This window comes from Saprospiraceae bacterium (assembly GCA_016716185.1).
Taxonomy (GTDB): Bacteria; Bacteroidota; Bacteroidia; order Chitinophagales; family Saprospiraceae; genus Vicinibacter.
On record JADJWV010000002.1, the window covers coordinates 1,683,603 to 1,914,288 of the forward strand.

Consider the following 230,686-nt stretch of genomic DNA (forward strand, 5'->3'; position numbering starts at 1 on the left):
AATAATTGCAGGATTATCAAAGGGTACGGTGTCTGAACCGTTGATGCAATCTCTCCGAACGACGAGTTTGATTTCATATCGGTTATTGCCCAGATAGCGATATGTCAGTTCGCCACCGACAATGTGTGATGCAAACAAGGACTGGAAATCAGACCCCAAAATAAAAAGTACAGCAGTCAGCAGCAGCTTTCCTGCGTATATATTTCTGAATATTTTCTGTACAGTTTTTTTCATGACGTTCTGTGTTATTCCTTGATTTCGATAATTTCTACACGTCTTTCCCTGGACGCTTCAACCGTATAAACTGAACGCAAGTCTTTCTTCTGATCGCTGATGCCTTTTGGTGCCTGACTTTCTCCGAAAGGTTTCTCACTTAATTTTAACTGTCCGTTTTTAATGTATTTTTTAAAGATGCCTTTTTTATAATTCCATATATCGTTATACACACTGTGTATTCTTCGGTGAGAAAGTTTTAAATTATAATCTGACTTAGCCAATGGAGATGCGTAGCCTTTCAAAAAGATCTCGTAAGTTTTGCCTTTCTTTAAATCGGACTCTAAAACAATTAAGAAGGTATCGAGGATTTTTTTGCCTTTTACAACTTCATTCGCAAAGAAATCATTCATCAGAGAATTGGCCTGACCGCCATCAAATACCTGAAGTTCATTGGATACCTTAATAAATTTGGGTTTTCGAGCTAAATAATTTCGGTAGGTGTGTGCGTAACCGGTATGGCATGTTGTGTCGTAAGAACCTGGTCCCGGACGATCATTGTCAAAATACAAACTCACAGGCAACAAGTTAAAAATGATGCTTGGGAGGTATAATTTTTTCTGAACAATGCCGCTGCTTCCACAATCGATTAGAAACATCGTGTCGACGCTAGCGAAATCCGGTTTGCTGGCGATGATGCGGTAGCGATGGCATGGCAATGCAGGAATGACAAACAAGTTATTCTGTACATTGAATAAAGTGGTGTCCAAATTTCCATCGAGGTCTTTAATTGACACACGCACACCATCCAAAGGTTGTTTGTTGTTTTTATTGAAAGTGAGTACTTCTAAAGTAACTTTATTTGGTTTAAGGAAAAGTTTTTTAGTGAGTGATTTAAATTCTCCAATCCTTCCTGAATAAAAAACCAGGGAGTCGGAAGTGAATCCATCTTTATGCGCCGTGAGCTTGTAATTTCTTTCGCAAAGGATATCGTAATTAAAATCATTGCCATTGAGATTTTGGATCACCACAGGTTGTTGATTCTTGTCTTCTATATCTGTTAATTCTACAGTGGCACCGTGGATTTCTTCCTGAGTATAATAATTATACACCAGGGCAAGCAAGTCTATATTGCAGGATTGGATGGATAATTTAAAAAGATCAAGGCAGCAGGCTTCATTGGCGTCGTCGAGAAATAAAGTACCCGTTCTGTTTGAAGCCATATAAGCCACAGTATCCTGATCTGTAACATAATAATACAAATCATCAAAACTGCTGTTTTGTGGGAAACCAATATTTACTGGAGCAGAAAATCCTTTGTCGGTTTGCTTTGCAGAATATATATCTAATCCACCGAAACCCAAATGCCCTTTGGATGAAAAATACAAAGTTCGGGAACGCTCATAATAAAACGGCGAATACTCGTCTTCCGCAGTATTGACACTTTCACAGTTTATGGGTTCCGAAAAATTGCCATCTGCATCCATAAAGCTGTACCAAATATCGAATCCACCCTTACTGGCGTTCGGTCGGTTGGATGAAAAATACAAAACTGCGCCATTTCCATTTTCGAGACTTGACAAACATGGCTGTGTCGAACTGTATCCTGATATGTTTAGCGGTTCCGGAAGTTTTTCGGGGGGAAGCCAGGTACCGGTAGCGTCAACTTTACTTTTATAAAGATCGCAGCGCTTATCGTAATCGTTGAGATCTTCACAAATAGTGTAAATAACGATCGATTTATCTTGGGCATAAGAGCTGTGAGCAATGGATTTATCAAGTCCGGGGAAACTGTCGCTCAGGATCCTTTCAGCAGCATTGTCCTTGACGGATCGCAATACAGATGCATTGTGCCTTTTTGGAATATCGGTATTGGCTAAATTTGTAAATCTCAAAGATGAGTACGTGAGCGTGTCGCCATTTACATTTGGAGCGAAATCAGAAAAGATAGAATTGATATGATTTTCCAGTCTGTTTATGTAAACTCCTTTGTTTGGATTTTTAATTTGTTGTAAGGCCCACTCACATGCTTTGATTTGCCTTTCGGTATATGCAAAATAGGGGCTCGTATCGCTTGAAAATTCTGTTTTGTAAATTTTATAAGCCCATATGGCTTTTTCGTAATCGCCCTGAATGTGCCTCATTTGTCCAAGTTTTAGAGAGGCTTCGGGAAACCGGTTTTTCTCTTCGCTTGCAGAAACCAACTCAAAAAATTCTGCGGCTTGTTTGTAGGATCCCAGTTGCATTCCAGCCATTGCTGCTTTGTATCTAAAATCATTGTTATCGGGTTGGAATTCCAATGCTTCTTTGTACTTTAAAAATGCATCGTAGAAGTTTTTACTATGCATGGATTGTTCGGCAACTGAGAGCACCGATGAAAGGGATTGAGCATCGAGTTGTGCGATGCGGAAAAAGATAATGCCAATTAAAATCAGTTTTTTATACATGGCCTTTGGATTAAAAAATAGGACATGATTTTAACTGAGCAAAGGGCCTGGCTTTTGTGAATATATAAACAAAACTAAACTCTGGCCCGCCTTTCTCTCTGACCGCTGATTCAAATCCTGAATTTGTGATGTCGTAACTGAGTCCACCATAGTAATTCTTATATTGCACGGCAATTTTAGGTATAAGTGCATCTTCCAATCTGGTCGCAATACCTAATAATAATTGGAGCTCCTGTCCTCTTCTCTGACTTAGATATAATTTTGCATAGCCTCCAAGCAAGGTTTCTTCATAGGCTTGCTGCTTTTGATATAATCCATGTAACATAAGATCTAGGTTTTCGGTTAGCTGAAAACTTGGAATCAACTGAAAACTCCATCTTATGGGCAGTTTGATGCTGAGCGATTGTTCAAAAAATTTCTGATCGGGTTGGGTCAGATGAAAAGCGGATATGCCAAAATCAATTCGCGTTCTTTTTGATTTTTGCCAGCGATAATTTAAACCTGCATGGGCATCAAAGAAATTGGTTGATGTTTTCCCAAAATTTTCACCCGAAGGCAGGGTTGGATCGAAGATATCTCCATTCCATTGAGAATCCCAGGTCAACTCATCCGGATTAAATCTTCGATGCGCAAAAGAAATACCTCCTCCTGCTGAAAGAATATGGTTTATACTTATGGGATAACTGTAAGCCACTGAGCCGCCCAAATAAGCCAGGCCAAGCTTCGAATCTCCAGCCTGATCGTAGTTAAACTGGATACCAACATTCCAGATACCCTTGGTTTTCCAGGATTTCGGGTAAATTTTAAAATCAAATGAACCACTAAGGGTCATGTACCGGACAATATCATCCACAAACCATTGCCTCCTGTAATTTAAAGCCAGTCTTTGGTCGCCTGCAAACAACCCGGTTGCTGCGGCATTATAATTTAAATGAGTCGTATAATATTGTGAATGGTGGATATCCTGTGCATGCAAGCTGTTCAAATAGAGAATGAACACTCCTAAACAACGCAGTATTCCGGTTGGTTTGTGCATAATGCCGTGCTATCGCCTTTATAAACTATAAAATGTGGATTACCAAAAGATTATAGTTTAAGTAAACTTAAAATATGTTCCTGTAAAGTCCGGGTGTAAGGCCTGAACTCTACACAAATATAAACAAATTATTAAGAATGCTTAGAGGATCAACGCAATAGAGTCACATTCCCTTTTTTAGCATAGGTCTGTCCATCAACACACGTGGCAATGAAGTAATAACCATAAACATCAGGAGGAAGCTTGACGCCTTTATACGTGCCATCCCACCAATGATTGATGTCCTTAGTTTCAAAGACTTTTTCTCCCCATCTGTTGTAAACATAAAGTTCGACTGATTCGAGAAAATTGCTTCTTATTCGAAGGATATCGTTTTCCATATCGTCGTTCGGACTAAAAACATTTGGGAAAAATACATCTTCTTCATTGCATTTAGGCCGCTTTACAAATACGCTTACTTCGGCAATACCTTCACAGCCGTCCTCATTTCTTGCTTTGACCGTGTACAGTGTTGAACTTTCCGGACTGGCTTCTGGATCCGGACATTTAATACATGTAAGGTTATACGGGATGATCCATTCGTAATCCATATACCCGGGTGTTGTTGATAATTGGGTTGATTGTCCAAGGAATATGGTGTCGGGATCCGCAAATGCGAGTAATGGTGGATCGAATCTGCTGATGTTTACTTTAAAACTATCCTGATATGCACAACCGTATTCATTGATAAAGGTTAGGTAAAAAACGGTGGTGTCTGAAGGTTTAACCAAAATCCTGGCCTGATCCCTGTTTGTAATAATAAATCTTTCCGGCGTCCAGTCAAATTTGTACTTGTGTCCATCGAGATTAATAAATTCAATGGGCCCATCCTTACCCGGACATAATTTATCTTTTCCGATAATGTCATAACTCGTATCAATGGGAACTATTCTGAAAGAGTCCACATCGCCACAACCGTATGCATCAGTTGCATAAGCAAATACGTACATGGAATCTTTGAACAATTTCTCCAGACTGTAGCCGGTACCAAGTAAAATACCAATTTCGTCGGTCCACTCAATGCTTGGAACTATGGCTCCGGAATCTGTAGTTGCATGTAAAATGATTGGGCTTTGATAACATAAAACGGTATCATTGTTAACTTTCAGATTTATCGGAGGGGGTACAAAAACGGTGATTTCCCTATCGATAAAACAATCCGGAATATTCGGATCACTCACGCGGACTTTGTATGTTTTTGTTCCGCTCACATGCGCTGTTGGATTTGGACTTGTAGGATCATCCAGGCCTTCAGCGGGTGTCCAGAAATAACGATAACTGGTATCCGGATTTTCGTTGAGCTTCACTGGTTTCCCCATACAACTTACAACGCGTTCTTTAAGACTGACCATAATCAATCCGACATCGACGATTTTAGTGATTTCGTTTTTACATTCAGCAGCCACTTTTAAGGTAACCGTATACCTGCCTGCTTTTTGATAAAAATGAACAGGGCTGTTTTCATTAGATGTTTCCTGATCTCCAAAGTCCCAGAAATAGTTGCCGGGAGAACTCAGGTTGCTGAAACTAACAAGTGTATTGTCGCAATTTTTTTCTGTTTTAAAATCAGCTTCGGGTTTGCAAACGATATATGCATTCACCGAGTCGGATGTGTTGCAATCGTATTGATTGGTAGCAAGTACTTTAAATTGGTAATGCCCACATTGAGGAATGCGCACAGTAACCAGATCCGTTCCTTTTCCCGACAAAATGTTTGTATCGGGTTGCCAGGTATACGAAAGCTGGTGATTGGGATTGCCATTTTGGATTTTTAACTGAAATGTATCGCCTTCACAAACTCTGACAGAATCCAGACTGATGGAACTGTTTACTTCTTCGTTTCTTACAGTGATACTATCGAGACCCGGACAATTAAAAGCACTTTTTGCTCTGACATAAAAAGTCTTTTTTCCATCAACTTGCGTTTTTAGTGTATAGGATCCATTAGAGAGAATGTTTGAAAAATCTGAAAGATCAGACCATTCTACCGTGCTCTCTACTCCCCCATTGGCAATCAGTTCGAGATCTTTACCACAGATCACAGAATCTCCTTTAATGTCGATGTTCAAAAGATCGCTCACTGTAACCAAAACAGAATCTTCCTCTGTGCAATTTCCGTCTGTAATGACGAGTTTATAGACAATGTCTGACGTAGGCGTTGCAACCGGGTCCGGACAAAAAGCGCAACTTAAACCCGTTGAAGGAGTCCAGGTATATTTAAATCTGGGGTCAGGGTTTTTCAACAGTTTTGTCGATTCACCAATGCATATGGGAATTTTATCTCCTACAAATTGTGGATCCAGAAAATTCAACTGAAATTCTTTTTCAATCGTATCAGTGCAACCACCTTCTGAAGTAATGGTTAATTGGATTACCGCTTTACCCGTATCCTGGAATACAAAACGCGGATTTTGATTCAATGAAGTAAAGATTCTGCTGTTTAGTTTCGCATTCCATTGCCACCTATTTATGTTTAACAGGGAATCAAACGATTGATCTGTGACAACCAATTCAATGCTATCCTTACAACTTTCATATTGAACATTGAAATCACTTCTTAAAAACCCATCGCCATAAAGATAAACATCCAGATAATTGGTGTCGATACAATCTTTTGCTCTGTTGGCTACTAATGCCACCCGGTATTTTCCCGGGCCAGGAAATTTAAATTCCGGGTTGGTATCCTTGGAAATCAGGTTAGTTCTTGGATAATCAAATAACCAGGTAAAGTCTCTTGCATTAACGCTGTTGTTTGTAAATTTTATAGTGCTGTCGCCAACACACAATACGGTATCGCTTGCAGAAAATCTTGCAACCGGGTTTGTTGTACAGAACCGGACATTGTATTGAAAATCTCTTCTGACCCTCGATAATAGTTTTCCGTTCCGGTATTCATCAACACAAATTCCTACCAGATATTGACCAATGGCATTGGGCTGTCCTGTCAATAAACCTGTGTTCTGATCAATTCTCAGTGCAGGATTTCCACCCAACAGATCCGCTAAGCTAAAAGGCGGTTTATATGTAACTTGAGGAAAAGGTGGTCTGCTTGGTCTGGTGGGTTTGGAGTTGGCGGTGTCAGCTCCTGCATAGGGTACACAAAGGCTATATACCAAAGAATCGCCTTCCTGGTCAAATGCATGGTGATCAAAATTAATGAACCTATCTCCACAAACATAAATTGGGGGAAAAGCACCAAACTTAGGAGAGTTGTTGCAGTACATCAGGGCATCTTCTGAAATCACAATATTATAAGTAGCGCCTATAAGTTCGGGGTCAATGATGTTTGTAATGGTTTTATTCCTACAGCAACGCTGATAGCCTAATACATATCCTCCCTTGAGAAACGGTAATTCAATTTTGCCGCGATACGTAGTCGTATGCACACATACATCACCTCCGACGACTTCACATTCCGTCCTTAAAATTTCATTTAGGGTATCGTCATTTCTGAAGTCGAGCAACAACAAGCCAAACTGACCTCTGCTTCGTACGATTGCACCTTCGCTATCAAAAATTCCAATATGTGCCGGATCATCAAATTCAGCTTCAGGACTTCCGTTGAAACAGTCTCTCCTCAAAGTCAAAGTGATTTCATAAACCTGACCGCCGAGACATTTGTATGACATTTCTCCTCCAACAATATGGCTGGATCTGAGCTCTGTTGATGTCAACAGGATCCACGCAAATCCCAAGACCAGCAGTTTTAAATATTTATATGAATTGTTTGCCATAAGTTCCATTGAGTTATTGATTAACATTTTCATCCACACCTTTTAATATTTCCAAAATTTCAACTCGCCTCTCATAGGCCGCCTTCAAATTATATATGGAATTTCTCGTATCCAGCAAATCGTCACTCACATCCGAAGAGGATTTAGATTCACCAAATGGAAGTTCCTTGATTTGATAAAATCCATTGACTATATAGTCGTGAAACACTCCATTGTCATAGCGGTCGAATTCATTCCGAACACTATATACTCTGCGAGAAGAAAGTAATTGATTGTAATCTGATTTGGCCCGAGGGGAGGCATAGCCTTTCAAAAATATATCAATTTCATGGCCTTCCTGGAGAATTATGATCAGTTTTTCCATGAACAATTTTAATTTTTCGGCATTAGCCTTTACGTTTTTGTTAAAAAATGTATCAATTTCGAGTATGGCCTTTTCTCTGTTTGCCGTTTTCATACCCCGGGTAAATTCATTAATGTAGGTCAGTTTCTTACCGTAGTAATCGCTGTAAATATCTAAAAAGCCTACACTGGTACTGTCGGATTCTGATCTGGGATCCGGCATGTCATTCTCAAAGAACAATCGAATCGGCAATAATTTTCGCAAATCGGCTATGGCAGTCAATTCTAAAAACAGTTTTCTGTTCAACACAGGTTCCAGTGCTGTTTCCAGTGGTGTAATCAGGATCTCTGTACTTTCGTATTTGGGTTTAAACGCTTTAAGTTTGTAATTTTTTCCTTTAAGTATTTTAAAATCGAAAAAATTACTGTCCGGATTCGTCGTCGATTTTAATAAAATATTCTGATCGAGATCCCACAATTCAACCGTTGCTCCTTTGAGATTTACATTGGTGGTTCTTTCAAAGGTATATGCATTGAGCATTTTGGTCTGGGTGAGATACAAATTTTTCGTAATGGCAGATAAGTCTTCCAGATCAATGGTATTGCAATATACCGTATCTGAAATCCAACCATCCTTGCTTCCTGTGATCCGGTATTTTCTGTCTTCTGTGATCTTCAGCGGATAAATAGATTTATCGGATAGTTGGTTGGCATAATGCAAACTATCTTTTTCTGTAAAGTCCGCGATCTCAACCCGGACGCCGTGCAATCCACTGGAATCGTATTTGTCCAGGGTATTCACAATGAGATCGAGCGTAGCAGGCACGTATTTTATTTTATAAATATCGTAGCAGCATGCCTGGATTACCTCATCCATAAATTTTGATTGAGGTTTGTTGGAAACTATGTATGCTTTGCGCTGAATATCGTCTTCGCTATAGTATAAGTCATCGTAACTGCTGTTGACAGAAGGACCTAAATTGATAATTTTTGCGGAATCTTTACCTTTCAGCGCATAACTGTACACATCGAGTCCGCCAAATCCTGTATGTCCTTCGCTGCTAAAATATAAAGTCGACGTTTTCGGGTTGAAATACGGACTTACTTCGTGTTCGCTGGTATTCAGTGTTTCGATATTTTCAGCCTGTGATGGAAATTCATTTTCACTGATGAGCACCGAATACAAATCAAAACCTCCTTTGCCCCCAGGCCTTTCACTTACAAAATACAATTTATCCAAACCTGTTTCAGGATCTTTGGTGATGTGCGGTTGTGTTGAAGTATAACCAGGCATATTTACAGGTTCCGGCAATTTAAATTTAGGTCCCCACTTCAATCCTGTTTTGTATTTTACGTAGATATTGCATTGAATCCGGTCAACATCTTTCATATATGTACAGAGCGTAAAATAAACTTTACTGCTGTCTCGGCTGAAACTTGGCTGGACCATGTGAGCATCTGCTTCAGCGAAACCGGAATCGAGCGGCATAGGCTGTAAATTGTTTTCGTTGAAGCGCAAAATACTTCCGCGATTTTCAGGTGACTTATCGTCTTTTCTGTTTTCGTCTAAAACCCGGTCAAATGAAACGTACAATGAATTATTGGAAAATACCGGACTGAATTCGCTGTTTTGCGTGTTGATTTTATCATCCAGCTTTTTTTGTTGAATCAACGGATCTTTTTTGCGAATTTGTTCTTTAGCCCATGCAATTGAAGTAATTCTTTTTTGAGTTCTGTTTTGCAATTCGGCATCTTCATGACCACTCGCCTGATAAGATTTAAAATAAACCAGTGCTTCGCTATAAAAACCCTGACGAAGCAGAGATTCACCGAGATAAAATTCTATTTCTGGATGTCGTTGCAAAATATCTTTGGTAATAGTTGCTCTGTAATGTTTTGCGGCGGTAGAAAATCCATTGAGTTTAAAAGCGGCATGCCCTGCAAGCATTTGGAAAGAATCTACTTCCTGCTTGTAGTCCAATGCCAATAAAATGTCGTGGTAAGCTGCATAGTAATCTTCCCTTTGCAGATATTTGTTGATGGTTTCCTTGTACTTACTCAGCGACTGGCTCTTTCCAATTGAAATTCCAAGAAGACTAACGATTAAAATATAAATAACTCTCATAGACTGTTTAAATTAATAAAGCGGACATTTTTTGTACAAGCCCACAGGTTCGACATCTTTAAATTGATACTGAACGCTGATCTCGAGGCCACCTCTATTGTTTGTTGCAGTCTTAAAATCCGATGTATTCACATCATAACTGGCTAAAGCTGTCCAGTTCTTGTACTGAAATCCAGCCATGGGATAAAATGCATCGTCCAGGCGGATCCCGGCTCCCAGTAATAAATTCAGACGGATGCCTGGATTTTTGTCGATATAAAATCTTAAAAGTCCGCTGGCCGTTGTTTCCTCATAAACATCCTGCTCCTGGTATTGTCCGAAAGCAAGTAAATCTGCAAAAGATACCAGTCCGATACTCAGATTGGCATGATAAACAAAGCGCATGGGCAGCCCAACTTTATTCTGTTGTTGGGTATAAAAAGTTTGTTCAGGCTCCAAAAGATGATTCGCTGAACCTCCAATGGCGAGATAGGTCCTTTTGCTTTTTGACAATTGATAACTAAAACCTGCCCCGAGATCGAAGAAAAATGCCCCGGAGTTTTCAAAACTTTCTTTTGGGCTGAGGGCTTGATTGTACTTTTCGCCATCCCATTGGTTGTCCCATTTTAATAGTTCTTCCGACAGCCTTCTTTGACCTACACTCGGGCTGATTCCGATTCTAAACTGATGGTGCTTATTCAAATTATAACCGTAGCTGAAAGAAGCATTCAAAGCAGTCAAACTCAGTTTAGAGTCTCCGGCTTTATCGTAATCCAGTCCGATTCCAACGCCAATAAAATCTTGTTTTGACCTGATCTTAAATTTACTGTCGTAAAACAGGCTCATGGTCAGGTAAGGCACAGGTACAGTTTGCCATTGGCTTCTGTAATTTGCCGTAAGCCTGTGCTCACCATGGTAAGCGCCTGTATTCGCAGGACTTTGTCCAGGCAAATGCATAAAAAACTGCGAGTAATGGATGTCCTGAGTATTTCCTTTGTAAAAGCTTATCGCCCAGGAAATTGCGATTAAAAATAAGGTATGCCGTTTAAGCATAGTGAAACCGGTTAAAAGTTACTAAATGAAATGTGGATTTGAATAAAGAAAACTCGGAGATGAATGGGAATTCTCAAATACTCAGCAATTTTATGAGATTTCGCGCAAATATTCAAACAATATTGAAATTATTTTACAAATATATTAAAAAAATATCTAATATTATTGACTTTTGATATGAATTAATTCCTGTTAATTATGATGTTCGGTACATATTTTGCGTTTCAAAATTGTAATGCTACCGGTTTACAAATCAGCGACCATTAAGCAATGGGATGTATATACTATTGAAAATGAGCCTATTAGTTCAGTTGAACTCATGGATAGGGCTGCCTCAGTCTGTGTGGAATGGCTTAGAAGTCAGTATCCCCCATCTACCCCGGTTCTGATATTTTGTGGAAATGGAAACAACGGTGGCGATGGCTTAAGTATAGGCATGCAGTTGCAAAACCTGGCCTACCGGGTAAGTGTTTGTCTGGTTCCCGTTTCAGCGGAAAACAGCCGGGATTATGAAATTCAATTGGCCGGTGTGCTCAATAATAGGCACATTTCCATTTTACAAATTGATGATGCGAAAAGTCTTTTAAAGAAGAATTACAATACACTGGTCATTGATGCCATTTTAGGCTCAGGAACCAACCGAAGTCCTTCTCCGGAACTGGAAAATATCTTTGAATTTCTACAGCCTTATGATCAACGCATTGTATCTATCGACTTGCCATCCGGAATGTATCCCGATCAACCTCCGGGGCATCTTTGTGTACATGCATCCGCTACTTTAAGCCTTCAAACCCCAAAACTGACTTCACTACTTCCTCAAACCGGAAAACATTATGGCTTACTTAAAATATTGGACATTGGATTGATGCCTGATTTTGTGGATTCCCATCCACCGGACAAATGGTTCATCCGGCAGGAAGATGTTGTTAGATTTCTTAAAAGGAGGAAACCCTTTGATTATAAAAATAATTTCGGCCATGTTTGTATGGTAGGTTCTTGCCTGGGAATGGCTGGTGCGTTGGTGTTGTCGGCAAAAGCAGCGTTAAAGTCCGGCTGTGGGCTATGTACACTTTCTTCAGTTTCAGAAAACAGGATCATTTTACAAACATCAGTTCCAGAAGCCATGTTTTGCTCCCCGGATCAAATACTCCCTGAAAAATTTAAGGTTTTAGCAATTGGGCCGGGAATGGGAAAAAGTGAGTCGATGAAAGATCTGCTTTATGTGCTGAAAGACAGATATGCAGGAATTTGGGTAATCGATGCCGATGCACTCAACCTGATCAGCGAAGAAAATGTCCTGGATGAATTTAAAGGGGATGTCGTAATAACACCTCATGTGGGTGAGTTTGACAGACTGTTTGGTCCGAGTGAAAACGATTTCCAGAGATTGGAAAAAGCTATTGATCAGGCCGTGCAATTAAAAATAACCATTGTTCTTAAAGGTCATCACACGGCTACTGTAACACCAGACGGAAAAGTTTATTTTAACAGCAGCGGAAATCCCGGATTGGCTAAAGGAGGGAGCGGCGATGTACTTACCGGAATGATCGCTGCCTTTCTTGCGCAAGGATATTCAACTCGGGAAGCTTGTATTATTGCCGTTTACCTTCATGGATTTGCGGCCGATTTGTTGGCAGAGAAAATTGCCATAGAATCCATGATGGCTACCGACCTTTTAGAAGTGCTACCTTTGGCTATGAAAAACCTTTTCCAACATGAAAAATCTCGTAGTCCTTTCGGGAGCAGGAATTAGTGCGGAAAGCGGATTAAAAACATTCAGAGATGCCGATGGATTGTGGGAAGGACATCGGGTAACCGATGTGGCTACCCCGGAGGGATTTCAAAGAGATCCGGAACTTGTTCTTGAGTTTTATAATGAACGCCGCAGACAGCTGCTATCCGCTAAGCCCAATTTAGCCCATACTCTTTGTGCCGGACTGCAACCCTATTTTCACGTTGAAATCATAACACAAAACGTCGATGATTTGCACGAAAGAGCAGGCAGTAAACATGTATTGCATTTGCACGGCGAATTGCTCAAAGTCAGAAGTACATACAGACGGGATCTTGTTTATCCCTGGAACGAGGATTTAAAAATTGGCAATCTGTGCGAGTTTGGTAGTCAGTTGCGACCTCACATCGTTTGGTTTGGTGAAGATGTTCCTATGATTTACGATGCATCCATAAAGGTTCAGGCCGCAGATATCATTCTTGTAATTGGAACTTCACTGCAGGTATATCCCGCAGCTGGTTTGCTGACGTATGCTCAAAAAAATGTTGACCTTTTTTATATCGATCCGAAACCGCAACTTCAACACGAAATAAACCGGTTTCAGAGTTTGAATATTATAGCTGATAAAGCAACAACGGGTTTGCAATCCGTATATAATGAATTGATGAAGCTGGCGGATTAAAATCTTCGACCATCAGGTGGTCCTCTGAAATGATCCTTGGGCATATCTCCATCAGAGGATTTGCGACCCGTGTTGAAATTTCTCAGATTGTACGTAAATGACAGCATAAGAAAACGCTGGAGGTTATTGCTGTAACTGTCTTCGTAATAGGTATCCAAAATGTTGCGTTGAATGTTTTGATTTTGGTCCAACAGATCATTGACACCAACAGCCAACTCTCCCCTTTCATTTTTAAATAGTTTGACTCCAAAAGCCAGATTCAGGAGGAAAATATTTTGATTGAATCCTTCCTGGAGACTTTCATTAATCCTGTAATTCGCATCGGCTTTAATGACCATTCTTTTATAAAACTGCCAGCTGATGCGCAGTTTATTATCGTAGAGAAAATAGTTGTCTGTCACGTTCTGATTTGAAAACGAATTATACGAGGGTCTGAATTGGATGCTGAAATCAATTTTTTCATTGATGTTGCTATTGAGGGAAAAGCCCCAGCCAAGGTAGTGAGAGCTTGAATTGATTTGATCACCATCAATGAGCCCCGGTGTTTCTATATAATTGTGTGAAAGGTCTGTAGAAAATAAACATTTAATAGCAGTTAAAGGATACGTATAACTCAGGTACGATCTTAACTGATAATTGCTTCCAGCATTTTGAGGAATGCTCAACTGGACGCCTAAGGGAATATTAAAGGCACTAAAGACAGGATGATTTCGGTTTCTGACAAAATTGTGATTAGTAATATAATCCTGTGTGACATTGAATCTTATTGAAGCATACAACATGGTTGAATTTGGTAATGTCACATTATACCGGATGCTCGAGTAATGCTGTACAGATTGTTTCAAATTAGGATTTCCGATCGAAAGCTGGGTTGGGTTTGAATTATTTAATACGTTTTGGAGCTGATCAATAGATGGAAGTTGTGTCGATGTACGGTAATGCAGCATGAGACTTTTTGTTCTGCTGAAGGAATATCTCATGAATAGCGATGGCACAAGATTATTAAAAGATTTACTATTCTGGTGTGCCTGAGGTAAAAATTGGTCGTTGAACAGGCTCGCATTTTGCCAGTTCATTCTGACTGATAAATTTAGTTTCTGATCGATGTTCCACTGGTAGCCAACCCCGATCTGATGGGATTTATTCTGAGATACAAAAAAATTACTCAAGTTTGGCAAAAACAGGGTATCACCGCTTGAGTAAAGTGGCAAACTGAATGTCGAATAATCGGTATCATCTTCTCCTTGTCGATACCGGTAATTCAATAACAGGGAATGCCCTTTGGCAATGGGTTCCGTGTATTCCATATTAGCAGACCAGCTGATTTTGGAATATTCGCTGGTTTCAAGTTGATTAATTGTATCCAGGTTTTCACCGGTGGGTGTGTTGAAGCTTAAATATGAAAGTTGATAACCTTCATCAGATTTAGGAGCAGTATTCATGTTCCAGTCAACCGAAAATGTTCGTTGTGGTTTACTGAACTTATACCTGTAAAGTATGCTGTTTGAAAAATTCCAACCGGAAGCATCGGAAGTTGCCAGATTCTTGGACTCGTTACGGGGTATGCCATTAAATGAACTGACAGAATTATTGTCGAAGGAATTGCTGTTGTCCTGATATGAGAGCCGGGGACGAATTTGGATGGAATTCATACTATCAAGTGTTAGTTCCAGCCTGCCCTGAAGGCGATGATTTTGATTATGTGGTTTACTGAAGGTTTGTTCCAGGTAGGATTGGTCCACATTTTCATTTGTAAAATAGACCCTGTTGATTTCAGAAATAATATCATTTCTGGAATCGTTGAAGAAATAAGAAAGGTTCATTTCCAGCGTCTTGCCAAATTTATCGGTGTAATTGAGTCCAAAAGCATGCGTTTTTGCGATCCCTCCACTTTGAGGAATCAGAAAATCGCCAGACCCCGAGCCGCCAGGTCGGAAGTCTCTTCTGCCGGAACTTTGAGATCCCCCTCTGTTGCGGTTGCCTGAACTACCCAATACACCCAGAATATCGTCATTTGAAAAATTCTGAATATTGATATTGTTCGACATAGCTATCAGGCTGATCCTGCGATCACCATCAAAATAATTTATATTTCCACCCGTCTGATATTTTCCCTGAAAATTGGTACCTGCATAGACTTTGCCAAACTGGCCGCTATTCAACCCGCTTTTGGTAACGATGTTGATCGTTTTGACCGTATTGCCGTCGTTGACACCGGTAAACTGGCTTTGTTCGCTCTGCTGGTCAAATATTTGAATTTTGTCGATGATCTCGGCAGGTAAGTTTTTTAAGGACAAACTGGGGTCGTTGCCAAAAAAAGGTTTACCATCGACCAGTACTTGTTTGACATCTTCATTCTGTGCTTTCACAGTCCCGTTTTCATTAGTGACGGTAGGCATTTTAGTGATGAGGTCTTCTGCACTTGCATCTTTAGCAACTTTATAACTGGATGCATCAAATTGTACGGTGTCATTGAGAACTTTGCCGGGATATTTTTTATCGGCTATGGTAATTTCTTTTAATAGCTTCCTGCTTATTTCCAGCCGGATATTCTCAAAGTCCTGATCTTCTCCCGTGTACACAAATTCTGTAAAGTGGGTTTCAAATCCCAGCAAACTTATTTCCAATTTGTATCCACCGCTTTTTAACTGATCGGTTTTAAAAATCCCTTGTTGATCCGTGGTTAACCCCATGGCAAGTTTACCCCATGGATGTTTGATCAAAACTGGGACTTCGGGGAGTGGAAGTCCCTTGTCGTCGAGGACTTTCCCGCGAACCCAGCCATTTTGCGCTGAAGCACCGACAGAAATGAGCAATAAGAGAAATAATCCTATAAGTATTTTGTGCATGTTCCCGGGGTTTATTGCCGAAATCGTTCACGGCGTTTTAATCTTTGTTCTTCTGCATATTCCAGATAGGAAGTAAACTGTTTTTCCGTCAGTATGTTTTTGATTTCAGCGTTTTTTGCAAGTTCGAGCGTTTGAAAGGCCGCACGAATGGAATCGCGTGGCTGGTCCTTGAACTGGCTCCGTTTTTCTTGTATGATTTTGCCATGGTTGAGTAAAATGTCCTGAAGCAACTGTGCCTGCTCTTCCGACAAATAGAGCCTTTCGGTTAATTCCAGAACCTGCTTCTTGGTGCGTTCTTCAAAGTTTTCTGTCGAAGGATAGACCTGCGAACTTAGGGGGTGCAACGCCACGATAAACAGCATCGGCAGTAGATATAAAAAATATAATTTCATAAATTTTTAAAAGGTAGAGACAAATAATACAAATTTGGATTATTAATAAAATGTCCGGATAGATGCAAATATTGTATGTATTTTGCCAGGATTTCGTACTTGGATTTTAATTGTTGAATATTTAACATTTGGATTTCAATTCTCAAATCAGCAATATCTTCCGCATCCAGTACCTGTGCTTCCAAAAGCCCTTTGAGCGCATACTTATGGTTGAGACTTTGTAATTTGTTTTCGAAATTTAAATAGTGTTTGCAGCTGTTGAGGAGTTCCGATTTCAGGATACTCAGTTCTCGCAGCCATTCTTGTCTTTTTTGTTCGGTCTCCCACCTGATTCTTTGAGTTTTAAATCTATAGTCTTCACTTAAGTGTTGATTTCGGATCACGTAAGGAATTTTTAAGCCCAGCCCAACAGAAGCTTTTTCCTTGATGGGATCTTCAGGGTCATCTGCAAACCTGGTTTGAATAAAATCTAATAGTTGATTACTTGCAGATTTTTTTTGTTTGAACTTCAATTGCTCAACTTGTTGCTGAAGATCTGCAATGCCCGCCTCTTTAAAAATTAAGGTATGATCCGATTCGAGGAAATGGGTCAATTCTGCAATTTGGATTTCAGGCTTTGATTCTTCGGGAGTTGCATCGGGAGAAATATCCCTTGCCATATTTTGCAATTCCATTTCAAGTTTAGAGGATTCAAGTTGGTATACTGTTATCTTCAGTTCAATTTTAGCCAGTGTTTTGATATAATCTGTTTTTTCATGGAGCCGCATTGCATAGGTGTTGTAAAACGATTCGTATTGAGCTAATGAAGTTTTATAATAGTTGAGAAATTCCATGGTTTTATAAAATTCAACTATCCGATCGTATTTTTCTGCAAGCATTTTTGATTTACAGTGGACATATTCTTGTTCATATAATTGGAGCTCGGTTGCATAGATTTTTCCGGAATACGCATTATCCTTTAAATTCTGGAAACTCAATCGAAATATATATTCCTGCCGGTCGATTCTGAATTCATTTGTTTCCGTTCTGAATTCAAGTTGCCTGAACAGCGGTTTGCGAAAATCCATACGTTCCATGTCATGGATAAAGTTGCTGTATATACTATCGGTTGAACTGAAGTGTTGCGATTTCAGGTACTTCGAGAATGCTTCCTGAGACTGACTTTTACCGGGTACCAGCATGAAGAATGTCAGGACCTGAATAAGTAAGTTATCTTTTGATATGAACCATTTCAATTGCATGCGAGGAACAAAACTTAAAAATAAACTTTAACTTTTTCTCCCTGAAGAAAACGATTACTCGAAGGAATTTTTACCTGCACTTCCCTACCCCAGGCACGTAATTCCGGAATTTTTTTAAGCCTTTCCGGAAGACTTGTAATCCGGTTCCCCATAGCACTTATTACTCCTTTAAATTTAACATCCGGAAGATTGATCGACTCCACCCAAACGCTGTCTCCTTCGTTCAATAAGGTGAGTTGCTGGTCGCCAATATAAAAAATGACGATACCGGGGTGCTGATCGTAGAATTTTGCCAGAGGCGTGAATTCAGGAATTCGATCTCCTTCACCATAATCCAATTGACCAACCATGCCTGGCCCGGTACTAACGATTGTTAGTTCCCCCTCAGAATTTTTTAATTGCTCGAGTTCTTTAAGGACTTTGGCCATTTTTATCCGATGTGATTCAATGGAAGCCGATTTGTCTTTGTTTTTTTGACGGATTTTCAAATTGAGATCTGAAAGTTCTTGTTTGTATTTGGTTTCCAGTTGTTGCAATTCCGTCAGAATTTCAGGAGAAGAAGGCAGAAGCGTATCAGATTTTAATAAATATTTTTGCCCGGCTTTGAATTTAGTTTGCTTTTGTTTCAGTATTTCGGTTTTGTACCGGTATTCAGCCTCAAGCTGATTTTTTTGATTTTCGAGGATCGCAATTTCATGCGATGATCCTTCGTTTGCGGCGCGTAGCCGGGTGTCATTATCTGCAAGGTCGAAGTGAAGGCTGGTTTCTTTGGTTCGAAGATCCAGTCTTCGCAAGGTCATGACCGTATCTCCGTATTGCAGACTTTCACCTTGTTTTTTATAGAGCCGGACAATCTCCACCGGGTAGTCAAAATTAACAGATTTTACCGGATTTTCGGCGATGCCATAAAATTCAACGGAGTTGCTAAGATTTTCCTTTAACCTGGGCAACATTAAAAATCCTGCAAGTCCTGCAAGAAGATATATGATATTGATTTTTTTCAAATGTGCTTTAATGCTGGATAATGAGTTTATGGATTTCATTCAGAACACTGATCAGATAAAACCCCGAAGGTAGCTGGCTGACGTCCAGGGCCTCTCCTGAATGCAATTCACGACTTAGTATTTCATGTCCTGAAATATCTGAAATCTTCAATTTAAAATTCTGCGGTGAATCCATCTCAAAATGCAGATTTTCAGATGCCGGATTCGGATAAATTCGCAGTGATTTGTTGGAGAGATCATTGCTTACCAGAACCAAATCGTTATTGCCATTAAACGTATGTGTTTGTATGACAAAGGGGCCTGTGCCATTGGGTCTCCGGGCATAAGCCAAATCTTCATTTTGAGCTCCAAACACAACAGAATCAACAAGCAAGCCCGTAGAATCCAGCAATAAAATTTCCTCACCAGAAGCAGACAATTTGAAATTTGCATGGAAACCGTTTTGTTTTCCATCCTCATCAGCCCATATGATCAAGTAACCATTCCCGGGAATCTCCGTATTTTCCGGAAATCGGTATTTATCCAGGTTCGCAGGATTGTCAGTAAGAATCCAATTGCTTATGTCTATTGCACTTGCAGAATTGTTGTACAATTCGATCCAGTCATCGTATTCGCCATCCTGGTCGCGAACAGATTTTGTATTGGAAGACATAAACTCATTGATGACGATATCGCCTTGTGAGGATTCATTGACTTTTACCTGATAAATATACACATCGTGTTCTGCTCCTTCCGGCATGTAACTAATCGTACCTGCTGTGTTATTTGCGATGGATTCTATATAGTATCTCACAAAGCTGCCTGCCGGATGAGGTGGAATTTGAGCTGTAAAAATTCCATCACCCGCATTGCCATCATTGTGATTGCCATCGTCAAACATAATGGTCTTTTTAAAGTATCCGTCAAAACCCGGTGAATAGTATAAATAAGCTGTTTTCACACCCGGACCTCCACTGATTTTTGCCTGCACGGTCAGCGACTCATGGTCAAAAGGTCTTCTTTCAAGTTCTCCTTCTACAGAATAAATGACCTCTTCAATGGTGTTACCGGTTTGTTTAAATTCAGTGTTATTCAATACAAACGCACGGCGGTTTCGCATCCAGGTGATTAACACGTTTTTTTCGGTCTGGAAAGCGCTGTAGGTCATTAGTTTCTTTGGATCCGCCTGCACCAGCGTATCGATCAGGCTATATAGGTAATTCAATGTTGAAACGTAATGGGCGCTGTCTAAAGCCTGATTGAACATAGTTCTGACATGGGCAAGATATCGCTGTCTCAAAGCTGGAACTTTAAACAATCTGTTTGCGAGTGGAAATTTTGTATCGTTTTCTTTTAGAAACAGCGACCAGGTACTGGTTTGTGCTTTCATTACAGAATTGGCATCGTATTCAAGTGGAATCAGTCTTTCTACATCTTTTTGATAAATGGCATAATAATCCATTCCACCTTTATTGATGTAACTGTCATCATCGCCGAACATAATTTCCTTAGCAAGAAACCACAACGCCCTGTCGATGTCCATGACTTTGTTTAAAGTATCTTCAAGCTGGTCGAGCGGCACCGTATTGAGTACTTTCGTGACCCGGACCAGATCACTCCAGGGATTGTTTAAAGTCGTTTTCTTTAAGGTGTAATTCGGTTTATAGAGCGTCGTATCATCTCCAAGATAATTTAAAGTCGAAGTGCCTGCACCGAAACCCCCACCGGGTTGGCCGGGTCCGCCACCACTGGATCTTTCACAACGCCAGCGGGTACCCTCATTGCTGAGAAACCACTCCTGAACATAATCTCCATCTAATGCCTGTACATTGGGGTAAAGTCCCCAATCCTGACCGTTGATGTACAAATGAGAATAATTCGCTTTGAGTGAAGGACAAAATGGACGCGTGATGTATTCATAGAGGACCTCCCGCACATAGCTGTTGTCTTCGTAGGAATTATTCAAATTAAGCGTTTCATATCCTTTCAGATCCTGGGTTTCATCGGCAAAATCCAAAGTAATGTTGAATGATTTTTTCTGAGAAGTTACGCGTTGATAAGAGGTTTGTCCTTTGAAACGAACGCCGACATTGGGATACACATCTCCATTGTATGTAAGTGTAGCTGGCAAGTCAGTTTTCGTTGCGTAATTGGCCGTGAGTTTGGTCCAATAATCCGGTTGGTCAAACTGCAGTTCAATGACCCTGATTTTATTAAGTTGATAAAATCCGTCTGTTTGACTGGCTCCTGAGATCAATCGTTTTCCGTCGTCTGAAAAACGCATTTCCAGTGGAAGATTTTGAGCAATTGCGTTCATCGCCATAGCGAGAATTGCAATGAGGTAAAGAGCTGATTTCATTTCAATTTATTAGAATTATATGATTTGTTCTTCGATTCGCATGATGAACCTTAAGGAGTTCATTCTGAATTTTTTGTTTAGCGTTTGTAAAAGAGTTTTGCCATCGGAATCCGATAAATTTTCTATATCCCAATTGTATTCGATCTCGTGTTGTTCGTTGTTGATCCGATTTTCAATCCGGCTTAATTGTCCATTTATTTTAAGAGATCTGAAAATATATTCAACCTGCGATTCAAATTGGTCGATGTCTTCACTTAACTGAATGCGCAAGCTTTGATTTTTCTTTGGAAAATGCTCAAAGTTTGTCAGGATGAGTAAAAAAGCAACTATGCAAAAAAAGGCGGTTCCATAGATGGCTATATTGAATGCAAAGACCCCACAGGCAATACCGATTCCCAGTGCTGAAAACATAAAGATCATGTTTCTGGCTTGTGTGATGTTGGTGCGAAACCGGATAATGGCCATAATTCCCAACATTCCCAGACCCCGACCAATATTGTCTCCGATGGCTATGGTCACAATGGTTGCGATGATTGAACCCAGGATCATGGATTGAATAAAATGACCTGGTGCCTGAATATGCCTGCTGGTTTTTTGGAAAGTAAAAGAGATCAGGCATGCTAATATAAAACTGGCAGTGAGCGCATATATTACGGACAAAGGGGAAGGATTATCCGTGTTGAGGGAGTTCAGCGAAAAATCAAGCATAATTGTCGAGCTGGGGCCACTTTTTGAGGATGACCCAAATGTTTCTTAGTTAGACCTTAAAGTTAAGGAATTGTTTAATTAAAATTAAGGGTATATCCAAAAACTTTTCGACTTCCCGATAAAACTGTACGTGACTGTCTCCCTTGTGAAGATCATTTCAATTTTATCGGGACGACTTTTCGACTTTTAGGCTTTTAGGCTTTTAGGCTTTTAGGCTTTTAGGCTTTTAGGCTTTTAGGCTTTTAGGAAAAGCAGGTGCTAAAACTAAAAGTTCCTATAAATTAAACTTTTTTTGAAATTTCAGCTGAACTCACTTTCAACTTTGAGCTTTAAGCTTCATACTCTATCCTCTATCCTCTATCCTCTATCCTCTATCCTCTTTGATCCATTTCCTCATCCCTGGCACGAAATACAGCCTTCTTCCATGGTACAGACTTGTCCTTCCACGATTTGTTCTTCGGCAACGACTGCTGAAGCCATCATTTCTTCCAAATTGTGTTTGAGTTCAGTACTGGATTTGACTTGCTGGATCATTTCTACCGATTCTTCTGCGGCTGGTTTTTTATCGACAAATTTCTGTTGGTGTTTATCGCCTAGTGTAAACTTGATGGGATCAACGGCTGATTTTGTCCTGAGGTAGTAAATCCCCGTTTTTAATCCTTTTTTCCAACCATAGAAATGCATGGAGCTCAGTTTGTTGACGCTTGCATTCTCGAGAAAGAGGTTCAGCGACTGGCTTTGGCAGATGAACGCTCCGCGATCGGCTGCCATGTCGATAATGCATTTCTGACTCAGTTCCCAAACGGTTTTGTAAATGTCTTTAAGGTCTTGTGGGATGGCCTCTATATTCTGAATAGAACCGTTGTTGAACATGAGCGTTTCTTTCATTTCCTGATTCCAGAGATTTCTCTTGACCAGGTCGGCAAGCAGATGTTTGTTGACGACAATAAACTCACCGGATAAAGTTCTCCGGGTATATAAATTGGAAGTGTATGGTTCAAAACATTCGTTGTTGCCCAAAACCTGAGAGGTGCTGGCTGTAGGCATGGGAGCAAGCAATAGGCTGTTTCGCAGTCCGGTTTTCTTTACTTGTTCTTTCAGGGCATCCCAATCCCATAAGCCTGATTCGGGTTTTACATTCCACATATCGAATTGGAATATTCCCTGACTCATGGGCGAATTGGCGAAAGTTTCGTAACTGCCATATCTGGCGGCCTGGTTGCAGCTTTCGCTGACGGCTGCATAGTAAATGGTTTCGAAAATGTCCTGATTTAATTTTTTGGCTTCTTCGCTATCAAAAGGCATGCGCATCAGAATGAAAGCATCTGCCAGGCCCTGGACTCCAATGCCGATTGGCCTGTGCCGCATGTTGGATCTGCGAGCTTCTTCAATCGGGTAATAATTGATGTCGATAATCCTGTTGAGATTTCTGGTCACGACGCGCGTGACATCAGCGAGCTTTTGAAAATCAAATGTCTGATCTGTGACAAACTTTGGCAAGGAAATCGAAGCGAGATTGCATACTGCAACTTCATCAGGAGAAGTGTACTCCACAATTTCAGTGCAAAGATTGGAGGACCGGATGGTACCCAGGTTTTTCTGATTGGATTTTTGATTACAAGCGTCTTTATACAAGATGTAAGGAGTGCCGGTTTCTATCTGACTTTGGCAAATTTGAAACCAGAGTTCCTGTGCTCTTACTGATTTACGGGCGCGTCCTTCCGATTCATATTTTTGATAGAGTGCATTGAACTCTGCTCCGTAAACATCGCAAAGTCCGGGAGCCTCATTCGGACAGAACAAAGACCAGCTTCCATCTTCCAGTACGCGTTCCATGAAGAGATCAGGCACCCATACCGCAAAGAACAGATCGCGTGCACGCATTTCTTCTTTACCATGGTTTTTCTTGAGTTCCAGGAAGTCTTCGATGTCGGCATGCCAGGGTTCGAGATAAATGGCAAATGCGCCTTTGCGTTTTCCACCGCCCTGATCTACATAACGGGCAGTGTCGTTGAATACACGCAACATGGGAATGATCCCGTTGGACGTTCCTCCGGTTCCCTTAATGTAACTTCCTTTGGCCCGGACATTGTGCACACTAAGTCCGATACCGCCTGCAGATTGCGAAATTTTTGCACAACGGCTGAGCGTGTCGAAAATTCCGGGAATGCTGTCGTCGACCATACTCAACAAAAAGCAGGAAGACAACTGTGGTTTGGGTGTACCTGCATTGAATAATGTCGGAGTGGCGTGGATAAACCATTTTTCTGACATCAGGTGATAGGTCTCAATGGCGGCATCGAGATCATTCGAGTGAATACCCACTGCTGTTCGCATCAGCAGATGCTGAGGACGTTCTACGACTTTTTGTTCAGCTTTCAGCAGATAGGATCGCTCCAGGGTTTTAAAACCGAAATAATCAAAATCGTAATCGCGGTCGTAAATAATGGCTGAGTCTAACCGATCGGAATTTTGACGGATGACCTCTATGATTTCATCGCTGATCAGACCAGCCTTCTTTTGGGTAACGGGATCGATGTAATTGTAGAGCAATTCCATCGTTTCCGAAAATGATTTCTTTGTGTTTTTATGAAGATTCGAAACAGCAATACGAGCCGCCAGAATGGCGTAATCCGGATGAATTGTTGCCAAGGTTGCAGCAGTTTCCGCAGCCAGATTATCCAGATCAGAAGTACTGACCCCATTAAATAAACCGAGTATCACTTTTCTGGATATCTCAATCGGATCGACAAATTGTGGATCGAGTCCGTAACATAATTTTTTTACTCTTGCCGTGATTTTGTCGAAACTGACATCCTCACGCTTGCCATTGCGCTTAATAACTTGCATAGAACGGGTTGGGTTAAAATATGAACTAAAAAGGGTTTACGACTTTACTTTAAAAGCCAACTAAAAGTCTTCGTCGATCGAGAAAACCTTAGGTGCAAGCGGTTCGTTTACACCTGATTTTTTGTAATCAGATACCCTCTTTTCAAAGAAATTGGTTTTGCCTTGGATAGAAATCATATCCATAAAATCAAATGGATTGTTTGCATTGTAAATTTTTGGATTTCCCAATGCAATCAGGAGCCGGTCGGCTACGAATTCAATGTATTCGCACATTAAATCCGCATTCATACCTATCAATGCGACCGGGATGGCTTCGGTGATAAAATATTTTTCGATTGTAACTGCTTCTCTGATGATGTTTTCAATTGTTTCTTTCGGGAGTTTATGGACGATATGCTGATTGTACAACAAACAGGCAAAATCGCAATGCATGCCCTCGTCTCTGGAAATGAGTTCATTGCTGAATGAAAGACCAGGCATCAGTCCTCGCTTTTTAAGCCAGAATATAGAACAGAAAGAACCGCTGAAGAAAATACCTTCCACGACAGCAAAGGCTATGAGCTGCTCGCAAAATGTTCCGTTTTTAATCCATTTCAACGCCCATTCTGCTTTTCGCTTGACACAATCCAGATTCTCCATGGCGTGAAACAGAAAGTCTTTTTCTTTCGGGTCTTTGATATAGGTGTCAATCAATAAGGAATAGGTTTCTGAGTGGATATTTTCCATCATGATCTGGAAGCCGTAAAAAAACTTCGCTTCCGGGTATTGGACCATTCTGACCATATTTTCAGCCAGATTTTCGTTGACGATCCCATCGCTGGCTGCGAAAAAAGCAAGCACATGTTTGATGAAATGTTGTTCATCGGAACTCAGTTTTTTATTCCAGTCATCAAGGTCCTGAGCAAGATCTATCTCCTCTGCTGTCCAGAAACACGCCTCTGAATTTTTGTAAAATTTCCAGATATCGTCGTGTTGAATGGGAAAAATTACAAAGCGGTTCGGATTTTCGATGAGAATAGGTTCCTGCTGATGAGTCATGGTATATTTTGTTTGAATTATTATTAAATCGAGGAGAAACGGGTACAAATGTATTGAAGGATCGGATATTATATAAGGAAAATTTAGATATATTTTTATATATAATATCTATAATTTTGATTTTCAGTTCAAAGTCTTAAATAAAAATCAAAATTGCTCCTAAAACACATATTAGTTAATATTTAAATATCTGCTTCAAAAGTAAGGTAAAAGTCAAGGTTTTTTTCGGCTATTTATTAACATATTGTTGAAAACTTTAATAAGTTTGTGAAATCCTATGATTTACGAAAAGTTAATTCACAGATCCATTGTTGAAAACATGTAATAATTTGTTGAAAAGTATTTGTTTTTCATAGTCAAGCTGTAACACATTAATCTTAAACCTAATCTATAAATTTCGTTTTAAGTTTCATGAGAAAGCGTTATTCCGGCCCAAAAAGAGAACTGGTTTATTACCTGTTTTTCAAGCCGGCTCAGGTCGTTTGCAGGTTTACCCCGGAAATACCAGGGCAGAAATGCCTTCGTGACTTTCTTCCTGTCGAAAACGACGTCTATCCGGTGGGCAGGTTAGATATGGATTCAGAAGGTTTGCTCATTCTCACCAATGATCCGGCCGTCAACCAAATGATCCTTAGCCCCGAAAAATCAGTCGTTAAAACCTATACCTGTCTAGTCGAAGGAGATTTTACCGATGCTGCATTCGACAAGATGCAGTGTGGTGTCGAGGTCAGAATTCAAAAGCAGCATTATTTCATGAAACCCGAAGCGCTGAACATTCTACATGCGCCACCGGATTTTCCTCCCCGCTTCCCGCCCATCCGGGAACGAAAAACCATTCCTGTAAGCTGGGTTGAGATCGGCATCACAGAAGGAAAAAATCACCAGGTCAGGAAAATGTTTGCGAGTATAGGATTTCCGGTTTTGAGGCTGATCAGAACCGGCATAGGAAAATTGAATTTAATCGGACTGGATATTGGAACCTGTAAACGAATCAGTATGGCAGAGCTTTTGAAGGGCATCCAAAAATAATAACGGGAATTGCAGAAAATAAAATTTCCTGAAAAATCCTGAATGCATGATCTGCGTATCCTCTTGTTTCAACGCTTTATATACATCACTTCTTTGACGGCTTTAACTACTTTATGCGGATTGGGTAAATAGGCCTGAACAAAGGCTGCAGCGTAAGGCAATGAAGTGTCGGCAGCATTCACGCGGGTAACCGGAGCATCGAGGTAATCGAAAGCATGTTTTTGAATGACGTAAGCAATTTCAGAAGAAACTCCTGCAAAGGGCCAACTCTCGTCGACCACCACCAGGCGATTGGTTTTTTTAACTGATTGGATCAGGGTTTCGTAATCCAGTGGTCTGATGGTGCGTAAATCGATGACTTCGGCATCAATTCCTTCTTTAGCCAATTCGATAGCGGCAGGTTTTACCACCTCCATCATTTTATTATAAGAAACCAGAGTGACGTCCTTCCCTTCCCTTTTGACAGCCGCCTTGCCGATCTCAACCAGGTATTCTTCTTCCGGAACTTCCCCCTGGAGTCCGTACATAATTTCAGATTCCATAAAACAAACCGGATCGTTGTCCCTGATCGCTGATTTCAACAAGCCTTTGGAATCATAAGGATCTACACAGGATATCACTTTAAGCCCCGGGCAATTCGCAAGCCAGCTTTCAAAAGTTTGACTGTGTTGCTGGGCCAGCTGTCCGGCAGAACCTCCTGGTCCCCTGAAAACAATGGGACAGGCAAATTGTCCGGCAGATTGCGATAGGGTTTTGGCCGCATTGTTGACTATCTGATCAAAAGCAAGAACTGCAAAATTCCAGGTCATGAATTCCACGATGGGCCGCAAACCGTTCATGGCTGCACCGACGCCAATCCCAGCAAATCCCAATTCTGCAATTGGAGTGTCAATGACTCTTTTCGGACCGAATTCATCCAGCATGCCCTTGCTCACTTTATAAGCCCCATTGTATTGGGCTACTTCCTCCCCCATCAGGAATACATGAGGATCCCGCCTCATCTCCTCAGACATGGCTTCGCGCAGTGCGTCTCTTAAAGTGATTGTTCTGTTCATTTTATAATTAAAAGTGCGAAATTAAGGAATTCAAACCCAACCTTAACCAGACTCAGCTTCTTTGATAATAATTGCTGAGATCCAGGTTTCCAAAATGCCCCGATCCCGCAAATACAAGTATGTCAAAATCGGACATTTCGGCTTGCAAAGAATGCTCCAATTCAATTGAATTTCCTTTAAAATTCATATCACGATGGCCGAAAGCAGATTCAATGGAAAGCGGGGATAAAGCGGGCATTCCCTTGATTTCCATGGCTCGCTGATCGACATAGATGATCAATTTATCTGCAGCATCCGCAGCTCCAAAATAATGCGGCAAGAATTCCGGATTCAGGCTGCTGTACGTGTGAAGTTCTACTACCGCCAGGATTTTTAAAGGATCGTGTTTTTCCTTCAACGCCGAAAGGCTTGCTTTCAATTTCGAAGGAGCGTGTGCAAAGTCCCGGTAAACATGTCGGTTTCCGTCCCTGTAAATACATTCCAGTCTTTTCGCTGCCCCTTTGAAACTGGTCAATGATTGGAGTGCCCGTATAGGGTCTAATCCAGCCATCGAAGCAGCTAGCAAAGCAGCCTGCATATTTTCCAGGTTGTGGTTCCCAAATACCTGCAGTGGAAACTCTTTATCCTCATGCAATAAATAAGTAACTGAATCTTTGTTAACATGGGGAGCTGCCCGATAAGGCAACAATTGTTTTCCAGCCGGTAATGTTTGCAGGAGTGATTTTAACTCCGGATCGCCCTCGCAATAGATGATCCGGGTCTCCTGATCACAAGCAAGCAGTCGTTGCCTGAATGCATCCAGATAAGATTCGTAACTGGGGAATACATTGAAATGGTCCCATGCCACACCGGTAACAATCAGGATCTGAGGTGTGTAATGCATAAATTTTGGTCTGGGATCGAGACATGAACTTAAATACTCATCGCCCTCAATCACCGCCATTGGCGCATCGGAAATGCGAACCATGAGTTCGAAACCATCGAGCTGCGATCCTACCAGATAATCGAATTCCAGACCATTTTCCCTGAACATGTGCATGATCATTGAAGTCGTTGTGGTTTTGCCATGGCTCCCTGTCACTACAATTTGCATTTTATCGCGATAAGAGTGTTGAACAAATTCAGGAAAAGAATACACCGGAATTTTTAATGCCAGGGCTGCTGCCAATTCCGGATTATCGCGTTTGGCATGCATTCCTAAAATGATGAGATCCAGCTGACTCGTAATTTTTTCGGGAAACCAGCCTTCCTGCGCGGGTAGCAGATTCCGGGCAGCCAGTTTTGTCCGGGCCGGATCGAAGATCTGGTCGTCGCTGCCACTTACATCATGGCCATTCCTGGCAAGCTCCAGGGCCAGATTATGCATTACGCTGCCACCAATGGCGATAAGGTGTATTCGGGACATGGGTATGGAATTATATTCGCGGGTAAACTTAGTTAGATTTTACTGATAATATTTTATATTTGCGGGTCGTTATAGCCATATTGGTTCATTATTAAATTGCATAACATGAAAGTATTCAAAAATCAAAAATCGCTGGCAATTTTAGGTTTGCTTGCATTGTGCGGCCTGACATCCTGCAGCAGGGGTTATGGTTGTCCTTACGATTTTTCGGTGGCAGAAAATTTGAATCAGTGTAGCCACTGGATTGCGCAAATTTTGAGTTTCATTTATTAATTTCCCTATACCCTTAAAAGAAAAACCAGTTTCGCCTTGAAGCTGGTTTTTTTTTGACTTATGGTAAGCCTGATCACAACTGCAGATGGATCCCATAGCCTATACAGTGAATCTGCAAAGAACTACTACCACTCCATCCACGGGGCTCTATCGGAGAGTAAACATGTTTTTATAGACCACGGACTCAAACCAATCGCAGCTGGCCGGGAGCACATCAGCATCTTTGAAATGGGATTCGGAACGGGTCTCAACGCCTTTCTTAGTTATGCATTTGCGGACAACCACAGCCCTCTTTCTTTAAAGTATTCGGCTATTGACAACAAGCCCTTGCCAGAGTCTGTATATAAAACGCTCAATTACCCGGAATTTCTGGAAATTGCTTCAGGTGCATCCGTTTTATTGAGTTTGCATACATGCCCGTGGGATCTTGAGGTTCAAGTATCTGAGTTTTTCAGCCTAAAAAAAATTCTATCCGATTTTAATACCTGGGAGCCGGACGCTCATTTTGACCTCATCTATATGGATGCATTTTCGCCTAATGACCAACCCGAACTCTGGGAATCAAAGTCTCTTGAGAAATTTTTTCACATGCTTGAACCCGGAGGACTGTTGTGCACCTATTGTGCAAAAGGGATATTTAAAAGGCGTTTGCGCGAGATTGGTTTTAAAGTTGTTTGTTATCCGGGGCCTTTTCGAAAAAGAGAGATGACCTGTGCATATAAATAAGATGCTCGTGTTTTTAAAATATCTTTGCTGGTAAAATCTAAATTATGGCTTTTGAAAATTTATTGGGAGTTGGTTCGAGAGTGAAGCATCCTGCTTTTGGAGATGGCGTAGTAATCCACATCGATGTTGCTGCCTATAAAGTTTGTTTTATGCAATTTGGTATCAAGCTGGTTGGAAAAGATTATCAGCAGTTGGAAATTGTCGAGAGGATTGAACCCGAAGAAGCGGTGACATTTAACGAAGCCGAAAAATCACTGGCTAAAATTTTGAGGGCCTGGTCTGATATCACAGAGGTGGTTCCTCTGGGGGATAAGTGGAAAAATGGGACGATGATTCTCAAGCCCGGCGAATCAGGTTTGAAAGATAAAGAAATTCCCATCGAACAATTTTTTCATAAAATCATCATGGTGCGCGACCGCTTACGTGTTATGGAACAGCGCATCAACAGCAGTAAGCTCGACGACGAAGACAAGGTAAATTTACAACAATACATTACGCGTATTTATGGTAGCCTGACTACTTTCAATGTGCTCTTCAGAAATAAGGAGCAATATTTTGTTGGAGAAAAATCAGATGCTTAATTCCATTTACTTTTTGCGAAAAGCACATATGAAAATGATGAATTTTCAAAATGGATTTCGGTTCATTATTTTATATTTCTGTTGCATGACCTTATGGGGATGTGTCAATATTCCTAACCGATATGAAGAGATTGCTCCCGGCCCCTGGAGGGGTTTGTTGTTCATCAATCAACACAAAGAACTCATCGTTACCGAAGGTCGGAAAAAAGATGTGAAACGCGACGTCGATTATGAATCCAAATCAAATTTTGTGGCTTTCAATTTTGAAATTTCCAGTCGCGCAGATGGCAAGCAAATTTTCACGGTCATCAACGGAGAGGAGCGAATGGAGTTTGACGAAATCTATTTTGGAAGGGATATTCGAACCGGTGACGACACATTTTACATCAAATTAAGCCCATACGATGCTTGTTTAAAAGGCATTGTGGAAGGCGATAAAATGAAGGGTTACTGGATGGTCCTGGACAAACCCAATTATTCCATGGAATTTGAAGCCCGGTACGGTTATACACATCGATTTAAAAAAAGCAGACCCGATTCCAATAGTATAAAAGTCCAGGGACAATATCAGGCACAATTTGGATTGGACACGGATAATCCATATCCCGCAGTTGGAGAATTCAAACAATCCGGTGACCGGGTGACCGGTACATTCAGAACGGAATCGGGAGATTTCAGATACCTCGACGGACAAGTAATTTCCGAAGAGTTGTGGTTGTCGACTTTTGATGGCGCGCATGCATTTCTTTTCCGGGCGCAAATTGAGGGAGATTCATTACATGGTATGTTTTACTCAGGAATCCATCATAAAACTCAGTGGTCTGCCCGAAGAGTCGAACAGGGGATTTTAATGCATGCCGATTCGATCAGCAAAGCCGTATCATCTGCACCCTTTTATTTTGGATTTGAAACTCCTGATGGTAAATTGCTTGATTTTCGGAACAAAGAATTTGAGAACAAGATCAAACTGGTGCAGGTCATGGGTTCCTGGTGTCCGAATTGTTTGGACGAAGCGGTTTTTTTCAAAGAATATTTTAGGGAGCATCCAAACGAACAAGTAGTCGTTGTGGGCTTGTCTTTTGAGCGCCATCAGGAAAGGGAAAAAGCCATGAAGCGGATTTCTGATTTTAAATCAAAACTTCAACTCCCTTATGATATTGCCCTTGGTGGCAGAGCCAACAGGGATTCAGCTGCAGCAGCTATTCCACAGATTTCCGGAGTGATGGCATTTCCAACCATGATCGTAGTCGACAAGGACAACCGAATCGTTAAAGTACATACGGGTTTCGACGGACCCGCGACATCGAAGTTCAGGGATTTTATTTTAGAGTTCGAAGCCATGTTATCCAAATACACAAGGAATGAATAAAACCGTATTGATCACTGGTGCCACTTCGGGTATTGGCAAAGCCACTGCTAAAGTTTTTGCTGAAAACGGCGCCGGACATCTCATTCTTTGCGGACGAAGGATGGAGCGACTCGAAGCACTGGAAGCTGAACTTTCAGATTATAAGCAGCTCAGAATTACCAGATCAAGTTTTGACATCCGGAATTACGCTGAGGTTGAAAAAAACTTACAATCGTTAGGTAACGAATTAGAATCAATTGATATCCTGATTAACAATGCCGGTTTGGCCAAAGGATTGGATCTCATCCATCAGGGCCAACTCAAGCACTGGGAGGAGATGATCGACACAAATCTAAAAGGTTTGTTGTACGTTACGCGTTTGGTTTCCCCGTTTATGGTTGCCAGAAATTCTGGCCACATCATCAATATCTGTTCGACTGCCGGGAAAGATGTTTATCCGAAGGGAAATGTGTACAGCGCCACAAAATTTGCGGTGGATGCTTTGACCAAAGCCATGCGGCAAGATCTCTACGGATACAACATCCGCGTAAGTCAGGTTGCTCCAGGCCATGTAGAGCAAACGGAATTTGCATTGACCCGTTTTGATGGGGATGCCGAGCGGTCAAAAATTTACGAAGATTTCAAGCCGCTCAACGCACGCGATGTTGCCGAGATCATTTATTTTATTTGCTCGCGACCTTCACATGTCAACATACAGGATGTATTAGTCATGTGCGCTCAGCAGGCTTCGGCGAGTCTGATTCATCGTTCAGGGAGAAGCTAAATATTTGAATAGGGTAATCAAAGAAAATGGATTTGTACTTCAATCATTGATGGTTACTACTAATTTTGAATTATACAATTCCTCCGCCAATCTGATTCATCGAGGGAGTTTTACTGGATTAGAGTGCCGATATAGATCCGAATTGCCTTCTGGATTATATTTTATACGTTATCAAAATAATGATGGGAATTATTCCTATCTTAAGTCCCGATCTATGTTTCCAAACCCAGTCCAGTGCGAAACCGGCTTATGCATCCATGTTGAATATTTCGCGTTCTGTATAAGCCGGACAAGTCATTATACAACTATGAACTCTGATCAAAAAAACAATTTTAAAAAAGAAATATTGTTCGTCCGGGAAGAATACAATTCAAGGCTGGAGAAATGGAATGATGTCAGTATTTTCTGTTTTTTATTTCGTCGATTTCTGCGGATTGATTCAGAAGTTCAATAATGATTCTTTCGTTAATATCAGCTTCAGTTAAAATGTTTTTGATATGTACTTCTTTGCGGTTTCCTTTTTGTAAATAAGAATTAGGAGGTAACAGGTAGCCGAGTGGGAATCCCAAATCAACTCCGGATTTTACTGTTTTGCCCCAGGGCACTGCTCCCGGCCAGATAAATGCGATCCTGCTGTTCAGAAAATAAAAAGGAACGTTGTAGGAGAGTTTTTCTTTGACATGTGGCAGCGTTTCAAAAATGATCTCGCGAAGTCTTTCAGTTAAAATTCGCTGGTCTTCAGTCAGAAAATTCAATAAATCATCCAAGGATTTAAATTGAAGATTCTGATATTTCACAAACTTTATAGTTTTACAAAGCTCAATGCATCCACAACTCCGTGAATCTTCAAAAAATACACCCCGGTAGTTAGCTGACTGATGTCTATCCGGGCGTTGCGGATATCGGAGAACTTACCATCCCTTATATTTAAGCCAATGCTGTTTACGATCGCGTAATTTACGGGAAATGGGTAATTGACAACAGATTTCAGCTCGAGGTAATCTGTCGCGGGGTTAGGACTTAGCATAAAAAAATCAGACGCTGTGAAATGCTTCGTTGATACCACGGGTTTCAAAATCGAAGCCAGCGGAAAACTCATGATTGATTTTCCATAAGTACCGGCGATTAAGGTCTGCTGATGGTCATTGATTTCTAAATCATACACTTCTATGAATGGCAAATTATCCCCAACCCGTTTCCATTCTTTACCGCCATCCAGGGTGGCATAAACTCCCAAATGATTTCCAATAAACAATACCGAATCTCCCCTTCCCGGATATACCAAAATATCGTAAACAGGCATATCGGGCAAGTTTCCCTGAATGCTGGTCCAGCTTTGTCCGTCGTCTGTTGATTTATAAACGTAGGTTTTAAAATCATCTCCGCGGTGCCCACTTAGTGTTGCAAAAAAATGGGTTTTATTGGTGTATGCGCATTTGACAGAAGAAATGTATGCCAGAGGAAGATTTGAAGAAATATTTTGCCAATTGCTGTTAAAATTATTGGTGCGCCATACATTTCCATTGATGGTACCTGCAATAATCACTTTGGGATCTATTGGTGATTCGTCAAGGCTGGTAATACTGGGAGTTGATCTTGCCGGATACCTTCCATTTGCAACCAGATTCGGACTGATCGCATACCAGTTTGCAGCCGTATCGCTTTCATTGGCATACACTGCGGTTGAACCGGCCAGTAACTTGTCGTGGTTGTGTTTGGAGATCGCATATGGAAAATCCCAATTCCTGGTTCCGGAAATTCCTCTTGTGAATGATCTCCAGTTGCCGTTGTAATATTGCCAAATGTTGCCATTTTGGTATTCTGCATAATAGATATCGGGGTTTCCGGGTTTAAATGCCATTTGGAATCCATCACCACCAAAGATGCGTTCCCAATCGTCTATATTGAATTGGTTGCCACCTGTAGATCCATTATCCTGCAACCCTCCATAATACAATTCAGGTTGGTTTGGATTATAAGCAACTCTATATATCTGATTGGTCGGAATATTTTCAATGTCTTCCCAGGAGTCATCTGCAGCTATATATTTGTATAGACCCCCGTCGGTTCCCAAAAGCATATTTCCATTGGACAAAAAAACCAGATCGTGTTTGTCGGCATGAACTTCATATCCAGACCACTCGGGTGCTGCTGGAAACCAGTTTTTTCCCCCATCCAGAGAGCGGAAGATATCGACTCCCATGACCAGCAAATCGTCAGGATCCTGAGGGTTTACAGCGATGTTTCGGAAATACCATCCGAAGCCTCCAAGTACGCCACATTCAAGACCTGATGTATCTGAAACCGCTTGTAAGTCGAACCAGGATTCACCTCCATCTTCCGATTTGTAAATGGCATACAGATGATTGGAGTTTGAACGGTTGCAGGAGTAGGTGCGCACATATCTCGCATACAGGATGTCGGGATTGCTCTCAGCTATAGCTATGGCAATTCTTCCGTTGATGCTGTCGCTGGGTAAACCTTTGCTTAGTTTTTTCCAATTCAAACCACCGTCGGTTGTTTTAAAAATTTGCCCGTCGGGCCCGGTTGTAAAAGACCGGTTGTGCATTCCTAATTTATTCCAGCTGACTGCAAAAAGCACATCGGGTTGTCGGGGATCCATGGCAATATCTGTAATGCCACATGAATCATTCAGATATAGAATTTTATTCCATGTTTTTCCACCATCTACAGACTTGTATAATCCTCTGTGTTCGTTTTTACCATAACTGTAACCCAGAGATGCGGCATAGATGATTTGCGAGTTGAGTGGATGGATTGCCATTTCTGAGATCACGCGAGTTTCTCTTAATCCACTGTAAGTCCAGTTCAACCCAAGATCAGTGCTCTTATAAATTCCGGCGCCTTGTCCGCAGTAAAATCCACCGCTATGATCCCCGGTGGCAATGTAAACAGTGTTTGGATTCGTCGGATCGAAAATAATATCGCTTATGTACAAACTGGATTGTTCGTCAAATACAGGAATCCAGCGGTCTCCTCCGTCTAAGGTCCGGTACGCACCACCGTGAGAGAACCCAATAAAAATTATTTGTTCATTCGAAGGATGCACGGCGATCGTATTTACGCGCCCTCCCAAATTGCCCGGACCCTGCGTTGTCCAGTTACCGGGAAAACTGACATTTGGATTTCTGTAAATATATTTTTGACGGCGAAATTCCTGGATTTCATTTTCCCGTTTTTGTAAAAAAGCTTCATCCGGAATACCAGATTTATCAATCAAATGCAAATCATCAGGAGGCACATTGATGAAATTGTTTTCTGAAATGTCTAAAGTAGGATTCAGGATCAACGCGCCTGCTGCTATCAAGGTCACTGCACTGGCAAATAGAATAGCTTTCATATAAGGATTGCGGGTTAGGTATTTAAAAAATCTTTTGATTGAGTGGCTTCGGAAGGCTTCATTCTACCGCTGTGTACCAGTCTCATTTCTCGGCGTACCACAGCTTCGTCGTAAAGTTTTTTCTCGGATTCTGTTTCAGGGAGCACATGAGGAATGTTTTTTGGACGCTTCGTGCGCTCGTCCAGTGCGACAAAGGTAAAAAAGGCCTGATTCGATTTTCTGGTTTGACTTTGAAGCACACCTCTGGTAAATACCTCGATGTAGACTTCGACAGAAGTATGAAATGCCCGGGTGACATAAGCTTTGATATTGACGACATCTCCCAGGTGAATGGGTTCGTGAAAGGTCAAATGATCGACCGAAACCGTCACTACGTGAGAATCACAATGTTTGGCGGCACAAATGCCTGAGGCAATATCCATCCACCGCATGAGATTCCCGCCCATGAGATTTCCAAGAATGTTGGTGTCATTCGGCATGACCAATTCGTTCATTTCAATAAAAGATTCCGAAACTTTTTTGCTGATTTCTGACATGATCAAATATGGAGTTCAAATGTATTTAAAAAATGATGAATAAATTTTGATTTAACTTCTTCCAAAGAGACTTCATACCCGAGTTCCCGATGGAGTGAAGTAACGGGTTTTTCTACCGGGTTGATTCCGCAAGGGACGATATACTTAAAATAATCGAGATTGGTATTGATGTTAAAAGCCAGTCCGTGAAGACTCACCCACCTGCTTAAATGAACACCAATTGCGCAAATCTTTCTGGGCTTTGATGTATTCCTGTCGAGCCAAACACCGGTAAGGCCATCTATTCTCTCCGCTTCAATTTTGTAGTCGGCTAAAACCTTGATTACGACCGCCTCCAGCGAACGAACATATTTATGGACATCTGTAAATAGTTTTTCGAGGTCCAAAATAGGATAGGCTACGAGTTGTCCGGGTCCGTGGTAGGTAATATCCCCTCCCCTGTTGATCTGGTGAAATTCGGCCTGAATTTCATCCATTTTATCGAGTGGTTGAAGCAAATGCTCGGCTTGACCTGATTTTCCAAGCGTGAAGACATGAGGATGTTCACAGAGGATCAATGTATGCGAAGAAAAAGCAATGCCTGACCGTTTTTCTTCTATGAGTTGTTGGTGGATCTCCGTTTGGAGCTTCCAGGCTTCCGGATAGGCTTGAAGACCCAGATCCAGAATTCTAATTTTTTTTGTTAAATTCCTTTGATTATCAACCAAATGACTATAAATTTGATTTAAAATTTGAGAATGCGCACAAAAATAACACTCCTGAGTTTGATGACAGTATTCTGTATATCAAACCTGGCTTCCCAGCTGGCACCTGATTTTACGGTCACCGATTTCAACCAAAAAACCCACAAGCTGTATGCAGATTACCTCGATAAAGACAAAGTTGTCGTCATAAAGTTTTTCTTTGTCGGATGTCCGCCTTGTGCCAGTGTAGCTCCTTACGTTCAAAGCGCCTATACGCGGGCCGGATCGGGTTCTGGCAACGTCGAATTTTTTCAGATCACGACCTTGAGCTCAGATAAAAATGCAACGGTTAAATCCTACCACCAGTCGAAGGGACTTACTTTTCCCGGAATTGGTTCGGATGGAAATTCAGCACAGGCTCTGGCTCCCTATAAAAGCGGAACTTTTGGAACCTGGTATGGGACTCCTACTTTTGTAGTGATCGCCCCAAATGGAGAAGTGGATTACAATGTGAACATGAGTGCCGGCAATCCTTACGGTTTGGATACTGCCATTGCCAGGGCGTTCAGAAAAGTGAATAATGGCGGCGGCGGTGGCGGCGGCATGGAATGCGAAGACAGCTTCACGGTGAAAACGATAACACAGCTCCAGCCCGACGGCTATTATATAGTCGATTATCAAGGTGGAAATCCCACACAAACACTGGATTCAGGTTTGTATTATTGCCAGTTTCCGTTGCCGCAAAATTTGGACGAAGTTTTTGTGTTGCCCTATATCAATAAAAAAGATAGTTCACTCAATGGGATCACAACGGGTGATATCGTAAGAATTCAAAGACACATTCTTGGCCTGGAAGCTTTGAACAATTTGCAACTACGCTGTGCGGATGTCAACAATTCCGGTTCTGTTACTGCAGCCGATGTTTCCGAGATCCGGAAATTAGTTTTAGGAGTGACAAGCAAGTTTAGCAGGCTGACAGAATCATTTGCTATTGCCCATAATCCAAAATCCAAAAATTATTGGGATTATGATAACAAAGTGTTGGTGCGTGATCTGATCAACAAAACAAAAACCAATGAATTTGGTGTATGCAAATTTGGAGATGTATCAGGTGCATTGCTCTTGAAAGAAGATATTTTTGAAAACAGAGCACAACGGATTCAGTCGGCCACGGTTTCCGAAGAAATGATTAGTCCTTTGCTTTGGTCCTACACCATAGCGCTAAGAGATTTTAATCAACTGGAAGCATTTCAGTTTGGTTTGAAATTTCCTGTGGATGAGCTCGTTCAGCTGGAATTGTGCGATGCTTTATCCAACTGGTCTTATGATTATGCGATAGATCGTCGCAACTCCTATTTTAAAGTATCAGCGATTTCAGATTTGAAAGAAAACAGCAATCCTGCCACCTATGTTCTCAAATTAAAAACCCGCTCTAAGGTGAATTTGAAGGAACTTGAAGCGCAGGAATTTTTACCGGAATTCATTTACAAATCCGGAGCCACAGCAAATGATTTCAAGTTGCAGTATGAAGACAGTCCATCAAGACTAGTATTGGTTTATCAACAATATTCGACAAACAGTCTGATTATAGAAAGTACCGGATCTTTATCCAGATTGGAATTATTCGATCTCAATGGCAGGGTTCTGTATTCTGCAGCTTTGGATTCACTTACCCGTGTACATGTTGTCAGTGAAATTGATCAAATCATGCCAAAGGGTCCTGGATTCATAAGAATCTACGATGAAACGGGTAAAATGGAATGCAAAAGTTTTGTCAGAATCTAACACCCGTTAGTGATTGTAAAAAGTGCTCTACTTTTCAGTATTATTTAATTTTAACAGATTAAGAGGATTGGTTGTTAATTGCCGAATCTCATTTTGAGCAAACCAGGCCGTTTGATCGTAAAATAAAGGGATGACAGGGGCCTCATCAATCAGAATATTGTCGAGTTGCTGATACAACGCTCTCCTTTTCAGTGGATCCATTTGCAATATCGCTTTTTCGTATAAAGCATTGAATTCCGGATTATCGAATCGGGTATAATTAGGAGGTGCTGAATTCTTTCCATAAAACACTGTAAGAAATGATTCCTCATCCGGGTAATCTGCAATCCACGAAGCTCTGAATAAAGACACCTCCCCTGCTCTCATTTGTTCGCGGAGGCTGGCGGTTTCGACCAGATCAATCTGTACCCGAAGTCCGATTTCTTCCCATTGTTTTGCAATGAAAGTCATCAGATCGACATAATCTTTATTTGTACTGATTACCAAAACAGGCAGTTTTTGGGTGTCGTCATATCCGCAAGCACTCAGCAACTTTCTGGCTTTCTCCGGATCGTAATGATACCCCCTGTTTATTGTGGGGTCAAAAGACGGCAAGCCTTTTGGAATGAATCCGGCTTCCGCAGGAGTGCCCATTCCATATCTGAAATTAGCGACCAGTTTTTTCCGGTCGATCGCATAATTTAAAGCCTGTCTGAACATTTTTTGCTTCAAAGGATGAGCGGCATCCAGCCGGCTTGTGTGAATGCCAATGTATTCTGTATTGAGGTAATCTCCTTTGAGCAATTGAAATTTTTCCAACTGGTCCGGTCTCAACTCACCTGATTTTTGCAGCAACTGATGTGCAAAACCACTATGAATACCAGAAAAAAAATCGATTTGCTTTTTCAGAAATTCAAGGTAGGCTGTATTCCGGTCCTCTATAAAGGAAATTCGGATCCCATCGAGCTTGGCAGCAGGTCCAAAGTAATCCTCATTTCTTTCGAGAAACAGGCCTTTTCGCCCCATCCATTTTCGCAGCTTAAAAGCTTGTGTCCCTACCGGATTTTTTGAAAACTGTGCATTGTAATAGGCTACGGCTTCGGGTGGATATACGCTGCAATACGCGGAAGTAAGCAACTGCAGCATTGGAGAAAAGGGTCTCAACAAACGAATTTCAAATATGCTGTCATTAGGTGCAGTGAAAGCAGTCGAATCTGCAACTTTGTCTTTAAATATCCAGGAACCGGGAGCGCTGAGTTGTGGATCCAGCAGTCTTTTGAAACTAAATGCCACATCCGATGCTTTTACAGGTCGAGTTTGTTCAGGTCCAAAACATGAATCCTTATGGTAAGTTACATGTGGTCGCAAGACAAAGCGGTACAAATTGCCGTTTTCTAAGATCTGCCAGGATGTAGCCAGCTCCGGAATGATATTCATGGAATCATCCAGATCAACCAGCTGGTTATACAGGTGTTCAATGGCCCAAATATTGTTTTGTGATTTGGCAAAAGCGGGATCCAATGAATTGATGAGATTGGGCTGGTTGTAATGAAACACCCTGGGTTTATTCTGACCTGAGCTGTTATTTTTTTTACATGCAGTAATAATGAAAGCCGAACACATCAGAAACCAAATCAAACGCCACCCGGATGTTGCGGATAAAAATTTAAACAGAGATGTTTTGAAAAAACTCATTTTCACTACTGGCGGCTAAAATAAGGGGCAAGAGCTGAATGAATCGCACCTTTTCTTCAAATCATTCGTGGCTTAAGCTTTTGTTCAATATTCCTCATGAGAATTGCCGTAGGTTTGCAGTAAATTTTTTAGATGAGATTGCATTATTACGGACACTCTTGTTTCTCTGTTGAACTGAAAGGTAAAAAGCTGCTTTTCGATCCGTTTATTTCAGGCAATCCGCTGACTCAACAGGTCCAACTTGAATCGATAAAAGCAGATTACATCTTGATTTCACATGGGCATGGAGACCACATGGCCGATGCTGAAGTTATTGCAAAAAATAATAATGCGTTGATTATCAGTACTTTTGAAATAGTAAGCTGGTTTGAAAGCAGAGGAATTAAGGGAATCCCCATGAATACAGGAGGACAGACCAGGCTTGATTTTGGCAATGTAAAATTGGTCAATGCAATTCATTCCAGTCTTTTGCCCGATGGCTCTTATGGGGCCAACCCGGTTGGATTTTGCATCCATAATGAAGAAACCAGTTTTTATTTTGCAGGGGATACGGCTTTGACGATGGATATGCAACTCATACCCATGACTTGTCCACCTTTAAAATTTGCAATTTTACCAATAGGCGATCATTTTACCATGGGTTATAAAGATGCTTTGATTGCCAGCGATTTCATTCAATGTGATCAAATCGTAGGCTGTCATTTCAATACCTTCCCACCAATCCAGATCGATGCTGCTCAGGTAAGAGCCGCTTTTCATGAGAAAGGGAAAACAATCACATTGCCTGAAATAAACCAAGCCGTCAATTTACATGGGTAAAATTGTTGCCATAGCAAATCAAAAAGGAGGAGTAGGAAAAACTACGACAGCCATCAACCTGGCATCCTGCATCGCTATTTTAGAACACAAAGTTTTATTAGTAGATGCGGATCCGCAATCAAACAGTACTTCGGGTACGGGTTTGGTGGTCGAATCCGGCCAGTACAGCCTCTACGATTGCATGATCAATGAGGTCCCTGCTGAAGAAGCCATCGTGGAAAGCGATACGCCCAACCTCTATATACTTCCGTCCACGATAGATCTGGTAGGAGCGGATATCGAATTGGTAAATATGCCAAATCGCGAAAAAGTACTCAAGAAAGTTCTCGATCCGATAAAACAGGATTACGATTTTATTTTTATCGATTGTCTGCCGTCCCTTGGTCTGATTACCATCAACGCTCTTGCGGCTGCAGATTCTGTCATTGTGCCTGTGCAATGTGAGTTGTTTGCTCTGGAAGGATTATCGAAAATAAAAAATACAATTGATCTCGTGAAAAGCGTTCTCAATCCAAAGCTCGAAATCGAAGGAGTGCTTCTGAGTATGTACGACAAACGTTTGAGACTGTCTACCATGGTCATAGAAGATATCAGATCAAATATACACTTGCCTGTTTTCGAAACCATCATTCACAGGAATTCAAAAATATCTGAAGCACCCTTAGCCAAAAAACCGGTCGTCTTGTACGATGCGGCAAGCAAGGGCAGCCATAACTTTCTGAACCTTGCCGATGAATTTATGAGAAAAAACACAACCGTCAACCATGAAACAAAAAAATGAGCTGGGAAAAGGATTGAGGGCCTTGTTGTCGACAATCAATTCGGATGCTACGGTCCCTGTAGATATTACTGAAAATACCAAAGTAAATAAAGTAAGTCTGATTTCAGTCGATAAAATTTATGCCAACAAGCAACAACCCAGACATGTCTTTGACGAAGAGTTGATTCAGGAACTTGCAGAATCCATTAAGACCTATGGGATTATTCAACCATTGACGGTCAGGCAAACCGGAGACGATCGTTTCCAGATCATCAGCGGGGAGCGGAGATTTAAAGCTTCACAATTGGCAGGCCTTCGCGAAGTGCCCGTGTATATCAGGCATGCGAACGACAACGAGATGCTCGAAATGGCACTTGTAGAAAATATTCAAAGGGAGGATCTCAATCCTGTCGAAATCGCAATTTCCTACCAGCGCCTTTCCGATGAATGTGGATACACACAGGAACAATTGGCTGAACGCGTCGGAAAGAAAAGAAGTACCATCAGTAATTACGTACGGCTTTTGAAATTGCCTGTAGAAGTTCAAACGGCCCTGAAAGCAAAGACGATAACGATGGGACATGCGCGAGTCATTGCAGGGGTAGATGACCTCCTTATGCAGATGCAGCTGTTTAAAGATATCCAAAAAAGCGAAATGTCTGTGCGCGATGCCGAAAAGACATTGCAAAACTATCAGCGGTCTAAAGCTCGCAAACCGGTAAAACCTTCTGCGCGAAGCATTGATCAAACGATTGAAGTGTTGGAGAAAAAAATGAGCATGTTTTTTGGATACAAAGTTCAAATTCAACGAAAAGAAAGCGGAGAAGGCCAGATTGTAATTAAGTTCAAGAATGATCATCAGCTGAATGAAATACTGGATCGCATTGATGAGTAAAAATTATCTGATCAGGTTTTACTGTATCCTTTTGAGCTCTATTGGGCTGGCTCCACTCGCCATAAGTCAGGAAAAGAAAGATAGTGTTGAAGCTCCGAAGCAATCTTCAGGGAGTGTTTTTTCTGTAATGTTTAAAGGCAAACCTGGAAAAGCGCTTACTTATTCGCTGCTTTTACCGGGAGCCGGCCAGGTATACAACAAAAAATATTGGAAGCTACCCATTGTCTATGCAGGTCTCGGAAGTATGATTTACTTCATACAATTCAATAGCAAAGAATTCAACCGATACGACAAGGCTTTAAGGGAGCGAGTGGATCATCCTATGGATCCTCAGGATGAATTTGTTGGAGTTCTTTCTGTTTCCGGTATAGACAGTTATCGGAAATTTTACGACCGCAACCTGCAGTTGAGTTATATCGGCCTGGGGATTGTTTATTTACTTACGGGAATTGATGCGTACGTCGATGCACATCTCAGTGAGTTTGATGTATCAGAAGATTTAAGCATTCAGTTGAATCCAGAATTTTCGGGGTCTGGTGGGCAAATTGTTTTGCAATTGCGATTCTGATTACAAGCTACATCCAGCCCAGCAATTTTGCAAATTTCAACATTTCTGTCTGGTTATTGATTTTCATTTTTCCTGTAAGTATGGCCATCATCGGATTGAGTTCTCCTTTGAAAACTTTTTTCAGATCACCGGCATCCGCCTTAATCGTGCATTTCGATTCTCCCTGAAGTCCTTCGCTGCAAGTCATCGTTCCATTTGCAACAGCTACAGTTACCACACCTCCGCCTTCGCCCGAAAGATCGAAATGAAAGCAAGTTGACATGCCGTCCAGCGCTTTGGTGTTTATTTTTTCAGGGAGGTTAAGAAGGAATTCTTTTGTTGTCATGTAAGCAAATTATTTATTCAGAACGCGACTGATAACAATTATTGTTTGGATCCACATCGGCCATCTTGCTGTCTGCATTGATGCAAAGCTTATGGATATCTTCGAGGTTCAGTTTGAGTTCAAACTCATAGTAAGGTTGAACCCAGGACCAAGCCGGTAATTTCTGTACAGATTTGGTGCCAAAATCCTTACAAGACCGCATCAAATTCAAAGGGATGTAAAATTGCTCAAAATCTCCGTTCGCCTTATTCAGTCGAATTTCTACAGGCATAGGGAATTCCCCCAATCTTACCAGCCGGCAAATCACTTTGTTGTCTTTCTGATAAACGGAATCCACGCCGTAATCCATCTGTTTCGTGGTCTCTACAAAATATTTCTGGAACCAATCCAGTTGAATTCCACTTGCCTTTTCCATGACTCTGAAAAAATCAGCAGGTTCAGGATGTTTAAATTTCCAATCCCGATAATAATTTAACATGCCTTGATCGAAAGCAGCATCGCCAACGATATAATTCAGCTGGTCGAGGCATAAGGCTCCTTTGCTGTAAGCGCCCATTCCATAAGCTCTGTTGGTCCTGAAATGATCCGAGTGTGTGGTGAGCGATTCTTCAATACCGGTTTGCGAAAAAGCAGCAAAATTTTTTCTGTTGTCCAGATGTGGATCAAGACTTGGATCTCCGGGAATCAGCTTTAATGATTTCAGGTGGTTCATGGTCTCTTCTTCAGCATATGAAGTAAACCCTTCATCCATCCAGGCATACAAACTTTCGTTGGTAGCGAGTACTCCCTGAAACCAGCTATGCATGAGTTCGTGAATGGTGACACCTACCAAACTGATTAAAGGTCTTTTGCCTGTTATTAATGTAGCCATGGGGTATTCCATGCCGCCATCTCCCCCCTGCACAACGGCATATTTGGGGTAAGTATAGCGTCCGTATTTACTTTCAATAAACTCCATAGCCTTATCTATGATGGGGGCAAGTTGTGACCACGACTCAGGATTTGATTTTTCCTTTACATAAAATAGTTCCAGTTGCATACCATTGGAACAGGTATGCGATTGATAGGTATAATCCGGATCGGCAGCCCAAACAAAATCGTGAACATTTTTCGCATGAATGATCCAGTTCACTTTGGATTCATTCGATTTTTGCCCGGGTTTCTGGCATTCGCCTTTTCCGGGATTTTGTAATACACCCGTAAATGCCAGGCAATATTTTTCATCTATCCGTATTTGAACTTTATAATCGGCGAATATTCCATAAAATTCTCTTGCGATGTAAGGATCAGTATGCCAGCCATGTTTGTCGTATTGACATAATTTAGGATACCATTGTGCCATGGAGTAGTCTATTCCTTCTTTGTTATTTCTTCCGCTTCTCCTGATTTGAACAGGTACTTGTGCAAGGTAGTTTAGATCGAGGACCAGACTATCTCCAGGGGGGCAAGAGCGATGCAATTTGGCCATTAACAAGGTACCGTCTACGATAAATTTTATATCGTTTCCTTTTTGTTTGATAGAATTGATTTTTATAAATCCGCTTTCTTCCTGAGTTAATTTCGAAATGCGGTGGCCAATTCTGGGGTCCGGATCAGGCAGTGTTCTGGAACGAATGTCCATATCGCTTCCCGGTTGAAATGCATTAAAATATAAATGAAAGAAAATTTCACCGAGTGTATCCGGACTGTTATTGTATAAAACAGTTTTTTGCCGCGCTTCATAGGTATGATTCTCTGAATTCATATTCAGGTCGATCTCATATGCGGCTTTCATTTGCCAATAAGAATTTTGAGCCTGCAAAGAATGGCAGGTAAAAAAAGAGACAATCGCCAGGATGAAAAATATCATTATTTGAAATTATTTATAAGCAACTTAAAACTTTGTAACTGTTTAAAAACAAAAAGTACGAAGCCTAAAACAAACGAACAGACTGCAAGTTGAAAAAATTCCGATGGAAATTCCAAATCTGCTGTTACAGGGAAGCCCAAGAAAGAAACGGGTGTAACTTGACTCAAAAGGATGGTAAAATTATGGCTTAAATGCATTCCTATGGGAATTTCAATTCCGTTGCCTAGAGCTGTGAACAAGCAGAGCAGAACAGATACCATAACGAAGTAAAAGTATTCGCTTATGCTGAATTCATGGCCAAAACTATGGACCACTGCAAATAAGCAACTGACTCCTAAAGTACTGATATAAATATTCCTGAAAATGGCCTGAAACTGTTGTAAGAGGTAGGCTCTGAAAAATAATTCCTCAAAAATCACCAGACTGCCCATAGATAAAAATGTTAACCCGAGCGAAAGGCCGTCAGGACTGATTGATTTATCTCCAGAAAAAGTCTTACAGAGCAGATAGTTGACCAATACAAGGCAGATTCCGTAGGTGATAAAACTTATTAAAAAGGAGTTAAAGCTAAATCGTTTTTCAGACAAGGTCCATTGACTGAATGTTAATTTGTTAACTTTTCTTACGAGCCATACCAGCCATACCGTGCAAATTGTGTAAAAGACAAATTGCTTAATTTCAGGAGATATAATTAGATGATTTCTTAAAAAAAGAAATTTTGAGATTTCGTAAATACAAATTTTTATAAAGAGGATTAATGGAATGAAAAGTACCAGGAGCAGGACCACTGGCACAGGTCCGGTAATACCGCTAACTGCCTGATTGATAAAGTGCCTGGAGGATGCCGGATTCACCGGGCAAAAGTATGAATTCCAGCAGTTTGAAGATCAGGCAAAAATGATGTAATTTTGTTTGTCGACAAATCTTTATATGAAGCATTCGTTATTATTGGCACTAGGTTTAGGTATAATACTGATTATCAGTAGGATAGTTCCCCATCCGCCAAATTTCACAGCGGGTTTGGCCAGTATTATTTTTGCTGCCCTGGTCTTGAGAAAATACCTGTATTGGGTTGTTCTCATTCTTGCGTTTTGGGTTTCCGATCTTGCAATCAATAATTTGATCTATCCAAAAACTGAATTTGTCTGGATTACTTCCGGCTTTATGTATCTGGTCTTAATTTACGGATTGATCTTTATTGTTTTGAAACAATTATCAAGCCGGATTCAAGAACCTTTAGCAATTCTCTTTGCTGCAATGGGTTCTTCTCTGATTTTCTTTTTTATGAGCAACCTTGCCGTTTGGCTGAGTACCAGCACGTATATGAAAGATTGGTCTGGATTTGTTTATTGTTACATTGCTGCGATTCCATTTTTTGGCAATGAAATCGCAGGAACCATCTTTTACAGTTCAGTATTTTTTACAGCGTATTGGCTGTTTGAAAAAAATACAAAAGTTTCTAAAATCGAAGCTTGATCGTATAAATTTAGCATTACAGACTAATGATGGAAGAGTCGGACTTTTACGAGGAAGACGGAAAAATTGTTTTTACAGAAGCATATCACCTCAAAAGAGGATATTGTTGCAATTCGGGTTGCAGGCATTGCCCGTTTAAACAACAAGAAGTTAAAAACCAGGGCGAATCGAATGAACCAAATTAGCTCGTTAAGCAATGATTTGGCTCAAGTATAGCAGCTTTTAGTTTTAGTAAGGTGTGATACAGTAAATTGTTATTTTAGGACTGCCAATATTCCTCACTCGAATGGTCAATTTTGGAAAGGTATCTTGAAAAAACAAAAAAGAAATCAGAAAGTCTGTTTAAATAAACAATGATCAAGGGATCTGCTTCATTTGAATGTGACAAACTCACTACCCTGCGTTCGGCCCTTCTGCATACTGTTCTGCAAATATGTGCCTGAGCTGATCGTAAACCTCCACCAGGTAAGACAAAATTTTGAAGCGGTTGGAGTTGGTTCTCCATCTCATCAATATAGCGTTCTAATTTTTTTTCATTATCGCCAAGGAGTTGCGGCAATTTAGTTTTTAATTCTTTGTCTGATGTCGCCAGATGAGATCCGATTACAAATAAATACGATTGGATATCTTTAAGCCTTTGTAACCACACAGCTTCTGTAATTTGTACAGTCAAAAGTCCCAAATGGGCATTGAGTTCGTCAACGGAACCATAAGCTTCTATCTGGATATCATCTTTAGAGATCCGAGTTCCACCAAATAAAGATGTAGAACCTGAGTCGCCTGTTTTTGTATATATTTTCATCAGTTTGTCATTTGATCAGATTCGACCATTCCATCCTTTAATCGAACAATCCGGTGGGCATGGTTTGCAATATCGTTTTCATGTGTGACCAAGATGATGGTATTTCCCATGGAATGAATGCGTTCCAGGATAGTCATGATTTCTTCACTGGTTTTTGAATCCAGGTTTCCGGTAGGTTCATCTGCAAGAATGATGGATGGATTGTTGACCAGCGCTCTTGCGATTGCTACTCTCTGTCGTTGACCGCCACTCAGTTCGTTTGGTTTATGCGACATCCTGTCGGCTAAACTCACAGCTTCGAGTTTTTCTTTGGCAATGAGCTCCCTGTCGTGTTTGGAATATCCCGCATAGACAAGGGGCATAGCCACGTTTTCCAATGCGGTCATTCTGGGCAGCAAATTAAAAGTCTGGAATACAAAGCCAATTTCTTTATTCCGGATTTCGGCCAGTTCATTATCATTCATGATCCCAACCGACTTTTGGTTGAGAATGTAAGTTCCAGATGTTGGACTGTCGAGGCATCCAATGATATTCATCAGAGTGGATTTTCCGCTTCCCGAGGGGCCCATCAGTGCTATAAACTCGTTTCTTTTGAACACAAGATCGATGTCTTTCAGTGCCTCAATGACCTCATCTCCCATCTTATAAATCTTGCAAATGTTCTCGAGTACGATCAGATTGCTCTCCATGTTCTTGCTTTCAGCGTAAAATTAAGGAATTCCAACAGGAACATCAGTCTTATTAGCCTATCTGTGGAGCCCGGCAGACAAGTGGCTCGTAATTTTCGATGAATCCCGTAAGTTTTTATATTTTGCATACTGATTCACACCGCCTTAGAATTATGAAGCATGTTGCAGTTGCAGGAAATATAGGTTGCGGAAAGACCAGTCTGTGCAAAGTGCTCGGGAAGCACTATCAGTGGGATATTCTCTATGAGGACACGACAACAAATCCTTATCTGAGTGATTTTTATTACGATATGACCCGTTGGTCCTTTAACCTTCAGGTTTATTTTCTCAATTCGAGATTCAGACAAATAGTAGATATTCAAAAAGGAGAAGGTACCGTAATTCAGGACCGTACAATTTATGAAGACGCCCATATTTTTGCGCCGAATCTTCACGAAATGGGCCTGATGTCAAAACGCGATTTTGACAATTATTTTTCACTTTTTGAGATCATGATGAGTACCATCAGGCCTCCCGACCTGATCATTTATTTAAAAGCCTCCATCCCTACCCTGGTCAATCATATTCAGATGCGTGGACGAACTTACGAAGGGAATATGAGCCTCGATTACTTGAAAAAACTAAACCAAAGGTATGATGACTGGATCGAAAGTTATGATCACAGTCCGAAGGTCATCATTCATACGGATCAATTGGATTTTATCAACAATACCGAACATCTCGGACAGGTCATTGAATCAGTCAATGCACATATTAACGGTCTTTTCTAAGTTCAGGGGCTGAAAAGAATAGAACGTATCTTTTTACGGATTAATGAAAAAACTTTCGCTCTTTAAAAATCCAGGCAATGACCAGACTTAAAAAAATGGATGTAAACATAACCAGATAAAAGGAAGCTCCGGAGTTACCAAATGAAAAAGGCATCGGCACATTCATCCCGAAGAAACTGGAAATCAAAGTTGGAACCATTAAAATAACGGTGATCACCGTAAGCCTGTTTACAAATTTGTTAAGATTATTGGATATGATAGAAGCATAGGCTTCCATGGTCCCGTTGAGAATGTTTGTATACAATTGTGCTACTTCCCTTGCCTGATTGTTATCGACAATAATGTCTTCAAATAACTCAGCATGATCTTCGTTATTTTTAATATTTAAAAAATCAGTGCGCTTCATTTTTAGTTTGAGAAGTTCATTGGCACTCAGTGAATTTACAAAGTAAACCAACGATTTTTCGATGCGTAGCAAACTTCTTAATTCTTCGGAACGGCTTGAATGATAGAGTTCCTGTTCGATCAGATTTCTGCGGAGATTTAATTTGCGAAGATCTTCCAAAAATAGACGAACGGTCTGTTCGAAAATCTGAAGAATAAATGAAGTTTCATTGCGGATCATAAAGCCTTTTACTTTATGGTCGAGAAATTTTTCGATAACCGGGCTTTCAACACTGCAGATGGTAATGAGTTTTCCCTGGCACAAAATGATACCAAGAGGAACGGTTATAAAAATCGGATCGTTTTCTTTTTCGGTATCGTTGAGCACAGGGGTGTTGATAATGATACTTCGGGCTTCGTCATATCTCTCGTAACGAGCTCTTTCTTCGATATCCAGGGGGTCAGTTAAAAAGTCAGATTCTATTCCTAAAGTTGCGGCAAACTCATCCAGCTCGCCGGGCATGAATGGTGGCGAAAGATTAATCCAGTAGGCCTTTTCTAAAGAATCGGTCTCCTGAAATGTTTGATCTCCGGAAGTATAAAAACGAATCATCCGATACTTTATCCTCTTGAACTGATTTCATGATGGTGGAAAACATATAACGCACAAAGGTAGCAAAAAGCAGACCAAAAGAAACTATTGACGTCTGCAAAGTTTTTTTAAATTAATGAAGGGATGACATTGGAGATTAATAAATTCGCAAACATGAATTTATACATCTTAATTTATAAATATGATAAATTTATCGAAATTTTAAAGTCTGCACGGGTCGAATAAAAGAGACCAGCCAGCTGGGAATAAGTAAACTTAGCAGGATCACTGCAAAGAAAATGAGATTAAGTAAAAGCACCGGCCAAATACTCAGATCTACAGGAGCATACGAAAGATAATAATCTGCTTCGCTCAACTTGATCAATTGATATTTTTTTTGAAATGCGATCAAACCAAAGCCAAAGAGATTGCCCAGAATTAAACTGCTTCCTATGATCTGGGCGGCATACCGAAGAAAAATTTTACGTTGATCCCAAAATGACATTCCAAGTACAGTAAGTATACCTATCATATGTGTTCGTTCCAGAATGAGGATCAATAATGTGGTACACATATTGATGATGCAAACACTGAGGATTAGAAACAGAATAAAAGCTTTGGTAATATCCTGCAGCGACAACCATTCGAATATTTGCGGAAATTTAAATCTGATGGTCTCAGAATACCAGGTATCTGGCAAGACCTCCTTGAATAATTTTCTGTTTACGGTTTCAGCTTCAAGTACATTGTTGCAAATGACTTCCAGCCCGCTGACATCTTCTGCTTGCAGTCCTAAAAGAGATTGCAACAGTTGGATATCTGCAAATGCAAATTTTTTATCGTATTCCCCAAGTCCGGTATTGTAGATCCCGGCGATTCTGACTTTTCTCTTGAGAACCTGGTCGTTCAGATAAAAGTGCAGGATCATACTTTGGCCTGTTTTAGCCTGTAAACGTTTGGCTGTTTCTTCAGAGAGTAATAAATCTCTGGATGGGGTTCCTGGTGTGATCTGAATGATGGAGCCGTCCACAAGAAATCGCTCAAAGAAATCCCATTGAAAATCGGTACCTACTCCTTTTACAAACAAACCTTCGGTGAATTCCTCGCGACTCAGGATCGTGGGATACAGGACAAATGATTGTACATGCTTGATCATGGGCGTCCCCGCGTCATCTAAGCAGGATGCTTTTATAGCATTTCTTATCGAGTCATTGACCTGGATCATAAAGGGATCCTGACTTTGACTGGATTGGATATCACTAATGTGGATGTGTCCCCAGAATCCGAAAACTTTGCTGGCTATTTCTTTTTGGAAACCGTTAAAGATACTCTGGGCAATGATCATGACGGCCAGGCTTAAAGTGGTTGCTATGACAGAAAGTCGAATGATAATGCGTGTAAAGGACTTTTTAAAACTACTGAAGGACCTCTTTGCAATAAAATTATAAACTTTCATAATGAGCAGTCAAACACAGCAGACTTGAATATCGCTTATTGGATTAATTTTGCAAACTTACAGAACTTCAGGTGTATGCAAGAGAAAGACTTTATTTCGGAATTGAGATGGCGCAATATGCTGCAGGATTATACGCCTGGATTGGAGGCCTATTTATCGGGTGGTATCAGAAGGGCTTACATCGGTTTTGATCCTACGGCCAGGTCTTTGGGAATTGGCAATTACGTACAGATCATGCTGCTGACACAGTTCCAGCGATGTGGGCACCAACCTGTTGTCGTTATGGGTGGGGCTACGGGACGTATTGGCGATCCATCGGGCAAAGACAAGGAGCGGGAATTAAAAAGTATGGAGGAGCTGGATGCGAATATAAAAGCACAGGAATCTCAATTGAGGCGTTTATTGAATTTTGAAGAGGGAAATAATAAAGCCCTGTGGGTTAATAATTATGACTTTTACAAAGACATGAATGTGTTGTCATTTTTACGGGATGTAGGTAAAAATATGACCATCAATTATATGATGTCGAAAGAATCTGTAAAAAAACGCCTGGAAACTGGAATTTCATTTACAGAATTTTCATACCAGTTGCTACAGGCTTATGATTTTTTATGCCTTTATCAACAACTGGATTGCAGATTGCAAATGGGAGGATCTGATCAATGGGGAAATATTACATCCGGTACCGAAATGATTGGAAAATGCGTGACTGATGCCAAAGCGTTTGCTCTAACCACTCCATTACTTACTAAAAGTGATGGGAAAAAATTTGGCAAAACGGAAGAAGGCAATGTGTTTCTGGACAAAGAATACACCAGCCCATATAAATTTTACCAGTTTTGGTTAAATTGCGATGATGCAGATTTAGCAAAGCTCTTTCGTTATTTCAGTTTAAAGTCTGAAGAAGAAATTCTTTCCAATGAAGAAAAATTCACTGACGATCCTAAAGCTTTAAAAGCGCTCTTAGCTGAAGAAATTACAGAGCGTATTCACGGTCAGGATGCACTTACCAGTGTACAGCAGGTCTCGGAGTTGTTGTTCAACAAGAATTGCTCTCATGAATTTATTAAAGGCTTATCGGAAGAATCTTTTAAACAATTGAAATCAGAGATCCCCTACTACCCTATGCCAAAGGAAATGAAATCATCTCAAGTTTCTGTTGTAAATTTAATGACTGAAAATACTGGAAGCCTTCCATCTAAATCAGAAGCAAGAAGAGCCATTCAGGCAAATGCGGTTTCTATAAATAAAATAAAAGTTAACAATCCTGATGATCTGGTGACAGACGAATCCTGGATCCTGGGTAAATACCTTCTTCTTGAAAATGGAAAGAAAAACAAGTTCATTGTTGAACTTATAGGATAATTCTATGCAGTTTGAGACAGGTACCGGTCGCCAAAAACAGATTTACCTGAATTCGCTATATGGAAGAAAAAATCTGTTGCCCCTGAATTTTTTTGATTTAGAAGACCTTTGCAGAAAATCGCTTCCCAAAAAATATTTTAACTACATCTACACAGGGGCGGGCAATAACCAGGGTGTAAAAAATAATACCGATGCGTTTCAGAATTACGAAATAATTCCCCGCTGGTGTAAAGGAGTCAAGGACGTTGATCTTTCCGTAAAATTAGGCAAGCAGACTTTTCCTTTTCCTGTAATGTTCGCTCCTGTTGGTGTTCTTGAACTTGCTCATAAAAATGCCGATGCAGAACTTGCAAAAGCTTCTTTAGCCAGTCATATTCCCATGATCGTGTCAAGTCAGTCATCCATTCCCATGGAAACCTGCTCGAAAATTTTGGACAATCAAGCCTGGTGGTTTCAATTATATTTTAGTCAATCCAGGGAACTTACGGAGAGTTTTGTCAAAAGGGCCGAAAACAATGGTGCTTCAGCCATCGTTTTGACATTGGATACGGTCATGTTGGGTTGGAGGAATCTGGATCTCGAATCGTGTTATCTTCCTTTTCTGGAAGGGAAAGGCATTGCTCAATATACAAGCGATCCCTGCTTTCAGAAGATGTTGGCTCCATTTGAATTAGAGATTCCTTCATCGGGAAAACCATCATGGGGTCATTTATACAAGTTGTTGCGGACGTATCCCGGGAATTTTTTTGAAAATATCCGAACCAGGAATCCTATGAAAGCCGTACAACTGTTTGTAAAAATATTTTCCAGGCCTGAATTGAATTGGGCGGACGTGAGATGGCTGCGCGAACGAACAAAAATACCGCTTTACCTTAAAGGAATCCTTCGCGAAGAAGATGCCAAACAAGCGTTGGCCTGTGGGTGCGACGGCATTATTGTATCCAACCATGGAGGCCGGCAGATCAACCACAACCGGGCAAGTTTACATTGTCTTTCAGGTATCAGGCGAATTGTTCCGGAAAACTTTCCGGTGTTATTCGACAGTGGAATACGATCCGGTACAGATATCTTTATTGCATTAGCATTGGGAGCATCTGCCGTGCTGATCGGAAGACCATATGTTTATGCACTCCATCTGAAAGGGATGGCAGGAGTCTGTGAATTGGCTGCAAATTATATTTCTGAGTTGAAAATTACCATGGGTCTGACAGGATGTGCTGCCATTGATCAAATTGCAGCTGCAAGCCTGGTTTCGGAGAAATACCGCTGAATATTATTCTTTTACTTGAGCATTTTTCACAAAGTGAAGAGAAACAGAATTCATACAATAACGCAAACCTGTTGGTAAAGGACCATCGTCAAATACATGGCCAAGATGTCCTTCGCAACGGGCACAAAGGATCTCTACCCTTTTCATTCCATAACTGTCGTCCGATTTTTCCAACACTACTTTTTTCTGAAGAGGTTTGGTAAAACTTGGCCAGCCGGTACCTGAATCAAATTTATCATCGGCATTAAACAAGGGTAAGCCACAGGCTTTGCAACAATATATGCCCGGATCATGAAGATCCCAATAAGATCCAGTAAAAGCACGTTCTGTGCCATGTTCGCGAAGAACATAATAGGCTTCCTTGCTTAATTCAGATTTCCAGATTTCACTGGATTTTACAATTTTTTCAATGGAAGCCGGAATTTGCAGTGTTGAAACCGTTGAATTTTCTGAACTTATATTTTCCCGGGAAGATTTCGTTTTTTGTTGACACGAAACCTGATTGATGAGCATTGCAAATAACAGAATAAGGTAGTTGAACTTCATAGTTTATTACTTTGTGTTTTAGAATTATTTATGTGCGAGATCGACAATTTTGCGAATCATGGCGATGATGGCCATAAATACAATAAATACGATACTTAAAACATAAATGATCCAGGAATGGCTGGCGGCTTCGGAAATTCCAATGCCGGTGATCAGACTGCTGAATCCACAAATGGCCGCTGCGAGCATGACATAAATGAGGATGGCATTGCGATAATAAATTAAGCGGTTTGATGCATTAAAGCAAAATATGCTGCTCAGAATGATGTAAAACAAGATCAAAGAACTGGCAAACCACCAGATATTAAGTGGATTTGAATTGATGATGCCGGTTTTTTCCAGCAATAACTCAACACCTGCAAAACAGATAAAGATGCCCATCGTTGCAAGTCCCAGAGTTTGTGGAGTTAAATAATATTTTTCAAGTTTTTTCATTGCGATTTGGTGTTTACCGGCACACCAAAGAGATCATATGAATCTGCTTTGGTGATTTCAATTTGTGCAAAATCCCCGACACGCAAGTAATTCCGGTTACTGGCTTCAATGTGTACTTCATTGTCTACTTCCGGACTGTCGAATTCGGTACGACCAATGTAGTGATTTTTTTCCTTTCGGTCTATGATTGTTTTGAATATTTTTCCGACTTTCTTTGTATTCAAGTCCAGGCTGATATGTTCCTGAATCTGCATTAGTGTTTGGGCACGCTCCTCTTTGAGTTCCTGGCTGTGCTTATCAACAAGGTCTCCGGCTTTGGTCTGATCTTCGTGTGAATAGGTAAATACACCGAATCGTTCAAACTTAAATTGCTCTACAAATTCGCACAATTCCCGAAAATCTTCTTCCGTTTCATCGGGATATCCAACGAGAAAAGTTGTACGAAGGTGAATGCCGGGATTGATTTTGCGAATGGAATTGATGAGTTCTATTGTTTCCGATTTGCTGATTTGTCTGCGCATACTCTTTAAAACATGGGTGGATATATGCTGTAAAGGCATGTCGAGATAATTACAGATCTTTTTTTCATCCTTCATGAGCTCGATGACCTCCAATGGAAAATGAGACGGGTAAGCGTAATGTAGCCGAATCCATTCGATACCTTCAACTTTGCATAGCTCCTTTAATAAATCTGGAAGTCTTCGTTTTTTATATAAATCCAATCCATAGTAACTCAATTCCTGTGCAATGAGAATCAGCTCCTTTACTCCTTTTGACGCGAGATTACCCGCCTGGCTGACTAATTTTTCTATCGGTACTGAAATGTGCGGCCCTCTCATCAACGGTATGGCACAAAAACTGCAGGTTCTGTTGCACCCTTCCGAAATTTTCAGATAAGCATAGTGTGAAGGAGTAGATAACAGGCGTTCGCCAATGAGTTCTTCTTTGAAATCAACTTGAAGTCTGTTTAGTAATGCGGGCATTTCAAGCGTACCAAAATATGCATCCACTTCCGGGATCTCTTCTTCCAGATTTTCTTTATAGCGTTGAGAAAGGCATCCCGTAACGTATAAGCTTTCTATTTTACCTTCGGTTTTTAGTTTTGCAAATTCCAATATGGTTTGAATAGATTCTTCTTTGGCACGTTCAATGAATCCACAGGTATTGATAATGACCGTCTGGGGGCCATAATGATCGCCATTATGTTGGACATCGTAGTCGTTATGCACGAGTTGGGTAATGATATTCTCAGAATCTACCCAATTTTTAGAACAACCCAAGGTTACCAGCTGGACTTTTTTCGGGGTATGTGATTTTGTTCGCAAAATATGTTTTGGCAAAGATAACAAAGCGGCAAAAAATATGTTTTATTGTCATGATTCCATGGAAAGACTTATTGAGTATTTGCCTGAGCATTATTGCTATACCGGTGTATTCGCAGATCGGTCTGCAGGTATTTGGATCGAATCATCTCTTTAATCCGGAAACAGGAACAAGGGCATTGCAGACGGAAGCACTCAAAGACGTTAATTTCGGATTGTCTTATGCTATTCAATTTAAAAAAGTTAGAATAGAACTGCATCCTGGTTTAAGTGTGGGTTATGGAGGAGGAGAATTTCTCAACTCTGATTTAAATTTTAATCAATTTACGGCCAAAGTCCTGTTGCCAATGACCATTTACCCTTTCGACTTATCGAGTGATTGCAATTGTCCTACATTTAATAAACAAGGTGAGGTTTTTGAAAAAGGCCTGCATTTCATTGTGCAGCCGGGAATTGGCCATGCCTGGAGAACAGTGGATGAATTAGACAAACCGGAAAATTCTAAAACGTCTGAGGCGGAAATTGGCCTGGGAATTGGATTTGATTTTGGATTGAACCGGCATTCAACCTTGAATTTTTATGCCTTGTTGGCACAACATTTAAATGGTAAATATTCCATTTCTGAGGATCAGAAAAGCTGGATTAAATCATCTTCACATTTGAGTTTTCAACTCGGATTGCGTTACCTGTGGTATTCAAAACGCAGGCGGTAAATCACAGAAGTCGTTCGCAAAATTGCCAGCAAACTATGCCGGCTGCTACACTTACATTCAAACTGTGTTTGACTCCAAATTGCGGTATTTCAATAAAATCATCTAAAATGTCGAGCACTTCCTGTTGAATGCCATGGACTTCATGGCCGAGAACGATGACGTATTTCTGGGTTTTTTCGATTTTGTATTGATGTAGGAATTCCGAATGCAGTGTTTGTTCTATTCCAACCAAACGATACCCCTTTTGTTTGAGGGACCCCAAGGCTTCATTCAGATCGGAAACCGATTCCCAGGCGACGTGATTTTGAGCTCCCAAAGCTGTTTTTAAAATTTCCTGATGAGGAGGTACTACACAATGTGGACCTAATATTATCGATTCGAGGCAGAAGGCATCCGCAATTCTGAACAGCGAACCGATGTTATGGCCGGATCTGATGTTGTCTGCACAAAGGATAACCGGAAGTTTCTTGCTTTGAATAAATTCCTCACTTGTGAGCCTGTTCAATTCTGACAGCTCTTTTTTTCTTGCCAATTCAGTTATTTTTTAACTTTTTTCTGAATACAAGCTTTAATAAAGCCAATAAATAGTGGGTGTGGAGACTCAACCGTGCTCTTCAGCTCCGGATGAAACTGAACTCCCAAAAACCAGGGGTGATCTTTTAATTCGACAATTTCAACAAGTCCCTGTTCAGGGTTGATTCCGGTAGGGATCAATCCGCTGTTTTGCGCTAGCTCCAGATACTGGTTGTTGAATTCATATCGATGCCTGTGTCTTTCGGAGATCAGCTCGGTTTTGTAACATTTCTTAGCCAGGGATTTGTCTGCAATCTTGCATGCATAGGCCCCAAGCCGCATAGTACCGCCTTTGTTTCTGACTTTTTTCTGTGTTTCCATCATGTCAATTACGGGATTGGCGGAGGTTGGCCTGACTTCAGTTGAAGCTGCATCCGCGAGTCCAACAACATTTCGGAAGAATTCGACCACAGCGCATTGCATTCCCAGGCAGATACCAAAAAATGGTATTTGATTGGTGCGCGCATATTGAATGGCTCTGATCTTTCCTTCGATTCCTCTTTCTCCAAAACCCGGTGCGACTAAAATCCCATCCAGATCGCGAAGCATTTGATGGACATCCTCATCGGTATGCAAGTCTTCTGAATGAATGGGTACGACCTTGACCTTGCATTCGTTATGCGCTCCGGCATGTACAAACGCCTCGTGAATGGATTTGTAGGCATCAGGCAACTCATTGTATTTCCCGATCAATCCTATGGTTACCGATTCGCTGGGGTTTTTCAAATGACCTAAAAACTTTTTCCAGTTTTTGAGATCGGGTTCCGCTTTTATTGGAAGGTTAAGTTTTTCAAGGACCCGAATATCCAGTTTTTCCTTCAACATGAGCAATGGAACATCGTAGATGGTGTCTGCATCCATCGCTTCAATCACGTTCTCCCGCCTTAGATTGCAGAATAGTGCAAGCTTAGCCCTGATGTCATCGGTAATGGGCCTTTCTGTGCGACATACCAGAATATCGGGTTGAATCCCTGCTTCCAGCAATTCTTTCACAGAATGCTGACTTGGCTTTGTTTTTAATTCTTTTGCGGCAGCCAGATAAGGGATCAGCGTAAGGTGGATGGTAACCACATTTTGTGCTCCTACATCCATCCGGAATTGCCTTAGGGCTTCGAGATAAGGCAGCGATTCGATATCTCCTACGGTACCGCCCAATTCAGTAATAACCAGTTGGTATCCCGAATCCCCTAAAAGAGCTATACGACGTTTGATCTCGTCTGTTATATGGGGAATGACCTGGACTGTTTTTCCAAGATAATCCCCTTTTCGTTCTTTATCGATAACTGTTTGATAAATTCTTCCTGTGGTGATGTTGTTTGAACGGGAAGTTGGTTTATTTAAAAACCTTTCGTAATGACCAAGATCCAGGTCTGTTTCTGCTCCATCATCCGTTACATAGCATTCTCCATGTTCATACGGGTTCAGTGTGCCCGGGTCAATATTAATGTATGGATCAAATTTTTGAATGGTTACATTGTAACCTCTGGCCTGGAGTAATTTAGCCAGTGAAGCCGAAATAATGCCTTTGCCAAGAGAGGATGTGACCCCGCCCGTAACAAAAATGTATTTTGCCGCCATTGTGAAATTCCTTTAATTTGTTACGGGATATAAAGGTACGCCTAAATTTTAATATATGGTATCACAAGCCTTTCATACCAAGCAGATTTACATTTATCCGATTAAATCCGGCCCTCCTGTTCGAAAATCCAAATTTGAATGGGATGATGGTTGTCTGAAATACGATCGCCACTGGATGTTATCCAAATTAAGTGGCCAGATGATCTCACAAAGAGAATATCCTCAATTGAACACGCTTAAAATGGAGGAAAAAGGCGACACTTTTATCTTAGCCAGCTCTGATGGACAGTTTCCTTCCATTGAATTTTCAAAAGAAAATGAAATCGGCAATAAAATTCAGGTAGAAGTTTGGGGGCAAACATTTGAGTCATTTGTAACCCAAAAAGAATTATCGGTCTGGTTTTCAGATTATCTCAGTGAACAGGTGTTCGTCGTGTCAAATCCCGATCGAATAAAAGTTTATTCAAAAGAAGGTCAGGAGAACTCCATGAAACTTAAATTTCATGATGGTTATCCCGTTCACATTGCAAATATTAAATCCATAAACTGGCTTAAAGAGGTTTGTAAGAAACAATTGCATCCCTTGCAATTCAGGGCAAACGCTTATCTCGACATGGATAAAGCATTTGATGAAGATCATTTATCGGAGTTTTCAATAAACAACACTCCGTTTCGAAAAATTAAAGATTGCAGCCGGTGCATCATGGTAAATCTTCATCCGGGCTCTGAAGTATTTTACAAGGAGCCATTGGCATCTCTCAGCACCTGGAGAAGAAAAGGCAATCATGTATATTTTGGAATTTATGCAAAACCAATAAATGAATAAGCCGGAATTTTCTTCCGGCTTATTCATTAACAATAGATTTTAATTGTATTATACCAATTTTATTGCTTCACAAATTTATAATTTGAAGTAGCCCCGTTGGTCAATAGCAGTTCAAAGAAGTATGCTCCGGGCATCAATTCTGAAACATTTAATTCCGTCTGGTCATCATTTAAAATTCCCTTTTGATACAATTTTCCCATCGCATCTCTAATTTGGTACTCCTTGATTTCGCGATGATCCCGTTTTAAGCTAATATTAAGCTTATGCTGGACCGGATTCGGGCGTAATATCAATTCCTGACCGGTAAGAGGATCTTCATTTTTAACAACTTCACCAAATATTTTCAAATTGTCCAGCATTATGAAATCTTTTGATTGATCTACGAAGCCTAAAGAATCCAAGGCTCCTTCCAAAACCAGATTGCCAATTTCAATGGTAACCGGACCCCCGGTCAGCGGGATTTCCTGTTCAAAGTATCTTAATTCAGGCGTGCGACTTGCATTTTGTAAATAAACCGGATTCATGATGGATTGGCCATCCTGATTCCTGAATATGACTCTTGTTACTGCGGCTCTGGTAATGTCTGTTAATAAAGAATCATAGAGAGGATTGCCTGTTTTTTGTATGTAATCAAAGGATAAATAAGCCTTTTGAAGATTGTCGGTTTGGATACAGGCATATAAGGTTGTCGTAAATTTTGTATTACTGGAAAACATATTTCCTATCGTTCCGGTTACGATCGGCACCAATCGGTTTTGTGCATTGAATATAACTCCGCCGCTGATCAACAATGCTTCTGAACTATTAAGATTCGAATTAATTTCCAGCAATTGGAAGGAATCCGGTCTGACTACCAATAATGTGGAATCGAATTTCTGGTCTGTAAATGGCTCCAGATAACCAATGTTTGTGTTGTTGACAAACACAGCATTAAATATTGCAGTGTTGTTTGCAGTCAAGGTATCGTTTGAATACGTTAATCGGGCCAATACTTTGCGGTGGCCTATAAAATCGCGGTCGATTGAAAACTGTGGAGTTCTGTAATTTGCATTGGGGTAGATTGTACGATCTACCAGAAATTCGCGCTCGATCATTTTACCATCATACTCCAGTTGAACTTTTATCGATGTTCCCACTGCTACTGGGTGGCAACCCAAATACGTAGAAACCAGCTGTGCATTGACAATTCTGCCTTCGCACAAGGATCCTGAGGTATTTATACTGGTTACCCGAAAATCGTGTTCTCCGTTGTTGTTTTTTGAAATCAGGAGAGGCAGTCTGTTGTTTACTGTGTCGGCATCCCCTAAAAATTCAGCTTCGATCTGAATCGTAATATTTGTTCTTTCAATAAATGGCAATTTGGTAAATTTATAAATCAGGGATTGACCGGGATTCAAATCTTCACTCAGGGTCAGAAGCTCAGTTATTTTATTTCTTCGTGGCACTGATATGTGCATATTAATTTCCGTTCCTGCAGGAATTACTGCACTGCAACTGATATTGAGCAATCTGACCTCCACCGGAAAATATCCTTCCTTACAAGAAACCTGAGGAATTTTTTCATTCACAATCATGATATCATTGTCGGAATTTCTGGCACCCATACCCACAGCTACCCAGGCTTCAATGATATTTTTATATTCCTCTGAGCATTTGCCATACCTGTTCTCAGCAATGGCCAAGGTCGCCTGGCGCATATCGTAATATTTTGAAGTTTTGCCCATGTAAAGTGTCATGGCTTCATAAACGATAGATATGGCTTGGCGGATTCCAATTTTTTTAACATCGAAGTCAACGTTCTTTTCAGTCTTTCCGGCCCCCCCTTCAGATAGCAGATAAAACCAATAATTTAAGACGCCGCTGTTGGAATGCACTCCCCCATTGTCTCCTGAATTGGTCACCCAGCGACTTCCTTTGTAATTTTTAGGATTTCCAAATCTGGTTGGTTCCGACATACTTCTGAAAGCAGTGTCAGGTTTATTAAAGAATCTGGATCCCAACAACCAATTGAAATTCGCTGAATCGTATTCGAATTCAACTGCTTTTCCTACAATATCGCTGTAACTTTCATTTAAGGCACCGGATTCATATAAATATTCAAGACCAGAAGTATGCTGCGTGAGTCCATGTGTAATTTCATGGGAAACAACGTCGAGAGATGTCAACGGGTTGGTAATCACGGAGTCTCCGATTCCAAAATTGGTACCTGCGCCATCCCAAAATGCATTGACATAAAAAGATGTATCGATTACTTTGTTCAACAGTTTGGAATCCTTGTCGTCAAAGCCTTTTCTATTGAAATAATTTTTGTAATAATCGTATGTGACCTGAGCACCAAAATGCACATCCAGTGCACCTTTTTTCTGTGCAAAACTTCCTGCTTCCCAGGTATTGTCGTCATCTGTATATTTTCTGCCTGTGGCACTCACTGTTTCAATTCCTGCTCCCCTTGTAAGATCTAGAAGTTCGAATTGTCCATTTGTGAATTCAGTCTCTATTTTTCTTTGTCCATGATAAAGTGTATGGGCATCGCCAGTTCCACCACTGAAACAGCTTGTCAATATTTCGTGCTCCAGCAAAACACTTCCGTTCTCTGCGTCGATATAAATGCGTTTTTTAGTCAGGGGTACATAACTGTAAATATCTATTTTATACGCCAAACGGAAATTGCCTGAATATTCCGGATAGGCTATATCCATCCACACCAGGACGGGGTCAGGTGTTTGGAAAGCATCTTGTTCCCAGGCATATTTCTGGGATGGAACCCTTGCTAACGCATATTGGATGGCTTGATTTTTTGTGATCTGTTCGGGTACTGCTAGGTCGAAATTCGAATTCACATTTCCATTTACCGACAACACTCGGTCGTTTTCACTGTGAATAAACATTTCACCACCTAAAACTTCAATGCCATGAAAATAGTGTTGAATTTTCCTGTGCCTGATTTTTTGTTGATCGGTAATATCAGATATTAAATGCAAACTGTTTAGATCGGGATGAAGAAAATCCTGATTCACTTTTTTTAAATAGTCGGCTGTTTTTACAGGGGCTTTTTCGTCAGGTGTATACCACGTATGGTTTACATTTTTATGCAAATATTCAGGCCGGTTCATCTCCTTATTTTGTGCAAAGCCCAAAGAGATCATCGAAAAAAATAAAAGCCAGGTAGAAATTAATTTCATTAAAGTAATGATTTGTGTGTTAAAAAAATTGATGATTGTTATCAGTTGTTAAATTTTGACAAAACGAAACAAGTCATTTGCTGTTTTGTGTGAAATTTTTAAATAATATATTCCTGAAGGTAAATGTTCGATGTTGATCTGGTATCGAATTCTGCCCTGATTCAAATGCTTCAGTTGTTCCATATGGTAATTTTTACCAGAGGAACTGATAAGTTGCAGTTCAGGGTTCTCATTTAACTCTACCGGACTATCGAGATAAATGAATTTATCACTTGGATTCGGATAAAGTGTAAATCTGTCCAAAGAATTCCCGGCATTTGTATTTACCGGCAGACAATCAATGATACCTGTTGATGTTAAACCACAACCAAAGGAATCTATCAATTGCACTGAATAAAAATCGGTGTGGTTCAAAGTATCGCCAGGATGATTTCCAATATATTGAAGACCGCCGGCATGACTGAATCCCGAAACCAATAGTATGGCTTTTCCCGTACGGTCTCCGTTTGGATGGGTCAAACAGTCGTAAGTAACATTCAATTCAGGTCTGGCATAGGCGCATGAATCGAAGTTGCATTTAATTTCTCCTTCCAGTTCAAATTGACATCCTGCCCCATCGATAACGCTGGTTTTAAATTTTTGTCCTTGTTCGAGTAACTCCCCATTTTGATTTCCGGATAATGTGAATCCTCCAAGATCACCACTCACTTGTATTTGCAATTGCGCTTTCAGTAAGGTATCGATACAGAGATAATCTGCCTGTATTTTTAAAGCGGATTGGTTGCAGTCAAACGGAGGGCAATTGATCTTTCCTTCTTCGATGACATAACACGAGTCTGAATCGATGAGGATCAGCGTATAAATATCGCCGTGTTTTAGAGTGCTGCCATTTGGAGTTCCATAATAATAATACACACCGCTTCCTCCCATTCCGTTAAAATTCAAAATAACTTCCCCGGTTTGTCTGCCGATGGAATCTTTCAAACAGGTGGATTGAACTTCTATATCCAAATTTGAATTTTTGCATCGCTGTGGTGGTTCACAACCAATAGTCAAATTGACAAAGTCACGACATCCGGAGGCATCTTGAATGAATGCAGAAATGTTTGTACCCGGCAAAAAATATTCATCTGTTGCGGGACCAGAATAATCATAGGGAGGTGTACCTCCTTTTACATCATAAGAAATCCTTCCCAAAACACCGTGCAGACAGTCAGAACTTAAATTTAATTCGAGAGCCTGAAATGCATTCGTCTGACTCAAGGCATCAATTTTAACACAAATGTTTGCTTCGCTTAATTTCAATGGATGGACAACGGCCGTTACTTGTAAATAATACGTTTTACCAGCGGTTAGTCCTCTCAAGCTAATGAATCCATTGCAGGGATCGGGTGTTTTTCCGCAATGAATTTCTGTCAGTTTATTACATGGCCCTTCATACACTACGTAATTGTACATAAATCCGGCCTGAATGTGTAATGCTATTTCTTTTTCTGCAGGTGCTATGAAACTGTACCAAATATCAGGTGCATCGTATACCTGACAGCTGCCTTTTATTCCACTGGGTGAGCTGTTTGTGTTTTGTGAAGAAATGCAACTTGCTCCCAGGACGATAGGAGTTGAACTGACACAATCATCGTTGGCTGGTTTTTGGGTGGTCCTTTCTTTGATTTCAATGCAGAGATCTCCTTCAATAGTAGAAAAGTAACCAGATACCTGCAGCCAATATTTCGTGTTGGCTACGGGCTTATTAAAAATTAATTTTCCTCCTAAATCTTCGCACTGGATTTCGCTTAAGTTGTCGCAATTTCCTTTGTACAAGCTAAGTACATCTGCAAAATTGGCGTGAGAAATAATTTCGATTGGCGTACTTGAAGTTGGAGTAAAATGATACCAGACATCTGCTCTGGATTTCGTGTTGAGACTGGGTTCGGGTGCATCAAATTTTGCTTTGCGGTTGTTTTCTGATAAACACGCGGAATTAATATGAATCAGCTTGCTGGACAGGCAGGCTTCAGGATCCGGATAAACTGGAATTTCCCTGATAATTGAAACACATAAATCTGCCAGATCTTCCCGGCCATAATACCCTATTTGTTTAGCTACGCGGAAGTAATAGGTTTTTCCCGCTTCAATTTGAAAATAGTTTTTTTCACCTCCAAATCCGAATTCATCTGTATTGTGACATTGCAGATCCGTGAGACTTGCACAACTTCCTTCGTAAACACTTACGGCGTCATTGAACGCCGAGCCTGTGATCAAACGCACATAGCCCGTATAATTACTAAGGAGTTTATACCACAAAGCCTGACTGTAATTGCCCTCGCAAATAATTTTCGGGCCTGTCATCAGTGCCCCGGTATTGTTTCCACTTAAACAGGGATCATCGAGAATCAGATCGACAGCTCTGGAACAATCATCGTTATCCGGCCCAGTTAAACTTAAATTGTCGATGAGCACAACAGTGTTGGCATCGTTTCCGCTTGCTTCATATTCAAAACTAAATTGAATTGAACGATCTCCTGCAGCGGGCTGTATATTAATGTTTTGAACAACCAGGGATAAACCATTCTGAAAAACATCTGATGTATAGCTTTGTAATAATTTTTTTGAACCATCAAACTGACTATACAGATTTAGTTGCCTGGCTGTGCCTGCTTTTTGGAATCGCAAACCGAAAGAAAGCATGTAATTATTATACCGGAATAATGTATACGGTTTACTCTCAATGCTGAATTTTCTTGCGTTATTGTTATTCTTGTCTGTTTGCTGGTAAACAATAGTGCAAGTAGCATCGCTTTGAGGCATTAAACTGCTTTTTACAACAGCAAAGGAAAACGGCCCGGTTTCGCTATGAAGTTTCCACTGTTCGGGCAATGTACAGGCTGTAAATTGCTCAGAAAATATTAAGTTCTGCGCCTGAATTGAACTTAAAGTGAATACCAATAATATGCAGATATTTTTCATTGCAATCAGATTTAGAAAATATTAAAACGTCTCATAAATGTTTTACCGGCGCTGTCTAACTGGTAGATGTATTCTCCGGGATGAAGTTTCCACTTCTGAGGATCCAATGCTACGGTATGAGATCCTTTTATCGTATAATCATCGTGTAAAACTGCCAATGTTTTTCCGTCGGCAGATTTAACAGCCAGTTTAACCTGATTGGAAGTCAACTGACTGAATTTGATGTCTATAGTTTTATTATTTGATGGATTTGGATTGTGGCCCAGTAAAATTGTGTGGTAGTTGGAACCGGAAGATGAACCATCACATGGGACATCAAATAAATTCAACCGAGGATAAGCTTGTCCGAGACTAAAATTGACCAGATCTTTATCCAGACATAACCATTGTTCCATGACGCTGGCATACATACTGCGAAAGTCAATAGAACTTTGTTTTTCAAAATAGACTCTGGTGTCACCTGCTTTTAAGCCGGCATCGTTTAAGTTGATCGGACTGCCATAAAATCCACCCTTCACCTGAGGCCCAAACATCATCATGGGCGACATATTCCCGTGATCTGTTCCTGCTGAACCATTTTCCCGGATGGTTCGCCCAAATTCAGAGAATGTCATTAAGGAAACATCGGAGTCAAATCCATCCAATTTTAGATCGTTGAAAAAAGCAGATACGGACTCTGAAATATTTTGCATCAAACGATAGTGTGGATCTCTTTGATTGGCGTGTGTATCAAATCCGTCGATATAAACCATGTAGATCCTGGTTCCAAGTTTTCCTTTAATAAGCCTGGCTACAATTTTTAATTGTTCCGCCAAACGGGAAACTGTATTCAGCGGATAACTGACTTTATTAAGTGTTTTATTGTAAGCCTGAGTAACCGAGTCGCTGTAACGAAGACTATTGTTGGTCAATTGTCTGAGAAATTCAACTTCCTGTCCGCTGGGGCAATCGCTTAATCCATCTGTTGGGTAAAGTTTACCATATTGTGCAAGCCTGTAAAATTCATTTGGATCATTGAATACCAATTCAAATTGTTGGTTGGCTTCTGAGCGAAAAACCAGATCGGCATTGTAACCAATTCTCAATGCCGGCGGAACAGTCGGTGGAGTTTCTGTAAACACCGGAAATTCCTGTTCGAGGTATCTTCCCATATAACCCGACTTGTAGCGCGGGTCGTAGAGGTCATCGGCTGCAGATGACCAATTGTCGATACTGCTGAAATGCGAGTAATCCTGATTTGGGTAACCCACGTTATGTAAGATAGCCATATTTCCTTCATTCCATAAAGGCATCAGGGAAGTCATGGACGAAGGCAATGCATAATCATCGGGTCCAAAACCGGAGAGCACGGTATTGCTGTTGTAATCAGCTCCGAATTTATGACTGAGACCCGGACGGTAACTTATGTATTCCGCTTTACCTGCATGATCGCTATGAGGAAAAACCATATTCAATCCATCGTTTCCTCCAAACATTTTCAGCAATACAATAATGCGATCTCCTCCCCCCAATGCAGGACCTAACAACTGTTCGGAAAACAACGGACTCACAGGTAATCCACTTAACAACATACTGCCCAATCCTGTCAATCCTCCTGTCAACAGGAATTGTCTTCTGTTCCACATTAAATGATCCTCGGTATGTTGGTCTCCAAGATCTTCGCGGAAGAAGTTGTGATTTTTATTTTCTTTACACATGATGTTTGGAATAGTTGTTTATAAGAGTTGAAATTCAGGCAGTGTTACCAGATAATTCATCAAGTTGATAAACTGATTAGGAACACTTACATAATTAAGGGTCCAGGTACCATCGTTGTAGTAGTTGGCAGGAACCAAAGATTTAAATACCCCAATGGAAGCTTGTATCAATTCTTCGTCCAGGTTGTTTGTGAAAAAGTAGCTGATTACATTTCTGACAATGTAGTCAGGGTCGCTGCTGTCATTGGTCAGTGTTTTTAAAAAGCTTCGGTATTTTTCCTTGGTTCTGTCGTATTGCAAATAATAACCAAACTGATCCCGGTTGTATCTCCATCTGTTGACCAGCGTAAATTCATTCAACCAGGCCCGGTATCCAGGCCATCCTGCAACATTTACAGGATTGAATAAGCGTTGACCGAGATTGGTATTTGAATTGTAAATATGGCTGAGTGTGTCGCGATTGAGCGTATTTGGGAAATTGGCCGGATCCGGAACTTCCGCCTGAAAACTGTTATTGATCCATTTGTATTTGAAGTAATCCTTACCGGGTTCAAAATCCAGGCTTCTGAAATAATGGATCTGGTTTTCAATATGACTTTTTATACTCAGTCCCATGGCTTCTTCTTCATAGAAATGTTCGCTTTTGAATAAGGTCTTCAAAACGGTTGCAATGTTAAAATTGCTGGAAATGAAAACCTGTGCCAGACCATCGACTATTTCCTGCGGAGGATCATTGTACACATAATATTTGTAAAGTTTTTTACAGATAAATTTGGCGACCTCATTTTTTTTAATCTTGAATATGAGTTCGTCGTGAAGCAGGTCGTATTCCTGTCTGGCCTTCTGCATGGCTTCGGCATCTGTAGGAGGTATAACCCCAAAATTGTTTCCAATGCTCTGACCAAAAATAAATTTTCCTTTCCAGTCGTGGTTATTCCTGTAAAAAACAAATTCATCTGTTTTTGTTGGCCCGATGTAATAGTTTCCACTACCAACAGGTGATTCGTAGTAGCGAATGTTCCATCCTGTTAACAGACGTGCGCATTCTGCAACATCTCTTTGGCTATAATTACCCACACCCATGGTGAATAACTCGAGAAGTTCGCGTGCATAATTTTCATTCGGAGAATACCTGGTGTTATATCGGCCATCCAGGTATATCAGCATGGAAGGGGTTAATCCAATCGCTTTCACAAAATCCTTGAAATTGCCAAGAGCATATTTGTGCAGTAAATAATAATACTGGAAAACCCATGTAGGCCGGTTTCCGGCATCGTCGGCAGTCGTAACAAAATGGTTGGACCAGAATAATACCAGTTTATGGCGGATGCCTTCCGTGATCATCCCATTGAACCACATGTGGACGAGTTCCAAATATTTGTAATAGGCATTGGGATCCTCAGCAATGTTTTGTTCCGACCAATTATAAGTATAGTCTATGGTTTTAAGCCCTGCTCTTCGTTCGCCGGGCAAAGGATGAGTTACAGCGGTGTTGATGAGATAATCAACAAGAACCGATGGAGTATTGGCTTTGGCCAGATTGATCAGGTTCAAAGAGGCTCCATTGCTGAGTTTGTTATAAAGATGGTGGATGCGTTTTTCATTCCACGGCTTAGATGGACTGGGAATATATTCCTGTAATCCGCCAGTCAGGCAGTTCGTATTTGGCATAAGACCTGTGTTTTACCTCTGTAAAATTACAGTTTTCACAGGGAAATCCAAATAAAACATAAAGGGTTTGTACGGATGCCATACAAACCCTTTATAATGAGGTACTTTAATACTGATTAATTCTTGTTGACTTCTTCAAACTCGACGTCCGTGACTTTTTCATCTCCACTGCCGGAGCCATTGGAGTTGTTATCCTGGGTTGCAGATTGCTGATCTTGCTGGGCCTTATACAAATCCTGACTGGCTGCCTGCCAGGCATTATTCAAAGCTTCCATTGATCTGTCGATTTCGTCGAGATTTTGAGCCTTATGTGCTGCTTTTAAAGTCTCCAGTGAAGTCTGAATATTCTCCTTTTTATCGGCGGGTATTTTATCGCCAAATTCCTGTAATTGCTTTTCAGTCTGGAAAATTATCGAATCCGCCTGGTTAATTTTATCAGTCGTTTCCCTGATTTTCTTGTCAGCTTCAGCATTCATGGCGGCTTCTGTTTTCATGCGTTCAATTTCGTCTTTTGACAAGCCGGTGGATGCTTCAATTCGGATATTTTGCTTTTTACCGGTTCCTTTGTCCAGTGCACTTACATTGAGAATTCCATTAGCATCGATGTCGAAACTGACCTCAACTTGTGGCATTCCTCTTGGAGCGGGTGGAATTCCGTCTAATATAAACCTACCTACAGATCTGTTGTCTTTTGCCATGGGTCGCTCACCTTGCAAGATATGGATTTCGACCGATGGCTGATTGTCTGCTGCGGTTGAATACACCTTTGATTTTTTGGTTGGGATGGTTGAGTTTGATTCAATGACCACATCGTAAACGCCACCCAGTGTTTCGATACCCAGCGATAAAGGGGTCACATCCAATAAGAGCACATCTTTGACCTCGCCGGTCAGAACACCACCCTGTATGGATGCGCCGACAGCGACCACTTCATCAGGGTTGACACCTTTATTGGGCTTTTTACCAAAAAATTCTTCTACAACTTGTTGTATTCTTGGGATTCTTGTAGATCCTCCAACCAGAATAACTTCGTCTATATCGTTTTTGCTCATCCCGGCATCTCGCAAAGCATCTTCACAGGGTTTTAATGTCCTTCTGACCAGATCATCTGCAAGTTGCTCGAATTTTGCACGGCTAACTTTTAAGACCAGGTGTTTTGGTACTCCGTCAACTGCTGTGATATAAGGCAAATTGATTTCGGTTTCAGTAGAACTCGATAATTCAATTTTAGCTTTTTCAGCGGCTTCCTTAAGTCTTTGCAAGGCCATGGGATCTTTGCGAAGGTCGATGTTCTCCTGAGCTTTAAAGTGGTCTGCCAGATAATCGATAAGCACCTGATCAAAGTCATCTCCTCCCAAATGGGTATCTCCATTGGTCGATTTTACCTCAAAAACTCCATCTCCCAATTCGAGAATGGAGATATCGAATGTTCCACCTCCAAGATCGTAAACGGCAATGGTCATATCCTTGGTCTTCTTATCCATTCCATAAGCCAGTGCAGCTGCAGTAGGTTCGTTGATGATTCGTTTCACCACCAATCCTGCGATTTCACCAGCTTCTTTCGTGGCCTGTCTTTGAGAATCGTTGAAGTAAGCAGGAACCGTAATGACCGCCTCTGTCACCTCATGTCCTAAAAAGTCTTCAGCGGTTTTCTTCATTTTTTGAAGCACCATGGCACTGATTTCCTGCGGGGTGTATTGCCTGCCATCGATGTTTACGCGAATGGTATTGTTATCTCCTTTTTCAACTTGATAGGCTGTCCTGCTGATCTCTTTGGAAGATTCATCAAACCGGCCACCCATAAATCTTTTAATAGACGCAACAGTCCTTTTTGGATTCGTAATAGCCTGGCGTTTGGCCGGGTCTCCAACTTTTCTTTCTCCATTGTCTAGAAAAGCAACGATCGATGGAGTGGTTCTTCTTCCTTCGTCATTTGCAATAACCACAGGCTCATTACCCTCCATTACTGCAACACATGAATTTGTCGTACCTAAATCTATTCCTATTATTTTTCCCATTTTCTGAATTTATGCTTCTTAAGTCAATACTCATGCCATTCGGGAAAATGGTCAATAATGGCAGAAATCAAAAGATTCTGATTACTTTTTGACTTATTAAGAATAATTTAATATGTCAAAAAGTCAGGTAAGCTGGAATTTGTCAGAATTACTTAAAATTCAAATCTCTAGTAAGCGGATGCGCTTGCAGCGAATCCAGAGTTGGACTTTGTGGTGTTACAGTCCTGACAATAGAGTGTGTGGAACTGAATATCCCAAACCCATGCGATAGATTGGTATACCGGGGAATTTCCTGTGAAGCGGTAATTCCGGTATTGGCATTTAAAATTTCAAAATAGTCCTTAATCTCCGGACCACCGCCAACCAGGTGGAAGTCCAGCTTGAGCAAATACCTTTCTACACCTGTTTCGGGGGTGAGTTTATCGTGCAGAAAATTGTACAAACTCGAACTAAAGAATTTAATACTTGTAAAAATATCTCCATTCCCTTCCCTGCCCGGCAGGTTATCTGTAATGGGGAGTTCGATTATTTTGATCTCGGAAGTTCCTGATTGGATGTTCACTTCTTCAACATAAACCAAAGCTTTTAATTTGAAGAGTCTTGCATTGCTCCTGTGTTTCCACTGTAAATCGTAATTATTGACAGAGAAGAATTTTAGTTGTTTGGTGTTATCATCCGGAAAAGTAAATTTCATATCGCTCACAGATGCAATTCTTGCAGTAACCGGATCTGCCAGCTCCCCTGTGCTCACTTTAATTTGCATGCTGTCTCCCCCATTCCATTGCATGGCGTTGGTTTTAATTTTGTAAAGAATGTTTGGAGACGTTGCAAAGGGACCCGAATTTCTGACAAAACCTTCAAGATTTCCATCGACTTTGGTCAGGGTGTACTCCGCTGATTGAGTCAGGTTAATTATTTTCACTTCGGGATTTGCAAAATATAAGGAATCAGGATTTTGCGCAATGGTTGAAGCTGCAATATCTTCATTGACGAAAGCCTTTTCGACCCGAATGTATTGAGCCGTATCGGTACGGTCCAGAAACCCGTAAACCACCGGTATGGATTTAAAAGGTTCGGTCAATTGAAAATCCTCGTCGCAGGCCGTCAAAAAAAGACCCAGCAACAAAATTGAAACTAATCTGCTTAAATTCATGCTACAAAGATAGATGTGTACCGACAGGAATTTAAAAATTTAACGAAAATCGGGCCTTTTGATTGCAGAAATTCAAATTTAGGTTCAATGGGATTCAAATATTAATTTCAACTACCTTTGACGTATGGCTTTGGATAAAAATTTAAAGAGAGTTACAACCCATACCCTGCAGGAGATGAAAGCCGGTGGGATGAAGATTTCTATGCTGACCGCATATGACTTCTCAATGGCGAAACTCCTGGACCGAGCCGGCATCGATGTACTTCTTGTGGGAGATTCGGCTTCCAATGTCATGGCAGGTCATGAAACTACGCTCCCGATTACGCTGGACCAAATGATCTACCATGCCCAATCTGTCGTTCGGGCTGTTCAGCGGGCTTTGGTTGTAGTAGATATGCCTTTTGGTTCTTACCAGGGGAACAGCCGACTTGCCTTGGAGTCTGCCATAAGGATTATGAAGGAAAGTGGTGCCCATGCGGTCAAACTGGAAGGTGGTGAAGAAGTTGTAGAGTCCGTAAAAAGAATACTGACAGCAGGTATTCCGGTAATGGGTCATTTGGGCTTGACCCCGCAATCCATTTATAAATTCGGGACTTATGTAGTTCGTGCCAAAGAGGATGCAGAAGCAGAGAAACTAAAACACGATGCAATTTTACTTCAGGAATCCGGATGTTTTGCCCTGGTTCTGGAAAAAATCCCGGCAAAACTGGCAGTTGATGTAAGCAGTAAACTGGAAATTCCAACAATCGGTATTGGCGCTGGTGCCGGTTCAGACGGACAGGTACTGGTCAGCCACGATATGCTGGGTATCAATCACGAATTTAATCCCAGATTTTTGCGACGTTATGCCTCACTTCACGAAGTAATTGAACAGGCAGTCAGGCAATACATCTCTGATGTTCAAAGTGGAGATTTCCCAAATTCAAACGAGCAGTATTAATGCTACTTAAAAAAGCGATTTATTCCCTGCTTGGAGTAGCAGTGTTTGCAGGTATGTCAATGGCCTATTTGGCTTATTATGCTGCTTTTAAATCCAATGTCAAAGAAAGACCTCAGGGATTTACGCTTTACGTATATCCCGATGACAGCAGGGACATGGTTTTTCATAAATTAGATACGATTCTCGAAGATCCCTGTTCGTTCATTCGGTTATCCAAAGTTTTGAGGATTGAAAAATGGAAGACCGGGAAATATATTTTAAAGTTTGGCCAGGATAATCTCACCATACTAAAAAAACTTAGAAATGGAATTCAGGATCCTGTCCATTTGACTTTTAACAATGTAAAAGATCTCTATGAATTATCGGCAGTGCTTGGACAACAACTAATGCTGGATTCGGCTGATTTTGTTAAGGCCTGGTCCGATAGTATTTACCTCGCGGGTCTCAATCTTCAATATGAAAAATTACTTTGTCGCTTTGTCCCCAATACTTATCAGGTGTATTGGAATTGGAGTCCCGATAAAATATTAACGCGCATTATCGAAGAGCACAATAGTTTTTGGGAAAAAAAGGACAGAATTCAAAAGGCGAAAATTAAAGGCTTGAGTCCGGATGAAATCTACATATTAGCATCTATCGTTGAAAAAGAAACCAACGTCGAAGATGAAAAGGGATTGATCGCTTCGGTTTATCTCAACCGCCTGAAACAGGGGATGAAATTACAGGCCGACCCGACAGTTGTGTATGCCCTTGGGAGAGAAGATATTTATAGAGTTTTACTGGAGCATCTTAAGGTGGAATCCCCCTATAATACTTATCTTAACGAAGGATTACCACCCGGCCCCATCTTCATGCCATCCATTTCAACGATAGACTCCGTATTGGATAGCCCACCAAACGATTATTTATTTTTTTGTGCGAAACCGGGTTATGAAGGACGGCATGCTTTTGCCGAAACGCTTCGAGGACATAGTCAAAATGCAGTTGCTTATCGAAGGTGGCTGGACAAGCAAAAAATACGTTAGCATTTATTTCTTCTGTGCACGCAATGCCTGCCTGGGGGTAAGATTTTTTTTAAATAAGTTTGGGTTGAGAAAGGGTGCATTAGGCGACTTCTCTCATTCAGCAGACAAAGCGGAATGTCCAGATTGGGGAGTTTCACTGGATATTTCCTTTTAAGGGCACTTCTAAAAATCCCTGATGCTTCGTTGTGCCCTTAATTATGATTTGGAATAAAATACCCTTCTGAAAACCTATTCTTTCTTTTCAGGCAAACCATCCGATTTTCTAAGTTTGATTTGCCAGGGGTTGTTGCCATATTTGGAGGTTCCAACAAGCAATAAATGTATGGCATCCATTTTAACTTTCCATTCAGATGCAGCTTTATCGGAGCGCAGTTCGAGCAAATCGTCCTGCTCTGTATCGGTGAATAGGAAATAACCGCTATCGGTGGTATCCTGGTACATTCCTTGTTTGAACGTTCCATCCTTTAACAAGTAAATCCATTGCCCTTCAAATACGTTATCTTTTGGGGTCGGGTCCTTTATCGAAAGTCCAAACACATAGTGCCAGATGCTTCCGGTAATTTGATCGTTGATCTTCTGCGTTTTTGAAGCATTTATAAATTTCTCATCGGGTTTATTCATAGCCGCAGGTGGTAATTTAACTTCTTCAACTGCAGATTCGGTGTTTTCTACGGAAGCTTCGTTGCCTGGCGTCTTGCTATCTTTACAACTCAAAATGCTGGTACAAACGAACAGATACAATAAATTCTTTAAATTCATGTGATGATTTTGCAGGATGAATAATATTCGCAAATTTATTGAAAATTCCAAATTATTTTCACGTACTTCCAGATTATTGGTGGCAGTTAGTGGAGGTGTAGACTCCATGGTACTTGTGCATGCGCTCCATTCTTCGGGTTATCAGATAGGATTGGTTCATGTAAACTATAAATTGAGAAAAGGGGATTCAGATCTGGATGAAAAGCTGATCAGGGATTATGCCGCAAAACATGCTCTGGACCTGCATGTTCACACCAACCCCGGATTTCTGTCTAAAACTAATTTGCAGGAACAAGCCAGATCGATGAGGTATTCATTCTTTGAGCAGGTCAGAATTGAACATAAATACGACTTCGTGCTCACTGCGCATCATGCAGACGATGTAATAGAAAGTTTTATATACAACCTTTCGCGCGGTGCCGGGATCAACGGATTAAAATCCATCCCGGAGGTGAATGGATCCATCATCCGTCCATTGCTGAATTTTAATAAAGCTGAAATTCAGGAATACGCAAAACAATACGATGTGCCCCATCGTATCGATCTAAGCAATCTGGAAGAGAAATACGACCGAAATTTCATAAGGAACAAAATTCTTCCGGAAATCGAACAGCGGTTTCCTTCTTTCCGGACCATGGTAATGCGAAGCATCGGCCACTTAAAAATGCTTCATCGGTATTACGATAAAGCATTGACCGATTGGAAAAAAATGAAGATGGCAGAGAAATTGGATCAACTCATTATCTCCAACGATGGTTATGATGATCATGTGTTCGTTTCACAGATATTGGCAGATCTGGGATTCCACCCGGAAACTATCCAAAAGATTTTATCTGGGGAACATCAGCCTGGTAAAATATTTCATAACGATACCGGCGGACAGCTGATCACAGACCGTGCTCAATTCATATTCTGCAATGCACAACCCAACTCTGTCCCTGCGATCCACATGAACAGATCAGAAAAACAAGTCCATTGCATTTTTGGAAATTTTGCAATAAGCGAAAGCACAATGACAAAAGAGTTGAACTTATCGGATCACCATGATCATTGTGATGAAGTATTTGATCTTGATAATCTTTCATTCCCTTTAGTTATTAGAAACTGGCAGGCAGGAGATCGCATCAGACCTTTTGGATTGCAAGGAAAGCATAAAAAGGTTCAGGACGTATTTACAGATCACAAACTAAATATTGTTGAAAAATCGAAAACACCAGTTGTTTGTGCAGGCAATGAAATCATTTGGATTCCCGGGCTGATGCGGTCTGATTTGTTCAGGGTGAGCGATCAAACGGAACAAGTATTGAACATAAAGTGGTCAGGAAAAGACAATGGTTTTGATTGCAATGGAGTCGAATAATTTTACATGCCATTGCCATGATATTCCGTCTGAATCGACAGCCCAAAAGCTATAATTACTGAAAATAACCAATAATATTCATATCAAGTTTTTTAGAAATAGAAATGTATGTGTGCTGCAAAGAATGAACTTCCCGGTTCACTGCTTTGATTTCTTCCTTCCGAGTATATCCCTTGATTTACTTTCCTTATCAAAAACCGGTTTCTCGATTGGAGCGGAATCCATGGTCTCTGTTTTTAAATAAGGTTTGTGAATCCATAGATTTCCCTGCCAGTGAAATGCTTCAAAGCTTCCGTCCGGTACAAGCAATGTTTCACCTGACTTCGGGTCTGTGTAACTTGCTATATGATCAAAAGTGAGTTGTTTAAGATCGCGTTCATATTTTATAAATATTTGAGCGCTGGGTGAATAATGGAGTACTATTCTATGAAAAAATTCATCTTGTTCTTTTTCGTCCTTTCTCACGAAAAAGCGTTCTCCAAATTTCAGTGATGTTCCCTGTATAGAAAACGCTTCGATGATTCTGTGTTTGGTTCCGTCGGGAGAACTGGCAAACCCCAGGAGGATATAATTGTTTGCAAAAGTATCTTCGAGTATATGGTAATACAAAGCGCCGTACCAATTTTGCTGATCAAAAGATTCGAAGTTGATCCTTTTGTAATTTCTTTCATGACTTGTGAGAAGAACGGGTTTCTGCTTATCGAAAAATATAAACATGAAATACTTCATTTGTTTTTGATCGACCTCGGAGGCCCAGCTGTAGATCCTGAGCTTTCCGTCTCCGGAAGACGATTTTACTATAGAAGGATGAAAGTCAAGCAGGTTGCTGTCTGAAGCATGACCAATCAAGGCCGGAGCAAGCTCTTGAAATTTGTTTCTTGCAGATTCTCTGAATTCAGCTGTTCGCATGCTGATCATGGCATCGCCCCAGAACTTAAGACTGTCGGATGCGGCACTTAATTGCGCCTTTACCTGTGCAAGTTGGAAGAGCGTTAAGAGTAAAAGAATTGCATATTTCATGAAGTGAAAACGAAAGCCATACTAGGGCTTAGTATGTGCTGACTGGCAATTGACCATTTTAAGGTAATCGGGCTTATCAGAAGGAAACTTGTGTCTGAATTCAGACAGGATCTTCCCTTTTGAGATGAGAAATACGCCCGGCATTTGGAAACCATCGCCAAGTTGCATTCCAAAACCGTAGCCTTTGATAAGTCCGGCTTCGATTCCTCTAAACCAGGACCTGAATCCAAAAAGTTGATTGAAAGTGCCCTTGATGAGTCCAAATTCTTTATAGAATTTACATTCAGGATCACCTACCCTTTGGATTTCGAGTAATCCATATTTTTGGAAATATTTAAATGCCAATTCTTCAGTGGACATATGCACCATCACGAGTTGAACTTTGCTCTCTGATATTTCTTTTTTGATCATCGATAGTTCTTCCAAGGCTTCTCTGCAAAATGTACATCCAAAGTGTCGGAGGAAAACCAGTAATATTTCATTTTTGTTTGAAAGTTCCAATACAGATTCACCCGTCTGGGTGATCATTTGGTCCATGGTATCCCGCAAATTGAGCATAGACCACAAACAAGACAGCGGAATGAAGGTTCAAAGATCAGGGATGTAAATTATCGTAAACCTCCATCATCGATCTGACTTCAGCAGCCGATTTGTTGAGCATTTCCAATTCAGCCGGACTTAACTTTAGTTCGAGGACAGATTCAACACCTTGTTTGCCTAGTTTGACCGGAACTCCAACAAACACATTTTGAAGATTATATTGCCCGGACAAGCGCACGCAACAGGGAAAAATCCGCTTTTCGTCTTTCAAAATCGCTTCAACCATCTGTGCTGCAGCTGCTCCCGGAGCATACCAGGCTGAGGTGCCCATGAGTTTCACCAATTCCCCACCTCCAAATTTTGTTCGCTCCACAATGGCGTTAAGTTGTTCTTCTCCAATAAGATCGGTGACAGGAATACCGCAAACCGTCGTAAATCTCGGGAGCGGAACCATGGAATCTCCATGGCCACCCATGAGAAGGGCCTGGATATCTTTTGGAGAAACATCCAGGGCTTCTGCCAGAAAAGCCCGGTAGCGCGCTGTATCCAGTATACCGGCCATGCCGATTACTTTTTTATCGGAAAGGCCCGATACCTTATATGCGGCATAGGTCATTACATCGAGTGGATTGGAAACCACAATAATGATGGGGTCGCTTGAATATTGAAGGATGTTTTTAGTCACAGAATTGACAATCTCGGCATTGGTACTGATCAGATCATCCCTCGACATACCTGGTTTCCGGGGAAGACCTGCAGTGATCACGACGATGTCTGAGTTTGCCGTTAGTGCGTAATCACCGGTGCCCACTAACCGGGTAGAATAATAATCGATTGGCGCCTGTTGAAAGCTATCGAGCGCTTTCCCGACAGCCATTTCGGCTTTGATGTCGATAAGTGCGATTTCTTTTACAAAGTCTTTGTGAGCAAGTACATTGGCGACGGTTGCACCCACATTTCCTGCCCCTACTACGGTAACTTTTGCCATTTTTTAAACGTTATATAGTTAAAGTTGCAAAACTATGACACGATGTCTTAATTTTGTAGGCTATTTGGAACATATTTAATAAATTTTATATGAATAAATTTTTAATGCTAATGGGCTTGTGCCTCATGATTCCTTTTATGAGTATGGCTCAACAACTTCGGGGTACCTGCGGAACGGGACTTGAAGATAACCTGCTCATCAAGGAAAGGATGCTTGAAAACCGGGAGCAGTGGAAAGATAAGATCAGGCCCAGATCAGGAGCTATTAATTACATCCCCATCAATTTTTGGTTGATGGCAAAGGACGATGGATCCGGAAGGCTGGCTCCTTCAAAAGTTACTGAATTCATGTGCTGCTTGAATAAAACAGTTTATAAAGACATGGAATTCCAGTTTTATATCAATAAAATCGTTTTTGAAAACAGGACTGCCGTATTTGATGATCCAAGCAGTACCCTGGGTGAAGCCTACATTCGCTCCTATATGCTCTCGAATAAGAATGCCATCAATATTTTCGCTGCAAACACGGCCAGAGCATCAGAACCCGGAGTTTTGGCATTTTATAACCGAAATGGGGATTACATCGTAACCAATAAAGCCTATTTGAATAGCGATTGTTCTACCTTGGCACATGAAATTGGACACTATTTTTCGTTGCCGCATACATTTTTGGGTTGGGAGGATACGGATTACTATGTATTGACAAGTACGTGTACCAAACCAACTCCAAAAACACTGCCCAATGGGGCTTTGGTTGAATATGTTGACCGCAATAAAGCAGGAACCTCCGGAAAGAAAAATTGCGAACAGGCTGCCGATGGTTTTTGTGACACTCCTGCCGATTACAATTTGGGATTTGGGTATAATGGACGTGGCTGCAATTACGATAGCTGTGCAGTCGATCCGGATGGAGTTAAGCTCGATCCGATGGAATCGAACTATATGAGTTATTTCCTGGATTGTATTGAAACTTTCACAACACAACAACAAGATGCTATCCATATCGATTATTTAACTGCGGCAAGAAATTATTTGCGAAGGACACCGGCGTATTCGCCAAAACCTGAAATTACAGAAAAGGTAAATTACATCAAACCAACCAACGGTAATCCTCCATTGGGTTATGACGAAGTTGTTTTCGATTGGGATGATGTACCCGAAGCAACGCACTATATTTTTGAACTTGCAGAAAATACAGGGTTTACACTGAATCCAAGATTCTTCTTATTGACGAAGTCTGATACTGTTTTGAAAAATCTTGTAAAAAATAAGACCTATATCTGGCGTGTAACTCCATACAACGGTAATAGTTTTTGTATCGTTTCCAATCTTGCGACTTTTAAAAATCCTAACTGGACTGTGGCATCTGAAGATATCCAAGATCAACAGACCCAAAATTATGTGGTGCAAAATGCAACACGTGCTGCTAAATGGATGGTCTCGAACCGCAATAACGGAGAGTATTCATATCAGTTGATGGATTCGAGGGGAGCTTCTGTTGCCAGGGGATCTTTTGTTATGCAAAATGGACAGACCGCCATTGAATTGAATTCATTAGCACCTGGTATGTATTTTTATCAGATAACCAATTCCAGCCAACAGACAAATACCGGAAAATTTTTCATTTATTAAATAACGCTTTTATGAAGCTGATCTTTAGCGCGCTAGCCTTTATGGCTGCAAATTCATTATTTGCCCAGGCTGAATTTTGTGGAACCCGGGTCGAAGACCAACAACAGGCTTTAAATTCTATAGAAGGGGTTGAACATTTCTTTAGGCAAGACCAGACCATTACCTACATTCCCATCATGGTTCATAATGTAACTAACGACAATTCGTCCAGTTTTTTTGCCGCATGGCCTTTGTTCGAAACGATGTGTACGCTGAACTCCGATTTTCTTCCTACAGGTTTCCAGTTTTACCTCGAAAAAGATTTTAATTACATAAGAAACAGCGAGTGGAACAATCACGAAGAATTTAACAAAGGCGAGGAAATGATGATTGAAAGCAATGAACCGGCTATGGTTAATTGCTATCTTGTATCTGATCCTGCTGGTAATTGCGGTTATTTCACTTACAGAGGTGATGGCGTAGCATTAAATAAAACCTGTCTGGGTAAATTCAGCCATACCTGGGCACACGAACTCGGGCATTTCTTTTCTCTTCCTCATACTTTTTATGGTTGGGAAGGCATTCGGTATACCAACAGTAAAAAGACATCCGACTATCAGTCGGATGTCTTCCGTCAAATCGAAAATGTCGTACGTGCCCAATGCAAACGACAGGCAGATTATTTCTGCGACACTTATCCCGATTATATTTCCTACAGATGGAATTGTAACCAAAACGGCGAGAGTAACCTGATCATGAGGGATGTCAATGATTCTACTTTCAGAGCAGACGGAACCTTGTTTATGTCTTATTCAGATGATCAGTGTATGAACAGATTCAGTACAGAGCAAATGGACGCCATGTACAAAAGTTACAACGGTCCCCGTGAAGAATTAAAACGCTCGGATGTAGTTCCCGTTTTCTTCAACCAGTCGAGTTTAAGTTTGGAATTCCCTGTAGACAGTATCGTTGTTCCATCCAGAAATCTCGAAGTAAGTTGGGAAGCAGTTCCAAATGCAAGCTATTATGTACTTCAGATCAGCAGGACTCAAAATTTCAGCGTTATCATTAAAAATCTTTTACTGACTACTAATAAAATCAATATCGATTCTCTTACGCAAGGCAAAAATTATTGGTGGCGGGTAAGAGCTTATACTAATTTTGAGTTTTGCGGAATTGAATCTGCAACCGGTTACTTCAGAACAGAATCGGAAATCGTTGGTACGGAAGAGTTTTCCAATGAAGGAATACAGGTCTATCCGAATCCGGTAAAATCAACAGCTAAATTGCATATCGACTTAAAAGATCCTGTAAAAGTAATACGCCAGCTGAAGCTCACTTCCATTAACGGCGGACTTGCCGTTCATCCGGGTTTTCAAAATACCGAAAATGGTATTCTGGTAAATTTGGAAGCAGTACCAGCGGGTTTATATTTTTTAACTTTGAACACCGATTCAGGAAATTACTTTTCTAAAATTTCCATTCAAAACGAATTATGAATTTACACGAATATCAAGGCAAACAACTACTGGAACAACATGGTGTGAGGGTACAAAGAGGAGTTCTGGTGGAAAATTCTTCAGAATTTGAATCCGCTTTCCAAAAACTGATCGATCATACCCAAACCGGATTTGTGGTCGTAAAGGCGCAAATTCACGCCGGCGGTCGCGGTAAAGGCGGCGGAGTTAAACTAGCCAAAAATAAAAATGAAGTACTTGAGTTTGCAAACCAAATTCTTGGCATGCAGCTTAAAACTCCACAGACCCCTGGTGGCTTGGATGGACCCGGAAAGAAAGTAAACAAAGTATTTTTAGCAGAAGATTCTTATGCACCTGATTTTTCCAAATGCAAAGAATTTTATTTTTCGATATTGACCGACCGATCCACTCAAAAAAATGTGATCATCTACTCCACTCAGGGTGGTATGGACATTGAGAAAGTGGCTGAAGAAACTCCTGATCTAGTTTTTAAGGAATTTGTCGATCCTGCGATTGGTTTTCAGGATTTTCAGGCCAGGAAAATTGCTTTTCAGCTTGGTTTAAGCGGAAAAGTATTTAAAGAAATGTCGCTATTTGTTAAATCCCTTTATCAGACCTTTGTAGATAAAGATCTCACCTTAATAGAAATCAACCCCACGCTGATCGATTGTCACGAACAAGTAGTTGCAGTCGACTGTAAAATAAGTATCGACGATAATGCACTTTACAGGCATCCGGAGCTCGAAGCGATGAGAGACGAAACAGAAGAAGATCCGACAGAAGTTGAAGCAAAGAATTATCACCTCAATTATGTAAAACTCGACGGCAACGTAGGATGCATGGTCAACGGTGCCGGATTGGCAATGGCTACTATGGATATTATTAAACTGTCGGGAGGAAATCCCGCTAATTTTCTCGATGTTGGGGGCACGGCAGATGCACAACGTGTCGAACAGGCGTTCCGCATCATTCTCAAAGATCCCGAAGTAAAAGCCATATTGGTTAATATATTTGGTGGCATTGTGCGCTGCGACCGCGTAGCCCAGGGCATCGTGGATGCATACAAAAACATGGGAAATATCCAGGTTCCCATTATTATAAGGTTGCAGGGAACCAATGCCGAAATTGCGAAAGAAATGATCGATGCTTCCGGTTTAAAAGTGCATAGCGCCATTGAACTGCAGGATGCTGCTAATATCGTTAAAAACGTATTGTCGAATTGATTGGATTGTTTTTCACTTAGCAGGCTTCACACTTATATCCGCAGGGTTATAAGCCTCAATTTTCCCGAGCCGGTTTGGGTACGGGCTGAAATACTTAATGTCGTTTCAAAATCGGGCCACTACTACCTGGAACTTGCAGAGAAATCACCAAGCGATGAAATTCTTGCTCAAAGTTCTGCGGTCTTGTGGAAAAATCAGGCTGCTGATGTTTCAAAAAATCTTGGAACGACTGTGTCAGGAATCTTGAAAACAGGAAACGAGATCATGTTTAAAGCCCAAGTGGATTTTCATGTTCGTTACGGTTTAAAATTACAGCTGCTTGAACTCAACAAAGAGTTTACCCTGGGCCTGATGGCTATCAATAAGCAAAAAGTCATACAACGATTGCAGCAGGAAGGTCTATGGCAAAAAAACAAAACTTGTGAGCTGCCATTGCATTTGAAAAATATTGCCATCATAGCCAGTAAAAGTTCTGCTGCTTTTGCTGATTTTACACATCAATTGAATAACAATGTTTATGGTTACAAGTACGGAATCAAATGTTTTGATGTAGCAGTGCAAGGACAATTTGCAGTATCGAGTATTTGCGAAGCTTTTCATAAACTGCAGTCCGGCAAAAAGTTTTACGACCTGATTGTATTAATCCGCGGAGGTGGTTCAAGACATGATTTGTCTGATTTTGATCAATTTGAAATATCAAAAGCAGTATCGCAGTGTCAGATCCCTGTGCTCACCGGTATTGGTCACCAAACGGATGAATCGGTAACTGATCTTTCGGCATTTAAATCTTTAAAAACTCCTACGGCTGTTGCAGAATTTATTGTTCATCATACCTTGAATTTGGAAGAACAAACAGAACTAATCGCTCAGTTCATTTTCCAAAATTCATTTGAACGATTGCAGAGGCTGAGAACCAATTTGCAATATTTCCAATCGGATTTACAGTATTCCGCGAAACAGCATGTTTCAGCCGAATTGTTAAATGCTATGCGCTTCGAACATAAACTGCGGGAGATCACAAAAGATCTATATGTAAAAACAAAAGAAAAACACGCAGCACTGCTCGCTTTTTTAGTAGCCAACGATCCGGTTGAAATTCTCAATAAAGGCTATAGTATTTCGACGATACAAGGCAAATCATTGCATCATTTATCTAAAATTGAATCGGGCCAGGAGTTGACTACCAGGTACAATTCAGGAATTCTCAAAAGTAAAATAACAGATGTATGGCGAAAAGAAAATTAACCTACGCCGAGGCGATGTCTGCTCTGGAAAAGATCGCAGATAAAATCAAACGCGAACAGATCCCTATCGAAGAATTGCCTGATGAAATTAAAAAGGCCAGGGAACTTCTTGAATATTGCAACAGTCTTCTTCGGAATATTGAAAGCGAGTTGGAATTTGTTCAGGGTTCATCTGAAGAAGAATGAGTGCCCTGAGAGTTTTGGTTTTGATTCGTCATACTACCCCGTTTCTGTTTTAATTCACAACATCATATTTTTACTTTACACGAAAATGCAAGACCTATTTTGTAAAAAGTTTTCTATTTTTGAATGGAGGATCGGTGATTCAAGAGATCAGTTGATGATTTAAATTTTTATAGAATGCAGAACCAATTACAAAGGAAGCTATGGATGGTTGCCACGATATTGGCACCGGTATTATTAGCGATTAGCCAGTTTTATTGGGTAAATGGAGTGCTGACCTCTACCGCCGGAGCGCTTCAGGTTTTATCCTTTCTCTTCTGGATTTTTGCATTCCAGGGTATGTTTCATCAAATTCAGGATGATTACCCCAGGTATGCCGTTTGGGGATTTTTTTTAGCGGTCTATGGCTGCCTGGCTGGAAATAATTTTGGAGTGGATGGCATTTTTATTGATGCATTTAAGGAGCTTTTCCCCGATGCAACGGAAAAATTTAATGGAAAAACCGGTACCGGTGCGCTCATTGCATTTTTCTTACCGGGGGCACTTGCGCCTCTTAGTTGGACGGTATTAGGAGGTTTGTTTTTTATCAAGAAAAAAATTCCAAAGTGGAATGCTTTGGCTCTCATCATAGCCGGTATTGGATTCCCATTGTCCAGGATTCCTAGAATTGACTGGCTAGCCCACATGGACAACGCCTTATTGCTTATAAGTATGATAGGAATTGTAATTAGTTTTTACAAGAACAAAGAATAAAATATTCGTAAAAACTGGTTTTAAACAATTTTAATGCAGATTGATTTTAAATCGTTGGTATTAACTGTTGCATTGTATTTCATCTCAATTCATGCAACAGAAGCCAGTTTCTTAGCTTAAAGCAATAAGAAATAAGCTTTGTTTAGGGTTTTTGTAAATAACCTTTCTATTGCAATATATTGGAAATTATATATTGAAAATCAAAAATATATAATATATTTTCAATTCTAATTCAGAGATTGGGTTCATCACTATTTTCAAACAATTCTCTATAAAAATTTAAAGCGAGGATCTCAATTTAAGCAGCATCGTGCTTATGCTTTTCTACTTTCTCCAGAATTTTTGAAATAGTAGCTTAAGGTCCTGCAGCACATTCCTGTCGCGCATTGCCGTCCAGGTGAGCAATATACTGGGTAGTCCAAGAATAAAAATAGGTAACCATGCACCTGAAAAAGTATCGATGCGTAGTCCTTCTGTAAGTCTCTTGCAAAAAGTATTCATTAATAAATAGGCTACAAAAACCAGAATGCAAAGAATCAATGGATAACCATAACCTCCTTTCCTGACGATGGCTCCCAAAGGAGCACCTATAAAGATGAACATGAAGCAAACAAAAGCCATAGCCTGTTTCAGAAGCAGTTCATATTCGATTCTTGCTTTTTGTTTGAGGTAGTGTTTTTTTTCCGTTTTTGCAGAATTCAACCTGTTTTGTTCAATTTCAATGGTCTGTAGGACGGAAGATTTTAATCGGATGTAAAATGAATCATTGCGATTCAACCAAGCGCAATATAAACTGTCCAGTTCCTCCTGTTTTTTCTGAAAATAGAGATCATCCCTGTTTCCCTGATGTCGTTCTGCTTTAGCTGTTTTATTCTCAGTAGGCTTCATGTGCGACAAGATATATCCTTCGCTATCGCCTTTGACCAGTTTCGAGAAACTGTCGATTTCCGTTCGCAATTGTTTGCTGTTTTTCATTTTACGGTCGCTCTTAAACAGTTCCTCGTTGGTTCTGTCGAGCTCAAATTCACCCAGATCAAAAACTTTGGTCAATTTGTCAAAAGCGATTACTACAAACGGTTTAAAGGCATCCCTGCCCGAGGCATTTTCCGGATTTTGATAGACGTAGCCTTCTTCCAGCTCCATGACCATGTATCGCTGCTCCGGAGTCACATACATCCTCCCCTGAGATGCAGATATGATGGATACTTCACGTGATGCATCAGACTTGCTGTGGTCATAGATCAGAATGTCTTTAATGTCTTTGCCGTTGTCTTCTTTTTGTCCAATTCGGATCGAATATCCATAAAAGTCATTGTTAAAAATCGATTCGTCCAAGCCCAAAGTAGGCTTTTGCCTTTTTAAATCGTGCAACCGGCTGATGTATTTGAGGTTGGATTTGGGAATGATGTACTCCGAACATACATAGGAGAACATAGCCACACCCATTGCAAACAAGGTCAAGGGCAACATGATCCGAAACAAAGATATCCCTGCAGATTTCATGCTGGCCAATTCATAACGTTCGCCCAGGTTTCCGAATAGGAATACTCCAGCCAACAAAACTCCGATCGGGAGTGCAAGTGGTACCAGCGAAAAACACAAATAAAAAAGAAATTCGAGAATCACGATCATTCCGGCTCCTTTTCCAAGGATGTCATCCACATACAACCAAAATACCTGCATGACCAAAACGAATAAGGCCATGAAGAACGAAACGATGAAGGGCGGAATAAAGCCCTTGATCAGCATCGCATCCAGACGTTTAATCCTCAACATTGGTCAGCTTTATTCAGAATTGCAGGCTATTAATGAACAAGTTCTTTGATAAAACATTCATATTTTCCTGAAATTAGTTTGTCGCGTAGTTGTTGCGCTTTCAATTCTTCCTTGAAACTATCAACAACAACAGAATAGTATTCAGATTCCGGGAAAATTTTAATGGAAGTGCTTGAATATCCTTTATTAACAAGTTGTTTCGATCTCCGGACCGCATTTTGTTGGACAATAAAACTTCCGGAAACCACATAGTACGTTTTGTTGCCGGGTTGAAACGCATTGTCAGAAACATCTTGAAATAAATGCGCCCAATTAAATTGAAATTCTCTGTGATCATCTACATTTGAACCGGTAAACGACCCCACTGGATTCATTAAATAAAAAGGAAGTAATAAAAATTGGATGATGTTGAAATTGACCATTTTAGTTGTATTAAACCGGTGTTATTTAGTGACTTAGTGTGCAAAATTAAACCTTATTTAGCTTAATTTATTCAAATATCATGAAGGTCATATTTATGGGATCCCCAGACTTTGCGATTCCCTCACTCGAAGTAATTTTTCAAAAACATCAGTTGCTGGCTGTCGTCACTGCTCCAGATAAACCTGCAGGGCGAGGCCACCAGTTGCATGCGACGGAGGTAAAAACCTGGGCTGTACATCGCGGAATTAAACTCCTTCAACCTCCTAATCTCAGGGCAAAATCTTTTCTTCATGAAATTGCTGCTTTGCAGGCCGATATCCTTGTTGTTGTAGCCTTTCGGATGATCCCGGTCATATTAATGGAGCAAACGAAACACGGAGCCATCAACCTGCATGGGAGTTTGCTACCTAAATACCGGGGTGCAGCACCGATTCAACGCGCAATTATGGCGGGTGAAACGAAAACAGGACTCACCGTATTTCAACTTAGTAAGGAGATTGACACCGGAAAAATCATCAGGCAAATCGAGATTCCATTAGAACCTCATGTGACTGGCGGAGAAGTTTACAATCAAATGAAAATTTTGGGTGCCGGCCTTTTAATTGATGCTCTTGAAAGCATTGAAAAAGGAACAGTTGTTTACACAAACCAAACTGACTCGGACGCAACTCATGCCCCAAAGATTTTCCGGGAAGATTGCAAACTCGATCTGACCCACAGCTGCACGATCAATTACAATAAGATCAGAGCTTTAATACCCTACCCTTTAGCCTGGTTTGAGTGGAATGGCTTAGCCATTAAAATCGTAGAAGCAAACTACAATTTTGGCTCATTAAATTCATCTGGTGAAGTGCTTTTTTTAGATCAAAAAAAATTATGGCTTGCCTGTAGTGATGGGTGTATAGAACTTTTAAAATTAAAACCGGAAGGCAAAAAAGAAATGACGGCCCTGGAATTTATCAATGGCTCCGGACTCCATCGCTGAATTCGCGGGGAGTAGCCTGAATCAGACTTTTTGTATATGGATGTTTTGGATTTTCAATGAGTTCGCTGCTTGGACCTTCTTCGACAATTTTACCATTTTCCAAAACTATGATGCGGTCTGCTAAAAAATGCACAACAGCAAGATCGTGGCTTATGAACAAATAACTCAAGCCAAAATTTTCCTGCAACTCTTTAAACAGGTTTAGTATTTGAGCCTGAACAGAAACGTCCAAAGCCGAAACCGGTTCATCGCATACAAGAAGCTTTGGCTCGACACCAAGTGCACGGGCTATGCATATCCTTTGTCTTTGTCCGCCAGAAAATTGATGTGGGTATCTGTGGTAATGCTCTTCAGACAAACCAACTGTTTGAAGTAACTCGAGGACTCTGTTTTTTCGCTGCTGCGCACTGTTATATAGGCCATGGATTTCCAAAGGTTCCAAAATGGCGTCGCCAATTTTTTGTCTGGGATTTAATGCAGAATATGGATCCTGAAAAATCATTTGAATGTCCTTTCTCAATGCATGTAGACGCTTACCTTCGAGTTTTAAAAGATCAGTGGAGTTATAGAGGATTTCTCCAGATTCAGGATGGAGTAATCTGACGATTGAACGTCCAATGGAAGTTTTACCACTACCGGATTCTCCCACAAGTCCCAGACTTTCGCCTTGTTTGATTTGAAAACTTACATCGTTGACTGCCCGGTGGCCTTGTTTTTTTCTAAAAAAGAAACCCGTATCCGAATGGTAGTAAATCGATAAATTTTGAATAGCCAACAAATTGGGTGTTGATGCTAAACTTTGGGCTTTTTCCTCTATTTCCAACGGAGAATATTGGCTGCTTTGGTCATGGCTTTCGTCAGCATTTTCTTCAAAATCAAATAAAGTATTTAACTTTTTTAATTTTTTATATAAAGGGGGTCTGCAATGGATGAGTCCCTTGGTATAAGGATGATTCGCATGAGCAAACAGAGTCTCTGTGTCGCCTGATTCCACAATTTCACCATTTCTCATAACGTAAATGTGCTGACACAATTCCCTAACGAGACCAAGATCGTGGCTGATAAAAAGAATTGAACTGCCCAATTCCGAGTGAATACTTTTGAACAACTCCAAAACTTTCTTTTGCATGTTCACATCAAGCGCCGTAGTGGGTTCATCGGCAATGATCAATCTGGGTTTGTTGATCATGGCTAAAGCAATTAAAACGCGCTGTATTTGTCCGCCGGACAGCTCAAACGGATATGAATTATATACCCGTGCAGGATCTGTTAATCCAACTTTTTCAAAACCGTCGTAAATACGGTCCTTTATTTCCGACTTGCTAAGATTATTGTGATGAGCTTTGATGACTTCAGTTACCTGAAACCCACATTTGAGAACAGGATTCATGGCGGCCATAGCTTCCTGAAATACCATTGATATTTTGTTCCCGCGAATTTGTCTTAGGGGTTCATTCTCCAGTTTCAAAAGATCGACCTCTGTATTTTCTTCCCGATACACGATAGATCCTGATTTGATTCGTGCATGCGCGTCGAGCAACCTGAGAATGCTATAAGCCGTTATTGTCTTTCCGGAACCACTTTCACCTACCAGTCCGCAAATTTTTGCATTGGGGATCTTTAAATCAATGCCTTTGAGTACGTCCTGGTCGCCGGATTCTGTAAAACCTATGCGCAATCCGGTAATTTCCAAGAGGTTCATGCCGCAAAGTAATTAAAAGTTAAGCTTTAAATATGAAAAACTTAATGTTGGCTACTTTTGTTGACAATTGATCACATGTAAGACTTATGAGAAAATTCTTTAAAATCGCTGCCATTGCTCTTGTCTTTATTTTTATTCTTTTATGGAGCCTACCCTACCTCTTTAAAGGCCGTTTGAATGACTTGTTAAGAAAGGAAATCAGTGCTTCCATTACCGGTAAATTTGATTTTAAGGACCTGAATGTTTCCTTGATCAGAGACTTTCCTCATGTCTCTCTGGCTATGACTGAGCCTGTTTGCACCTCATTTGTAGCGCAGGACACCAGCGAACTTTTTAAAGCAAAGGAAATTTCACTGAGTGTTGGACTTTTCGAAATATTAACCGGGAAACAACCATTAAGTATTAAAAAATTTGGCATTGATGGGGCCACGATGCTTCTCATCCAATATGATTCTGTATTAGCCAATTATCAACTGACACCTCTTGATACGACAGATAAAAGTCAATCATCTGCTATTCAGTTTAAAATTGAAGACTACAGCATTGAAAACAGCGATATCCGAATAATTGATCATCTTAAAGGACAGGATCTGTTGATCTCAGGATTGAATCATAGTGGCTCATTTGAGCAACTGGAAGACAGACAGAAATTAAATAATACAACCGATATACAAAGTTTGAGTATCCTGAATAAAAATATACCTGTGCTCAAAGAATTGAAAATTCATGCGGAAAATGATTTAGAAATCAGCGAGAACGGCAACAGTTACAGGATGGGTGTTTCGCAACTGCGTCTAAACGATTTATTACTGGAGTATAGCGGAGCTATCCATTTTAGCAACGATTTAATTGAATTTGAGAATTTTGAAGTTCATTCTCCTTCCACGGCCTTTAAAGAAATTTTTAGCATCCTTCCGAATGCATATACCAGCGATTTCAACAAGGTGGTTTCATCGGGCAATTTTAGTCTAAATGGGAAACTGAATGGGAGCTATTCAGATTCGAGTCGGGTGTATCCCAACTGGAATGTTGAACTGATAGTTTCGGACGGATTAATTCAATATCCTGGTAAAAATGTATCACTCAATGAATTTAATCTTAAAGTCAGGTCTGAGAATCAATCCGCTGACATGGTCAATAGTTTTTTTGAAATTTCAAAATTTGGATTCAGTATAGGCAATGAACCTTTTGAAGGCAAGATACGTATTCAGGACCTGAGTAATGCTTTTCAAACAGAAGGCAGCATAAAAGCTAAGCTTTCTTTAAGCAAATTGAGGGAGTTTTTTCCATTGGATGGGGGTAATCAATTAAATGGAAATTTATCATTGAACTCAGACTTTAAGTTTGATCGCAATGCTATTGAACAACAACAATTTGATAAGATTGATTTTAACGGTGCATGTGAGCTTCGGGATTTTATTTATAAGGCCGATGGAATGGAGGATGTTAGCATTCCACTTGCACAATTGAACTTTTCTCCAAAATTATGGAATCTGGAAAATGCCCAGCTTGTTTATGGCAAAAGCGATTTTAATTTTCAGGGAGAAATTCATCACCCGCTTGCAATGTTTGCACCAGGTGCTGATGCCGAAATCAAACTAAGGCATCATTCAGCTCTGATAGATATAGATGAATTGATGAAATCCAATCAGCAACAGTCCGAAGCACAAACTCATAAAACAAAAATTTCTTTTGATGAGCTTCAACTATCCTTTCAATCGTCTATCGAAAGGCTTCAGTACGATGTTTACAAAATTACAGGAGCCCAGGCAGAAGGACAATTACAAGGTAATAAGTTGAGTTTGTCTAAAGCAGAAGTGGATGTGAATGGAAGTCAAATTAAAGGAAAAGCTGCATTTGAAAATATCATTGATTTTGTTTTCAATGAGCAAGTCCTTCAAGGCAATCTTGATTTGTATTCCGAGTATTTAGACCTCGACAAATTAATGGCTGTGCCGGAAAATGCGGTAGCCCAAAAACAAACACCGGAGGTTTATTTTAGTTTGCCGGAGGATATGGATATCGACATACAATTTGCGGCAACTCAATTGAAATTTGACCCCTTAAAGTTGAATAAGTTGAGTGGAAAATTGCATTTAATTGATCAAAGTTTAGAAATTCACGAAGCCACTGCTGATGCTGCAGGTGGCAAAATGGCTTTGACCGGTGTATTGGAAGCGAAATCGGATAAACAACCCATTTTCGATTTCAAATACGAACTGAAAAGACTTGAATTTAAAAACGCATTTACTTCTTTTCATACCATTTCAAAACTTGCACCGATTTTTAATTTCATAGAAGGATTCTTCAACAGTACTTTTATTTTTCAAGGGGCGCTCACGAAAGACAACTACCCCGATTTAAAAACGGTGAACATCAATGGCATTATCGAAACATTAGAAGGAGCGATAAAAGGTTTTAAACCGCTCCAGGAGCTGGCTTCAAGAGTGCAGATCAAAGAATTCAGCAGCTTGAATCTGAAAAATACAAAGAATTGGATTAGTGTGGAAAATGGGGTGGTAAACGTTTCTGATTTTACAAAAAATATTGGTGATGTTAAATTTACTGCCGGTGGAAATCACCCTTTGGAAGGAGATATGGCATACCGTATTTTAATTGATATCCCTTCAAATAAAACACAATCTATTTTAAAAACCATCAAAGTGGATGATGGAATAAAATATTATAATGAACTGATGGGTAAAATCGGCTTGAATCAAAAGTTGAGTACCGATATGCTCATTGATGTTCAACTGGGTGGGAGATTTACAAAACCGACCTTGAAACTTGGATTGAAACCTAAAGATGGTAGTGGCTCAGCCGATGGCGGATTAAAAGGTGGCATTGAACAACTGAAAGATACGGTAAGCGGAAAAGCTGCGGAGCTAACCGAGAACCTGAAGACCAAAGCACAGGAAGAAATTAATAAAGCAACCGATTCACTGACCAAACAAGCGGAAGCGCAAATCGATAAGCTTAAAGATGCAGCACAAAAGGAAGTGTTGCAGAAAGTGGATTCTGCGCTTGCAGGAAAAGCAGGAGACCTCCTGAAAGGATCATTGGATTCAATAAGCGGCAAGATCATCCCCGGGTCTGGTCAGCATGTTGACAGCCTTAAAAATAAATTAAAAGAATGGAATCCGTTTAAGAAGCAAAAAAAATAGCCCTTAAGCAAGTCATGAATTTGTAAATCAACTGACTTTAAGCAGCATTAATATTTAGTATTATTATTGAAACCTCCGGACCGATTAGATAAAGTAGTTTAAAGGACTGTACGTTAAGAAAGTCACCTGATATAAGAATCCTGTTGTTGAATTTGCCATTCCATAATTACATGTGTCTTTAAGTATCTCCTTCCTGGACTGTAAACAATTATTTCCCCCTGTGTTTCAAAAGTGTTGTAATCGAGCCACAGATGATCAATATTCATCGATAACAATGGTATGTCATCACTTGAATGCACTTTCAGCAAGGTCAATGCCTTGCAACCTAATTCCTTTGCAATAATTTTTGAATGTCTCTTGGCATTTTTGGTAGCCAGCAAAACTAGCTTTTCTTTTACTTTCTTATCAAGTTTTTCTGACAGCTGGAAAGAAAATGAGAAACTAAGATCCATTCCCAGTGTTCGTATTTTTCTGATTAAATTATCAATGTTCCTTTTATTATTAACCATTTTAACATCCAATTGCTTTTGGCCAAAGTATACGGTATCCGAAATTCTTTCCGTGTGGTAAAGATCAAAATACAATTCCTCTTCCAACAATAACTTGGTTTCCAGAGGTTGGAAATTTAAGTCCCGCAAGAATGTTGTTAATAATGCCATATTTTGTTCCAATAGGTTGTTTAAAACTTGATAGTTTTCATTCTTATGTTTTAGTCTGATTTGCATGATTGCAATGTCAGGATCAATGCGTAAGGAGCTTTCCGAAATTACTCTGAGGATGGATAAATCTGAATTATATTGACAATACCCAATTAGTGGAATTAAAATTAGTAATTTGAGCGAATAAATCGTTTTCATAATCCAATTTTATTTTTTTCATATTAAAACCGCTATGAAAGAATCCTATATGCCAACCAAGTCATAAATCAATTCAACTTTTTTAGTTAGGACTATTTCAGAAGGAACAAATCCATTTTGTAGTAAATGACTATCATTCCAAACTTGCATGCCGCAAACAGAACTGAATCCATAAGAATAAAGTGAATAAACTTCTGAGTAATGAATACTTCGAACTCTTGATATCTTATTTTGTGTTGCGATAGCTGTTAATCCAGCTTTCTTGTGTGAATCTGCGATGGCCATCCCAATTAAGCGGTCGTTGACTAGCTCTGATAAGGAATCTGATAGATAGTAATTTAATGAAAAATTGTACGCATTCTCTATATCCTTAAACATATTAATCAATTTCTCTACTGTTGATGAATTATATTTAAAATGCACTTGAATTCCATGAGATGCTTTATAATCTGTATTTTCTTTTCTTTCTTTTCGGATCACATTTTCAGAAAGTACTTTATACTCAGTGGATTTTATTTGGTTTTTTTTAAAGCCTATCTGAATGAGACTGCTGATAATTTCCTTTGAGGCTTTATCAAGTTCGATTACGGCCCTATTGAATTCAGAATTAAATTTCTCTATCTGAATCGATAGCATACAAACATCTGGAACCACCCTTTCTTGTCCAACTCCTTCCATGCGCAAGGTAGTTGAGTTTGTAAAAGTTTGGCCGATTGCTGTAATTTTGAAGAGAGTAAAAATGATTAGGAATAAATACTTTTTCATCTTGTATAATTTTAGAATTAAACATTCCTTAAATATCTACTTAATGATTAGAAAGATATAGTCGAAAACGGCAGAATGATGCAAAAAAAATCTACTGTATTGCAGGAAAATTTATTATTTAAATTCTCTAGCTCCTATTCAATTATACAACTTGGTTCTTAGTTACAAATTAACAGCTCTATTATATAAACGAATTTTCAATTGAAATGTGCCGCGAAACTTGTGAAAATTAAAGGAGATTAATTCCAGAAATAAAAAAAAATAGCCCTTCTTAGAAGGGCTATTAAGGGACATATGAGGTTTTTATTTTTAGTTCAGTTTAAGCTTCATAACTTTTTCAGCGAGTGCATTCCCTGCATCCAATCCGGTAGTGATGCTTGAGCGATATTGGGAGGCACTGTAGAGATCTGAAAAAGCAGCTTCTTTGGCCATTTGCTCGAAAGATTCAAAAAACTTTCTGTTTTCTCTGAGATCCTGCCTCATGCTTTGCGTATAATCCATGAATGGAGTTCTGTAACCAAAGGTTTCGCTGAAGATTCTTGCACATGCACTGTAAATCATGGCTTTATCGGCAACAAATTCAGGACTCGCCGGGCTTGAATATTCCGGAATGTAGTATCGGTCGATTTGCTGTTTAATATAGGTTGAAGGCCTCAATAAATTTGTTTCGTACTTCACTTTCCAGGAAACGATATATGCATCGTATTGTGCAATGGCAAGACGAAGAAAGAGTTTCATAGCTGATTCGAGGTTCATCTCTTTTTCCTCAATCAATTGCATCATCAAAAGATAATTATGCAACAAAGGCGATGCATGAAAATCCATTTTGGTATTCCAGAACTCGAGATAATCCCTTTGATGTGTATCCAGATTATTCGATAAATTATAAACTTCATAAGCCTCTGCATAAATTATTGACTGGGCGCTGGTGGAATAGTTTAAAACTTTGGTTTTAAGTTCCGAAGCAATTTGAAGATTGTCCGCCAGACAAAGTTGAGCACTTCCCCAATCCGGTAAAATGGGCTTTGAAAAGTAATCTGGGGGCGTTGGCCTCCACGCGGCCGGATCTGCAGAAATGCTAAAATCCGGGTATACGACAAGATAAGCATCTGCTTTTCCATCAATTTCAGAAAAAGCAATGAGTTTCCATCCAATTTCATTTCCAAGGTCGGTCGATCTTTTGATGATATCCGGATCGAGTTCAATAGATTCCGAATTCAGGTACTGATCTCTTAAAGCGGTAATTTTCTGCAAATTATCACTACCCGATGCTTTAAACAGTTCACGGGTCATCCGGTATAAAGCTTGATTTGCTGTAATCAGGAAATTGTATTTCTGGCCTGGATCCGGTTGTGGCAAGGTAGTCTGAAAGTTAGCAAGTTTAAGCTGAAGGGTTCCATAACCCTTGAGGCCAGGTTGCAAACTCTCGTACATGCTGAGAGCAGTATATAACAATGCCCTGCTTGTAATGGGTTCGGAATAACCATTGCACTGGTTGCTCAATTCAAGAGACAGGCTGACCCAATCGGTGAGAAAGCCGGCATCTTTTTCATTGAGGTAGGACGAGGATTCGGGAATAAAAACATCTGTTTTTGAGCAACTTAGAAAGGTCAAAAACACAGAAAGCAGAGCTATAGCCCCACGGGTGGTTCTAGAATAGGTCATAAGCGGTGGTTTAAAAGTTACAAAACTGGCAGTTGACTGCCAACAGCAAATATATTATAACTTTTTATAATATGTACTTAAAAATCTAAATTTTCCCCTTGTAACTTTTTAAATCCAGATTTTTCTATGTATTTCTACTTGAACGATAACAACTTATCCATAATTTCGTTCAATTGCTCTGCCGCTATTTTTTTTGTTAATATTTTCTTTGAAGCATCTAAGATATAAATTTGTGGTGTAGTTTTCAAGTCGTAGATCAATTTAAATTTTGAAACATGCATAGGATCGTATGCGTTTATGTACGATTCCATATGGTGTTCCTTCACCGCATCAAAACAAGCCTTTTTGGCTTCTGTGCCGATCTGCGTGCAAACTGCAACAACTTCTACCCCTTTATCTTTGAATTTTTGGTAAAATTGGCTGATGTGCGGCAATGACTTTTTGCAATGGCCGCAATCAGGAGCCCAGAATATCAGTACGGTATATGGACTTTTAATGTCGTGCAACCTGAATGGAGTGGAGTCTTCCCTGAATAACAGAATATCCGGTGCGATTTTGTCAATCAACAGTGGTTTAAGTGCCTTTGCATCCTTGCTCATCTTGGCAAGATTTTCGGCATCGATCCAGGGTGCTTTTCCTTTTGCATAATAATTTTCAACAAGATGCACATAAACACCATCCATTCCCACATATTTGGAATTCGCGTAAGTATTCAAAAAGTGACTGAGCAGGAATTTGTGATTATCGGTATTCGGTCTGACTTTAGAAAGAATGTAATCCAGCGCAACATTGATGGAATCGGGATGCTGCGTGGTAAGCCTGTCGAGGTATCGCTCTATTTTTTGAAAGAATAAAGGAAGTCGCACATTCCTTTCATCTAAAAAATCCGCATAATCAAAATAATGGGATTTGTAATATTGAAAAGCATACAGATCCCGTTCTTCCGGATTTATATGGCTAAAATCAGGTACCTGAACATCGAGACTCCAGCGCAATACGAGGCTCAACAAAGACTTTGGCTGATCGCGAAGAATTTCATCTTGCTTAGCCTTAACTGCCTTATCGACTTCATCGAGTTTTACTCTAAACAAGTTCTGTTGTGCCGAATCTTTAGTATTTTTAAGTTGTGTCGAAATTGAATCGGCCAACATTCTTTTGGTTGAGAGAAAATCGATGTATGCATTAAAATCAGCATTGAGTTTTGAACCATGAAATTTTAATCTTTCGTTTAATTGTTCTGCATCGGACTCGATTGAAAACTTTTGTTTCTCATCACCAATCAAGAGCTGAATGTAATTATGGTTTGGTTTCGTGACTACGAGATACATTCCCGACTCTAACAAGGTGTCTCCTTCAAAAGTAAACAAACCTTCTTTCGATTTAAAAGCAGTGTCTTTAATGTATTGCTTATCTCCGAAATAATAACCTAACAAGAGGGTATCGTTTTCGTAATTTTTAAAATGGACTTTGATTTTATATCCTTGTCCAAAATTCGAAGTACTATAAGCAATCAAGAGACTAAAGACCAGAAAATAATTTATGTATTTCATTTTTATTTAGGTAACAAAAATCAAAATTATCAGCCGTATTATATTATATAAAAGTTCAACACGCTCAATAACAATTATTTAACCAAATGTCGATAAAGCCGGTTGTAAATTGAATTCAGTTTTTCTCCAACGCTTTGTTCGCTAAATAATTGCATAGCTTCGCTGGAGATTTGAGCCCGGTTAAAATTGCATGATCCGGTGGCAAGCTTTAGCATTGCCGCGGTCAGGGCTGGTATATCGCCTTTTTCAACAAGACATCCATTGGACCGGCTGATTATTTCAGAAATGCCTCCTACCCTGCTTGCTATTACCGGTGTTCCGCAACATAAACTTTCAGCCAGGACACACGGCATATTTTCCTTATTACTGAAAAGTACAAAAGCATCGGCCTGTTGAAAAACTCCGGCAAGTTCACGAGTCTCCAGTTTTCCAAGATACCGGACGTTTTGAGTAAGACCCAATTCATTTATCTTTCCTAGAATAAGTTCCTGGTCTTTGCCATAACCAACCAGATGCAATTGCAATTCCGGTCTGGTATTTACAGCCATAGCCATGGCCTCCAGAATTCCTGTGATGTTTTTATGGTCATTGTTAAATTCAGAAACATGCAGGAAAACAAAATCGGCATGATCCTTTTGGGAAGCCGGATTAAAAATTTTGGTATTCACTGAGTTGTACACTTGTATAGAATCAGCATTGCCTATGCCCAATTTTTTCATGGCAGCTAACAATTGTTTGGAAACTCCAATCAGGACATCAGCCTTTTGAACGACAATGGAGCGAATCCGGTTTTTGAGTTTTTCCAATGCTGAAAATTCAGATTGCAAGTAAAAAGTACTGTGTTCAATGACGATATATGGAATTTTGTGGAATAATTTAAGGAAGTAAGCTACAATTGCATGACGGAGTAAAACATGCACTACAATCAAATCCGGTTTGCCATATTTTTTAAAAATGTGATTGAGGCATACCCGCGTAAGATAAAAAAATAATAAGAATTTATAAACCTTATCCATCCATCCGATTGATGAACATCGCTTTCGATAATATACACGTAAAATTTCCAAACCATCCTCTACCGTCCACTCCGTTTCATGCCATTGATTTGACTGCCGCAATTCGGTGGATTTTAAATAAAGGACCAGGTTTTTTTGATAATTTTGAGTACAGCGAATATGTCTTTCGGTAAAAATTCCTTCGAGATTATCCGTTTTGTTGGGAAACCATTTAGGTAAATGCAGGATGTAGTTTGCTCCCATCAGGCATCGCTCTTGTTTTTTGAATTTGCTAGCAAATACAATACTGCCATTCTCACGGCTACGCCATTTTCAACCTGATCCAGGATTATGGAATATTTGGAATCAGCAGCATCAGAATTTAACTCCACTCCCCTGTTAATAGGACCCGGATGCATAATGATAAGATTACGTCCATTGCGATCCAGTTTATCTTTATTGATTCCAAAAAATTGAGAATATTCTCTCACACTCGGGAAGTATTGCAGCTCCATGCGCTCGGTTTGAATTCGCAGTACATTTATAACATCGGCCCATTTTAAAATATTTTCTAAGGTGTATTCGACTTCGACGCCCAGGCTGGATATATATTTGGGTATGATCGTAGGTGGTCCGCATACTTTGATATGTGCACCCATTTTTTTCAGGCATAAGATATTGCTTAAAGCAACTCTGCTGTGCAGAATGTCGCCAACCAACGCCACTTTAACTCCTTTGATGCGACCCATGGTTTCTTCTATTGAAAAAGCGTCGAGTAAGGCTTGGGTTGGATGTTCGTGAGTTCCATCCCCGGCATTAATTACCGTCGCACCAACTCTTTCCGACAAAAACCTGGCCGCCCCAACTTTGGGATGCCGCACTACGACCATATCCACTTTCATGGCAAGTATGTTCTGAACCGTATCCAATAAGGTTTCACCTTTTGAGACGGAAGAACCACTGGCAGAAAAATTGATTACATCTGCAGACAATCGTTTTTCGGCCAACTCAAAGGACATGCGGGTCCTTGTTGAATTTTCGAAAAAAAGATTGGCAATGGTAATATCCCTTAAAGAAGGAACTTTTTTAATGGGCCTTTGCAAAACTTCCTTAAATTGTTTGGCTACATCCAGTATGATGCGTAGATCTTCAGTGCGCAATTCTTTAATCCCGACCAGATGTTGTACACTTAGTTTAGGCTCTGACATTGGGCTCTTTAGTTTTAGCTACATCAAAAAATAATACCTGATCGTCACCCCCTTCCTCTTTAAGATCCACTTTTACATAGGATTGATTAACTGCATCAATTCGCGAACCGTAATAATCGGCCTGTATGGGCAATTGCCTGTTAAATCTCCGATCTATGAGCACAAGCAATTCAACTTTTTCCGGTCTCCCGTAATTTTGCAATTCCATTAAGGCAGCTTGAATGGTTCTTCCTGTGTACAAAACATCATCGACCAGAATGACTTTTTTATTTTCGATTAAAAAATTGATTTGAGTCGGATGCGCTGAGGGTAATTTTTTGGAAGTTTTAAAATCATCGCGGGAAAACGTAATATCCATTTTTCCTAAGGGCAGTTTGTATTCAGCCTGGAGTTGTTCCAGTTTGCTGCAAATTCGCTCGGCAAGAAGGGCCCCTTTATGTTGAATTCCAATAATACAGCAATTTTCAAATGGGGCATGGTGTTCAATCAATTGATGACATAATCGTTCGATGACCAAATTCAGCTGAAGTTCAGACAATAATATTTTATATTTTGAAGGCATAGCTGTATGCTTATTTGTCTTTAATTTTAGCCCAGGAGTCTTTTAACCCAACGCTTCTGTTGAATACCAAATGTTCCAAAGAACTCTCCTTATCCAATACAAAATAACCAACTCTGACAAACTGATAGTGAGCTTGCGGGCTGGCATGGATCAAAGCTGCTTCAAGCTTACACTGCTGCATGATGGTTAATGAATCCTTATTGAGTACCTGTGTAAAATCCTCAGCTTCATTGGGATCTTCCAGCGTAAATAGTTTGTCGTAAAATCGAAGTTCGGCATCAACAGCCGTTTGTGCTTCTACCCAATGTATAGTGGATTTTACTTTTAAGCCAGATTGGTCATTTCCACTCTTGCTTTCAGGAATATAACTACAATTTAAAGATATGATTTCTTCCGAAGAATTTTTAACGACTTCGTCACAACGAATGATGTATGCACCTTTTAATCGAACCAATCCACCCCGAGTCAATCTAAAATAATTGGAGGGTGCATTTTCCATAAAATCATCCTGCTCTATGTAAAGTTTTTTGCCAAAAACTACCTTCCTTTTACCAGTTTCAGGCATTTCCGGGTTGTTTTCAATATCCAATTCTTCGTTTTGATCCGGATAATTGGTCAAATTGATGAGTAATGGGCGTGTGATGGCCATAACCCGGGTTGCTTTTTTGTTGAGGTCTTCTCTCAGAGCAAACTCAAGCAAAGAAAGATCAATGATATTATCGCGTTTTGCGACGCCTACCATCGTTGCAAATTTTCGCAAGGATTCAGGAGTATAGCCTTTTCGTCTGAAGCCACTTATGGTAGGCATTCTCGGATCATCCCAACCACTCACAAAGCCTTCATTAACCAGGCGCAGCAATTTTCTTTTAGACATTACTGTGAAACTCAGGTTTAATCTTGCAAATTCGTACTGCTGCGAAGGAAATATTCCCAATTCTTTTATAAACCAGTTGTAAAGAGGTTTGTGATTTTCGAATTCTAGTGTACAGATCGAGTGCGTAATACCTTCTATTGAATCAGATTGTCCATGCGCAAAATCGTACATCGGATAGATACACCAGCTGTTTCCAGTGCGGTGATGGGCTTTATAAAGTATTCTGTAAAGTATGGGATCCCTTAAATGCATGTTAGGAGAGGCCATATCGATTTTAGCACGCAGCACTTTGCTCCCTTCCGCAAACTCCCCTGCTTTCATTCTCGAAAATAAATCAAGATTTTCGGAGATGCTTCTTTCCCTGTATGGACTGGCAATTCCGGCTTCAGTTGGCGATTTCTTCATTCCAGCGATTTCATCTGAGCTGCTATCATCCACGTAAGCCAATCCTTTTTCGATAAGGACCACAGCAAATTGAAAGAGTTGGTCAAAATAATCGGAAGCATAATATTCGCGATCTTCCCAATCAAATCCCAGCCAGCGGATATCGTTCTTTATGGACTCCACGTATTCTGTTTCTTCAGTTACAGGATTGGTATCGTCAAAACGAAGATTGGTTTTTCCTTTGTATTTCAATGCCAGACCAAAATTCAGACAAATCGCTTTTGCGTGTCCAATGTGTAAATAGCCATTGGGCTCGGGCGGAAACCGGGTGTGCACTCTGCCACCATGTTTTCCATTGCGAATGTCTTCTTCAATGATCTCTTCAATAAAATTCAAAGCCTTTTTACTTTCTTCCATTGATTTTATTTTACATTCTGTCTGGCATTTCAATTCCAAGACAGTCCATACCCTGTTTTAAGATTTCCGAAACATGTTTACTCAAAAACATTCTGAAGAATTTTAGATCCTCCGTATCGGCATTGAGAATACTATAATCGTGGTAATACCTGTGAAATTCTTTTGCAAGTTGATAAAGATAGTTTGCCAGATGTGAAGGATCCAGATCTTTTGCGGATGTCCGCATCACATTTCCGTATTCAGCCACCATCCGAATGAGTGTTCTTTCATTTCTATTTAACTCAATTGCATTTTCCTCAAATGATTTCAATTCCGTTTGCTTTCTGAGAATTGACTGAATTCTGACGTATGCATTGACTATGTAAGGGCCTGTATGTCCCTGCATGTCGACGGCCTCCTTTGGATCAAATAACATTCTTTTCCTGGGGTGTACCTTCAATATGAAATATTTCAAGGCAGCCAAACCAATCTTGTTAAAAATTGATTCTTGTTCTGTTGCAGACAACACGGCAATTTCACCTCTTTCTTCGGCACCGGAGCGCGCTTCTTCAATAACTTTTTCGATCAGATCGTCAGCATCCACTACATTTCCTTCTCTTGATTTCATTTTGCCTTCAGGAAGATCGACCATGCCGTAGGACAAATGATACAAATGCTCTGCAAAATCCAAACCCAGTAACCTGAGGGTTTCAAACAGTACTTTGAAATGGTAATCCTGTTCGTCGCCTACCACATAGATATACTTGTTGGCCTGATGTCTTTCATGTCGTTGGGAGGCAGTGCCCAGATCCTGAGTAATGTAAACACTGGTACCATCCATGCGCATCAGGATCTTTTTATCCAACCCGCGAGACTCCAGATCAACCCAGGTTGATCCATCTGACTCCTTATAAAATGTTCCTTTTTCCAGACCATGCTGAATGATGTCTTTTCCCAGAATATATGTTTGCGATTCGTAGTAGGTATAATCAAACGAAACTTGCAATCGTTTATATGTATGATCAAATCCCGTATAAACCCATTGATTCATTTGTTTCCAGAGGGAAAGAGTTTCGGGATCGTTGGACTCCCAGGCCAGCAGCATTTTACGTATCTCTTCGCCAAGGGGACTGATGGTGTTAAAATATTCGTTTTTAAATTTGGATTTAAATTCTTTTGCGTCTGTACCCGGAAATTTTATCTCGTAAATGTCATGGGCTGACTGCGACTGAAGCCAGTTGTTGTATTCTTCCTGAAATTTAGTTTCAAACAGGACATAATACCTTCCAACAAAGTGATCCGACTTTATTCCACTGGATTCTGGGGTCTCACCACCACTCCATAGTTTCCAGGCAAGCATACTCTTACAAATGGCTACCCCTCTGTCGTTGATAACTTGAGTAGTCTCCACCTCATTTCCTATGGCTTTAAGGATTTTATTGACCGACCAACCCAGCAGGATATTCCGGATATGACCAAGATGCAGTGGTTTGTTAGTATTCGGACTGCAGTATTCTATAAGAATTTTCTCCTTCTTCGATGGGTGTTCCGGATCTTCTGGTAAATGACCTTGCGCTCCGGCTGTACTTTTTAAAAGATTAAACCAATAATCATTGGGTACGTCAAAATTGAAGAATGCTTTGACCAATTGATATCCTGAAATACTGTTCTGAGCAAGTAATTTAGCACCCAGTAAACTGGCAATTTCTTCGGGTGTTTTATTGAGTTTTTTAACCCAGGGAAATAAAATCAGTGTGTAATCTTTGTCATGTTCAGAGCTGCACGCCTGAATGTGCAGTTCACTTGCATCAACTGTAATATCAAATAATTCCTGAAAGGCTTGTTGAAAAGAATATGTGAGTGGATTCATTCAAGCTGCAAAAATACAAAACTATCCCTTAAAAAAACTGAAAAAGGTTTGACCATAATTTTTTGATTTCCAATACATTGAGTGCGCCTCAAAACAATGGTCGGGATTGTGCTCCAAAACCAGTATGCCATTTGGATTCAATAAATTTTTACTAAAAATATGATCAGGGATCTCTGGAATGGCTTTTAAGGGATATGGAGGACCTGCAAAAATATAATCAAAATGGTCCTTTGTTTGATTGATAAAATCAAGATAATCCATTACAAACAGTCTTACATACTCTTGCGACTGGAAGCTCAAGAGCATTTTTCGGGTGAATACATGACATGGCTTAAAATGATCGACATAGACAACATCGGTACAACCCCTGGAAAGCAGTTCATAGGTATGAGCTCCGCTCCCACCAAATAAATCCAAGGCTTTGATTTCTTCAAAGTCCAATACATTGGCTAAAATATTAAATAAGGCTTCCCTTGCTATGTCTGTTGTGGGCCGGGTTGGCCATTTTGAAGCAGGCGGTGAAAAAACCCTTCCTTTAAATAAGCCACCTGTAATTCTCATCTTACAAATCGGAAAGAGATATTGGACAGCATTTAATCTGCGAAAAGTACCGGCATAGATGCAGATAGACGGCTGAATCCGAGGTGATTTCTCCGGTGAGCATCAATTGCACCAGGTTTTTATCCTGCTCTGCATGTTTAAGCGCAGAAAGTGCATGGTACAGGATATCATCGGTGGTTTCAAAACTATGCAAACGAACCCACTGCAACTCATTGAATCGGGTCAGATAGACCATGAGCTTGTTGGATAAAACAAAAAGGCACAACTGCGGAGCAACTGTATCTGGAAGACGCTCTATAATTTCCGGAAGGTATTCTGCAAGGTGTTTGATTTGAGATTCCTGAAATCCGTCTGAAAGGTCCTGGGGTCGCAAAATAAAAACCAGCTGATAGGGAATTTTTTGCAGGGTCCTAACTACAGCAATTCCATTTGCACCAGTATTTAAAATCTTCTCCTGATTAGAGGTATCGCCATTCAACCGGAAATAAAAATCAGAATTGATGACAATCTTATTCCCCTGTTTATCGCGAAGATTTGCCCACTCTGTAATTCCTGCCATTCTAGTCATCCGCCGTAAAATTAGTAATTTTGCGGCAATAGCACATGAATGAACGCTGTATCCAAAATCACGATTCTTGGGATTGAAACTTCCTGCGACGACACTTCGGTTGCCATAGTTCAGGATGGCAGCGTGCTCGTGAATTTAATTTCAAGCCAATGGATCCATCAGAAATACGGCGGTGTGGTACCCGAGTATGCATCGCGATTTCACCTGGAATCCATTGTTGATCTCTATGAAATGGCCCTCGAAAAAGCCGGGATAGAACCCGGTGAGCTCAGTGCCGTTGCAGTGACCAGAGGACCCGGCTTACTCGGCTCCTTGATGGTGGGTTTAACCTTCGCGAAATCAATTTGTTTGAGTTTAGACATCCCGCTTATTGAAGTGAACCACCTTCAGGCTCATGCCTATTCTTTATTTATTGAGCAGCAGCCGGTATTCCCTTTATTATGCCTGACTGTTAGTGGAGGGCATACGCAATTGCTGCACATCAGCGAGGATCATGAAATCAGACTTATCGGACAAACGGTTGATGATGCTGCAGGAGAAGCCTTTGATAAAACTGGAAAGCTCCTGGGACTCCCCTATCCTGCTGGCCCTGAAATGGACAAACTTGCAAAAAAGGGTCAAGCTGTTTTTTCATTTCCCCCGGCTCAAATGCCGGACTACCAATATAGTTTTAGTGGATTAAAGACTGCCGTTTTGTATTTTTTGCAAAACCAATTGAAACAGGATCCGGAATTTATCAATTCCAATTTAGAAGACTTATGTGCTTCTGTCCAGAAGGTCATTATAGGGATGCTTCTGAATAAACTAAAGAAAGCTGCAATTGATTTAAAGGTAAAAAGTATAGGAATCGCTGGAGGAGTAAGTGCCAATTCCGGACTTCGGTCTGAATTGCAAGACTTATGCACGAAACATGAATGGAAATTATACCTTCCTTCAATAGCTTATTGCACAGACAATGCCGGAATGATTGCACATTTGGGCTATTCGAAATATAAACGAGGAGCCTTCTCTGATCTGGGCATAAATGCTCTGGCACGCTATCCTATTGTGTAAATTCTATGATCGTTACACCGAGCCCTCCATCCTGTTCTTCGGGATGGCGATAATTTTTTATGAATTTATTTTTCCGAACAGCCTGGATGATGGTTCTGCGCAGCATTCCTGATCCTTTACCATGTAGTATTCTTGCTTCTTTCAAATTTGAAACAATCGCAACATCCAGATATTCTTCCAGAGCTCTCACCGCATCGTCAGGAGTTGATCCCCGAATATCGAGTAATCCCTTTACAGTGCTCGCCTTTTGAAGAATATCGAGATCAGGTTTTGATTTAATGGTCAGTCCATTCGATTTTTTTACCGGAACGATATCTGCCATATCGACATGAATAGTGAATTTATCTGTAATGATCTCTGCGTTATTCTGCTTAATTTGGGCCACAGTGCCAACGAGATTATTGCTTAACAACATGACCTGATCGCCAATTCGAATAGATGCCGATTCATATTTTTCGCGAATTAACTGCTTATGATCTTGGTTGATTTCTTTCCATTCATCATTGGCTTTTTGTAATTTTAACTGTGTTTGTTCTGCCAGTTTTTTAGCCTCTATAATATCGAGCTTCTCCTGAATTTCTTTTAAAAGTGTGTTGGCTTTCTCATTCCTGTCGGCTAAAACATCCAATTCCAGTTGTTTGCTATCGAGTTTTAATTTTAGGCGCTTCAGGTCATTTTGTTTTTGCATTTGTTCATAAGCTTTGATCAGCTTATTTAAGGACTGAATTCTGGATTCCAACACTTCGTTCTTCATGGTCAGGGCTTGCTTTTCCATTTTTAAGTTGGAAATCAGCGATTCCAAATTGACAACTCCTTTTTGTGCTTTTGCTTTAGCTCTTTTAATGATGGCTCCAGGCAATTTCATATTTTCCGCCATTTCAAGTGCAAACGAGCTCCCGGGTATGCCTTGAATCAATTCAAATTTTGGTTTCTTTTCATCCAGGTCAAATAACATAGATCCGTTAACCAGTCCTTTTTTGTCATGGGCCATTCCTTTGATGTTGCTGTAATGTGTGGTAATGATCCCAAAGCTTTTTCTCTTCAGGGTTTCTTCGAGAATAACTTCAGCCAATGCGCCACCAATAACAGGTTCCGTTCCGCTTCCGAATTCATCGATGAGTACCAGAGTTTCCGGATTCGCTTTGAGCAACAATTTGCGCATGAAAGACAATTTCGCAGAATAGGTACTCAAATCATTCTCTAAAGATTGATTGTCGCCAATATCGACGAGGATGTGATGAAAAATACCAAACTCACTAGATGGGTGCACAGGGATCAAAATTCCGGAACGCAACATCAACTGAAATAAACCCACTGTTTTGAGCACAATGGTTTTTCCTCCTGCATTGGGTCCAGAGATTACGAGTATATGTTGATTTTCGTCCAGAGACAAATTGAGTGGCACCAATGTCGATCCTGTTTCTTTAAATCGGAGCAGCAATAAGGGATGTTTGCCTGCAATAATTTTTAAAACCGGATTTTTTGCTAATACTGGAAGTACGCCGTTAAGCGATTTTGACAGTCTGGATTTTGCTAACAAAATATCTAATGATAACAACTGGTCATAGGCGGTGACCAATTCATCCACCTGGCTTCTGCACATGCGGGTAAGCTCCTTTAAAATCTTTTGCAACTCGCGGGTATGCGCTAATTCGAGTTCAATCATTTCATTGTGGAGCTCTACACAGGCCTGTGGTTCAATAAAGATGGTTTTCCCACTATCCGATTCCCCCGTTATCAATCCCTTTACTTTTCTTTTCTGTTCAGCGGAAATACGCAGTACATATCTTCCATGGTAAACGGATTCTTCACCTTCTGCAAGGACGCCCATCTTTTTATAGGTTTCCAGTTCTTTTTTAAATTGCCGGTAAACAACCTGTTCCAATTGTTTGATGGCCATTCTGATCCTCGACAGTTCTTCGGAAGCCTGATCGCGAACCTGATTATCGGAATCAAATACGCGAAGAAAGCTTTTGCAGAGATCCTCAAAACCATGAAACGCAGATAAGTAATTCCCCAGTTCAGACTTTAATCCAGATTTCTTATCGCGATAGAACCCATGAATTTCTGCGGAGTTTTCAATGATATTTTTAATGTTTATCAAATCATTTATATCGAGTTGGCTGCTTTCCAGCAAGATTACCGGAACCAGATCCCGGATTTCAAAGATGCCTTTTAAATTCAAGAACTGGTACAGCGAGCTTTCAATGATTTGATCGCACAGCTTTAGTTGATTCAGGATGACTTCGTAATCGTTGTTTGGTTTTTGCCTGAATAAATGAGCTGCACTTTCTTCGAATTGGAGATAATTAGCGACAAGCCCGATGATCTTATCGTATTCAAGTGCCTGCAGGTAAGTTTGTGTCGCCATTGGAGTCTGTTGAAGGATTAATATTTACTTTGTGGTCTTAGAATTTCCGGAAAAAATTCTATCAAATTCTTTCCGGATGCTTACACCAGCTCCAATTTTATGTTTAATACCCTCGATAGATTCGTCGCCTCTGTAGTAAACACGCATTTTTAATCCTTGTACGGGAGTATTCCATTCGATTACACTCTCGGGATTAAAATATGAATTTCCTAACAACTGTGAGTTGGATTTGTAATTTCCACCAAGTGTAATGATCCACTGGTCGTTCCACAACCTGTGTTTCAGACTGAAGACTACTTCTGTCTCATTGAGATTGGTGCCACCTACATTTGTATTGTCGATATCATAACCAATGTTAAAGTCAATACCACTGATGAAATTTACATCATCAAAAGCATTATTCAGTAAATTCGTAACAAACAATGAAAACTGGTTACTCAGCATTTCACTCATCGTATTGATTGTAGTTGTTCCCAGATTTCCGACCAATCCGCCTTCCCACGGATTCGTATTGTTGAGAAAAGATCCCAGCACTAAAAGGCCGAAAATTTGTTGATTAAATTGGTCTTGATTCAATTTTAAATACCCAATTTTATTTTCAGCGTAATTTTTCAGGCTGCCTGTCAAGTCGGGCAACTCCAGGTCAAATGTAATTGTTGGCTTGAGCAGGCTGCCTGTGAGCAGCATTTTTAATTTAACTGCAGTTCTTCTCTTGGCTTCCTCGATAAGATCCTGATTTTCCCCAAGGTACTCTTGCAGCAACAAATAAGGAGCGGCTTGTAATCCTTCGTAAACCGCTTCTATATTGATATTTGCATTGAGGGGATCACCTGTCCAAACGGCCGTTCCTCCGCGAGTCAGTGTAAAGGGTTTATTTACAAAATTGTATAAAGTAAAAAGATACTGCCCCTGCTCCACCTCAAAATCGCCATTAACCGTGAATAATCCATTCCGGAGTGATTTGATTTGCAAGTTCCCGCGACCTTTCCCTTTTAATATGTCACCGGTTTGTTCGTCGAAAATAACAGATACTTCAGCGTCATCAGTCAAAGTAAGTTGCATATTTACATTCAGGCCGGTAAGACTCGGAATGCTCACGCTATTTTTTGGAACGGATACATTCTGTTTTGTGCGGTCTACAAATTTTACAAACTCTGCTCGTTCGGTTTCGTTGCTGATGGTCATTGGGAGGAACAATTTAGTTCCTTTTGTTGAAATCAAATTTACATCCATTTGAAGTTGTGAAACAGGCCCTGTAAACTGTGCATCCACATTTCCGATGCCGTATCCGTAATAATCTTCTTTATTAGATTTATCGGTTTCCAGAACCAAGGCTTTATCAGATCGCACCCTGATATCCATGCCCCAATCTTTTAGATTCGTATGGTAAACAAAACCATTGACGGTAAGCGGATTACCCAGCTTATCTTTCATCTGCGTTTGGTTGAATTCAATGGATTTTTTATGAAGTGTAATGGTTTGATTGAAAATTTGTACAGGAACTCCCAGGTAAGTTATCATTGAACTGGCCTGGGTGATGTTTATTTTTCCTTCGAGATTCAGTTTGTTTTTCTCAGAATAAAAACGAATGATCCCGTCTCCTCCTCCTGTCGAATTTGAAATCGATTCAATAAAGTTCTCGAGGAAACTCATAGGAAATTGTTTTAGATCAAATAAAACATCAAAATCAAAGGGCTCATGAGTATAATTTTTTGAAAGCGGAATGTTAAGATTACCCCTTCCTAAGAGATGTTGATCACGAAATTTGCTCGTCAAATTAATATTCCAGGGTTCCGCTTCATCGGGAACGTCAAATTGAATTTTCAATGGACCGAAATGACTTTTATTTAATTTAAAATCGACAATGTTGATTTCACCATTTGCAAATTTCAGATTTTTTAAATCAGGAATATTGATCGTACTGGAAAAGATTCCTTCAAAGTGGACGGTTTGGCTTTTTAAAAGCTGATTGACAAAATCAAGTGAAAATCCGTCTGTATTCAGAACGAGACCTTTGTTGTCAAAATCTCGTATTCCTATAAACCGAACTGAATCTGTTAACTCCAGATTTTGAATACTTAAATGTTCTTTTTTGAATTGCAACAAATTTTTTACATGAACGCTCCATTTTCGATCATTGAAATAGAGATTTTGGTTTTGCAGATTAAGACTGAAATGTTCATTTGAAAATTGAATATTGGATAACAGGTTTGTCAGAATATATTTATTAGACTGGTCGAAAAGTTGAAGATGTAAATTTCCATCCCCGTTACCTAATTGAACCAAAACTTTGCCATTTCCTGTCCTGTTTTTATTTTTTTCTTTTAAATAATCAAACGTCCACAAAAATTTAAGCATCTCTGTACTTCGGATGGAAAAGCTCATTTTATCAAGCATGTAGTTTTTATAAATCAAATCAAATCGGTTTGACTTAATTTCAAATAAATCCTTCTTACTGTCAATGACCAGATCAAAGTCAAGCAGATGAGCTATAAATGGCAGTTTTAATATTTTATTTAATTCATGGCCTTCTTTGATATACAGATTGGCATTACATACAATATCCCTGGAGGCTGAAGTTGCAGATTTATAAAAATTACTGATAAAATGTTTGTGCTTTTTATCAAGGAAACCCAGAATATCATTGCCAATGGTTGCAATGTCAAAAAAACCAATGACCTGAGCAGATAAAAGATTGGATTCCAGTCGCAGGGTGCGTAAGCTTTGCTGAAAGTGTTGTTCAATGCTTAAATTGCCAATTCTAACGATATCGGAACTGTCCGAATATACAATTTGATCACCTTTAATTGTGCCAACAGTTTCTTTATGCCGCTGTTGCTTTAAATCTGCAATAAAATTTCCACTTAATTGAATCTTGCTGAATTTTTCATTAAATAAACCCAATTGAATATTCTTTATATTCGATTTTATTTGTGCCGTCCACTCGTTTTCATTAAATTTCAATTCTCCATTTAGCGAGCCCATCAATCTATCGTCGTCGACCTGAAGTTGGCCTTTGAGATGATCATTCTTCAAAGTTCCATTAAACTTCAATTCTTTCACTTGTCGTTTATTAAATTCTACAGACTTCACATGAGCTGTGAAAGTGGCATCGATAGATTCTTTCGTCAAGCCTTTGCCCTCAGTTATTCCCGCTTCCACATGGATGTTGCCTAATTGGGGAATGTCGAGAAGTTGTCCCAGATTAAATTGGGTCGTGGTAACAGAGCCACTGTACAGGGCTTTTGAAATATCTTTTTTTAAGGCAACTTTGATATCAGAACGAATGGATCCCAGGTCGGTATCAAACTTTCCGAAAGCTACAAAATCTGAAATAAAACCATCGAAGTTTCCCGCAAAACGAATGTTGCCGAGTTTTTTATAACTTGCCGGGATACTTGGATTATTTAAAACTCTGTAAAGAAAGTCTGAATTCAGTTGTGATGATTTAAATTTAAAATTGATGAGGGCATCTGTTCCGGAAAGTATATTTCGGACCTGGCCCATCCCAAGGACTGAAAACACTTTTCCATAATTTAAATGCACTTCTTTAAACGACAAACTTTTCGGAGTGCCAACAATCTGGGCAGTCAAGTTCAAAGGAACATCTTCCTGAAAATTGAATTTTGTAAGTAATTTTTCAGTGGAAGGAAAATATGCCAAATCCAATGGACTCACAGAAGTGTTTTCAATCCTGAAGGTTGTGATCCAATCAGACAGGTCTGTTTCTTTGAGCGTCGTGGATCCTGCCTGAAGTTTACCCTGAATGGAAACCTTGGAATGATCGGTTTTTAATTGAAATTTTTCTACTGAAACTTCATATGGATTATAATTAAATCCAGCAACATGTAAATCTTTAATTTTAAAGCCCCTATCGCCATTTGCATTTAATGTTAAAAATTCAGTTCTCAAAAGGTCCTGAGAAAAATAAGTATAGGTTGCCGAAAAATTAATTTCTGAAAAATGATTCAGACGATTTCTCGATGTATCGGAGTAAGAAATACTTCCATGATTGCAGTTTACAAAACTAAAAAACAAGGCAGGTCCCAGTTTACAGTTCAACTCATCAAATGCGTCGGCGGTGTCTGAAGAATAAGGTTTATCCCCTTTGTGAGTTTGTTTAATGAAAATATTGGCGATTGGCCGGTCAAGTACTAACGAACGGAAGTGAAAATACTCGGAACCGAGATCGATAGAATCCATTCGCATATAGAGTTTATCCAAATTCAGGTTAAGATCCATATGAACATCCGAAACAGAAGCTCGAAGATTTGTCAACGTCATGGTCTGCAGCATCAGCTTGAAACTTTGTTCAGAAGCAGGCCCTTTTTTAAACTTTTTGACAAAAACCTGAAGATTACTTTCCTCCTCTTCTGTATAGGTTTTTATATTTAAATAAACCCGGTCGCCAGTAATTTTTTGAAGCAAAAGTTCGGGTTGAAAAACCAAACCCAATAAACGGTCGGATCTAACTCCAAAGCGGTCAGCGAAAATTAATGTATCCTGATGGTGATCTCTGATGAGTAATTTAAATTCGATCCCTGCAGCGAGGTCAAAAGACATCTGATCGACCTGAATATCCTGATCGAAATTTTTATTAACCCATGATATCAATTGGTTTTTAAGTGCATTCTGTACGAAAGGAAGTCTGAATGCAAGACAAATAAGAACCCATATAAAAAGTAATAAAATAATTGCCGAAAGTGCGAAATCTCCAAGCGAAGTGCTTTTGTCTGAGCTCGTATTTCTATTTTGATAAGGTTTTGCCATTTAATATTGCGGGTAATCAGGATTGAGTCAGAGCTTCTCTATAACTACTTATAACGCGAACACACTGTGCATGTTCCCACACATCGTGCACCCGGATGATCCTACATCCTTGCATAAGGGCTAGGGTATTCGCTGCAATAGTTGCCGGCAATACATTTTCGGGCGTTGTTTCTTCGGGTTTCCAGAACATCGATTTTCTTGATAAACCAATAAGTAGCGGTACGTCTAATATTTGAAACAAAGACAAGCTGCTTAAAATTTTATAATTGTCCGTTAATGTTTTACTAAATCCGATTCCCGGATCAATAATGATTCTCGTAAGTCCCTGATTCTGAAATTTGGAGATCCTGATCGCAAAATATTCAAGCAATTCCAACATGATGTTGCTGTATTGGGTATTTTCTTTAGACTGCATGTTCTCAGGGGTTCCTTTCATATGCATGGCAATGAATATTTTTTGGTTTTTGGCAACCAAATCAATGATGGCCGGATCGTGCTGACCCCCACTAATGTCATTAATAATCTCTGCACCTAAGGCTATACAACGTTCTGCCGTTTTTGCATGTACCGTATCGATTGAAACCAATAGATCGGGGAAAGCTTTGCAAATCTCTCCCACATAAGGCATTAACATCTTAAGTTCTTCATGTTGATCTGGAATCTGCGACCCAGGCCGGCTGGTAAAAGCTCCGATATCCACAATACCTAGACCATGTTTAATCTGAGTTTCGAGGTCCGATAAACATTGGTCCAGACTTGTTGAAATGCTCGATTTGTAGAAGCTTTTGGGATCTAAATTTACAATCCCCATGATTAGTGGGTCACGAGGTTCAGGATCGAAAATTGACTGGATCTTAGCCTGCTTCAATCATTTAATTTGTGCAAAGTTAATGGACTTTCCTTTAAAATCGATCGTTTCTTTGGAAAAAACTGCATATAAATAGCTCATTTTCAGCGATATAAATTACCAAACGCTTTAAGGGAAATTTGTATCTTTGCAGCGTTTTCAAATTCAAACAAGCTGAGACTATGACTTACACAAGTTATATGAGAGTCCTTTTGTTCCTGCTTGCGATGGGGGGGCTGTTTTTTATCAATTCGTTCATTATCAGTAGTTTAGTAATAAACTATTCGGATGATGAAACTAAGCAACACGAAAATTGTCAAAGTTTATCTGAAATAAGCCATTTTGGTTTCCGGGAAGGAATGTTTCACGTTGAACAAAGTAAAATATTATCGGGACAGTCTTTGGGTTCTCTATTCCAGTCCAATAATCTACAGGATGCTACTATAAAGAAGGCTATTCAAAGTATCCAGGAAAATTTCTCGACTACTAAATTTATTGCCGGCAACAAAATAGCATTTATTCATTCTGATCTGTGCAAGAGGCCGGACTATTTTTGTTATGAGATTAACAATACAAAATACTTAGTTTGTCAGTTATTCGGAGACTACTGCGTAGAGTTGGTCGAAAAGGAAAAATCGTTTCAACAGGAAGTTGCCTATGGTTTTATCGACCGCACCCTCTGGCATGCCCTTGGAGAGGAAAACATCTCTTTGAACCTGATTGATCAAATGGAAGACGCATTGGCATCCGCTGTTGATTTTCATCATGTTCAAAAAGGCGACATTTTCAAATTGGTTTTTAACAGATTGTATATCGAAGGCAAACCGACAGATGATGGCGAATTGCTTGCAGCTTATTTCAATGCCTCCGGAAAAGACAATTATTCATTTAAATACAAACTGGATAAAAATACAGGATACTACGATTTACAGGGCAGACCTATGAAAAGCCGTTTTTTAAAAGCTCCCTTGCGCTTTTCCAGAGTCACATCCGGCTTCAATCCAAGAAGGCTTCACCCGGTTTTAAAATATAGTCGACCACACCTGGGAACCGACTATGCTGCACCTCATGGAACACCAATCATGGCTGTCGGCTCTGGCGTGGTTGAAGCAGCATCTTATACGGGTGGAAATGGAAATTACGTCAAAATCAAACACGATAATAGTTATCAAACCCAATACCTTCATATGTCCAGGTTTGCTTCCGGCATTCGCAGAGGCACACATGTTTCACAGGGACAGGTCATTGGTTATGTGGGTTCTACAGGTCTTGCTACAGGCCCTCACGTTTGCTTCCGTTTTTGGAAAAATGGCCGACAAGTGGATCATAGACGCTTAAGCTTCCCATCTCCTGAGCCATTACCTGCCAGCGTCCTGCCTGAATTTATGAAACACAAGGAAGGCCTGCTTACGATTTTAGATCAAATCGATAATCAAACAGCCCTGAACAAAGACAGACGATCCTGATCAAACCGTATGTTCTAAATTAAATCCGATGGTTGTTCCAACTCCGTCTTTGCTTCGTATATGGAGTTTTTGATGGTGAGCTTCAATGATGTGTTTCACAATAGATAAACCCAGACCAGAACCACCCTGGTCTCTTGACCTGCTTTTGTCTACTCTGTAAAACCGGTCAAATACATGACTAAGTTGATCTTCCGGAATGCCAATTCCATTGTCGCTGACTTCAACCAGGATATTTTCATCCAGGCGATAGAATGAAATTTTTACATACCCGTTAAATTTCCCATATTTAATTGCATTATTGACCAGGTTGCTCAATACAATACGGATGTATTCGCGATCAGCAAGCACAAAGTTGTTATTATCGGCACCCTCCTTGAAAATTAGTTTTATTTGTTTTTGGTCGGCAAGCCCAGTTTGTTCTTCAAAAACTTCCTCTGCCAACGATTTTACATTAAATTTTTGAACATCGAGTATATGCGTACCGGCTTCAAGTCTGTCTACTATTGACAAATCCTCTATAACCTCCTTCAACCGGAAAGTATTTTTAAGAGCTTTTTCAAGAAAAGTCTTGGCTTGCTCGTCAATGAACAAGTCCTGATCCATTATCGTCTGCAAATATGCTTGAATGTTGAACACCGGAGTTTTAAGCTCATGAGAAACATTTCCTATATATTCTTTCCTGAATAGCTCCATCTGTTTAATGTGATCAATTTCCGTATTTTTCTTATTGATCCATCTTTGTGCAGCAAGCTCTGCTTGTTCGAGATCTGATAGATCATTTAGCTTGCCTTCCTTCAAAATTTCATCAGATAATTTTGTACCGCTGATAATTTTGTAAATGAGTTTGATCCTGCGGTATAAAAACTTATTAATGAAAAATCTCAAAATAAAAAACCCGATACATGTCAATGAACCGATAACCAATACAATCACCGGAAAATGAATTTTGCCAGGCCAGAGAATCGCACCGATTCCAAACACAACAATAACTATGCCCGCCAGACAGGAAAGGATCAGCAACGAAAGTTTGCTTGCCGAAATATTTTTAAGGAAATCAGATCTCAAATTTATAGCCAACTCCTTTTATGGTCTTAATGAATGAATCGTCGAGTTTTTCCCTCAATTTACGAATATGGACGTCGATCGTTCTGTCGCCAACGATAATATCTTTACCCCAGATTTTATCGAGAATTTCATCGCGTTTGAACACTTTACCAGGGCTGGATGCCAGGAGGTAAAGCAACAAAAATTCTTTTCTGGCAAATTCTGGTTTCCGGTCGTGAAACCGCACTTCCATTTTTAAAGGATTGATGCTGAGTTCTTCAAATTCGATTATTTCATTTTGGCCTTCATTGGTCAGAGGTTTTATTTTTCTCCGGATCAGAGCTCTGATCCTGCTTATGAGAATTTTAATGGCCACAGGTTTGCTGACAAAATCGTCTCCTCCAAGGTCCAGGGCTTTGATATGTGTTTCTTCATCTCCTTTTGCAGTCAGAAACAAGATGCTGATGTTATCGAAGCGAGATTGTTTTCTGATTTCTCCACAAGTTTGCAGTCCATCCATTACAGGCATCATGATATCGAGTAGAATGAGGTCTGGACTGTATGAATCCAACCGCTCCAAGGCAATTTTGCCATTGGAAGCAGTCACGACTTCAAATCCTTCCTTTTTTAGGTTAAAAGAGAGAATTTCAAGGATATCCGGTTCGTCATCAACAATAAGTAATTTGTAATGCATCTTTTTTTATTGAACACAACAACATCTATAGCAGCTGGTTTTATAGTTCGTATTACGAAATTATTAATTCATTCGGATTATTCGGTTTTTAAATTCATCTTGATGGAATCTAACATTTGAGCATAAAGGACTGAGGAAGGCGACAGCTCTCCTATAATTAAATTTAAATCCTCCGATTTAAACTTGTATTTCTGCTGCAATTCCTGTGCAGCCAGAGCATAAAGACTGTCCTTCATATAAGAAGGTTGGTTGCGCAGCAATTCATAAAAGAAAAAGGTCTCCATTAAATAGGATTCAAGCTCTTTGGGATAAGTCTGCATTTCAACCGATGGTTCAGATGACGGCGAACAATTTGCCATGAGTAAACTAAGTGTTACAGACAACGCGACTCTCATTCATTAATCATTTTTGGGTAGAGATGCTTTATAATTTGTATGTCCCTGGCTTGTAAATCTTTCCATTCCTTTTTTGGGGCTTCACAGACAAAAACAGAACAAGTAGGTGCCGGACCGTTATAGGGATTGGCTAACATAGAAGCCAGATGTTCAATAATGGGATTATGGCCGAAAATCAAACAAGAAGTAATTGATTCGGGAATGTTACGAAGTACATGGAGATAATCGTTTGCATTACCAAAGTACAGTTGTTCGTCAAGGCATATTTGCTCCTTTTCAATTTGAAACTCTCTGGCAAAATATTTAGCGGTCTGCCGGGCTCGTTTGGCAATACTTGAAACGATGGCAACGGGTGATAATTCAAAATTTTCTTTCACATATTTTGCCATTTTGGGCGCATCGTGCAATCCCCTGGTGTTTAAAGGCCTTTCTAAATCTGTAAGCGACGGATCATCCCAGGAAGATTTTGCATGGCGTATGAATAAGACATTTTTCAACAGAAACCATTTTATTCTCTGTAAAAGTAATACTTTTGCAGGTTTAAGATTAAAGAATTATGCATTCTTCAATGCGGAGCATAAATTTCGATGAATTTGAACATTTGTTCACTGAATCAGAGCTGTTTCATATGCAACAGTTAATAGACAGCGGTGCACTGATCAAAGCAAATCAAACTTCAAAGAACAGTTGGAATTATTGTTTGCGTTACGATGGAATGCTTACCGACTGTGAAATAAAATACAATCAGAAAAGTCTCAAGCAGGTAGTTTGTGCTTGCGGTTTTCGTGGCAGCAAACGCCTTTGCAAGCATAGCCAGATCATCGTTTATTGGCATTTGTTAAAAATTTACAGGCGTTCTGCAGGGCCGGCAAATGAATTCTCCGAATTTAAAGAAAACGATCTGCAAAAACTGTCAGCAGAGGAACTTCGCTTCTATCTCAAAGCCTTAATGCGGAATAATCCCAAAGCACAAAAATGGGTTGAATTGCTGCATGCGATGGGAACATGCAGAGAAATGGACATACACTCCATGTTTCAGGCTTGCCAGAATTTTTCAGTTTTTCTCAATGACCTTCATAAAAATCAGGTCAGCAGAGAGAAAAATTTACTTCAATTATCAAACGATCTGTATAACACCAGTCTCCGCTTCTACTCCTTATCTGAAGTAAACAGAGCCTGCTCAATCATGATAGCAGCCATCCAACTTCTTTATACCCAAATTCAAACCAGAAAAGTCATTAATACCCAAAAATTTCATCAGGCTATTATAAAATATACAGATGCCTTAAACCAGATCTTAACCGCAATTATTGCTCCTCAGGCATTGAATTCGTTTTTGCGGCATTTAATCGAGTTTTCCAAATCCGATGCTTATTATCCTGCCCATAAAGAATGCAACTTATTTAATTCCATTCGAAATCGAATTAAAAATAAAAGTATCGAGAAAGAATTAGTGGCAAGTTTACAGAATAAATGCTTGGAATCCATTCACCATCCTTTTGCTTTCTATACCTGGGATGTATATTATCAAACGGATGCTTTAGGTTTTCTGAAATTCTTGAAAAGTCCCGTCTTTGCAAGAAAAAATGCATTTCCGAATATTTTAAATTTTCTGGGAACCCGAAACAAGCAATTGGAACAAAGTTTTTATTTAGAACTTTTGCGTTATATTCTTCCCAATCTGAACCGGGATCTCCAAATACTGGCAGCAACATATCTGAATGCCATGCATATTCAAATGTCTTCTCTTGAGGACAAGCAATTGTTTATTCAATTATACCTGGTATCAAAAAACCAGAATCTGCTTACTCAGTATTTTTCTTCTGAAGGCAGCGTTGACAAGCTTTATGACATCGCACAACAGATGCTTGAAAAAGCACAATTACCTATTGAAGAATCTCTGGAAATCGAATTGGAGTTATTGTTTTATAGCCAACAGTATCAATCCCTGACTGACAAGCTTATGGCGCAGGAATCCATTGATCTCATTATGAAATACGATGCCAATCTTCCCGCTCAGGCCAAGACCAGGCTTATTAAATCTTATGGCATTTACCTGACTAACTTTAAACTCAATAATATTGGACCTAAAGCTACCAGGAGAATCAAACAAATTACTTCGCACCTGATGGCGCATTACTCAAAAGAACACAAGCTTTTCAAAAATTTACACGAATACCCTGTTGAATGAATTTCAAATCTTCATTAATATTCTTAACCATCCTGGTTTTTTGTTGCATTCTGTTTTTCAATTGCAGTGATCAAAACCAAAATGAAAAATGGCCTTCATGGACAGACCGTATGGTTGTTTATGAAGTTACACCTTATCAATATTTAAACACGGGGGGATTTCGAGGCATAACAGATGATCTGGAGCGTGTACGGAATTTGTTTTTTAATACACTCGTATTACATCCCGTTCAGGTTCGCGACCAGGCTAATAATCCTTTCAATCCATCCAGTCAGTTTGCTATTCAGGATTATTTAAAGCTAGAACCTTCTCTGGGATCTGAAGAAGACCTCCTAAATTTGATAAACAAAGCACACGAATTGGGCTTGCGTATTTTAATGCAATGGAATATTGAAGAAACCGGACCTCATCATATTTTAAAAGCAACACATCCGAACTTTTACCAGAGTTTTGAGAGATTGGTGGATAACAAATTTAACAAAGACTTTGTTAAACTAAAATCTGGTGTTGAAGAGATAGAAACCTTTCATAGAAAAACATTAAAAACATTCGCACACAAGTATCCTTTCGATGGATTTGTCCTTTATGGACAATTAGCGCAATCGCCAAATTTTTATCTTGACTTGTCCAAAAGCCTGAACTCAGATCAATTCCTGTTTTATACACAAACAAAGCAAATCAGAAGGAACGCAGCAATTAAAAACAAAATGTTATTGGACTTTTTTAGGGGTACATACGAAAAAGAATTTGTTCCCGGATTATTGACAGGATTATTGGATTCAACTGAGGCAGCAATGCACTTTAATGCATTTATCGATTATGAAACCAACCTGAATATCGGAACCGATTATACGCTTTTTCCAAATGCTTATAAATATTACATCATGTTCACTTATATGATACCCGGCATACCCTGGTTTTTGAACGGACAGGAATTTGGATTAATATCTGCAATCAATGCTTTCGATAATCAATCTTTGCAAAGAAAATACAGGTTTCATGAAGATCTTTTCCGCAGTTTGAATTATCAGAAAGTCAACAATCCTGCAATGCGCACTCAGGCATCGGATTATCAAATATCCATAGTCTCCTACCCTTCAGACATTATTGCTTTAGAACGAATTTCTAAAAATTATTACTGTGTAGGTGTCTTTAATTTTACAGATACCATTTCATCATTTAAACTTCAAAAGAGCTATTCGGGATCATACGACTTGTTTAATAAAATACCGGTCAACTATATGGCAGATACAGAATATAAATTAGGCCCCTATCAGGCTGTCATGTTTAGCAATGTTCCCTGATCATGGAAATCATCTGGATTGGCCCATCTAAACCTGAAGCTGTAAAAATGCTTGTCGATCAATATGCATTGCGCATTCAGAAATTTACAGACCTGAGCTTAGTTCAACTCAAAACTGTAAAAGGTATCGAGGAAGGCGGCAGGCTAATTGCGGAGGAAGAGAAAATTCTGAGAAAACAACTCGATTCTAAAAAGACATATCGCATTCTTTTGGATGAAAATGGAAAGAATTTTTCGAGTCGGCAATTTGCAACTTGGCTTGATCACAAGCGGTCTCATGTCAGACTGGACTTATCTTTTATCATTGGTGGCGCTTTCGGATTTTCAGAAAATTTTAAAAAAGATGCGGATGAACTGATCTCCTTATCACCGTTGACATTTTCGCACCAACTGGTCAGAATTATCCTTCTTGAACAATTGTATCGGGCCTATACCATTTTAGCAAACCAATCTTATCACAATGATTGACGGGAATACCTTAATGACTTTATCGCTCATACTTGCGAATGTCGCCTTGTATTTTATAACCAGTGCCAATCCAAAAATCATGGATGCATGCAAACATTATCCGTATCTGGAAAAGCAGGATAAAAGCTACTATCGCTGGCTATTGTCTGGATTTATGCATGCCAATCTGATGCACCTGTTTCTGAATTTGTTTGTATTGTATCAGTTTGGAGGAACAGTAGAGGCCATATTTAAGGGAAGGTTTGGATTTCTAACGGGAGGCGTATTTTTCCTTTTAACCTATTTTATGATTTTAATATTGTCGGGTATCCCGACTTATATTAAACATCAAAACAACAGAAGGTATGCAAGCGTTGGGGCTTCTGGTGTGATTTCAGGAATTTTATTTATCTATATTCTTTATTTTCCGACCAACCTCCTTTTTATTCTGGGTCTGGTGCCGATTCCTGCATTTCTCTTCGGAATATTGTACCTGTATTTTTCTAAATGGGCTTCGGGCCGCTATGACGACATGATCGACCACGATGCTCATTATTACGGTGCACTCGCTGGATTGCTTGCCGGGATTACATTAAAATTTATATTTTAATCATTAGGCTTCATCCATAAATGGATATTGAAAATCGGTTGGAGGTGCAAAATTTTCCTTTACAGCGCGCGGTGATACCCAACGCAAAAGATTAAGCGCTGATCCTGCTTTATCATTGGTGCCGGAAGCCCTGGCTCCACCAAAAGGTTGTTGTCCGACTACAGCACCCGTAGGCTTGTCGTTGATGTAAAAATTTCCTGCAGCGTTTTTCAATTTATGTGCGGCAAGCTCAATGGCGTTTCGATCTTGAGCAAGAATGGCACCAGTCAAGGCATACGGGGAAGTTTGATCGACCAATTCCAGGGTTTGTTCAAATTCACTAACCGGATAAACATAAATACTTAAAACAGGGCCGAATATTTCTTCGCACATCGTAAGGCTATGTGGATTTTTTGTGAGTATAACCGTAGGTTCGATAAAATACCCTACTTCGCTATTGCAGGTTCCTCCGCTTATAATTTCTACTTGAGGATCGGATTTAGCCTGATCTATGTAGTTTTTAATTTTTGTAAATGATTTTTCATCGATAACTGCGTTGATAAAATTGGTAAAATCTTCCGGACTTCCCATTTTCATTTTCCCCAGGTCTTGGAGTAAATAATTTTTAACCTCAGGCCATAAACTTTCAGGAATGTAGGCCCTGCTTGCGGCGCTGCATTTTTGGCCCTGAAATTCAAAAGCTCCCCTTGATAACGCCACAGCAACTACTTTTGGTAAAGCAGAGGCATGAACCATCACAAAGTCTTTCCCACCGGTTTCACCAACCAATCGGGGAAAAGACCTGTATAGGTCTAAATTCGAAGCCACTTTCTGCCAAATCGATTTAAACACTCCTGTTGAACCCGTAAAATGTAGTCCGGCGAAAAGTTCGTGTCCGAGGATAACTTTCCCTGCAGTAGGACCGTCGACAAAAACAAGATTGATTACGCCCTTTGGCAATCCAGCTTCTTCCAGGATTTTCATAATCAGAGATGCAGAATAAATTTGTGTTTCTGCAGGTTTCCATACCACAACATTGCCCATCAATGCAGGAGCACAAGGAAGATTTCCGGCAATCGAAGTAAAATTAAATGGCGTTAAAGCAAATATGAATCCTTCGAGCGGGCGATACTCCATTTGGTTCCAAACAAGGGGGGAAGAATCCGGTTGCTGGCTATAAATTTCAGTGAGAAACTTTACGTTATATCTTAAAAAATCACAGAATTCGCATACGGCATCAATTTCGGACTGGTAAATATTTTTGGACTGGCCCAGCATCGTCATCGCATTGGTCAATGCCCGGTATTTACCGGCAATCAGATCAGCCGCCTTTAAAAAAATTGCAGCTCTCGTTTCCCACGCCATATTTTCCCATTCCGGCTTTGCCTTTAATGCTGCACTGATGGCATCTTGAACATGTGACTCGTTTCCCCGATGGTAAAAGGCCAGTCGATGATTTTTTTCATGCGGCGCAAAAATATCTTTCGTAAGATCGCTTTTAATCTGCTTGCCACCGATGACCATACAAATCTCTTTAACCTCCTGCTTCAATTCCTTCAAGGCTGATTTTAGAGATTGTTTTTCAGTCGAACCGGGGGCATAATTCAAAACAGGTTCGTTTTTGGCGATTGGGATTTTTACAAGTTGATTATTCATAATGGTACTATTCGTAGAGCTGATTTATAATTTCTAAAGGAACCAATGCACTGACATCTGCTTTAGCGGTGATAAGTTCCCGAACAATGGTACTACTGATATGACTGAGTTCTGGTCTTGAAATCAGAAAAACTGTTTCGAGCTTATTTTGCAGTGTATGGTTGATCTGGCTGATGGTTTTTTCATAATCAAAATCAGTAGCATTTCGGATACCTCGCAAAATGTAGCCAGCACCGATTTCATTGCAGAAATTGGCGGTGAGACCCTCGAACTGTCGCACACTGACCGTGGGATAATCTTTAAAAATTTCTTCCAGCCATAAAATTCTTTTTTCAGCAGAAAATAAAACTTTCTTTTGCGAATTGATCCCAACAGCAATATAAATATGGTCAAACAGATGAACTGCTCTCATGACCACATCAGTATGCCCTCGGGTAATGGGATCAAATGAGCCGGGAAAAACTGCTATTCTTTTCATGATCTTGTGGCAAAGATACTTCACAATTATCTGTCTCAATTATATGCCAATTATCTATATCGGCTTAATTTTGAGCTTAAAGAAAATACATGCAATACGATATTATTGTTATTGGAGCTGGACCGGGAGGCTATGTAGCAGCAATCAGAGCCGCTCAACTCGGAAAAAAAGTAGCCATTATTGAACGCGAATCACTCGGAGGGATATGCCTGAACTGGGGCTGCATTCCAACCAAAGCCTTGTTGAAAAGTGCTCAGGTATTTGAATACCTTCTACATGCTGGTGATTATGGAATAGAAACTAAAAATACGAAAGCAAATTTCACATCGATCATTAGCCGCAGCAGGTCAGTTGCAGATGGCATGAGCAAAGGTGTACAGTTCCTGATGAAAAAAAATAAAATTCAGGTTATCAATGGTACGGCGCAACTGGCTAAAAACAAATCCGTAGTGGTGACTACCGCAGACGGTAAAAAAGAAGAATTCAAAGCAGACCACATCATTCTCGCCACAGGCGGAAGGGCAAAACAACTCGATAATATTCCCATAGACGGCAAACAAATTATCGATTATAGAAAAGCCATGACGCTCGAAATTTTACCTGCAAAGATGCTCATAGTTGGAGCAGGAGCCATTGGCGTTGAGTTTGCATATTTTTACAATGCTCTGGGAACGGAAGTCCACATTGTTGAATTTTTAGAGCAGGGATTGGTGCCTCGAGAAGATGCAGATATTTCAAAGGAACTCACAAAAATATTTAAGAAAAAAGGCATCAACACTTATGCCAATACAAGCGTCGAATCCGTTCAAAAAGGCAAAACCGGTTTGCAAGTTCAATTAAAAAGCAGAGCCGATGGTAAGCTGACGCAAATAGAATGTGATGTCGTTCTGTCTGCAACCGGAATCACCCCGAATACCGAAAATTTAGGACTGGAGGGATTGGGTATTAAAACAGATAGAGGATTTATCTTGGTCGATAAAGATTGCAAGACAAACGTTCCCGGAATTTACGCAATTGGCGATATCATTCCGGGTCCGGCTTTAGCACACGTGGCCAGTGCTGAAGGAATCCATTGTGTGGAAAGAATTTGTGGTTTACATTCCGAACCCATCGACTACAACAACATACCGGGGTGTACCTATTGCAGCCCTGAAATTGCTTCAGTAGGTTATACAGAAGCCGCGGCTAAAGCTGCAGGCTACGAATTGCTGATCGGTAAATTTCCTTTTTCCGCTTCAGGAAAAGCCAGTGCAGCGGGTGCTAAAGAAGGATTTGTAAAAGTGATATTCGACAAAAAGTACGGAGAGTTGCTTGGCGCTCATTTCATAGGAATGAATGTAACTGAAATGATCGCTGAAATTGTCCTCGCCAGAAAACTGGAAACAACCGGGCATGAAATTCTAAAAAGCATTCATCCACATCCTACCATGTCTGAAGCCGTTATGGAAGCCACAGCTGCAGCATATGGGGAAGTAATCCATTTATAGGGCTTCAGTAGGGTAACTTTATTTTTATGTAAATAAAGTGAAGCAGCCAGGCTGGACCGATAAGCAGAAACTGAATATCCTGTAAAAATGAAGGTTTTTTTCCTTCTATATGATGGCCTATAAATTGACCAATCCAGGCAATCACAAAAATACCCAATGACAATAATGCAGGGTGAATACCAATGGTTTGACTGTATTCTGCTAATTTTAAATTTCCCAAGAGCAATAAAAAACTAATTATTGCAAACCCAATAAACAAAGTAAATGATAATCTGAAATAATAAATCAGCGCAAAAATCAAAAGTAAACTTGCCCAGTTGATCCATGGTGACAATTGAAATGGAAAAGGTATTTGTATTATCAATCCCACCAAACTAAACATGATCGCTGGAATACAGATCCAATGGATTGTTTTGTTTATGTGATTTTGGTGACTTTCTCCGTAAGTATGCAGCAGGGAATCAATTTTTTTCATGGTATAAGGTCTTGATGAGTTACTTAAGTATTTAAAATCGCTATTCCCTATCGAAATCCTTGTACATCTGGAAATGCTCGATGTTTATCTCAATAAAAGAATCGCCCTCCACATGGTATTCTAACTTTTCATAAAATCTTTTGGCTACATCGCGGGCATGTAACATTATTCTGCGATAACCATTTTGTACAGCCCACGCTTCAGCAGCGTGAACCAGCATCGCTCCGATTCCTTGATTTTGAAAATCAGGATCAACTGCAACCTGCCTCATTTGAAGTATCGAGTCATCCGATTTTTTGAGAACGAGGCATCCGCGGAGTCTGTTGCATGAATCAAAAGCACCCAGGTGGATCTGGTCAAATTCGGCTTCCAGTTGAGCTTCACTAAACTGCATATTTAGAGGTTCCCTGAGTACCCTGTCCCTTAATTTTATTTCTTCGTCGTATTCGGGACTTAAATATGTAATTTCATGAATGGTATGCATAACTATTTAGGTTCCGTTTCAAATATGTAACTTGAGTAAGTCAAAGCTTCATGAAATTTATTCAAATCAATTCCGCAATTAATATTTCTCGATTGAAAAAATGAAATCATTTTTTCAGTTGGCATATTACCCGTTAAATCATCCTTGGCCATGGGGCAACCACCAAATCCTTTTATGGCTCCATCAAACTTTCGGCAACCGGAAGCATAGGCTGCTTCAAGTTTTTCCTCGTATGAGTCGGGACGCGTATGGAAATGAGCCCCGAATTCGATTTCAGGATATTTGGGAATTAAATTGGAGAATAAATACCGGATACTTTCCGGATTGGCAACTCCAATGGTATCCGATAAGGCTATTTTGTTTACTCCTAAAGATTTCAGATACTCCGTCCACTCCAAAGCGATGTCAGCATTCCAGGAATCCCCATATGGATTTCCGAATGCCATGGACAGATAAACCAGCAGTTCCTTGTCATTTGACAAACATTGATCCAGGATGACTTTTAATTGCTCAGACGACTCGGATAGATTCGCATTGGTATTTCTCATTTGAAAGGTCGGAGAAATCGAGAATGGATAGCCGACCAATCGAATTTGTTCAAAACTACAGGCAGCCACAGCTCCTCTCAAATTGGCGACAATCGCAAGAAGTTTAGTAGAACTTGATGTTAAATCCAGTTGGTTGACAATTTCCGGAGTGTCTTGCATCTGGGGAATGGCTTTCGGCGAAACAAAACTTCCGAAATCAAGTGTATCAAATTGTACCTCAAGCAGTTTTTGTAAATACTTAATTTTAAGTTCGGTAGGTACGAATGTTTTCAAGCCTTGCATGGCATCTCTGGGGCATTCGACCAATTTTATGTCCCGAATCATAGTGCAATGAACGAAATTCCATCGAAATTGCGTTAATAATACAAACGATTTCAAATTAAATAATGAATACCAATAGACAATCATGGATGCTGGTCGGCGGGTTTCTGCTTTTTGTAATTGGTCTGCTTTCGCTGATCCTCAGTCTGGTAGGAATTCAACTGCAAATCCTGCAGCCCATAGAATCTTTGGGATTTTTTTATGCCTCTCTGATAAAATTGGTATTGGTGATCACAGGATTAATTATGGCTTTTTTCAGTACATCAAATAACAAAATACTCTAATGTTTTAACGCTACATTAATAAATAATTATCTAATTTTACGTTCTTATCAATAGTTAAAGGCATGGCACAATATTATCATTACGATGCACAAAAAGTCGAGAGCGGCAACAAACGAGTAGGTTATTTAATCTCCGGCATTATTCATGCTTTACTTCTTTTGTTGATTTTATGGAGATTTTTGGAATTGCCCGTTGAAGCTCCTCAGGAATATGCGATTGAATTGCTAGGCCCTAAACCACAATATGTTGAACCCATTCAGGATCAGGACCCTGGTGGCGGGAATTCCGCAGGTCCTGAGGATACAGAACCGAAAGAAGGAGGTTCGCCTGGAAGTGAAGCTCCGGAAAGCAAAGTACCGGAGGATGCCGTGAAAGTAGAAGATAAGATTGAAGAAAAAATAGAACCCGTAAAGCCTAATCCGTTACCTACGACACCATCTCCAAAACCAGTAATCACTACCCCTACCCCTGAAGTTGTAAAAGTTGATCCTCCCAAGAAAATAGAAGTTCCGGGTCCGACCAGACCTGGTCCGATTCCAAATAACAATCCACCCGTGGTTACCAAACCCAACACCCAAACAGGTGGAGCCAGTGGAAGTTCCGGAAATGCAAATTCCGGCGACGACACCGCTCCCGGGAGTGGCGGCTCGGGTACAGGCTCAGGTGGCGGAACAGGGTCCGGAGGTGCAAACACCGGCAGTGGAACCGGAGGCGGAGGTGGCACAGGGAGCGGAACGGGCGGAGGCTCCGGAGATGGTGCCGGAGTTGATTTTGACGAAATAGGTGTTTTGCGCAGAAAAGTAATTTATAGACCCGATCTTACTGGTTTAGCCAGAGAAAAACCGCAAACCGTTGTTTTTAACATGTGCGTCAACCGCGAAGGATCTGTTACTTACATACGTTACAATCCAAAATTGTCTAAAACCAAGGAAGTTAATTTTATCAGAGAAGCTACATTAAAAATGCAGCAATACAAATTTCAGCCCGATCCCAAAGCGGCCAGAAAAGAATGTGGAACCTTTTCGTTTACAGCTTCCGGCGTAATCCAGCGACTTAATTAAAATCAGGATAAAGTAAATACTGGGTTCGCTTACGTTTAAATGACTCAAGTCCTGCAATCCAGGATTTCCTTATCTCATTTTCGCTTTTACCGGCTAGTATCAGTCTTCTCAATTGATCTGTCCCCGCAAGTTTATCGATGAAATTGGTTTTTAGAAAAAATGTATCTTTTCCTTTGAAATCTTTAAACGCTGAAAGTAAATGGCTTAAATCAATTTTTTTCATGCCGTGTAATTTGTTGATACTAATTCCCCTAAGATCATGTCCATAACATAATACATTTTCCAAAGGTGGATGCATGGCTCCTTTTTTAGGAACCGGAGTAAATGAAAAATCCGATTTTAACTCGGGATGTCCATAAACTAAAAATGGAAAATCGGTTCCTCGTCCCACGCTGACTCTCGTACCTTCAAAAAAACACAAGCCGGGATAAAGTAAAATAGATCGCAATGTTCTTAAGTTTGGAGAAGGAGGAATTTCAATGTTTACAATTTTATTGCGATCGTAATTTTTACAAAGAATATAACTCATGTCAAGTTGTTTGCAAGCATTTATCCAGCACTCCCCTTTGATCATGTTAGCCAATTCGGCAAGGGTCATACCATATACAACCGGTATGGGATGTAATCCTACAAATGATCTGAATGTCGAATCTAAAACGGGTCCATCGATAAAATGGCCATTGGGGTTGAGCCGGTCTAAAATCAAAAGCTTGATATTGTTTTCAGCGCAGGCTTCCATCACGTAGTGTAGCGTGCTGATGTATGTATAAAAACGGGTACCGACATCCTGCAGATCGAAAATGATTAATTCTATTCCGGTAAGATCCTGCTTCGTTGGCTTATGACTTTTTCCATACAGAGATATAAGCTGAATACCGGTTAAAGAATCAATCGCTGACGCAATGTGCTTCCCTGCATCTTCACTGCCACGAAACCCGTGTTCCGGAGCAAAAATGGTTTGAACAAATATACCGGAGCTAAGTGCGGTATCCACCAAATGTGTTTTTTCAATCAGAGAAGTATGATTTACTACGACTCCCACTCTTTTCCCCTTTGCATACCTGAGGATTTCATCGAATCTGTAAATACCAGGTTTAGCTTCAGAGCTCGAATTCATCTGCTCCAAAGGCATTAACTTTGTTGTTGAAAGTTGACAAAAGCTAAACAGGAAAACAAGACTCGTGAACCATCCGAAATTTGCGATCATAGACATTGAAACTACAGGCGGACTTGCCCGAAGGGACAAAATTACGGAAATAGGGATCATCATTTTTCAAAACGGCGAAGTCCTTGATCAATTTTCTTCACTCATTAATCCGGAACGGAGCATACCACCCGAAATTACCCGTATTACCGGTATTACCAATGAGATGGTAGAACAGGCCCCTAAATTTTACGAACTCGCTAAAGAAATTATACTGCTTACACAGGATTGTGTTTTTGTAGCGCACAATGTTCATTTTGATTACAGTTTTATCAAGGAAGAATTTCACCAGCTTGGATTTACTTTCCAATTGAAGAAGTTATGTACCCTTCAATTGAGTCGTAAACTATTTAAAAACTTAAATTCCTACAGTCTTGGTTCTCTCATTCAGCACTTCTCCATTCCGGTAGAAGCCAGACATCGGGCTATGGATGATTGTAAGGCGACCCTGCAGCTATTTAAGGAAATCATCAAAGCACAGCAACAGAATGTATCTGATTTTTCAAAATTGATCCCCAAGTTGATCAAAGACCAAAAACTTCCCGCTAATCTTCCTGAAGACACCCTCTCTAAACTGCCTGAAAGGCCCGGTGTATATACAATGCTAAGCAAAGACCTGATTCCTGTTTACATAGGAAAAAGCAAAAGTATCAGGGACAGGATTCTTCAACATTTTAGCGATTTGGGATCGAAATCTCAAAAAATGTTACAAACAGTTCATTTTATCGACCACCAGCTTACCGGAAATGAACTCATGGCTTCTTTGATCGAAGCCCAATTGATCAAACAACATCAACCGGAAATCAACAGAGCATTGCGCAAGAAAACGCACGCGTTTTTACTCACAAAATTAAAGCATGCTTTGCATTACAACAGATTCCGGATAACGGAAGCGATATGGCTGGAGCCTAATGAGGAAATTTTAAATCATTACGCAACCAGTCTTTCTGCAAAGCAACATATCGAATATCTTCTGATTCAATATAATTTATGCAGCCATATCAACAGTGAAAAATCCAATGCAGGTCCTTGTCATGCTTATCAATTGAACCAATGCTTTGGAGCCTGTTGCGGACAAGAAAGTGCTGAATCGTACAATTTGAGGTTCGAAGAAGCGTGTACCCAGGTGAATAATATTTTTAAGGAAAATTTTATGATCATCGGCGATGGTATCGAAGCGCATGAAAAATCTGTGATCTGTGTAGAGTTTGGCTTTTGTCGTTACATTGGTTTTGTAAGTGAAGAGCTGAGCTTTATGGATCCGGAAGCCATAAAATCAGAACTTAAGCCCTATGATGGTAATGTTGAAACCAACCGAATGATCCAATTTTACCTAAAAAAAGACAAGCAATATAAAGTCATCAATTATCACCTGCAGGAATTCCAGGAAAACGAATAACGAATCAATAATTTAAAGATAATAAGCCATTTGACTCCTGTATTCCTTGGCCTTTCTGCTCACCCAATCTTCAAAGGCATGGTTTTCTTCAGGAACACATATTCCACGTGAGACATTGATCAGTAGGCCTCCCGCTTTGTTTTTACCATGTTGAATTATTCCGGCAAGATCCCCACCCTGTGCTCCGACTCCAGGTACCAGTAAAAAATGGTCCGGACAAATCGATCTGATGTTCTGAAAAGATTCGGGGTGCGTAGCACCACAGACAAACATGATTTGTTCGTGACTGTTTTCATATGAAAACAACTTCATTGTTTGTTCGTATACCAGGTTCCCGTTTTGTAATTTTAACTTTTCAAGGTCGTTGCTTCCCTCATTGGAAGTTAATGCGAGCACTATCGACCATTTATCTTTAAAATCCAGAAAGGGTTGCAAAGAATCCCTGCCCATATAAGGATGCAAGGTGACTGCATCAGCATTTAATCTTCGAAAATAGTACTCCGCATATAACCTGCTTGTATTTCCAATGTCCGCTCGTTTAGCATCTGCAATAATCAGGCAATCATCCGGAATGGATTTCACAACGCGTTCCAGTTGAGACCAACCGGAAGGACCATGAGCTTCAAAAAAAGCTACATTAATTTTATAAGCAATTGCGTGTTTGTGTGTTAATTCAATTATATTTTGACAAAACTGGTATAATGATTCACCAGAATCATGAAAGGACTTTGGAATCCATTTTACATCGGGATCCAATCCTACGCAAAGCATGGATTTTTTTAGTTGTATCTGCTCAGAAAGAAATTTAAAATTTTTCATGCGTGGCACTTTGATTACATCGATGCCTGTATGATTTGCGATGGACCTATAATATTTTCGCGCAGCTCGACTTTCTTTAAAAACTTGGATACTATATCTTCGATGGTCGAAAAATATTCGGGTCCTATGGAGAAAGCTTCACCGCGATCGAGTAGCAACCTGAGTTTTTCTTTAATGGGGATCTGTCCGAGTAAAGTCGATTGTGTTTTACCGGCTAATTTTTCACCAGCACCCTGTCCAAAAATGTAATATTTTTTGCCCGGAGAATCATCGGGCTCAAACCAAGACATGTTTTCAATAATACCCAAAACCGGAACTGCGATTTGTTCCATCCTGAACATATTTGCAGCTTTTAATGCATCGATATAAGACACTTCCTGAGGTGTCGTAACCATAATGGCTCCGGTAAGGGGAATGGTTTGGACCAGTGTTAATTGAATATCTCCTGTTCCGGGAGGAAGGTCAACAATCAGGTAATCGAGCTGCGGCCATTTGGTATCGTTAAAAAACTGTTTGATGATTGCTGCTAGTCTGGGACCCCGCAAAACAACAGCTTGTTCAGCTTCAATAATATTCCCCAACGAAACTACGTGCAAACCATTCACATCGATGGGCACGAGTTTTGGTTTATCTGAATCGTTGGTGACTTGTGGCTTTTCGTTCTGAATGCCCAACATGGTCGGAATAGAGGGGCCGTAGAGATCAGCATCCAAAAGTCCAACTTTGAATCCTGCCAGCTTCAATGCCAGAGCCAGACTCACAGAAACGGTCGATTTTCCAACACCCCCTTTACCGGAAGCCACTGCTATGATGTGCTTTATATGAGGCACGGCCGTATTGGGAGCATCGGCATAACTCATCTGATTTACAAAGTGGACATGGAGTGTCTTCTCAGGAGCAAAACTGCTTACGACTGAATAGATTTCAGAATAAAGCTGGTCTTTATGAGCATATTGCTGGCCCGGTAAATGCAATTTCATTTGAATATTGTGCTGATCATCAAGTTTGATGTCCCGGACCATGCGCAATTGAATAATATTTTGGCCACTTCCGGGCTCAATGACGTTTGACAACAAGTCACATAATTGCTCGATAAATTCATTCATATCTACGGCAAAATTAATGTGATTCATCCTAAATGTGATAAATTTGCGCTGGTTTAAAAAGATGCGTGTAGTTTATTTCGGAAAAGATGAGATACCCAATCTAAAGAATCCGGTAATTGCTATTGGTGCCTTCGATGGTTTTCATCGGGGACATCGGCAAATCCTGGATGTTTTATTTTCTTCAGCAAATGAAATTGGAGGTAATTCAATCGTCATCACATTCGATCCACATCCACGTCTGGTGTTGGATGAAAGCGATCAGGAATTCAGTTTGTTGTCGACTTTAGATGAAAAAATAGAATTATTGAGAGCAACTCCGCTTAATTACTTGGTTGTAGTTCCTTTCACGTATTCATTTTCATTGATGTATCCACAGGAATACGTAGAAACTTTTCTAATTTCTCAATTTAATCCAAGCAAAATAATCGCCGGAGTAGACCACAGGTTTGGAAGAGATGGTCGTGGCGATGGTAGTCTGCTTCGACAATATGCAAGTGAGGGCCGTTTTGAATTCCAGGAAATAAGCCATCTGCTGGAAAATGGAAATGTCATTAGTTCTACCAGGATCAGACAGTACATCAAAGATCGAAAAGTGGAACTGGCCAATCAAATGCTTGGTTATAATTTCACACTTTCGGGCACTGTAGTTCCGGGCAACAGAATTGGCAGAGAACTTGGCTACAGGACGGCAAATCTGGATTTGTCTCATCACCATAAATTAATTCCTCCGAATGGTATTTATGCGGTCCTTTGCAATGTTTTGGGGCAAGTTTGCGATGGAATGTTGTATATCGGGCACAGCGAAAGCATAGCTGAGAATCTCGCTCAAACCATCGAAGTACACATTCTCGATTTCAATCAGGATATATACGGGCAAACCATTGCAGTAGAATTAATCAGTTTTTTGAGAACAGATCAAAAATTTGAATCGAAAGAGGATCTGACCAGGCAAATAGCACAAGACGAAAAAAGGGCAAGAAAGAATTTGTTGAAATATAAATTAAAATCTCCCCCTGTTAACAAACAACCAAAAATCGCGATTGCAATTCTCAACTACAACGGTGAAAAGTTATTAAAGAATTTCCTGCCCTCTCTGCTCAATTTCCGACCCAGGAACTCTGAAGTCTATATTATCGATAATGGTTCGACCGACTCCAGTATTTTATTTCTCGAACACCATTATCCAGAGGTGCATTTGATCAAACTAAGAAAAAACTATGGCTTTTCTACCGGTTATAACAAAGGCATTGCTCAAATTGAATCTGATTTTCTGGTATTGGTGAATTCAGATATTTTGGTCAACACAGAATGGGTATCTCCATTGATTCATCTCATGGAAACCGATCCAATGATATTTGCGGTTCAACCAAAAATCCTTTCGCTTTCCGAAAAACATAAATTTGAATACGCCGGTGCTGCAGGAGGTTACCTCGACTTGCTTCGTTATCCTTTTTGTCGCGGAAGAATAATTGATTTGATCGAAGAAGACCAAGCGCAATACAACGATACTACAGAGGTCTTTTGGGCCAGTGGGGCTGCCATGGTGGTTAAAACAGTTGTATTTAAAGCGCTTGGAGGATTTGATGACGATTATTTTGCCCATCAGGAAGAAATCGATCTGTGCTGGAGAATGAAGAGGTTAGGTGGGAAAATTATAAGTACCGATGTCTCTTATGTTTACCATTTGGGTGGCGGCACATTGGATTACGACAATCCCAGAAAAACGTATCTCAATTTCAAAAATAACCTGTTTACCATATTTAAAAATGAGAGTTGGTACAATCTCCTCATGATCTTACCTTCAAGATTGGTATTGGATTGTTTTATTGCAATCAGCTATTTATTAAAAGGAAAACTTTGGGTTTTTTACAAAATAGTGCAGGCCTATGTAGTAAGTATTATCAATACGCTGTATCTGATCCACAAAAAAAGCCAAACTAACGATTTAATCGATGAGCTGAATCTGAGCCCTTTTAAGAAAACAGGCATTTTAAATTCTTCCATTTTCTTGCAATTTTATATCGCGGGCAACAAAATATTTTCGAAGATTCCCAAGCAATATTTCAAGTGATCCCTATTCAAAAACAACTCCTTTTTGAAAACGATCATTTGATTGCGATCAATAAGCCAGCCGGGCTATTGAGTATCCCTGACCGATTCGATAAAAATTTACCATGCGCATATCAATGGGTTAAAGAAAATTTTGGGGAGCTGTTTATTCTGCATCGCCTCGACAAAGATACTTCAGGGGTTTTGCTATTTGCAAAAGACGCCGAGACCCATAAACTGATGAATGAGCAGTTTGAAAGGCACCAAGTAAAAAAGACATATTTATGCCTTATCGAATCATGCCCGCAGGAAGAGTCAGGAAAGATCATCGCTCCGATTGCACATGACCCTGCCCATCCCGGTAGAATGATTGTACATCCCAAGGGAAAAGCCTGTATAACAAATTTCAAATTATTGAAAAGGTACAGAAGTTTTACATGGGTTGAGGTTGCCCCAGAAACGGGCCGCACCCACCAGATCCGGGTCCATTTTGCTTATCTCGGATGTCCCTTGGTTGGTGACCCGCTCTATGGAATAAGAAAGTATCTGAGCATCAAAGACATCAAGAAAAAGGCTAAGGTGAAAGAGGAGGAAATACCTTCCACCCTCCTGGAACGGACAGCCCTGCACGCATCAGGGCTTCAATTCAATTTGTACGGTTATGAAATAGAAATTCAGGCTCCATTGCCTAAAGATCTTACAGCCTGTTTAAAGCAACTCGATAAATGGGATAGTCTTAACAAAGGAATGCTATAATATTTTCACATTGAAGGGCATCTGATAAGAACAGGGATCGTGTATCCGGAAAATCAGTATATTTGTAATCATTCTGGTATTCAAGCTTCCTGATTTACTGTTAAAACTTAAAAGATATGCTTCATGTAGCCATTGCTGATGATCATGCAATGTTTGTAGATGGTATTGAATCCATTTTGAGAACTGAATCGAGTATCAAAGTAGTTGATCGCTGCTTTGATGGGCAATCCGTTTTTGAAATGATCAGAAAACATAAAATTGATGTTTTGCTGCTCGATATCAATCTTCCGGATATAAGCGGAATTGAAGTTGCAAAGCGATTACATACAGAAGATCCCGAAATAAAAATTATAGCCTTATCGATGTACAATGAAGAAAGCATCGTAAGTGAAATGCTCAAAAACGGTGCTCAGGGTTACATCCTCAAAAATACTGGCAGAGAAGAACTCATTCTTGCCATAAAAACAGTGGCAGAAGGTACGAGTTACTTTAGCAAAGACGTTACCGAAACAATCATGGGATCTCTTACCAAAAAGCCCGGACCCAAAAAGAGCTATATACTTCAGCCTAAGCTTTCCATACGAGAAAAGCAAATTCTTGCTTTAATTGTCAAGGAGTACACCAATCCCGAAATCGCTGAGCGATTATTCATCAGTCTTAAAACTGTCGAGACCCACCGCAGCAACCTGATCTCTAAGTTAAATGTAAGAAACACTGCCGGTCTGGTTCGCGCCACTATTGAATATAATTTGCTTGAAAAATTCACCCTGGATTCTTAAGAAAACTCATGCGGATTCTGATTTTCATCTGGTTGGTATTTGGATCTTGCCTCCATGCTGTCGTAGCCGCAGATGATTCATTGAAAGTCAGCAGAGATTCATTTGAAGTTGTCCTTCTCGATGCTGAATCATTAAGTCTTGAAATTGAACATAAAATAAGTCAGCACGACTATCCCTCTGCTGTCGGTTCATTATTAACAGCCATTGAATATTTCCGGCAGGAAAACAACAACGAAAAAGTATATTATTACCGGTTTATACTGGCCCGTGTTTATATGTACTTAGGGATGTACCAAAAAGCCGCTAATACCCTTGAATACTGTCACGTTTATTTTAAACAGGAAGATCGCGATCTCGATGTGGTCAGAAGCCAGCATAGCCTTGCTTATATATATAAAAAATTAGGCAACATGGATATGGCACTTTACTTCCTGGGACAGTGCCAGCAAACGAAAGCAGACAAGTATAATGAATTTTGTCAAAACGAGCATGCTTTGGTGGAAGCACAACTCTATCTAAGCAGGATCCGCTCGCAAAATATTTTGAACAAAATATATACTTATGCTAAATCAATTCCCTATTTGGACATGCAGGTAAAATCGCTGGAGGCTTTAGGGGATTATTATTACCACCATGCAAGATATAAACAGGCAGAAAACGTGTATCGTAAAGCACTCGAACTGACTAAAGCCAATAATTTTATCGATTACAATAAACAGTTTAGCTTCAGACTTTATGAATGCAGCAACTACTCCGGTAATTATAAAAAAGCAACAGACTATCTTCTTCAATTTATTAAATACAACGATACGCTGAACAAGATCAACAATTCTGAACAATTGCTGAAATTGATTGGCAGGTATGAACAAAAAGAAATGCAGTCGGATATTATCGATCTGGCCAAAAGCAAACGTCTATTTGAACTTAAGTCGAGACGTTCCAATTATACCTTGTATAGTCTGTTGTTTAGTATTGGTGCTATTTTGTTGGCCGGCTTTTTTATCATCCTGTTTTACCAGCAAAAACTGGAAACCAACCAGATCATTCACAATCAGACCGAACAAATCAATAATCAAAAAATCAAGGAACTCGAAAGTAATCTGCAATTACAATCGATGCAGTCCATGATCAACGGACAGGAATCAGAACGGGAACGGATTGCAAAAGATCTCCACGATAGTCTTGGTGGTGTGCTTTCTACGATCAAGCTTAGATTTGACAATATAGCACACCAAAATCATTTTGATGACCGGGATTCTGTCGAAAAACTTACCCGTCTTATCGATACCGCCTGTGATGAGGTGAGATATATAGCCAATGATCTGAAGCCCGGCTCTCTTGAAAAACTAGGTTTGATCGAGGCTATTAAAGATATGCTGAACCGCTATAAAGTGGACAATGGGCCTGAGATCTTTTTTCAATTTTACGGCTTTGAAGGTGGCGGTCAAATCGATTCAAATGCCGCTTTGAATATTTACCGCATCATCCAGGAACTAGTCAACAATTCCATTAAACATGCAGGTTGCAAAGAAATTTTTGTTCAAATGCATCGGAAAGGCAATGAAATGACCATTAGTGTTGAGGATGACGGCGCAGGTTTTAACGAAACTGTTGTTAAAAAAGGTATGGGACTCGAGAATATCAAAAGCAGGGTTAATTATCTAAGAGGAGAACTCACTCTGGATTCCAACGAAAATCAGGGAACCGCTATTCTGGTGCATTTGCCTATACGTTCCTGAGGGCATATCTCTCTCACAACTGTTAAAATTATACCATTTACCTATGATATCTGGCCAAATACTCAGGGTAAACCCTGAGAGCTATCAGGGTAAACCCTGATTTTTAAAATTCAGGGTTTTTACTGATGTGCAGTAAATGGAAACCATACAACTTTGTACTGTTGTTATCATTAAAACGTTAATGATCACTCAGCTTGATTTTGAATACTGAAAACCATGTAAAAATGGGATCCATGAGAGAAGGACTATTGTTAGATGCAATTTAGGTTTGGTTATCTATCAGGGAAACATAGATTGATTTTAACATTCTGCACACGGCTTCGTGCCATTTCATCCGTCAACTATTCTTAGCAATAGTCCTTTCCTGGATTAAACGACTTTTAAAATTATCAACCTATATAGTTTTGTTGTAGTTTTATCATGATGTGTACACCAAAGGCTTTAAACCTCATTTTAAGGCCTTTTTTTTTTAATCCAATTCTTCTACCAGCTTCTCCCATTCACCCGAAATTTCGTTTAATGACTTTTGAAGCTCGTTATATCTGGAAAGAACCGTTTTATGATCGGGTTTTTCATAAAAGGATGGATCGTGCATAGTTTGCTCAATCTGTTTCAATTCGGATTCTAATTTGAGTATTTCTTTTTCCAGATTTTGTATCTGTCTCTGCAATTTTTTGCGGGATTGGTAATCCGGAGTTACTGACGTAGCTACTTCCGCTTTTTCAACAACCTTCAATCCGTCATATACACTGGCCTGCTCCGTTTTTTCGAGATAATAATCAATATCTCCCTCGAATACCTTTATATTTTTTTGTTCAAACAGGATGGTCTTTTGTGCCAGTTCTTTGAGAAACTCGCGGTCGTGCGAAACGATGATGACTGTACCCGAATAGTTAATAAGTGCTTCTTTGAGTCTGTTTTTCGAGGGAATGTCGAGATGATGTGTGGGTTCATCCAGGATTAGAAAATTATGTTCCTGGACCAACAGCAGTGCCAATCTGACTCTAGCCTTTTCTCCCCCAGATAGAACTGATATCTTTTTTTCGACGTCCTCCCCTCTCAATCCTAAACCCCCAAGAATTTTCCGGACCATGGGTCGCATTTCAGCATTACAGTTATTCTCCAACGTTTCGAGCGGAGTCCAATCTCTGTTTAAAAATTCGCTATGTTCCTGGGCATAATATCCGATTTTAACCTGATGTCCCAATTCAATTACACCACTGTCCGGTTCAATTTCGGTACAGATCAATTTTACCAGCGTACTTTTCCCATTGCCGTTGGCACCTATAAAACTCCACTTCATTCCTCTTTCTAAAAAAAGATTCACATCCCTTAAAACCAGTTTTTCGCCGTAGGACTTTGAAACTTCTTTAATTTCAACAACTTTATTTCCACTTTGAATGGTTGGCCTGAACCTAAGTCTGATATCTGAAACATCGTCATCCGGCGCTTCTTTTACTTCCATTCTCCCCAATTCAGTGATCAGGGATTGAGCAAAGGCCGCTTTACTAGCCTTGTACCGGAACTTGTCGATGAGCATTTCTTTGTGACGTATGACTTTCTGCTGCGATTCATACTCCCTCAGTTCCATGTCTTTTCTTTCTTGCCGGTAGGCTTTATATGCTGTGTAATTTCCTTTAAAATCGTACACTTTTCCACGATCGATTTCAATAATTCTTTTTCCCACCCGGTCGAGAAACATAAGATCGTGAGAGATCAATATAACTGTGCCTTCGTATTTCCTGAGAAAATCTTCAAGCCAGCGCAGCGCTATTATATCCAAATGGTTGTTCGGTTCGTCGAGCAGTAAGATATCGGGCCTGGACAATAGTAATTTTGAAAGTTCGATACGCATTCTCCAACCACCACTGAATTCAACAACCCGTTTTTGAAAATCTCCGGTCGTAAATCCTAAACCGAGCAAAATCCTTTCAATTTTTCCTTCGAGTTTATCGGCTTCGAGATATTCCAGTCTTGTATGTGCATCCTGTAAGCGCCCAATAGCTTCCTGAATGATTTTGGGGTCTTCATGGGGATCGTGGATAATCCTTTCGCTTTCTTCGACGATCTTTTGGAGCTGTCTAATTTCCGGCAAGGAGTTTTGTACGTCTTCTATTAAACTCAGATGATGCTCTTCGGGTAACTCCTGGCGCAATAATCCTATGGATTGATTTCCCTGATTCTCAATATTCCCCTGATCTGCTTTGAGCTCTTTAGTCAATAGTTTGAACAAAGTGGATTTGCCGGTGCCATTACGGCCACATAAGGCCACTTTCTCTCCCTCCGAAATCGTAATATTGAGGTTGTCAAATATTTTTCGACCCCCAAATGATAAATGTATGCCTTGTAATCGGATCACTTGTTAATTCATGAGTTCATCACCTTCTAGCGAAGACAACGCGCTGAAATGATATCCTTTGTACTCGAGTATATCTTTCCAAAGCTGTTCAGGTTTATTTTTGAAAATAAAATTAGGCTCCATATCAGAGACCAGCCAGGACTTGGTCTGTAACTCTTCTTCAAGCTGGTCTTTTGACCATCCGCTGTATCCCACATAAAAGCGGATATTATGCGATTGTATAAGTTGGCACTCAATGAGAAATCGCAGCTTTTCATAATTTCCACTCCAATAAATCCCCCTTGATATTTTTATGGAATCTTCCAGCAAGTCTCCAACGTTATGAATAAAATACATGGAGTTGTTGTCAACCGGGCCCCCATAATGCACCGGTGCTTCAAACTCACCAAAGTCCGTTGTTAAATCCTCCAGTTTGACGTCCATTTGTCTGTTTAAAATAAAACCAACGGTACCTTCATCTTTTGTATAATCTGCAATGAGCACAACGGTTCTCTTAAAATTGGGATCCATCATGAAAGGTTCAGAAATCAGGACTTTGCCAGTTTCTAAAATCGGTATGCCTTCAGGTTTCAACATAATTAAATTGCTTGGATGGGAATTTCGCGGTTTATTCTTTTTAAAAATCCGCTTAATACGGTTCCATTTCCTCCGACTTCGAAAAAGTTTTGAAATCCATCTTGAATCATGTTTTGCATGGTTTGTGTCCATCGAACAGGTGAAGTCAATTGCGCTTTCAAATTTTCTTTGATTTTTACAGGATCTGTCTCTGGCAAAGCATTTACATTTTGATAAATCGGACAAACAGGTGTTTGAAATGCTGTTTTATCGATGGCCGCCTCAAGTTCCAATCGTGCAGGTTCCATCAGAGGAGAATGAAAAGCACCTCCAACAGCCAGGGTAATAAATCTCTTGGCTCCGGCTTCAGTCATCAGTTTCTCGATCGTTGAAATCCCCTTGAGGCTTCCTGAAATGACGAGTTGTCCCGGACAATTATAATTGGCTGCCACGACCACATCTTCTGTAAATGCATTGCAGATTTCTTCTATTTTCGAATCATCAAGTCCGACGATAGCAGCCATAGTTCCAGGATTGATTTCGCAAGCTTCTTGCATGGCATGGGCTCTGATGTTGACCAGTTTGAGGCCATCCTGAAAACTAAATACTTTAGCCGCTACCAAGGCTGAAAACTCGCCCAGGCTGTGTCCGGCAACACCTTCGTATTGCAACATTTTCCCCTTGGTTTCTGCACCGATCACAGAATGAATGAAGACGGAAGGCTGCGTGATCCTGGTCTGCTTCAGTTCATCGTCTGAACCTTCAAACATCACTTCCGTAATTTTAAAACCCAGTAAAGCATCCGCTTCATCAAATAACTTGCGGGCATCGGTATTCTCCTCGTATAAATTTTTACCCATGCCTTTAAATTGGCTGGCTTGTCCTGGAAATAGCAAAGCTGTTTTCTGCATATCAGATCGAATCAGATTGTATTAAATTGAGAAATTCATTTCTCGTTTCCACTTTTCGGAATATTCCGGTAAATGCCGATGTTTTTGTAATTGAATTTTGTTTTTGTACGCCACGCATCATCATGCACATATGCCTGGCTTCAATTACGATCGCCGCACCTAAAGGATTTAGTGTGTTTTGAATACAGTTGAGGATTTCATGAGTGAGCCTCTCCTGAACCTGCAATCTCCGGCTGTAAACATCGACCAGTCTTGCCAATTTGCTGAGTCCGACGATGTAACCATTGGGGATATAAGCAATATGCGCTTTTCCAAAAAAAGGCAACATGTGGTGCTCGCATAAGCTGTACAATTCAATATCCTTGACCAGGACCATCTCGCTGTATTCTTCCTTAAACATGGCAGATCTCAGGACATCTTCCCCTTTCAAACTATAACCTTGCGTAAAGAACTCCATGGCTTTTGCAGCTCTTTCCGGAGTTTTCGCCAAGCCCTCCCTTTCTGGATCTTCACCTACTTCTCCCAGCATTTTAAGGTAGATGGTCTCCAATTCATTATTTTTTAAAGATTGCACTAATTTAATTTGAGTGTAAACGCTTTGAATCCTTCAATAGTTGAATGGTGGTCGGATTTAGGGTTAAATTAATCCTTTTTAAGATTCTGTAAATCGAAAAATTAAAAATTCAATCAGAACTGCTATTATTTTTGATATTCCATTATGAATTTTGGAAAAATGGACCTTCAGGGTCCTCATTTGTCGTCGGTATTCAAGGCCCAAAGCCTCATTTGGTTATTGTTTATTGCGCTGGGCTTCGTAATCAAACCGGTTCCCTGGAACTATTATGAAACCCTGTTCTGGGCGATGGGTAATACATTGTTTTATGTGATTGCCATCAACGTGAATTTATACGTACTGATCCCCGGTTTCATGTTCAGGCAGTCAATCCTGCCCTATCTTTCTCTACTGTTGGGAGTTTCTTTATTGCTCACACCTTTTGCCTGGATGTTTAATATGTGGATGGTTTCTGATTATCCCGATATGGAGGCTCGCTGGTTGACGTTGCCACAATTCCACTTTATCAATCTGATCGTGTTGAGTGCTTTAAGTTCCCTGATCAGAGTGCCTATGGATTGGTTAAAAATGCAGTCGGAGAAGAAGGAACTCATTACCCGTACTGTTGAAACGGAGCTTCAGTCGCTTAAAAATCAGATCAATCCTCATTTTTTATTTAATACACTCAATAACTTATATGCCCTGGCCCTTAAAAAATCTGACCAGGCGCCAGAGGTGGTTTTAAAATTGTCGGATATGATGCGTTATATGCTTTACGAATGCAATGAACGCATGGTTCAAATTGAGCAGGAGATCAGGTACATTCGCAATTATATCGAACTCGAAAAACTGAGATATTCTGCAGAATCGCAAATCATTCTCGAAGTAGATGAACAATTGGCTAAATACAAAATAGCACCTTTACTACTCATACCTTTTGTGGAGAACAGTTTTAAGCATGGAATGCAAACCAGTTTGGATCAGGCATTTATAAGAATTCGTGCAAAACTTGAAGGTAATGACCTCCATTTTACGGTGCACAATTCAAAACCGCAAACTACGCCCGAGCAGGCTAAGCCGAAACCCATAGGCGGAGTGGGACTGGTCAATGCACGCCGCAGATTGGAGCTTATTTATCCCATGCGTTATAAACTGAGTATTCAGGATACTCCAGAATCTTTTAAAGTCGAACTTCAAATTGATTTAAATACCTATACAAATGATACGAACTCTCATCATTGACGACGAGCCTCTGGCTATTGAAATTTTGGAAACCTATGTAAACCAAATTCCGGAACTCACCCTGGCTGGTAAATGTTATAATGCCATTGAAGCCAATAGATTGATTCAGCAGGAATCGATCGATCTGGTGTTTGCCGATATCCAAATGCCGCAAATGACAGGCATTGAATGGGTAAGAAGTTTATCCAATCCACCGTTGGTCATTTTTACCACGGCTTATCCGGAGTTTGCTGTCCAGGGATTTGAACTCAGCGCCGTAGATTATCTGTTAAAACCCATTGCCTTCGACCGGTTTTTGAAAGCGGTCAATAAAGCGATGTCTCAGATTGGATCTGTAGAGAGGAAGCCCGATAAGGATTTTATCAAGCAGGATTTTATCTTCGTCAAAGCCGATAAAAAATTAGTAAAGCTTCATTACGATGAAATCCTGTTTATTGAAGGCCTGAAAGACTACGTGATTATTTATACCGATCACAGTCGTATCGTTACGCTGCAGACTATGAAGTCACTGGAAGAAAAGTTACCCGAACAGTTGTTCGTAAGGGTTCATAGATCCTATATCGTCAACCTGGAGAAGATCAATTCCATTCATTCCGACGATATTGAAATCATCGTCAAAGGCCAAGCCAGGCAGATTCCGGTTGGTAATAATTATGCAGAGAATTTCAATAAGATCATCAGTAAAAAACGGATTTGAATGCAAGTTCCTAAAAATAAACAAGCCCCTTAACGGGGCTTATTTATTCTAACAATTTAGATTAAACTGGTTATATAAAAAACAGGGACTATCTAAGAATTTCAAATTTTTTAGTGATGGGACCCAGCGTGGTTTCTGCTTTGATCAGGTAAAGTCCGTTTTGTAATCCCTCCAATGTAATGATGTTCTGCTTGGCGTTCGGGTTATCGATGCTCTGTATTAAACGGCCGTCAATTGTACAAATTTGAAGAGCTTGAATTTCATTTTTACCATTCAGGTGCAGTTTAATATAATCACCTGCTGGAACCGGATACAGCAGTAAATTAGTTGGATCAAGAATTACATTAGGCTTTTGCTTTGCAATGTTTATGTGTGCAACTTGATTTGGTATTTCTCTATATTGATTACCATCGAATGCAATAATATTATTAAAGTAGAATGGTATTTTTAAGGTGTCATCATCTTTTCTGAAGCCACCGATATCGTCTTCAACAATAAATGAAATCAACTCAACTCGGCCTCTCCCAGACACTTTCTTACCATTGGACCTCCCAAATGCGCTTTCCAATCTACCATCCCAGGGCTTTTTATACATATGCAGGACTGAAGCATTTTGGGCTGCCCATTCCTGATCGTAAAACTCGACTCCAAGTGTCGATTCTATAACTACATCAGTATTGTAATCCAGCTCATAAGCATATCCAGATGCATTAATTACCGGATATTGTTCTTCTCCGAGATGCACCTCGATCATAGCCAAATCACCTGAATCCACATTGGGGGTGAGTACCACCAGGTTAAAAGGAAATTCTCCTCTATCGTAAACAGGTCTTGGTACCAGAGAGTGTTGCTTCCTGTAGAAATTCGAAATGTATACGGTATCGCTTACGTTAATCTCGCCGTTGCCATCGGTATCGGCATGTTTTAAATTGGCAAAACCGTTGGTCAATACATCATCCCAATCATTAGATCTCAAAGCTCTGAAGTTTGGAGTAGATTGATATGTTCTACTTTTACCGGTATCACCCAGGTGATAAGCAACTTCCAGTAAATCGAGCATCGTCACTTCCCCGTCAAGATTCACATCACCCGGCCACACACAATCTCCAGCACAATGTTTTGTACAGTTTTTAGATTCATCATACACATCCACCTGACATTCAGCCACAATACATTCGTTGGTAGAAGGAATGCAATATTCTACTGTAAAATTTCTCAATCCAGCATAATCCTTAGGTGTATGAAAAACCAAAAGATTATACCCAAAAACTGTATCCTTACAACCTTTGTAGTCTAAATACAAGGTATCGTAACCCGGATAAAACTTAACGCTGTCATCCGGTGAGCTAAAATCATATGCATCGATGGGAATGTGGTAACTAATAACCAGAGGTACGTTTTTCGGAGTAGCGAATTTGTACATGGTCCTGGTGTCTGGTTCCCAATTTCCAACAAATAATTTTACGACTCCATATTCACAGGAAGTTCCTTGAGGACAAACTTTGTAAGTAAATTCCTGGACCCCTTCGTAATCAACTTCCGGCTGATATTCGAAATTGCCGGCATTATCAATTTGTGTCAATAAACCACGGGAAGGAGACTGATCTAGTAAAAATGGCCATTTCTTTACGATGTCGTTTTCGGCAATGTTAAAGACAACCGTCGAATCTTTTGGCAGAAAAATAAAATCGTTTACGACAATTTTATTTTGTGCTTTCATTGAGTATACTTCTACAAAAACGCTGCGATAGTGTCCGTTGCTTTGAACAATAAATGTGTCTTTCCCTACAAATGAAGTGATGGGTTTATAAAGAACTGAAAAATCCGTATCAAATACCAGGTATCCGTTTTTAGGATTCTTATATGAAGTATAACCCGATTGAGGCAGAGATACTGAAACAGGTGTTGCTTTGGGGGTGCCCCTGTAAAGAGTATCGTTACTCAAATTGGCCAGATCGACAACATTGATGATGATACTTGCATCTTTACATAAACCAAGAGTATCGCAAACGGTATAGTTGATGTATGCTACACCTATGAAATCTGTATGAGGACTGAATCTTATTGTCGAATTATTGAGTTTTGTAGCGCTAACATTATTCTGCGAAGAGATATTCTTAATGTACAAAGCTGATGATCCTAAGGTCGAGCTGTCGTTCGATAAGGGAGTCACATCCATATCTCCACTGTTCATCTCTACCTGGTAAACATCTTTTCCAATGACCATATTCGATTTGAGCACCTCAAAAATGAAACTCAAGTACTTAAATTTGCCATACAGGTCTTTGTACTCATAACTTGCAGTATCCTTGCCAATAAAACCAGGCGTAGGAATATATTCTACCTCAGGGTCATATTTGCTCCCAGAGAGGATGAATTCTCCATTGGCTGTTGAATCAATAATAACACGATTGGACTGGTAGGTATTAGGAATATAACTTATTTCATTGTCTTTCAGCAGCTTAAAAACCAAATAAGGCCCATTTATTTCTTGCGCCTTTAAGCCTATCGACAATAACAGACCGAGAACAACGAGGGTGTAAGTCCTGTTTGTTTTCATAACCAGTAATACAAAAGTAAGCATTTATCCACATTTGCAAGAATTATATTCATATTTTTTATATTTATATAAGCATAATTTATAATGTCTTAATTAAGATTTTGCTTTACAACTATATATATATTAAATTAATATTTAATATGAAGGGCCTAATTCATCAAGATTTGATCAGGCTGGTATCTTTCTTCGAACTCCAAAGTAAATCTAAGCCATAAGCCAATATCTTTTTAAGATTCTCAAATTTTATCTATCTTTCAGCAGCTATGACGGACTCGAAATTTTACCGATTTCTTCAGGAACTAAAACTTAAGGAATTAAAGCGCTTCCGGAAATACCTTGAGTCTCCCTATTTTAATTCCCACCCTAAAATTTTAAGACTTTATGAAATATTTGAATCCCATCTATTGTCTCGTGCGCATTTAGAACTTTCCAAGGAGACAGTATGGAATGATTTATTTTCTGAAGAATCTTTTGATTATGATAAGCTCCGGAAGCTGCTTCACAATTTAATGGAACTAGCTTACTCGTTTTTAGCACAACAAGCATATGATGAAAACCCCGCTGCAAAATCAACTAATTTACTAAAAATATTATCTATCAAACAACTTGATGATTACATGCCGGCGGTAATTAGTTCCGGGATAGGCAACTTAGAAAAAATTCAAAACAAAAATGGAGAATTTTATTACGACTTGTATTCAATTGAGAAATACAAATACGTTTTAACCAATGTCGAATCTTCTCGCATCCAAAAAACAAATCTTCAAAAACTAAATTTAAATGTTATCGACGATTATCTAAATATTTTTTTTATTTCTGAAAAACTTCGCAATTATTGCCTTATTTTAAGTTGGAGTAAAATGATCGACATCAATACGGAATTGCCTCTTTTAAAAGAGGCAATTCAAATCGTGCAATCGAACTTTTATCCAAATATTCCTGCTATATCAATTTATTATCAAATTTATCTTACGAACATCGAGCCCGATAATCTGGAACATTATTTTAAATTAAAGAACCATTTGAAGGATTATTTGCATTTGTTTCCTCACAGTGAAGCGCGCGATATTATAAATGCTGCAATTAATTACACCATTCAAAAACATAATTCAGGCAATTTGAATTTTTACAAAGAAAACTTTGAACTTTACGATGAATCGATAAAATCAGGGCTCATTTTTATCAATAACGAAATTTCTCCCTGGGCTTTTAAAAACATTGTAACATTAGCACTTCGTCTGGGTCACTTTCAATGGACTCAGAATTTTATAATTGAATTAAGTCCCAAAATCAATAAAGATTTCCGAGATAATGCTGTAAACTACAATCTTGCGTCTTTATATTTCTATCAAAAAAACTATGATCAAGCAATTCCCTTGCTTCAAAAGGTTCAGTTTGATGAATTGAATTATGGTTTGGGAGCAAAGTCCATTTTGTTGGCTTGTTATTATGAATTGGATGAATTCGACCCCCTCTTCTCGCATATTGAAAGCTTCAAGGTATTTGTAAAAAGAAATAAATCAATTGCGGAAGATCGAAAAAAAAGCTATTTGGAACTTATTAAATATACAAAAGAACTTTCGAGCTCTAAACACGATCAAAAAACTTTGAAGAAATTGAAATCGGCAATCGAACAATCACAAGCCATGAGCAAAAAATGGCTGCTTGAAAAAGTCGATGAACTCCTCTAATACTTTTATCGCTTCTATTTTTTTTCTTCTATTCGAATCGGAAATTCATTTCAACAATGCCTTTTTAAATACATCCAAACAGCGTTTTCTTGCAAAGGTATGCTCCACAATAGGCTTTGGATAGTCATACGTATCCAGTTCCGGAATCCATTTCTGAATGAATTTTCCATCCGGGTCAAATTTTTTTTGCTGTGCTTCGGGATTAAAGATTCTAAAGTAGGGCGCTGCATCGGTTCCACATCCTGCTGCCCATTGCCAGCCTCCATTGTTGCTGGCTAAATCAAAATCCAATAACTTTTCTGCAAAATAGGCTTCTCCCCAACGCCAGTCGATGAGCAAATGTTTGACGAGAAAGCTTGCGGCGATCATCCTCAACCGATTGTGCATGAAGCCTGTCTCATTGAGTTGGCGCATACCCGCATCGACCATGGGATAACCTGTTTCACCCTTACACCAGGCTTCGAAATGGGATTCATTATTGTCCCATGTAATGCGATCATAAGCTTTCTTAAAACTCCCAAATTCGACATGCGGAAATGCCTGCAGGATCATGCTGTAAAAATCGCGCCAGAGCAATTCGCTGAAAAAAGTTGGGTCGAGATGAAAAGCCACATTCGCAAGTTTGCGGATCCCGATCGTACCAAATCGCAGATGAATACCCAGTTTGGTTGTCGCATCGAGCGCCGGAAAATCTCTTTGTCGGGCATAAGACTTAATCAATGTTTCATCCACGCTTTCGTCCGGAAGGTTTAAACTGCTTTTTTTAAAACACATTTCTTCCAGAGCTATCAAAGGAATTTGTTCTGATTTAAAAAATTGGTCCAGCTGGTCTTTCACAGGATATTCACCGAAGGGTTGATTTGAATTTTGTTTGTTTTGCTCCAGCTTCAGAAGCATTTTGTTTTTATACGGAGTAAATACCGTATAGGGTTCTCCGTTGTCTTTTAATACTTCTTCTTTTTCAAACAGCACGTGATCCTTAAAATCAAAAAAACCAATTCCTTTTGATGCCAACAAAGATTTTACTTTTTGATCTCTTCTGATTGCATAAGACTCGTAGTCGCGGTTGGTATATACAGCATGAACCTGATGCTTACTTATCAATCTTTGCCAAACATCTTCGGGTTTCCCGTATTCTACCAACAACTCCGAGTGTAAAGCCCTCAATTCCGATTTTAACTTCTCAAGAGCCTTGAAAATAAATGTGACCCGTGCATCCGAACGATCAGAGAGCTGATCCAGGATGTTCTGGTCAAATATAAATACCGGAATCACGGGCAGTCCGCTTTTTAAGGCATGATACAGACCTGCATTGTCAGCAAGCCTGAGATCCCTCCGAAACCAAAAGAAATTGAATTTCACCTAATCCGAACAAGCTTCTGAAAAATTCGTTCAAAGCAGAAAAGCCTCAAAGCTGATTTAAAGTGTAAATTTGCCGGAAAATCAATCAAATGCGATACTTCATCTTCATTTGTCTAAGTGCAGTGCTGCTGACTGGCTGCAAACAAAACAAAGATTACGACCGAAAGGCTTTGGCCGAACTCGAGAAAAACTTTGAGAGCAATCCTGTGGATTCCACTTATGATAAACTGCTCACTTCCTATCTCGAAATCATGCAGGAGCATAAAGATAATAAAGCGATTGTCGAGGAAATCTTGTACAAGGCATCACAAGCGAGCAAAAAGATGGATAACTGCCGTCAAATGGTCATTTTTCTGAATAATCTGATCAAAAACCACTACGAACGCCAGGATACCCCTGACAATCTCGCTGAAATGATCAGATGCCTCCGCAAAATTGACAAAGCCTATGCTGCAGACATTCTTGCCATTTGTTTTGGAGAAGCATATCCCAATCATCCGTCCAAAGTAGAGCTCATGGCAGGGCTTCAGCGGCAGCAATCTGCTACCGAATTTCTTGCAGAATTGGCAAAATCTATGTTTCCGGACACAGGCAGTTATAACAAGGATGTTGCATTTAATTATGTCGATGCCTGTGAAGCCTATGCACTGGTTCTCCCCCACTCTGAAAAATCACCTGAATTTTTATTCAGTGCTGCACAAACCGCCAAACTGCTACAAACTTATGACAAGTGCATCAGCATTTTCGACTGGATCATTGAAAAGTATCCGACTCACCCCAAAGCAGAGAATGCAAGTTTTATGAAAGCTTTTCTTTTTGACAACGATCTGAAAGATACAGCCGTAGCCAGAAAATTTTATGTTGAATTTATCTCGAAATATCCTAAAAGTGAGTTTGTCGATGATGCCCAGATATTAATTCAGAATCTGGGTAAGTCTGAGGAGGAAATCCTGGAAGAAATACAGCGGAAGAATCAGGGGGCGCAATAAGCTGAAAGCGAAAAGCAGGAAGCTAAAAGAGTTAAGCTTTGCCATTCTATTATGTTCTTTCTTAAATTGGATAAATTTTCAATAACATTTGTAGATTTTATTAAAATTTTATTCAACCAAGTCCTGATGCCGTTAAATTATCAAAATGGAATCTCTTCTATCAAAACATTTCAGAGCTTTCAGCTTTCCGCTTTAAGCTTTATGCTATCTACAAACCTCCTCTGCCAGCTATCTTTCAGCGGCTTGAGCCAGGATTTTTGAAAACTAAGTTTATCCGCAACCAAGGTGTCAAAAAATAAAGTTTCGAGGTTGATCTTGCCGGTTTCAAAAGCAGATTGAAGTTCATTGAGGGGGATAGACGATAATTCATTGTCCGCTAAATAATAAAGATATTGTCTGTTCAGAAAATCAATCCCAAGGGATTGTCCTAAATTTCGAACAAACTGAACGGAGCCATCGATGCTGCAGCCACCAGGTTTGTTGCCGGTCTCATCAACAATAAAAACAATAAAGTATCCATGCAACAGTCCACCGGTCGCTTTAACAGCCATTTGATGGCTGCTCCAGTTTTTAGCATAAAGAAATACCTGATCGTTGACGCTCGAAACCAGATCTTCGGGTACAGCTTTGTCTGCGGCATAAATCCAAATCCGCGAATGATCAGGAAAACTCAGGAGATCCATCATGCTTTCATATTTTGAAGTACCAATTCTGCAAGATCGTAAACCATCACGCGCTCCTGTTGGTCTTTAGCTTTTACACCATCGCTAAGCATCGTAAGGCAAAACGGACAATTGGAAACAATCTTATCAGTTCCGTTGGCCAACAATTCTTCTGTTCGTTCAATGTTGATCCTTTTTTCTCCGGGTTCGTCTTCCTTAAACATTTGTGCACCTCCGGCACCACAACAGAGTCCGTTTGTTCTTGACCTTTTCAATTCTTTGATCTCTATTTTTAATTCCCGGATCACATTACGGGGAGCCTCGTAGATTCCATTTACCCTCCCTAAATAACATGAATCGTGATAACTAACTGTCGTTTGCCCGATGGGGTCAATGGAAATAATTTTGCCTTCCAGGATCAACTGGTCTAAAAACTGACTGTAGTGTAAGACTTCGTATTGACCTCCCAAATCCGGGTACTCATTTTTCAAAGTATTGAAACAATGGGGACAAGTACAGACGATTTTTTTTACCTGGTAAGAATTCAGCGTTTCAATATTCTGCAAAGCCAGCATCTGAAATAAAAATTCGTTGCCAGCACGTCTGGCTGGATCACCCGTACATTTTTCTTCATCGCCTAATATCGCGTAGGAATAATGGATGCGGTTTAATATTTCGCAAAACGCCTGCGTTACTTTTTGTGCTCTGGCATCGTAACTTCCTGCACAACCCACCCAAAAGAGGATGTCAGGTGTTTCACCACGAGCCAATACTTCACTAAGAATTGGAACTTTCATATCAGCTGTTTTGTGACCATTGAGTTCGTGAATCGGTCATTGCCCAAACACATTGGTTGGTTTCAAGGCTATTGAATACAGGCAACCATTCCGGAGGTCCGCCACTGTTCATCAATATATCATATCTCCGCAACTCAAGTATGGGTTGCAGGGGGTTGATCAATACCGGACAGGCTTCTACACAAGCATTGCAACTGGTGCAGGCATAAATTTCTTCTTTTGATATACGATCGAATAAGGATTTGCCGTCCGTTATTTCAATTTCACCGTTTTCCGCTTTTTGAAACGCTGATTTTTTAACCAGCTCCTCGCTCCGGTCGCGAATATCCATCATAATTTTTCGAGGACTCAATTTTTTACCGGTCAGATTTGCAGGACAGACTGCTGTACATCGACCACATTCTGTGCAAGAAAAAGCCTGTAAAATATTTCTCCAACCCATCTGATGAATATCAGAAGCACCAAAATATCCTTTACTTTCTTCTGTAGCGACTGCTTCCAAACCGAACATACCTCTAACTTCATTTTGTATTTCGGGAATGTTTTTCATACGACCCCGTTCATTTGTGTCGGCGAAATAACTGTTGGGGAATGCTAAAAATATATGAAGATGTTTGGAATAAGGAAGATAAACAATAAACCCAAAAATGACAAGTACGTGCAACCACCAGAAAAACCTTTCAGAAAAAACTGCAATGTCCTGCAATGAACTCTCAAATAATGGCAATGTAAATTGCGAGGATAAATAAAATCGCCCACCATCCGGATATATATCGGGCTGTTGGATCTGGAGATATTGATACGCACCATTCATCATCATGATGCTTACAATCAGCACAATTTCTCCCAGCAGGATCATATTCGCATCTTTGAAAGGCCAGCCCTTTAATTCAGCTGATTGAAATCGTCTGACTTTGGATACATTTCTTCTCCAAAGGAAAATAATAGTTGCTATCAAAGCAAGTATGGACAGCCATTCGATTGTATTGATAAGTAAAGGATATAAAAAACCAATTTTGTTTGCGAAAAAACGGTGATTTCCGCTTACACCATCAACCAGAATTTCAATCGTTTCAATTTGGGTAAAAATAAAAGCCAGATAAATAAAAGCATGAAAGATGCCGGAGACCGGTTTTGCAAACATTTTCCGCTGACCCAACGCAAAAAGCAGCATATTTTTCCAGCGGGATGCTGCAGCTCCTGATATATTTTCACTCTGACCAAGTTGGATGGCCAACCAGATTTGCCGGTATTTTGAAAAGGAAAAATAAACGACAACGGCCAAAACCGTTAAAAATGCTAAAGCCTGAATCATATTTCTGTATACAAATTCATATAAATATTAGATTTTTGTACCCTCATCAGGGCTTAAAAATATGATTATTCTCGAGAAACAGCAAATTCAACAAAAAATCAAACGAATGGCCATGGAAATCTATGAACGCCATTCAAACGACAAAGAGATTGTTATGATTGGAATTCATGCTAAGGGTGCATTACTTGCAGACGAGATCTGCAAAGAGTTAAAGAAATTAAGTCCTTTGATCTGTACACAAGCTTCTTTACATCTAAATAAACTGAAACCGACCACAGAACCCATAACGCTAAGTGTAAACATTTCGGTTCTAAAAAATAAACCCCTCATTGTTGTCGATGACGTGGCCAATTCGGGCAAAACCATGTTTTATGCTCTTGGAAGTTTGTTGGGTTCAACTCCACATTCCATTGAAACAGCAGTGCTCGTTGAACGTTTGCATAAGCGATTTCCGGTGGAAATCAGTTTTGTCGGTATAAAACTGGCAACAACGATCAAAGAACATATTGAAGTCAGCCTTCAGGCTGAAGAGGATTGGATGGTTGAGCTTAGTTAGTTACTGAACTTGTAGTTTTTCAAAGCTTCGTGAGCAGCATCATATCCCATATCATAAAGCTTTTGGTAATCTCCCAAAACATATTTCGAAATAGCCGAAATTTCATTGGATTCAATTAAAATATTGCAAAGCTGTTTATGTTCCAGTGTATTGTTGTTGATGTTCAATTCCAGAACCCTGGAAACTATTTTAAATCCTGAGTTCAATTCTACGGAAGGAACAGATACCACTGGCGTCAGGCTGGAACCAATTAATAAGTCGCATTGCTGCCTGATAATGGAAGCCGGTAAATTCATCAGAATCCCGCCGTCGAGATAAAGATCGGCTCCCATTTGTACCGGTTTAAAAAGCATGGGCACGGAACAAGAAGCCAGGATGGGATCGATCAGATTTCCTGAGCTAAAAACTTCCAGTTTTCCTTTCGAGATATTTGTTGCTGTCACGTAACACGGAAAGTTCATGTCCTCAAAATTTTCTTTGAGAAGGTGTTGTTGAAGAATTTCCCGAATGTACTCCATTCCAATCAATCCTCCGGAAGGTAATTGTGGTTTAAAAAACTTGAACCATCTGGCTTCAGCAGCGATTTTAAAAATAGTTTCAGCAGATAACCCGGATGCATAGAGAATTCCTATCAACGCACCTACGCTGCTGCCCGAAAGGATATCTGGTACTAACTTTTTTTCCTCCAGCGCCTTGAGGACACCAATGTGATAAATGCCCCGGGCTCCCCCACCCGACAATGCAAGTCCAACTTGCATCTTATTTTTATATTTTAATAAATTTAGCCTGGAAGGATTTAGTTCCAATCAATTGGATCCAATAAATTCCGGGATCCATATCCAACTCCACACTATGAGTAAATTTTTGACTCATAACTTGCTTTCCATTCACGTCCGTGATCTTGATCCGGGTAAATGGTACATCTGATGTGATATAAATCATATCATGTGCAACCGTAGGAAAAATATAAATCTCCTTAGGATTAATATCAGCATTTTTGGTAACCAGTTCTATATCGGACAAATACCTCGGCATAATTTGATAATTATCAAAATAGGGGCTGGAGGCATCAAACTGAGACCCAATACCGGTCACATTGAATTTTCCGGAGGGCGGCATAGTACCATGAATGTTCACATCGTTATCGATGCGGAGATCAAATTCTCTGTTGCCATCCGTAATTTTTGCGGTAAAACCAAGCGGATTGTTTGTCCATGTCATAGGATCTACCAGTTCGACATTTTTAATCTGTATAAGTTGAGATTCCGTAGTTTCGTCGAGTAAGTTGACAATTGTGGGCAACACAAGTGCAGCACCCGTTGAAAGAAGCTTGAGACTATCCAGATTAATTTGAGCCAAACCGTTGAATTGTGTTGCTAAACCCTTAATGCGAACCACATCACCTTCATTGACGGTGTAATTTAAATTTCCGCTTGAAAGGAAAACACCAATACCATCATTGGCATTGTCGATAATGGTAAATTGCAATCCGGCCGGCCTCAGATTGACTCCATAGACCGTACCCTCAACCGTACATCTTTTATCTACTGAATCGATGACGCCATTGGCATTGGTAGTTCTAAGCAAGGCTATAGGAATATCGGGATAATTGACATCTTTATTCTTTACCCTTACCACACCTGTCATACCGGAAGGCCCATGGATGTCGCATTGGTATTCATAAGTACCTGCGGTATTAAATTGATGAATGAATGACCAGTTCCCTGATGCAGGTGGTCCGCTGTAAAAAGATTCTGGATTATCCCGGAAAATCGATTGGTCGCCATTAACATTATGCAGTCCACCTCCATTGATCCATTCTACCTGTTCCCCGACATAAATGCTGATATCGTTTGGAATAAAAGAAGAAGCCATTAAATTCACGGTATGGTCGGCACATGCTACCTGATTGGCATTACCCGGAGAACCCAGGACAATTTTGGCATTTACTTCTTGCTGGGTATTACTTACAGAAGCTCTCCAATAAACTTGCATGGAGTTATCGGCCGTGACCCTGCAAAGTTCGAGACTGGCACCGTTGCCATTGGTGCTGCTGCTCCATGAACTGAAGTAATGTACACTATCGACAAAATTACCAGCAGCATCCAACAGTGTAATCACTTCATCTGTATTTCTCAATCCACCTGATACCCATTCCAGACCTTTTATCTGAAAGATGGAATCCAGACGAACACTATCTACACAGACTACGATGTACGAACCAGCTTGTAAAACCGTATCTGGAAAAGTAAAAACTACAGCATCCGGGATCTTGTAATCATTAATATTAACTGAATTATTACCAGCATTGTAAAACTCAATATATTCCAGAAAATCGGTTCCGCTTTCCGGAGGATTGTACATGATTTCTGAAATGACTATTTGCGAATAATTGAGTTGTGTCATTCCAATAACAAAAAGAATGGAAAGTAGATTCTTCATACCATGTATTTTTCTCAAAGATAAAAAGAGTCTGTTAAAATGCTGTATCCTGAATATTATAATAAAGGCCTTGCTGTAGAGCAAGGCCTTTATGAGATCTTTATGAATTTTTCCTAGAAAAAATAGCGTGCACCCAGACGCATTTCCCAGCGGGATGATCCGTTGAGTATATCCAGACTTGCTTTACCACTCTCAGAACCTCCTCTATAAGTAAAAGTTGGTTTTGTAACCAGGTTGTTGTTATTCGCATCAGCAACCAGTTTTTCAAAAGTCATCAATTGGTAGTTGTTGAAATCATTTCCAGGCACGGTATACCTTACGCCCCAATCTGAATTGATCAAATTAGCAAGGTTGAAAATGTCTGCAGAAATCTGGAGGGTATGTCTTTTACCGTTTACAAACAGTGAGAAATCTTGTTTAATTGCAAGATCGAGATAACTGGTATAAGGCATCCAGTTGCTGTTCTTTTCAGCATACTTGCCTCTGTTTGCACTTAAATAACTGTCTGAAGATATAAACGCATCCAATTTTGCCCATTGTTCTGCAGCGGTTACTGTTTTACCTGAAACAGTATAATCCACTAAATTAATTTCTGAAATGTCTTTTGGAATATAAATAAGGCTTCGGTTTCTGCTTGTACTTCCCACTTCATTATTGACATTTTGGCCACTGGTACCTCCTATCACATAGGAATATGGTGATCCGGTTTTTCCTTCGTAAAACAAGCTGATCGTGGTTGCAACATGTTTGCTTCCAAACCAGTTGAATTTATAGGATAAACTCGAAATCAGACGATGTCCGGCTGCATAATCTGCCCGTCCAAAAGTAGGTGTATTTCTTCCATCTACACTTATTTGACCTCTCCATTGTGAAGAGTTTTGAGAAGAAGTAGCATCCATTAGAGAATTAGCATCTCCATAGGTGTAAGCAAGCAATGCATTCAAACCGAAACTAAAATTCTTTGCCAAAGATGCAGTTATGGTATAAGCATCTCCTTCATCTGTATTACTGGCTACATAAACTGCACTGTATGTGGGTTCAATGGACTTTCTGGTATGGTACAATCTGTTGTCGGCCGAACTGGTCCACCGGAATGCTCCGTTTTCGTCGTTGTTAATTTGCGTATAGACCACGTTGTTGGTAATTTTGGTATAAACTCCTTCAAGTGAAAAGTTAATTCCTTGAGGAAGTTTAAGATCCAATCCCAGGTTTCCTTTGAGCACCTGAGGATATTTAAAATCTTTTACAAACAAATCATACTGTCCTGATGGAACTTTAAAGTTGGGATTGGAATATTGGTTATTGACATCTGACCTGAAAATTGCTCCGCCAGGAATATCTGACTGTGTAACACGCCCTAATGTAAGCCCGTTATTGGTATAGATGGAACCTGGCCAAACAAACGGAATACGGCTCGTAAACAAGCCTACACCCCCACGAATGATGGTCTTTTTATTGTTGTTTACATCGTAAAGGAAACCTACTCTTGGAGAAAACATAAGTTGTCCGTCCGGGACTTTTCCACTTTCGACTTCGTTTGCCAAATCGCTTTGTGCTTTCAACTTTGGCAAGGCAGTATTATTAAAAAATGTATCAACAGCAGGATCGGTAGTCATAACGGGCATATCCAACCTTAAGCCAGCAGTGATCTTTAGTTTATCATTAATTTCCCAATCGTCCTGGACATACAATCCCAATTGCATGGCTTTAAAGATACCCGCTGCTTTAGAACCGTCACCGGTAAGGCTGTCGACAAGCGAATAACTTCTTACATAGGATCTTGCAGGCAAATCATTTAAAAACCCACTTAAAGAATCATATGTATAGGTACCATAATTTTGGCCTATAAAGATATTATACATGTCGTAAAATTCATTGTGCGTTCCAATCGTAATGGTGTGCGCACCATTGTAAATTTTAAAGTTGTCAGTAATTGTGAAAATATCCTGATTTAACTCATTTGCAGTTGAAAACTCCTCAGAACCAATGCGAATACTGGTATTTCCTCCGTTATTGATTATTAAATATGGAAAATCATTACCAATAGGATCTCTGTCGTCCCGTACAGTGGTATAACCGAGAATCAGGTTATTGGAGTACTTGTTTTTAAATCTGGTATTTAATTCAAGCGCAGTGCTGTTTGTTATTGAAGGAAATAAAATACCTGTATTTTCAAAATTGATCCGCGTGGTCGAACCTGCAGTTCTGTCGAGTTGTTCGCCTTTTGTATAATTATGGCGAAGCGTCAATCTGTTATTTTCATTTAGGTTGTAATCAATTTTACCAAACAATTTCAATCCATCGAGTTTATCAGAAGTATTGCCAAAACCACCTGGATCATAACCATACTTTGAAATCAAGGTTTGTCTTAGACTTTCCAGGTCCGCTTTTGTAGATAACCCTAAATAAGTCTCAACATCAAATGGTGCAGGTGTTTCATCCTTTTGAACCTCCACATTGGCAAAAAAGAAAAGCTTGTCTTTCTGAATGGGCCCTCCTAAAGAAAATCCATAAGTCTTCTCTTCGTATGGGTTTAATTTCGATCTGGTCAGACCGTATCTATCTGTATAAGTGGTGTTTGATTTGCCGGTAAGGCTTTCATTTTGAACAAAATAATAAGCAGTACCGGATAAAGTATTGGTACCTGACTTGGTTACAGCATTGATACCGCCTCCGGCAAAGCCACCGTAGGATACATCATAAGGTGATAATACAACCTGTAGCTGATCGATAATGTCAATCGAAAAAGGGCTGATACCAGTTGAGCCCCCATTTGTACCGGAAGAAGCTAGTCCATAAACATCATTATTTACAGCACCATCAATGTATATAGCATTATATCGGTTGTTCATTCCTCCAAAGGAAATTCCATCAGAGTAAGTAGAAGCCTGAGGAGTTAATTTAACAAAATCATCGATGTCGCGATTGATCGTTGGAATGTTGGCAATTTTTTCAGAAGATATTTGAGTACCGGTACCGGTCATTTCACCCAATGTTCCAACTTTCGCAATTACATCTACGGTGGTCAGTTCAGTAGTTGTTTCGTTGAGAGCAAAACTGAGCTTCTTGTTTTCTCCCAATTCAAAATAAACGTTTTCCCTTTGCTCGGTGGAATAACCTACATAAGTTACTTTAATGGTATAAGGCCCACCTACCCGCATATTGGGAATGTTATACCTACCATCTTCCCGGGTATTCACTGCGTATGCAGTACCGGAAGGAGTATGAATGGCAAATACGGATGCGGCAATCAAAGGCTCTCCTTTGGAATCACTGATCAAACCGGATAATTGGGAAGTGGTAACACCTTGGGCAAATGACATACTGTTGGAAATCAACACCATACAAAGCACCAACAAAGGTGTAACCATGCAAGTCGTTAAGTTTTGTTTCATAATTGAGTTTTTTAGATGAAGGGACGAATATCAAACAAAGTTAAGAGAACTTAAAAATACATATATTAATTTATTATAAATAAAATTAGATTTTATATATAATTGATTTATAATAAATTATACAGCTATCCTGGCTCAAAATAGTTCAGCAATCATGCACCGAGTGCTGCCTCCTCCTATTTTTTCGATGGTTGGAATAGGTATGGAAAGCAATTTGGCATGACGTTCGAGTGTAGCTTTTTGTTCGCTATTCAAACTTTCGTAGGCCGTTTGTGACAGAACCAACAACTTGTCATTTCCGGCATTGGTAAGCTCCAGCATGTTGCCGGCAAACTTCCCCATTTGATCAAAACTAATATCTACAAGTTCTTTTCCTGTGGTTGCAAAAAGATCTGCAATAATTTCGCGCTGATTGGCTTGTATGGCTTCCATGCAGCAAACTACAAAGTCATGACCAATTGCCATTAAGACATTGGTATGGTAAATTGGCGAACCATTTTTGTCGCTTGCATTGAAATAGACAATTTTATAATGGCTAAGCATAGAAAAAGTATCCAATGCCCTGATATCGGTTCTGGGGCTCAAACAAGCATAAGCTAATTTGTGTTCCCGGTCAAGGACCATCGAACCGGTACCTTCCAGATATTTGCCTTCTTCCTCCAGAATTTCCAGACTATATCGCTTTACATAATTTTGTTGTTTTTCGAGAAAATTTAAAATATCTTCTCTCCTTTCGAGTCGTCTGACCGGTGCAAACATCGGATAAGTGAAAATGATATTTCCATCATGAGTGGAAAACCAGTTATTCGGAAAAACTGCATCCGGTAAAACCAAATTCCTTAAGTCTTCAAAAACAATGACTTCAACACCGTTATTTCTCAAAATCTCAACCATACCATCAAACTCTTCTTTTGCCTTTTCATCAACCCGTTCTATCGAATGATCATTGCTTTGAAACCGATTTGTTTCGGCCGTTTCGTTATTGAATCCGAAATGTGCGGGTCTGATCATCAGAATTCTGTTCGTAAGTTGCTTTTCCATTACGTTGATTATTTATAAAGTCACTTATGCGTCTGCCATCGCATTTTTTCTCAATTGCATCGCGATTTCTTCCCCTAAAAACCATTTAATGCATGCATGTAATAAATATAAAAAAGGAGTTAAAAGTACTGCCACACTTAATTTATAGATGTAATTTACCGTACCAATCGCTAAAACCGTTTGCAATGGCCATTGTGCACCCAGATAAAAAGCTATAAAAAGCACAATGTAACTATCAAAGAACTGCGATATGAATGTGGAGCCTGTCGCACGGAGCCATATATTTTTTTCTCCTGTCACAGATTTTATGCGTCTGAACAAAACAGCGTCTAATAATTGAGCGAAAAAAAACGCAACCAAGGAAGCCACAATAATCTTCAAACCTTGTCCAAATACCAGATTATAGGCTGTATTGTAATTTCCAACTTCAGAAGCAAGTTGGTTCCGATTTTGATCATCAGTTATTGAATTTAAATGTGAATGAATCCAGAAATCTGCCGGAACAAGCTGGATGGCCATATATATTATGAGAAATGAATAGGCAATCATCCCAATAGCCAGATAGGATAATTTCATCACTGCTTTTTTTCCGAAATATTCATTAATGACATCCGTAAGTATGAATACAACAGGCCAGATCAGTACCCCGGCTGTTAATTGAAAACTGAGATCACTTTGTCCAAAAAATGAAAAACTGAAGGCTTGAATTCCCAGAGTTTTTTCAAGACTAAAAATTTTTACTCCTATGAACTCAGCTACCAATGCATTGGTAATAAAAACAGCGGCTAAGACAATAAACAATTGATTCGACTTATTTTTGGCCGTTTTTACCATCACAGCTAAACAAATCTTGCTTAAATAAGTTTACGTTGTGCATATTAGGATAGATGGCTAAATTCGGAATTGACTTAAAGACGGGAAATCTAACTACAACCAAAGAAATAGTGGTTGGAATTGATTTGGGCACCACCAACAGCCTGATGGCCTATATGGAAGGCGACCACCCTGTCATTATCCCCATTGGTTTTGACGGAAAAGGCATTTTAGAATCTGCAATATTTCTGAATGATAACGGGAATGTAGAAGTTGGACATTATGCCCGGCTTAAAAGAATGGCACATCCTCAAAACACAGTGTATTCAGTCAAAAGATTGTTAGGGAGAACCATCGAGGAACTTCGCGAAAAAAATATTGAGCTCCCATATGCTGTATTTGGACAGCCGGATTCCGGGGCCATTAATATTTTAATCCAGGATAAAGTATTTTCACCAGTTGAAATTTCTGCCTATATTCTGAAGGAAATGAAATCAGAGGCTGAATTTATTCTTAAACAAAAATTAAGCAAAGCAGTCATTACGGTTCCTGCGTATTTTTCAGATGCACAAAGACAGGCCACGCGCTCGGCAGGAGAATTGGCTGGGTTTGAAGTCTTGCGCATCCTCAATGAACCCACAGCGGCTTCCATGGCTTATGGAATGGGACTCCAAAGAGATGAGGTCAAACACATCATGGTTTACGATTTAGGTGGCGGAACATTTGATGTGTCTATTTTGAGAATCGAAGATGGAATTTTTGAGGTACTGTCAACAAATGGCGACAATTTTTTAGGAGGTGATGACATCGATAATGCCATTTTCCAATTTTGGCTGCATAAATACCCTATTAAACAAAATGATTTAGTCAATGAAGAACTTAGAAATTTAGCAGAGTTAGCTAAAATTTCATTGAGTTCGAACGACATTTTTGAATCTATTTTTTATGGTCACAAAATTCAATTTACAAAAACAGAATTGGAAAAATTGTGCTCTCCATTTATTGACAAGACAATAGAATGCTGCCAAAAAGCACTAAAGGACAGTACGCTAAGTGTAAAACAATTGGATGAAATCGTCCTGGTAGGTGGCTCTACCCGATTGACAGCCCTAAAGAATATCCTAAACCGAACATTTGGTATTTCGATAAACGATTCGCTTAATCCCGATCAGGTAGTTGCCCTGGGTGCAGCCATTCAGGCTGATATTCTGACCGGAAATAGAAAAGATTATTTGTTGCTTGATGTAACCCCCTTAAGTATTGGAATCGAAACTATGGGTGGATTGATGGATACCATCATCCCAAGAAATTCTAAAATACCCTTAAAACTTGCAAAACAATACACCACCTACAAGGATGGGCAATCCAATATCAGAATTTCAGTCTATCAGGGCGAAAGAGAATTCGTCAAAGACAATATCAAATTGGGCGAATTTGTTTTAAGTGGAATTGAACCTATGCCGGCTGGATTGCCCCGCCTGGAAGTCGTATTTTCAATCGATGTTGACGGAATCCTTTCTGTAAATGCTACGGAGTTGCGAAGTAAGGTCAACCACTCGATAGAAATAAAGTCTTCCTTTAAACTTGATCAGGAAGAAATCGCAAAGAGGTTGATGGAATCTGTAAAAATGGCGGAAATTGACATCGAACAAAAGGCCCTGACCGATGCCCTCAATGAAGCTGGATACATTCTTGTAAATGCCAGGAGATTTGCAAAAAATAACAACTCCCTACTGGAGGCTGGCGAAATAGAATTGCTTGCTGCCCAAATAGCCCAACTCGAATCTTCATTAGCCCTTACTTCTGCTAAAAGCATTCAAGATTCCATAGAACAATTCAATTCTCACACCTCAGAAATTGCTCATAAAATTATGGATTTACAAATTCAAAAATCCTTATCGGGGTATTCCGTAGATAAATTAACTTAGCCCCATGAAAAAGACCAAACTGGATTCGCTGTCAGATCTTGCCATGGTCTTTTCGACAAACAAATCGCATACACCAGATTCTGAAAATCAGGAATCTACTGAAAATTCCAACAAAAAACTGCAAGCTGTTCGTGTACAACTCAACACCCGTCTCAAGGGAGGTAAATCTGCCAGTATAATTTATGGCCTTGAAGAACAAGAAGATGTGTTGCAACAAATCTGCAAACAAATCAAACAGAAATGTGGTGTGGGTGGCAGTGTTAAAGATGGAGAAATCATCATTCAGGGGGATCAGGTTATTAAAATAATAGGACTTCTCAAAGAACTCGGATATACACAAACCAAAAGAAGCGGAGGATAGGTAGATGAAAAACACGGCTGTTTTAATTTTCCTTCTTTTATCTCTTCACCTACTCCAAAGTTGCAAGACGGATAAATGCGAAAGCAAGACAGATCCTTTTTCAAAAATGAGTTTCTCCGGGGGAAAACTGAACAGCAGTTTTCATGCATTTCAGTTTAAGTCCTGGCAGGATAATATCCAGCTTGATTTTTCATATGCAACAGATTTCATTGAAGCATTCAATCATTCAAAAACATCACTTCAAACAGGAGAAACGGAATCTGATCTTCCTCCATGGAATTCGATAGGTCCTTTCGACATTGCCGGTAGAAGTCTTTGTCTGGCAATGAACCCCGTAGACACTCAAATAATCTGGATGGGCTCGGCTGGTTCAGGTTTATGGCGGAGTAACAGCGGCGGACTTGGAGATCGGGCGTGGTCCTATGTTGCAACCGGATTTCCTGTTCAGTCTGTTTCTGCCATCGCATTAGATCCTTTGGAGCCGGAGACTCTTTACATTGCAACAGGTGAGAATTATTCTATGGAATTGCCGGGTAAAGGATTCCACAACAGGACATTCAGAGGAAGCAGAGGAATTGGGATATTGAAATCCACTGATGAGGGCAAAAGCTGGAAACTCATACTTAACTATTTAACGAAACCGGATCTTTGTGTTTGGAAAATTGTCATTCCCGAAGGTCAAAGCAAGATCGTATTTGCTGCCGGCAATATGGGAATTCTTAAATCTGAAGATGCAGGCGAAAACTGGTATTCTGTATTTGATACCAGTATGGTAAGTGATTTATTAGTTCAATCGGATAATCCCGGTATCCTCTACGCTGGCGTAGGGGGAATCCAGGGGAATATATATGGCTTATATAAATCCAGAGACGGTGGACAAAATTGGAACTACATTGAATCACCGGCTGGAAATCATCTGGATGGGCGTATTATGCTGGCATCCTGCAAAAGCCATCCACAGCATATTTATGCAGCCTTTGCCTCGGCATTCGAATCCAAAGGCATCTTAAGAACCACAGATGGTTTTGAAACGACAAAGTACTACGTCCCTATCAAAGACGTTAGTTCACATCAGGGTTGGTATGCAAAAAGTCTTCAGATTAAAGACGATGATCCTTCGCATTTGCTTATAGGAGGTGTTGATTTGTATTATGATTCGACGGGGACAGGCAACAAGCTCTTAAATCTCATTTATCGCAAAATAAAAATACACGCTGATTTTCACGATGTAATTTCTAATCCCAGAGATCCTAACAAAATTTATTTTGCAACAGATGGAGGCATGTACCGAAGTGATGATTTTTGCAAAACAGTGCTACAATGCAATGGTGGTTATCTGAGTACACAGGTATATAACGGTTCCATCAACAAAACCGGTACTAAAATCTTAGCTGGACTACAAGACAATAAAACGGCACTTTATGAAGATGGTGTTTGGAAAAACATTCATTTAGGCGATGGCACTTTCAACAGTTTTCATCCTGTTGATGACCAAATATTGCTGGTATCGAGCCAGTTTCAGAATTTATATCAAAGCGAAAATTCGGGTATCGATTGGAAAGAACTTTTGCCTCCAAACTCAAAATCAGCTTTTGTGGCGCCTTTCACAAGAAGTCCACTCTTGTATGATTTGATTTACTCCGGAGGAGATCAGTTTTATACCTCAGAAAACGGAGGTTTATCTTGGATAAAAAAGAATCTCACAACAAGCACTGAAAAAATTATCTGCATTCATGCTTCTAAACATCAGGCGGGTACAGTTCTGTTTGCGAGTTACGACGAGTCATCTAAAGTGTCGCGTATCTACATCAGTCCCAATAAAGGAACTACAATCAGGGAATCCTCTATTTCCTCTACAGGGGTTCTCATCCGCAAGATTTCAGGACATCCGGTCTTGCCGAATGTATTTTACGCAGCGACCTCATCTTTTGGATCCGATCCTGTTTTAATTTCAAAAGATTCAGGAATGAATTGGGAATCCGCAGGAAATCACCATTTGCCTCGGGTGCCCTGTCATTCCGTTTTAGCAGATCCTCTGAAACCAGAAACTTTGTATGCAGGTACAGACCTCGGACTTTATGTAAGTTTTGACAGCGGTCTGCATTGGGAAGCTTATAATGCACATCCTTATGATGTGGTGCCCGTCTACGATCTGATTTACGATGGGAACAAAAATAAAATTCTGGTATTCACACACGGTTTTGGAGTATTCACTTGTGAAAGGCTGGAAAAAAGCATTCCAACTAAAATTGTAATTCCAATAACGGATAATTACGAGGTTTTTTTTCGAAACAAATTAGCTGCTCATATCAACTTACCAAAAACAGGTGATTTTGAAATCATTAATTTGAATGGATCAAAAGTCCCTTTCCGGCGCATTGGTAATAAAATTTACATCGAAACTGAAGTGTCGGGAATATACTTGGCGAATCACTCCACATTTAGAAAAATAACTAAAAAGTTTATTTTACTTTGATGGATCCATAGATTTGCGATGCAAATTTTTTATTCATTTCTTACAAATCATAAATCGAGGTTTATTCAGATAATCTGTTTCCGTGTTTACTTCTTTATATGCATACTCAAGAAAGATGGATTCTATTTCCCGGACTTTAAATTCATTGAGTTCCATATAAATTGTACCCCCTTCTTTTAAAAATAGCTTTCCGAATTTAGCGATCTTTTTATAGAAGATAAGAGGATCATCACCGGGGGCAAACAAAGCCATATGAGGCTCGAAATTTAAAACACTGGATTGCATAGTTTCGGTTTCAGAATTACACACATAAGGAGGATTGCTGACAATAAGATCCCAGGGTAAATCCGGCCAGCTGCCTTCTTCCAAAAAGTCGAATTCCAAAAAATGTAGTTTTATGGACATCGAGTTTGCGTTATGTTTTGCACAATTCAACGCGGCTTCAGAATGATCAAGGGCATAAACTTCCCAGGAAGGCTTCTGCTTTTTCAGATACAAGGCTATACATCCGGAACCGGTGCCAATATCGAGAACTTTAAGATTCTCTGCAAACTGCAGCCGTTTATAAACCATAGCTGCCAATTCTTCTGTCTCTGAACGGGGAATCAATACAGAAGGATTTACCGTCAGATTTAAATTGATAAATGGGGCGCTTCCCGCAATATATTGTATGGGCTCTCCCACCAAAAGCCTTTCTACCCAATTATTAAGCCCATTATTTATTTGGATTTCATCGAATGAGCTCATTAAATCGTGATTTTGGAGGGCGATAAAGTCTAAAAAATAATTAGCTATATTATTGATTTCCTGACTGTTATATTTACTATCAAGCCTTTCCTCGAAATATTGGCACAGTTCTTGTTTTTTTAATAACATATTATAAAATATTTTAATATGTTCAAAACTCAATCCACCCAGACTCCCCTCTTTCTTAGCCCGAAAGTAATCGCTTTTTTAAGCATTTTAATATTGAATCTGCTTGCTGTGACTGGTGATTGTCAGTCAGTGGATCCATTTGGTATAAAACAACTCAGCCAGATTGAAAGAGCAAAAACAAGGCAACTCTTTTACAATATTCATCCAGGAAAGCAATCTGAAATAAAAGGATCTTCGATTATTGCTGACTTAAATCCTGATGTACAGATGGATTTAATGGAAGAATACCACCCTTTACTTAAAATATCCTTACCACAACTATCGCAAAATGGCAGTGACTTCCTCTTTACAGAATACAACTTTTATACAGAAGATTTCAATGTAAATCTGATCAGCGACCAGGGTTCGGCAAAAACTGAAGTCAATCGTGGACTCCATTTTAAAGGGATTCCAACAGATGGCTCGAGAGGATTTGCCAGTTTAAGTGTATTTACCAATGCCGTGTATGGCTCCTATACACAACAAGATGGCAAACTTTATACAGTTACGCCATTAAATGCAACTCTTGAAAAATCTGTCCAATGCTTGATAACAGACGAATCCAAATTAAACTGGGCAGAAATGGCAAACGGATGTCACACAGATGACTACCGGGATTATATGGGAAGCCAGGTTGAAATGTCAGTAAGATCTTCAGATCAATGTAAAAGAATTGAAATTTCCATTGATGTCGATTACGATCTCTATCTGAAATTAGGCAAAAATACCCAGGCTGTCAGTAATTACGTTACCGGCTTATTTAACAATGTACATACCCTATTCAGAAATGAAGGCATCAGCATTGCACTTGCGCAATTGAATATTCATGTGATGGAAGACAATTTTACACACATGAGCGCCAGCAGCGATTTGGAGTCTTTCAGAAAAAAATATGCGAACACGAACAAAACGGTTCGCTTTCTATTAAGTGGCTATTCAAAAAATGGAAAGGCAACTTTAGGAGGAATCGCCTACATCAATACAGTATGTAATTCCACATACTCCTATGCCTATGGCAATGTCTTAGGTTCATATGAACAAAGCCCGGCTTATAGCTGGGATGTCTTTGTTGTGGCACATGAACTCGGGCATACATTTGGATCCAGGCATACGCATGCTTGTGTCTGGGGGCCTCAAAAAAACAAAGCTATCGATAATTGCGCCAAACTTGAAGGCAGCTGTGCCGCTCCAGGCTTACCCAAAAAAGGAAGCATGATGAGTTATTGTTACCAGACCGGAATGCCTGGAATTGATTTCCTCGAAGGCTTTGGAACAGAGCCCGGAGCATTGATCAGATCGACAATACAAGCTGCATCATGCCTTAAATCGAGTTCACCGGAAGGCAGACCTCTGGATACCTCAAATACATCAATTTCAGCAAATGTTGAATGTTCCGATGGCATTTATACACATTATTTTTTCGATAACAACACCATCGATGCAACTGATGATATTTTGATATTGAGTATAAAAAATGATACATTCGATCTGGGAAATCTGCGCGATTCCAGCCTGGTGTTGCAACTGACCACCACAAAGAACTACGGAAGCAAAACAGCTGCTGGCATCACAGCTGCTTATGTAGCTCCCGATCAGAGTTTATTTTCTGTTAATAAATTCTGGACTATTAAAACGAAATCAAAAATCACCAAATCGCTCAAAATTCAGTTTTTGCTATCATCAAAAGATATAGCAGATTTGTCGGGATCAGCAGGATCCATAGACATCAATAAACTTATCGGAATTCAGATAAAAAGTCCGGGTTCGATCGACCCCGAAACCAATCACCAAAAAGCCACTAAAGAATTAACTAATTTCATACCGGTTTCAAACCTGGCCACAGAAAATACCATGACCCTGTTGAAACAAGCGGATGGAAATTATATGGCTGAGATTACAACCAGAAACTTTGAAAATACGGCCTTTGGAATATTTCAAGCGGCTGAAAATCCATTTGTATCCATCACCGGAATGAAAGCACAATCTGAAAACACAAATTCAACGATTGAATTTCAAACGCAATTTGAAAATAATTGCAGCCGATTCGTTCTTGAACGATCATTAAACAACAACACTTTTGATTCACTCATTTCTGTAAGTACAAAAGGCAATAGCACGGTACAGCAATCTTATGTCAAAAATTTTACCAGTGCCTTATCGGAAAAGGATGTCCTTCGCATAAAAGCTGTATCTGCACAAGGTAAAGTTTTCTATTCTCCAGCATTTGCTGCTACCGTCATTGCGCCAAAAACAGAATCACTCAGTCTTTATCCCAATCCGGTAACACAGGGAAGATTTACTTTTGAATATCATTCCTCAGCCATTGCAACGGATAGGATTGTCGTAAGCATTTTAGATAGTTATGGCAAAACACTCAGATCCTACTCTTATAATGTAAAGAATGGCAAAAATGTTTTTAATATGTACACATTCGGACTTAAAACCGGATTGTATTATCTCAGAATCATCTCGAGCACGGAAAGTGTTAAAGCCCCTTTCAACATCAGCCAGTAACATCAAATGCTTCATACAAAATTGGAAATATCGTTTCAGTACCATCGGGATTGTTCAAAGCTCAACGGTATTCAAATTCAATTACTAAATGAAGCTTTTGGTGCAACGAAAACTGCTTATGCGCCGTATTCACAGTATTTTGTGGGCGCTGCATTGGTGCTTGAAGATGGAACTATTTTAAAAGCGAGCAATCAGGAAAATGCATCCTATCCCTGTGGCATTTGTGCTGAAAGAAATCTACTGTTCTATTACGGCTCCAATTATGCATCTCATAAAATATTAAAATTAGCGATCAGCACAAAATCCAGGAATCCAACACTTCAATATCCTCCTGCCCCCTGCGGATTATGCAGACAGGTATTGGTCGAATACGAAAGAAATAATAAATCTTCTATTGAATTGATTATCGGACAGCCGGACCAGGATGTGCTTGTCTTTCCAAAATGTGAAATTCTACTTCCATTTGGATTTCTTCCTGAGCATTTAAATCCATCGCGAACTTAAAGCGAATTGTAAATCAATAAAGCCCGATCATAATCTTCTCTGGTATCAATACCAAAAGAGTTGTATTCCACGGTAGCCGTAATGATTTTTTTTCCATGCTCCAGCCACCGAAGTTGTTCGAGTTTTTCTGATTCTTCAAGATTGGAAACGGGAATTTTAGTGATTTCCAATAATGCTTCCCGCTCAAATACATAGAGACCAATATGCTTGAAAACATCAGTCGATGGAAGCGACTTAGGGTCATTGCGATGGTATGGAATTGATGAACGGCTGAAATACATGGCATAATTGTAAATATCCTTAACGACTTTTACGACATGAGGGTTAGAATAATCTTCAATATCATGGATAAGAGAAATTAAGGTTCCGATAGATGCCCTTGCGGACTGTACAACCTCAACAATATAGTCAATGGCACGGGGAACAATAAATGGTTCATCACCCTGAATATTGACTACATAGTCGTATTGATCCATAGCTCCGGCAATCTCAGCGATCCGGTCAGTTCCGCTTTGATGGTCAGACCGACTCATATACACTTCTCCATTCCACGATTTCACATGTTCATAAATGCCTTCGTGATCGGTTACCACGGCTATACCATCCAAGGTCTGGCAAAGAAGTGCTTTATCGTAAACTGATTTTAATATGCTGCTCCCGCCCAGGGGCAACAGCAGTTTTCCCGGCAAACGACTCGAAGCATACCGTGCAGGTATTAAACCAATTGTTTTATGATGCGTCATATTATAATAAAATATAATATATTTGTACTTAAATATCAGGTCTAAATATGAAAATTAACCATTTTTTCAGCCTTCAAAACCGAGTGTGTTTTAGCATGTTGCTCCTTTTATTATCTCCTCAGGTCCAGGCGCAAGTTATTGAGATTCAAAGAAATTCAAAACCGGATGGAGTGCTTTATTTTGAACATCAGGTCAAAAAAGGAGAAACAGCCTTCGGACTGGCTAAAAAATACAGGATTATCCTGGAGGAATTTTTGACTCTCAATCAGAGTCCTCTTTTACCTGGTTTAAATGAAGGCGGGATCGCTAAAATTCCATTTCATACGGAGACCCTTAGTTTGGATTCTTCCAAACAAGCTATCCCACTTTATTACAGAGTCATGCCAAAAGATAATTATTATGCATTGGCTCACAGGATTCTTAAAATTCCTGAGTCCCAGTTGACAAATCTCAACCCTCAATTCAATTCAGGCCTTCAGGCTGGTGCCCTTTTGAAGCTTGGGTACTTAAAATTGTCTGAACCTGTTGAAGAACTTCTTACAAAAGAAGTCCCTTTACCAGATCCCGAACCTTACTTTGAAAACCCCGATTATTCCGTAAATTCAATCTCCAAAAGGGGCCTGGCTTTTGTGGAAATGAAAGGCCTTGGCGAAGGTCGCTATTTTGCATTACATGCCACAGCACCTATAGAATCCCAAATTCTCGTAACCAATCCCATCAATAACAAGGCTATTCCTGCCAAAGTGATCGGACGAATACCTCCCATCTATGAAAAATCAGTGATGGTTGTCGTTTCATCAAGTGTTGCTTATGCGCTGGGAATACCTGATAAGCGCTTTTATGCCCAAATAATCTATCAAAAAAACAACTAAAACCAATTTTAAATATCCGGGCATTTTATCGGATTACTTTATATTTTTAATCTCATGAGCCTGCCAGGCTTTGGACTAAATCAAATCAAACGACAATAAGAGCAGTTATCAGAAGGAACCATTTGCTTTTGAAGCCAATCAGTCAAAGGATTCGTTAAGTGGCTGTTTTTTCTTCAAGTCCATTAAAATTATTTCCATTTTTGCACAAAATCCCAGCCGGATAAATTCATTTGTCAAGCACATAACTTATGCATTATTATAAAAATATACTGGAAGCTATTGGAAATACTCCCTTAATCCAATTAAACAAGTCTGTAATGGGCGTCCCTGCTACTGTCCTGGCGAAAGTGGAAACTTTCAATCCGGGTCATTCCATCAAAGATCGCATGGCCGTTAAGATGGTTGACGATGCTGAAGCCTCGGGAAAGTTGAAGCCAGGAGGTACCATCATTGAATGTACCAGCGGCAATACAGGGATGGGACTTGCTTTAGTAGCTTGCGTCAGAGGCTATAAATGTATTTTTACGACTTCCGACAAGCAGTCTAAAGAAAAAATTGACATGCTTAAAGCAATGGGTTCGGAAGTTATTGTGTGTCCAACAAACGTAACTCCGGAAGATCCGAGATCTTATTACTCGGTTGCCCGCAAACTCAGCGAAGAAATCCCAAATTCGTTTTGGTGTAATCAATACGACAACCTTTCCAATGCAGCAGCACATTATAGAAGTACCGGTCCAGAGATCTGGAAGCAAACCGACGGCAAGATCACACATTTAGTCGTTGGTGTCGGAACCGGAGGAACCATTTCAGGCGTTGCAAAATACCTGAAAGAAATGAATCCCAACATTCAGGTATGGGGAATTGATACCTATGGTTCGGTCTTCAAAAAATATAAAGAGACAGGCATCTTTGACGAAAAAGAAATTTATCCTTACATCACAGAAGGTATCGGAGAAGACATCCTTCCAAAAAATGTAAACTTTGATTTGATCGATCTCTTTGAAAAAGTAACAGATAAAGATGGCGCTTTAGCAGCAAGGAAACTGGCCAGAGAAGAAGGTTTACTTTTGGGTTATTCGGCAGGTTCTGCCTTAGCGGGTCTCCTGCAATTAAAAGCGAAACTTAAACCTACTGATCTGGTTGTTTTGATCTTTCACGATCATGGCAGCAGGTATATAGGTAAAATTTACAACGATGACTGGATGATTGAACGTGGCTTCCTGACCAAAGACAAAACCATAGCAGATTTATTGAGGTCTAAAACTGATAAAACATTTTATTCCATTGCCCCGAAAGAATCGATTCGCAATGTACTCAGCATCATGAAGCGACACGATATTTCACAATTACCGGTAATTGATGGGCAGGATATTGTTGGCACCGTTTCAGAAAATACCGTCCTTAATTTTATTCTTGAAAATCCATTAAATCATCCCGATAAAGAAGTATCCACCATCATGACAGAGCCTATGCCTCTGTTAAAAAAAGAAACCACCCTCAGCACATTGAACAAATATTTTACAGAGAAATGCCCTGGTATCATTACTCAAGATGATAGCGGACAGTACAATGTGATTACCAAATACGATATCATCCGGGCCTTGTGATCCGCTTGGTAAATAGATATTTATGCGTGTAGGCTTGTTTGTTTAGATCCCATATTCCCTGAAAGTCAAACGAATCGACCCGCACATGTCCGGAAGCATGCAAAATTTTTCCGGGTTCAATGATGATGCCTACGTGATTCACTTTCGTGCCATGGTTTCCATCAAAAAAAACGAGATCCCCGGGTAGCTGTTGATCGAGTATCATGTCATCACCTTGCAATGCCTGATCTTTTGCATCCCGCGGCAAAGCAATTCCGGCAAGCCTGGCATACAGCTGAACTAATCCGCTGCAATCAATTCCAAAGATGGTTTTACCTCCCCATAAATACGGTACCCCTTCAAATGCAGCTTTAATCCATTGCAGACTTTCCATCAGACTTACTTCTGAACTTGCTTTTCCCATGTACAACTTACATTCTGAAAAATGCAGATAACTCCCCATCGGAATATTTAATTTTCTGTTGGATATTTCAACACCTGCCGTAGCAGAAACAATGATTTGTTTCATTTCCGTATATGCACGTTCCAACAAATATTCCGGTCGGTTTTCTATCCATCCCTGGTATTGATCTTCTAAAGAACGAACGCATATCCAACTGCCTGATGTATCAATGATCTCAATAAAGTCGCCAAACAGCAACTGATTCACCATTTCCGATTTGTGGTCAGGCCATTTACGCACGGCAATGACTGAGATCGCAACTGTTAATTTCCCGTCAGATACCTTCATTCCGTATACTTTGATTTATCTTTACCCAACTTTATTATTTTATGTTTCGTTTATTTTTAACCTTGGCTTTCGTGAGTTATTTCTCAGGACCATCCATTTTTTGCCAAGATATTATTTTTTCGCAATTTAATTCGGTTAACCTTTATTACAATCCAGCATTTACAGGTTCATTTCCAGGAAACTTTAGGGTCAGTTCTTCTTATAGAAATCAATGGATTGGATTGCAGGATCAACCGCTCACACAACTCATCATCTCAGGAGATATCAAATTTAGTTTTGGCTATGATAGTCCCCTCAAGGATTATATTGGAGCCGGGGTATTTTTTAATACAGACCGTTCACAGGTTTTCGACTGGAATACAAACGAAATGGCTATTCAGATGGCCTACCATAAATTGTTGAATAAAAACAACCGAAGTTTTATAACCGGAGGTCTTGGGTTTGGAGTAAGACAACGTTCTGTCAATTACGATAATTTATATTTTGAAGATCAGTTTAACGGACTCGATAAGTATAACGGAACTTCATCAGAATTGCTTCCGGCCAATATCCACGCTTCACCTACTTTCAATTTAGGATTGCAATACCAGACCTTCTTAAGTAAAAAAACACATCTGCAGTTGGGTCTTTCCGCACAAAAAATTCTGGGGAATGAGTTTTCTTTTTACAATAATTTCGATAATACAGATTACATAGGAACAAAAGAAAATGAAGCTTTTAAAAATATTCTCTTCATCACAAACCTCACATACCGGTACAATAATTTTGAAGAAATTTATCCAAAACTATTGGTTCATTTGCAAGGTCCTCACGGCATCATAATAACGGGAATTTCTTACCGGAAGGCATTTCAGAAATCTAATCAAAGCGCTTTTCATACCGGGATTAGTGCCCGTACAGCAAAAAGTGAATCTTCACTTGCAGTGACGGATCTTGGACTGCAACTGGGTTTAGAACTAGGAAATTTTATGATCGGCCTGAATTATGATTTCGGAATTGCAGACCTTACCCGTTACAAATCTCCAACGCAATCCTTTGAATTGAGTCTTCGTTTAATGGGCGAATACGACAATCAGTATAATCTTGCACCCCGGTTTTGACGGTACATAAATTTCGACCTCATGTAAACGGGGGTATTCAATAATTTAAGTAGCTCAAAATTTCTAAGCCGAAAGCTTCCAGACTTATAGTCTTCCGAGGATGATTTGATAAAACGATCATTTTACCTACGTTTAGATCTTTAAGGATTTGCGCACCGATGCCGATTTCGCGTTGATGTTGTTCCACTAAAGCACCATATGGAACTTCGCTCTCACCCGTTAAACGCTTCAAGGGATCATCTGAACGATTCTGGTTGGTTATCATGAGCAGTATGGCCTCAGGAAAAGCATTCAACGCCGTAAAAGCCCGCTTTATTAAACTCTGATCACCCTGTACAAACAAATCAAACCATTCGACTAATGCATCAGAATGCTGAACTCTGACATAACAGGTATTCTCTGATTGAATGTTCCCTTTTACAAATGCAAAATGTAGGTCATTCGTATTGATTTGTCTGTATTGAATCAACCTGTAAGTCTCCCCATCCACTTTACAATTTATTGACTTTTCAGCTTTGATAAGTCTTTCGCTTCGCAAGCGGTATTCAATTAAATCGTGAATGGAAATTATTTTTAGCCCGAACTGCTTTGATTTCTCGAACAATTGTGGCAATCTGGCCATGGACCCGTCGTCGTTGAGAATTTCAATCAATGCACCTGCAGGAGCCATTCCCGAAAGTTTCGCAAGATCCACAACTGCTTCCGTATGTCCGGCTCGCTGCAGAACGCCTCCAGGTTTAGCCCGTAAAGGAAAAATATGGCCGGGTCTGGCAAAATCTTCTTTTGAAAATGCATCATTCGCCAATGCTTGAATTGTTAAACATCGATCGTGTGTAGAAATGCCGGTGGTACATCCTTTGCCGATGAGATCAACAGAAACGGTAAAGGCAGTTTCATGCAAGGAAGTATTATTTCTTACCATCAGCGGAAGATTCAGTAGATCGGCCCTGGTTTCCTCAAGCGGCGCGCAAAGCAATCCCCTTCCCTGAAGTGCCATAAAATTAACAAGCTCGGGTGTTATGGTTTCTGCTGCACAGATAAAATCGCCTTCATTTTCTCTGTCTTCATTATCGACAACGATCAACAATTTTCCTTCTTTAAAATCTGCGATAGCTTCTTCAATCGTATTAAACATCGACATGTTACATTGTTCTTTTAGGTGGTTGCCAGGTACTTTGCTGTATACCCCTCAAATATCTGTAGAATCCAACCAATACTGCAATATTCATAAAAATAAAATATCGCCAGGCGCGCAGCAATTGAATTTTAATATGAAATTTTGCCAGTATATAATCTATAAAAGGCAAAAAGCCAATTACAAAAGTCATGAGTATAAAAGCAAACGAATAAATAGAATATCCTTGTAAAGCCAGTATGCCACAGATCAGAAAAAACAACAACACGTTTATCGGGAATAACCATCTCATTACTTTATGAGAAATAAAAACGAATGCAAGACGAAAACCCATTTGCAATATCCTGGGAAGAAAAATTTGCAAATTTTGAAAATTACCCGAAGCGATTCTTCTCTTTCTGTTAAATTCTTCTTTTAGATTATCGGGAATGTGCTCATAACAAACAGCCTGATGATTCGTTATACTCAGTCCTTTATCCAGCATAGCTCTCATCGAAATGTAAAAATCATCTACCAGCAATCCAGCGGGCAATTCACTGCTGTAGGTCGAGCGCAAAGCATAACAGCCGCCAAAAGCACCCATGGAAAGACCCCATAAATCACCTTCCATCTTTTTTAACCAAATCTCCAGATTCATGTATACTTTTTCGGATTCGCCTATCCCATACAGCTGTTCGGTTCGTTGAATAATTCGGGAATCGACCAATGCCACTTTAGGATTCTGAAATGGAACTACGATATGCCGCAGTGTGCTTTCATTTAAAAAAATATTAGCATCCGTATAAACCAAAATATGGGTGGATTCCGATTTATTTTCATTCAAAACAAACTTGGTAAGGCGGTTAATAACATTTGTTTTTCCTGATCGGTCGCTGTATAACTGAATGACAACCTGTTCGTTCGTTTCGGCTATGTTTTTGAGAATCTCGTTTGAACGGTCAGTCGAACCATCGGAACCTATATATATTTTTAGCAGGTGTTTGGGATAATCTGAATTGAGCACAGACTCAATCTTTTTTTGTATGACTGCTTCTTCATTATAAACAGCGATGATGCAGGAGATCCTGAATGCAGGATCTGTGTTTAATTCCTGTGCACGTCCCTTCCCCTGAAATTTATATAAGCAATAAATGATGAAAGGATAAAGTACATAGGGATAGATAATGAACAGAAATAAAGCAGGAAGTAAGCATTCTAGTATTGGAGTCATACAGAATATGCCCACTATTTAATATGCGTTGCAAGCACTTTTTTATAAGCTTGATGAAGCTTCAAACCAAGTTTCTGATTATCAAAGTGAGATTGAACAAATTTATGCGCTTTTTCACCAATTTTCTGCAATTGATCCGGATTGTCATAACAATATTGGATACTTTTAATCATATCTTCAACACTGTTGGCAATAATCACTTCCTGCATGTGTTTAGCCGCAATGCCTTCCAAACCAATGGAAGTTGTGATAACGACCCTGCCTAATGCCATTGCTTCCAGAATTTTTACGCGGATACCCGATCCTGCAAAAATGGGGACAATCATAATTGGATAATTCTTAATAAAAGCTTTAGCATCTGCCACGTCGCCATAATATTTAATGGGCAAATTTGTAAACGCCTTCAAATCGTCGGGTGCATTCCGTCCAGCAAAGTGAAAGCTGAGTTCAGGAAAGGATTTGTGCAACTCAGGCCAGGCTTTTTTAAGAAACCAGCGAACTGCTTCAGCATTGGGTAGCCAATCCAAAGATCCTATAAAAGATAAAGCCAGAGGCTTTCTGAAAACATCGTAATCCACAGGATATAAATTCATATTTAATCCCACCGGACTGGCAGTACACCCATTTTTATAACCCAAAGATCTGAATTGCACCAGATCCCTATCGGTAATGGCCACAAGAAAATCGTAATCGTTGAGGATTTCCAACTCGTAATTCTTCAGTTTTTTACTTAAGTAACTGAGATATATTTTTTTAGGAAGAAAGTTTACCTGATCTGCAATGCGCAACCAAATCTCATGCTCAATATTGTGGGCTCTCAATACAATAATCGCATTGGAATACTTCTTCATATCCTGTATGAAAGGCGCCAGGTAAAGTGTTTCGAGCTGAATAATATCGTAGCTGTTGTTTTTTAACATGTTGATCAGCACCGTTCTGAATTCTTCAGAAACAAATCTGCTGATGTTATAAGATTCTTTGCTGAATAAATTTAAAAATGCTTCATGCCATTTAATCCTGTTGTCGACTTCAACACACTGGATTTCCTTGTAATAAGATAATTCTTCGGGAAAATTGTTTTTGATTTCAACAAAATGCTTGGTGGTGTTCATGGCTAACAAACTCATTTCACAACCGGCATCTGAAAGGGCTTTACTCATCTGCAAGATGGCTATCGACTCTCCGTCCTTGGAAGGAAATGGAAATTTCTTACAAACTTGCAGGACTTTCATACAATAAAATTCACCTTTGTTCGATAGCGCCACAAAATTAATGCAAGGCAGCAATTAATCTAGTAATAACATATTCATAACTCATCTATTATTCCTTTTAGTATATAGATCCATAATTAACTTTGCAATATCTTGAACCGTACTTTTGTGTAAGCAAAAAGCATATGTATATTATTGATTGTCATAATATAATAAAGAATTACCAAAATTTAAATGTTTTAAAAGGAGTCCACCTAAGGGTTTCTGAAGGAGAGCTGATCAGTATTCTGGGGGCTTCAGGTGCAGGTAAAAGCACTTTGTTAAATATCATTGGCACATTAGATAAACCCGATGGAGGGACTGTAAAACTGTTTAATCGGGATATCTCCGAATTAAAAGCAAGGCAATTGGCGATCTTACGGAACAGAGACATCGGGTTTATTTTTCAGTTTCACCACCTTCTTCCCGAATTTACAGCGTTGGAGAACGTTGCAATGCCTGCTTACATAGCCTCCAGGAATACTACCGAGGCCAACGCCGAAGCAGCACAATTGCTGGAAAAACTCGGTCTCCGGGAACGGATGCACCAAAAACCCGGAGAGCTGTCCGGTGGAGAGCAGCAAAGGGTCGCTTTGGCAAGAGCTGTGATCAATAAACCTAAAATACTTTTAGCAGATGAACCCACCGGAAACCTGGACCAGCAAAATGCCATTCAGGTTTTAGACCTGATCCTTACTTTCAAAAGAGATTACGGAATGACTACTCTCATTGTAACCCATGATAAAGAAGTTGCTGCACAGGCAGACCGCAGCATTCTCATGAAAGATGGCCTTATTGTAGAATAAACTTAATTTGTATACGCATGCGCTTCCTGTTATTTCTATTTATTTCCTCTTGGTTTTTCTCTTGCTCTGAAAAAAAACTACCGGTCATTGGCTTTCGAGAAGTAATTGATGGAAAAACCGTTTATGCCGTCATCCCTGATTTTACATACGACAACCAACACGGAACTCAATTAAGCAGAAGCGACTTAAAAGGGAAAATACATATTGCAAATTTCTTTTTCACTTCTTGCCCGACGATATGTCCGAAGACCATGAGAAGTATGGTTCGTATTGCAAATCATTTTGGTCCGGATCCTTCCATACAATACATATGTTACAGCATCGATTTCAGGAAAGACAGTGTGCCCAGGCTGAAGGAATATTATGAAAAACTCGGTATCGATTTTCCTAATTTTCATTTACTCCGAATGCCAGACAAGGATGAATTAAAACGGGTTCCTCAAAAATATTTGAGTATAGCAATGGAAGATTCAACTGCTGCAGGAGGTTTTGATCATAGTGGATGGTTGCTATTGGTCGACAAAGATCTCCACATCAGATCCTATTGTCTCGGAACGGATGACAAAGAAGTCGATCGATTCATAAAAGATATAGGAATTCTCATGCATGAATAATAAGTTAGCGTTGTATTATTTCTGTCTTTTTTTTTGTGCCTGTTCGTTATCTCCGGAAACTTACAAGCAAGGTAAAGCACTTTACTTAACACATTGTGCCTCTTGTCACGGCAATTCCATGGAAGGATTGGGCCAACTCTACCCCGCACTCTCGAATTATGAAAAATTAATTCATAAACCGGATGAGCTGGCTTGTCTAATTTATCATGGAAAGAACAACACCACAGAAAATAATACACTTGGACTATCCATGCCTGCTTTCCAAAAGCTGTCTGCTATTGAAATTAATAACATCCTTAATTATATGAATGCATCACATTGGAAACTGCCTGAATTTCCTTTGGATCAAACCGAAACCCGGTTGAATTCTTGCAAATAATTCAGTTAAAAATGAAATGCTACCACCATGGACGGCAAAATCCTGAGTTGGTTCACTCTACGATTTTCAATGACATTAAAGTAAAATATATTTTCCCGGTCATATGCATTTGTAACTGCCGCGGTAATATCAAAGTAGCTGTTTTTATTCAGATTAATCTGCCTTTTAACAGACAAATCCAGGCGGTGGTAATAGGGCAATCTTCCTGAATTTATTTTATCAGAATAAATCACTCCAATTGGCGCATTTTCTATGCCAAAGACCGTTTCCAGTCCTTTTGGTAATTTATTATCTTCAAAGAAACCCTGAATTTTTGTAAAGGCAAATCCACTTCCCAAATTCCATCGCAAACCGGCTTGCCACAATTTATTTCTACCAAATTTATAATCGATGACTACATTCATGTTATGCCTTCTGTCGAATAAAGCGGGAAATTCCTGAACTCCATCATACCGGTTTACAAAGCCCAAACTATATCCCAACCAAAGACTCCAGTTTACCCAGCTCGATTTAAGGAGTATATCCAATCCGTAAGCTTCTCCTTCTTCTTTGGTGTAATTGGATTCGGCTATCGTGAGTTTACTTCTGTTGAGTGCATACAGCGTATTGAAATCTTTATAATATGTTTCAACATTCAGGTCCATACGTTCAGTTAAGTCGTATTCAAATCCGACAACCGCATGACTTGCTTTGATCAGATCCGGACTGGTCACAAAACCCACAAATAAATTGACGATATCGCGTTCACTTACCGAACTCATCAGGCTCTGTGTATATAATCCACCTGCTGCTTTTAACCTGAAGTCATTACTGATGTTGTACTTCAATCCTAACCGGGGTTCTATCGCAGATTTTTTAAGGGAGGCATAATACTGCAATCTTAAACTGGGATCGATAACGAGATCTCCAAACACTTTGCGATATTTAAAATACCCTGCCAACTCCGTGTTGTTCTCTTTAATATCTATTGGGATCTGCCTAAAATTAGTAAAATTAAAATCTGTGGTGTTTGCATTAAATTCTACTCCATAACGAACTTCAGAATTTTTTCCAAAATAAGTAAAATCAAAATTGGCTTGTAGTCCTTTCAATTCACTGGACCTGGGCTCTTCGTTAATTTCGTCAAGCTCTATCAAATATTTGGAATATGCAATATTTCCGGAAACGATCAGAGTCGAATTGTTCGGTATCAATTTAAAATTAGTTCCAAAACCAATGTTTTTCCAATTCAGGTCCGCCAATCCCTGGAAGGCTACTTGATCGTTGAAACTGAATCCAAATAAATTCAAGCTGCTTCCGTTTCCTGAAATCGAACTGATTTTACCATAAAAATCATCAAATTCAAAGGGTAGGTTTTTGGCGCCTTCATCTAGCGCATACTTATATAAACTTTCAGAGGTCTTGTGTATGAATGATTTTTTTCCCGTCAATAAATAGGATGTACTGCCGTTTCCACCTTCTTTGAATTTTGCAATGGGACCTTCTAACAATACTTTCGCCATAAAAGGGCTTCCCGAAATAATTCCCGCCGGTCTGGTCTTGTTGCCTTCCCTGGTTTTAATATCTACGATCGCTGATATCCGTCCACCATACTCTGCAGGAAAACCACCGGTGAGAACCTCCACAGAGCGTATGGCCTCCGTTTCGAAAACACTAAATAGCCCAATGCTATGAAAAGGATTAAAAATAGTCATTCCATCGAGCAGGATCCGGTTTTGAACAGGGGATCCTCCCCTGATGTAGATCTGGCCGCCCTGGTCGCCAGTACTTACAACTCCCGGAATGATCTGCAAATATTGGGCAATATCAGCTTCACCTCCGGTGGAGGGCAATGCTTTTATTTCCTTTGGGGTAACGGTCAGAGCCGATATTTTAACCTCTGTTCTGGCTTGTTGCTTTTTGCCTGAAACGCTAACTTCACCAAGTATGGTTGCTGACTCATTGAGTTGAATTTGTTTGTTGATGATCTGGGTGCCCCGGATGGTAATCGATGTTTGAAAAGTATCGAATCCCAGATAAGTGACTATAAGTTTATACTCACCTGCCGAAATTCCAGCAATGCTGAAAAATCCAACCTGGTCTGAAACATCCCCATAATTAGTCCCCTCCAGATAAATAGTTGCAAAGCTCAGGGGCTCCCCCGTTGTTTTGTTATAAACATTTCCCCGGAGGGATGCTTTTTGAGAGAAACCAATAGCGGCAAAGCCAATACTCAACAAAATCAATATAAATCTTAACATTTTTTCAGGAATAAGCAGGTCAAAAGTACAGTTTATCAACTAGAATTGGACAATTCATACCCGATAATAAACGAATTAAAGGGTTGAATGTTAGATACAGGGTGAGAAAACAAACTAAACAAAACTATCAGGGGGTCAGATTCTATTACCAGGCCTTGGCAAATGGCCGTGAAAATGGGTTTCAGCGCTTATTTTCATTATTTAATGACATTTTCCTGGCAACTTCCGGCGATTTGAAAAGCAGCTTTCAGTGGCTGAACGATATCGACCGGAATTTTGGAATATTTACTGAGAATTACAGACTGCCAGATTTTATTGAAGATTTGAAAAGAAAGGGCTTTACAGTTAACGATCCTGATGATGTGTCCATGCTTTCAGCCAGTTCAAAATTTGAAATCAATTTACGGGAACTGGCATTTAGAAATCTCTTTGGAAAGCTGAGTCGCGGTAAAGGTGGTAAACACCTGAGCAGGCACACTGGAAAAGGAGATGAAATCAACCAGGATTTGCGCTCATTTCAATTTGGTGATTCCTACTCCCAAATTGAAGCAACGGAAACGCTTAAAAATTTGATGATCCGAAACGGAATGGCGGATACACCATTGAATGAATCAGACCTCACTGTTTACGATAGCTATCAATCCGTTTCCTGCTGTACGGTGCTCATGATTGACATTTCGCATTCCATGGTTCTCTACGGCGAAGACCGGATTACTCCTGCAAAGAAAGTCGCCCTGGCTCTGACGCAAATGATCCAATCCTGTTACCCCAAAGACCAATTGCATATTGTTGTGTTTGGCGATGATGCCTGGTCCATTCCGGTATCAGAAATACCATACATTGAGGTTGGTCCCTATCATACCAATACGGTAGATGGCTTAAATCTTTCTTTAACGCTGCTCAACAAGTCCAGATGTCCCAATAAAAATATTATGATGATCACCGATGGGAAGCCAAGTTGTATAAAACGCGGAAAAGAGTATTATAAAAATCCTTATGGACTGGATCCATACATCATCAGACGTACCTTATCCATGGCCCGCAAATGCCGTAAACAGCATATTGACATTACTACATTTATGTTGACCTCTGATCCCTATCTGGTCGAATTTGTGGACCGGTTTTCCAAAGAAGCTCAGGGAAAAGCACTTTACACACAATTGGATAATCTCGGACAACAAATTATGATCCATTACCAAAACAACAGGAAAAAAAATTCAGGAAAATGAAAAACACTACCATTGGAACACTTAAAAAATCAGGCTATACGTATCTGCCGGTTAAAGAAGAAATTAAAAAAAACCTGAAAATCAAACTCGAACAAGGAGAAGATTTATTTCCCGGAATTTACGGCTATGAAACAACCGTGATCCCGGATATCGTGAGAGCATTATTGAGTGGACATAATATATTGTTTCTCGGACTCCGGGGGCAGGCAAAAACCAAGCTTGCAAGAATGATCGTAAACCTGCTGGATGATTATATTCCTGTGGTTGAAGGTTCCGAAATTAACGATCATCCTTTTCACCCGATCAGCAGATATGCAAAAGACAAAATTGAAAAACTCGGAGACGAAACACCTGTAACCTGGCTTCATAGATCAGACCGCTATGTTGAAAAACTGGCTACACCGGACGTGTCCATTGCTGATCTGCTCGGCGATCTCGACCCGATCAAAGCCCTGTCTCTTAAAACCGGATTCGACAATGAGTATTCCATCCATTATGGGTTGATCCCGCGTTCCAACCGATCCATCTTTGCCATTAACGAACTTCCGGATTTGCAAGCCCGAATTCAGGTTGCATTATTGAATATCCTGGAAGAAAATGATATCCAGATCCGGGGTTTTAAACTCAAATTGCCCCTTGATTTGTTTTTTGTTTTTACTGCAAACCCTGAAGATTATACTCAAAGGGGAAATATCATTACCCCTCTTAAAGACCGAATTGAAAGTCAAATTTTGACGCATTATCCCGAAGGCATTCAAGTGTCCTTGCAAATCACTGAACACGAAGCCAAACTCAGCGATTTTCAAAGAAAATATATTAGAATTCCTGGCGTGCTTCAGCAAATAGTAGAGCAAATTGCATTTTCAGCCAGAGAAAGCGAATTGATCGATGAGAAGAGCGGTGTTTCCGCGAGAATGAGCATTGCGGCCCGCGAATTACTCTATAGCGCTGTTGAACGTCGCATGCTCATCAATAAAGAAAAAACGGCTGTTGCACGTTTGTCTGATCTGTTATCGGTAGTTCCTGCTTTGACTGGCAAAATGGAACTCGTATTTGAAGGAGAACAACTCGGTGCATATGAAGTTGCTTTGACGCTGATCAATGATGCGATCCAAAAGCAAATTGTGCAGTATTTTCCGAAAGTTCAGGAGTTGAAGAAAAAACTTAATCCGAAATATCTGGATTCTTACAATTGGTTCGCCAAAGGGAATGAAATCATACTCGATGCAGATGCTTCTTCAGCAGCATATAAAAATGTATTGCAGAAAATACCAGGGACTGAATCCCTGGTGCAAAGTTTTGATAAAGATGACAGACTCTTTGGAATAGAATGCTTATTGCACCACATCGCCTCTGCCAATACCATTCAAAAAGACTGGATGGACAACCGAATCATATTTAAAGATCAATTGGCAAGCATGCTCAATGATCTCAATATTGAATCGAACTGAGTTCCATTTTAGAAGAAAAGTCTAATTCAGCGGAAAATATCTGCCACTGAGCGAAGTGTTGCTTCAGATGGTCGTTTCTTACTTGCATACCCTTTTGGTTTGGCTATCTTTGCCAATAACTTACTAAATTCAATTTTGTGATTCTACTCATTTTTCTAATTCTTAGTTATATCCTCCTCTCTTTCAGTTTGAAAAGCCTGTTCCGCAAAGCAGGTGAAGATCCGAACAAGGCCCTCATACCCGGTGTTCAATTTGGAGTTTGGTGCAAGATCATTGGGAGAAATCCTTCCCATGCATGGTGGCTGCTCTTTCCCATCGTAAACATTTTTATTATGGCAGCCATGTGTATTGATCTGGTCAAGTCCTTTGGAAAAATGAGCTTTTGGGATTCGGTCCTCGCAGTGGTCTACCCTCCCCTGGCCTTTTGGCTCATTGGTAACAACGATAAGATAAATTTCATCGAACCTGCATATTTAAAAGAAAGAGAATTTTTGCAACAGCTGCACCTGGCTCAAAAAAAGAAGGACCATGTGCTGGAAAACAAACTCAGAACAACCAACAAATACGCAAGAGGTACTCTCAGAGAATGGACGGAATCCATCATTTTCGCCGTTTTTGCTGCATCCTTTATCAGAATGTTTCTGATTGAGGCATATGTCATTCCAACGCCCTCCATGGAAGGCACCTTAAAAGTTGGTGATTTTCTGTTTGTAAGTAAAGCGCATTACGGTATCCGCACACCGATGACCATTATGATGCTCCCTCTCTTGCATAATCGCATTCCAAAAATTGATAGAGAATCATATTTATCTAAACCCAGTCTCAACTATTATCGCTTGCCGGCAATTACTACAGTCAAAAGAAATGATCCGTTTGTATTCAATTGGCCAGTTGGCGATAGTGTTTACGTAACACCAACGCGCAGCTGGACTCATTTCCAAACACTGACACAAGCTGAAGCTGCAAAAGAATGCAAGGGACTTGATCTCATCGTTAGACCTCTGGATAAAAAAGATCATTACATCAAGAGATGCGTTGGGGTCGCGGGTGACACCATCCAAATCAAAGACCGCATCCTTTATGTAAACGGAAATGAAGCATCACACCCTGCTCATCTTCAATACCTGTACCAGGTGACTTCGACACAAACCCCAATCAATCGCAAAAAACTGGATTCCTGGGGAATCAATGTTTTCGATGAATATTCGAAATCGGGTTACTATTTTCTCGATGATGAACAAGTTGGGAAAGTCAAATCGATGGGAGCCGATGTAAACGTGAGTGCATTCAACAACCAGGATACTAAAGTATTTCCGCACGACCCGGATCATTTTTCAAATTGGTCATTCGACAATTACGGGCCCATATGGATACCTGCTCAAGGTGCTTCTGTAGAATTATCGCGAAAGAATATTGCCTTGTACGCACGGATCATTTCTGTTTATGAAAACAATACATTGGAAGTGAAAGATGGACGGATTTATATAAATGGTCAGGAAGCCACCAGCTATACATTTAAACAGGATTATTACTGGGCCATGGGAGACAACCGCCACAATTCTGAAGATTCAAGGGCCTGGGGATTTGTTCCGTTTGATCATGTTGTCGGAAAACCACTTTTTATATGGTTCAGTTTAAAAAACGGAAGCTTCAGCAATGGGATCCAATGGAAGCGGTTATTTACTTCTACAAATAAAATGGATTGATGAAATGTAGCCTGCATAGCATATACTTTTTACTGTTTGGCTATGCAGCGAATGCGCAGTTGCCCGTTTCTCAACTGTTTTATGTCCGGGTTCATTCCATTCAGGATTCTGCCTGCCAAATAAAACAAATGGCTTATTTAAGTGCTTTTAATGAATCTGCTTACAACAATCAACCCTTTCTCATTTCTGATTCTGTTTTGTTAGCAACGATTGAATCCAAATCAGAAAACCAAACTGATATTTATCGTTTTAATATTCAGAATCGAAGCTTCGAAAAATTAACCCACACCGCTGACAGGGAATATTCCCCGCGAATTGATCCTGCCAATGATCAAACCTTAAGTTACATTCGCGTTCCTGCTACAGACAGTTCCAGGCAAAATCTCGTTGTTAAAGAGCTAACAAATCGCGCAAAAACAAAGATCTTGTTCGAGGAATTAAATAATTTGGGTTACTATAGATTATATCAAGGTCAAACTTACGTTCTCTTCCTGGTGGGCTCAGGTCATAAACTCGCTATCTGCAACGCAGAAACAAAATCAATAAGAGTCTTTGCATCGTCCATTGGCAGATGCTTTGAGGTATTGCGGAATGGTAATATTATTTTTACCGATAAATCTGATCCTGAAATTTGGTCATTGAAAGAATACGATCCGCGTACTCAAACAATGAAAACTTTGCTCAAACTTCCTCCGGAAACCGAAGACTTTGCACTCGATCAAAATGAACAGATTTACTGTACAAAAGGATCAGAAATATTAAAATGGAACGGTCAAGATCAATGGAAACCCATTCTTCAACTGGCTTCTTATGGAATGCGAAATATACAAAGATTGAGCATCCATAAAAATTCAATGGCCTTTGTAAATCTTCCATAATTTATGTTGCTCGAACAGGGAAAAATTCCTGAAAATCTGGCCCTCCCTCCAGCCCCCAAAATAATTTCCCTGGTACCCTCCCTGAGTTGGTATGTTCAGGACCTTCAACCCGGGTTAAATTTAATTGGAATCACAAAATTTTGCATCCCTCAACCGGACAAAGCTATTCCCCAACATCTGGTTGGTGGAACAAAAACTCCCACACTCAAAAAAATCCTGGAGCTAAAACCCGACCTCATTTTAGCCAATAAGGAAGAAAATACCGAAAAAGACATCTTAGCGCTTTCAAAACATCATTTTGTTTACTTATCAAACGTTGAATCCTTAAATGATATGTATCAAATGATGCGGGATATTGGAATGCTTTGTAACCGCAGACAGGAAGCTCAATTTTGGATTGATCAAATTGAAATGAAACAACGCGAATTCCTGAAGGACGAACAAATAAACAGACAGATACCGGTGAGCTACCTGATCTGGCGAAAGCCCTGGATGGTCGCAGCAAAACAAACCTTTATCCATCATATCCTGGAGCTCTCCGGAATGTTCAATGTTTTCGGACATCTTAGCAGATACCCGGTTGTTGAAATGGAAGATATAAGAAGTGCACAACCAGATTATCTGTTGCTGTCCAGTGAGCCCTATCCGTTTAAAACGAGGCATTTTCAGGAATTTTCCCCGTGTAAATGTCTGATCGTAGATGGAAGGATGTTTTCATGGTATGGAAGCTATATGGAAAAGAGTTTTTCGTACCTTAAGGCCTTGAAATTGAAAATGCGTTCAATCTATGAGTAATATTACCCGAAGGACTCTCGCTTTTTTACTCGTTTGTTTTTCCTTTAATCAATTTGCCTTTTGTCAGCTTGGCTACACGGTCCAATTGAAAACAGGTGTTCATACGACAATTAAAACTATTCTTGAAAGTAATGATGGCCCTGTTTCTCATTATGAAGCATTGCGACCGGATAGTTTGTTGCTGAATTTGTATTTCGCAGAGTTGTTTACCGAATCTTATATCAGACAATGGTTAGATAACCAATCGTTTATTCAATCGTACCAGCCCATTGTTCCTTTACGCGCCAGAGGCTGCCCACCAAACGACAGTGCCTATTTCGCACAGTACAGCATGGACCTGATGCGATTCGATGAAGTCTGGTGCTTCAAAAATTTGGGACTCAATCCTTTGGGCGATACGCTGGTGATCGGGGTTATTGATTTTGGTTTCGACTTTAAATTGCCTGACCTTATTGAGAACATATTTGTTAATTACAAAGAGATCCCTGGAAACCAGATTGACGAAGATCAGAATGGCTACAGGGATGATTATTATGGATTAAGCGCACGGGCCTTTCCCGAAGGCGACAATCACCCTGTCGAATCTCACGGCACCCAGGTGATTTCAGTCGTTGGTGCAAAGGGAAATAACAAAAAGGGCATCACCGGTACGAATCAAAACATTAAGATCCTGCTTTGTTCTGCTGTAACATCTGATCAATTGCTAAAATGCTATTATTATTTTATCCGCATGAAGCGGGAATATGTCAGCTCAGGTGGCCAAAAAGGAGCTTACATTGTTGGGACCAATTTATCGGCTGGGTTCAATGGTCAATTTCCAGCGGATCTGCCTTTAATTTGCCAGGTTTATGACAGCCTGGGCAAAACCGGAATCCTCAATGTCGTGGCCACCATCAATGAAAATGAGGACATTGGCATCGTAGGCGACATTCCCGGCCTATGCCCGAGCGAATATTTAATAAACGTCACCAACACCAACCGGTTTGATCAGAAAGTCTTTGAATCGGGGTATAATGTTACACATGTAGACCTTGGAGCATGCGGAGAAGAAATTCTGATGAACAATCTTGGAGGTGTACTCACTGAAGAGTCGGGAACCTCGTTTTCCAGCCCTCATGTGGCCGGTACCGTTTCTCTGTTGTACCAGTTTTGCCCGAAATTAAGTCAGTTGCATGCCAGCCAACCGGAGTTAGCTGCACAAGTGCTAAGATCCATTATCCTGACCAGCGGCGATGACCTCGATGGACTCAAGGGAATTACCAGTACCGGAAAAAGGCTAAATGCCTTAAAAGCACTGGAAAAATTGAATAACTATTGTAAACTGGACAGCTTATTGAAACCAAAAATTGGGTTCAAATCAACATTTGGGAGCGGAATGTACGTCCTGAATTTCTCCCCAGATGCTTTTGGAAATTATAAATTGTACATTTTCAATGCATTAGGTCAAAATCTGTATTGTAAGAATTTAAAATACAGCCCGGACTCGCCGTCAAGCTTTGAATTTGACTTCAGCGACTGGGCCTCTGGCATTTATTATCTGTTAATAGAAGGTGAAGGAACAGAATACTCAGAGAGTTTCCTTAAAATTTAGCTCTATATTTTGTATTTATTTTTATAATTTTGCGCTCTATTTTGAATAGGGCTCCGTAGCTCAACTGAATAGAGCACCTGACTACGGATCAGGAGGTTTAAGGTTTGAATCCTTACGGAGTCACCATTGATTAACAAGTTTTAAGATAAACGTATGTCTAAAGTATGTGAATTAACCGGTGTGAGGCCACAGTATGGAAATAACGTCTCACATTCCAACCGCAAAACAAGGAGAAGATTTAACCCAAATCTTCAGAAAAAGTCATTTTATGTACCGGAAACCGGTGAGTGGATCCAACTCAAAATAACGGCTAAAGCACTCCGGACGGTAGATAAATTAGGATTATACGCATATATCAAAAAATTGGCTAAAAAAGCTTAAGGATAGAATTATGGCAAAGAAGGCAAAAGGTAACAGGCAACAAATCATTCTCGAATGTACTGAGCACAAAAACAGTGGTCTTCCAGGTACTTCGCGATACATCAGCGAGAAAAACAAAAAAAATACTCCTGACAGGATTGAGTTAAAAAAATACAATCCGATCTTAAAGAAATATACGGTTCACAAAGAAATTAAGTAATCATGGCTAAAGTATCAAAAAACGCCCGTGTTGCCCAAAGGGCAGCGAACGCAGGTTCCGGAAGGGATCATGTAAAAGTGATCAAATCCATTAAAGACCCGGTCACCGGCAAATACACATATAAAGAAATGATCGTTCACAAAGACAAAGTGAAGGAGTTCTTCGAACAATCTAAATAATTAAAAAGATCTATTTTACATCTTGAAGAGAAGCTTTCATACAAGAGGGCTTCTTTTTTTATTTGCAGTATAACCGAATGGGATTCTTCGATAAATTTTTCAACAAAGAACGAGAGCAGGATTTGCAAAAGGGCCTCCATAAGACCAAAGAAGGCCTTTTGGGAAAATTAGCCAGGACCCTGGTTGGCAAGAGTAAAATTGATGCAGAATTTCTGGACGAACTCGAATCGATATTAATTAGTTCAGACGTCGGACTTGAAACCACAATTAAGATCATCGATCGACTGGAAGCCCGGGTTGGAAAGGATAAATTCTTTGATTATGGGGAAGTCATTGAAATTCTAAAGGAAGAAATCACCGCACTCCTTACTGAAAATTCAACGGTAGATCTGGAAGATTTTAATACAGGAAAATCCAGGCCTCATATCATTCTTGTTGTTGGTGTAAACGGTGTTGGAAAGACGACTTCAATCGGCAAATTGGCATTCCAATTTACAAAGCTTGGTAAAAAAGTGATGATTGCCGCTGGAGATACGTTCAGGGCTGCGGCTGAAGACCAGCTCAAAATTTGGAGTGAAAGAGTGTCCTGTCATTTCTTTTCAAAAGGAATGGGCGCTGACCCATCTGCAGTTGCCTATGAAGCATGTCAATATGCACTTCAAAACGAAATCGATATCGCTATCATCGATACCGCCGGCAGGTTACACACCAAAATTAACCTGATGGCAGAACTTTCAAAAATTAACCGAAGCATTGCCAAATCGATTCCCGGTGCACCTCACGAAGTTTTACTTGTCCTGGATGCTACCACCGGACAAAACGCAATTGAACAATGCAAACAATTTAGTAAAAGTGCAGAATTAACAGGGCTCATTCTAACTAAACTCGATGGAACTGCCAAAGGAGGAGTTGCCCTTGGAATTTCCGATCAGTTTCATATTCCTATCCGGTATATTGGAGTTGGCGAGGGAATAGAACAGCTTCAAGTTTTCAATAAAAAGGCCTTTGTAGAATCTCTTTTTTCCAAATCTCCTCAACTGTTAAGTTAAAATTCTGACTCATCTGAGTTAAAGTTTTCATCTTGTTTCGTAAATCAGCTAATATTGTTCTAAATATCAGCTACTTTGAAAACATCAATTCAGAAAAAATGGATTTACCCAAGTGGTATCCTTATCAGTATCATTTTGCTGGCTTCTTCTGGCAATGCACCCGATGGGAATACAGGCGCCCCTTTTGATGGTATTTGTTCAAATTGTCACGGTGGAGGTAGTTATCAGGGAAATATCACCATCGATGGCATCCCGAGTATGATAGACCCCAATACAACGTACCCGGTAACGGTGACCATCGACGTTACCAGTGGTTCCCCACCTGCAGCAGGTTTTCAAGTGGTTGTTGTTAATCAATCAAATCAGAATAACGGAAATCTGACAAGCACAAATGGCGAAACCGGAACTTCATTTTTTGCCGGCCGCGAATACCTGGATCAACGGGGGCCTAAAGCAGTTTCTGGTGGGACTGTATCCTGGAATTTTGAATGGACATCACCCAACGGACCAAACGGTACCACTGTCAATTTTTATTTTGCCGGAAACATGGTCAATAATACAGGGTCTTCAAGTGGGGATGCTGTTATTAACTCAAGTTTTTCAGGAACCATAGTTGGTGGTGGAAATCCACTTATGGCATCCATCCCAACTAAAACCAATGTGAGTTGTTTTGGCGAATCCGACGGAACAGCAACGGCTTCGGCAACCGGAGGAAATCCTCCATATACTTACGAGTGGTCTAACGGAAGTTCCGATAATCCAGTCACCGGACTATCAGCTGGTGCGTATATTGTTACCGTTACAGATAATTCCGCTGCAACGGCTACTGCAAGCACGACGATTACACAACCTCCATTGCTTACCCATGTAGTGCAAATTACCAGGCATGTAACCTGCCCGGGTGGACGCGATGGAAGTGCAACAGTCAATGCATTCGGGGGCACCCCACCCTATACGTTTATATATTCATCGGGCTCAGGCAACAACCTCAGTGCAGGTATGTATGGAGTTACCGTGACAGATTCTAAAAATTGTCAGGACAACAGCACTTTTGAAATTTTACAACCCGAAAATTATGCCATAGAAGAACTGCAATTTATGAATCCTTTGTGCCCGGATGACTCGAGCGGGACCATACAAGTGTTAGTAACCGGCGCCACCCCACCATATAAATACAAATGGAGTTCCGGAGAAACAACAGCTTCAATTTTAAACAAAACTACCGGCGGTTATACGATCACAATAACCGATGCAAAGAATTGTGCAATTGTGAAATCCTACACACTAACCAGCCAGGACACCATTTCACCGATATTGATTGGTAAAAATGGAACTGTTTATCTCGATATCCATGGAAATGCCTCTATCCAGGCAAGGGATTTCGTAAGCAATCTTTCAGACAACTGCGATGCAACTCCTGCATTAGCTATCAATCAAGATAGCTTTAGCTGCTCGAATGTCGGTACGACTGACTATTTTCTCAGTGCACAGGACCAATTTGGAAACAAATCCTTCGACACGATTCAGATCACCATATTGGACACATTCAAACCAATGATTTCAATTTGGCAGGACACAAGCTTCAGCCACTGCAATATAGTAGTTCCGGTATTTGATGCCATGGATGCATGCGGAATTAAAAGATTTGAACAAACTGCCGGACCCAAAAGCGGTGACTTGTTTCCGGTTGGAATTTCTGTCTTGGAATTTTTTGCCGAAGATCAGAACAACAACAGCTCCACTGCCAAACTTCAGGTAAATGTCATCAATCCACTCACCCTTGCTTTAGACAGTTTTTATTTTGAAAAGTGCTACGGCGATAAGGCCATGCATGTGTTTTCCTTTGAAAACAAAAATAAATCCAGAATGGTCTATATCAACCAAACTGATACCATAGTTGTACTGACAGACAGTCTGGTGATTTCTTCGACCAACAGACCTGACTCCATTAAATCTTATTTGTTTGACACAACGGGTTGTGCGGTAAACGTAGAACAATCCGTGAGCTATCCGGATTCAATATATACCCTCGATTCTGTAGTCACCACAGACCAGATCGAACTTCAAAATGGAAGTTTGACGATTTATCCAACGACTTACGATTCCATCCAAATCCTGGACCGAACGGGACAGGTAATCAGCACAAATGGCCAGGATTTACCCGCAGATCTCTATTACGTAAAACTATTTAAGGATGGTTGTGAATTCATTTTTGGCCCCTATGTCGTCAAACTCATCATCTCAACTGAAGAAAAAGACCTGCGGACCATACGGATCCAGCCAAATCCATTTACAACGGGTATCCATGTAAAAGGATCTGCGGAGGTACCCTGGATGGAGATCAGGCTCTTTAATTTTCAGGGAAATCAAATTTTGACCCGGAAATTAATTGAGGCCGATAGTTACATTGACCTTAGCGAAATCGCTGCTGGACCTTATTACCTTATGGTCAAAACAGGAATTGCAATGCAACAATTTAAACTTGTGAAACTTTAAGTTTTCCAGTTTCGAAATCCAATACTAACACTTGTTAGTTTATTCGTCGAGTTTCAATACATCCAGAAAAGCCTTCTGAGGAACGTCTATGGTACCAATCTGGCGCATTTTCTTCTTGCCTTCTTTCTGCTTTTCCAGAAGCTTGCGCTTTCTTGATATATCTCCTCCATAACATTTGGCAGTAACATCTTTTCTCATGGCGCTGATCGTCTCCCGTGCAATAATTTTACCGCCGATCGCTGCCTGGATTGCAATGACAAACTGATGTTTGGGTAATATTTCTTTTAGCTTGGAACACATCCTCCTCCCCACGGATTCAGCCTTACTTCGATGCACCAATGCCGTAAGGGCATCCACGTTGTCTCCGTTCAGTTTTATGTCCAATTTTACGAGATCGGATTTTCGGTAATCCAAAGGATGGTAATCAAAAGAGGCATATCCTCTTGTGGAAGATTTCAGACGGTCGTAAAAATCAAATACGATTTCAGCCAGCGGCATTTCAAACATCAGCTCAACGCGGTCTGTAGTCAGATAGTGTTGTTTTGTAAGAATACCGCGTTTATCCATGCACAGTTTTATAATAGCGCCTATATACTCCGGCTTGGTGATGATCTGTGCTGAAATATAGGGTTCTTCGACGTATTCCAGGAAATTCGGTTCGGGCAGGTCATTGGGTGTATTGATGATCAGAAATTCACCACGGGTGGTCTTCGCATGGTAGGAAACGTTGGGCACCGTAGTGATGACTTCCTGATTGAATTCTCTGGAAAGTCTTTCCTGAATGATCTCGAGGTGGAGCATGCCGAGGAATCCGCATCGAAACCCAAATCCAAGAGCAAGCGAAGTTTCCGGTTCGTAGATAAGTGAAGAATCATTCAATTGCAGTTTTTCCAAACTGTCCCGCAAATCTTCAAAATACTCATTTTCGACCGGATAGATTCCGGCAAATACCATGGGTTTTACTTCCTCAAATCCTTTAATGGCTTCTTTGCAAGGATTATTTACTTTCGTAATGGTATCCCCTACTTTTACATCTTTGGCATCTTTGATTCCCGTGATAATATATCCAACATCTCCGCAACCCAGATTAGGCTTTGGCAATAAGCTCATCTTGAGCACTCCAATTTCTTCGGCATCGTAATCTTTTCCAGCGTTAAAAAATCGCACTTTCTCCCCTTTTTGCAAGCTTCCATTGAGGATCCGGTAATAAATGATGATCCCTCTGAACGAATTAAAAACCGAATCAAATATCAAAGCCTGCAAAGGACCGGCCGGATCGCCTTTTGGGTGTGGAATCCGGTCGACAATTGCTTTGAGAATATCTTCAACGCCCTGCCCCGTTTTTCCGCTTGCCAAAACAATATCTGATTTATCACAACCAATGAGATCGATCACTTGCTCGCTAACCTGATCGACCATGGCACTCTCCATATCGATCTTATTCAGTATGGGGATGATCTCCAGGTTATGTTCGATGGCCATGTAAAGATTGGAGATGGTTTGTGCTTGTATGCCCTGAGTAGCATCGACCAAAAGAAGAGCGCCTTCGCAAGCTGCAATAGAGCGCGAAACTTCGTACGAAAAATCGACGTGTCCCGGTGTGTCTATTAAGTTTAAAGTGTAGGTTTTACCATCGGTGTGCTCATATTGCAATTGAATCGCGTGGGCTTTTATGGTAATACCCCTTTCCCTTTCCAAATCCATATCATCGAGTGCCTGATTTTGCATATCCCGCGTAGAAATGGTTTTCGTAAATTCCAATAGCCTGTCGGAAAGGGTGCTTTTTCCGTGGTCTATGTGAGCAATAACACAAAAATTCCTGATATGGTCCATAATTGAAAAACTGCGCGAAATTACCTGAATATTTGCAGGCATTTCCAGTATTTTGAAGAAAAATTAGCTTCCCGGAAATCAAATTAGCTTTAAAACCCGTTGATTAACAAGTATTAACGCTTTGTTTGGTAATTCCATATGATCTCAAGCAGCATTCCTGAATAAAAAACGTTACATTTAGAGAAGATTTTATGAGAAATAGCCTGATTTTATTGGGGTTTTTAGTGATGATGGGTTGTACCAAACCCGAAGAAAACTTTGTAAAAATTCCTTCGGAGTTTTATGCCACTCTCCAGGAAGAAATTCTGGAAAATGGCAACCGGGAGCTTTACCTCGAACTGTCCTCCATTAACTCTGCTTATTGCCAATCGGATTCTTTGGTTTACGAGATCACTTCTGGCGACAATGCTGTTCAGATCAAGATTTTCGATTCCTATAAAGCAAATGACTGCATTCAGAAGGTCTTCGAATTAAAAAGCAGGATTGCACTTCCTTCCTTTAGCGACACCTTGAATATTTCCATTGAGCTTGGTGATGCAAGCCATATCAAAGCTCTGCTTCATGAAACTCCAAAAGAGTATGTGTTGGATATCGTCGAAGGTCAGGGATTGCAGCTTAAATATCCATGGACTTTTAAAGTACCGCAAAATTTAGTCTGGGGATACGTTTATCCTATCGGTTCAGATCCAACCAACGAGATCATGTTGCAAAATTTCATCAAGGATCTCGAGTTTGATTGCTATACAAACTGGTTGCCCAAGGGATATTATTCCTATTTCATCATCAAAGAAAACAATCAGGTGTTTCTGACTTATAATCCAGGCTTTGCCGGAACATATCGCAATTTTTATTACACCCATAAGTGGAACGACACGGAAATGGAAAATTTCTTTAAAAACATTTCAACCAAATACAGCAATCTGGTCGGGTATAATGTCATCTCCGGCAATGGATACCGGTTCAGTTCACACTAAGTCTAATTCTTAAGCAAATTTATTTTTTTCAGTTTTATAATTCTTCTGTACAGCTTCTGTTTTATACCATCGTTATTAAAATAATTTCAAAGGAACTTGCTATTTCTATAACTTTGGAATTTTAGCATTCTTAATGTACGATATGTCAACTCAAACGATCAATCTGATCAGCGATACCATTACGCAGCCTACCAGGGAAATGCTCCAATTCATGATCCAAGCCCAGACCGGTGATGATGTATTTGGTGAAGACCCAACGGTGCGTGCACTTGAAGAACGTTTAGCATCAGATTTTGGCATGGAGTCCGGACTGTTTTGTCCTTCGGGGACTATGACCAATCAAATTGCGATCAAAGCTCATACCTCTCCACTGGACGAAATGATTTGTGAAGTCAACAGTCACGTTTATCAATTTGAAGTGGGAGGCTATGCTTTTCATAGTGGAATTGCTGTAAACCCGGTTCAATCCAGCGATGGAAAACTTACACCCGAACTTATCACTTCGAACATCAGACCCGTTTTTGACTGGTTTCCAACAAGCAAACTCGTCGTTGTTGAAAATACCGGCAATCGGAGCGGAGGAAATTTCTACACATTAGACGAAATTGAAAAACTTTCAAAATGTTGCAAAACAAACAAGCTTAAACTCCATATGGATGGAGCAAGGATCTACAATGCCATGCTGGAAGGTGGTTATACGTCCAAAGATGTGGGTTCGCTTTGCGATTCAGTTTCTGTCTGCTTGTCAAAAGGCTTAGGTGCGCCGGTGGGCTCTGTATTGTTAGGAAGCCAATCTTTTATAGCGTTGTGCAGAAGAATCAGAAAAGTCATGGGTGGAGGGATGAGACAATCGGGCTTATTAGCCGCAGCAGGGATTTATGCATTGGACTATCACATCGACAGATTAAAGGATGATCACAAAAAAGCAAAACAAATCGAAGCCTGTTTGAAAAAATGCGAATATGTATCATCAATCAAACCGGTTTTTACCAACATCCTTATATTTGAATTGGTTGATGCTTGTCCTGCACAAAAATTTCTGGAAATATTGAAAGCACAACACATTGTTGCACATGGATTCGGAACACACAAAGTGAGATTTGTAACGCATTTGGATATCACGGATGAAATGATGGACAGACTGATTCCAGCACTGGAACATCTAAAAATATAAGGAAGATATATTTACTTGCGACGATTCAGTTCATCTCGAATGTGAGCAGCCTTTTCGTAGTTTTCCTCTTCCAATACTTTTTTCAACAATGCTTCCAATTCCTGGGTACTGTAACTGTTGAATGATTTTAGAGGTTCATCTTTCCGAATTGGTTTTTTGACAACTTCTTCTTCTGATTCTTCGAGCACTACCCCTGCAGCATCCATGATAAATTCATATGTAAAAATGGGACTGTCAAACCTTACTGCCAAAGCAAGTGCATCCGAAGTACGAGAATCAATTTTTAAAATTTCTCCATCCTTTTCGCATATCAGCTGAGAGTAAAATATTCCATCGACAAGATTGCTGATGATGATTTCTTTGATTTCAATTCCAAATGAAGACAGTGTATTTTTAAACAAGTCGTGAGTAAGTGGTCTGTTGGGAGTCATGCGCTCTAAAACCACTGCTATAGCCTGGGCTTCATAACCGCCAATGACAATAGGCAATCTCCTGTTGCCTTCGAGTTCGCCCAGAACAATCGCATAGTTCTGCGATTGGGTCACACTATGCGAAAGTGCGATAATTTCGAGTTCTATAAGTTTATTGTCCTGATTTGGCATCTTACTTTTATTTGCTATTTTTTAAAGCCTCTATTAATTTCGGAACCACATCGAACAAATCCCCACAAATTCCATAATCAGCGGCTTTAAAAAAAGGAGCTTCTGCATCTTTATTGATGACAATAATTTTCTTTGAATTATTAACACCTGCAAGATGCTGTATGGCTCCGGAAATTCCTATGGCGATATAAACTTTTGGCCGAATGGCTGTACCCGTTTGACCTACGTGTTCGTGGTGAGGTCTCCAGCCGGCATCGGCTACCGGGCGCGAACAAGCGGTTCCTGCATTCAGCAAATCTGCTAGTTCTTCTATCATTTTAAAATGAACAGCTTCTTTTAACCCACGGCCTCCGGATACGACTACATCAGCTTCCGTCAAAGGCGTTTTACCTTTTGCCTGCACCCATTCCACAATTTTAATTCTGGATTCAGTTAAAGTATGTGAAAGATCCTCAACCGGATTCTGGAATCCCTCAGCACTTTTCCTGACGCCATAGGCATTGGGTAATAACGAAATTATAACAGGTAAAGTTTCACCGCTATACATGGCAAAAGCTTTTCCTGAAAAGACCGATTTGCGGAATTGCAATTTACCTTCCGACCACTTAAAATTTACAACATTGCTGAGCAGACCATATTGCAATTTCACAGCCAATTTTCCACCCAGGGCTTTTCCCAGAGAATTATTACTCAACAACAAAATGCCGGGATTTACCTGCGAGCAAACACTGCTGATCAACCTGGCATAATTGTCGGCATGTATTGCAACGGAAGCCTGGAATCTGAAAATTTTATGGAGTTGAAAATATTTTAATTCTTCCGCTTCCAAATTTGAAGGAATCAGCGCATTCAATGGTTTCCCTGTGGCTTGACTAAGATCGCTGCCGAAACTTAGCGCTTCAGCACTATTCTTGCTTAATTTCCCGGACTTTGATTCACAAATGACCAATATCATGATCTGACTAAATTATTTTTAATTCATTTTTAAATAACGCAACCATTTCGTCGATGTTTGCAGGATCTATCATTTGCACTCCCTTTTTTCCTTCGGGAACTTCATATTGCAAAAGTTCTGTTTTTTGCGAAACTGGAACAGCCGGTATAAGCTCAAGTGGTTTTTTCTTGGCATCGATAATTCCTTTCATGTTGGGAATTTTTTGTTCGGCCAGCCCCTTTGCTGCTGATATGACCACAGGCAATTCTACTGCCAGATTGAGATAACCCCCTTCAGATTCGCAGGAACAATTTGCCTGCTGATCTGCAACATCCAACTTCATGCACAGCGATATAAACGGAATGTCCAGAAATTCAGAAATCATAGCACCTACTTCAGCATTGTTGTAATCTATGGTTTCCTTTCCGGTAAAAATGATGTCGTAATTTTTACCTTTGGCGAACTCTGAGATCTGAGTTGCAACAGACCATGCATTGGTTGCTTCGTCATCGATGCGATAAGCAGCATCGGCTCCGATGGCAAGCGCCTTCCGGATTAAAATTTCAGATGCTGCGCCCCCAACATGAATGACATCTACTTTTCCGCCCAATTGATCTCTCAGTTCAATCGCTCTCACTAATCCATACCATTCGTCATATGGGTTTAATATAAACTGTACACCTTCTTCACTGAACCGTTTGCCTTCGGCATCGAATGCAATTTTCGAAGTCGTATCTGCAGTTTTACTAATGCAAACTAAAAAATTCACAATCTATCTATTTTGCGCAAATATATATATTTACAGCTAATAGCTTGGAAGACTAAGGTATGAACCGTTTATATCAGTTGCTAAATTTATTGAAGGACGAGCCAGGAAGTTCATTTTTAAAATTTGCCCTGGCCAAAGAATACGAAAATATAGCAGACCTGGAAAAGGCCCATGAATCCTATTTATCAATTTTGAAAAGCGATCCCGATTATTTGGGGCTTTACTATCACCTGGGTAAATTGTATGAAACACTCGAAAAAAACGAAAAAGCTATGATCATTTATCGCCAGGGGATTTCTAAAGCACAGCTGGCCAATGATTTACATGCTCTATCTGAACTCAAATCCGCTTTGTTAAATCTGGAGTTGGGCGAATTATAGGTAATAGAATCCGCTGAAAACCTTTGTTGCAGGACCTGTCAGCCAAATATTGCTTGCCTGCAGTCCATTCAGTTCCAGACTAAGCTCCAATTTTCCTCCTTTGGTTTCTATTTTTTTCAATTTAAAGCCATTTGAATTATCGAGCACACTTGCATAATAGGCTGCAGCGGTAACCCCGGTTCCACAAGCCAGTGTTTCAGCTTCGACACCGCGCTCATAAGTAGCCATTGTGATTTTATCCGGACCCCATTGCACAAAGTTGACGTTAACTCCCTGCGGATCATACAATTTTCGCAAACGCCTGCCCTCATTATCGATATCGCAATGGAAAGGATCTTGAACCTCGATGATCAAATGAGGAGAACCGCTGTCGATAAAAATCCCAAACTCGTGTTTTTCGAATCCATCAATATCCTTCATGCGCACGGAGACTGTATCCTCATTTACCAGGCCTTGATGTGCACCATCCATGGCAATAAAACTTAATTCGGATTTGTTTTGTTTGTTAGCCATGTAGGCAATTGAAGCGCGGCTCCCATTGCCACAGAAGCTGGATAGATTACCATCTGCATTGTAATAAACCATTTCGAAATCATATGCTTCATGAGGTCTCAAAACCAGTAAGCCATCGGCTCCAATTCCAAAATGGTTTTGGCAGAGTTTGTACACCAGCGCATGGTCTTTTAAATCAAACCATTCCTTTTCAAAAAAATCAAAAAGCACAAAATCATTACCGCTGGCTTCATATTTTTCGAAAGGGATTATGCGTTTCATACAACAAGAATACAGATTCCTGCGCTCAAGGCACAGTTTTTGCATTAGTTTTAAATATTAATTAATTATAGTATACGTATGTCATTAAAAACTAGCATAATAACGATTTTGGCTTCCATACTGTTGAGTTTTGGAGGAGTTCATCTTTATTTTCAATCTTTCAAAGATTCGTTTAAAACTTTAACGGGCGAAACGATGGTTTCAAACGATCCTGCAGCCAGTCCTACCCTGGCTTCGGGGCTTACGACCTCCAACCCTTATCTGGTACAAAACTTACCAAGTTTTGTACATGCAGCATCGCTGTCTACGCCTTCGGTGGTGTACATCGAATCTGCCATGGAAAATGAGGATCCTTTTTTCTTCATGCCAAAAAAGGCTCAGGCAACGGGCTCCGGGGTGATTATCAGTCCGGATGGGTACATCGTCACCAACAACCACGTCGTTGAAAATGCTCAGTATATCCGGGTGCTGCTTAATGACAACAGGGAATACCAGGCAAGTTTAGTGGGAACAGATCCAACTACAGATATAGCCTTGCTCAAAGTAGAAGATTCCGATTTACCATACTTAGAATTTGGAAATTCCGATTCCAGTCTTGTTGGCGAATGGGTACTTGCCGTTGGAAACCCACTCAGGTTGCAGTCCACCGTTACAGCAGGAATCATCTCGGCAAAAGCCAGAAACATCAACATACTCAACAATCAGCAATACCGGATTGAATCGTTTATCCAAACCGATGCTGCGGTCAACCCCGGCAACAGTGGTGGTGCTTTGGTGAATACCTCCGGTAAACTGATCGGGATCAACACCGCCATTCTCAGTCAGACTGGCCGTTACGAAGGTTACTCTTTTTCCATTCCTTCCAATCTGGTCCAAAAGGTGGTGCTCGATCTTAAAGACTTTGGAACCGTTCAAAGAGGTTTGTTGGGAGTCGTCATAGAGGAGGTAAACAGCGAACGTGCAAAACTATATGGCCTGAGCTCTATAAAAGGTGTTTTTATCAGCAACACCACTAAAAATGGTGCAGCCGATTTAGCCGGTTTAAAACCCGAAGACATCATCATTTCAATCAACAACAGAGCCATAAAAACAGTCCCTGAATTACAGGAAATCATTGGCCGTTTGCGACCTGGTTCCAAAATCAAAATCGAATACTGGCGCAATGCAAAAAACTACCTCACTGAAGCTGTTTTAAAAAATCAAGCCAATACCACCAGCCTCATTACAACTCGTCGCGACAAAGATTTTCTGGATTTGGGAATGGAAGTCAGGGACCTGACTGCAGAGGAAAAATCCGCATTAAAATCATCCGGGGTTAAAGTGCTGAGTATTTATGAAAACAGCATCATTGCCCAAACAAATATGGCTCCGAATTACATCATTACATCTGTGAATGGAAATACTGTCCGAAATTCAGATGAGTTGTTAGAGGAACTCCGAAATGCAGACAGAAATGTATTGCTCAACGGATTCTACGAAAAATACGAAGGAAAATACCCTTACCGATTCAATAAGTACTGACCTTAGCGGCCTAAAAAAAGCAAACCCGGATGGAGCACATACCAAGCAATCAGAATGAAGACCAGTTTAAACTTGCATTAGGCAAACTGGAACGCATTCTCGACAAAATAAAAGAAGGAGGCGGAATTAAAAAACTCGAAGCACAAAGGGCAGACGGAAAGCTTACCGCAAGAGAAAGGGTCAGCTATTTGCTCGACAACGACAGTCCGCAATATGAAATTGGTGCCCTGGCCGGATATGAAATGTATGCTGAGTACGGAGGCTGTCCGGCTGCCGGAGTAATTGTAGTCCTTGGCTACATTCATCAGAAACTTTGCATCATTGTTGCGAATGACGCTACGGTAAAAGCCGGTGCCTGGTTTCCGATCACCGGCAAAAAAAACTTAAGAGCACAGGAGATCGCATTAGAGAATCACATTCCTATTATTTATCTTGTCGATAGTGCAGGTGTGTTTTTGCCATTGCAGGATGAAATTTTTCCCGACAAAGAAAATTTTGGAAGGATTTTCAGGAATAATGCCATTTTATCATCAAAAGGAATTCCACAGATAGCAGCCATCATGGGGAGTTGTGTGGCAGGTGGCGCTTACCTGCCGATCATGTCAGATGAAGCCTTGATTGTCGAAAAAACCGGTTCAATATTTCTTGCCGGGCCCTATCTGGTCAAGGCAGCTATTGGCGAGGATGTCGATCAGGAAACCCTTGGAGGCGCAGTGACCCATTGTGAAATTTCTGGGGTCACCGATTACAAAATGAAAGACGATAAAGAATGCCTCGAAACCATCAGGAAACTCGTCGATAAGATAAGCCTGAAAGAACAGGCCAACTTTGAACTTAAAACAATATCAGCTCCTTCCAGATCTTCCGAAGATCTTTTAAGAATCTATCCGTCAGATGGTTTAAAACCATACAACATGAGTGAGATCATCGATTGTATTGCCGATGCGGACTCTATTACTTATTACAAAAAGGAATACGGCAAAACCATACTTTGTGCGTATGCACAAATTGGTGGATATTCTGTCGGGATCGTTGCAAATGACCGGAGAATCGTTAAATCAGCCAAGGGGGAAATGCAAATGGGTGGTGTGATTTACTCGGACTCCGCAGATAAAGCCACTCGTTTTATTCTAAACTGCAACCAAAAAAAGATTCCTCTGGTGTTTCTACACGATGTCACCGGATTTATGGTCGGAACGCGTTCTGAACATGGAGGCATTATCAAAGATGGAGCAAAAATGGTCAATGCAGTTTCAAATTCAACTGTGCCTAAGTTTTCTGTCATCATCGGAAATTCTTACGGAGCCGGAAATTACGCCATGTGCGGAAAAGCATACGATCCACGATTCATCGTTGCCTGGCCAAGCGCTAAAATTGCCGTCATGGGCGGTTCTCAGGCTGCTAAAGTACTCACACAAATACAAGTCAGCGCTTTAAAATCCAAAGGCCAACCATTAAGTGAGCAAGATGAAAAACAAATCTTCGATGAGATCAATGATCGTTACACCAAACAGACGAGCCCCTATTATGCGGCTGCCCGATTATGGGTTGATGCCATCATTGATCCTCGACAAACCCGCGATTGGATCATTACCGGCATCAAAGCATCGGCTTTTTCAAAAATTAAAAAGTTCAATCCCGGAGTCATTCAAACTTAGCTTCATAAAATTACTGATGAACTGAAAGCTCTTAGTCAATTAATATCGAAAAGTGTATGAAAAAGAAACTCCATTTGAAACTGATGCTTATAGCGATGGGTTTTTCATACCTGGCTTGCAGCCAAAACCAACCAGCTGTTGTGGACACCCATGGAATTTACCCGATACGATCCAGTGCCGGTTTTCCTCCGACTTATTCTCCATCCCGGTTTGGATATTACAAACCTGCACGGTCAGTATTTTGCGAACTGGAAAAAAAAATAAATCCTAAACAAAAAAGATGGTTGGCGTTCAGACTGGGCTCATTTGAGCAATCCAATCTATTGGAATACGGTCCGTTAAGTCATCATTATCAATTTCACAAGGAATACTAACAAATGTTAGTTATTTCTACCATATTGCAAGAAGATAAAAGTTTAAATTTTGAGACTTCAAAATACCTGCTTTCTGGTTCCCCATTTATAAATTGAATGATTGCATCATATCCTTAACACCCGGATAGGAATTCAATTGATATGCTTCAGCATATTCAAAGCCACAAGGCCTTCCATAAACTTTAGCCTTTGAACGGATAAATTCAAAAAAGTCTTTACCTGAAATGGGTGTATTGAGTTCTCCGGATTGCTCATTAAAAAATTGGGATTCGAAGCATGAAATCAGTTCAAGTTTGGCATCCATATAAGGCGTAATATCCACCACAAAATCAGGTTCGAGCTGATAATCCTGAACGTAATGCGCCAGCATATCAGGCCTCCATCTCAATTGTACCTGTCCTGAATCGTCAAGGGTTTTTATTTTGGCCAGCCCGGAATAGAAGGATGAATCTGCAATAAGTTTGGCAGCACGTCCATGATCAGGATGCCGGTCTGTTTTGGCGTTGGCAAGTATAAGGCGAGGCTTACTACTTCTGATTACCCGGATGATCGCCAACAATTCCGATTCTGAATCCTTAAAGAATCCATCTCTCATTTGAAGCTGTACTCTGAAACTTGCTTTCATTTTTACTGCCGCGGCAACAGCTTCCTGAGTCCTGATGCTTGAATTCCCCCTTGTTCCCAATTCACCAAGAGTCAGATCGAGCAGTCCGACACTATACCCTTTCTCAATATGACTCAGAAGTGTTCCTGAACAGGAAAGTTCAACGTCGTCGGGATGTACCCCGATCGCAAGGATATCGACAGGTTGGAGGTTCAAATAACAAGTGTTCATACCGATCATATGCATCTTGCTTATTTGGCCCAGTTTAATAATGCAGAAGCCCAGGTAAAACCGCTTCCAAACGCAGCCAGGCAAATTAGATCGCCTTTTTTCAAACGACCGGCTTCGTATGCTTCTCCCAGAGCTATGGGTATGGTTGCAGCAGTTGTATTTCCGTAACGCTGTATGTTGTTCCACACTTTATCGTCAGGGAGTCCCAGTTTTTTCTGGACAAACTGACTGATGCGAAGATTGGCCTGATGCGGAATAAACATGGCTATATCTTCTTTTTGCTTACCTGCTTTTTGCAATCCTTCCAGAATGACTTCCGGAAATTTTTGAACAGCTGTCTTAAATACAAGTTGGCCATTCATGTTCGGAAAAATCCATTGTTCGTCCCACATTTTTTGAGTCATAAACACCCCGCCATAAGGCCGGTCGTCGTAGCCAAAATCCGTTTCAGGGCTGTGGTGTCCTCCGTGGCTCCCAGGATTAATAAATGCAAGTTCTTCGGCATAGGTACCATCTGCGTGCAAGACTGTATTGATTATAGAAACCTGATCCTCCCCGGTGGGTTGAAGAATAACGGCTCCAGCTCCATCCCCAAAAATCACAGATACATTTCTTCCACGCGTTGAAAAGTCAAGACCCATCGAATGCATTTCTGCACCCACCAGCAAAATGTTTTTGTATTGTCCGGTTTTAATAAACTGGTCGGCTATTGACAATCCATAAATAAATCCGCTGCATTGGTTTCTGATATCGAGAGCACCGGCTTCTTTATTTGTTATTTTTAACTCGCGTTGCAAAAGCACCGAACATCCCGGGAAGTAATAATCCGGACTCAGTGTAGCGAAAATGATAAAGTCAATTTCTTCACCTGTAATGCCTGCATCAGCCATTGCTTTTTCAGCTGCCCTGGCCCCCATTGTTGTTGTAGTTTCAACATGTGGAATTCCATACCGCCGCTCTTCGATTCCTGTCCGTTCGCGGATCCATTCATCGGTTGTATCCATGATAGCCTCCAATTCTTTATTGGCTACGATTCGTTCCGGGACATAATATCCGATGCCGGCAATTTTAGTTTTCATGAATTGCAGATTATGCTGTAAAGATAAATTATATGTCCACCTTGCCCCGGAATTCGATCATCTATTCATGAATGTCTTTGAACGATTTGAAAGGCAAAGGCCATGAAAATTTCAGAATCTTGTAACATTAGGTTTTTCGCTCTTTTTTCTTCGCTGCCGGGAATAGGATATTATTTAATATCAGGCGATACCCTGGAGAATTGGGATGTAAATTCAAATCTGTTGGAGGATCTCCAACCAAATGCTGATAATCCTCCGGATCATGGCCTGCATAAAATGTCCAGGTACCGTAGCCACTATTGCCATGAATATAACGGACTTCATCTACCGCCTTGTTTTCTCCCAAAACTAGTACATCCGATTTGATAAGTTCTTTTTTGAAAGCGGTTGTTTGTCCCATAAATCCTTTCACGGTGCGAGTGTGATTCTGTGTTAGCATGGTGGGAATGGGGTCCCACTTCGCAGAAAAATCAAACAAAGTGAAATAATCATTTTCTGGTGTCACTTGTCTTTGGTAAGTATTATCGATGGTCGAGAATTCATATTCCATGGGATTGTCGACCAGGGTAAAATTCTTAAAAGCAAAAGTGTGTTCGAAATGAAGCTTGGATGAAGCGTGTTGATCTGCAGGATCGCCATCGAACACGACCGCACAAATATCCAATCCTGCGGCAGCGAGAGTTATATCATAGGTGTCTGTGGCAGAGCACATCGCAAACATAAACCCTCCCCCTATGACGTACTCGCGAATTTTCTGGACGACAGCAAGTTTACACTGACTTACTTTTTCAAACCCCAGCTCTTTACTTAATCGTTCCGCTCTCTTTTGATTTTCAATGTACCAGGCCTGGGTATGCTGGCCGCGATAAAATTTACCATATTGGCCTGTAAAGTCTTCATGGTGTAAATGTAACCAGTCAAATTTGGGCAGGATGCCTCCTAATATTTCCCGGTCGTAAATTTTTTCAAATGGAATTTCAGCATAGGTCAGCGCCAGGGTTACCGCATCATCCCAGGGTTGAATTCGCTCCCCTTTTTCATTAAACTCGGGTGTATAGACCGCAATTTTCGGAGCTTTTTCGAGCTTGATTACTTCTTCATTGATTTCAGGATCTGCAATTTGAGATTTGATCTGGATAAATTCTCCTGCAGAAATGACCTGGTAACTGACTCCCCTTGTTTTACATTCTTTCTCATATACAACGGTATGAGGAATCACAAAACTGCCCCCTCTGTAATTCAATAACCAAAATGCATCGACACCCTGGTCTATAACCCAATATGTAATGCCATAAGCCTTCAAGTGATTTGACTGCTTGAGGTCCATGGGCATCAGTATAAAAGCAGCATTCAGGGAACTTGTGCAGAACGCCATAAACACAATCCAAAGATTTCGTTTATGAAAAAGACCCGTTGATTTTGAACAAACACTTAGCATATTTTGTACAACATTTCTAAAAAAGGATAAATACCCGTTTAACCCGGTCATAAGGCTATGTTTGGCAACGGGAATTTCTCGTAAATTTAAATAAAGTTGATACATATCTCGTTGAATAATAAATCTTTAAAGTTAAATTTTGGTTATTATCATCAACAAAATATCAATTTGTTGATCTTTGCCGAGATTTAAACGCAAAATGGATCAAATTAGTTTTCAATATTCACCCTGGTACCTGCTGCTGTTTCTGGTAATCGCGAGCGGTATCTCGTATTTGGTCTATTCGAAAAAAGCAGCATTTTCTGATAAAAGTCCACTTCAACTAACCCTGTTAGCGGCTTTGCGGGCATTTGCCATATTCCTCTTACTTGTATTATTACTGAACCCAATCCTGAAATCATTAACAGAATACAGCAACAGGCCTATTTTGGTTTTTGCGCAAGACGGGAGTCGTTCGGTTACTCACAAATTGAAAAACGACCTGAGCGCTTATTTAAGTGCGCGCGACCAAATGCTCGATGAACTGAAGGAAAACTTTGATGTTCAGACCTTGGATTTGAGCGACAAAATTCATACGGTAAAGCGGGATAGTTTCGATGGGCATTCTTCTGACTTAAATTCTCTTTTTGAATATTGCTCTGATCATCTGGACGTAAGTAATGTCAAAGCCATTGTACTCGCGAGTGATGGAATTTACAACCAGGGAAAAAATCCGCTATACAATTCCATATTAAAGCAAATTCCCGTTTATACCATTTTACAGGGTGATACCACTCAATCTAAAGATCTTTCGATAGTAAATATTTTTCATAACGAAATCATACATGCCGGCGATGAATTTATTGCACAGATCGATCTCAAGGCATTTAACTGCAATCCAACAAAAACTCAAATTACGCTCAAAGAATATAAGAACGATACCTGGCAAACACTACAAGTACAGCCGATCGATATTTCTGACTTAAACTATTTTCAAACTTTTGATTTCAGGCTAAGCACAAATTTGGCCGGTATATATCGATACAAAGCAGAGCTTGGCATAGTTTCAGGAGAATCAAACAGCCTGAATAATACCAGAGAATTTTACGTACAGGTACTCGATTCCAAAATTAAAATACTAATCCTGGCAAACAGCCCACATCCAGATATATCTGCAATCAGATCTGCATTGCAAGCCAATAAAAATTATCAGGTCGAACTGAGCTTTATATCAGACTTAAAGTTCAATACAGATAAAGTTCAAGCCATTATTCTCCATCAAATTCCGAGCTTTCTTGCTAATTCCGGCAGAATTCAAAACCTGCTTTCCAATAAAAACATTCCCTTGCTTTATGTGCTTGGCGAATCAACACAGATAAGTGAATTTAATAAATTGCAAAGCGAAATCAGAATACAAGCAGCTACCAAAGGAATCAATGAGGCTTTACCTGTGATCAACAATGATTTTAAAAGCTTTACCCTATCGCCGGACATCCTGGACCATGTAGAAAAATTTCCGCCCTTAAATGCTCCATTTGGCACTTATGAGCAACAAAGCTCCGTAAGTACTTTGCTGTACCAGAAAATCGGACGCGTCGAAACCAAATTTCCGTTGTGGGCCCTATCCGACCAAAACGGGATAAGGAGTGCTTTTATTTTTGGAGATGGGATCTGGAAATGGAGACTAAGTGAATTCAATTCCACAGGTCTTACTTCCGCTACAGACGAAATTATTTCTCAAACTTTGCAATTTATTACTACTAAAAATGATGACCGGAGATTAAGAGTTAAGCCCGCAAAAAACATATTTGCATCGGGAGAGCATCTCCGATTCAATGCAGAGTTTTACAACGATAATTTCACCAGGATCAATGATGCGGATCTGCATTTCGAACTGATTGATTTCAATAAAAACAAATACCCTTTTGTTTTTTCAAAAGAACTCGATTTCTACACTTTAAATTGCGGTAGTTTCCCCCCGGGAGAGTATCGTTATCAAGCGAAGATCAGCTGGAATCAAAAAGAATACCAACAAGAAGGTAGATTTGCAATTTCTGGTTTTGAATTGGAAACTGCAAATACCACAGCAGATCATGCGCTGCTCAGAAATATAGCACTCAATTCCGCTGGAAAATCCTATTCCATAGACCAACTGAAACAACTGAGTCAGGATTTAAAGACTAGCCACTTGCATAAGCCCACGGTTTACTTTAATATGGAATTCAAACCATTGATCCATTCCAAATGGTTGTTTGTATTTGCCTTTCTGCTACTTGCCATCGAATGGTTTCTTAGGAGGTACTGGGGAAGTTATTAGTAAAGTCCGGATGACTTGTTGATCCCTTTTATTGTAATTTAAAACTCCACATTCTATTGAATCATTTTTCCGGATTTTATAATTCATTTGTAACCGTTTAAATAAGCAGAATTGCTTTTTTAATAAATTGTTTAAACAGTTTAATAGATATACCTCTTATAAGTAAAGGCCTAAACTTTCAGAAGCTAATTTTGCAGTTATCTGAACACACCCTATGTTGTACGCATTGGTAGCAAGGCCATTCGTATTCCTGTTTGGCGTATTGCTGTTTTTTTTTGCGATTCGCTGCTCATTGATGTATATTCCGCAAATAAAACTCTATTGTCTCTCCGGAGCAGTCTTATTCCTTTTACTTGGTTTTTGTTCCTCAGCTCATATTCACAAAGTTAGTTTTATCATGCTCAGCGCTGCCATGGTATGTTGCTTGAGAGTTCTCCAGGATGAGCATACGGCCATTGAAACATATACTTCTATTGTTACTCCTGAAGATGGTTGGTATTCACTGCTGATTGAAAATCACTTCAAGTATAAGAATCGCGAAGTATTTAATGCTACTCTAACTCACCAAAAAATAAAAATAAAAACTCAGATCACAATATGGAATGCAAAAACCAGCCAACAAGCCTTTTCCGGCGACACCATACAGGCAGCATTAAAGTTTTCAAAAACACAACAATCCCCCAACAAGTATATATTTCCTTACGACCAATATCTATTCGAGAAGAATATTTATTTAAAAGCCCATTGTTCAGTCAACACGTACATGATCAAAAGTAATTCAGGTTTTTCTGTGATGCGTGTCTCACAACAAATAAGCCATTATTTAAGAAATATCGCCACGAAATACCAGGTATCGGATCTAACCGAACAATTGTTGAATGGGATATTATTAGGGGATAAAACAAGCATGGATAAAGAGACAAAAGAGGCATTTAGAACGGGTGGCATTTCGCATATTCTGGCAGTGTCGGGCATGCATTTGGGTATTTTGTATATGTTGCTCAGTTTCCTTTTCTCGCAAGTTCGAAAATTATTCAAAGGTTTATCCAGGCGCTTAGAAATAACGATGACATTTACGTTCATCTGGATGTTTACTTTGGTAACAGGAATGGGCGTTGCCGTCTGCCGGGCGGCATTGATGCTCAGTATCTACCTGCTTGGAAAAATTCTCCGCAGACAAAATCATTCCTTGAATACGCTATTTGCCACTGCATTTTTCCTGGCATTTTATGATCCCTCCCATTTTAAAGACATTGGTTATCAACTGTCCTGTTTGGCTATGTTAGGCATTTTCTGGTTATCAAAATATTTCAGCTTGCTGTATATTCCTGTCAATCGCTGGTCACAATATTTTTGGCAGGTGGTTTCAGTATCATTTAGCGTGCAGCTGATCATATTACCCGTTTGTCTTTACCATTTTTCATCTGCACCCACATATTTCTTATTAAGCAATTTAATGTGGGCTCCGCTAACCCCTATACTGATGGTATTGGGAATATTGGCCTGGATAGGCGATTTTATAGCTCCACCCTTCGCAGATCTGATGATGCAAATTTGCGATTGGCTTATAAACAAGTCCATGTTTCTGTTAAACCAGATAAATACATGGCCCCATGCATTGATAGAAAATCTTTGGTTTGAATTGGAAGACGGAATTGCCTTTGGAATGCTGTTTTTACTTTTCAAAATATATCTCCAAACCAGGAACCGGAGCTATATGGCCACTCAGGTTCTTATATTGGTTGTTGTCATGAGTCACCAGTACTACCGGGAAAACCAAATTTACAAAACTAAAAAGTTTGTCATTTATCCAAAAGGGCAATCTACTGCTTACCTGGTTTTGCAAAAAGGTCAAGGTTATACAACAGATTTAAAAATCGCCCCTTTGGAAACTTATTTAAAAAGAAATTATATCTCTACTTTAACACTGGTCAGTAATTTGGAAATTCTGCAGCTCTTCCCCATTAAAAATGAAAGCATAAAAGAGCCAGATTGCTTAGATAAAACAGGATGTGCTCAGCTTCCTCACTCCGAAACCCTTCAAATATGGCATTCTGATGAATAAATCGGCACTTGAAAAATATTACCTTACTAAAACCGAATTACATGGCTTACAGGTTTTGGTTATTATATCGTTGCTATATACAGGATGGATCGCTCATTTAGGAAATCAGTTTTCATCTGCACAGATAAGCCAAAAACAAGCCGAATCAGTACTGATGGATACCATTTCTAAAAATAATTATAATCATTTCATAAATGCGAAACTGACTCCGGCAGAACATTCCTTATTTGAATTTGATCCAAATAACTTAAGCGAACAGGAAGCCATTCAATTGGGCATTCCTATCAAAGCCTTCCGAAATCTCCAAAAATACAAGGCAAAGGGTGGCCGGATTAAATCAGAAACGCAATTCAAAAACATCTATGGCATGGATACTGCGGTTTATTCAATCCTAAAACCCTATATCAAAATAACTCAGGAAAAAGACCCTCTTCTACCAATCAGGAAAGCACAAAGCCAGGATAGTATTTACGATATCAATACCATTGAAATCAGACAACTGCTCTACAAATTAAATATCGATTACAAAATCGCTTATCGAATCCTGAATTTCAGAAATGCTTTGGGTGGATTTTATAGTCTGGACCAACTTCATGAAATTTATGGAATTGAGGATAGCACGATTACACGCATTCAAAAAAAATTAGCAGTACGAAGTATGCATCAAAAATTCAACATGGATCAAATTCCCTTAGACAGCCTTGGAAAACACCCTTACATCAAATACAAAACTGCCAGATTGATTGGTAAATACAGGGAACAACATGGAACCATTCATTCCATTCAGGAATTGCAACTCATCATACCGGATACCCAACAGTTCCGTAAAATCACCCGGTATTTTTATGGTTTAAAAGATTTAAATTGAAGACAGAAAAGATAGCGCTTTTTGAACATTTGCTTTTGATCCAATGAGTACCGGAGACCGTTGATGTAATTTTTGTATTGGAATTTCCAAAACAGGCAGTCCGGCCTCATTCACACACATTCCACCGGCTTGTTCGATCACGTATCCCATGGGGTTGCATTCATACAACATTCGCAATTTCCCCTCCGGACTTTTTGATGTCGAAGGGTATATAAATATACCTCCCAGACATAGGGTGCGATGAACATCTGCAACCATCGAACCGATGTATCTGAGCATCATGTGTTGATCTGCACAATCATTGACGTAATTCTGCATTCCAGGATTAAACTGTCTGTAATAGCCCTGGTTGATGGAGTAAATTTTGCCTTGATCGGGAATTCTCATATCCGGGTGACTAAGGCAGAATTCCCCAATTCCCCGATCATAAGTAAATCCATTCACACCCTTACCAGTAGAGTATACAAACATGGTGGAGGTTCCATAAAGAATGTATCCTGCTGCAACAAGATTTCGACCTGTTTGTAAAAAATCGCGAATTTCCAGCTCATTGCCCTTCCCGGTGACGCGCTTATAAATTCCAAATATGGTTCCAACGCTGATATTGACATCGATGTTGGAAGATCCATCCAGCGGATCCATCATGACGACGTATTTATGAGATCTGTTTTGTCTGCTTTCGAAAGCTACAAATTCCTCGAGTTCTTCAGATGCCACGCCTGCACAAACTCCACTTTTCTGCAGATACTCGATCATGAGGTCGTTGGCATAAATATCGAGTTTCTGAACGGTATCGCCAGTGGCATTGACCTGACCATCGACCCCAAGAATGTCCATGAGCCCTGCTTTATTTACAATCCTGTTGATGATCTTACCGGCGATGCCAATGTGTCTCAAAAGGTCGCTGAATTCGCCCCCGGCATCATCGATACCACCTTGATTTTCAATGATAAATTCATCAAGGGTAATACGTCTCTTCATGTTTGAAATTTGTGATAAAGTTAAGATTAATGACGAAATGAAATCGATTACCTTTACGAACTTAAACCGAAGTCTTGAAGCAACTTTTTAGCCTGAACAAGTATTTCAGCAAGTATAAAAACAAATTATTGCTGGGAATTTTGTTTGTGGTCTTGTCCAATGTATTCAGGGTATTACAGCCTCAGGTTATTCGCGAAGCACTGAATGAAATTCTGGCATTTATGGAATCTTCACCGGAAGCGAGGAATCCTGAGCAACTCACCCAATCTTTGATGAAGTTTGGATTCTATATTTTTTTGTTTGCTGTTTTAATGGGCCTATTCATGTTTATGATGAGACAAACCATTATTGTCATGTCCAGACTGATCGAATACGATATGCGCAGTGCGCTGTTCAAACACTATCTTCAACTGGATGCCAGTTTTTATAAGAAAAATAAAACCGGCGACTTGATGTCGCGCATTGTAGAAGATGTAAATAAAGTAAGAATGTATCTCGGTCCGGCGATGTTATACGGAATCAACCTGATCAGTCTGGTACTGATCGTAATCATCACGATGTTCAATGTCAATCCGAAGTTATCGGTATACACCCTTTTGCCATTGCCCATTTTATCCTATATCATCTACATCGTCAGCGATAAAATTCATAAAAAGAGCGAAACGATACAGGCCCAATTAGCGGCTTTAACTACAAAAAGTCAGGAATCGTTCAGCGGCATTAGAATTGTCAAATCTTACGCAACGGAAAATTCATGGAGCAAAGATTTCGAATCAAGTTCGATGAAATACAAGAATGATTTCTTATCGCTTGCCAGGATCGACAGTTTGTTTTTTCCATCGATGTTGTTGCTTATTGGTTTATCTACCCTTATTGCCATTTATGTTGGTGGCCTCAATGTCTACAATGGAAGCGTGACCGCAGGTAATATTGCAGAATTTGTGATTTATGTGACCATGCTTACCTGGCCGGTTTCTGCCATTGGCTGGTGTGCCTCCATCATCCAACAGGCAGAAGCCTCACAAAAGCGGATCAATGATTTTCTCTCTACCGAACCTCAGATCGATCAGACGGGTGAATTATATCAACCTGAGTTTGTTCCGGAATTCAGGTTTACAAATGTTAGTTTCACGTATCCGGATTCAGGAATAAAAGCACTGCAACATATAAATCTTGTGATCAAACCCGGCCAAAAAATCGGACTGGTAGGCAGAACTGCATCGGGCAAATCGACGATCGCTGAATTGTTGCTCAGAATTTACGACGTTGAATCTGGAATTCTTAGCGTTGATGGCCGAACGATTCAAAATATTAGACCACATTCAGTCAGATCTGTTATTTCGTACATACCACAGGATTTGTTTTTATTTTCTGACAGCATCGAAGAAAATATCAGGTTTGGCAATCCGGATTTGAATCTTGCCGAAATTGAAAAAGCGGCCAGGTTTGCACAGATTCACGAAGATATTCTTGGATTCCAAGGGGCTTATCAGGCTTTGCTTGGAGAGCGAGGTGTTAATGTTTCCGGAGGCCAGAAACAACGCCTTGGCCTGGCCAGAGCCTTGTTAAAGAGCTCTAAATTGGTCATCATGGACGATTGTCTTTCAGCAGTCGATTCTGAAACCGAGCTGAATTTTCTGGACCAACTCGAAAAAAGTCTCGAAAACAGATCCCTGCTTTTTATTACGCAAAGAATACGACAGACCGCTTTTTTGGATTATATCTATGTATTGGACCAAGGCAGAATCGTCCAGGAAGGCCAATTTGATAAGCTACTTTTGGAAGAAGGCCTTTTTAAAACGCTGTATACCATTGAAAATCAGAATAATTATACTGGATAATTGAAAAATGGCTATTTTTACCATAGAATAAAAATCAAAGCTGTGGAAGGGGACAAACATATTGACAATATTTTCTCCAAAAAATTAAAGGCGGGAAAACGCAGAACCTATTTCTTCGATATTCGCAGAACCAAATCCAATGATTATTTTATCTCCATCACCGAGAGCACTAAAAAGTTCAACAGCGATAGTTATGAGCGCCATAAAATTTTCGTTTATAAAGAGGATTTTAATCGCTTCATTCAAAACTTACAGGAAGTCGTAGACCAGGTCAAAACCAAGTACATGCCTGACTTTGATTACGATGAATTTGCCAAGAGGGAAGAAGAATGGCAAAACAGTAAGAACAACAATCCTTCGGAAGAGCATCAAGAACCCCATTGGTAATTTGTAATTATTTGTACCGTCCGAGAAAGAATGTTACCCTTTGGACGCTTAAGCTCTATTGAATGACCGGATTTCCTGCAAATTCATGTAACCGCTCCTTTGTATTCATAACTCCAATGCTTTCATCGTATTCTAATAACCAATACTTAAGTTGAAAGCTTCGTGCATATCTAAAACACGGCTAGTTTTAAGTTTTCGCTTCCAGCCATGACCAAAAACATTCCTTTCAATTGAAGAGATTCAATAGAAACCAGCTTTTCGTTTGAACGCCATATCAATTTACCAGATAAATCCCTGATTAGTAATTCATGTGGGCCTTCATTGATGATTTGTTTTGTATTTATCCTTAGATTTTTGTGAGCCGTATATTCGACGTGTTTGATTTGGCTGTATCCAAAAAACTCAAGATCGCCGATCCATTTCAACCGGTAGTAATAATTTCCCGGGATTTTTAGCCGATCCTGGATATTGTATTGCTCTCCTGATTTTTGGAAAGGCAATTGATGCAGGGCGAGCCATTCCTGATTCCCCAATTTTCTTTCTATGATTAGTTCTTTACAACTAAAGCCCAAATTCCAGCGAATAGTTACTAAATCCTTTTCCAATTGAAGCTCAAAATGAATTTCGTTAGCATCTAACATAGATTGCACATTTTCAACACAGGACTGGTTGTCAAGAAAATCCTGAATAACCTCCAGACTTGGCTGATTCCAGGGTCTGTGCGCAATAGAGTTCATGATGTTTACTTCGTTATTGTAATGAAGCGATCCTGCAGCGTGACCAATCCATTCATGCGAAGACAAATCTTCATTAGAATCTTCATCCTGAACAAATCCAACCAACGCACCTCCAGGCAAACACAGAGCATCTACAAAAGAGATTCCCTGGTTGGTATAATGGCCCGTGTAAAAAATATAGGTATCTCTGGAACCCGGATATCCCTGGGCATCGACCCAATCGTAAAAATTGATCAGTGTTTCTGCGATACTACTACCATAAGAAAATGGTGTCTGCCCATCAAAAAAAACATATTCAGGTTCTATGATGATATCCCAATCATCCGCAGCTGCGTTAAAATCATTTTGAATATTGGCGATCAGTTGATTTAAAACAAAGATGACACTATCATTTTGATTATAAGCTCCTGTCCTCCTTCTTTCGTAACTGGTATCCACATAGATCCTGACATCCATATTCTCAGAAGCTGACCGAAAATCCATTCTGAATAAATTTTGCTCGCTTTTGATACTATAAAATGAGTCTAATTTTTCAGCATAAGTAGCATAAAGACATTCCGCATAAAAATTTGCCGGAGTGAATTGGTCCTGCCATTTAAGCCACTGAGAAAGGCTGGTATTAGAACAAATGATGCAAACAGCAATGACCCAAACAAATCTGATGAAGTGTTTCATGCTTTCAAATTTGGTGTGAAGCTTTTAAATTGATCAGACCTAAAATCTGAAAATCAATGTTAAGTTATAAAATATAATTGAATTCCGGCCGGACTATTTAACGGAAGTTCCACAAAGCCTTAAAATTTGGCTGGATAAAGCCCCTGTTCAATCATTTTCAAAAAGGCAGTTTCTACAGCAGGTTTATCTTCCTGATACGTGACACCATACCATTTGGATCCGGAAGGAACAACATCGATAAGTTTATTTTGCTCATGCATGAGTCGCTGGATCACATCAGGAATATAGAACTCGGATGCGGCATCCTGTCCATTTGATTTTAGAAAATCTATAAAATAGAGTTCTGACCAGCAGAAAAAGTCAGATTGCAAAGCCCACATGTTCATGGATACGAGTGTTCCTTCATCCAATATAGTCTCCTTCCCATGTTCTGTAAAAGAAATCACAGGACTGCTTTGAATGTTTCTGCATTCTTTTATTTCAATTAATCGCTTGTTTGAATCAACTTTACAAACCCCTCTGTTCACACTTCCATTTTCAGAAAGGGTGTCCACAATAGGGTAAGCAATCAAAGCATAGTGATTGCTATTTTTCAATATCTGGTAGAGAACCATCAGGGCTTCCCTACCATAAAAATCATCTGCATTGATTACGCCAAACGGACCAGCAATTTCATTTCGAGCTACCCAAACAGCATGAGCTGTGCCCCACGGCTTGGATCGTTCGGGTATTGTAAAGTCCAAATCGGGAAGCTCATCCGTTTCCTGAAAGACATATTTTAAGCGGACTTTCGCGCTCCATTTTTGATCCATCTGCGCTATAAAAGCATCTGCAAAAGACCTCCGAATGACAAAAACAATCTCTTCAAATCCTGCAAGTACGGCATCGTAAATTGAAAAATCAATTATGGTTTGTCCACCCGGACCAAAACTGTCCATTTGTTTGAGGCCACCATACCGGCTTCCCATGCCTGCTGCTAAAATCAATAATGACGGCTGTGCCATAGCTATAGTAGTGAATTCAGTGCAATATTAGTCAAAATCCAAACGGTATAATTGCATAAAAAAAACCGGAGTAAGAAATAACTCACTCCGGCTATTGAAAACAAAAATTCTTATGCGTTAATTGCTCATTTCCAAGTTACATCTTGACAAGCAATTTTGTATTCTGGGTATGATCAGAGGCCAATCGAATAAAGTAATTGCCCGGTTTCAAATCTTCGATATTCAACTCCATTTGGTGTTGACCACTTTGCATTCTGCCTGAATACAACAATTTAATTTCTGAACCCAACGGATCAAATACACTGATCCTGATAAATTCATTTGCCGATTCAAAAGATAAATTGATTTTGCGTTCTGCAGGGTTTGGATAAGCATTGAATACAAATTTAAAATCTCTGCCCTGATCGTCATTGGCTACCGGAGAACAGCCTTCGATGATTGGAAGCTTTTGGAACTCAGCAAACAGCAGTTCGCTGACCACAGAAGCAGGAAGCTCAAACCAGTCCATCAAAATGGAAGCATATACAGATCTGAAGTCATACTGCATGGCGACGCCTTCATCATTTCCAACAACGCTGTTTATAATTGGATTGGAACCAAGAATTCCGGGATTGATGCAATTCCCAAAAAGGAATAGAGGAGCAGCCGAGCCATGATCGGTTCCGGTTGAATCGTTGGCCTTAATTCTTCTTCCAAATTCAGAAAAAGTCATTCCGATAACACGTTTCTCGTTGCCTGATTTTTCGATCTCTGATTGGAATCCCGCTATTGCTTCAGATACACTTTGTAACAAGTTGGCGTGTGTCCCGATTTCATGATCATCCGGATCGCATTGTGCGGAGTGCGTATCAAAGCCCCCAAGGCTCACTACATATACTTTTGTACGCATTCCACCTTTGATCAACTGAGCTACGATATTTAATTGGTCCAACAACCTGTTTCCAGTGGTTGCAATGGTTCCACCTGCATTGGAATAAGCATCCTTGATTACATCCGTGTAGTCATTGGTTTGTTTAAAAGTGTTGATCAAGTACTTTAACTCGATGCCGTAGTTGGTCGTCGGGGGATTGTTTGCAAACTGCGGTTCTTCAATCAAAGCCATGGTGGCCGGATCGTTGATGGCCAGACTGAAGTTTGCAACAGGACCCTGGCAGGTTTGAGAAACCAATGATCCAATAGTGATCGCATGAGGATCAGGAAAATCCGCATTCGGGTAACCACCAGGATAGCTTGCATGATCGTTGTAAAAATACCTTCCCAACCAACCTCTGGGTTCCATCTTCTCAGCACTGGAACCAGAAGTCCAGATATCGGTCGATCTGAAATGCGACCTGTTTTGATTTGGATATCCCACCGATTGAATCAGTCGAAGTTTGCCTGCATCGTATACGGATTTGAGTGCGCCCATTGATGGATGCAACGCCAGATCATCCCTTAGTTTTATCCCTAAAGTTTCTTTTATGAGAATTTTATTTCTCGCGATATCGAGGTTGGTGTACTGGTCCAATGGCAAAACCATGTTTAAACCATCATTACCTCCGGTCATTTGGATCAAAACCAAAATGCGATCGTTGTCGGGATTTACAAAATCCAAAAATGAATTGCGAGCAACTGCACCCACAGGAATTCCGTTGATCAGCATCGGAACCGAAGCTGCAGTACTGAGCTGTATAAAAGATCTTCTTTTCATAGTATCATTCAGTTTTAACTTAAGTAATATTCAGGCATTGCTAATAAAGATACGAACAACGGTTTAAGCCTGGTTTCTACGGCTGTTCGTGCCTGGGCATTTCCTGGATTTGCTTTATAATTATTCCAGGTACTGGCCCATTGATTTTCATTCATTGGTCCTAAAAGCCTTGCTTTCAGGAAAGCTATTTGTTCGTTCTCGATGGGCTTTGGTAACAAATGCCCGACAACATCATCGATCAACATCGTTGCATTCTGTGGTGCACTGAACTTTTCCACATATCCAATGAGATCCAGGCCAAATAACTGGCCTTGAATATTTCTTACCCTTCTGGTTTTGTTTGCCATTGAAGTAGTGAATGCATTCCGGATGGGTAAGGTGACTGAATTCACCCAGATTTCGTGATAATTGGGTTCCTGATAGTATGGAGTCCAACCTGCCACGCTGGGAAGGTTAAAATACAACTGCTCCATTCCTGTTGTACTGCGATAAAGATCGAGGAATAAATTATATTTATCTGTAGTTGTCGTAGGTGCATTCAGACCCATCGTTTTTGCGGTATTGAACACAAATTCGTATGGCATTCTAATAAGGCTACCCAATGCTTCATCTGTATAAAAATGTTCGCTGGCCAATAAGGTCCTGACTACAGGAGCAATATCAAATCCATTGGCAATTAGTACATCGGCAAGGCCTTCAATAATTTGATTTTTAATATCCTCGCTCACTTTGTAATAGACAAAATATCGATAAAGTTTGGTACAAATAAACGTGGCTGCTTCCCTCTTTTCGAACAATAAGTTTACCACATCTTTATACTCTTCTGCCCCGTTATTATTAATTGTTTTATTGCCAAAGCGATGAGAAAGCTGCTTGACTGAGGTATCATGTTGCCCTGCATTAAACTGCACTTTGGGATAAATATTTGCATCTCTCCTGTCTATGCCCCAACCAGTTAAAGCCTTGGCAAGCGCCAAAACATCTTGTTCTGTAAATGTAGTATAATCACCAGGCCCTGCCAGTTCACCTTTTCCAAGAGTAAAAAGCTCCATGAGCTCTCTTGCATAGTTTTCATTGGGTGCCCTTTTGAGATTTTGCGCACCATTCAAATAGATCAACATGGCTTTATCGATGGTAATTTGTTTGGTGAGTTCTTTAAAGTTACCAAGGGCATTCGATCTCAAAAGTTTTATATAATCATAACTGTATCGGGGATCATAAATCTCCGAAACCACGAAGTGATTATGCCAGAATAGTGTCATCTTTTCAGTAATCGATACCCCTTCGTTAAAGATCAATTGCATCAACCAGGAAAAAAGAGAATTTTCCTTTAAATTCACAAGTCCCTGCACTTCTGGATGCAGATTTTTATCTACCCAAACATCATCCAGATTGAGATCCGGATCATCGGGTGTATTCGAATACAAAACGGGAGGTGCCGGGTCCGGTTGTTTTACAAACAACTTGTCCAGAGTTAATTCAAGTCCATCAGACACGGCCTGTTGGATTTGGGCATGACTGGGTCCAAACATAGCCCGTCTTAAGAGGTGCGCGGCAGATTGATAATTCCAGGGTCCTGAATAGGGACTCAATCCTCCGGCAACCGGTAGTGCATCTTCCTGGAGTTTCCAGCCGGAAGTGGCTGCTGATTCGACTCCAAAAAACTTTTTCAATGTGGCTCTTCTGTCCATTATTTAAAATCTTAAGGTGTAAAAAATTTTTTAATTACTCAATGTTGACTCTTATTAAACGGAAAAGTTTAATAAAATCTAAAGATATGGTTAAAATTTCTTGTGAAAAGTTAAAAAATTATGATTCCCCGGTCAGGTTTTGCGCGGTTACATTTGTGTAGCTTTGCGGCTTCTTAACTATGGATAAAACCGATATTATTATCATTGGAGCCGGGCCGTGTGGTTTGTTTACCGTATTTGAAGCTGGCCTCTTAAAGTTAAAATGTCATCTCGTCGATTATTTACCTGCCCCGGGTGGCCAGTTGTCTGAGATCTATCCGAAGAAACCCATTTACGATATTCCGGGACATCCCATGATCCTGGCTAAAGATTTGGTTTCCAATCTGCTTGAACAAATTGAACCTTTTAATCCTCAATTTACACTGGGAGAGCGGGTCGAAAGTCTTGAAAAAAGTGAAGCAGGGATGTTCTTGCTGAAAACACATACCGGTACCACATTGCAGGCTCCTGTAGTCATCATTGCAGCCGGACTGGGTTGCTTTGAACCCAGGAAACCCGAAATTTCCAATCTGTCTGAATACGAAACAAAGGGAGTAGACTATATCGTCAAGGAACCTGAATTATTCAGGAATAAAAAACTGGTGATTGCCGGTGGTGGAGACAGCGCTTTGGATTGGTGTATTCATTTATCAGATCTGGCAGAACAGATAACCCTGGTTCACCGGAGAACGGAATTCAGAGCTGCTCCCGAATCGATTTCCAAACTTGCGGAACTGGAAGCTGAAAAAAAGTTACAGATCATCCTGAATGCTGAGGTTACTGAATTGAAAGGCGACCAACATTTGCAATCGGTTGCAATAAAGTCTGAAACCGGAATTCTGGAGCTGGAATGTGATCATTTCCTGCCTTTGTTTGGGCTCAGTCCGAAACTTGGGCCTATATCTGATTGGGGGCTAGCTGTTGATAAAAACGCCATTACCGTGAATCCTACAGACTACAGCACCAATGTTGAAGGTATATTCGCTGTAGGAGACATCAATACGTATGAAGGGAAACTAAAACTGATCTTATGTGGATTTCACGAAGCTACACTTGCCGTTCAATCGGCTTATAAAATTATCCACAAAGGTCAAAAGCCAAGTTTTAAATACACCACTGTAACAGGCATCAACAAAATCTAAAACATTCCGTTAATATTGGATCACACGGATGGATACCTTACTCATTAAAGTCATTGACAAGAATAAACAAGTTCAGGAACTCGAACTTCCCAACGATCCCGCGTATTCGCTGATGGAATTGTTCCGTGCCTGCGAACTCCCGGTTTTAGGCACTTGTGGCGGCATGGCGCTTTGTGCTTCCTGCCATATCTTCGTACATTCAGCAACTCTGCTTCCGCCGATGAACGACGATGAAAAACAATTGTTGGACAGCCTTCCAAACAGCCAGGAAAATTCCAGGCTTTCATGTCAGATTCCGGTATCAGAAAATATCAACGGATTGGTCTGTGAATTGGCATCTGAATAAATGCATTCCCTTCAAAAAAGACTTCAGGCTTTATTCTCGAGCAACAAAATGATTTTCGAAATTATTTTGTCCTTTAAATTATGGTGGGAAATAGACTTATCAGCATGTCTGAAAATATAATCAATACTCAGAGAAATGCAATCCCTGGTCATGTTGCTAAAATAAACTTTAATACTTTGTATTAGAGCTTCTGAAACCAATTCACGTGTTGCTTTTTCAATGATTTCCTCGATTTCCCTACGCTTTCCTGCTATGGTAATTGGCAGTTCCATGTCGAGATGCAAACAGTAACTTTCCTTTTGGCTAAAATTAATGATGTCGCTAAAATATGCCGAAGAGTTTGGGATGTTGATCAATTGATTGTTATTTGATAAAACGATTTTATGAATATTAAGATCGTGTACTCTCCCCTCTTTGTCTTTTATTTTCACATAATCTCCAATGGCTATATCTCTCGAAAAACTTAAATTAATGCCACATATGACATCCATTACCAATTCCTTCGAAATGATGGCAAGCGCTGCAGCAACGATACTCAAGGCAGTCAGAAGTTCTTTGAGTTTCAAGCCAAAGATTCCAAGCATTAATAAAACAAATGCAAAAACAGTGACCAGATAATAGATGTTCCGTAAACCGATAATGACGTTATCTGAAAACTTATGTCCCAGTTTTTTTCGCTTCCTGTATATGTATTGGGTCAAGCGGATAACTATATTCAAAGAAAGCCAGAAAACACCAAACGTAAACAAGGATCTCAGCAAATGAGATTCTTCGATCCTTGCCTCAAGAATTTCACTACCCAGGCCTTCTTTGATACCGATTAAAGCCAGAAGCAGGCATAATTTTAAAATAAACTTTACAAAAATCATTTCAAATAATTCACATGGCAATATACCGAATCTATTTTACTTATCGGGTATCAACTGAAAGGTCGACCGTCTGTTGAACTGGTGTTGGGTTTCTGTACAAAGCTGACATTCGCACGAAGCCGCTGGAAATTCTGAACCAAAGCCTTTATAGGTCATTCTGGTTTCAGCAACGCCATTTTGCTGCAACCATTGAACTGCTGAACGAGCTCTTTTTTCAGACAGCTCCTTATTGTAATCCGGGAGCCCCCGACAATCTGTGTGTGAACCTATTAAAACATTCACTTTAGGATTCTTAAGCATGATATCCCTCAATTCCAAAAGGGAGGCAACGGCATCTTCCCTGATATCCCACTTATCAAAATCGTAGTATAATTCTTTCAGTAAAAATTCTTTGTTGTATACTAAAGGAATTAATTCATAAACCAATTCCATCGTGAAAGTACTATCCCGATCCAACACAGGAGCATCAGGTGTTGCAAACATGATATCCCGGTTAAGATATCCAGGCCTGGTTATAACAAATTCGAATTTCGTATCCTGTTGTAATTTCAGGGTTAATATTTTACCAGAACCTGTATTAAAGTTCATTTTACTGGACTTGTCGATAAAGTTTATACTATCCAATATTTTCTGCTCAGAACCAGCATATGAACCAGGTTCAACAAATTTAATTTTTGCCAGGATCTCGAATTTGTAATTCGGCTTTTCAGGCCACGGACTGGTTTCTTCAACCTTTTCGCTAACAGATACCATGTAAATACGATCCAAGCCGGAATCGCCTCTGTTGGAAGAAAAATATGCACGCATCACTTCCCTTTCCTTTCGCGGTGATGCGGTATCTACAAAAAAATGAAAATCATCGGCTTCTGAATTGATTGGATTCCTTAAATTGACTGGCGGTGCCCACTGTCCTGTTGAAGTTAAGTGCGTTTTAAATATATCTAAACCTCCCATGCCGGTGATCCCGGAACTGCTAAAAAATAGCGTATCGCCATACCACACCGGAAAAACTTCATCGCCATCAGTATTGATACTTTCACCAAAATTGACAGGATCAGACCAATCCTCTCCGCTTTTAATCATATAAAACAAATCAAATTTACCTTCGCCTTTTATGTGATCAGAACTAAACACAAATATGGAATCGGAAGCATGCATGGCAGGATGCATCTGACTGGAAGGTTCTTCAAAAAAAATCATTTCTTCAGGTTCAGACCAGGACTGTCTATTTCGAGTGCTTTCATAAATTTTGCATAACTCCTTTCCATTAATAATTTTATCGCAGCGCGTCATAAAAAATCGCATGGACTTATCACTATAACAAAAGGCACCTTCGTTAGCAGGTGAATTAAAAAAATCAAAAGATTTCACTGTCTCCCCAGCTTTGACAAATAAATCTGAAAATGGTCTTCCGGTCCATTCGAATTTATTTTTTTGCTTTAAAGT

At 40.0% G+C, this 230,686-nt stretch carries 193 protein-coding genes and 1 tRNA gene (2 of these 194 only partly in view); 86 read left to right on the plus strand and 108 right to left on the minus strand.

Features of this window, described 5'->3' with window-relative positions:
• The 6 genes from IPM34_08455 to IPM34_08480 all read right to left on the minus strand — a co-directional run.
• A protein-coding gene (locus IPM34_08455) for a gliding motility-associated C-terminal domain-containing protein (protein ID MBK8955572.1) crosses the window boundary here: on the minus strand, window positions 1-234 show its start. 3,387 nt of this gene lie to the left of the window's left edge; 234 of the gene's 3,621 nt are visible here — the first part of the coding sequence; its start codon is at window positions 232-234; its stop codon lies beyond the left edge, outside the window.
• Window positions 235-245: 11 nt separating this feature from the next.
• Entirely contained in the window at window positions 246-2,660 is a 2,415-nt protein-coding gene (locus IPM34_08460) for a PD40 domain-containing protein (protein ID MBK8955573.1), read from the minus strand.
• A 10-nt stretch (window positions 2,661-2,670) separates the two neighbouring features.
• The gene (locus IPM34_08465; GenBank protein MBK8955574.1) at window positions 2,671-3,696 is read right to left on the minus strand and encodes a PorP/SprF family type IX secretion system membrane protein; all 1,026 of its coding nucleotides are present in this window, start codon (window positions 3,694-3,696) and stop codon (window positions 2,671-2,673) included.
• Between the two features lie 149 nt (window positions 3,697-3,845).
• Window positions 3,846-7,502, minus strand: coding sequence for a gliding motility-associated C-terminal domain-containing protein (locus tag IPM34_08470; GenBank protein ID MBK8955575.1), 3,657 nt, complete (start codon window positions 7,500-7,502; stop codon window positions 3,846-3,848).
• On the minus strand, window positions 7,483-9,936 hold the full coding sequence (locus tag IPM34_08475) for a PD40 domain-containing protein (protein ID MBK8955576.1): 2,454 nt from the start codon (window positions 9,934-9,936) through the stop codon (window positions 7,483-7,485). Before IPM34_08475 ends, IPM34_08470 begins: the two co-directional genes overlap by 20 nt.
• Window positions 9,937-9,948: 12 nt before the next feature.
• On the minus strand, window positions 9,949-10,968 hold the full coding sequence (locus IPM34_08480) for a PorP/SprF family type IX secretion system membrane protein (protein MBK8955577.1): 1,020 nt from the start codon (window positions 10,966-10,968) through the stop codon (window positions 9,949-9,951).
• Between the two features lie 235 nt (window positions 10,969-11,203).
• On the opposite strand from IPM34_08480, the gene IPM34_08485 reads away from it, so the two are divergent.
• Together IPM34_08485 and IPM34_08490 are read left to right on the plus strand one after the other, a co-directional pair.
• Window positions 11,204-12,721, plus strand: a complete 1,518-nt coding sequence (locus tag IPM34_08485) for an NAD(P)H-hydrate dehydratase (GenBank protein MBK8955578.1) — start codon at window positions 11,204-11,206, stop codon at window positions 12,719-12,721.
• Window positions 12,684-13,382 carry an NAD-dependent deacylase gene (locus IPM34_08490; GenBank protein MBK8955579.1) on the plus strand — a complete coding sequence of 233 codons (699 nt, stop codon included), beginning with the start codon at window positions 12,684-12,686 and terminating at the stop codon, window positions 13,380-13,382. Before IPM34_08485 ends, IPM34_08490 begins: the two co-directional genes overlap by 38 nt.
• Here IPM34_08490 and IPM34_08495 read toward each other — a convergent pair.
• The 8 genes from IPM34_08495 to IPM34_08530 form a co-directional block, all read right to left on the minus strand.
• Entirely contained in the window at window positions 13,379-16,231 is a 2,853-nt protein-coding gene (locus IPM34_08495) for a TonB-dependent receptor (GenBank protein MBK8955580.1), read from the minus strand. The genes IPM34_08490 and IPM34_08495 overlap by 4 nt on opposite strands.
• Window positions 16,232-16,242: 11 nt before the next feature.
• On the minus strand, window positions 16,243-16,623 hold the full coding sequence (locus IPM34_08500) for a hypothetical protein (protein MBK8955581.1): 381 nt from the start codon (window positions 16,621-16,623) through the stop codon (window positions 16,243-16,245).
• On the minus strand, window positions 16,620-17,864 hold the full coding sequence (locus IPM34_08505) for a hypothetical protein (GenBank protein MBK8955582.1): 1,245 nt from the start codon (window positions 17,862-17,864) through the stop codon (window positions 16,620-16,622). The genes IPM34_08500 and IPM34_08505 overlap by 4 nt, the downstream gene beginning before the upstream one ends.
• 14 nt (window positions 17,865-17,878) lie before the next feature.
• Window positions 17,879-18,907 carry an HlyD family efflux transporter periplasmic adaptor subunit gene (locus tag IPM34_08510; GenBank protein ID MBK8955583.1) on the minus strand — a complete coding sequence of 343 codons (1,029 nt, stop codon included), beginning with the start codon at window positions 18,905-18,907 and terminating at the stop codon, window positions 17,879-17,881.
• Window positions 18,876-21,206, minus strand: coding sequence for a CotH kinase family protein (locus tag IPM34_08515; protein MBK8955584.1), 2,331 nt, complete (start codon window positions 21,204-21,206; stop codon window positions 18,876-18,878). The genes IPM34_08510 and IPM34_08515 overlap by 32 nt, the downstream gene beginning before the upstream one ends.
• Window positions 21,207-21,221: 15 nt before the next feature.
• Window positions 21,222-21,914 (minus strand): DUF4956 domain-containing protein, encoded by a 693-nt coding sequence (locus tag IPM34_08520; protein ID MBK8955585.1) that lies wholly within the window; start codon window positions 21,912-21,914, stop codon window positions 21,222-21,224.
• A 393-nt stretch (window positions 21,915-22,307) separates the two neighbouring features.
• Complete coding sequence (locus IPM34_08525) at window positions 22,308-24,764, minus strand: ribonucleoside-diphosphate reductase subunit alpha (GenBank protein ID MBK8955586.1); 2,457 nt, start codon at window positions 24,762-24,764, stop codon at window positions 22,308-22,310.
• 60 nt (window positions 24,765-24,824) lie between these two features.
• Window positions 24,825-25,802, minus strand: a complete 978-nt coding sequence (locus IPM34_08530) for a ribonucleotide-diphosphate reductase subunit beta (protein ID MBK8955587.1) — start codon at window positions 25,800-25,802, stop codon at window positions 24,825-24,827.
• Between the two features lie 411 nt (window positions 25,803-26,213).
• Here IPM34_08530 and IPM34_08535 point away from each other — a divergent pair, with 411 nt between their 5' ends.
• Window positions 26,214-26,831: a pseudouridine synthase gene (locus tag IPM34_08535; GenBank protein MBK8955588.1), complete on the plus strand. Its 618-nt coding sequence runs from the start codon at window positions 26,214-26,216 to the stop codon at window positions 26,829-26,831.
• A 68-nt stretch (window positions 26,832-26,899) separates the two neighbouring features.
• On the opposite strand, the gene IPM34_08540 is transcribed toward IPM34_08535, so the two are convergent.
• Together IPM34_08540 and IPM34_08545 are read right to left on the minus strand one after the other, a co-directional pair.
• Window positions 26,900-27,886, minus strand: a complete 987-nt coding sequence (locus IPM34_08540) for a pyruvate dehydrogenase complex E1 component subunit beta (protein MBK8955589.1) — start codon at window positions 27,884-27,886, stop codon at window positions 26,900-26,902.
• A gap of 52 nt (window positions 27,887-27,938) precedes the next feature.
• Window positions 27,939-29,291, minus strand: a complete 1,353-nt coding sequence (locus IPM34_08545; protein ID MBK8955590.1) for a peptidoglycan synthetase — start codon at window positions 29,289-29,291, stop codon at window positions 27,939-27,941.
• Window positions 29,292-29,396: 105 nt separating this feature from the next.
• On the opposite strand from IPM34_08545, the gene IPM34_08550 reads away from it, so the two are divergent.
• The 5 genes from IPM34_08550 to IPM34_08570 all read left to right on the plus strand — a co-directional run bounded on the left by IPM34_08550 (window position 29,397) and on the right by IPM34_08570 (window position 33,003).
• On the plus strand, window positions 29,397-29,564 hold the full coding sequence (locus IPM34_08550; GenBank protein ID MBK8955591.1) for a hypothetical protein: 168 nt from the start codon (window positions 29,397-29,399) through the stop codon (window positions 29,562-29,564).
• A gap of 60 nt (window positions 29,565-29,624) precedes the next feature.
• Window positions 29,625-30,290, plus strand: a complete 666-nt coding sequence (gene mnmD / locus IPM34_08555; protein ID MBK8955592.1) for a tRNA (5-methylaminomethyl-2-thiouridine)(34)-methyltransferase MnmD — start codon at window positions 29,625-29,627, stop codon at window positions 30,288-30,290.
• 44 nt (window positions 30,291-30,334) lie between these two features.
• Window positions 30,335-30,871 carry a hypothetical protein gene (locus tag IPM34_08560; protein MBK8955593.1) on the plus strand — a complete coding sequence of 179 codons (537 nt, stop codon included), beginning with the start codon at window positions 30,335-30,337 and terminating at the stop codon, window positions 30,869-30,871.
• Window positions 30,872-30,956: 85 nt separating this feature from the next.
• Window positions 30,957-32,240, plus strand: coding sequence for a TlpA family protein disulfide reductase (locus IPM34_08565; GenBank protein MBK8955594.1), 1,284 nt, complete (start codon window positions 30,957-30,959; stop codon window positions 32,238-32,240).
• Window positions 32,233-33,003, plus strand: coding sequence for an SDR family NAD(P)-dependent oxidoreductase (locus IPM34_08570; GenBank protein ID MBK8955595.1), 771 nt, complete (start codon window positions 32,233-32,235; stop codon window positions 33,001-33,003). The genes IPM34_08565 and IPM34_08570 overlap by 8 nt, the downstream gene beginning before the upstream one ends.
• Window positions 33,004-33,398: 395 nt before the next feature.
• Here IPM34_08570 and IPM34_08575 read toward each other — a convergent pair whose 3' ends face one another.
• Genes IPM34_08575 through lipB form a run of 4 tightly spaced genes read right to left on the minus strand, consistent with a single transcriptional unit; the run spans window position 33,399 to window position 37,607 of the window.
• Window positions 33,399-33,800, minus strand: a complete 402-nt coding sequence (locus IPM34_08575; GenBank protein ID MBK8955596.1) for a DUF1801 domain-containing protein — start codon at window positions 33,798-33,800, stop codon at window positions 33,399-33,401.
• 5 nt (window positions 33,801-33,805) lie between these two features.
• Window positions 33,806-36,364, minus strand: coding sequence for a hypothetical protein (locus tag IPM34_08580; GenBank protein ID MBK8955597.1), 2,559 nt, complete (start codon window positions 36,362-36,364; stop codon window positions 33,806-33,808).
• Between the two features lie 14 nt (window positions 36,365-36,378).
• Window positions 36,379-36,900, minus strand: a complete 522-nt coding sequence (locus IPM34_08585; GenBank protein MBK8955598.1) for an acyl-CoA thioesterase — start codon at window positions 36,898-36,900, stop codon at window positions 36,379-36,381.
• Between the two features lie 2 nt (window positions 36,901-36,902).
• Window positions 36,903-37,607 carry a lipoyl(octanoyl) transferase LipB gene (gene lipB / locus IPM34_08590; GenBank protein ID MBK8955599.1) on the minus strand — a complete coding sequence of 235 codons (705 nt, stop codon included), beginning with the start codon at window positions 37,605-37,607 and terminating at the stop codon, window positions 36,903-36,905.
• A 30-nt stretch (window positions 37,608-37,637) separates the two neighbouring features.
• On the opposite strand from lipB, the gene IPM34_08595 reads away from it, so the two are divergent.
• Window positions 37,638-39,368: a redoxin domain-containing protein gene (locus IPM34_08595; protein ID MBK8955600.1), complete on the plus strand. Its 1,731-nt coding sequence runs from the start codon at window positions 37,638-37,640 to the stop codon at window positions 39,366-39,368.
• 27 nt (window positions 39,369-39,395) lie between these two features.
• Here the strand turns inward: IPM34_08595 and IPM34_08600 are convergent, their stop codons facing one another.
• Entirely contained in the window at window positions 39,396-40,970 is a 1,575-nt protein-coding gene (locus tag IPM34_08600; protein ID MBK8955601.1) for an ABC transporter substrate-binding protein, read from the minus strand.
• Window positions 40,971-41,174: 204 nt separating this feature from the next.
• Here IPM34_08600 and IPM34_08605 point away from each other — a divergent pair, with 204 nt between their 5' ends.
• Genes IPM34_08605 through IPM34_08620 form a run of 4 tightly spaced genes read left to right on the plus strand, consistent with a single transcriptional unit; the run spans window position 41,175 to window position 44,084 of the window.
• Complete coding sequence (locus tag IPM34_08605; protein ID MBK8955602.1) at window positions 41,175-41,861, plus strand: metal-dependent hydrolase; 687 nt, start codon at window positions 41,175-41,177, stop codon at window positions 41,859-41,861.
• Window positions 41,854-42,642, plus strand: a complete 789-nt coding sequence (locus IPM34_08610) for a ParA family protein (protein MBK8955603.1) — start codon at window positions 41,854-41,856, stop codon at window positions 42,640-42,642. The genes IPM34_08605 and IPM34_08610 overlap by 8 nt, the downstream gene beginning before the upstream one ends.
• Entirely contained in the window at window positions 42,626-43,516 is an 891-nt protein-coding gene (locus IPM34_08615; GenBank protein ID MBK8955604.1) for a ParB/RepB/Spo0J family partition protein, read from the plus strand. Before IPM34_08610 ends, IPM34_08615 begins: the two co-directional genes overlap by 17 nt.
• On the plus strand, window positions 43,488-44,084 hold the full coding sequence (locus IPM34_08620) for a hypothetical protein (GenBank protein ID MBK8955605.1): 597 nt from the start codon (window positions 43,488-43,490) through the stop codon (window positions 44,082-44,084). The genes IPM34_08615 and IPM34_08620 overlap by 29 nt, the downstream gene beginning before the upstream one ends.
• A gap of 7 nt (window positions 44,085-44,091) precedes the next feature.
• Here the strand turns inward: IPM34_08620 and IPM34_08625 are convergent, their stop codons facing one another.
• From IPM34_08625 to IPM34_08635, 3 genes are read right to left on the minus strand one after another with little or no spacing between them, the layout of a single operon-like run.
• Window positions 44,092-44,409: an SCP2 sterol-binding domain-containing protein gene (locus tag IPM34_08625; GenBank protein MBK8955606.1), complete on the minus strand. Its 318-nt coding sequence runs from the start codon at window positions 44,407-44,409 to the stop codon at window positions 44,092-44,094.
• Window positions 44,410-44,422: 13 nt separating this feature from the next.
• The gene (locus tag IPM34_08630) at window positions 44,423-46,258 is read right to left on the minus strand and encodes a M1 family metallopeptidase (GenBank protein ID MBK8955607.1); all 1,836 of its coding nucleotides are present in this window, start codon (window positions 46,256-46,258) and stop codon (window positions 44,423-44,425) included.
• Window positions 46,258-47,112 (minus strand): CPBP family intramembrane metalloprotease, encoded by an 855-nt coding sequence (locus IPM34_08635; protein MBK8955608.1) that lies wholly within the window; start codon window positions 47,110-47,112, stop codon window positions 46,258-46,260. Before IPM34_08635 ends, IPM34_08630 begins: the two co-directional genes overlap by 1 nt.
• 166 nt (window positions 47,113-47,278) lie before the next feature.
• Here IPM34_08635 and IPM34_08640 point away from each other — a divergent pair, with 166 nt between their 5' ends.
• Together IPM34_08640 and IPM34_08645 are read left to right on the plus strand one after the other, a co-directional pair.
• On the plus strand, window positions 47,279-47,734 hold the full coding sequence (locus IPM34_08640; protein MBK8955609.1) for a hypothetical protein: 456 nt from the start codon (window positions 47,279-47,281) through the stop codon (window positions 47,732-47,734).
• A 26-nt stretch (window positions 47,735-47,760) separates the two neighbouring features.
• Complete coding sequence (locus tag IPM34_08645; protein ID MBK8955610.1) at window positions 47,761-47,919, plus strand: hypothetical protein; 159 nt, start codon at window positions 47,761-47,763, stop codon at window positions 47,917-47,919.
• A gap of 74 nt (window positions 47,920-47,993) precedes the next feature.
• On the opposite strand, the gene IPM34_08650 is transcribed toward IPM34_08645, so the two are convergent.
• Window positions 47,994-48,536, minus strand: a complete 543-nt coding sequence (locus IPM34_08650) for a cob(I)yrinic acid a,c-diamide adenosyltransferase (GenBank protein ID MBK8955611.1) — start codon at window positions 48,534-48,536, stop codon at window positions 47,994-47,996.
• Entirely contained in the window at window positions 48,536-49,213 is a 678-nt protein-coding gene (locus tag IPM34_08655) for an ABC transporter ATP-binding protein (protein ID MBK8955612.1), read from the minus strand. Before IPM34_08655 ends, IPM34_08650 begins: the two co-directional genes overlap by 1 nt.
• A gap of 164 nt (window positions 49,214-49,377) precedes the next feature.
• Between IPM34_08655 and IPM34_08660 the strand changes: the two genes are divergently transcribed.
• The gene (locus tag IPM34_08660; GenBank protein ID MBK8955613.1) at window positions 49,378-49,995 is read left to right on the plus strand and encodes a deoxynucleoside kinase; all 618 of its coding nucleotides are present in this window, start codon (window positions 49,378-49,380) and stop codon (window positions 49,993-49,995) included.
• 40 nt (window positions 49,996-50,035) lie between these two features.
• On the opposite strand, the gene IPM34_08665 is transcribed toward IPM34_08660, so the two are convergent.
• Window positions 50,036-50,992, minus strand: a complete 957-nt coding sequence (locus IPM34_08665; protein ID MBK8955614.1) for a magnesium transporter CorA family protein — start codon at window positions 50,990-50,992, stop codon at window positions 50,036-50,038.
• Window positions 50,993-51,182: 190 nt separating this feature from the next.
• Entirely contained in the window at window positions 51,183-52,427 is a 1,245-nt protein-coding gene (locus tag IPM34_08670) for an ABC transporter permease (protein MBK8955615.1), read from the minus strand.
• A gap of 75 nt (window positions 52,428-52,502) precedes the next feature.
• Between IPM34_08670 and IPM34_08675 the strand changes: the two genes are divergently transcribed.
• Both IPM34_08675 and IPM34_08680 read left to right on the plus strand, forming a co-directional pair.
• Window positions 52,503-53,792 (plus strand): tyrosine--tRNA ligase, encoded by a 1,290-nt coding sequence (locus IPM34_08675; GenBank protein MBK8955616.1) that lies wholly within the window; start codon window positions 52,503-52,505, stop codon window positions 53,790-53,792.
• A 4-nt stretch (window positions 53,793-53,796) separates the two neighbouring features.
• Window positions 53,797-55,062: an alpha-hydroxy-acid oxidizing protein gene (locus IPM34_08680; protein MBK8955617.1), complete on the plus strand. Its 1,266-nt coding sequence runs from the start codon at window positions 53,797-53,799 to the stop codon at window positions 55,060-55,062.
• 3 nt (window positions 55,063-55,065) lie between these two features.
• Here the strand turns inward: IPM34_08680 and msrB are convergent, their stop codons facing one another.
• Genes msrB through rimO form a run of 3 tightly spaced genes read right to left on the minus strand, consistent with a single transcriptional unit; the run spans window position 55,066 to window position 57,368 of the window.
• Complete coding sequence (gene msrB / locus IPM34_08685; GenBank protein MBK8955618.1) at window positions 55,066-55,575, minus strand: peptide-methionine (R)-S-oxide reductase MsrB; 510 nt, start codon at window positions 55,573-55,575, stop codon at window positions 55,066-55,068.
• A gap of 57 nt (window positions 55,576-55,632) precedes the next feature.
• Window positions 55,633-56,043 (minus strand): hypothetical protein, encoded by a 411-nt coding sequence (locus IPM34_08690; GenBank protein MBK8955619.1) that lies wholly within the window; start codon window positions 56,041-56,043, stop codon window positions 55,633-55,635.
• Complete coding sequence (gene rimO / locus IPM34_08695; protein MBK8955620.1) at window positions 56,040-57,368, minus strand: 30S ribosomal protein S12 methylthiotransferase RimO; 1,329 nt, start codon at window positions 57,366-57,368, stop codon at window positions 56,040-56,042. The genes IPM34_08690 and rimO overlap by 4 nt, the downstream gene beginning before the upstream one ends.
• Window positions 57,369-57,418: 50 nt before the next feature.
• Here rimO and IPM34_08700 point away from each other — a divergent pair, with 50 nt between their 5' ends.
• Window positions 57,419-58,078: a hypothetical protein gene (locus IPM34_08700; GenBank protein MBK8955621.1), complete on the plus strand. Its 660-nt coding sequence runs from the start codon at window positions 57,419-57,421 to the stop codon at window positions 58,076-58,078.
• 1 nt (window position 58,079) lies between these two features.
• On the opposite strand, the gene IPM34_08705 is transcribed toward IPM34_08700, so the two are convergent.
• Complete coding sequence (locus IPM34_08705) at window positions 58,080-58,610, minus strand: TrmH family RNA methyltransferase (protein ID MBK8955622.1); 531 nt, start codon at window positions 58,608-58,610, stop codon at window positions 58,080-58,082.
• Between the two features lie 5 nt (window positions 58,611-58,615).
• Window positions 58,616-60,229 carry a CTP synthase gene (locus tag IPM34_08710; GenBank protein ID MBK8955623.1) on the minus strand — a complete coding sequence of 538 codons (1,614 nt, stop codon included), beginning with the start codon at window positions 60,227-60,229 and terminating at the stop codon, window positions 58,616-58,618.
• Between the two features lie 55 nt (window positions 60,230-60,284).
• Between IPM34_08710 and IPM34_08715 the strand changes: the two genes are divergently transcribed.
• On the plus strand, window positions 60,285-61,055 hold the full coding sequence (locus IPM34_08715; GenBank protein MBK8955624.1) for an MOSC domain-containing protein: 771 nt from the start codon (window positions 60,285-60,287) through the stop codon (window positions 61,053-61,055).
• A gap of 59 nt (window positions 61,056-61,114) precedes the next feature.
• Here IPM34_08715 and IPM34_08720 read toward each other — a convergent pair whose 3' ends face one another.
• The 6 genes from IPM34_08720 to IPM34_08745 all read right to left on the minus strand — a co-directional run bounded on the left by IPM34_08720 (window position 61,115) and on the right by IPM34_08745 (window position 73,743).
• Entirely contained in the window at window positions 61,115-64,237 is a 3,123-nt protein-coding gene (locus tag IPM34_08720) for a M4 family metallopeptidase (protein MBK8955625.1), read from the minus strand.
• Window positions 64,238-64,285: 48 nt separating this feature from the next.
• Window positions 64,286-67,204: a T9SS type A sorting domain-containing protein gene (locus IPM34_08725; protein ID MBK8955626.1), complete on the minus strand. Its 2,919-nt coding sequence runs from the start codon at window positions 67,202-67,204 to the stop codon at window positions 64,286-64,288.
• 11 nt (window positions 67,205-67,215) lie between these two features.
• Window positions 67,216-68,901, minus strand: a complete 1,686-nt coding sequence (locus IPM34_08730) for a DUF1501 domain-containing protein (protein ID MBK8955627.1) — start codon at window positions 68,899-68,901, stop codon at window positions 67,216-67,218.
• A gap of 18 nt (window positions 68,902-68,919) precedes the next feature.
• Window positions 68,920-70,572: a DUF1800 domain-containing protein gene (locus IPM34_08735; protein ID MBK8955628.1), complete on the minus strand. Its 1,653-nt coding sequence runs from the start codon at window positions 70,570-70,572 to the stop codon at window positions 68,920-68,922.
• A gap of 116 nt (window positions 70,573-70,688) precedes the next feature.
• Window positions 70,689-72,590, minus strand: a complete 1,902-nt coding sequence (gene dnaK / locus IPM34_08740) for a molecular chaperone DnaK (GenBank protein ID MBK8955629.1) — start codon at window positions 72,588-72,590, stop codon at window positions 70,689-70,691.
• A 148-nt stretch (window positions 72,591-72,738) separates the two neighbouring features.
• The gene (locus IPM34_08745; GenBank protein ID MBK8955630.1) at window positions 72,739-73,743 is read right to left on the minus strand and encodes a DUF4249 family protein; all 1,005 of its coding nucleotides are present in this window, start codon (window positions 73,741-73,743) and stop codon (window positions 72,739-72,741) included.
• 124 nt (window positions 73,744-73,867) lie between these two features.
• Here IPM34_08745 and panB point away from each other — a divergent pair, with 124 nt between their 5' ends.
• Window positions 73,868-74,683, plus strand: coding sequence for a 3-methyl-2-oxobutanoate hydroxymethyltransferase (gene panB / locus IPM34_08750; protein ID MBK8955631.1), 816 nt, complete (start codon window positions 73,868-73,870; stop codon window positions 74,681-74,683).
• Complete coding sequence (gene mltG / locus IPM34_08755) at window positions 74,683-75,708, plus strand: endolytic transglycosylase MltG (protein ID MBK8955632.1); 1,026 nt, start codon at window positions 74,683-74,685, stop codon at window positions 75,706-75,708. The genes panB and mltG overlap by 1 nt, the downstream gene beginning before the upstream one ends.
• Before the next feature lie 228 nt (window positions 75,709-75,936).
• Here the strand turns inward: mltG and IPM34_08760 are convergent, their stop codons facing one another.
• On the minus strand, window positions 75,937-76,467 hold the full coding sequence (locus tag IPM34_08760; protein ID MBK8955633.1) for a hypothetical protein: 531 nt from the start codon (window positions 76,465-76,467) through the stop codon (window positions 75,937-75,939).
• A gap of 16 nt (window positions 76,468-76,483) precedes the next feature.
• Here IPM34_08760 and tilS point away from each other — a divergent pair, with 16 nt between their 5' ends.
• Complete coding sequence (tilS, locus tag IPM34_08765) at window positions 76,484-77,827, plus strand: tRNA lysidine(34) synthetase TilS (protein ID MBK8955634.1); 1,344 nt, start codon at window positions 76,484-76,486, stop codon at window positions 77,825-77,827.
• A 138-nt stretch (window positions 77,828-77,965) separates the two neighbouring features.
• On the opposite strand, the gene IPM34_08770 is transcribed toward tilS, so the two are convergent.
• From IPM34_08770 to mdh, 3 genes are read right to left on the minus strand one after another with little or no spacing between them, the layout of a single operon-like run.
• Entirely contained in the window at window positions 77,966-78,847 is an 882-nt protein-coding gene (locus IPM34_08770) for a hypothetical protein (GenBank protein ID MBK8955635.1), read from the minus strand.
• A gap of 21 nt (window positions 78,848-78,868) precedes the next feature.
• The gene (locus IPM34_08775; protein MBK8955636.1) at window positions 78,869-79,405 is read right to left on the minus strand and encodes an AhpC/TSA family protein; all 537 of its coding nucleotides are present in this window, start codon (window positions 79,403-79,405) and stop codon (window positions 78,869-78,871) included.
• 37 nt (window positions 79,406-79,442) lie between these two features.
• Window positions 79,443-80,375 carry a malate dehydrogenase gene (gene mdh, locus IPM34_08780; protein MBK8955637.1) on the minus strand — a complete coding sequence of 311 codons (933 nt, stop codon included), beginning with the start codon at window positions 80,373-80,375 and terminating at the stop codon, window positions 79,443-79,445.
• Window positions 80,376-80,464: 89 nt separating this feature from the next.
• On the opposite strand from mdh, the gene IPM34_08785 reads away from it, so the two are divergent.
• The 6 genes from IPM34_08785 (at window position 80,465) to IPM34_08810 (ending at window position 86,866) form a co-directional block, all read left to right on the plus strand.
• A complete protein-coding gene (locus IPM34_08785; protein MBK8955638.1) occupies window positions 80,465-82,006 on the plus strand; it encodes a T9SS type A sorting domain-containing protein in 1,542 nt (513 codons plus the stop codon).
• Window positions 82,007-82,017: 11 nt separating this feature from the next.
• Window positions 82,018-83,484, plus strand: coding sequence for a T9SS type A sorting domain-containing protein (locus IPM34_08790; GenBank protein ID MBK8955639.1), 1,467 nt, complete (start codon window positions 82,018-82,020; stop codon window positions 83,482-83,484).
• Complete coding sequence (gene sucC, locus IPM34_08795; GenBank protein MBK8955640.1) at window positions 83,481-84,686, plus strand: ADP-forming succinate--CoA ligase subunit beta; 1,206 nt, start codon at window positions 83,481-83,483, stop codon at window positions 84,684-84,686. The genes IPM34_08790 and sucC overlap by 4 nt, the downstream gene beginning before the upstream one ends.
• Entirely contained in the window at window positions 84,687-85,931 is a 1,245-nt protein-coding gene (gene xseA, locus IPM34_08800) for an exodeoxyribonuclease VII large subunit (GenBank protein MBK8955641.1), read from the plus strand.
• Window positions 85,913-86,116: an exodeoxyribonuclease VII small subunit gene (gene xseB, locus IPM34_08805; GenBank protein ID MBK8955642.1), complete on the plus strand. Its 204-nt coding sequence runs from the start codon at window positions 85,913-85,915 to the stop codon at window positions 86,114-86,116. Before xseA ends, xseB begins: the two co-directional genes overlap by 19 nt.
• 174 nt (window positions 86,117-86,290) lie before the next feature.
• Window positions 86,291-86,866 carry a hypothetical protein gene (locus IPM34_08810; GenBank protein ID MBK8955643.1) on the plus strand — a complete coding sequence of 192 codons (576 nt, stop codon included), beginning with the start codon at window positions 86,291-86,293 and terminating at the stop codon, window positions 86,864-86,866.
• A gap of 324 nt (window positions 86,867-87,190) precedes the next feature.
• Here the strand turns inward: IPM34_08810 and IPM34_08815 are convergent, their stop codons facing one another.
• Both IPM34_08815 and IPM34_08820 read right to left on the minus strand, forming a co-directional pair.
• Complete coding sequence (locus IPM34_08815; protein MBK8955644.1) at window positions 87,191-88,642, minus strand: LptF/LptG family permease; 1,452 nt, start codon at window positions 88,640-88,642, stop codon at window positions 87,191-87,193.
• 29 nt (window positions 88,643-88,671) lie between these two features.
• On the minus strand, window positions 88,672-89,064 hold the full coding sequence (locus IPM34_08820) for an SPOR domain-containing protein (GenBank protein MBK8955645.1): 393 nt from the start codon (window positions 89,062-89,064) through the stop codon (window positions 88,672-88,674).
• Between the two features lie 80 nt (window positions 89,065-89,144).
• Between IPM34_08820 and IPM34_08825 the strand changes: the two genes are divergently transcribed.
• Window positions 89,145-90,050 (plus strand): methionyl-tRNA formyltransferase, encoded by a 906-nt coding sequence (locus IPM34_08825; protein ID MBK8955646.1) that lies wholly within the window; start codon window positions 89,145-89,147, stop codon window positions 90,048-90,050.
• On the opposite strand, the gene IPM34_08830 is transcribed toward IPM34_08825, so the two are convergent.
• Complete coding sequence (locus IPM34_08830) at window positions 90,025-91,752, minus strand: ABC transporter ATP-binding protein (GenBank protein ID MBK8955647.1); 1,728 nt, start codon at window positions 91,750-91,752, stop codon at window positions 90,025-90,027. The genes IPM34_08825 and IPM34_08830 overlap by 26 nt on opposite strands.
• Before the next feature lie 86 nt (window positions 91,753-91,838).
• Here IPM34_08830 and IPM34_08835 point away from each other — a divergent pair, with 86 nt between their 5' ends.
• Window positions 91,839-94,916 carry a hypothetical protein gene (locus tag IPM34_08835; protein MBK8955648.1) on the plus strand — a complete coding sequence of 1,026 codons (3,078 nt, stop codon included), beginning with the start codon at window positions 91,839-91,841 and terminating at the stop codon, window positions 94,914-94,916.
• 122 nt (window positions 94,917-95,038) lie between these two features.
• Here the strand turns inward: IPM34_08835 and IPM34_08840 are convergent, their stop codons facing one another.
• From IPM34_08840 to IPM34_08890, 11 genes are all read right to left on the minus strand, one after another.
• Window positions 95,039-95,773 (minus strand): SIMPL domain-containing protein, encoded by a 735-nt coding sequence (locus IPM34_08840; GenBank protein ID MBK8955649.1) that lies wholly within the window; start codon window positions 95,771-95,773, stop codon window positions 95,039-95,041.
• A gap of 45 nt (window positions 95,774-95,818) precedes the next feature.
• Window positions 95,819-96,538 carry an SIMPL domain-containing protein gene (locus tag IPM34_08845; protein ID MBK8955650.1) on the minus strand — a complete coding sequence of 240 codons (720 nt, stop codon included), beginning with the start codon at window positions 96,536-96,538 and terminating at the stop codon, window positions 95,819-95,821.
• A gap of 309 nt (window positions 96,539-96,847) precedes the next feature.
• Window positions 96,848-98,203, minus strand: a complete 1,356-nt coding sequence (locus IPM34_08850) for a hypothetical protein (protein ID MBK8955651.1) — start codon at window positions 98,201-98,203, stop codon at window positions 96,848-96,850.
• A gap of 134 nt (window positions 98,204-98,337) precedes the next feature.
• Window positions 98,338-99,753 carry a redoxin domain-containing protein gene (locus IPM34_08855; GenBank protein ID MBK8955652.1) on the minus strand — a complete coding sequence of 472 codons (1,416 nt, stop codon included), beginning with the start codon at window positions 99,751-99,753 and terminating at the stop codon, window positions 98,338-98,340.
• Between the two features lie 74 nt (window positions 99,754-99,827).
• Window positions 99,828-101,012: a glycosyltransferase gene (locus IPM34_08860; protein MBK8955653.1), complete on the minus strand. Its 1,185-nt coding sequence runs from the start codon at window positions 101,010-101,012 to the stop codon at window positions 99,828-99,830.
• Window positions 101,012-101,956, minus strand: a complete 945-nt coding sequence (locus tag IPM34_08865) for an aspartate carbamoyltransferase catalytic subunit (GenBank protein ID MBK8955654.1) — start codon at window positions 101,954-101,956, stop codon at window positions 101,012-101,014. The genes IPM34_08860 and IPM34_08865 overlap by 1 nt, the downstream gene beginning before the upstream one ends.
• Window positions 101,943-102,518: a bifunctional pyr operon transcriptional regulator/uracil phosphoribosyltransferase PyrR gene (gene pyrR, locus IPM34_08870; GenBank protein ID MBK8955655.1), complete on the minus strand. Its 576-nt coding sequence runs from the start codon at window positions 102,516-102,518 to the stop codon at window positions 101,943-101,945. The genes IPM34_08865 and pyrR overlap by 14 nt, the downstream gene beginning before the upstream one ends.
• Before the next feature lie 10 nt (window positions 102,519-102,528).
• Window positions 102,529-104,193: a glutamine--tRNA ligase/YqeY domain fusion protein gene (locus tag IPM34_08875; GenBank protein MBK8955656.1), complete on the minus strand. Its 1,665-nt coding sequence runs from the start codon at window positions 104,191-104,193 to the stop codon at window positions 102,529-102,531.
• Window positions 104,194-104,203: 10 nt separating this feature from the next.
• Complete coding sequence (locus tag IPM34_08880; protein MBK8955657.1) at window positions 104,204-106,042, minus strand: arginine--tRNA ligase; 1,839 nt, start codon at window positions 106,040-106,042, stop codon at window positions 104,204-104,206.
• 21 nt (window positions 106,043-106,063) lie between these two features.
• Entirely contained in the window at window positions 106,064-106,603 is a 540-nt protein-coding gene (locus IPM34_08885; GenBank protein ID MBK8955658.1) for an RsmD family RNA methyltransferase, read from the minus strand.
• A gap of 1 nt (window position 106,604) precedes the next feature.
• Window positions 106,605-107,171: a DUF3822 family protein gene (locus IPM34_08890; GenBank protein MBK8955659.1), complete on the minus strand. Its 567-nt coding sequence runs from the start codon at window positions 107,169-107,171 to the stop codon at window positions 106,605-106,607.
• A gap of 39 nt (window positions 107,172-107,210) precedes the next feature.
• Between IPM34_08890 and tsaD the strand changes: the two genes are divergently transcribed.
• Window positions 107,211-108,224, plus strand: a complete 1,014-nt coding sequence (tsaD, locus tag IPM34_08895; protein MBK8955660.1) for a tRNA (adenosine(37)-N6)-threonylcarbamoyltransferase complex transferase subunit TsaD — start codon at window positions 107,211-107,213, stop codon at window positions 108,222-108,224.
• Here the strand turns inward: tsaD and IPM34_08900 are convergent.
• From IPM34_08900 to folP, 3 genes are read right to left on the minus strand one after another with little or no spacing between them, the layout of a single operon-like run.
• Window positions 108,214-110,595 (minus strand): Smr/MutS family protein, encoded by a 2,382-nt coding sequence (locus tag IPM34_08900; GenBank protein ID MBK8955661.1) that lies wholly within the window; start codon window positions 110,593-110,595, stop codon window positions 108,214-108,216. The two genes, tsaD and IPM34_08900, sit on opposite strands and share 11 nt — an antisense overlap.
• 24 nt (window positions 110,596-110,619) lie before the next feature.
• Window positions 110,620-115,365, minus strand: a complete 4,746-nt coding sequence (locus IPM34_08905) for a translocation/assembly module TamB domain-containing protein (GenBank protein MBK8955662.1) — start codon at window positions 115,363-115,365, stop codon at window positions 110,620-110,622.
• Window positions 115,366-115,381: 16 nt separating this feature from the next.
• Window positions 115,382-116,233, minus strand: a complete 852-nt coding sequence (gene folP, locus IPM34_08910; GenBank protein ID MBK8955663.1) for a dihydropteroate synthase — start codon at window positions 116,231-116,233, stop codon at window positions 115,382-115,384.
• Between the two features lie 179 nt (window positions 116,234-116,412).
• On the opposite strand from folP, the gene IPM34_08915 reads away from it, so the two are divergent.
• Entirely contained in the window at window positions 116,413-117,678 is a 1,266-nt protein-coding gene (locus tag IPM34_08915; protein ID MBK8955664.1) for a peptidoglycan DD-metalloendopeptidase family protein, read from the plus strand.
• Here the strand turns inward: IPM34_08915 and IPM34_08920 are convergent, their stop codons facing one another.
• From IPM34_08920 to IPM34_08935, 4 genes are all read right to left on the minus strand, one after another.
• On the minus strand, window positions 117,679-118,743 hold the full coding sequence (locus IPM34_08920; GenBank protein ID MBK8955665.1) for a sensor histidine kinase: 1,065 nt from the start codon (window positions 118,741-118,743) through the stop codon (window positions 117,679-117,681).
• Entirely contained in the window at window positions 118,733-119,416 is a 684-nt protein-coding gene (locus IPM34_08925) for a response regulator transcription factor (GenBank protein ID MBK8955666.1), read from the minus strand. Before IPM34_08925 ends, IPM34_08920 begins: the two co-directional genes overlap by 11 nt.
• 77 nt (window positions 119,417-119,493) lie before the next feature.
• A complete protein-coding gene (locus IPM34_08930) occupies window positions 119,494-119,811 on the minus strand; it encodes a hypothetical protein (GenBank protein ID MBK8955667.1) in 318 nt (105 codons plus the stop codon).
• On the minus strand, window positions 119,808-120,308 hold the full coding sequence (locus IPM34_08935) for a histidine phosphatase family protein (protein ID MBK8955668.1): 501 nt from the start codon (window positions 120,306-120,308) through the stop codon (window positions 119,808-119,810). The genes IPM34_08930 and IPM34_08935 overlap by 4 nt, the downstream gene beginning before the upstream one ends.
• A 131-nt stretch (window positions 120,309-120,439) precedes the next feature.
• On the opposite strand from IPM34_08935, the gene IPM34_08940 reads away from it, so the two are divergent.
• The 4 genes from IPM34_08940 to IPM34_08955 are packed head-to-tail and all read left to right on the plus strand — an operon-like array spanning window position 120,440 to window position 124,362.
• Window positions 120,440-122,002 (plus strand): hypothetical protein, encoded by a 1,563-nt coding sequence (locus IPM34_08940; protein MBK8955669.1) that lies wholly within the window; start codon window positions 120,440-120,442, stop codon window positions 122,000-122,002.
• Window positions 121,999-123,306 (plus strand): hypothetical protein, encoded by a 1,308-nt coding sequence (locus IPM34_08945; protein ID MBK8955670.1) that lies wholly within the window; start codon window positions 121,999-122,001, stop codon window positions 123,304-123,306. Before IPM34_08940 ends, IPM34_08945 begins: the two co-directional genes overlap by 4 nt.
• 2 nt (window positions 123,307-123,308) lie before the next feature.
• On the plus strand, window positions 123,309-123,773 hold the full coding sequence (locus IPM34_08950; GenBank protein ID MBK8955671.1) for a 23S rRNA (pseudouridine(1915)-N(3))-methyltransferase RlmH: 465 nt from the start codon (window positions 123,309-123,311) through the stop codon (window positions 123,771-123,773).
• A complete protein-coding gene (locus IPM34_08955) occupies window positions 123,766-124,362 on the plus strand; it encodes a rhomboid family intramembrane serine protease (protein MBK8955672.1) in 597 nt (198 codons plus the stop codon). Before IPM34_08950 ends, IPM34_08955 begins: the two co-directional genes overlap by 8 nt.
• 3 nt (window positions 124,363-124,365) lie before the next feature.
• Here IPM34_08955 and pruA read toward each other — a convergent pair whose 3' ends face one another.
• Together pruA and coaD are read right to left on the minus strand one after the other, a co-directional pair.
• Complete coding sequence (gene pruA / locus IPM34_08960; GenBank protein MBK8955673.1) at window positions 124,366-125,997, minus strand: L-glutamate gamma-semialdehyde dehydrogenase; 1,632 nt, start codon at window positions 125,995-125,997, stop codon at window positions 124,366-124,368.
• Between the two features lie 7 nt (window positions 125,998-126,004).
• Complete coding sequence (gene coaD, locus IPM34_08965) at window positions 126,005-126,475, minus strand: pantetheine-phosphate adenylyltransferase (GenBank protein ID MBK8955674.1); 471 nt, start codon at window positions 126,473-126,475, stop codon at window positions 126,005-126,007.
• A gap of 89 nt (window positions 126,476-126,564) precedes the next feature.
• On the opposite strand from coaD, the gene lpdA reads away from it, so the two are divergent.
• Entirely contained in the window at window positions 126,565-127,962 is a 1,398-nt protein-coding gene (gene lpdA, locus IPM34_08970) for a dihydrolipoyl dehydrogenase (protein MBK8955675.1), read from the plus strand.
• Between the two features lie 4 nt (window positions 127,963-127,966).
• Here lpdA and IPM34_08975 read toward each other — a convergent pair whose 3' ends face one another.
• From IPM34_08975 to IPM34_08985, 3 genes are read right to left on the minus strand one after another with little or no spacing between them, the layout of a single operon-like run.
• Complete coding sequence (locus IPM34_08975) at window positions 127,967-128,437, minus strand: DUF962 domain-containing protein (GenBank protein MBK8955676.1); 471 nt, start codon at window positions 128,435-128,437, stop codon at window positions 127,967-127,969.
• A gap of 40 nt (window positions 128,438-128,477) precedes the next feature.
• Window positions 128,478-128,921 carry a GNAT family N-acetyltransferase gene (locus IPM34_08980; protein ID MBK8955677.1) on the minus strand — a complete coding sequence of 148 codons (444 nt, stop codon included), beginning with the start codon at window positions 128,919-128,921 and terminating at the stop codon, window positions 128,478-128,480.
• 2 nt (window positions 128,922-128,923) lie between these two features.
• Window positions 128,924-129,790: a hydroxymethylglutaryl-CoA lyase gene (locus IPM34_08985; protein ID MBK8955678.1), complete on the minus strand. Its 867-nt coding sequence runs from the start codon at window positions 129,788-129,790 to the stop codon at window positions 128,924-128,926.
• A gap of 65 nt (window positions 129,791-129,855) precedes the next feature.
• Between IPM34_08985 and IPM34_08990 the strand changes: the two genes are divergently transcribed.
• Entirely contained in the window at window positions 129,856-130,074 is a 219-nt protein-coding gene (locus IPM34_08990) for a hypothetical protein (GenBank protein MBK8955679.1), read from the plus strand.
• Window positions 130,075-130,136: 62 nt separating this feature from the next.
• A complete protein-coding gene (locus IPM34_08995; GenBank protein MBK8955680.1) occupies window positions 130,137-131,135 on the plus strand; it encodes a hypothetical protein in 999 nt (332 codons plus the stop codon).
• Here IPM34_08995 and IPM34_09000 read toward each other — a convergent pair.
• Window positions 131,128-132,342: a DUF1343 domain-containing protein gene (locus IPM34_09000; GenBank protein MBK8955681.1), complete on the minus strand. Its 1,215-nt coding sequence runs from the start codon at window positions 132,340-132,342 to the stop codon at window positions 131,128-131,130. The genes IPM34_08995 and IPM34_09000 overlap by 8 nt on opposite strands.
• On the opposite strand from IPM34_09000, the gene IPM34_09005 reads away from it, so the two are divergent.
• On the plus strand, window positions 132,317-133,738 hold the full coding sequence (locus IPM34_09005) for a GIY-YIG nuclease family protein (GenBank protein MBK8955682.1): 1,422 nt from the start codon (window positions 132,317-132,319) through the stop codon (window positions 133,736-133,738). The two genes, IPM34_09000 and IPM34_09005, sit on opposite strands and share 26 nt — an antisense overlap.
• Before the next feature lie 12 nt (window positions 133,739-133,750).
• Here IPM34_09005 and pyrF read toward each other — a convergent pair whose 3' ends face one another.
• Together pyrF and IPM34_09015 are read right to left on the minus strand one after the other, a co-directional pair.
• Window positions 133,751-134,557: an orotidine-5'-phosphate decarboxylase gene (pyrF, locus tag IPM34_09010; protein MBK8955683.1), complete on the minus strand. Its 807-nt coding sequence runs from the start codon at window positions 134,555-134,557 to the stop codon at window positions 133,751-133,753.
• Window positions 134,558-134,571: 14 nt separating this feature from the next.
• Window positions 134,572-135,690: an Mrp/NBP35 family ATP-binding protein gene (locus IPM34_09015; protein MBK8955684.1), complete on the minus strand. Its 1,119-nt coding sequence runs from the start codon at window positions 135,688-135,690 to the stop codon at window positions 134,572-134,574.
• Window positions 135,691-135,706: 16 nt separating this feature from the next.
• Between IPM34_09015 and IPM34_09020 the strand changes: the two genes are divergently transcribed.
• The 4 genes from IPM34_09020 to IPM34_09035 all read left to right on the plus strand — a co-directional run bounded on the left by IPM34_09020 (window position 135,707) and on the right by IPM34_09035 (window position 140,986).
• The gene (locus tag IPM34_09020; protein ID MBK8955685.1) at window positions 135,707-137,734 is read left to right on the plus strand and encodes a bifunctional riboflavin kinase/FAD synthetase; all 2,028 of its coding nucleotides are present in this window, start codon (window positions 135,707-135,709) and stop codon (window positions 137,732-137,734) included.
• Entirely contained in the window at window positions 137,731-138,468 is a 738-nt protein-coding gene (locus IPM34_09025; GenBank protein ID MBK8955686.1) for an RluA family pseudouridine synthase, read from the plus strand. The genes IPM34_09020 and IPM34_09025 overlap by 4 nt, the downstream gene beginning before the upstream one ends.
• 116 nt (window positions 138,469-138,584) lie before the next feature.
• Window positions 138,585-139,247 (plus strand): response regulator transcription factor, encoded by a 663-nt coding sequence (locus IPM34_09030; GenBank protein MBK8955687.1) that lies wholly within the window; start codon window positions 138,585-138,587, stop codon window positions 139,245-139,247.
• Window positions 139,248-139,255: 8 nt separating this feature from the next.
• Entirely contained in the window at window positions 139,256-140,986 is a 1,731-nt protein-coding gene (locus tag IPM34_09035) for a hypothetical protein (protein ID MBK8955688.1), read from the plus strand.
• A gap of 469 nt (window positions 140,987-141,455) precedes the next feature.
• On the opposite strand, the gene IPM34_09040 is transcribed toward IPM34_09035, so the two are convergent.
• Genes IPM34_09040 through folE form a run of 4 tightly spaced genes read right to left on the minus strand, consistent with a single transcriptional unit; the run spans window position 141,456 to window position 145,340 of the window.
• Window positions 141,456-143,345, minus strand: coding sequence for an ABC-F family ATP-binding cassette domain-containing protein (locus tag IPM34_09040; GenBank protein ID MBK8955689.1), 1,890 nt, complete (start codon window positions 143,343-143,345; stop codon window positions 141,456-141,458).
• 3 nt (window positions 143,346-143,348) lie between these two features.
• Window positions 143,349-143,876, minus strand: a complete 528-nt coding sequence (locus tag IPM34_09045) for a YqgE/AlgH family protein (GenBank protein MBK8955690.1) — start codon at window positions 143,874-143,876, stop codon at window positions 143,349-143,351.
• Between the two features lie 47 nt (window positions 143,877-143,923).
• Window positions 143,924-144,811, minus strand: a complete 888-nt coding sequence (gene fabD / locus IPM34_09050) for an ACP S-malonyltransferase (protein ID MBK8955691.1) — start codon at window positions 144,809-144,811, stop codon at window positions 143,924-143,926.
• A 1-nt stretch (window position 144,812) separates the two neighbouring features.
• The gene (folE, locus tag IPM34_09055) at window positions 144,813-145,340 is read right to left on the minus strand and encodes a GTP cyclohydrolase I FolE (GenBank protein ID MBK8955692.1); all 528 of its coding nucleotides are present in this window, start codon (window positions 145,338-145,340) and stop codon (window positions 144,813-144,815) included.
• Between the two features lie 189 nt (window positions 145,341-145,529).
• Here folE and IPM34_09060 point away from each other — a divergent pair, with 189 nt between their 5' ends.
• Window positions 145,530-146,606: a histidine kinase gene (locus IPM34_09060; GenBank protein MBK8955693.1), complete on the plus strand. Its 1,077-nt coding sequence runs from the start codon at window positions 145,530-145,532 to the stop codon at window positions 146,604-146,606.
• Complete coding sequence (locus IPM34_09065) at window positions 146,584-147,303, plus strand: response regulator transcription factor (GenBank protein MBK8955694.1); 720 nt, start codon at window positions 146,584-146,586, stop codon at window positions 147,301-147,303. Before IPM34_09060 ends, IPM34_09065 begins: the two co-directional genes overlap by 23 nt.
• An 88-nt stretch (window positions 147,304-147,391) precedes the next feature.
• Here the strand turns inward: IPM34_09065 and IPM34_09070 are convergent, their stop codons facing one another.
• On the minus strand, window positions 147,392-149,863 hold the full coding sequence (locus IPM34_09070; protein MBK8955695.1) for a T9SS type A sorting domain-containing protein: 2,472 nt from the start codon (window positions 149,861-149,863) through the stop codon (window positions 147,392-147,394).
• A gap of 509 nt (window positions 149,864-150,372) precedes the next feature.
• Between IPM34_09070 and IPM34_09075 the strand changes: the two genes are divergently transcribed.
• Window positions 150,373-151,554, plus strand: a complete 1,182-nt coding sequence (locus tag IPM34_09075; protein ID MBK8955696.1) for a hypothetical protein — start codon at window positions 150,373-150,375, stop codon at window positions 151,552-151,554.
• Window positions 151,555-151,599: 45 nt separating this feature from the next.
• Here IPM34_09075 and IPM34_09080 read toward each other — a convergent pair whose 3' ends face one another.
• Window positions 151,600-152,916 (minus strand): deoxyribodipyrimidine photo-lyase, encoded by a 1,317-nt coding sequence (locus IPM34_09080; GenBank protein MBK8955697.1) that lies wholly within the window; start codon window positions 152,914-152,916, stop codon window positions 151,600-151,602.
• Between the two features lie 89 nt (window positions 152,917-153,005).
• Here IPM34_09080 and IPM34_09085 point away from each other — a divergent pair, with 89 nt between their 5' ends.
• Entirely contained in the window at window positions 153,006-153,905 is a 900-nt protein-coding gene (locus IPM34_09085; GenBank protein ID MBK8955698.1) for a hypothetical protein, read from the plus strand.
• A gap of 179 nt (window positions 153,906-154,084) precedes the next feature.
• Here the strand turns inward: IPM34_09085 and IPM34_09090 are convergent, their stop codons facing one another.
• The 3 genes from IPM34_09090 to IPM34_09100 are packed head-to-tail and all read right to left on the minus strand — an operon-like array spanning window position 154,085 to window position 156,679.
• Complete coding sequence (locus tag IPM34_09090) at window positions 154,085-154,591, minus strand: hypothetical protein (GenBank protein MBK8955699.1); 507 nt, start codon at window positions 154,589-154,591, stop codon at window positions 154,085-154,087.
• Window positions 154,588-155,364: a (Fe-S)-binding protein gene (locus tag IPM34_09095; protein ID MBK8955700.1), complete on the minus strand. Its 777-nt coding sequence runs from the start codon at window positions 155,362-155,364 to the stop codon at window positions 154,588-154,590. Before IPM34_09095 ends, IPM34_09090 begins: the two co-directional genes overlap by 4 nt.
• Window position 155,365: 1 nt before the next feature.
• Window positions 155,366-156,679 carry a (Fe-S)-binding protein gene (locus tag IPM34_09100; GenBank protein MBK8955701.1) on the minus strand — a complete coding sequence of 438 codons (1,314 nt, stop codon included), beginning with the start codon at window positions 156,677-156,679 and terminating at the stop codon, window positions 155,366-155,368.
• Between the two features lie 61 nt (window positions 156,680-156,740).
• Between IPM34_09100 and IPM34_09105 the strand changes: the two genes are divergently transcribed.
• Window positions 156,741-157,235, plus strand: a complete 495-nt coding sequence (locus IPM34_09105; protein ID MBK8955702.1) for a phosphoribosyltransferase — start codon at window positions 156,741-156,743, stop codon at window positions 157,233-157,235.
• On the opposite strand, the gene IPM34_09110 is transcribed toward IPM34_09105, so the two are convergent.
• The 5 genes from IPM34_09110 to IPM34_09130 all read right to left on the minus strand — a co-directional run bounded on the left by IPM34_09110 (window position 157,232) and on the right by IPM34_09130 (window position 164,947).
• Window positions 157,232-157,993 (minus strand): patatin-like phospholipase family protein, encoded by a 762-nt coding sequence (locus IPM34_09110; protein MBK8955703.1) that lies wholly within the window; start codon window positions 157,991-157,993, stop codon window positions 157,232-157,234. The two genes, IPM34_09105 and IPM34_09110, sit on opposite strands and share 4 nt — an antisense overlap.
• A 7-nt stretch (window positions 157,994-158,000) precedes the next feature.
• On the minus strand, window positions 158,001-159,677 hold the full coding sequence (locus IPM34_09115; protein MBK8955704.1) for a lamin tail domain-containing protein: 1,677 nt from the start codon (window positions 159,675-159,677) through the stop codon (window positions 158,001-158,003).
• A 113-nt stretch (window positions 159,678-159,790) separates the two neighbouring features.
• The gene (locus IPM34_09120) at window positions 159,791-163,048 is read right to left on the minus strand and encodes a TonB-dependent receptor (protein MBK8955705.1); all 3,258 of its coding nucleotides are present in this window, start codon (window positions 163,046-163,048) and stop codon (window positions 159,791-159,793) included.
• Between the two features lie 159 nt (window positions 163,049-163,207).
• Window positions 163,208-164,113, minus strand: coding sequence for an amidinotransferase (locus IPM34_09125; GenBank protein MBK8955706.1), 906 nt, complete (start codon window positions 164,111-164,113; stop codon window positions 163,208-163,210).
• 24 nt (window positions 164,114-164,137) lie between these two features.
• Complete coding sequence (locus tag IPM34_09130; GenBank protein ID MBK8955707.1) at window positions 164,138-164,947, minus strand: queuosine precursor transporter; 810 nt, start codon at window positions 164,945-164,947, stop codon at window positions 164,138-164,140.
• A 53-nt stretch (window positions 164,948-165,000) separates the two neighbouring features.
• Between IPM34_09130 and hscA the strand changes: the two genes are divergently transcribed.
• From hscA to IPM34_09145, 3 genes are all read left to right on the plus strand, one after another.
• The gene (hscA, locus tag IPM34_09135; GenBank protein MBK8955708.1) at window positions 165,001-166,854 is read left to right on the plus strand and encodes a Fe-S protein assembly chaperone HscA; all 1,854 of its coding nucleotides are present in this window, start codon (window positions 165,001-165,003) and stop codon (window positions 166,852-166,854) included.
• Between the two features lie 4 nt (window positions 166,855-166,858).
• On the plus strand, window positions 166,859-167,215 hold the full coding sequence (locus IPM34_09140) for a translation initiation factor (GenBank protein ID MBK8955709.1): 357 nt from the start codon (window positions 166,859-166,861) through the stop codon (window positions 167,213-167,215).
• A gap of 106 nt (window positions 167,216-167,321) precedes the next feature.
• Window positions 167,322-169,691 carry a hypothetical protein gene (locus tag IPM34_09145; protein MBK8955710.1) on the plus strand — a complete coding sequence of 790 codons (2,370 nt, stop codon included), beginning with the start codon at window positions 167,322-167,324 and terminating at the stop codon, window positions 169,689-169,691.
• A 33-nt stretch (window positions 169,692-169,724) separates the two neighbouring features.
• On the opposite strand, the gene prmC is transcribed toward IPM34_09145, so the two are convergent.
• Window positions 169,725-170,438 (minus strand): peptide chain release factor N(5)-glutamine methyltransferase, encoded by a 714-nt coding sequence (prmC, locus tag IPM34_09150; protein MBK8955711.1) that lies wholly within the window; start codon window positions 170,436-170,438, stop codon window positions 169,725-169,727.
• Window positions 170,439-170,585: 147 nt separating this feature from the next.
• Here prmC and IPM34_09155 point away from each other — a divergent pair, with 147 nt between their 5' ends.
• Both IPM34_09155 and IPM34_09160 read left to right on the plus strand, forming a co-directional pair.
• Complete coding sequence (locus IPM34_09155; GenBank protein ID MBK8955712.1) at window positions 170,586-173,120, plus strand: T9SS type A sorting domain-containing protein; 2,535 nt, start codon at window positions 170,586-170,588, stop codon at window positions 173,118-173,120.
• Window positions 173,121-173,126: 6 nt separating this feature from the next.
• Entirely contained in the window at window positions 173,127-173,624 is a 498-nt protein-coding gene (locus IPM34_09160; GenBank protein ID MBK8955713.1) for a cytidine deaminase, read from the plus strand.
• Here IPM34_09160 and kdsB read toward each other — a convergent pair.
• Window positions 173,621-174,367: a 3-deoxy-manno-octulosonate cytidylyltransferase gene (gene kdsB / locus IPM34_09165; protein MBK8955714.1), complete on the minus strand. Its 747-nt coding sequence runs from the start codon at window positions 174,365-174,367 to the stop codon at window positions 173,621-173,623. The genes IPM34_09160 and kdsB overlap by 4 nt on opposite strands.
• 47 nt (window positions 174,368-174,414) lie before the next feature.
• On the opposite strand from kdsB, the gene IPM34_09170 reads away from it, so the two are divergent.
• Together IPM34_09170 and IPM34_09175 are read left to right on the plus strand one after the other, a co-directional pair.
• Complete coding sequence (locus IPM34_09170) at window positions 174,415-175,239, plus strand: LysM peptidoglycan-binding domain-containing protein (GenBank protein ID MBK8955715.1); 825 nt, start codon at window positions 174,415-174,417, stop codon at window positions 175,237-175,239.
• Between the two features lie 248 nt (window positions 175,240-175,487).
• Entirely contained in the window at window positions 175,488-176,846 is a 1,359-nt protein-coding gene (locus IPM34_09175) for a pyridoxal-phosphate dependent enzyme (GenBank protein ID MBK8955716.1), read from the plus strand.
• Here the strand turns inward: IPM34_09175 and IPM34_09180 are convergent.
• The gene (locus IPM34_09180; protein MBK8955717.1) at window positions 176,830-177,576 is read right to left on the minus strand and encodes a C40 family peptidase; all 747 of its coding nucleotides are present in this window, start codon (window positions 177,574-177,576) and stop codon (window positions 176,830-176,832) included. The genes IPM34_09175 and IPM34_09180 overlap by 17 nt on opposite strands.
• 41 nt (window positions 177,577-177,617) lie before the next feature.
• Between IPM34_09180 and IPM34_09185 the strand changes: the two genes are divergently transcribed.
• A complete protein-coding gene (locus tag IPM34_09185; GenBank protein ID MBK8955718.1) occupies window positions 177,618-178,676 on the plus strand; it encodes a PorP/SprF family type IX secretion system membrane protein in 1,059 nt (352 codons plus the stop codon).
• A 37-nt stretch (window positions 178,677-178,713) separates the two neighbouring features.
• Here IPM34_09185 and ribB read toward each other — a convergent pair whose 3' ends face one another.
• Genes ribB through IPM34_09200 form a run of 3 tightly spaced genes read right to left on the minus strand, consistent with a single transcriptional unit; the run spans window position 178,714 to window position 182,253 of the window.
• Window positions 178,714-179,817 carry a 3,4-dihydroxy-2-butanone-4-phosphate synthase gene (gene ribB / locus IPM34_09190; protein ID MBK8955719.1) on the minus strand — a complete coding sequence of 368 codons (1,104 nt, stop codon included), beginning with the start codon at window positions 179,815-179,817 and terminating at the stop codon, window positions 178,714-178,716.
• Between the two features lies 1 nt (window position 179,818).
• Window positions 179,819-181,021: a glycosyltransferase gene (locus tag IPM34_09195; GenBank protein MBK8955720.1), complete on the minus strand. Its 1,203-nt coding sequence runs from the start codon at window positions 181,019-181,021 to the stop codon at window positions 179,819-179,821.
• A 14-nt stretch (window positions 181,022-181,035) separates the two neighbouring features.
• Window positions 181,036-182,253, minus strand: a complete 1,218-nt coding sequence (locus IPM34_09200; GenBank protein MBK8955721.1) for a glycosyltransferase — start codon at window positions 182,251-182,253, stop codon at window positions 181,036-181,038.
• A 170-nt stretch (window positions 182,254-182,423) separates the two neighbouring features.
• Here IPM34_09200 and IPM34_09205 point away from each other — a divergent pair, with 170 nt between their 5' ends.
• From IPM34_09205 to IPM34_09215, 3 genes are read left to right on the plus strand one after another with little or no spacing between them, the layout of a single operon-like run.
• On the plus strand, window positions 182,424-183,077 hold the full coding sequence (locus tag IPM34_09205; GenBank protein MBK8955722.1) for an ABC transporter ATP-binding protein: 654 nt from the start codon (window positions 182,424-182,426) through the stop codon (window positions 183,075-183,077).
• 17 nt (window positions 183,078-183,094) lie between these two features.
• Complete coding sequence (locus IPM34_09210; protein MBK8955723.1) at window positions 183,095-183,691, plus strand: SCO family protein; 597 nt, start codon at window positions 183,095-183,097, stop codon at window positions 183,689-183,691.
• Window positions 183,684-184,070, plus strand: a complete 387-nt coding sequence (locus IPM34_09215) for a cytochrome c (protein MBK8955724.1) — start codon at window positions 183,684-183,686, stop codon at window positions 184,068-184,070. Before IPM34_09210 ends, IPM34_09215 begins: the two co-directional genes overlap by 8 nt.
• Before the next feature lie 5 nt (window positions 184,071-184,075).
• Here the strand turns inward: IPM34_09215 and IPM34_09220 are convergent, their stop codons facing one another.
• The gene (locus tag IPM34_09220) at window positions 184,076-186,310 is read right to left on the minus strand and encodes a TonB-dependent receptor (GenBank protein ID MBK8955725.1); all 2,235 of its coding nucleotides are present in this window, start codon (window positions 186,308-186,310) and stop codon (window positions 184,076-184,078) included.
• Window positions 186,311-186,411: 101 nt separating this feature from the next.
• Here IPM34_09220 and IPM34_09225 point away from each other — a divergent pair, with 101 nt between their 5' ends.
• The 12 genes from IPM34_09225 (at window position 186,412) to IPM34_09280 (ending at window position 198,264) form a co-directional block, all read left to right on the plus strand.
• Complete coding sequence (locus tag IPM34_09225; GenBank protein MBK8955726.1) at window positions 186,412-187,539, plus strand: hypothetical protein; 1,128 nt, start codon at window positions 186,412-186,414, stop codon at window positions 187,537-187,539.
• Complete coding sequence (locus IPM34_09230) at window positions 187,536-188,990, plus strand: magnesium chelatase (GenBank protein MBK8955727.1); 1,455 nt, start codon at window positions 187,536-187,538, stop codon at window positions 188,988-188,990. Before IPM34_09225 ends, IPM34_09230 begins: the two co-directional genes overlap by 4 nt.
• A gap of 137 nt (window positions 188,991-189,127) precedes the next feature.
• Window positions 189,128-190,696 (plus strand): signal peptidase I, encoded by a 1,569-nt coding sequence (gene lepB / locus IPM34_09235; protein MBK8955728.1) that lies wholly within the window; start codon window positions 189,128-189,130, stop codon window positions 190,694-190,696.
• Window positions 190,696-191,574 carry a hypothetical protein gene (locus IPM34_09240; GenBank protein ID MBK8955729.1) on the plus strand — a complete coding sequence of 293 codons (879 nt, stop codon included), beginning with the start codon at window positions 190,696-190,698 and terminating at the stop codon, window positions 191,572-191,574. Before lepB ends, IPM34_09240 begins: the two co-directional genes overlap by 1 nt.
• A gap of 3 nt (window positions 191,575-191,577) precedes the next feature.
• On the plus strand, window positions 191,578-192,369 hold the full coding sequence (locus IPM34_09245; GenBank protein MBK8955730.1) for an ABC transporter substrate-binding protein: 792 nt from the start codon (window positions 191,578-191,580) through the stop codon (window positions 192,367-192,369).
• Complete coding sequence (locus tag IPM34_09250; GenBank protein ID MBK8955731.1) at window positions 192,362-193,960, plus strand: S8 family peptidase; 1,599 nt, start codon at window positions 192,362-192,364, stop codon at window positions 193,958-193,960. Before IPM34_09245 ends, IPM34_09250 begins: the two co-directional genes overlap by 8 nt.
• 49 nt (window positions 193,961-194,009) lie before the next feature.
• Window positions 194,010-194,086: transfer RNA gene (locus IPM34_09255), tRNA-Arg, on the plus strand.
• A 27-nt stretch (window positions 194,087-194,113) separates the two neighbouring features.
• A complete protein-coding gene (gene rpmB, locus IPM34_09260; GenBank protein ID MBK8955732.1) occupies window positions 194,114-194,341 on the plus strand; it encodes a 50S ribosomal protein L28 in 228 nt (75 codons plus the stop codon).
• 10 nt (window positions 194,342-194,351) lie between these two features.
• A complete protein-coding gene (rpmG, locus tag IPM34_09265; GenBank protein MBK8955733.1) occupies window positions 194,352-194,540 on the plus strand; it encodes a 50S ribosomal protein L33 in 189 nt (62 codons plus the stop codon).
• A gap of 2 nt (window positions 194,541-194,542) precedes the next feature.
• Window positions 194,543-194,719 carry a DUF4295 family protein gene (locus IPM34_09270; protein ID MBK8955734.1) on the plus strand — a complete coding sequence of 59 codons (177 nt, stop codon included), beginning with the start codon at window positions 194,543-194,545 and terminating at the stop codon, window positions 194,717-194,719.
• A 77-nt stretch (window positions 194,720-194,796) separates the two neighbouring features.
• Window positions 194,797-195,768: a signal recognition particle-docking protein FtsY gene (gene ftsY / locus IPM34_09275; GenBank protein MBK8955735.1), complete on the plus strand. Its 972-nt coding sequence runs from the start codon at window positions 194,797-194,799 to the stop codon at window positions 195,766-195,768.
• A gap of 75 nt (window positions 195,769-195,843) precedes the next feature.
• Window positions 195,844-198,264 carry a T9SS type A sorting domain-containing protein gene (locus IPM34_09280; protein MBK8955736.1) on the plus strand — a complete coding sequence of 807 codons (2,421 nt, stop codon included), beginning with the start codon at window positions 195,844-195,846 and terminating at the stop codon, window positions 198,262-198,264.
• 39 nt (window positions 198,265-198,303) lie between these two features.
• On the opposite strand, the gene lepA is transcribed toward IPM34_09280, so the two are convergent.
• Window positions 198,304-200,097 (minus strand): elongation factor 4, encoded by a 1,794-nt coding sequence (gene lepA / locus IPM34_09285; protein MBK8955737.1) that lies wholly within the window; start codon window positions 200,095-200,097, stop codon window positions 198,304-198,306.
• 191 nt (window positions 200,098-200,288) lie between these two features.
• Between lepA and IPM34_09290 the strand changes: the two genes are divergently transcribed.
• The gene (locus IPM34_09290; GenBank protein MBK8955738.1) at window positions 200,289-201,071 is read left to right on the plus strand and encodes a hypothetical protein; all 783 of its coding nucleotides are present in this window, start codon (window positions 200,289-200,291) and stop codon (window positions 201,069-201,071) included.
• Window positions 201,072-201,213: 142 nt separating this feature from the next.
• Window positions 201,214-202,245: a threonine aldolase gene (locus tag IPM34_09295; protein ID MBK8955739.1), complete on the plus strand. Its 1,032-nt coding sequence runs from the start codon at window positions 201,214-201,216 to the stop codon at window positions 202,243-202,245.
• 11 nt (window positions 202,246-202,256) lie between these two features.
• Here the strand turns inward: IPM34_09295 and IPM34_09300 are convergent, their stop codons facing one another.
• Genes IPM34_09300 through IPM34_09310 form a run of 3 tightly spaced genes read right to left on the minus strand, consistent with a single transcriptional unit; the run spans window position 202,257 to window position 204,550 of the window.
• Window positions 202,257-202,847, minus strand: a complete 591-nt coding sequence (locus IPM34_09300) for a bifunctional nuclease family protein (protein MBK8955740.1) — start codon at window positions 202,845-202,847, stop codon at window positions 202,257-202,259.
• 7 nt (window positions 202,848-202,854) lie between these two features.
• Complete coding sequence (locus tag IPM34_09305; GenBank protein MBK8955741.1) at window positions 202,855-203,802, minus strand: electron transfer flavoprotein subunit alpha/FixB family protein; 948 nt, start codon at window positions 203,800-203,802, stop codon at window positions 202,855-202,857.
• Window positions 203,803-203,809: 7 nt separating this feature from the next.
• On the minus strand, window positions 203,810-204,550 hold the full coding sequence (locus IPM34_09310) for an electron transfer flavoprotein subunit beta/FixA family protein (GenBank protein ID MBK8955742.1): 741 nt from the start codon (window positions 204,548-204,550) through the stop codon (window positions 203,810-203,812).
• Between the two features lie 59 nt (window positions 204,551-204,609).
• Between IPM34_09310 and IPM34_09315 the strand changes: the two genes are divergently transcribed.
• Window positions 204,610-204,930, plus strand: coding sequence for a hypothetical protein (locus IPM34_09315; GenBank protein ID MBK8955743.1), 321 nt, complete (start codon window positions 204,610-204,612; stop codon window positions 204,928-204,930).
• On the opposite strand, the gene dapF is transcribed toward IPM34_09315, so the two are convergent.
• On the minus strand, window positions 204,925-205,704 hold the full coding sequence (gene dapF, locus IPM34_09320) for a diaminopimelate epimerase (protein ID MBK8955744.1): 780 nt from the start codon (window positions 205,702-205,704) through the stop codon (window positions 204,925-204,927). The two genes, IPM34_09315 and dapF, sit on opposite strands and share 6 nt — an antisense overlap.
• A 78-nt stretch (window positions 205,705-205,782) precedes the next feature.
• On the opposite strand from dapF, the gene IPM34_09325 reads away from it, so the two are divergent.
• Genes IPM34_09325 through IPM34_09335 form a run of 3 tightly spaced genes read left to right on the plus strand, consistent with a single transcriptional unit; the run spans window position 205,783 to window position 209,257 of the window.
• Window positions 205,783-207,225, plus strand: coding sequence for a trypsin-like peptidase domain-containing protein (locus IPM34_09325; protein MBK8955745.1), 1,443 nt, complete (start codon window positions 205,783-205,785; stop codon window positions 207,223-207,225).
• Between the two features lie 29 nt (window positions 207,226-207,254).
• Window positions 207,255-208,883: an acyl-CoA carboxylase subunit beta gene (locus IPM34_09330; GenBank protein ID MBK8955746.1), complete on the plus strand. Its 1,629-nt coding sequence runs from the start codon at window positions 207,255-207,257 to the stop codon at window positions 208,881-208,883.
• A 56-nt stretch (window positions 208,884-208,939) separates the two neighbouring features.
• Window positions 208,940-209,257 (plus strand): hypothetical protein, encoded by a 318-nt coding sequence (locus IPM34_09335; protein ID MBK8955747.1) that lies wholly within the window; start codon window positions 208,940-208,942, stop codon window positions 209,255-209,257.
• Window positions 209,258-209,342: 85 nt separating this feature from the next.
• Here IPM34_09335 and bshB1 read toward each other — a convergent pair whose 3' ends face one another.
• The 3 genes from bshB1 to IPM34_09350 form a co-directional block, all read right to left on the minus strand.
• A complete protein-coding gene (bshB1, locus tag IPM34_09340) occupies window positions 209,343-210,092 on the minus strand; it encodes a bacillithiol biosynthesis deacetylase BshB1 (protein MBK8955748.1) in 750 nt (249 codons plus the stop codon).
• A gap of 20 nt (window positions 210,093-210,112) precedes the next feature.
• Window positions 210,113-211,171 carry a ketoacyl-ACP synthase III gene (locus tag IPM34_09345; protein MBK8955749.1) on the minus strand — a complete coding sequence of 353 codons (1,059 nt, stop codon included), beginning with the start codon at window positions 211,169-211,171 and terminating at the stop codon, window positions 210,113-210,115.
• A 127-nt stretch (window positions 211,172-211,298) separates the two neighbouring features.
• The gene (locus IPM34_09350; GenBank protein MBK8955750.1) at window positions 211,299-212,546 is read right to left on the minus strand and encodes an asparagine synthetase B; all 1,248 of its coding nucleotides are present in this window, start codon (window positions 212,544-212,546) and stop codon (window positions 211,299-211,301) included.
• Between the two features lie 241 nt (window positions 212,547-212,787).
• Between IPM34_09350 and IPM34_09355 the strand changes: the two genes are divergently transcribed.
• The 3 genes from IPM34_09355 to IPM34_09365 all read left to right on the plus strand — a co-directional run bounded on the left by IPM34_09355 (window position 212,788) and on the right by IPM34_09365 (window position 217,838).
• Window positions 212,788-214,905: a hypothetical protein gene (locus IPM34_09355; protein MBK8955751.1), complete on the plus strand. Its 2,118-nt coding sequence runs from the start codon at window positions 212,788-212,790 to the stop codon at window positions 214,903-214,905.
• A 214-nt stretch (window positions 214,906-215,119) separates the two neighbouring features.
• Window positions 215,120-216,970, plus strand: coding sequence for a ComEC/Rec2 family competence protein (locus IPM34_09360; protein ID MBK8955752.1), 1,851 nt, complete (start codon window positions 215,120-215,122; stop codon window positions 216,968-216,970).
• Window positions 216,963-217,838: a helix-hairpin-helix domain-containing protein gene (locus tag IPM34_09365; GenBank protein ID MBK8955753.1), complete on the plus strand. Its 876-nt coding sequence runs from the start codon at window positions 216,963-216,965 to the stop codon at window positions 217,836-217,838. Before IPM34_09360 ends, IPM34_09365 begins: the two co-directional genes overlap by 8 nt.
• On the opposite strand, the gene fbp is transcribed toward IPM34_09365, so the two are convergent.
• Entirely contained in the window at window positions 217,830-218,819 is a 990-nt protein-coding gene (gene fbp, locus IPM34_09370) for a class 1 fructose-bisphosphatase (protein MBK8955754.1), read from the minus strand. The genes IPM34_09365 and fbp overlap by 9 nt on opposite strands.
• 74 nt (window positions 218,820-218,893) lie before the next feature.
• Here fbp and IPM34_09375 point away from each other — a divergent pair, with 74 nt between their 5' ends.
• Both IPM34_09375 and IPM34_09380 read left to right on the plus strand, forming a co-directional pair.
• Window positions 218,894-220,660: an ABC transporter ATP-binding protein gene (locus IPM34_09375; protein ID MBK8955755.1), complete on the plus strand. Its 1,767-nt coding sequence runs from the start codon at window positions 218,894-218,896 to the stop codon at window positions 220,658-220,660.
• 42 nt (window positions 220,661-220,702) lie between these two features.
• The gene (locus tag IPM34_09380; GenBank protein ID MBK8955756.1) at window positions 220,703-221,047 is read left to right on the plus strand and encodes a DUF3276 family protein; all 345 of its coding nucleotides are present in this window, start codon (window positions 220,703-220,705) and stop codon (window positions 221,045-221,047) included.
• Between the two features lie 170 nt (window positions 221,048-221,217).
• On the opposite strand, the gene IPM34_09385 is transcribed toward IPM34_09380, so the two are convergent.
• The 4 genes from IPM34_09385 to IPM34_09400 all read right to left on the minus strand — a co-directional run bounded on the left by IPM34_09385 (window position 221,218) and on the right by IPM34_09400 (window position 226,844).
• A complete protein-coding gene (locus IPM34_09385) occupies window positions 221,218-222,459 on the minus strand; it encodes a hypothetical protein (GenBank protein MBK8955757.1) in 1,242 nt (413 codons plus the stop codon).
• 119 nt (window positions 222,460-222,578) lie between these two features.
• Window positions 222,579-223,463 carry a nucleotidyltransferase gene (locus IPM34_09390; GenBank protein ID MBK8955758.1) on the minus strand — a complete coding sequence of 295 codons (885 nt, stop codon included), beginning with the start codon at window positions 223,461-223,463 and terminating at the stop codon, window positions 222,579-222,581.
• Window positions 223,464-223,599: 136 nt separating this feature from the next.
• Entirely contained in the window at window positions 223,600-225,153 is a 1,554-nt protein-coding gene (locus IPM34_09395; GenBank protein MBK8955759.1) for a DUF1501 domain-containing protein, read from the minus strand.
• Window positions 225,154-225,167: 14 nt separating this feature from the next.
• Window positions 225,168-226,844: a DUF1800 domain-containing protein gene (locus IPM34_09400; GenBank protein ID MBK8955760.1), complete on the minus strand. Its 1,677-nt coding sequence runs from the start codon at window positions 226,842-226,844 to the stop codon at window positions 225,168-225,170.
• Window positions 226,845-227,023: 179 nt separating this feature from the next.
• Between IPM34_09400 and IPM34_09405 the strand changes: the two genes are divergently transcribed.
• Both IPM34_09405 and IPM34_09410 read left to right on the plus strand, forming a co-directional pair.
• Window positions 227,024-228,025 carry an NAD(P)/FAD-dependent oxidoreductase gene (locus IPM34_09405; GenBank protein MBK8955761.1) on the plus strand — a complete coding sequence of 334 codons (1,002 nt, stop codon included), beginning with the start codon at window positions 227,024-227,026 and terminating at the stop codon, window positions 228,023-228,025.
• A gap of 28 nt (window positions 228,026-228,053) precedes the next feature.
• Window positions 228,054-228,371, plus strand: coding sequence for a 2Fe-2S iron-sulfur cluster binding domain-containing protein (locus IPM34_09410; GenBank protein ID MBK8955762.1), 318 nt, complete (start codon window positions 228,054-228,056; stop codon window positions 228,369-228,371).
• A 23-nt stretch (window positions 228,372-228,394) separates the two neighbouring features.
• Here IPM34_09410 and IPM34_09415 read toward each other — a convergent pair whose 3' ends face one another.
• Together IPM34_09415 and IPM34_09420 are read right to left on the minus strand one after the other, a co-directional pair.
• Window positions 228,395-229,240 (minus strand): mechanosensitive ion channel, encoded by an 846-nt coding sequence (locus IPM34_09415; GenBank protein MBK8955763.1) that lies wholly within the window; start codon window positions 229,238-229,240, stop codon window positions 228,395-228,397.
• A gap of 36 nt (window positions 229,241-229,276) precedes the next feature.
• Window positions 229,277-230,686 carry the 3' portion of an OmpA family protein gene (locus IPM34_09420; GenBank protein MBK8955764.1) on the minus strand. Its footprint extends 543 nt past the window's final position, so only the last 1,410 of its 1,953 coding nucleotides appear in the window; the start codon falls outside the window, past its right edge; it ends in the stop codon at window positions 229,277-229,279.

Excerpts from the sequence above, each read along its gene's own strand:
- IPM34_08460 (MBK8955573.1), bottom strand. The coding sequence starts at position 2,660 with ATGTATAAAAAACTGATTTTAATTGGCATTATCTTTTTCCGCATCGCA.
- IPM34_08465 (MBK8955574.1), bottom strand. The coding sequence starts at position 3,696 with ATGCACAAACCAACCGGAATACTGCGTTGTTTAGGAGTGTTCATTCTC.
- IPM34_08470 (MBK8955575.1), bottom strand. The coding sequence starts at position 7,502 with ATGAAAATGTTAATCAATAACTCAATGGAACTTATGGCAAACAATTCA.
- IPM34_08475 (MBK8955576.1), bottom strand. The coding sequence starts at position 9,936 with ATGAGAGTTATTTATATTTTAATCGTTAGTCTTCTTGGAATTTCAATT.
- IPM34_08480 (MBK8955577.1), bottom strand. The coding sequence starts at position 10,968 with ATGCTTAAACGGCATACCTTATTTTTAATCGCAATTTCCTGGGCGATA.
- IPM34_08485 (MBK8955578.1), top strand. The coding sequence starts at position 11,204 with ATGCTACCGGTTTACAAATCAGCGACCATTAAGCAATGGGATGTATAT.
- IPM34_08490 (MBK8955579.1), top strand. The coding sequence starts at position 12,684 with ATGAAAAATCTCGTAGTCCTTTCGGGAGCAGGAATTAGTGCGGAAAGC.
- IPM34_08495 (MBK8955580.1), bottom strand. The coding sequence starts at position 16,231 with ATGCACAAAATACTTATAGGATTATTTCTCTTATTGCTCATTTCTGTC.
- IPM34_08500 (MBK8955581.1), bottom strand. The coding sequence starts at position 16,623 with ATGAAATTATATTTTTTATATCTACTGCCGATGCTGTTTATCGTGGCG.
- IPM34_08505 (MBK8955582.1), bottom strand. The coding sequence starts at position 17,864 with ATGCAATTGAAATGGTTCATATCAAAAGATAACTTACTTATTCAGGTC.
- IPM34_08510 (MBK8955583.1), bottom strand. The coding sequence starts at position 18,907 with ATGAAATCCATAAACTCATTATCCAGCATTAAAGCACATTTGAAAAAA.
- IPM34_08515 (MBK8955584.1), bottom strand. The coding sequence starts at position 21,206 with ATGAAATCAGCTCTTTACCTCATTGCAATTCTCGCTATGGCGATGAAC.
- IPM34_08520 (MBK8955585.1), bottom strand. The coding sequence starts at position 21,914 with ATGCTTGATTTTTCGCTGAACTCCCTCAACACGGATAATCCTTCCCCT.
- IPM34_08525 (MBK8955586.1), bottom strand. The coding sequence starts at position 24,764 with ATGCAAGTTATTAAGCGCAATGGCAAGCGTGAGGATGTCAGTTTCGAC.
- IPM34_08530 (MBK8955587.1), bottom strand. The coding sequence starts at position 25,802 with ATGACTCATCAGCAGGAACCTATTCTCATCGAAAATCCGAACCGCTTT.
- IPM34_08535 (MBK8955588.1), top strand. The coding sequence starts at position 26,214 with ATGAGAAAGCGTTATTCCGGCCCAAAAAGAGAACTGGTTTATTACCTG.
- IPM34_08540 (MBK8955589.1), bottom strand. The coding sequence starts at position 27,886 with ATGAACAGAACAATCACTTTAAGAGACGCACTGCGCGAAGCCATGTCT.
- IPM34_08545 (MBK8955590.1), bottom strand. The coding sequence starts at position 29,291 with ATGTCCCGAATACACCTTATCGCCATTGGTGGCAGCGTAATGCATAAT.
- IPM34_08550 (MBK8955591.1), top strand. The coding sequence starts at position 29,397 with ATGAAAGTATTCAAAAATCAAAAATCGCTGGCAATTTTAGGTTTGCTT.
- mnmD (MBK8955592.1), top strand. The coding sequence starts at position 29,625 with ATGGTAAGCCTGATCACAACTGCAGATGGATCCCATAGCCTATACAGT.
- IPM34_08560 (MBK8955593.1), top strand. The coding sequence starts at position 30,335 with ATGGCTTTTGAAAATTTATTGGGAGTTGGTTCGAGAGTGAAGCATCCT.
- IPM34_08565 (MBK8955594.1), top strand. The coding sequence starts at position 30,957 with ATGACCTTATGGGGATGTGTCAATATTCCTAACCGATATGAAGAGATT.
- IPM34_08570 (MBK8955595.1), top strand. The coding sequence starts at position 32,233 with ATGAATAAAACCGTATTGATCACTGGTGCCACTTCGGGTATTGGCAAA.
- IPM34_08580 (MBK8955597.1), bottom strand. The coding sequence starts at position 36,364 with ATGAAAGCTATTCTATTTGCCAGTGCAGTGACCTTGATAGCAGCAGGC.
- IPM34_08585 (MBK8955598.1), bottom strand. The coding sequence starts at position 36,900 with ATGTCAGAAATCAGCAAAAAAGTTTCGGAATCTTTTATTGAAATGAAC.
- IPM34_08595 (MBK8955600.1), top strand. The coding sequence starts at position 37,638 with ATGCGCACAAAAATAACACTCCTGAGTTTGATGACAGTATTCTGTATA.
- IPM34_08600 (MBK8955601.1), bottom strand. The coding sequence starts at position 40,970 with ATGTGTTCGGCTTTCATTATTACTGCATGTAAAAAAAATAACAGCTCA.
- IPM34_08605 (MBK8955602.1), top strand. The coding sequence starts at position 41,175 with ATGAGATTGCATTATTACGGACACTCTTGTTTCTCTGTTGAACTGAAA.
- IPM34_08610 (MBK8955603.1), top strand. The coding sequence starts at position 41,854 with ATGGGTAAAATTGTTGCCATAGCAAATCAAAAAGGAGGAGTAGGAAAA.
- IPM34_08615 (MBK8955604.1), top strand. The coding sequence starts at position 42,626 with ATGAAACAAAAAAATGAGCTGGGAAAAGGATTGAGGGCCTTGTTGTCG.
- IPM34_08620 (MBK8955605.1), top strand. The coding sequence starts at position 43,488 with ATGAAATACTGGATCGCATTGATGAGTAAAAATTATCTGATCAGGTTT.
- IPM34_08625 (MBK8955606.1), bottom strand. The coding sequence starts at position 44,409 with ATGACAACAAAAGAATTCCTTCTTAACCTCCCTGAAAAAATAAACACC.
- IPM34_08630 (MBK8955607.1), bottom strand. The coding sequence starts at position 46,258 with ATGATATTTTTCATCCTGGCGATTGTCTCTTTTTTTACCTGCCATTCT.
- IPM34_08645 (MBK8955610.1), top strand. The coding sequence starts at position 47,761 with ATGATGGAAGAGTCGGACTTTTACGAGGAAGACGGAAAAATTGTTTTT.
- IPM34_08650 (MBK8955611.1), bottom strand. The coding sequence starts at position 48,536 with ATGAAAATATATACAAAAACAGGCGACTCAGGTTCTACATCTTTATTT.
- IPM34_08660 (MBK8955613.1), top strand. The coding sequence starts at position 49,378 with ATGAAGCATGTTGCAGTTGCAGGAAATATAGGTTGCGGAAAGACCAGT.
- IPM34_08665 (MBK8955614.1), bottom strand. The coding sequence starts at position 50,992 with ATGATTCGTTTTTATACTTCCGGAGATCAAACATTTCAGGAGACCGAT.
- IPM34_08670 (MBK8955615.1), bottom strand. The coding sequence starts at position 52,427 with ATGAAAGTTTATAATTTTATTGCAAAGAGGTCCTTCAGTAGTTTTAAA.
- IPM34_08675 (MBK8955616.1), top strand. The coding sequence starts at position 52,503 with ATGCAAGAGAAAGACTTTATTTCGGAATTGAGATGGCGCAATATGCTG.
- IPM34_08680 (MBK8955617.1), top strand. The coding sequence starts at position 53,797 with ATGCAGTTTGAGACAGGTACCGGTCGCCAAAAACAGATTTACCTGAAT.
- msrB (MBK8955618.1), bottom strand. The coding sequence starts at position 55,575 with ATGCTCATCAATCAGGTTTCGTGTCAACAAAAAACGAAATCTTCCCGG.
- IPM34_08690 (MBK8955619.1), bottom strand. The coding sequence starts at position 56,043 with ATGAAAAAACTTGAAAAATATTATTTAACTCCACAAACTCTGGGACTT.
- IPM34_08700 (MBK8955621.1), top strand. The coding sequence starts at position 57,419 with ATGATTCCATGGAAAGACTTATTGAGTATTTGCCTGAGCATTATTGCT.
- IPM34_08710 (MBK8955623.1), bottom strand. The coding sequence starts at position 60,229 with ATGGCGGCAAAATACATTTTTGTTACGGGCGGGGTCACATCCTCTCTT.
- IPM34_08715 (MBK8955624.1), top strand. The coding sequence starts at position 60,285 with ATGGTATCACAAGCCTTTCATACCAAGCAGATTTACATTTATCCGATT.
- IPM34_08720 (MBK8955625.1), bottom strand. The coding sequence starts at position 64,237 with ATGAAATTAATTTCTACCTGGCTTTTATTTTTTTCGATGATCTCTTTG.
- IPM34_08725 (MBK8955626.1), bottom strand. The coding sequence starts at position 67,204 with ATGAAAAATATCTGCATATTATTGGTATTCACTTTAAGTTCAATTCAG.
- IPM34_08730 (MBK8955627.1), bottom strand. The coding sequence starts at position 68,901 with ATGTGTAAAGAAAATAAAAATCACAACTTCTTCCGCGAAGATCTTGGA.
- IPM34_08735 (MBK8955628.1), bottom strand. The coding sequence starts at position 70,572 with ATGCCAAATACGAACTGCCTGACTGGCGGATTACAGGAATATATTCCC.
- dnaK (MBK8955629.1), bottom strand. The coding sequence starts at position 72,590 with ATGGGAAAAATAATAGGAATAGATTTAGGTACGACAAATTCATGTGTT.
- IPM34_08745 (MBK8955630.1), bottom strand. The coding sequence starts at position 73,743 with ATGAATTTAAGCAGATTAGTTTCAATTTTGTTGCTGGGTCTTTTTTTG.
- panB (MBK8955631.1), top strand. The coding sequence starts at position 73,868 with ATGGCTTTGGATAAAAATTTAAAGAGAGTTACAACCCATACCCTGCAG.
- mltG (MBK8955632.1), top strand. The coding sequence starts at position 74,683 with ATGCTACTTAAAAAAGCGATTTATTCCCTGCTTGGAGTAGCAGTGTTT.
- IPM34_08760 (MBK8955633.1), bottom strand. The coding sequence starts at position 76,467 with ATGAATTTAAAGAATTTATTGTATCTGTTCGTTTGTACCAGCATTTTG.
- tilS (MBK8955634.1), top strand. The coding sequence starts at position 76,484 with ATGAATAATATTCGCAAATTTATTGAAAATTCCAAATTATTTTCACGT.
- IPM34_08770 (MBK8955635.1), bottom strand. The coding sequence starts at position 78,847 with ATGAAATATGCAATTCTTTTACTCTTAACGCTCTTCCAACTTGCACAG.
- IPM34_08775 (MBK8955636.1), bottom strand. The coding sequence starts at position 79,405 with ATGCTCAATTTGCGGGATACCATGGACCAAATGATCACCCAGACGGGT.
- mdh (MBK8955637.1), bottom strand. The coding sequence starts at position 80,375 with ATGGCAAAAGTTACCGTAGTAGGGGCAGGAAATGTGGGTGCAACCGTC.
- IPM34_08785 (MBK8955638.1), top strand. The coding sequence starts at position 80,465 with ATGAATAAATTTTTAATGCTAATGGGCTTGTGCCTCATGATTCCTTTT.
- IPM34_08790 (MBK8955639.1), top strand. The coding sequence starts at position 82,018 with ATGAAGCTGATCTTTAGCGCGCTAGCCTTTATGGCTGCAAATTCATTA.
- sucC (MBK8955640.1), top strand. The coding sequence starts at position 83,481 with ATGAATTTACACGAATATCAAGGCAAACAACTACTGGAACAACATGGT.
- xseB (MBK8955642.1), top strand. The coding sequence starts at position 85,913 with ATGGCGAAAAGAAAATTAACCTACGCCGAGGCGATGTCTGCTCTGGAA.
- IPM34_08810 (MBK8955643.1), top strand. The coding sequence starts at position 86,291 with ATGCAGAACCAATTACAAAGGAAGCTATGGATGGTTGCCACGATATTG.
- IPM34_08815 (MBK8955644.1), bottom strand. The coding sequence starts at position 88,642 with ATGTTGAGGATTAAACGTCTGGATGCGATGCTGATCAAGGGCTTTATT.
- IPM34_08820 (MBK8955645.1), bottom strand. The coding sequence starts at position 89,064 with ATGGTCAATTTCAACATCATCCAATTTTTATTACTTCCTTTTTATTTA.
- IPM34_08825 (MBK8955646.1), top strand. The coding sequence starts at position 89,145 with ATGAAGGTCATATTTATGGGATCCCCAGACTTTGCGATTCCCTCACTC.
- IPM34_08830 (MBK8955647.1), bottom strand. The coding sequence starts at position 91,752 with ATGAACCTCTTGGAAATTACCGGATTGCGCATAGGTTTTACAGAATCC.
- IPM34_08835 (MBK8955648.1), top strand. The coding sequence starts at position 91,839 with ATGAGAAAATTCTTTAAAATCGCTGCCATTGCTCTTGTCTTTATTTTT.
- IPM34_08840 (MBK8955649.1), bottom strand. The coding sequence starts at position 95,773 with ATGAAAACGATTTATTCGCTCAAATTACTAATTTTAATTCCACTAATT.
- IPM34_08845 (MBK8955650.1), bottom strand. The coding sequence starts at position 96,538 with ATGAAAAAGTATTTATTCCTAATCATTTTTACTCTCTTCAAAATTACA.
- IPM34_08850 (MBK8955651.1), bottom strand. The coding sequence starts at position 98,203 with ATGACCTATTCTAGAACCACCCGTGGGGCTATAGCTCTGCTTTCTGTG.
- IPM34_08855 (MBK8955652.1), bottom strand. The coding sequence starts at position 99,753 with ATGAAATACATAAATTATTTTCTGGTCTTTAGTCTCTTGATTGCTTAT.
- IPM34_08860 (MBK8955653.1), bottom strand. The coding sequence starts at position 101,012 with ATGGGAGCAAACTACATCCTGCATTTACCTAAATGGTTTCCCAACAAA.
- IPM34_08865 (MBK8955654.1), bottom strand. The coding sequence starts at position 101,956 with ATGTCAGAGCCTAAACTAAGTGTACAACATCTGGTCGGGATTAAAGAA.
- pyrR (MBK8955655.1), bottom strand. The coding sequence starts at position 102,518 with ATGCCTTCAAAATATAAAATATTATTGTCTGAACTTCAGCTGAATTTG.
- IPM34_08875 (MBK8955656.1), bottom strand. The coding sequence starts at position 104,193 with ATGGAAGAAAGTAAAAAGGCTTTGAATTTTATTGAAGAGATCATTGAA.
- IPM34_08880 (MBK8955657.1), bottom strand. The coding sequence starts at position 106,042 with ATGAATCCACTCACATATTCTTTTCAACAAGCCTTTCAGGAATTATTT.
- IPM34_08885 (MBK8955658.1), bottom strand. The coding sequence starts at position 106,603 with ATGAGAATTACAGGTGGCTTATTTAAAGGAAGGGTTTTTTCACCGCCT.
- IPM34_08890 (MBK8955659.1), bottom strand. The coding sequence starts at position 107,171 with ATGACTAGAATGGCAGGAATTACAGAGTGGGCAAATCTTCGCGATAAA.
- tsaD (MBK8955660.1), top strand. The coding sequence starts at position 107,211 with ATGAACGCTGTATCCAAAATCACGATTCTTGGGATTGAAACTTCCTGC.
- IPM34_08900 (MBK8955661.1), bottom strand. The coding sequence starts at position 110,595 with ATGGCGACACAAACTTACCTGCAGGCACTTGAATACGATAAGATCATC.
- IPM34_08905 (MBK8955662.1), bottom strand. The coding sequence starts at position 115,365 with ATGGCAAAACCTTATCAAAATAGAAATACGAGCTCAGACAAAAGCACT.
- IPM34_08915 (MBK8955664.1), top strand. The coding sequence starts at position 116,413 with ATGAGAGTCCTTTTGTTCCTGCTTGCGATGGGGGGGCTGTTTTTTATC.
- IPM34_08925 (MBK8955666.1), bottom strand. The coding sequence starts at position 119,416 with ATGCATTACAAATTACTTATTGTTGATGACGAACCGGATATCCTTGAA.
- IPM34_08930 (MBK8955667.1), bottom strand. The coding sequence starts at position 119,811 with ATGAGAGTCGCGTTGTCTGTAACACTTAGTTTACTCATGGCAAATTGT.
- IPM34_08940 (MBK8955669.1), top strand. The coding sequence starts at position 120,440 with ATGCAACAGTTAATAGACAGCGGTGCACTGATCAAAGCAAATCAAACT.
- IPM34_08945 (MBK8955670.1), top strand. The coding sequence starts at position 121,999 with ATGAATTTCAAATCTTCATTAATATTCTTAACCATCCTGGTTTTTTGT.
- IPM34_08950 (MBK8955671.1), top strand. The coding sequence starts at position 123,309 with ATGGAAATCATCTGGATTGGCCCATCTAAACCTGAAGCTGTAAAAATG.
- IPM34_08955 (MBK8955672.1), top strand. The coding sequence starts at position 123,766 with ATGATTGACGGGAATACCTTAATGACTTTATCGCTCATACTTGCGAAT.
- pruA (MBK8955673.1), bottom strand. The coding sequence starts at position 125,997 with ATGAATAATCAACTTGTAAAAATCCCAATCGCCAAAAACGAACCTGTT.
- coaD (MBK8955674.1), bottom strand. The coding sequence starts at position 126,475 with ATGAAAAGAATAGCAGTTTTTCCCGGCTCATTTGATCCCATTACCCGA.
- lpdA (MBK8955675.1), top strand. The coding sequence starts at position 126,565 with ATGCAATACGATATTATTGTTATTGGAGCTGGACCGGGAGGCTATGTA.
- IPM34_08975 (MBK8955676.1), bottom strand. The coding sequence starts at position 128,437 with ATGAAAAAAATTGATTCCCTGCTGCATACTTACGGAGAAAGTCACCAA.
- IPM34_08980 (MBK8955677.1), bottom strand. The coding sequence starts at position 128,921 with ATGCATACCATTCATGAAATTACATATTTAAGTCCCGAATACGACGAA.
- IPM34_08990 (MBK8955679.1), top strand. The coding sequence starts at position 129,856 with ATGAATACCAATAGACAATCATGGATGCTGGTCGGCGGGTTTCTGCTT.
- IPM34_08995 (MBK8955680.1), top strand. The coding sequence starts at position 130,137 with ATGGCACAATATTATCATTACGATGCACAAAAAGTCGAGAGCGGCAAC.
- IPM34_09000 (MBK8955681.1), bottom strand. The coding sequence starts at position 132,342 with ATGATCGCAAATTTCGGATGGTTCACGAGTCTTGTTTTCCTGTTTAGC.
- pyrF (MBK8955683.1), bottom strand. The coding sequence starts at position 134,557 with ATGAAAAATTTTAAATTTCTTTCTGAGCAGATACAACTAAAAAAATCC.
- IPM34_09015 (MBK8955684.1), bottom strand. The coding sequence starts at position 135,690 with ATGAATCACATTAATTTTGCCGTAGATATGAATGAATTTATCGAGCAA.
- IPM34_09030 (MBK8955687.1), top strand. The coding sequence starts at position 138,585 with ATGCTTCATGTAGCCATTGCTGATGATCATGCAATGTTTGTAGATGGT.
- IPM34_09035 (MBK8955688.1), top strand. The coding sequence starts at position 139,256 with ATGCGGATTCTGATTTTCATCTGGTTGGTATTTGGATCTTGCCTCCAT.
- fabD (MBK8955691.1), bottom strand. The coding sequence starts at position 144,811 with ATGCAGAAAACAGCTTTGCTATTTCCAGGACAAGCCAGCCAATTTAAA.
- folE (MBK8955692.1), bottom strand. The coding sequence starts at position 145,340 with ATGCTGGGAGAAGTAGGTGAAGATCCAGAAAGGGAGGGCTTGGCGAAA.
- IPM34_09060 (MBK8955693.1), top strand. The coding sequence starts at position 145,530 with ATGAATTTTGGAAAAATGGACCTTCAGGGTCCTCATTTGTCGTCGGTA.
- IPM34_09065 (MBK8955694.1), top strand. The coding sequence starts at position 146,584 with ATGATACGAACTCTCATCATTGACGACGAGCCTCTGGCTATTGAAATT.
- IPM34_09070 (MBK8955695.1), bottom strand. The coding sequence starts at position 149,863 with ATGAAAACAAACAGGACTTACACCCTCGTTGTTCTCGGTCTGTTATTG.
- IPM34_09075 (MBK8955696.1), top strand. The coding sequence starts at position 150,373 with ATGGAACTAGCTTACTCGTTTTTAGCACAACAAGCATATGATGAAAAC.
- IPM34_09085 (MBK8955698.1), top strand. The coding sequence starts at position 153,006 with ATGCGATACTTCATCTTCATTTGTCTAAGTGCAGTGCTGCTGACTGGC.
- IPM34_09090 (MBK8955699.1), bottom strand. The coding sequence starts at position 154,591 with ATGATGGATCTCCTGAGTTTTCCTGATCATTCGCGGATTTGGATTTAT.
- IPM34_09095 (MBK8955700.1), bottom strand. The coding sequence starts at position 155,364 with ATGAAAGTTCCAATTCTTAGTGAAGTATTGGCTCGTGGTGAAACACCT.
- IPM34_09100 (MBK8955701.1), bottom strand. The coding sequence starts at position 156,679 with ATGATTCAGGCTTTAGCATTTTTAACGGTTTTGGCCGTTGTCGTTTAT.
- IPM34_09105 (MBK8955702.1), top strand. The coding sequence starts at position 156,741 with ATGATTATTCTCGAGAAACAGCAAATTCAACAAAAAATCAAACGAATG.
- IPM34_09110 (MBK8955703.1), bottom strand. The coding sequence starts at position 157,993 with ATGCAAGTTGGACTTGCATTGTCGGGTGGGGGAGCCCGGGGCATTTAT.
- IPM34_09115 (MBK8955704.1), bottom strand. The coding sequence starts at position 159,677 with ATGAAGAATCTACTTTCCATTCTTTTTGTTATTGGAATGACACAACTC.
- IPM34_09120 (MBK8955705.1), bottom strand. The coding sequence starts at position 163,048 with ATGGTTACACCTTTGTTGGTGCTTTGTATGGTGTTGATTTCCAACAGT.
- IPM34_09125 (MBK8955706.1), bottom strand. The coding sequence starts at position 164,113 with ATGGAAAAGCAACTTACGAACAGAATTCTGATGATCAGACCCGCACAT.
- IPM34_09130 (MBK8955707.1), bottom strand. The coding sequence starts at position 164,947 with ATGGTAAAAACGGCCAAAAATAAGTCGAATCAATTGTTTATTGTCTTA.
- hscA (MBK8955708.1), top strand. The coding sequence starts at position 165,001 with ATGGCTAAATTCGGAATTGACTTAAAGACGGGAAATCTAACTACAACC.
- IPM34_09140 (MBK8955709.1), top strand. The coding sequence starts at position 166,859 with ATGAAAAAGACCAAACTGGATTCGCTGTCAGATCTTGCCATGGTCTTT.
- IPM34_09145 (MBK8955710.1), top strand. The coding sequence starts at position 167,322 with ATGAGTTTCTCCGGGGGAAAACTGAACAGCAGTTTTCATGCATTTCAG.
- prmC (MBK8955711.1), bottom strand. The coding sequence starts at position 170,438 with ATGAGCTCATTCGATGAAATCCAAATAAATAATGGGCTTAATAATTGG.
- IPM34_09155 (MBK8955712.1), top strand. The coding sequence starts at position 170,586 with ATGTTCAAAACTCAATCCACCCAGACTCCCCTCTTTCTTAGCCCGAAA.
- IPM34_09160 (MBK8955713.1), top strand. The coding sequence starts at position 173,127 with ATGCTTCATACAAAATTGGAAATATCGTTTCAGTACCATCGGGATTGT.
- kdsB (MBK8955714.1), bottom strand. The coding sequence starts at position 174,367 with ATGACGCATCATAAAACAATTGGTTTAATACCTGCACGGTATGCTTCG.
- IPM34_09170 (MBK8955715.1), top strand. The coding sequence starts at position 174,415 with ATGAAAATTAACCATTTTTTCAGCCTTCAAAACCGAGTGTGTTTTAGC.
- IPM34_09175 (MBK8955716.1), top strand. The coding sequence starts at position 175,488 with ATGCATTATTATAAAAATATACTGGAAGCTATTGGAAATACTCCCTTA.
- IPM34_09180 (MBK8955717.1), bottom strand. The coding sequence starts at position 177,576 with ATGAAGGTATCTGACGGGAAATTAACAGTTGCGATCTCAGTCATTGCC.
- IPM34_09185 (MBK8955718.1), top strand. The coding sequence starts at position 177,618 with ATGTTTCGTTTATTTTTAACCTTGGCTTTCGTGAGTTATTTCTCAGGA.
- ribB (MBK8955719.1), bottom strand. The coding sequence starts at position 179,817 with ATGTCGATGTTTAATACGATTGAAGAAGCTATCGCAGATTTTAAAGAA.
- IPM34_09195 (MBK8955720.1), bottom strand. The coding sequence starts at position 181,021 with ATGACTCCAATACTAGAATGCTTACTTCCTGCTTTATTTCTGTTCATT.
- IPM34_09200 (MBK8955721.1), bottom strand. The coding sequence starts at position 182,253 with ATGAAAGTCCTGCAAGTTTGTAAGAAATTTCCATTTCCTTCCAAGGAC.
- IPM34_09210 (MBK8955723.1), top strand. The coding sequence starts at position 183,095 with ATGCGCTTCCTGTTATTTCTATTTATTTCCTCTTGGTTTTTCTCTTGC.
- IPM34_09215 (MBK8955724.1), top strand. The coding sequence starts at position 183,684 with ATGAATAATAAGTTAGCGTTGTATTATTTCTGTCTTTTTTTTTGTGCC.
- IPM34_09220 (MBK8955725.1), bottom strand. The coding sequence starts at position 186,310 with ATGTTAAGATTTATATTGATTTTGTTGAGTATTGGCTTTGCCGCTATT.
- IPM34_09230 (MBK8955727.1), top strand. The coding sequence starts at position 187,536 with ATGAAAAACACTACCATTGGAACACTTAAAAAATCAGGCTATACGTAT.
- IPM34_09240 (MBK8955729.1), top strand. The coding sequence starts at position 190,696 with ATGAAATGTAGCCTGCATAGCATATACTTTTTACTGTTTGGCTATGCA.
- IPM34_09245 (MBK8955730.1), top strand. The coding sequence starts at position 191,578 with ATGTTGCTCGAACAGGGAAAAATTCCTGAAAATCTGGCCCTCCCTCCA.
- IPM34_09250 (MBK8955731.1), top strand. The coding sequence starts at position 192,362 with ATGAGTAATATTACCCGAAGGACTCTCGCTTTTTTACTCGTTTGTTTT.
- rpmB (MBK8955732.1), top strand. The coding sequence starts at position 194,114 with ATGTCTAAAGTATGTGAATTAACCGGTGTGAGGCCACAGTATGGAAAT.
- rpmG (MBK8955733.1), top strand. The coding sequence starts at position 194,352 with ATGGCAAAGAAGGCAAAAGGTAACAGGCAACAAATCATTCTCGAATGT.
- IPM34_09270 (MBK8955734.1), top strand. The coding sequence starts at position 194,543 with ATGGCTAAAGTATCAAAAAACGCCCGTGTTGCCCAAAGGGCAGCGAAC.
- ftsY (MBK8955735.1), top strand. The coding sequence starts at position 194,797 with ATGGGATTCTTCGATAAATTTTTCAACAAAGAACGAGAGCAGGATTTG.
- lepA (MBK8955737.1), bottom strand. The coding sequence starts at position 200,097 with ATGGACCATATCAGGAATTTTTGTGTTATTGCTCACATAGACCACGGA.
- IPM34_09290 (MBK8955738.1), top strand. The coding sequence starts at position 200,289 with ATGAGAAATAGCCTGATTTTATTGGGGTTTTTAGTGATGATGGGTTGT.
- IPM34_09295 (MBK8955739.1), top strand. The coding sequence starts at position 201,214 with ATGTCAACTCAAACGATCAATCTGATCAGCGATACCATTACGCAGCCT.
- IPM34_09300 (MBK8955740.1), bottom strand. The coding sequence starts at position 202,847 with ATGCCAAATCAGGACAATAAACTTATAGAACTCGAAATTATCGCACTT.
- IPM34_09305 (MBK8955741.1), bottom strand. The coding sequence starts at position 203,802 with ATGATATTGGTCATTTGTGAATCAAAGTCCGGGAAATTAAGCAAGAAT.
- IPM34_09315 (MBK8955743.1), top strand. The coding sequence starts at position 204,610 with ATGAACCGTTTATATCAGTTGCTAAATTTATTGAAGGACGAGCCAGGA.
- dapF (MBK8955744.1), bottom strand. The coding sequence starts at position 205,704 with ATGAAACGCATAATCCCTTTCGAAAAATATGAAGCCAGCGGTAATGAT.
- IPM34_09325 (MBK8955745.1), top strand. The coding sequence starts at position 205,783 with ATGTCATTAAAAACTAGCATAATAACGATTTTGGCTTCCATACTGTTG.
- IPM34_09330 (MBK8955746.1), top strand. The coding sequence starts at position 207,255 with ATGGAGCACATACCAAGCAATCAGAATGAAGACCAGTTTAAACTTGCA.
- IPM34_09335 (MBK8955747.1), top strand. The coding sequence starts at position 208,940 with ATGAAAAAGAAACTCCATTTGAAACTGATGCTTATAGCGATGGGTTTT.
- bshB1 (MBK8955748.1), bottom strand. The coding sequence starts at position 210,092 with ATGAACACTTGTTATTTGAACCTCCAACCTGTCGATATCCTTGCGATC.
- IPM34_09345 (MBK8955749.1), bottom strand. The coding sequence starts at position 211,171 with ATGAAAACTAAAATTGCCGGCATCGGATATTATGTCCCGGAACGAATC.
- IPM34_09350 (MBK8955750.1), bottom strand. The coding sequence starts at position 212,546 with ATGGCGTTCTGCACAAGTTCCCTGAATGCTGCTTTTATACTGATGCCC.
- IPM34_09360 (MBK8955752.1), top strand. The coding sequence starts at position 215,120 with ATGTTGTACGCATTGGTAGCAAGGCCATTCGTATTCCTGTTTGGCGTA.
- IPM34_09365 (MBK8955753.1), top strand. The coding sequence starts at position 216,963 with ATGAATAAATCGGCACTTGAAAAATATTACCTTACTAAAACCGAATTA.
- fbp (MBK8955754.1), bottom strand. The coding sequence starts at position 218,819 with ATGAAGAGACGTATTACCCTTGATGAATTTATCATTGAAAATCAAGGT.
- IPM34_09385 (MBK8955757.1), bottom strand. The coding sequence starts at position 222,459 with ATGAAACACTTCATCAGATTTGTTTGGGTCATTGCTGTTTGCATCATT.
- IPM34_09390 (MBK8955758.1), bottom strand. The coding sequence starts at position 223,463 with ATGGCACAGCCGTCATTATTGATTTTAGCAGCAGGCATGGGAAGCCGG.
- IPM34_09395 (MBK8955759.1), bottom strand. The coding sequence starts at position 225,153 with ATGAAAAGAAGATCTTTTATACAGCTCAGTACTGCAGCTTCGGTTCCG.
- IPM34_09400 (MBK8955760.1), bottom strand. The coding sequence starts at position 226,844 with ATGGACAGAAGAGCCACATTGAAAAAGTTTTTTGGAGTCGAATCAGCA.
- IPM34_09405 (MBK8955761.1), top strand. The coding sequence starts at position 227,024 with ATGGATAAAACCGATATTATTATCATTGGAGCCGGGCCGTGTGGTTTG.
- IPM34_09410 (MBK8955762.1), top strand. The coding sequence starts at position 228,054 with ATGGATACCTTACTCATTAAAGTCATTGACAAGAATAAACAAGTTCAG.
- IPM34_09415 (MBK8955763.1), bottom strand. The coding sequence starts at position 229,240 with ATGATTTTTGTAAAGTTTATTTTAAAATTATGCCTGCTTCTGGCTTTA.